The organism is Chryseobacterium sp. LAM-KRS1, assembly GCF_013184525.1.
GTDB lineage: Bacteria > Bacteroidota > Bacteroidia > Flavobacteriales > Weeksellaceae > Chryseobacterium > Chryseobacterium proteolyticum.
The window spans coordinates 461374-692059 of sequence record NZ_JAAOIZ010000001.1 but is presented as its reverse complement, the minus strand read 5'-3'; the positions used below and the strand labels follow the sequence as shown (position 1 = coordinate 692059).

Below are 230686 nucleotides of genomic sequence, written 5' to 3'. Positions count from 1 at the left end.
AGCGTTACCAGTTGGTTAAGTAATACTGATCCGGAAACAGACGGATAGAAATACCCGTTATTTCCTTTCGGAAGTGTGGATACTTTGTCATATCGGGCAGTCATATTCAGGAAAAATGCTTTGTAAATTTCCATATCTACGTACCCGTATACGCTGTTGATCTGTTCAAATTCTTTCCGGTTTCCTGCTTTTGGAGCAAATAGCGGTCCTATACTGTTAAAAAGATTATACCATCCCGGGCTTACCAATCCATCAGTACGGATCTCACTATTTTTCTGTTCCCTGTAGAAATTAGACACGTATCCTTCACCGGTTAATGAGAAGTTTTCTGAAAAGCGGTTCTGGTATTTAAGTCCCAGTTCTGAAGTAATATCAAAATAATTTCCGTTAATCTGCGTATAGTTTCCTAATGACTTATTTCCATACCCTATATAGCTTTTAGGCTCTCTATATTCGCGGTTCAGGGCATACACATTTGTCCCCACTCGGGCTTTAGCTGATAATTTGGGAATGATCTGGTATTCCAGGTTTACATTTCCCATTACATTATCCTTATAGTAAGGCCTCAGGTATTCATACGCCTGAAAATAAGGATTGTTGTAGTAAGAAACATTGTAATGCCTTTGCTGGTATCCTTCTTTTCCGGCTACCCAGTAATTTCTCAGGTCTCTTACATCTACATCGGCACCGGTCCATAATACGAGATTATAAAGATAGTTCGTAGGTCCGTATCCTACTTCAGGGAAGTTGGAGGTATATTCTTTATTATAGGTTAAAGTAGAATTAATCGTAAGCTTTTCAATAGGATTTACGGATCCTGCCAGACTGATTGACGTAGTTTTCAGATCGGTATTCGGAACGATTCCCTTCTGATAAATATTAGAAAGGGAAAGTCTGAAAGTTGCTTTTTCACTTCCCCAGTCCACACTCAGGTTATTGGACTGGATAACGCCGGTATCAAAGAAATTTTTAATATTATTCTTTCCACGGGAAATCCATGGTAAGGGTATCGGTTTTCCGGTTGCAGGATCAATCGGACTATTGTATTGCGGAGTTTCATAATATCCACTGGGTGTTGTAGGATCTTTCTGGTCTAGCTTAGGACCCCAGATCCATCCGCCACCTTCACTTCCGGAACCACTTCCGTCTATATAGGCATATTTCCCGTTATTTCCTCCCCCGTATGTTGTCTGCACTTTAGGAATACGGATAAAAGAAGTCTGAAACATGGTGGAATTATTAAATGAAATACTCATTCTTCCTTTCTTACCTTTTTTAGTGGTAATCATGATTGCTCCGTCCTTTCCCACTGATCCGTACAAAGCAGAAGCTGTAGGTCCTTTCAATACACTGATATTATCGATATCATCCGCATTGATCCTCCACAAATCAGAAGTCCTGTCTGGAACACCGTCAATAACAATAAGCGGCTTGGCACCCCTCAGGCTGATTCCCGGATCCTGAAAAAGATCCGTACTGTTCTTAACATTCAATCCGGCTACCCTTCCGGAAAGGGAATTGATGAAATTCGGTTCTTTTGCTTTTTCAAACACATCGCCTTTCACCTCCTGTACTGCATACCCTAACGTTTTCTTGTCTTTCTTGATCCCAAGCGCTGTAATAACAACCTCGTCGATTTTTTTCTCATGGGTCTTTATGGTATCGGCGCCATCTATTTTCTGTACGTTCTGGCCATAGACTTCCAGGCCTGTGACTAAGCCCAGGCCGATTAAAAGATGTAATTTCATAAGTAGATTCCTTATTTATTTTGTTGAGTGATCCACGTATTCAGAAAGCCTTCTTTGGTTTTCAGAACAATCTTGTAGATATCGGAATGATCGAGTTTTTGTTTTGAGATAAACTTACCGCTGCTCAGATCTGCCTGTCCCAACAACTGGTAATAGTCTTTACCACCGGTTTTGAAATTATTGGTAGTGGTTGCATAAACCTCCGCAGATTCCTTCGTGGGAGTTATCACTTTCCATGTTACTTCCAATGTTCTGTCGGTTAACAAAGAGGCATTCAGCTGGCTTACTGCTCTGTTTTTAAGCAAATCGATTCCGTCCATTTCCTGTTGAACATTCTCAGGTATTTTGATACTGAGAAAGTCAGTCATCGTAGGAAGAATATCTGTAATGGCAACACGATTATTTTTGGCATATGCGTTAATATTGGGTTTATTGATTGCAATCCAGGTATCCCGTTCTCTATCACTTTGCTCGCCATGCCCTTTTCCGTTACTGGCAGATCTTCCATGATCCGTTGTAACGATGAATAACCAATCCTCTCCATGCTTTGCCTCACGCTCTTTTACGGCATCATATATTTTTCCGATCAGCCTGTCTTCGAAGGAGATTGCCTTATACAAAATATCTCCATCTCCGTGGCGATGTCCCATATCATCAGAAAATTCCAGGTATACCCAAGACAAATCAGGGGCATTTTCTTTAATATAGCTTGCTGCTTTTCCTGCCACCAGGCTATCGATCTTACGGATATATCCGCTTTGTTTATCGTGTGGAAATTTCAAGGTATCCTTTTCCAACCCATCATAAGAAAAATCCATTTTTATTTTTCCTGTGGCCGCCAGGCCTTCACCGATCAGTTTCGTGCGGTTGTCTTCCCAGGTTGAAAATACAGCTGTCTTTTTGCCGGGATACTGATCTTTAAAAAGCCTGAAAATGGTTGGATAGCTATAATTAGGATCTTTAATATCGTTATCAAAAACATGATGCTTATTCACCCAGGTTCCTGTCAGCAAACTATTGTATCCTACTGCTGAAATCGTGGGCGTTTCACTGTACCCTCCTTTTTCTCCTCCTACATACGCTTTCAGGAGTGCACCGTCTTTTTTAATCTTTTTAAGATTGGGGATTTCAGACTTGTCCAGCATATCTTCAGCGATACCATCTACGATAATAAAAACTACTTTTTTTTGCGGCGAATGTTTCTGTGCGTGCCCGGTAATACCGGTGAAAGAAAGAAGAATAAAAAGAGAAGTTTTGAAAAGGTTCATGCTACATTTTTTATTGGGGCAAAATTCCATAAAAAACAGAGAGTATCTTTTAACAAACCATTAACAAGTTTAAATAATATATTAACTTTCATTAAAATCTTACTCCTGTTTATAGAAGATAGAGAACACTTGTCAACTTTTCACAAAAACATTATTTAATAAAAACTTCAATTTAAATTCATGAAATTTTCTAAAATAGGATTTAAGATAAAATAATTTATACTAAACCTCTAAACACATGATTATGAATGGTTTTTAAACGGAATATTTTTTTTTACTTGTTATAATGAAGGTAAAATTATTCTTAGTTTAAAAATAATCGTTGTTTCAGTTATTCAGGGATTTGGAACTATTATCTCTTTACTTATTTATCGTTTTCTAATAAAAAGTAGATAAAATCATTTTTTACTTTCCACCCATCTTTTCCATTGCAGTCTTTATTTTCATTAACATTTCAATGGCATTTGGATTTTTAGGATTCAGGGAAAGTGATTTTCCGTAATTGATAATAGCCAAATTATAATCTTTCGCCACAAAGCAGGCTTCTCCAAGGCTATCGAATAGATTTGCATCTTCCGGATACATTTCAGTTGCAAAAGTAAAAATCTTTATTGCACCATCCACCTGTTTTTTATCCCGCATCCATTCATAGCCGATATAGTTACTGAGCCAAGCTAGTCCTGATGTTGATCTGTATTGTTCAATTTCTGTTTTTGATTTTCCTGCTGTTCCTTTTGCCCAGAGATCTTTTAAGTATCCTGCCGGATCGTTCGGATCATTGTATCTTTTGTAAAAAGCCACTCCTTCAGATGAAGCAGGGAAAAGTTCAGCCATCATGTATGAATGAATTCCTTTTTTCAGTTCTTCTTTAAGATTGATCATTACGGAATGTTCATAATCGTGGTGAAAAAACAATTGGATCGTTCCTTTGCTGAGATCATACACATTGGTATATTGGGTATCTTTCACATGCATTTTATCCATAACAGAAGAACAAAAAAGAGAAGTCCCATTGGGATGGTTGGTTTTCAGGAAATTTACTCCATTCATATAATAATCCAACTTCTTCTTGTCTTCTTCTACTGTATTTTTGGTAGGATTAAAATTCGACTGGATATAATATTCCTGTTTTCCAAGGGTCAATGCACCCCCTTCCACAAGAAGGTATTCACCCGTTTTATCAACAAACATCATAACGCTTGATGTCAAGAAGCTCATATCAATGGTTGACAGATAATCTTTTACCTGATGAACGTTATCATAACTGCTCATCACATACTGAACGATCTCGGTAACAGGTTTTTCAATTTTCCCCGGCTGTTTGGCAACAGGCAGTTCCGGAGTAGCAAAACCATCAAAAACCAATCCCGCTTCATTCATTGCGCCTTGTGGAAATCGGTTGATAAAACCTACATAAGCCACTCCGTATGCATTCTGCATTTTAGGTTCAAACCATATCTCGGAATTCGGACTTACCCAATCTTCGTTGTTGCCAACGATCGTCCTTCCTTTGTGCGTCATTTTAAACATACTGCAACAGTATGCCGTATGGCTCAGAATAAGTAATAGAAGCGTTAATAATTTGATTTTCATGGATTAGTATTTTGTGACCATCAAATTTAATTAAAAAATACTTTATAAAACATCTTGTTAACTCACTTTATGTAGACACTAGCAAGATACGTAGTGATAAGGGGAAAATTTCCATTTATCACTCCAAACTTTGCCGGAACAAATTTTTATATCTTTGATAATTAAATTAAAAATTTACAGATGAAGTTAACGTTTAAACTTGCTTCTCAGCTGGATTGTGATTTATTAACGAAAACAGCTAAGACAGCCAAACAACATTGGGGATATTCAGATGAATTAATCGAGAGATGGCATGATGATTTGGCTGTTACTCCCGGCAGCTTTATTGATAGAAAAATATATAAATGCTATTCTGCTGATCAATTTATAGGGTTTTATATTCTAAAGGACAAAGGAATATTTACAGAATTAAACGGATTATGGATACTTCCTGAGTTCCATGGGAATGGTTTTGGAAGGGAAATTATGGATCATGCAAAATCAGAAGCGCTTCAATTAGGATATAGCTATATGGAGCTGTATGCTGATCCATATGCAGATGGTTTTTATCAAAAGATTGGTGGTAAAATAGTTGGAAAAATTGATACGCTGATTAAAGACAGATATTTAAATACATATCGCTTCGAATTAGAATAACATTAGAAAACAATAGAGAAGGAAGGAATATATAGTTGTATAGATTTCAGCTTAAAGACACAGACTTTGCACAGGCTAATAATATCTTTATAGTAGATTTTAATTCTCATCAAAGTGAGCAAATTAGATTTGGTGACTAAAATAGGTATTATGATGCCTGGACGACACAAAAAGAATTTCCTTCAGGATCAAGCAATACGACATAGTCAGCATTCGGTTCATAATTCCAATCTTCAACTGGACTAGCGCCAATGTTAAGCAAACGTTTTACCTCTTCCTCCTGATTCTCTGTTATTAAATCAATATGATGCCTTTTTGGTTCGTCGGAACTGGTTAGTTTCAACGACAATTGCATACCTATACCATCCTTGGGTACTAAAATTGCAAAATCAACATCGGGATCTCGTTTCAGTTCATAATTTAATGCCTTACACCAAAATGTGATGGCTCGATCAAGATCCTTTACGCCCCAAACAATTGAAAGTATTTTTAAGCCCATTAGTCTGCATTTTTTTATTAAACTATTGCCTTTTTCAGGTCACAATACCATACAAAATTAGATTTTTTATTTAAGATCTCCCGTCTTATCGTAATTTCAAGGTTGCTTGCATCAGTTGATCACTTCAGCAACCACCTCACTCCCCTTCTGCAACAAATCCTTCCTATACTTCATCCCCCACTCACCCATCGTATCAATAATCGTATGGAGACTTTCTCCAAAACAGGTCAGTTCATAATCTACGGAAACGGGCATGGTATTATTCTGGGTTCTTTTGATCAGGTTATTCATTTCCAGTTCTTTTAATTCCTTGGAAAGGGTTTTTGACGCGATGCCTTCTACCTGTCTTTTCAGATCCATAAACCGCATTTTTCCTATATAGTACAAATGGCTTATGATGAGCGTTTTCCATTTCCCATCTAGCAGATACATCGTATCACGTACGCCACGGATGTGGTTTTGGCATTTTATTGAGATCTCAATTTTATCTTTTTTCATACCCAGAAAATTAGACTTTAAAATTACGGAATTATTTGTATTAAAAGTCACCTGGTTACTTTTTTGTAACTGGTTACCAATGGGTAACAGGTGTGTTTTGGAAACCAAAACGCCCTAACTTTGTTCCATCAAAATGAGATAAAAACCTCAACAATTTTTAATAAAAAACACTCAACATTATGTCGTTACAAGAAACATTACAATGGAGATTTGCCACAAAAAGCTATAATGGTAAAACAGTAGAAAATGAAAAGGTCGACCAGATCCTGGAAGCGATCCGGATGTCGCCTTCAAGTTCCGGTCTACAGCCTTTTAAGGTTTTGGTGATCACCAATCAGGAATTAAAAGAAAAGTTATATCCCGTATCATGGGAACAAAAACAGATTCTTCAGGCTTCTCACTTGCTGGTTTTTGCAGCATGGGATGAGTACACTCCGGAAAGAGTAAACACCTTTTTCGAATTTAGTAATAAAGAACGCAACCTGCCTTCCAGTGCCACCGATGACTACCGTTTAAAGCTTCTCGGCATTCTGGAAAAAAGAAGTAAAGACCAGCATTTTGTGGGTGCTGCCCATCAGGCTTACCTCGCATTAGGATTTGGCCTTCTTGCCGCAGCCGATCTGAAAGTAGATGCCACTCCTCTGGAAGGATTCGACAGTGAAGCCTATGATGAGATTCTTAATCTTCGTGAACAGGGATTAAAAAGTACGGTTCTCCTGGCACTTGGATACAGAGATACAGAAAATGACTGGCTGGTGAACCTGAAAAAAGTAAGGAGATCCAATGAGGAGTTATTTATTGAGATTCATTAATAAGTGGATTTGGTTAATCGCAAAGACGCAAAGATTTTTTAATATGCTGCTGTTTTTAAGGCGCAAGAAAATCAAAGATTTTCGGCAAAGAGGATATAACGTTTACCTAGAATTTTATGGAACGAAATTCTTTTGGCTTCAATAATCATATTTACTAAGCTATACCCTATATACACTAATACTCAATATTGTCATTCCGTAGGAATCTCAGCACACCCTTATAAAAACTAGGGTTTAGATTCTTACGGAATGACATAAATGGGTAGAATACAATTGAATTGTAATTAGTAATGATATAAAATACTGGGTTTCTCGCACTTTAACAACATACAGATGGTAAAATAATTGTGCCTTCGCGTTTAACAAAAACTCCATTAATTTTATTACGACAAAAAAAGCAACTTCTCGATACGATTTTTTCAAAATCTACTCGAAGTGACGTTGCCTTTTTCCTTATATTCTACAAATAGTAGCCTCCCATCAAATCGAGTGTTTTTCTAAATACAGGATGTAATCCTGCGAACGTAGTTCAGGAGAAAAATGTATCGAGATCAGTTGTAAATATGTTGATAAAATGGTATAGTCTGGTTAATCGCCAAGACACTAGAAAATAACATATTTTCGGTAAGCAGAATACAAATTAATTTCAAAATTTATTGTAAGTTAGCATCATTACAGGTAGATCTATGAAAAACATTTTCCAAATTTTTATTTTCATATTTTTTATGCAATCTTGTCATCCACAAGAATTAAAAATTGACTACGAAACAATAGAAATTGATATTCCTGGAAGTCCTGGCCCCTGGTTAAAACATAATTCAAAGTATTATTGCTATTTTCAGACTGATAATGATAAATTCAGTTCTGGTTCGAATCACAACTTTTATATTTTAGATGAGGAAGGAAAAGTTAATTCTAAAATAAGTGTTCCTGAAAAGCTCCAAACCTATTATTATGATTTATATATAAAAAATGATTCCATCTTTACCACAGAATATTATAATCACCATACTTTTTATCTTGATGAAAAAAATAAAAAATGGATTGAAACTAAAAAAGGAATTGATCTGGTATATGAAGATAAAGAATATACAGTATATACTCGCGACTTCGGAGAATGGGGTGGAATAACTTGGTTCAAAGATAATTTAACTCATAAACAATATGAAATAGCAGCAACAAATCCCGTGATCAACAAATTTGATAATGCTTATTATTTAACGACAAGTAAATTCATCCTTAAAATATCAGATCCTAAAAAATTAGAAATAAGTAAAGAAGCTTACGATTACAAAAAAGCAGTATTAGCAGAACGTTATTTCAGAGAAGGGAGCAACTCAATGAAAGGAGGTGAAATGATATATATTGATACTACTGATGTTAAATCTAAATATTCGATAGCAACCTCTTTTATAGCAAACAATAAATTTTATCATTTATTTAACGATGGTATTTCAACAAAAATCGGAATAGTGGAGAATAAAAAGTTAACACCAATTCTTGATCTTAAATCTGATCTACGTCCCTTCAAATGGTATTACGATACAAGAAACCCAATACAAAACAATCAATATCAAACTATTCAGTTTTCTATTAAGGGTAAAAATAATTTTGGGATTATTGAAATTAACAAAAATCACATCAATGTAACTTCATTCAAAAATTCTTATAAGGAACCTATTATGGGTGAAGACCAGACAAAGGAGTGGGTTCAAACAAATTTCGATTACTTCTATTCTAATTTAAATACTTTATCTTTAAATCAAATTGATGATATTGAGCAAAAGGAAAATGCAACAGACCTAACCCAAAGTCACAAAATCTCTAATTATATACTTGATGGAAAAGATATAGAAACTCCTAGAATTTATCGAAAAAAAGAAAGCCCATTTATTCATCTGATAACGATGTATTATTATACAACGAGAGAAAAATCAATTGAGCTGATAGAATTCCAATGGGGTATTAAATCACATTTTGACAGTGTAGAAGAATCTCAAACTACTCCTAATATTGATACACAAAAATTATATAAATCAAAATTTGACTGGCTCTTTGCTTTTCTAATGCAAAAACTAGGAAAGCCTATTCTAAACAATCAGGATAAAGAAAATGCTACTGTGAAATGGAAAAATGGTAATAAATCTGTTGAATTATCCCTTAGTAAGTACATTTTTGAATTAAGACTATATAAAAGCTAAGAGCCTACCAACATGGTAAGCTCTTAACCATAAAAACAAAAACTACTCACTCAAAAACGCCACAGCCTTCGCCACAAACGCATCATGATTCTGAAAGAAAGACGCATGTCCTGAATCCGGGAAAATCACGAGTTCCGCATGCTCCAAATTTTGTTTCATATTCTGTGCATTCTGAACCGATACGGGAAGGTCATTTTCCCCGTGAACGATAAGCACCTTATTTTTGATCATTTTTATTTCTTCAAGAGCGTTGGCATCAGGTTGCGCCCAACTCAGAACAGCCGTAAACTGAGCATTGGAAGTCGCATCGCTTAATGCAGGATCCCGATCCGTTGTACGAAGCTGAATCCTCTCATAAGATAGCTTTCCTGCCGCAATACTCGCTGCAGATTGGGTAAATCCAAATTTCAGGAAAGATTCTTCAGGACTTAATCCTGCAGTTCCGGCAATGATATTCGGCAAATTGGATAATCCGATTGCACCTTTAGGTCCGGTACCTGTTAAAATAACTTTATTGATGAGTGCAGGTTGCGTTAAAACCACTCTTTGTGCCACAAATCCTCCCATCGAAAAGCCCATAATATTTACTTTCGTCAGGTTGAGCGCCTTGATAAAAGCAATGGCATCATCGGCCATCCCCTGCACGGTATTAGGGGTTGTTCCCTGGGAAGAAGCCACGCCCTGGTTATCGAATATAATGATCTTATATTTCTGAGCCAGCCCGTCTGTGACTGCCGGATCCCAGTCGTCCATGGAGCCTCCCAATCCCGGTAATAATACCAACGGTATCCCTCCTTCTTTTCCCCAGGTACGATAAGCGATGTCATTCCCCTTTACTTTTATAAATTTTGTTTTGGCGTTGCGATGGTTCACCATCTGGACTTCCTGGGTGATGATCTCACTTTCTTCGCTGCATGACACAGTTGCCACTGAAAATAGCGTTACACATAAAATACTTGCTGCTGAAATGGTTCTGAATGCTTTCATTGTTGTTTATTTTTGTATGATTATGGTGCAAACATAAAGCGCACAAAAAGGCGGAACACTTACAAAGTACGCCAAACGGACAATTTCAGGGGTTAATCAGACATTTACCTCACTTAAAAAAGCTTCTTCCCTACCGTTTATTTCCATGAAATGCCTTTCTGCCGATTTTCCGCAATCTGGCTAAGTGATCCCTCAATCAGGCTACATGAAACTTATGCTATAAGCTGAACTTTGCGACATCAACTTTAAATAAGAATACAATGAAATCAAGAAAATTGAGAACTCTCGAAGTATCGAGTATCGGTTATGGCAGTATGGGACTCAGCCAGGGGTACGGATCAGTACCAGAACGGAAAGAATCCATAGAGTTACTTCACAATACCTATGATCTGGGTTGTACTTTTTTTGACACTGCAGAAGCCTACGCCATGGGAGCTAATGAAGAATTACTGGGTGAAGCTTTAGCCGGTTTCAGGAATGAGGTGAGCATTGCCTCCAAATTCTGGATTCAGGATAGCATAGAAAATTATTCCGCAGAAAAACTAATGGGAGTGATCCGAAATAAAATAGAAGGCTCATTAAAAAGATTGAAAACAGACCACATCGAACTTTATTATCAGCACCGTGTAAACAAAGATATTCCTGTAGAAGATATAGCCTGGTGTATGGGTGAGCTGATCAGGGAAGGAAAAATACTGGGCTGGGGCCAATCACAAGCCACGGAAGAAGAGATCAGGAAAGCACATGCCGTAACACCCATTACCGCAATTCAAAGTGAATACTCTATTATGGCCCGGCAGTTTGAAAAAAATGTGATCCCGACCTGCGGAGAATTGGGAATCGGTTTTGTAGCCTTCTCGCCTCTGGCTAACGGATTTCTATCCGGTCAGGTAAACGCAGATACATCATTTACCGGAATTGATGCCCGTAGAGTAATCACCCGATTTCAGAAAGATAACATTCTCGCAAATCAGCCTCTACTGGATCTCTTGCATGGGTTTGCCACCATGAAAGAAGCAACTCCCGCGCAGATCTCCCTGGCGTGGATGCTCCATAAAAATGATTTTATCGTACCGATTCCGGGTTCAAGAAATTTAAAAAGGATCCGCGAGAATATAGAATCTTCTGATATTGTCCTTACTGAAGATGAATTTAAGCAGATAGAAACAGCACTGGCTACCATTCAGGTTCATGGCGACAGAAAAGATGAAGATCTGGCAAAACTAAGAACATTAAAAGATTAAACTGATAATAGAAGAGTCGGTTCTTTAAGGCAATTTATTTGTAAATTGTAAAAGAATTTCTGATCAGATACAATTATTTAAAATGGATAAAAACATTCCACAAAAATTTGAATCTTTATACGACTTGCATAAGGTGTTCGGGCTTCCCAAGCCCGTACATCCTTTGGTAAGTTTTATCAATATCAGAGACATCCGAATCAATCCGGATGAACTTTCCCCAACCATGATGTTAAATTTTTATAAGATCGCCTGCAAAACAGATCTATGCAGCCACGCACGGTACGGGCAAAACTATTATGATTTCCGCGAAGGTGGACTGGTATTCACGGCTCCCAACCAGATCTTTGAAAGCCCGGATGACCAAACGAATTCCGGCTTTATCCTGCTTTTTCATCCCGATTTTATATTGTCTTATCCTCTGGTAAAAAAAATAAAGGAATATGGCTTCTTTTCCTACGCTGCCAACGAAGCTTTACTTCTCTCGGAAAAAGAAAAGGAAACCATTTTATCGGTTTTTAAAATCATTGAGGAAGAACTCAATAACCGGATCGATGATTTCAGTCAGGATGTAATGATTGCACAAATAGAGCTTCTGCTAAGCTACAGCAACCGGTTTTATAAACGACAGTTTATTACCCGAAAAGCAGTGAACCACAGTATACTTGAAAAATTTGAAGAAGTTCTTGATCAATCCTTCAATAATTCAAGCCTATTGGAACATGGAATTCCCACAGTTCATTCCCTAGCAGAAAAACTGAGTATTTCCCCCAGTTACCTGAGCGATCTTTTACGGTCGCTAACCGGACAGAATACCCAACAATATATTCATCAGAAACTCAGCAATCTTGCAAAGGAAAAACTGTCAACCACCCAATTATCAATCAGTGAAATTGCTTATGAGCTTGGATTCGAGCATCCACAGTCTTTCAGTAAATTTTTTAAAAAAATGACGAAGACAACTCCGATTGGGTTTAGAGAATCGTTTAATTAAATATTTTTTTTAGAAATGCTCATAAATCGGGATAGGATAAACCTATTTTTCTTTGTGAGAAACAAAGCCTCCTTTTTATTATATTCTTTTGTCTTGAAACAAAAGAAACAAAAATTCAAGACTGGATACTTTCGCTAAAAATGTATTCTGTTCTCTAAAAATTCTAAAACTTGCGCGAATTCAGGATGAGTTATTCGAATCGGTATTGTTGTCGCGCTTCGGACAATAGAATTTTCTTTACGTTCACAGAATACATTTTCTTTACGCTACAGTTTCCTAGGTCAGTTTATAATTGTTGTCAATTTTTAATTTTTTGACATTTTAATATGCGTGATCAGTATGATCTGAGAATGAGGAATCGATAGTCCCTTGGAGAAACAAAGCCACCTTTTTATTATATTCTTTTGTCTTGAAACAAAAGAAACAAAAATTCAAGACTGGAATCTTCGCTAAAAATGAATTCTGTTCTCTAAAAATTCTAAAACTTGCGCGAATTCAAGATAAGTTATTCGATTCGGTATTGTTGTCGCGCTTCGGACAGTAGAATTTTCTTTACGTTCACAGAAATCATTTTCTTTACGCTACAGCTTCCGAGGTCGGTTAGGAATTGACTTCAAAGTTGAAATATAGGTCTTTTTAAATCTGCTTAATCTACTAGAAATAAACATACTGTCATTGTGTAAATCACCCAAAAGTGTTATTGCCCTGGTTTTGGTTTTAGGATAAATTTACTATTAACTAACAACCAAAAACTTACAATTATGAAAGCATTTATCTTTGCAACACTTCTTTTATTTTCCGTAGTGGTACACGCACAAAAAACAGCACCTCTTGACAATGTACTCAAACAAGTTACAGAAGCCCTACATGAAGTAGAAACGATGAAAAATTTTAAGCAGCCTAAAAATGTAGCAGTTACTTTCGAAAGCGAAACATCAGGAGAAACAAGTACTGGCCTGAAGATTTTAATCTTCAGTATTGGACGATCCTGGAATAAAGCACAAAGTACAGAAATTTCTTACCAATTTAATTTGGTTCCAAAGGAATCCCTTATCCAGACTGGAACATTTAAAACAGCTCTCGCAAATGCAATAAGAAAGGCTTATGATGAAATGTCAAAGGTTACTGTAAAAGATATAGTTTCCAAAGGCTTTACTATCAAGATCAGTTTCGTCATAGAAACCTCTACCACTGGCGGTGTGGAAGCTGAGTACAGCCTGATTCCTTTAACTGCTTCACTGGGAAGAAGCTGGAAGAAAAAAGCAGTACATACAGTAGAACTCGAATTTTAACGTTAATCAATATCTGAGTCGTATAACAGTCTTCAGGAAATACCTGAAGACTGTTTTTTCTTTTTATTTTAAACTAAATCAATTTTCCGGCTACAACAAAGTGTGTTTTGGCTACGTAGAGAAATCCTGTTCTTTCCAACTTTGTAGTGTTAAAAACAAACAGTAAATGAAAGTATTTGTAACAGGAGCTACAGGATTTATAGGCTCTGCAACAGTAAAAGAATTACAATCCGGCGGACATCAGGTTATAGGATTAGCCCGTTCTGAGGAATCCGCGGAAAAACTAAGGAAGTCCGGTGTAGAAGTATATTACGGAGATCTCAGTCAACCGGAGACATTGATAGAAGCAGTTGAAAAAGCTGATGCAGTAATTCATCTTGGGTTTATCCATGATTTCAGCAAATTTAAAGAAATGTGTATCCTGGACGGAAAGGTCATTGAAACGATCGGCTCTGTACTGGAAGGAACACAAAAGCCATTTGTTATTACTTCAGGAATCGGTGTGCTTAAAAAACAAGGTATGATTACGGAAAAAGATATGCCGGAAGGTAATAGCATTCCAAGGATTATTACAGAACATGCAGCAGACAAAGTAGCTGCTAAAGGAGTTCAGGTAGCCGTTGTCCGTCTTCCCCCTGTGGTGCATGACCTGGGAGATAAAATTGGCTTTATTCCTTCGTTGATTGGGATAGCAAAAGCAAAAGGTTTTTCTGCATACATTGACAACGGTACGAATTTCTGGCCTGCAGTACACCGTAAAGATGCGGCCAAACTCTTCCGACTGGCCGTAGAAAACCATTCTGTTAACGGAATACGCTACCACGGAGTTGCAGAAGAAGGCATCGAATTTAAAAAGATCGCCGAAACGATAGGTACAAAACTGGGTATACCAGCACGTTCCATTTCAGCAGGTGAGGTAGCAGATCACTTTACCTGGTTTGCCCATTTTGCAGAATTTAATGTCCTTGCTTCAAGCGCTGCAACACGGGAAATATTAAATTGGGAGCCAAATGAAATCGATTTGCTATCGGATTTACACGGAGAAATTTATTTTCCTGCCCAATAAATTGTAAATTTACTATACCACATCAGGGAAGAGTATGTGAAAGCTATTTACATATTCTTCTCTTTTTATACCTAAAAGATTATGTCGGCAAAAGAACCCATAAGGATCAAAACGATTTCACAGTTTCATGCTTTGCGTGGCTTACCAAAGCCTAAACATCCGCTGATCAGCATCATTGATTTTAGAGATATGCAAAAACCCGATAAAGGAAGTGAAAGCCTGGTATTTGATTTTTACTCCCTTTCAGTAAAAAGAAATATGAACCATAAATACAAATATGGACAGCAAGACTATGATTTTGATGAAGGCATATTATTTTTTATGGCTCCGAACCAGGTACTCCGGATTGAAATGGACAACCAGCCACGTCCCGCTGAAGGCTGGATGCTGATGATCCACCCTGATTTTTTATGGAATAAACCCCTGGCTAAAACTATAACCCAATATGAATTTTTCGATTATTCCCTGCATGAAGCCCTTTTTCTTTCTGAAGATGAAGAGCAGATCCTTCAGCTTCTGATAGATAATATCCGAAAGGAATACAATACTAATACAGATAAGTTCAGCAGTGATATCATGGTTTCATTACTGGAAACGCTTTTTAATTATTCAAACCGATTTTACCAGCGCCAATTCATTACCCGTGATAAGGCACATCATGAAATCCTTGAACGGTTAGAAATCCTACTCAACCAATATTTCAACAGTGAAATGATCATAAATAATGGCATCCCAAGTGTTCATTATATTTCCGGAGAGCTCGGTATTTCTACAGGATATCTGAGAACATTACTCCAAAACCTTACCGGACAAAGCACCCAACAGTTCATTCATCAGAAGCTGACCGAAAAAGCAAAGGAAAAACTCAGCACAACAGGCAGCACCGTAAGTGAGATTGCTTATGAATTAGGATTTGAGCACCCACAGTCTTTCAGCAAATTCTTTAAGAAAATGACGAATACCACTCCGCTTGGATTTAGGGAACTTTTTAACTAACCATTATACCTTGCCAAGGTTAAGCTCTGCTATTTATTATCAGACCCATTTATAAACAATCCAATAATCCATTATTCTATCTGAAAAATCATACGGTGTTCCCAACCTTCATCGCTTTCAAAGCTTCCATTGCTTTTTCTGCATCATCTTTTGCAACAAAAATATGATCATGAAAATAAGCTGCCACCACATTGCAGCTAATGCCTTCGTGCTTCAGTGCGTTGGCGAATGCAGCCGTAAGCCCTACAGCTTCAAGTGAGGAATGAATACTCAAAGTGATCCATGAAGAAACGTAACTGTATTCCAAATTCCATTTTTTAGCTACCGTCTTTTCCAGAACAACGGTTATGGCTTCTTTTTCACGAAAGAAAAATACAAGTTTTTCTATATCCGGAATCTCATGTAAGTGACCTACTTTGCAAAAAACATATTCCCCTGAATTCAGCACCGGTTCCATATGTTGCAGCAATATTTTTAAATCTGTTTCTCCTGACATCTTTTTTTGTACAAAACTACAGGTTAAGCCTTAGGATTTATTTATCAATTGATAAAAAATGCTCCGTGATAGTTATTTAATGGAACTATGAACCACAATAAAGAAAAATACTCATTGAATTAAACCGTGAAATAGGAACGGCAAAATGAACGCCCCTGGAATTCAGGGGAGTTAATTAAAAACTTTTATTTTATTGTTTTTAAAATCTTAATTGCATTTTCATTCTCTGGATTGATTTTCAGTACTTTCCGGTAATTTTCCAAAGCTTTATCTTTTTGTCCTGCTTCAAGGTAGGCTTCCCCAAGACTGTCATAAGTATTCGCACTTTGAGGATACAATTGGGTATTGACACGGAAAAAATCTATCGCATTGGTATATTTCTTTTCGCGAAGTAAGGTATAACCGAGACCGTTAATATAGTCTTCGGAAAGCATTTCATTATCAGCATCTTCTTTTTTTGCTTTTTTATAAGCTTCCAGACCTTTTTCAAAATGTCCTTCAAGAATCAATTCCAATGGTCCTTTCTCATCTTTCGCCCATTGTGGGTTTTCTGAACGGATGGTTTTATTCAGGAGTGTTTCCACCAATTCACGTTTTTCTGTCTTTGGGTTAGTCCTAAAACTTATTTTAAAATTCCAGTTTCTTAGCGCATAGTTATTTTCCCCGATTTTAAGAAGTTCAATCGGTGTTTTCATATTCACCTTCATCATCAGTTTTCCCTTTTCCTGATATACCCTGTAAACACCATACTTACTGAATTTATATCGACCGGTATTGCTGAAGTCCTCTTGTTTTAAAGGTAAAATTTTAAGAATAGGAGCCATAAATTCCGGCCACTGATATTCAGTTGCCACAGAACGTATGACCTCATTGATAAACTGAGGTTTGTTGGTATTGGTTAATACTACAATTCCATCCCCACTTGTTTTACTCGCCGTAAAGAGGCTGGAAAAACCTTCATTCCAGCCACCGTGGGAGAAATATACCTGATTGCCATAGGTCTCCAGCACAACACCTAATCCCTCAAAAGTTTCAATGTAAGGAGTGGTAAATGTTTCCGCCATCTTTTTGGAAATAATGGTATTACTTTTACCATTCAACGTATTCTGGATATCGACCACAAAACGGGCATAGTCTTCTGCTGTGGACCATAAACCGGCGGCGGCCTGTTCAGGATAGATATGATATCTGCCCTGGACTTTAGTTCCGTTTTCTAAATATGCCGTTGCGGCAATTACGGATTGAGATTCTGGCAAAGGCTGAGTGAAGCTGCTGTTCTTCATTCCGAGAGGCATCAGGATTTTTTCCTTCATCAAAGTTGCAAAATCCTTTCCTTCAATATCTGTAAGTATTTCCTGCAACACAGTATATCCACCGCCAGAGTAACGAAAAGATTTTCCGGGAAGCTTATCCACCTTCACAGCATCAGTATTGGCAGGCTTTTCTCCGTTCAACACCTGAATCACTGTAGGGAGAGGTTTTCCTGCCTCGTATCCGGGGAATCCATGTACGGTGAAACCGGCTGTGTGGCTAAGAATATTCCTAAGCGTTACCGGCTTCTGTTTTGTCCACTCATTCTCAGGAATTTTCCAGGATTTCAGATATCTGTTCACATCAGCATCGGCATCTATTTTTCCTTCTTCTACCTCCTTTAATGCAGCATAAGCCGTTACAGGTTTACTCATAGAAGCAACCTGAAATAAGGTAGCGGTGGTAGCTGGAGTTTTATTTTCCACATCTGCGAGTCCATATGCTTTGGTCCATATCACCTGGTAATTTCTGATTACTGCTATACTGACGGCTGGAATATTATAAAACTTCATTCGGTCTTCCAGTTTCCATGCAGATTCTCCCTCAAATCTCACGGCAGGTAATAAACCTGATTCTATCCGGGCAATTTCATTTTTCAGCTGAGCATCTGTCTGTGCAGATAAAGAACTGGAAATCAGCCCCAGAAATAATACGATATAAAAACGAGTTCCGGTTTTCATAATTTTTAATTAATAGCCTAAAAATAAGTAAGTATTACGAATATCAGCGGAATTAATTTTATAAGATGCCTATTATTATACTCAAGGCAGTCAAATTCATCCCATAGATTGCTGATACACTTCCTGTAGTGTTTTATTTTCCTATCTCTTCTGAAAAAAATCTAATGAAAAGAAGGGCTCCTCATTTCTTTTTTGCCTTTTGAACCACTTTATTATAAGCAAGACAGAGGTCTATATAGTATTGAAAATCTTTGTTTTTGTGATATCCTTCTTTACTCACAAAAATATACCCTTTTGCTACCCTTTTCCCATGAATCATCGGGCGGCAATACTCTTTTTCCAGCTCCAGCTCTGCTTGTTGAGGATCGATCCTGCATAAGATCTCCTCATTACGAACTCCGATGCATAGTTTATCATCTACCATAAAGCTTAATCCCTGGAACATTTTTTTCTCAATCACATTATTCTCATGCATCAATGTTTCTCTTATCCGGTTTACCAGTTGTTCGTTGTACATGATTATTTTTTTTAATTCTTGCAGGTATACTCTTTAATGAATCACCATTTTTCAGGCATCGATTTCCATGTGTGCTCGATATTGGTCATCAGCAAAGCATTATCAAACGCTATAGAGCCTTTTGGGAAAAGTGTTTCATCTTCATAAAAAGTTGATTTCAAATCCATCACTTCAAGAGGTCTTATTTCCCATGTATAGGTATTCAACTGAAGTCCTTCCAGCTTATCTTTATGAGGCGAATACCCGAGGCATCCCTCCTGAAAAAAGTCTGAAGCCTTCTGCAATGTTTCAAATATGGAATGATTATCAAATACTTCAATTTCCTTAGCATCAATTGAAGTAACCAGCTGATCGGAGCTTCTAAAATCAACATGGTAATGCTTGTTATTTTCCTTTACATTAAATTTTGCATAATAATGTTTACCCGGAAATACACGTCCGCCTATAAGCGTATTGATCTTCGATGAAGTATCTCTTCTCGGAATATAAACCCCGGTCCTAACCTCTCCGCCTTCGTCCCATTCAACAGCAATTCTATGTGCTCCGTTCTCGGAATCGATCCCCATAAAATCCGGCAACCCCAACGCTTTAATATTTTTAAGCCTGATCAGGCAAATACCTACTATTGCTTTATTTTTATAAAGCTTTGGTCTGAATGGAAAAGGGAGAATCTTTTCTACCGCGTCAGGATCAGCAGTAAAATTGATCAAAATCCTTCGATCTATATATCCATGTATTTCTGGTAATTTCATTTTTATATGTTAAGATGCGGCCATCCCCTGTCTTAGAGACAAATGTAATTCATTTTTTGGTCAACCTGATAAAGTATTTCAATATGTTTTACACAGAAAAGATGTTAATTTCGTTCTATTTTTATTTGCTGTTTTTTTATGAGATTTGCTGCTATAATTGCTTTCAGTATTATGAAAAAATTAATTTTAATCTGCACCTTATCTTTTGTCTTTATCCAAATAATAAATCCTCAACAAATCATATCCCGAAATTCAAATTCCGATCGTGAACTGTATGCTCAGAATATTGGGAAAATACTTTTTCTACACTATTCCATCATCTTTTTAATAGATGTACATACCTCATCAAGCTCTTTGCGATCCGGAAGGACTGAATATCTTTCACCAAACCGCAAACCAAAACCATCATTACGGAATCTCGGGAAAATATGCAGATGGGTATGAAAAACCTCCTGGCCGGCAGCTTCACCATCGGCAAGAAAATAATTGATTCCCTCAGATCTTATATCCGATTTCCTAAGGGCCCTATTAATTTTAGCAGCAACATTGAACATTCCTGAAGTAAGATCTTCGTCCAGTTCGGCAATGAATTCCCTGTGTATTTTCGGCACTACTAATATGTGTCCCGGATTAACGGGCTGGATGTCCATAAAAGCAATTACCTGATCATCTTCGTGGATGATGCTTGCAGGGAGTTCTCTGTTTATTATTTTACAAAAAATACAATTGTTCATAAGGACTGGAAAGTTTTTATAAAAATAGTAAAACGGAAATGATCATAAAATACAGGATTGTTTATTCAACAAAAAAAAGATAAATCTAGTTACGGTTTCCTGTTTTGGCCTGCCGCACAGCCTGGTTATCTTTTATATTTAATCGGTAGACCAACGTCAGGCGATATCGGGCGGCATTAGGGATATTGGTCTGGTTGATCACATAATCTGCTCCGGTGGTTACGCTTCTTAGTTTACGTAATTCAAAAAGATTACTCACATCAAATGTGACGGTCGCCCTGTCTTTTAAAAAAGTTTTGCTGCATCCAAAGTCGATACTGTGTACCGCATTAGTATGGGTTTGGGCTGTTGCATTGGCCCCCCTGAAATTATATATTGTCTGGAAAGAAAGTTTATCCTTCAGTTTAAGCTGAGCACTTAAACGGGCAGTCAGTGTAGTTCCTGAAAAATCAAAAGTCTGTTCCCGATAAGATCCTTCCTTTGCATAATGAAACAGGTTGAGCTCTGTATTCAGCTGAATCCATTTTAACGGATTATATAATACGGACAGCTCTATTCCACTCCGGGTTTCTTTATGAATATTTACAGGCATGGTAATAAAAAGCCCTTCAGCATTCCTGTACGTGTAATCCTCAATTATCCCTTTGTTTCTTTGGTAGTAAACCGATGGATTAAAAGTAAGCGTCTTTGTGTTCTTTAGAAAAGAAAGTTCCAATACCTGTGCATATGACGGATTAAGATCCGGATTTCCCACATAACGACTGCTAAGATCTGTCAATTCATTAAAAGGATAAATCATGGTAAGGGACGGCCTGTTGATCCTCTTGCTATAGCTGCCCTGCAAAGTCGTATTCCCGTTAAAATGGTAACTTAGGTTTAATGTTGGAAACAAGCGGGTGTAATTTTTATTGCTTGTGTAGGTTCCCATACGGTCTTCAATTCCTATTTTGGTAAGCTCACCACGTAATCCTCCCTGATAACTAAAGGCTCCTTTCTTACCTGAAAACTGAACATAGCCACTTCCGATCAGCTCTTTATATAAAAGGTGATTATCAATCTGATCAATGATCTCCCAGCCTGAAATATTTTGCTGCTCAGCAATGAAATCACTGTTGACCCTACGATCCTCCAATTTCAATCCGTATTCAATGGTAGAAGTACTGTCCAGCGGGTGGATCATATCCGTTTTGATCATAAAATCCTTACTGCTTCCTACTGAACCTGTTCTGATCAAAGGCAAGCCAGCCGCCAACGGGAAAACCCTTCGCGTTTCAAGATTCCATTCTTTATCACTGTCCCAGAAATCATACTGCATATCGACAGTAAATTTCTTTCCGGGCTTATCAAAGCTTTTGGTATAATTAAACTCCAGCTGATTGTAGCTCCTCTTTTCCCAGGATTCTCCATTGCGTGTGACACTGCTGTCTGCCAAACTATTTCTCCCAGAGTACAGATAATTCATACGGGTTTTATCATGATCACGTGTTGAGTTCCGGAGAAAAGCAGCAGTAAGGCTGTTCTGATCATTAATTTGAAAATCTGCTCCAAAATATAACAGTTTGGCATCGTCATGCCTGTTTTCATCCTGTCTCTGATCCAGTAAATAAGAGGCATCGGAAAGTCCTGAAGACTGCTGCATGGTGTATACCCCCACATAATCAGACAACCTGAGCCCGTACGTAGCAAATAAATTGAGTTTATTGGATTTAAAATTCAGACTGGGACTTATTCTGGTTTCATTGGGAATACCTCCAACCACACGCAACTGGCCACTAACACCTGCTTTTTTATTCTTTTTAAGGATTATATTGATAATGCCGGCTGATCCGGCTGCGTCAAACCTTGAAGAAGGGTTGGTTATCACTTCTACCCGTTCTACCTGATCCGCCGGCAATTGCTCCAACGCATTACCTTGCGTTAACCCTGTTCTCCGTCCATTAATCAGTACGAGGACATTGTTGTTCCCCCGTAAACTGATCCCGCCACCCGGATTTACACTTACGGAAGGGACCCTGTTTAACAAATCGGTAACTGCTCCCGATTGTGACAGAACATCCTTACCTACTTCAAAAATCTTTTTATCAAGCTTCAAACTGACTGGACCCCGTTTCCCTGTTAAAGAAACCTCTTCTAAAAGCTTTGCATCAGGTTCCAGGAGAACAGTTCCGACATGTATTGTCTCCGAGTTTACCTGTATCTGTTTATGGCTTTCCCGATAACCGATCAGGTGATAAACAATGCTATAATTTCCCATGGGAATTTGGTCCAGCCGGAATGCTCCTTTGCGATCTGAGATAGCCACTGCAATGGATTTATCGTTACTGTCCTTTAATGTAACAGTCACATCGGATAATGGCTGTCCGGAATTTTCGCTGATGACGCCTGTTATCATGGCTTGCTGGGCAAAATAAAGCGGAGTCGCCACCATGATCAGAAAGATGATTATTAATTGTTTCATGAAGTAAAATTAAAGCGTGCTCATGTCTGTTTAAAGTAAAAACATGTGAACCGCTCCAGAGGCTTTCGAACAGCAATCCGGAAGATTAGACTCAACTATTACTCCTGTAAACTTCTCCCTTTTACCACTTAATCTTATAGCTGAAAAGCCAGTCGTTTCCTTTTGATCCAAAAAGATTGATGAAAATTCTAATCATAGTTTCCCTGATGAATTGCTTAAAACCGTTCACCACTACTTTATCCTCTCCCCTTCTTCTTCCTTCAAGTACAATTTTTTCTACACGAGGTCTGCGCTCTTGTTCAAATAGTGAAAATGCGGACAGACATTCTTTTTGATCTCTGAGCAATTTAGCCAGCAACATTGCGTCTTCCAGGGCCATAGACGCTCCCTGTCCGGAGTTTGGACTTACCGCATGGGCTGCATCTCCTATCAGTATTATTTTTCGATGAGACCAAACAGGAAGAAAACGTACATCAAAAACATTAATGCGTAGGTAAGAATCTGCATTATTAATGATATCCGATACCGGAAAACTATAGTTTCCATATTGTTTATTCAAAACTTCCTTTTCCTCATCCACATGAATGTTTTTCAATTGATCTTTAGACCAGGGCATTTCGGAAATGACGTTGGTCCACCACATTAATTCTTTATCGTTTGCTCCGCTAAAGCCAAAGAAACCGTTTTTGCCATAAATAAAATTAATGTTCCTGAACTCCCTGTCTGTTAAACCTGCCAGCTTATCTTTTGAAATAAAACCGGCATGCGAAATAATCCCGGTAAATTCCGGTTGAATTTCAGGGGCGACGGACTTTCTTACCTCACTATTGATCCCATCTGCTCCAATCAACAGGTCCCCGATTGAAACAGTATCATCATCAAAGGAAACGATCACTTTCCCATCGTCAGTCTGGACAATATCTTTTACTTTCTTTTCAAAATAAAGCGGGATATTCTTAGTTCGGACAGCTTTTCTTAAGATATCTACCAATGTCTGCCTCTTCATACTGACTGCAGGTTGCGGAAACTTCTGCAGATCTGTAAACAGCATTTTTGCCAGCCTTTTTCCTTTGCCATTTCTAAAAACTCCTTCATGAACGGGACATCCGCTTTGAATAATTTCCTCTGCCAGGCCAAGCTCTGCCAGTACATTCATTCCGTTTGGTGCTATATTCAGGCCACCACCCGCAGTTTCCTCTCGTGATCTTAGCTCAAAGATTTCGGAGGAAATACCAATTTTTTCAAGGAATAATGCCATGGCAGTACCAGCAATTCCGGCACCTAAAATAATGGCTTTTCGATTCTCTTCCATAACTGATCGGTTTTTGTTTACTTTGTATATAATTAAGTTTGATTTTATTTTACTTATAAAACATTTTACAAAGTAAAATAAATTATTTTACACCAACAACAATGAGCAGAAATAAAATAGAACAAATCGGTGAAAGACTCAAAGAACAAAGTACCCATGCTGTTAGAAGGAGCAATCTTATCGCCGCTCAATTGAAAATCAATCCTACCGATCTTGAAGCTTTGGAAGTCCTGTTACGAAACGGAAAAGCGACTGCTGGAACACTTTCCAGCGAAACAGGAATATCAGGAGGAGCCGTTACCAAAATGATCGATCGCCTTGAAAAAGCAGATTTTGTAAAAAGGGTCCTGGATAAATCTGACCGAAGAAAAGTAATTATTGAGCCTAACTTAAATACCATACAACAAAGGGTATTCCCGTTATACGCTCCTTTAATAGCTGCTACAACAGAATTATTCAAAACATATTCTGACCAGGAACTCGATATTATCAACGGTTTTATGGAAAAAATACTTCAGATAAGCAGTGATGATCTGAACCAGATGACATCGGATCTGTAATATGATGTGATAAATAAGTCTATGTATCTGCAACCTAATTAAAAACATGCAAACAGCTCTACAGACTTTCAAACGACAACCAGGATTTATCCATTACCTTGTATATTTACATTATGCATAAGGTCCTGCTTTTATTGGTATTCCTGAACCTGGTGAATATCCCGGTTATTCAGAATGATGAACCTGTATCGCTGTATAAAACAGGAGATGATCCGGCCTGGGCAGCTAAGAACTACAATGACAAAAACTGGTCACGGGTAAGAGGAGATACTTCTGATAAGATATTCTGGTCACGGACCCGTCTTGATCTCCGGCAAGTAGAACCTGAACTTACGCCTTTAGGACTTCAGATCGAATCTTTTGGCGCATTTGAAGTATATTGGGATGGTGTTTTTATCGGAAACAACGGACAATTACCTCAAAATGGAAAACCTGAAACCCCAGGTTCCGAAAGCAGTTATTACAGAGTTCCGGACAGCCTGATTTCACCGGGTTCCCATATTGTTGCATTGCGAACTTCTCAATCATTACTTCCTCATGTACATCGTGACATTGGATTTAAGATGAATAAATACACAACCTTATTAACCAAACCCCTGGTTACCATGTCGTATATGAATCTCATGGCCGGAGCTTTTCTTATTGCAGCAGTCTATTATTTTTTCCTGTACCTGAACAGCAGGCGAAGACCTCTTGATATCCTTATTTTTGCAACCACCTGCCTTTTATTTTTTGTTTTACTGATCATGGAATACCTTAAATTTCATGTGGTTATTCCCTACTATCAGTTTTTTATCCGCCTGGAAATTATTGGATGGCTCACCTTTGCCAATGCGCTTTTGGTTCCCTGGTATTTTATTATTCAGTTTAATTTTAAAAGAGGAAAGTGGCTCATGGCAGCCCTTCTGGTAACGCTCTTATTATTATATGGATTTAATTACGGTCATTACGACCTTACCGCCAGATTGTACAGTCTTGCAATGCTCATTACAGCTATTATTGTTGTTCTGAACGGTATTATCCAAAAGGAAAAAGGAGGTTTTATCGTACTGGCAGGACTCTTGATCAGTGGCTTGATGCATAAATTTATTTTTTACGACTATGGACTCTTTATTAGCTTTACGATCATTGTTTTAAGCATGCTTTACCTGCACTCGATCCGGACCAGTGTTATTGAAGCCGAACACCAGCAGGCTGTATTGCTTTCTTCAAGGCTGCAACTGGAATTGCTGAAAAAAAATATCCAGCCTCATTTCCTGAGAAATACACTAACCTCTATGATGGACTGGGTCGAAGAATCACCCAGGGAAGGATCGCGCTTCATCCAGGCATTGGCCGCAGAGTTTGACATTATGAATGAGATTTCCGAACAGACCCTGATTCCCATAACAAAAGAGCTCGAACTTTGCCGGCAGCATCTTTCAGTCATGGGTTTCCGGAAAGAGATAAACTATAAATGGGAGCAAAACGGAATAGATGAAACGCAATTCATTCCACCCGCCATTATTCATACTTTACTGGAAAATGGCATTACCCACAGTGAACCATTGCCCGGAAATATCATTACATTTAAACTGAGCTATTCCTTATCGGGAAATCATCACGAATATGTATTCGAAACCATTGCAAAAAACCGTGAGGTATTCACAAGCCGGAGTGGCGGCAACGGACTTAAATATATCCGTGCCCGTCTGACAGAAAGTTACGGACAAAACTGGGTATTCAAATCCGTTCAAACAGAAAACGGCTGGCTATCGACCATTCAAATTACAAGATCATGAATATACTGATTATAGAGGACGAATCAAGGATCGCACATCGCCTGCAGCGTATGACAGCAAAATTCTTCGAAGACAGACCTGTTCGGATTACAGTTTGCGATTCTCTGCAAAAAGGACTTTCCCAAATAGAACACGATCTTCCTGATCTGCTGCTTCTCGATCTGAACCTCAATGGTGATAATGGTTTTGAAGTATTGGAACATATGGTAGCCTCTTCTTTTCACACCATCATTGTTTCAGCCAATACCGATAAAGCAATCACTGCCTTTGCATACGGAGTACTCGACTTTGTTCCCAAGCCTTTTGATGAGGACAGGCTTTTTCAGGCCCTTAACCGTTTTAGCAGCCCTTCCATAAAGTCGGGTGACGACATCCAATACCTGGCTGTGAAGAGATCCGGACAAATACGGTTGGTGAATATTACGGATCTGATTTATATAAAAGGAGCCGGAATTTATACCGAACTTCACTTAAAAGATGGCCGGCAGGAGCTTCACGATAAATCTTTAGAGCTTTTACAACAGCTTCTTCCTGGAGAATTTGAGCGGATTCACAAATCCTATCTTGTCAATCTGTCTCAGGCTGAAAAGATCACCATCAGCCCCGGTTCCCGGTACGGCTTATTGCTTAAAAACGGGGAAATCCTTCCGATTGGACGTTCAAAATACAAAGAGCTCAGAAATAAGACCATTTGATTGTTACCGTTTTATTTTATCCATCCTACTTTCTTCTTCCAGGCTTCCATCTCATTTTTTCTTTTGCTAAAATCGTCAGGTGGCAACTGATTTTCTCTTTTTACCTGCTCACGGATTATGGCCGCTTGCTCTTCCAGTGTGTTCAGCCCAATAGATTTTCTTCGTTCATTAACTTTTGTGATATTGTCAATAAAATTCGGGACCATTTCTCCGTTCTCATTCCAGTCAAATTGGGTTCCGTACAGCTGCGGCTTTCCTTCAAACACGGCAATCCGGTCACTAAGATAGGCGAGATTTTTAGGATCGGCCTTTTGTTCGTCTACTGCATCTTTTAATAACCGGACGCATTTTCTCATCAATTCAGGCTGGCCGATAGCATGCTGTATAATCAGCCAGGCAGCTTCACTGGCTTCTTTACCCACTTTGTCAATACCGGGATAACCAATAATATCCATGATATCATTCAGTTTTTTCGCATTCCTGTTATGCAATTGTTCCATTTCTTTGTGATATCCTTCCCCGAGTTCCCCTCTTTTGATAAGCTGATCACGCAATTCGAGATCTTCATTTTTTAGTTCAATAATTCTTTCTGCAAAATGGTTATGGCTCATAATAAGTTTTTAATAATATTTACTACCGGTATTTTTGATCGCTTAATACCTATCTTGATCTGCCTTTATAAATATACTCTATATTTTAAACTAATCAATTGAACAATGACACTCCCGGGAAACTTTCCAAAACTCCGGAATGCGGATTAGGGAGAAAGATAATTAACACAACTTTAACGCCTTTACCTAAATTCGGAGGCTGTGATTTTAATACATAAAGCCGTACTTTGCAGCCTAAAAAACAACGAAAAAGATGGGGCTATTTGATATGTTTACACAAGAGATCGCAATGGATCTTGGAACCGCTAACACACTAATTATACATAATAACAAAATCATCATTGATCAGCCCTCGATCGTCTCTATTGACCGTACAACAGGAAAACCAATAGCAGTCGGAGAACAGGCGAAGCTTATGCAGGGGAAGACCCATGAAAATATTAAAGCAGTACGTCCGCTGAAAGACGGTGTAATTGCTGATTTTCATGCTTCCGAACACATGATCAAAGAATTCATTAAACAGATACCGGGAATTAAGGGGAGATTTATACAGCCAGCACTTAGAATTGTCATTTGCATTCCTTCAGGGATTACGGAAGTGGAAAAAAGGGCTGTAAAAGATTCTGCATTGAAAGTGAATGCAAAGGAAGTTAAGCTGATCTATGAGCCAATGGCCGCTGCAATTGGTGCGGGTATTGACGTTCAGAATCCGGAAGGAAATATGATCGTAGATATAGGTGGCGGAACGACTGAAATTGCAGTCATTGCACTGGGGGGAATCGTTTGCGACAGATCGCTTAAAATAGCCGGAGATGTCTTTACCAATGATATTGCTTACTTCCTGAGATCCTATTACAATCTGTATGTTGGAGAGAGAACAGCTGAAAGAATAAAAATCGAAATCGGATCTGCACTGGAAGAGCTGGATTATCCTTTGGAAGACATTCCGGTACAGGGAAGGGACATGATCACCGGGAAACCTAAAGAGATCATGGTGAATTACAAAGAGATTTTTAAAGCCCTGGATAAATCCCTGATGAGAATTGAAGATGCGGTGATGGAAACGCTTTCCCTCACTCCGCCTGAACTGGCAGCAGACATCTATAAAACGGGAATCTATCTCGCCGGAGGTGGTGCTCTTCTTCATGGACTTGCAGACAGAATACACAAAAAAACAGGATTACCTGTATGTGTGGCGGAAGATCCCTTGAGAGCCGTTGTAAGAGGTACAGGTATCGCGCTTAAAAACATCAATAAGTTTAGTTTCCTGATGAGTAACTAATATTGACCGGAATAAATAGCAAAAGGCTTTGAATACATATTTAAGGCCTTTTTGTGTTGGGTAAAAAACAACAATATTACAAATGGTTAAAATATATTTATCACCTGGCATTGAATTGTTTTAATTAAAATTTTATATTTGCTGAGTACATAATTTGCATCCGGATTATAAGAAAAGCAGTACTAAAAAGGAAAAAGTGTTCCAACATATCATCACCCAAAAAGCCATGAAAACTTTAAAAACAGCCTTATCTGTATCTATTTTCAGTCTTGTTCTTACTTCCTGCGCTACTATGCAGCGAACCGATCTGTATTTTGGAACTAATATCCCGACCGGTGGCAATGTAACCCAGCAGCAGTGGAAGGAATTTTCTGACGGGGTTATTACCCAATACTTCCCTGAAGGATACACAGAAGTAGATGCTCTCGGGAAATGGATGGACACCCAGACCAAACAAACCATTTCCGAAAATACCAAGGTGGTGACCTTTCTCGGTAAACCCACCAAAAAAAGAAATGCTTCCCTCGACAGTATTACACAAAAGTATATTCGTCAATTTCATCAGCAAAGTGTCCTCAGAATAGATAGCAAGCCCAAAGTAAAATTCATCAGTAAGACATAATCTGTTTGTAAATTACCCTTTCCCTACATTTCATCCTTCAGGAAACTCCGTGTAGACCTTTTCATTAGAAAAATCATTACTAACTGATTTAACTTATATTTTTTACAAGTAAGCTCAAAGCGAAATTCTTTGTTCAAAACCCTCATCATCATTCATATAAAAGAACGATCAAAAAGTGAAATGACTTTTAATATGTAATTCCGGATCAATAGCCTTAACTTGGCAGGAAACTTGGTAAGTAAAACAATAAAGCCGATCAGGTTAAAATATAAACGGAAATACAATGGTAACGATCAACAATTTTGAAGAATATAAGTCCTATGAAGGAAAAACCATAGGTGTTTCCAACTGGCATCAGATAGATCAGGAACAGATCGATAAATTTGCTGATGCAACTTTAGACCGGCAATGGATACATGTCGATCCGGAAAGGGCAAAAAAAGAAGGACCTTTTGGATCAACCATAGCCCACGGGTATCTCACTCTTTCTCTTATCCCCTATTTATGGAAGCAGATAGCGGATGTCCGTAATGTAAAAATGGAAATCAATTACGAAATAGAAAGCTTCAAATTTGGGCAGGCCGTACGTGTTAACAGCGAAGTAAAGCTACAAGCCACCGCAAAAATGATATCCAACCTCAGAGGAACTGTTAAAGCGGTGATCCAGGCTAAGCTGATCATTAAAGGTGAAGAGAAACCCGCATACACCGGTGATGTTATTTTTCTTTACCACTTCGCTTAAAAACAGGAAGAATTCATTATTTTCATTCCGTAAACATGAATAATGTTTAGTTGCATCTATGAAAGACCACGAATTACATCAGCTTACTGATCTTCTTTTCAAATCCGGGAAAGAAGAAAAATACGGGCCTAAAAGCGTAATAATCGAAGAAGGAACGGTTTCGCGAAAGTTCTATTATTTAAAAAAAGGAATTCTGAGAGGCTGGACTCATTATGACGGTAAAGAAGTCACATTTCAATTCCTTTTTGAAAATCATATTTTTTGCTGTTCCGAGAGCTTCTTTTATCATCAGCCAAGCTCTTATACAGTGGAAACGATCGAAGCATGCAGCCTTTTATCAGTAGAAAAAACGGATATCGATACATTATCCGAAGACATTACCTTCATGAATCTCTTTAATAAATATCTCATAAGCCGGGTAAATGATTACCAGCAGTTATTGATCTCTCAGATCCGGGAAAAGCCGGAAATGCGCTACAAAAAGCTTCTTGAAGAAAATCCGGAAATCATCCTCCGTATTCCTCAGCATTTGATCGCGTCTTACCTCGGTATGACGCCGGTCAGCTTAAGCAGGATCAGAAATCGATGAACGCTTCATTTCTTTACAATTGTTAACGACGGGTTACTTACTTCCAGGCTACATTTGTTGAAAATTATATCAACAATGGAAAAATTAATACAAGCCGTATTCAAAGAAGTCATAGAAAACAAAAATTATGACGAATCTCTTATCAACAAATACTTCAGTGAAGATTATACCCAGGATGTAGATGGGGTAACGCTGGATTTTAATTCTTTTAAAAATCATATCCGGAAATTAAAGGAAAAAGTAGTTGAGCAAAAGGTAGTGTTTGAAAATATAATAAGTGATGAAGATTGCTTGATTACAAAGCATTATGTGACCAGTATTCTTCAGAATGAAGAGGTGGTAAAACACAAAGTCTTTGCAGAATTCAAATTCAAAAATGACAAAATAGTCCATTGTGACGAACTAACTTTCCTTTTAGAAGGTGATTCATCTGAAAAAAAATTAGGTTCTGAAGTTTGATCTATTTCAGGCTATAATCTAAAACAAAAAGAGCCTTCTCAGGAAGGCTCTTTAAACGAAAGTATAAAAAACTGTTCTTTAATTTCCAAAATTCACAAAATGCGGAATATCGGTCGAAAAGTTATTGATTGGTAAAAGATTATTTCGGTTGCTGTTAAAATCAAAAACCGAATTATTATCAAACGGAACACGCGGATAATAAGTAAAAGAGATCTGGATCCTGTTGAAAACCAGAAAAGGATTATTGATCAGAACACCAATTCCTATTTTTGTGTTGGCTGTTGTTTTCAGTAATTTGTCATCAGGCATACCCAGCCAGCCCACTGCGGCGGTTAAATACGGGCTGAAGTGAAAATTCTTCCAGGTTTTATTAACGAACAACTGAAGCTGATATCTCAGAACCAGTTTCTTAGTTCCGATATAATCCGAGTTATAAACCGGAAATTCATCTGAAGCCGAAAGATTAATTCTGTCTTTGTACGAATAGTTATGCTGTGGATTCCCCAAAGCCAGGGTCGGAGAGAAAAAATGTCTCACCTTGGCAAATTTCCAATCCATCAGATGGGTAAAATAAGTTCCATCTAGCCGGAAGGACTCGCGATTTTGATTGTCTTCATTAAAAAACCTTCCGAACTCAGCTTTTAAATTAAAATACCCCAGCCTGGTAAAATTACCATAAGATGCCGCAACTCCCACATATGGTTTTACGTCGTTATTTCTAGACAATCCCCCGGCCGTCAAATTCAATGATTTACCATAAGCAATATCTTCCGGCAAATCATATTGAAAAATATTTTTCTGAACCGAGAAATTCCTTTGGATAAACCCGATAGACATCAGGAAACTGCTGTAAGAATTAAAATACTGATACCGGTCGATTCCCGGGCTGTCTTTATATTGATAGTTTTGGAACCTCCCGATTATGGCAATATTACTGGAGACTTTTTCATTCGGATCGGATGAAACAGGAATCTGATATCCACCCCATACATCCTGGCTATATACCTTGATCTGGACTTCCGGATATGTTGTATCGTTCTCTACAGGAAGTAAAACATGTCTCATGAAATATTCCAGACTAACACCACCTGCCCATTTGGTGAGTGGTGAGAAAAAGTCTCTCCTGACATTAAAGTTGATTCTTTCATTTTTAAAAAAATCCCTCTCCCCCAGAATCTGTGCATCAACGTAGGACCCGAAAAGGTTATAGGCCGTGTAACTTCCCAAAAGGTAGTTTTGCTTTTCTTTAGAATCGTTTCGGTAAAGGAAATCGAAGGTATGGCCTAATCCCAGAACATTTTCTTCCGTAACTCCAAGGCCGATTTTACTTCCCGAGTAGCTTAGCCTGGGTTTTAAACTCCATGAATCGAGAACCCTTACCACCACATCAATAGAATCATTGTTGGAATTACTTTCCTCAACACCGATATGAACCCTGTTGACAAAAGCCATTTTTCTCAACAAACGTTCGGATTCATAGAGTTTCTGCGCATTATACTCTTCCCCCTCGTGAAAAAGCAGGTAATTATTAACCGTGGAAGTCCTGGTATTAGGATGAAGATGATTGGTGATCCAGTCGTACCATTTAGATTGCTCTTTAGTATCCTTGGAACCATATCCAAAGGGGTCTATCGTTTCTATACGGATATTTCTGATGTATTTCCTGTTATATTTCTCCTGCGATAGCTTTTCAGTTCTGGACTTAACAGAAGTAGAATCCGCTTCCCTACGGAATATGAGCCGGTGAAAGAATTTGGTCACTTTATGATGATCCGAAAATTCTTCTATTTTGTAATAAAGAGAATCTTTTTTTTCCTGTGCATTTAAAAAGAAAAAACCACCGAACAGCAAAATTAAAAATATAGTAGATCTAGTCATTAGTCATCAAAAATTCAATAAGCTTGATAATATCAATTTACAAGCCAATAAGAATTAAAAACGTACTAAATTCTATTGAAATCATATCATCTTTCACTCCAGGAAAGATGAATGCATCTGCAGATAGCAAATGAAAAAATCATCTTTTGGTAGAAGTTGAACTCAACAAATTTAAAATCAACCCATTACTTTGTTATAGATCAACTGGCAATTTATTGCGCTTTGAACCAAAGTAAACAGCAAGCAAAATGCTGGGGTGTTGAACCGTAATAGCGCAAAAAACTTTTGTCGAAAACTATTTCAAAAGCGACCAGATGAGAACCCCCGCACCGGCATAGGCCGCTACCGTAATGATGTCAGCTATGGGCTGCGAAAATCTTTTTTCAGCAATTCTTTCGGCATTAATCTGATTCTTATGAAATTTTAGAATTTTCTTAGGATTATGGACCGGATGCGCAACCAGACTATCACTTTCCCATCTGTCCACTATTACTTTGTAGGTTTTGCCGTCTGCTTCAATCCTCACATTTTTATTAGGTGAGAGCTTCTCCTGAACATTCACAGGAGCGGATACTTGTTGCAGATTCAGATTTTGGGAATCAGCGTTTGGATTTTTCGTTTGCGCAGGAGCATTATTACCAGAGCTCATTTTAGATGCCTGCTTATTGTCGGCTGTGGGATTGGCCTGTTTTTTTACCTGATAAGTATAGCAACTCACAAGAGAAAATGATATAAGGATACAATAAAGATTCTTTCGCATGAGTCAAATTTAAGAAATAAACGCAAAAATCAGTATTTTCTTTTGAAAGATCCTGTGATATTATTACCAAAACAAAAAACACTGTCAACAATAATATTTCCATGTTTTTAAATGTATTGATTTCGGCCTTTAGGAGAAAGGGTTCAGGTCATTTGTTACTCCTGATTATCGGTTCTGATCAAGAACAAATTTTAAATTCGCAAAATCCGTATCGGCTTCCACCAAAGTACAAATTCCATTGCTGTAGGTATAAGTAGTGGTGTTTCCGTTGGGCAGATCGATTCTGTACTTTCCCGAAGTAATCTTCCGGACAGGAATCATTTTTTGGAATTTCTCCGAAAAAACGGATTTTATGTTCCCCGGTTCATTAAAATACAAACTTGCCGTCGAACTGAAAATTGACTGTTTCAGCGAGCCATTCGCTCCATCTTTATCCGAAAGATGATAAAAACTTCCATTCCAGGTAGCGGTATTGTTCACCTTTAGTTTTCCGTTCATTGTCCGGTAAAGTTTGGCCTGTTGAAGGATATTCTGTTTAAAAGTAACCCCCATTTTGTCATAAATTTCAATACTGTAAAGAAGCTTTACTTTGGCCCTTGATTCAAAAAGATATTCAGTGACATCATCTTTTAAAGAACGCTCCACATGGATCTTGCCAATCATTTTATTATCCTTAATGATGGAATAGTTCAATTCTTTGTTAATAGGTGGTGCCATGAAAGGTTGAAAATAATTGTACACCATCACCGTAAAAATCAGGAGTGCTTTCATAATAAAAATATTTATGAAGCAAAATTAGTCCGGGAAAAAGCTTAAAATGTTCCGGAGGATAAATGTGAACTTATTATTTTTAAATAATTTAAACAATTGAAAACAAGATATTTGAGCATAAATCTTCGTTCTGGTTTATAATATTGAACCTTGTTTTTTAAATAATTATATTAAACTTAGCCACCGATTCGTATTGCTGTACTCCAATTAACTTGGGATACATTTTTCTTCACACTCTTTCCAATTTAAATTGTTCTGTTGTTGCAAATATTCTACAGGATAATTTTCATCAAAAAAACTCAAAAAAAGAAATGATAATTTTTAATACGACGAGTTCTGTCGCTGTGCACAAGTACCTTTGTATTAGAGATAAGATAAAGAATCCCGGGAAATTAATTGTCTTACTAAACCAAATTTTAACCTAAAAACAACTTTTTTACATGATGTTTAAAAAACAACTGATAATCATTTTTCTTCTTTCTTTTTTCATTTCCTACGCGCAGAATGAATTTACTACGCTCTGGAAACCAAATGCAAATGGCATTATTGATCATTCAATAAAGTTTGGCGGCACAGGAACCGATTATACCATTTATTGGGAAGAAGTAGGATATCCTCAGCATAACGGAATCATGAATTCTGTCACTTCTAACAGTAACAATCCTATAACCATAAATTTCGGACCTTCATTACATACAGATCCTTTGCAGGCTACCTACGAAGTGAAAGTATCCGGCGGTAACGGATTATTTTATGGGTTCAGGGCCAATACCGGTATTATGCCTCCTGAGGGAAATCAGGAGCTCATAGAAGTAAGTCAGTGGGGAAATACTACATGGCTTCAGCAATTCGAAAGTGCATTCGCCAACTGTCCAAGTCTTAATGTAACGGCAGCAGATACTCCTGACCTTACACATATAAACAATTTGTCACAAATGTTCCTAAACTGTTCATCTTTGACAGGGCACACTTCATTTTCTTATTGGAATCCATACAATATTACGGATATGAGCGGTATGTTCAGCGGAGCTACTCTGTTTAATCAGAATATTGGAAACTGGATACAGCAAAAGTAACCAATTTTAGTGGCATGTTTTCTTCTGCTTCTTCTTTCAATCAAGATATTTCTTCCTGGAATACAATGTCCGGAACTGACTTCTCTTCTATGTTTTCGGATGCTACTTCTTTTAATCAGCCATTAAATTCATGGAATACGGAAAATGCTACTAATTTCCGTTATACATTCTATAATGCAAAAGCATTTAATCAGCCTCTTAATAACTGGAATACAAGTAAAGTAAAAGATTTTGAGCATATGTTTGAAAATGCAGTATCATTCAATCAGCCCATTGGAAATTGGGACGTAAGTAAGGTTGATTATATTGCCGGATTTAATATGTTTTCGGGTGCTTCCCATTTTGACCAGGATATTTCTTCGTGGAACATCAAGCTACAAAACTTCAGCTGGAATGCAATCTATTTCGGATTTAAAAATGCCGGCTTATCATGTACAAATTACAGCAAGTTTCTTATTGCTCTGAATAATAATCCTACATGGGCGAACTCAACAATAACATCCGGAACTATAGATGCAACAGGACTTGTTTATTCTACACCGCAGGCTATGCTGGCCAGAGCTCAGCTGATCAATAAAGGCTTTAATATTATCGGAGATTCCTATATTGCCGGTTGTTTTCTGTCAGCAAGAGAAGCTTCACCAAAAACTAAAACCTCCGCTTATCCTAATCCAACAACAGGAGTGATTAATGTAGAATCCTCATCAGACGAAAATGTTCATTTATATGATATCAACGGCAATCTTATTAAAAATATAATCTTTAGAAAGGGGAAAAACACGATCGATCTTACTGAATATCCATCAGGAGACTATTTCTTAAAAGGTGATACGACTCTAACTAAAATAATCAAGCAATAACAGGTTAATTTACAATTAAATTCAGCTCCAAAGTCATTGTACTTTGGAGTTTTTTAAGTATTATATTTATGTAAGTTAGAAGAATTACTATAATGACAATCAGGAAACCTTCGAAGTTGATTTAAATCTGTAAGATGTGGATGAGCAATGAGCGAGGCCCGCGCGCCAGCGAAAGCAACTACAGAGACTACCTGAAAAGGGTTCAAAATAATTACAGAAAATCTATCACAATTCTCTTCATTCCATCTATTTCTTCCACATAAAATAATCTAATCCATCTGAAGTTTAAAAATAGTTTCAAGCTGCTTCCGGTTGGCAGAAGCTGGAATATTTTTCATAAGATTGTTTCTCAACCATACTCCCAAACCATTATCTATATGCGCCAGGCGTCCCACAGTACGACTGCTGTTTACGACCTGTAAAGCCTTAGGCATTCGTATTGCTTCATATTGTTGAAAGGCAGTCTGTATATTTTGTTCCTTGGCGAGTAGCTTCCCGAGTATGTATGCATCTTCTATAGCCTGACATGCCCCTTGTCCCAAATTAGGCGTTGTGGCATGCGCAGCGTCCCCTACAAGACATACCTGCTCCTGCTGCCAGCAATTAATAGGCTTAAGATCGACAATATTGCTGATAAAAATGTCACTATCTCTGCATTGGGAAATTATTGACTGAATAGTTGGGTGAAAATCTCTGAAACTTTTTGTTACTTCTTTTTCCTTTGCATTTTCATTCACTAATGCGTACCAATAGACTTTATTCGGGGCTATCTTTACAAAGCCAAAGCGCTTTCCTTTTCCCCAGGCTTCATTAAGCTCATGATGATATTCTGCAGGCAAATCCATTTCACTAACTCCACGCCAACATCTTTGCTTAGCATCCCGAAGGTTGCTTGTTGGAAAAAGTTGCTTACGCACCACAGAATTGATTCCATCTGCTCCAATTAACCACCTTGTCTTATGTACAGAACCGTCTTCAAAATAAAGATGATAATTGTCTTTTTTTTCTATTTTTACTAACCGTTTTGATAAACTTATATGCTCGTTACCTAATGCTTCTACCAACAATTGCTGTAGCGCACCACGATGGATGGCTATATTGCAAACTCCATATTGCTTTTCAAAATCTTTCAGGTCGACCACTGATAAAGATTTAAGATAACGATCCGTAATTTTCATAGCAGAAATACGGTTACCAGCCTTTTCAACCTGTTGATGAAGGCCTAAGGATTTAAAGACCTGCATGGCATTGTTCGCCATAATAATTCCTGCTCCAACTGCTTTTATTTCTGTTGCTCCCTCATAGATGTGTACCGCATATCCTTGCTGTCTGAGCATTAGGGCCGTTACCAATCCGCCGATACCCGCTCCTATAATTGTGATTGTTTCATTCATAACATGCTGTTTTGATAGCACAAATGTAGAAGCTCCAATCCTCCAAAAACGTTCACTTAAGTTAATAAACATTCATCAGTTTGCGATATAAAAGTATCCTTCTCAAACCGTAAGCATCAGTTTGTATTTAATTCTAACGCATCAGTCTTCTGCGGATCCGGCTTAGCGATTGAGGTTGAATACCTAGATAACTTGCTATATACTTCTGAGGAAACTTCAGAACAATTTCCGGATAATTCTCTAGCAGTTTGAGATACCTGTTTTCCGGTGTAAAGTATAATAATTCTTCAATTCGATGCTTGGCAGCAAGATACACTATCTCCGTCATGCGCCGGCCAAATACCTGCCAGTATTCATCACTATGAGTAAGTTCCATCCAATTTTTACGCGATATCAGGGCAACATATGATTTTTCTAAAGCTTGGATATTGAGTTTAGCCTTCTCCTGTAAAAGAAAACTCTCAAAATCTGTGAATCCCATGTCTTCCAGTCTGTTATGAAAATGAAAAAGAAAATTGATCTCACAGCCTTCTTCATTGATGTAAAAAGTACGAAGCGTTCCTTTAATGACAAATCCAATAAAATTACAAAACTCATCCTGCTGAATTAAAAATTCTTTTCGTTTTAGCTCTTTGAACTCTAATAATTCATAAAAAGTATCTATTCGAACCTCATCCACAGCAAGTGCCTGAGCTAATGTTTTTTTAAAGGTATTATGATCAAACATGATAAATCAAAAAGCTTGTAAGAATCTTTCTCAAATATACATATCCGGAATTATGTTGCCAAATCCCACTGCTGGCGCGAACGTGACGTTCATGTATGAGTAATCTCAGATCTGTTATATAATGTCACCGTACTTTGGGGGTTAAATTGAAAAGTGATTTTCTGCTTATTACCCATATTATCTGAGATCCAAAACATATTTTTTATTTGAAAATTTGTAGGCATAATTCATCTGATTTTTAGAATGAGTTGCATTTTTTTTCAAAATTTACAATTTTAGTTCGTAGTATAAAACATTCTCACTTTGTCCGTCCTGCCAATTACAGGGTTCCGTATGGGTATAATGAAAACCAAATTTTTGATTAGCCATTTTTGATGCAATATTACTTTCTCGGTGACTGATACTCAATTTTTTTAATTGTTTTTTTAAAGCCCAAGCTATTCTACTCTTATAAAAAAGTGCTGATAAACCTTTACCACGATGCTCTCTTTTGATATATGATTGCCCTAAGTAGGCTTCGGCATCATTAAGTAACACAATACTTGTCATTCCAACAAGCTCATCCATAAGATAAAGACCAAAAACGGCTCTGGGTTCTTTTATTCTTGCTAGCCATTCCTCATCAGTAAGCTTAGTTTCGGACGGATGTGTTATTCGAAACATAGCTGGTTCGGTTTTTAAAGCTTCCAAACGCATTTGTTTATATAATAAAAACTCCGAGTCGTTGAGTTGGCGGATTAAATAATTTTCTAGTGAAAATATTATTTCTTCTTGATTCACAATCCTTAATATTATTTTAACCGTATTCAAATTTTTAGATATAAGTAAAATTCATTTTTCATATCAATCTTTAAGAATATAAAGAAAGAAGAAAAATTCATTTTTCTCTACCATTACTAAAAGCCAGACGATTTCAAAAGATTTAATACAAATTAGAAATAAGGATTATTTACCATGTTTTTTTTCGAATTGGAGCTTTTTTCGAGCGACCCCAAACAATGAATATACTATTAACAATAATAAGACTTCTGTTTCTATTTTTTGTATTTCGCCTCTTGAAATATGATATGCTAATGCCGAAACCATAAATATGGCAATTCCTATGGCTGCCCAAATGCTGATGTTTGGTTTTATTCTTGAAACAGAAGGCAATATAAGTCCTAATGCTCCTAATGATAAATCCCAACGGAACATTTGGAACGATATCTGAAACTACCTCGATAGGCTGACTTAGTTTTATCCTCCCGACATTAAAAACCTCAAGGTTAAAATTACTTGTGCAACCCAAAGACCGATTTGTAACGCCATTGAAGGCTTTTGGTTATTTTCCTTTTTTAAATAAAATAAACTCTTAAATAATTGTTTTAGCCTCAGCTAAAGACACCGTTTTTCCTAAACCTAATTCGCTCAAATCCCCAGGAAATTCAATTCTTATAGATTGCTCAATATTTCCTATTCTAAATGGTGTATAACCATTGTCTTGGATTAATAGCTCAACGTCGGCATTGATAGTTTCGTCATCTGTTGCATAAAATAATACAGCAAATTCAGGTTCTTGAAAAGCCGATTTAGCTAAATTTGTTGCAGATAAAGAGCTCCACGCCTTGACTAGCTTTGCTTTCTCTGGTAAAAATTGTGCATTAATTTGTCCCGCAGATTCGCTTTCCCCAATTAACTTTTTAAGTTTTCCATTTTCGTCCAGTCCTAAAGGATTTGAAGGATCTATGATTATTTTCCCTTTCAATTCGGAAGCATATTGTTTTAATAATTCTTGAACCGCCTTAAAAGAAACAGCCATAATAACAATATCTGATTGTTGAATGGCTTCTTTTATTTCATTTACTGTTCCAAGATTTCCTAATTCTTTTGCAAATTTTTGAGCATTTTCTAAATTTCTACTAGTCAAAATAAAAGAACGATTACCTTTTACTAAGTTCCTGCTAATTGCTTTACCTATGTTACCTACTCCAATGATGGCTACTTTTTTAGTTGACATATTTTTGTTTTTTATTATTTATTAAAATTTACACTACAAAATTGAGAGAAAATGCAGAGGTAAAAAGATAACAAATGTTAAAAAAAATTGTTGACATATATCAACCATTTTTAAGTATTTTTAAGCCTAAAAAACTATTTTCTCAAAGAATTGCGGCGTAATCGACTAAGGGTTTCTTTGGTCATGCCGAGATAGGATGCTATGATATGTTGTGGAAATCGCTGTAAAAATTCGGGATATAGTTTTGAAAATTCTTTATATCGTTGTTCAGCCAACTTACTAATAGAAGCATTTAGTCGCCTTTGTAAAGTGTAGGCATGATTAAAATCGAGTTGGCGCCCCATTTCGTTAAGTGCAGTTATAGATTCTAATTTCACTATATCTTCTCTGCTTACCACAAGCAAATCGGTATCTTCCCATGCATCGATATTGTAGATAGAAGGTGTCCCATTGCCAAAACTTTCGCGGTCATTTACCCACCAATTTTCAATAGATAATCGCATGATATGTTCCGTTTCTTTGTCATCCACAGTATATTGACGCATTGCCCCTTTCAAGATAAATCCAGAGTATTTACAAACATCACCTTCTTGTAAAAAGTATTGTTTTTTTCTTATTTTCTTTGGAATAAAAACATCTTTGATGATTTCTAAATCATTATCAGTCAGTGGTGTCTTAGAGTGGTTTTTAATAAAATTGATTAAAGGTTCGTACATTTGGATTTTAAGTTATTATTATTTATTGTTATTGCTATCCTCAAATAACTAATGCAATTTCTGTTGCAATAGTTTTTTATCGGGAAATTGCATCTGACATTCTTCAACCATTGTAGGCGAAAGACTACTACTTAAAGTATATTCAACCACTTCACTGTCTTTATCTTTACACAATAATATGCCAAAACTTGGGTTTAATTGTCTTTTCACATCACGATCTAGAACTTCAAGATAGGAATTCAGTTGTCCCAAATGTTCAGGTTTAAACTGGTCTGATTTCATTTCAAAAGCTACCAAACAATGCAAACCAAGATTATAAAACAGTAAATCAACATAAAAATCACTCTTTCCTACTTGTACTTTGTATACTTCCCCAATAAACAAAAAATCTTTAACTAATTCTAAAATAAAATTTTACATTCGACTGATTAAACCTTTTTTGTAAATCCCTTTTACTATGCGGATCGGGAAGATTTAAAAAATCAAAAACATAGCTGTCTTTAAAAATGTTTTGAACTTCTTGGTAAATTTCTTTCGGCACCACTGAGAGTTTTATATTGCCAATCATCGTACGTTCGAAAACAGCACTCTTAATTTGGCGTTCTAAATTTCGTGAGCTATATTTTTCTTGCACTGAAGATTAAGATAAAACTCTTTCTCTTCATGAGATTTTGAACGGCTAAAAATGATTGTATTATTAGTCCAGCTTAATTCTCTCGACAGTGCTAAGAGTTTTAGAAAATCCTTGTAGGTTTTATAAAGCTTCTTCATTCTCCACAAATTTTTATCTTAAAATCCCTTTATTTCACGTTCAGTTTATTGAATCTATTTCGCTAATTCTTTGACTACAGATTGTCCCCATTCTGTATTTTCTACACGCTTACTGATGTATTCTCCAATATTCCAATACAGATCTATAAGATCCGTATTAACAGCTTTTATCATATTATTACGGGATTTTTTGATTAATATAGTGATTTCTGAAAAGCGATTTTCCATACTTGTAGAATGTTAAGGCAAATTTAAAAATAATTAGATTGAAACAGATTTATTAAACGAACTTTTCCACTGCTTCGTCCAATTTCTGTATATAATTTTCAGCATAAATTTGAGTATACCAATATCTGAATGATCCATTAGTTTTGAAATCATAATCACTTATAAATCTATGATCAATTTCCGTGATATCAATATCAGAAACTTTGTATTTCCAGATAATGAATTCTTGCGTATGCTTTAAAGAAGTTTTGTAACGTTCCAATGTAACAGGAGCAAAATCCTGACCGACCAGGGCTTCCACTTTGTGATTATGCTCTTGAAAGATTGGGATAAGCATTCTTTTTTTTATATCAGTTCCAAGTAGTTTAGATTTTAAACTTACTGCTGTCATATCATTTTCCTCTTTCTGCATCTGATAATGGTAATCCTAAACTTTATGTTCCAAAGTTTTAAGGTAGAGATTCAGTGTTTTAGCTTCTTGCGAATTGCTTAGTGCTTTGTGCGCTTTAACATCCCATTTCTTCGGATCGATATACTTTTAGCAGCAATGTCTGCTGCCTTGCCGTCTATCGTAATTCGTAAGTAGATGGAGTAGTTCCGTTGTTTCTGATTTTATTCTTTTTGATAAAGAATAACAGGTTGAATGTTTTGTTCATTGTGTGATAACTTTAATGATTTACTAATTTACTTTTTGCAAGATGTAAAATCGTTAGACTGCTTATTGGTCTGGCTTTCAGTGATTTTTAGTGACCCATTTTTGTTATTTTTCGAATGGGACACGAAATAGTACATATAAATCGTGACCTAGTTTGTTTTTTTTGATACTGCGCTAAAACAAAAAACGCTGTAAACATTGATGTTTACAGCGTTTTACCTTATTTTGGTTTCCCAACTGGCGGAGAGTGAGGGATTCGAACCCCCGGACCTGTTACAGTCAACAGTTTTCAAGACTGCCGCAATCGACCACTCTGCCAACTCTCCCTGAACTCCGGCTATGCCTTCGTTTTCAGTGGTGCAAATATAGAACGTTTTTTAATTCTGACAAAATAATTCCCGGATAAATTTTAACAAAATAAAATAATCAGCTAGAAATCAACCGGATTAATTTCCTGGGATTGCCTTTCTATGTTTATTGATCAACAAACAGGATAAAAAATAAACGCACCAATTCATGATGCGTTTATGATATGATATATTAATTCAAGTATTAATGCAGTTCAGCAAGATACTTTTCAGCATCCATAGCTGCCATACATCCGCTTCCTGCAGCTGTAATGGCCTGTCTGTAGATATGATCCTGAACATCTCCTGCTGCAAAAACACCAGGAAGATTGGTTCTTGTTGATCCTTTCTCCGTTTGAATATACCCGTTTTCATCCAGATCAATTTGTCCGGCAAAAATATCTGTATTAGGTTTGTGACCAATGGCAATAAAGATCCCATGTACATCCACGGTAGATTTTTCCTGAGTCTGGTTATTGATCACCACAGCTCTTTCTACAAGATTGTTTTCCCCTTCGATCCCGATTAATTCATGATGAAACTTCACTTCAATATTCGGTGTATTCTGAACTCTATGAACCATTGCTTTTGAAGCTCTGAACTCATCCTTTCTTACCAACATGGTTACTTTATTCACCAATTTTGCCAGATAAGTAGCTTCCTCAGCAGCTGTATCCCCCGCTCCTACTACCACTACGTCTTTTCCTCTGTAGAAAAATCCATCACAAGTGGCACAGGCAGATACTCCTCCTCCATTATATTTTTTCTCATCGTCCAGCCCCAGATATTTTGCAGTGGCTCCTGTAGAGATAATTACTGTTCTTGCCAGGATTTCTTTGTTTCCCGCATACAATTTATGAACACCACCTACTTCTTTAGAAAATTCAGCCTTTGTGATCATTTCATAATGAACTTTGGTGTCAAATCTTTCTGCCTGTTTCTGCAAATCCATCATCATTTCAGGACCTGTAATACCTGCAGGATATCCGGGAAAGTTATCAACCTCCGTTGTTGTTGTTAATTGTCCGCCAGGTTCCAAACCTGTGAACAATTCAGGTTTAAGATCTGCTCTTGCTGCATAAATTGCCGCTGTGAACCCAGATGGCCCTGATCCAACTATTACACAATCTAAAATGTTTTGCTCCATAATTTACTTTTCAAAAAGATTAAAATTAAAGTTCGCTAATTTCGTAATTTTTAATGTTTTATTAAAGGAATTTTAATGATACTTGTCAATAATCAATATGTCGATTGTCGATGAATGTAGTATGGGTTATTAGGCGCTGGTTTCGGGTTCATCAGAGTTTCAAAACTGCTAAATTGCTTAATCGCGAAATCGCTTTATATGTCACCATGAGTAATCTCCTACTTCTCAACGCTTTATAAAAATCTTACCCCCCTCAACTCTCAACTCTCAACTACCTACACCTTCATCTTAAACTTATCCACATTAATAATCTTATATACCAGTTCCTTGATCAATTCTGCTTCGCTCATATTCACGGCACCAAGCCCCTTTCCTTTCATATCGAATTCCCTTAAAATAGAAATAACCCTTGTTGCATGTTTCAGAGGATATAGCCTGGCTGTCTCCGCATAATCTTTTATAAAATAGGGGTTGATTCCCATCTGAGAGGCGATAACCTGTGGTGGCTGCCCTGCCATTGTCTGGTAAATAATTACATTTGAAAAATAATTGTACAAACTGGCCAGCATCATCACAAAAGGATTATTCTTGGGATTCTTTCCCATAAAATGGGCAATTTTAAATGCTGCATTGGAATTCTTTGTTCCCAAAGCCTTCTGAAGTTCAAAAACATTGAATTCTTTACTGATCCCGATGTGGTTTTCAACGATCGTTCCGTCCAAAACTTCTCCTTCCTTTAGAATGATCTTTAATTTTCCAAGCTCATTGGCGATCCGTGAAAGATCATTTCCAAGATATTCCGCTAAAAGATGGGAAATATTAGGTGCTGTCTTAATGTTCAGCTTGATGCATTCATCAGCAATCCATTTAGGAAGATTATTCTCCCGGATCGATTCGCTCAGGAAAAGAGCCTTTGCCTTGTCCAATGCTTTTGTTACTTTTTTACGGCTGTCCAGCTTCTTATGCTTGTGGGCAAAAACAAGAACGGTGGAAGGTACAGGGTTTTCAACATAAGATTCCAGGATTCTGCTTTCCTCTTCATTCAGCCTGAGATCCTGTGCTTCTTTTACAATGATCACCTGCTTGTCACCCATCATAGGAAATTGTCTTGCCAGCGAAAGAACTTCCTGATAGGTAGTATCTTTCCCATAGGTCACGGTCTGGTTGAAAGCTTTTTCATCCTCTTCCAGAAAGTCGTGTTCAAGAGCCTTTACGACAACATCAATAAAATAAGGTTCATCTCCGTGGAAAAAATAAATCGGTAAAACTTCTTTATTTTTAATATTTTTGAGGATTAAATCTAATTCTTTCATCTTTTAATGGAACTTCCAAAACTGAATTTTCAGGAAACTTTTGATTTTAAATTCAAGAAAGACAAAGATAAGTTTTTTATTTATGACTTGGTTCGTAAAACTTACCTTTTGCTTACCCCTGAAGAATGGGTAAGACAACATTGGATACATTATTATCTTACTGTAAAATCCTACTCTGTATCTGCTTTGGTTACAGAAAAAAAGATCGTTTTAAACGGTCTCACAAAAAGAGTTGACCTGCTGATCACAGAAAAAGCCAAGCCTATTGTTTTGGTGGAATGCAAAGCTCCCCATATTAAACTGACGGAAAAAACTTTTGAACAAACGGCAAGATATAATTCGATCATCGGAGCTAAAGAAATTGTCCTTACCAACGGCCTTCAGCATATCAATGCTTATTTTGAGAATGAGCAGTATCAGTTTTATAAAGCGGATCATTAAAATTTCATTTGCCATTAAATATCTTAGCAACCAATTGTATATGAATCCTCCCGTTAACTAATAGTTCACAATTTTTAAACACAGTCTATAGTTCATAAGAGCATAAATCTCCCTACATTTAATCTACAAAAATTGTAAATCATTAAATAACAAAGCACTTAAGAGATTCAGTTGAATGTAAAATTCAGATGATAAAGCTATTGTGCGGTTAGTAAATATTGAGCGGATTACTATGAACATCAGGAATATTATATTCGATTTCGGGGGCGTTTTAATGGATTGGAACCCAAGATATTTTTTCAGGGACTATTTCAATGACGATGATAAAATGGAATATTTCCTTACCCACATCGCACAGTCGGAATGGAATGAGGAACAGGACCGGGGAAGAAGCCTTATGGAAGGAACCAACATTCAGGTTCAGAAATTTCCGGATTGGGAAAGAGAGCTTAGAGCGTATTATGACAACTGGCATGTTATGCTGAAAAGTGATATCCCACAAAATGTGGAGGTTTTAAGAAAACTCAGCAAAACCAATTATCACCTGTACGGACTCACCAACTGGTCTGAAGAAACATTTCCCTACGCTCTTGAAAATTATGATTTCTTCCAGCTTTTTGATGGAAAAATTGTGGTTTCAGGAACCGAAAAACTGATAAAACCGGATCCCAAAATATGGCATCTCCTACTGGAACGTTACGATATCCATGCTCATGAATCTGTTTTTATAGACGACAATCCAAAGAATATTGAAATGGCAGAATCTTTAGGTTTTCATACCATACAGGTATATCCTACAACAGATCTGGAAAAAGAACTGATCGGTTTGGGATTGAAATTCTAATAAATAACGGATTAACAATATTTTAACGGTTCTTCTAATAAGTTATTTTTATTAACTTAGATGAGGATTTTGATACATTTTTGTTACTTTATTGAGGAGAAAACCCCTCTCTCTACATGCAGTTTCAAGATCGTACCTCATCCATATTCATTCAGCTATTAAAGAATATTAGTGTAATTAAAATAACAAAATATGATACGTTCCATCTTATTAACCACCCTTTTTATGACATCGGGAGCATTATTCAGTCAAAACTTAAAACCCGTTTCTTATCAGGACGGCTCACAGAAGCTCAATGGCCTTGTAACATCCAATGCCGGAAAAAAGCTTCCGGGAGTACTGATTTTACCCGCCTGGAAAGGAATTGATGACGAAGCCAAAACAGCTGCTGTAGAGCTTGAAAAACAAGGTTATATTGCGTTTATTGCTGATATTTATGGTGAAGGGAATATTCCTGCCGACAATGACGCAGCCGGAAAAGCAGCGGGACATTACAAACAAAATTATACGGAATACCAAAAACGGATTTCATTGGCGTTAGAACAGCTTAAAAGAGCGGTGCATCCAACGGGAAAGTAGCTGTGATCGGCTATTGTTTCGGTGGAACCGGAGCTTTGGAAGTTGCCAGGGCCAATATGCCTGTAGCCGGTGTTGTATCGATTCATGGAAGCATTGGTAAGGACCAGACAAGAAAGAACGGTCCGATCTCAACGAAAATGCTGATTGAAAATCCGGCAGACGATAAAGGAGTTACCCAACAGGATTATGATAACCTGGTGAAAGAAATGAACGACGGGGCTGCTGATTGGCAGATCATCACCTATGCTCATTCAAAGCATACGTTTACTGATCCAAAATCTCCTGATTACAATGAAGTGATGGCTAAGAGAGCATGGAACCATACCCTGATGTTTTTGAAAGAAATTCTGAAGTAACTTTTATACGGACAATGTATTGATCTGGCTATACAACAACCTTATATTGTCAGATCAATATACTGTCCGGTTTCTTATTAATGGCTACTCTTCCCTGTTCACCAGTTCTATGGAAAAGGCAGGAAGACAGATCGCAATGTATTCACAGGGCTCAGTAAAAGGATTACTGTAACGCACTCTGGCTCCCTTTTCCACAAGAATGCTTTGCCCCTTTTCAAGGATGACCGTTTCACCGTCAATTTCAAACTGCTTTTTTCCGGAAACAATAATGGTAAATTCATCAAACTGAGGAGTCTGGTGAGGTTCGCTCCAACCGGGAGGTGCTACCATATGAGCAATTGATATATCTGAATTATTCGTAGAATTTCCCCAATGTTCCTCAATAAGTTTCCCATCTGTAGTGGGAACGATAAAAGGTGATTTCTGAATTTTATATTTTTTCATTTCAGCCAGCTTTCTTTTTTGATTTCGTACACAAAGTTGGTCCGGGTAGGTTCTGCAAAATAAGCAACCTCTTCTTCTCCTGTTTTTACACCTCCCAATCGTTCCATAGCAATCTGGGAGCGGAGATTTTCTTTTCCTACATGGAAATGAACTTTATCCACGAACTGAAAAATGTAATCCAGCATCAGCTTTTTCACTTTAGGATTGATGCCTTTTCCCCAGGATTTTGTTCCATAAAACGTATACCCGATAAAGATGCTGCTGTCATCTTCGTCGTAATTATAATAACGGGTGCTTCCCAATACGTCTCCCGATGCTTTATCAATAATTTTAAAAGCTCCTTTACTTTCCATCGCTCCCTGAAAAAAGCTTTCAAAAACGTCTCTCTTGTAACGGTCTTTGTTCGGGTGTTGTTCCCAGACCTTAGGATCTGAAGCCACCTCGTATACAGATTCAAAATCCCCTTGTACCAAGGGGATTAATTGAAGTTCATCATTTTCTAAAATAGGTTGAACAGAGAAATTCATACGTCTTAGCTTTTGGTTTTAGCTGCGTCGGTTTCTATTTTCTTGATTTCTTTCAACTTATCAGAAATTTTGATCACCGCATCTAATTTTGCAGGCTTCAAAGCAACTTCTGCCTGAGCCATATCCCATTTAATAACCAAATTTCCGGAATTTTCATCGGTAGGGTTTAATGTAATTTCAAACCATTCCTGCTTATCTGCTAATTTATTTACGGGTACGGTAACGTCTACAACATCTTGCTTTGGATCATAGGTGTACGCGCCCCACTGCTGGAAATCTTTATTTAAAATAACTTTCCATTCTTTTTCAGTTGGAATAATGAATAATCCATAAGTCCCTGCAGGAACTGTTTTCCCTCCAAAGTTAACGGACTGTCCGAAAGTAATTTTTGTTGAAGAGTTTGCTCCTGCTCTCCACACCTGTCCATAAGGAACCAATTCACCGAAAATTTTACGGCCTTTCACTCCGGGTCTTCCATAATCGATCGTAATCTTAGACATCGAAAATTGTTGTTCCACTCTCTGACGTGGACTTGCTGCCGGTACAGAATAATCCTGTGCAAAACTTAAAGCTGAAGCAGACAGGCAAACTGCGAATAGTAATTTCTTCACGTGTAAATTTTTGCCTAAAATTACGAAATCAAAATAAAACAGCCCTCCCCATTCTTAATAATTTTTGCTTTCGCACTATTAATTTTTAAGACTTTCCAATACTTTTTTTGCCTGCTCAATATGCCTCAAATGATGGTAGATCACAAAACGTAAAGTGTCTCCGAGCTTCAGTTTAATAAGCTTTGAAATACTGATGCTCGTTCTGGTCTTTTCAAGGTTAATATCTTTAGCTTGCTCAAGCAGTCCGAGTAATTGATGCTGTTGTTCAATAAAATCCTTCAACACGTTCTTATCCAATTTACTGTGAATGGGATTCATTGTTTTGAATGTTTTCATTGGATTAAGCTTCTCTTTTGGAAGCATGGACTTTGCGAAGTAGTCCCCTAAAATTCCAGGTGAAAAAGTAACTTTGGGTGGAAATTTTGAAGATAATATCCTTCGGTGGATTTCCGGAATATAAAATTGACCGTACCGGTTAAGGTGCGCTATACATTCCAGTACAGTCCAGGAGTTTTCAGAGGTTCTGTAATTGAGTTCCTGATCCGTTCTATTGAGAAGAGTTTCTACGTACCGGGTGTTATTTTGCGTAATTTCCTTTAATTCTGATAATAATTGAGCGGTAAGAATTTTCATTGATCCTTTTTCTACAAATTTCAGGTTTAATCCATTCTGAAATCTTGATTGAACTCAAGATTTCTTTAGCCTGGATAATGTTTCGGGGCTCATGCGCAGATAATTGGCAATATATTTATTGGGAATCTCCTGAAACAGCTTCGGACTCCTTTTCAAAACCCTCTTAAAACGCTCACGGGGAGAATAGATCAGGAGATCTTTTTCCCTTTCAATCTGTTGCAGAACGAGATCTTCCAGAACATGGGTCCACCAATTCAGATGCTGGTCATCCGACCGGATCAACTCATAAAAATTTTGCTTGGAGGCTATTTTTACTGTAGTCCTTTTTATAGCCTGGATGTAAAAATCAGAGGGTTTTTCCGATAAAAAAGAATCAAGTGAAACAATAATGTTCCCCTTATATCCGAACCTGACGATCCGTTCTTCATCCTCATCCATGATAAAAATCCTTACACTTCCTTCTTGCACAAAGTAAATATGGGTATCAGTCTCTCCTTTTACTTTTAAAAACTGGTATCGCTGAATGGTTTTCTGAGCCTGAAATAAACCGGCATCGATCATTGTTTGGAGGGTATTTACAGAACTCATAAATTTCGGATATTTGTTATGATGCGTTCTATAAATTTAAATAAAAAATCAGAATAAGATCGCTTTTTCCAGCTCCAGTAATTTTTGTTTTCTCCAGATGCCACCGGCATAGCCAACCAGGTCACCATTAGACCCGATCACCCTATGACAAGGAACCAATATAGCTATTTTATTAATCCCGTTGGCGGTTCCTACAGCACGTATAGCCTTTGGGTTTCCTAAAACCTCAGATTGCTGCTTATAGGTCCTGGTCTCCCCCATTGGAATTTCACGTAGCAGCTGCCATACTTTTTCCTGAAACTCTGTACCCGTTATGTATAACGGAACATCAAAAGACTTTCGCCTTCCCTCAAAATATTCCTGTAATTCTCTTTCGAGCTGCTGGAAATGTTTGTTTTCTCCCTGAACGATTTCTGCATTGAGGAATTTTGACAACGAAGCAAACTGCCGGTCCATATTTTTCCGGTCTGTAAATTCAAGAAGACAGATTCCTTCATCAACAGCACAGGCAAACATGGTTCCTAAAGGTGTTTCAATCCTTTTAAGGTCAATAATCTTCTGCCTTCCTGTATGTTTTGGGGAGACTCCTACTATATTTTTAAAGCGTTCATTAAAACCACTCAGACTTTCATAACCCGAGGCCATTGCGGCATCGAGAATGCTTTCCCCGTTTTTAATCCTTTTGAAAGCCTTATTTACCTTCAGTTTCCTTTGAAAAGCATGAAAAGTAATCCCGTGATTTTTCAAAAACCACCGGCGAACTGTTACCGGCTCTATATTTCTCGCGATCAAGTCGGAGTCCTTAATTTTCACCGATTCATCACCCATTAATTCATTCAGCAATTCCCGGATGTAGGATGGTGTTTCATTGAGTTTTTCCAGCGGCCTGCATACTTTGCATGCTCTGTAACCATGTGCGATAGCCTCTTTGGTGTCTAAAAAAAACTCCACATTTTCTCTTTTGGGCTTTCTGGCAGTGCAGGTGGGACGGCAGAATATTCCGGTCGTTTTTACGGCCATCCAGTACGTTCCTTCAAATGTGGAATCCTTTTCCAGGGAAGCCTGATACATTCTGTCTTCTGTAAGCCTCATTATGATATAAAAATAGGTGAAAAGCTTTGTTTTGCAACAACCTCGCGGCCCGCATCTTCCAAACGATCATAAATGTATCCGTTTAAAAAACTACCGGAGGAAATTCTTTTTACATTAAGCGTTTTTAAAGTTTCAAAATCGGGTAATTCCGGCATACACATAACATTGATAGGAGTCTCCGTGGCATTCACGATGGTTTTGATATCCTCTTCACCGGTAATACACGGTACAAAGATCCCATCCACTCCCAGTTCTTCAAAGATCCGGATTCTTTGCAAAGTTTCTTCAACAGGATTTTCAATTCCCATCAAAAAGGGATCTGTCCGGAAATTGATGAAAATCTCAACAGCATTGTCTTTCAGTTTTGAAATAACAGGTCGGAATTTTTCATAAATCTCATCCTGTGATAGTAATCTCCTTTTTCCGTCCACCACGATACTGTCTTCAATATTAATCCCTACAGCTCCGGCAGCCGACAGTTTGGAAATATTGGAAACGATCTCATCGGTTGTATTTCCATAACCCGCTTCCAGGTCCACAGATACAGGAATATGAACAGATTTCAGTATCCTTTCAGCCATATAGAAATACTCATCAAAACTCATCTCTTCTCCATCCTCGTACCCCAAACTATGGGCTACCGCAGAGCTTGAAGTGGCTAAAGCTTTATAGCCCAGCTTTTCGTATACTTTCGCGCTTTGTACATTCCATACATTTCCCACCAATAAAGGTTCATTACCATGATGCAGATCTCTGAAAATTTGAATATTTGTCATTTCGCTTTTTTTTATAAAATTAAGTACTGTGGGGTATATTTTGCAACCGAAAAATGAACAAGTATTTTTATTCTTTTATATTTCAAAAATAAAGGTTAATTTCTATACCGAAATCTTTTATCCATGCCGACAAAAATAAAATTCATACTCTTTTTCCTTATTGGCCTCACGACTCTTCACGCACAGGAAACAATTCCTTTCAGATTAACCAAGCACAATAATATTATTGTGAAAGCACTGGTTAATGACAAGGATTCACTAGATCTGATGTTTCAGATTGCCATGGAGGATGCATCAATATCCCCTCAACGAACCCGGAAGGCAGATCATATTATTTTTAATAAGGATGAAATCAGTGACAGCAACAGGGTGCAATTGGGAAAAATCACCTGGAAAAATGTGCGTTTTTTTGATAATGAACTGACCGGACATGAAGCTGACGGAAAGTTCGGAACAGGAGCTTTCTCCGGAAAGGCCTTCAAGATCGATTATGACCATAATCAGTTTGTAATTTATGATCATCTACCCGATCTGGAGCGATTTCAGCCTATAAAATTATATCCGGAAAGGGATCAGTTGTTTATTGAAGCAGAAAATATAATCGATGGGAAAACGATTACCGGCCGCTTTCTGTTACAATCGGGATATTCCGGTGGACTTCTGTACAATAATCAGTTTGCGGAAGATAACCTGCTGGATAAAAAATTAAAAATAACGGGCGAGAAAACATTAAAGAATTCCAGCGGAAAAAGTGTGATCACAAAACAAGGAATTTTACCTGAGTTTAAAATCGGAAATACAACATTAAAAAATGTTTCTGCAGGATTCTTTGCAGGAGATCTTAAAACGCAAAAAGTAAGTTATTTTGCAGCTGACCTGATCAAAAGGTTCATATGGATATTTGATGCAGACCGGAAAACAGCTTATATTAAACCCAGCCGGTATTTCTCCGATCCTTATTATAAAATCAATTAAAAATTGAAATTCTTATTATGGCCTTAGAACCCAATCTTATTATTTTGCTTACCAAATATGAAGTCCAAATCTTTTAGTTTTTCATTAAATTCAAATTCATTTATTACCTCCATATTTCTAAGCCATACAAAATTATTGTATTGTTTTTCATAGTTTAAGTTAGAGTTTACGTTTCCATATGTTTCAATTAAATATTTATTTCTTTGCCTGAACATATTCGCTATAAAATCATTTACTACAATTTCATTGGGACTTTTCTTATAAATTTTAATAAACTGATTATTTACAATATTTATTCTCCAAATGCTTTCAATGGATTTTAAAGCAAAAAACAAAAAGGAAGTCCCAATAATAAACCAAATAATAGAAGCTTCTCCTTCAACAGTTGGATCACCTTCAATGTATCTCCAGTAATAAACTGCTCCAGATAACAAATAAAAAAAGGCAGAAAGAATAAAGAGAATTAGATTATTTCCTTTGACATCATATTTATTCGGCAAAATACTTTCATAACTAATATCAAATTCATTTTTGTTTCCTAGGTGTTTTGTTTTAATATGAATTTTCGTATCGTAAAATTCTATTATTTGTTTTCTAAATAAACTTTTTTGAGACAATTTCATTTAACAATAAACTTTTATAAAATAATGAATTTTAAGCTGCTCTGTTTATCTACACTATAGCAGCCGAACTCATCATAGACATGTAATAATTGGCACAATGCAATGAAGTGATCAATATAATTTCTTTATCAGGAATTTCCTCAAAAGCTTCGGAGGTAGCGATCTGGTATTCATAATCGGGGTTATTCCATTTAAAATTAGGTTTCATCACTACATATTCTGAACCCTCTTCATCCACCAGCACGAAAGATTCTTTAAAAATCCCTCTGTGCTTAAAGGCATAACTTTTTTTACAATCATTAAAATGGGTCTGAATGACGATTTCTCCGTTCCAGTTCATTCTGAACTTCAGCAGAACACGATCATGGTATTTCAGTTCAATCGTTGTTCCCCAAAAACCTTTAGGTTCTATTACATAATGGGAATAATCCGCCAGGTCAATGACTGCATTGAACTTAAACCAGCTATTATAAGAAAGTTTTCCAATTAATTTCTCATCTTTTGTCACTTCAAAAGATAAAGCATTATTTGATTTTGCGTTATATTCTGCCATGGTTACTTTTGATTTGGTGGAATTCCTATTAGTTTTTTTACAATTTTAACAGCCTGAATTTTAACGCTCTAATTTATAAATAAATCGGCAAAAAAAAACTAATATGTTTACATCAACTAAAAACCCCGTAAAAAATTTACGGGGCAAAAATTATCTGTTTTTTTATATCAAAATATCGATTATTCTTTTATCGTATTCAGGAAGTCCTGGCTGTTGACCAGCTGCTCTACAAGATTGTCGATAGCCGGTGGCAGGAATTTTTCAAATTTGGCTCCTTTTGTGTTTGCCTTTCCTGTTATCAGATCAGTCCAAACCACTTTTCCTTCATTGTCAATCAACTGAAACTTTACGGTGATCTGAGGGATCAGCTGAACAGTAGAGAATCCGGAAATGGCTTCGTAATCCATTTTTTGTAATTCTGATTTTAACGTAAAACTTTTATTATCGCTGCCTAAGTTAACATTCTTTTCTTTAAGCCCGTTTTTTATAGCGTCCGTAAGGATTTCTGAAACAGGCTTTTCAGCCATATAAGCACCGGACATGGTTTGGTTGTACATGTTTTTCTTATAGAAAATAACTTTATTATCCTGATATCCCCTTGTATCTTTCATAGGATCGATCTGAACAGTCTTACTGGAAGCTAATTTATTATCAATTTTTAACCCTGATTGATAATTAATTTTCTGAACAGAATTAGATAATGCACAACTCGTTAAAGACGTCAACGAAACACCTAAAACAAAAATTTTAAATTTTGATTTCATTCAATTTTATTTAATAAATTTTAACGGGCTAATTTACATATTTATCAATTTCCTTTTACCTACTCTCTTTAATTTTTCCAATGTTTATCGTACATTAAAATAAACCCAATAAAATATTCGCCAAAAATAAAAACACACCTTAAATTATTCATTAAAGTGCGTTTAGAACTATGGTAAGAAAAATGTCCGAAGTCATTTTATGATAAACCTTGTAATATCGTAAACCTTATATTGTAGAACCAAAACTTTACTCAAGATAATATTGATTGAAATCAATAGAGTCTTTTGGCTTATTTAACCCCGTCTTATTTTTAAATTCCTTATCAATTACAAAATTCTTTTCTGTAATCATTACCTCTTCACTGTTTTTGAACAATTTTAAAAGTTCAATTTTATATTGTGAATGTAATGTTTGAAAATATTTACCATACAAACACATCCCAATTTCTTTTTCAGCGAACTGTTTTCCAAATGCTGTGGTTGGTTGTGGTTTTATATAGGAATCCCTTAGTTTCCAATCATCAAAATAATAGTCTCTGTAAGTATATTCACAATCGAGTACTTTGATTGTTACGGTCTTATAGGGATTTTCAAATAAAGCATAAAAAAATGCGGTTAAGAAGGCTACTATACACACTCCAACAATGAGAATTCTTTTATTTTTCATATATTATATTGATCCGAGAAAATTAAAATCCGAAAATATTTTAAAAATTTCTTCATACATTGATTCAAATAAAATAGTGAATCATTCAAATTTACACAATGATTTCTTCATTATCTCTATAAGATTTATTCTTTACAAAAAAAACGCACCCCAATTACTTAGGGTGCGTTTTACATTTATTTTTTCAGGAATTACATCGCTTCCATTTTGAAAGTCATGCTTTCAATTACTTTTAGAATTGCTTCTACAGTATCCATGGAAGTTAAACATGGTACTCCGTTTTCAACACTCATTCTTCTGATCTGGAAACCGTCTCTTTCAACTTGCTTCCCTTTTGTCATGGTATTAACTACATATTGTACTTTACCTTTCTGGATCAGGTCGATAAGGTTGACATCCTCTTCTCCGATCTTGTATCCTATTTTACAAGGAATTCCTTTCTCTTCAAAGAATTTAGCCGTTCCCTCGGTTGCCCAGATTCTGAATCCGACTTCATGGAATCTCGCCGCAAGATCAGCAGCCTCTTCTTTATGCTTATCAGCCACAGTGAAGAGAATAGAGCCATGCATCGGAACTTTTCTTCCTGCAGCGATCAAACCTTTGTAAAGTGCTTTTTCCAGAGTTGTATCTTTTCCCATAACTTCTCCTGTAGATTTCATTTCAGGTCCCAGGGAGATATCAACTTTTGTTAATTTGGAGAAAGAGAACACAGGAACTTTTACAAACACCCCATCTTTATTAGGTACCAGTCCGTTTTCATATCCAAGGTCTTTTAGTTTCTGACCTAATATTGCTTTTGTTGCCAGATTAGCCATCGGCACATCCGTAATTTTTGAAAGGAAAGGAACCGTTCTTGATGAACGTGGATTTACCTCGATCACATATACATTTCCTTCAAAAAGAACATATTGGATATTCATTAATCCGATCACATTAAGGCCTTTTGCCAGCCTTTGTGTGTAATCTACCAATGTATCAATTTCTTTTTGAGAAACATTCTGCGGTGGATACACTGCGATAGAGTCTCCGGAGTGAACCCCTGCTCTTTCAATGTGCTCCATAATTCCAGGGATAATTACAGTTTCCCCGTCACAGATGGCATCCACTTCCACTTCTTTTCCGGTGATGTAACGGTCTACCAGTACCGGATGTTCCGGGCTTGCATCTACCGCAAATTCCATATAGTGTGCCAGTTCTGCTTCTGTATATACAATCTCCATGGCTCTTCCTCCCAACACATAACTTGGTCTTACCAACACGGGATATCCGATTTCATTGGCAATCTTTATTGCCTCTTCTTTCGAAGTTGAAGTTTTTCCCAGTGGTTGAGGAATTCCAAGTTCCTGAAGCGCTTTCTCGAATTTATCTCTGTTTTCAGCTCTGTCAAGATCTTCTAATGAAGTTCCCAGGATCTTTACTCCATGGCTGGCCAATTTATCTGCAAGGTTAATCGCTGTTTGTCCTCCGAACTGTACGACTACTCCTGTTGGCTTTTCCAGTTCGATGATGTTCATTACATCTTCTTCCGTCAGAGGTTCAAAATACAGCTTATCTGAAATTGAGAAATCTGTAGAAACAGTCTCAGGGTTGTTATTGATGATGATTGCTTCATATCCCATTTCTTTGATCGCCCATACTGAATGTACCGTTGCATAATCAAATTCTACCCCTTGTCCGATTCTGATCGGTCCCGAACCCAAAACAATAACCTTTTTCTTATCTGAAACTACACTTTCATTTTCCTCCTCATAGGTTCCGTAGAAATACGGGGTTTCACTTTCAAATTCAGCTGCGCAGGTATCCACCATTTTATAAACCGGCATCACCCCGTTTTCTTTTCTGAAGTTGAAAACTTCACGCTGTGTCGTCTCCCAAAGGTGGGCGATATTAAGGTCTGCGAAACCTAATTTTTTAGCTTCAATTAAAGTCTCTTTATTGAATTTATTGTCTGCAATAACTTTTTCGAAATCAATAAGCTTTTTGATCTTCCAGATGAAGAATTTGTCGATCTTACTCCATTCTACGATCTGTTCCCAGTCATATCCTCTTCTCAACGCATCCCCGATGATAAATAATCTCTCATCATCACAAACTCTGATTCTTCTTTCGATTTCTTCTGCTGTAAGCGCTTCTGCCTGTTTTTTCTTTAATCCGAGATGTCTGATTCCTGTTTCTAAAGAACGGATCGCTTTTTGTAAAGACTCTTCAAAATTTCTTCCGATGGCCATAACCTCTCCGGTAGCTTTCATCTGAGTAGAAAGTCTTCTGTCAGCAGTTTCAAATTTATCGAACGGGAATCTCGGGAATTTGGTAACCACATAATCCAGTGCAGGCTCAAAACATGCATATGTTTTTCCTGTAACCGGATTCATAATTTCATCCAGTGTAAGTCCTACTGCAATTTTAGCCGCAATCTTAGCGATCGGATATCCTGTTGCCTTACTTGCTAAAGCTGATGATCTGGAAACCCTAGGGTTTACCTCGATGATATAATAATTGAATGAGTGAGGATCCAGGGCCAGCTGCACATTACATCCTCCCTCAATTCCTAATGCTCTGATGATTTTCAGTGATGCATTTCTCAATAGTTGATACTCTCTGTCCGAAAGTGTCTGTGAAGGCGCCACAACAATTGAGTCCCCCGTGTGAACTCCTACCGGATCGATATTCTCCATGTTACAAACCACAATGGCATTGTCGTTCGCATCACGCATTACTTCATATTCAATCTCCTTGAAACCGGCAATTGATTTTTCGATAAGACACTGGGTAACCGGGCTGTATTTCAATCCTAGTTCAGCAATCTCCTTCAATTCAGCCTCATTGGAAGCTATTCCACCTCCTGTTCCTCCCATCGTAAAGGCAGGACGAACAATTACAGGATATCCGATTTCTTCTGCAAAATTAAGGGCTCCTTCCACTGTATTTACAATATCAGATTCCGGAACCGGCTCGTTCAGTTCTCTCATCAACTCACGGAACAGATCTCTGTCCTCCGCTCTGTTGATCGCTGAAAGTTTAGTTCCAAGTACCTCAACTTTACATTCTTCAAGAATCCCTGATTTCTCTAATTCTACCGCCATATTCAATCCGGTTTGTCCTCCCAAAGTAGGAAGCAACGCATCCGGACGCTCTTTTCTGATGATATGACTTACAAACTGAAGGGATATCGGCTCGATATATACTTTATCAGCGATCTCCACATCCGTCATAATCGTTGCAGGATTTGAGTTGATCAAAATTACCCTGTAGCCTTCTTCTCTCAAAGACAAACAAGCCTGCGTTCCTGCGTAATCGAATTCGGCAGCCTGCCCAATGATGATAGGCCCGGAACCAATTACTAAAATTGTTTTTATATCTGTACGTTTTGCCATTTTCTTTTTTTAGATACAAGATGTTAGATGTCAGATTTCAGACTTCCAACATTGTGTTTTACTTTTTTAAATTAGATTTGAATGTATAAATCATTCTTTGAATTTCATTCAGTTGTGATATTAGACTGTCGACTTTTTCCACACTTAGCAATTCCAATTCTCTTGTTAATATTAGCTGTGTCTGTAGCTCAAAAGAAGAGGCATTTGCAATACCCAGAAAATGATAAAATTCTCTATCATTATTTCTTCCTGCTCCCTCCGCAATATTAGATGGAATTGAGACTACGGATCTTTTAATTTGAGAAATCAAGCCAAATTTCTCATCCTTCGGTAAATCAACACAAACAAGGTAAACTTTTTTTGCAAGTTGAATTGATTTCTGCCAGAAAAGTAATTTCTCAAAGTTGTGCATATTTACTTTATTAAAGTCTGAAGTCTAGTGTCTGATATCTGATGTCTATATTATTACTTCTTAAATTTCTCCATTAAATCAATAAACTCATCAAACAAGTAGTTCGCATCTTCAGGGCCTGGGCTTGCTTCCGGGTGATACTGAACAGAGAAACAAGGGTGGATTTTGTGTTTTAATCCTTCATTTGTTCTGTCGTTCAGGGCGATGTGTGTTTCGATAAGATCGGTTCCTTTAAGGCTTTCCTGATCCACTGCATAACCGTGGTTCTGAGAAGTGATTGAAACTTTGTTTTTCTCTAAATCTAACACCGGGTGGTTACCTCCTCTGTGTCCGAACTTCAATTTGAATGTTTTAGCTCCGCAGGCTAATCCGATCAATTGGTGTCCGAGACAGATTCCAAAGATGGGAACTTTTCCTAAAAGACCACGGATCATTTCCAAAGCTTTAGGATTATCTTCAGGGTCACCAGGACCGTTTGAAAGCATAATTCCATCCGGATTCATTAATAAAATTTCTTCGGCTGTAGTATCGTGTGATACAACAATAATATCACAGTTTCTTTGGGAAAGTTCTCTGATGATTCCCAGTTTGGAGCCGAAATCTACCAGCACCACTTTAAACCCTCTTCCCGGATTAGCATATGGTGTTTTTGTAGAAACCGTTTCTACCTGGTTGGTAGGGAAAGTTGTTGATTTTAATTCCTGTACGATTGTGTTTTCATCTGTATCGGCGTTCACGATTTTCCCTTTTACAACTCCTGAATTACGAAGAATCCTTGTCAGTCTTCTTGTGTCAATTCCTGAAATTCCTGAAAGGTTTTTCTTTTTGAATAGTTCATCTAAAGTAATCTGAGTACGGAAATTCGATGGCAAATCGCAAATTTCTTTTACAATAAGACCTTTAATAGCCGGCTCAATACTTTCATAATCATCACGGTTGATCCCGTAATTTCCGATCAGCGGATACGTCATACATACAATCTGACCACAATAAGATGGGTCGGAAATCAATTCTTGATATCCCGTCATTCCGGTATTGAAAACCACTTCTCCTGCAGTTTCCAATTCTGCTCCGAAACCTTCTCCGTAAAAAACCTCTCCGGATTCTAATATTAATTTCTTTTTCATTTTTATTTTTGTTGTATAATGTATTCATGTATTAACGTATTAACGATTTTCATGAATACCTTTTACATTAATACTTTTTACAATAATTATTTAAATTTAAATCCTTTTTCTTCCAATGCATTTTTCAGTATGGCCATCCTTGCAAAAACCCCGTTCTGCATTTGTTTGAAGATCCTTGAACGTTCACATTCCACAAGATCTGTGTCAATCTCCACTCCTCTGTTGATCGGTGCCGGATGCATAATAATAGCTCCTTTCTTCATTGCCTGCTCCCTTTCTTTTGTTAATCCATATTTTCTATGGTACTCGGATGCTGAAAAGCTCATTTTAGCATCGTGTCTTTCGTGCTGAATTCTCAACAGCATCAGGACATCCACTTCATGGATCAGCTCGTCTACCGATTGGTATGTTCCGTTGATTAAGGCTCCCTCATCAAACCATTGCTCAGGCCCAGAAAAATATACTTTGGCACCTAACCTTCTTAATGCCTCAGCATTCGAGTTGGCTACCCTGCTGTGTTTCACATCTCCTACGATTCCTATTTTCAGTCCTTCGAATTTCCCAAACTCCTGGTAGATGGTCATGAGATCCAGCATACATTGTGACGGATGGTTTCCGGTTCCGTCTCCCCCGTTGATCACAGGGATGTTGATATTTTTCAATTCTTCGAAGAACCCGTCTTTTTTGTCTCTTATTACGACTAAGTTTACTCCTATACTTTCGATCGTCTTCACAGTGTCATATAAACTTTCGCCTTTATTTACTGAACTGTGAGAAGCATCAAAAGGAACCACCTGCAATCCCAGTTTTCTTTCAGCCACATCGAAGCTTGTTTTTGTTCTGGTACTGTCTTCAAAAAACAGATTTGAGCAAAAAACCTCACCGTCAATTTTAGCTGTTTTTCCTTCAGCAAAAGCCAGCGCTTCTGTTAGTATACTGTTGATTTTCTCTGTACTTAGTTCTGCAATCGTAAACATAATATCTTAATTTTTTTACATAAAAAAAGCGAAGACAAAATCTTCGCTTAATAACAATAAATATCGTAAAGGGCGCTTTCGCCCGGTAAATCTAATGATATAAATACTCTTTTATTCATTAGGTGCAAAGATATAACAATTAACCGAATTGACAAAACTAAAGTTCTAAAAAAATTAAAAAACTTTAATCACACCTTATTCTCATTTTTTCTTAATATTTTTGTTAAAATTCAAATTGCTCATATGGACGCCAAAGACAAAATGATTCTCAGTATTATCCAGGAAGACTCTACCTTATCTGTAAAAGAAATCTCCGAGAAGATAGGTCTTACTTTTACTCCTACTTATGAGCGTATCAAGCAGCTGGAGAAACAGGGTGTCATTGAAAAATATGTTGGCCTTCTGAATCGTGAAAAACTAGGCCTTAATATTGTGGTGTATTGTAATGTCCGGCTCAAAGAGCAATCCAAGAAAGTATTGGAGACTTTTGAGAAAAACATCAGCAAATATGACGAGGTTCAGGAAATCATAAGTCTTTCCGGAGAATATGATTATATGTTAAAGATCATCGCTAAAGACATCAACTCTTATAATGATTTTGCCGTAAGCGTGATTTCAAACATTCCTAATATTGGTCAGTACCACAGCTCCATCGTTCTTCATGAGGTTAAAAAATCCACCAAATTTAAAATTGACCTGGACTAATTTCTTTTAGCAGAAAGGAATAATGGCCATTATACGATTGGACAATTCAGCTATTCTACCTTTTTGCCGGATTGGAAATCCAATGTACTGATTTACCCTACTATCTTATTCTTTAATTTATTGAACTGGTAGCTTACTTTATCCAGACAAAGGTTTCCGATACTTCCCTGGTGAGAATGATGGAGGTCTGTAATTTCATAATCAAACTCATTATTCTCAATTTCCTGTCCTACCTTTATATATGCATCACGGAAAGAACTTCCTTTTTTAACCTCTTCATTGATCTTCTCTACACTGAACAGATATTTATACTTCTCGTCTTCAAGAATACCATCCTTTACTTTAATATGTGGTAAAGTGTAGTTCAGGATTTCAAGACATTCCTTCAAAGAGTCAATCGCAGGAAATAAGATTTCTTTTGTGAGCTGCACATCTCTGTGATATCCCGACGGAAGATTATTCGTTAATAAGATAAGCTCATTGGGTAGCGATTGAATTCTGTTGCATCGTGCCCGTACCAGTTCGAAAATATCAGGATTCTTTTTATGAGGCATAATACTGCTTCCGGTAGTAAATTCTTTAGGAAAGCTTATGAAATCAAAATTCTGACTTAAATACAAACATACATCATACGCAAATTTCCCAAGGGTCCCAGCCATTGTTGCCATTGCCATTGCAAGCATTTTTTCAGATTTACCACGGGTCATCTGTGCATATACTGCATTGTAATTCATTGTCTGGAAACCCAGATTATAGGTGGTACTTTCACGATCTATAGGAAAAGAGGAACCATAACCCGCAGCAGACCCTAACGGATTTTTATTAATGATGTTTTTTACTGAAAATAACATTTCAAGGTCGTCCAACAAAGCTTCTGCATAGGCTCCGAACCATAGTCCGAAGGAAGATGGCATTGCAATCTGTAAATGGGTATACCCGGGAAGCAATACATTTTTATGCTGGTCTGCCAGCTGGATAAGCAATTGGAAAAACCCATCCGTAAGACCTGCTATTTCACGGATCTCATCCAAAAGGTATAGTTTTATATCCAGTAAAACCTGATCATTACGGGATCTTGCCGTATGAATTTTTTTACCGGTATCTCCTAATTTTTCAATCAGGATGGCTTCAACCTGTGAGTGGATATCTTCTGCCTGGGTATCGATTTCGAAATCTCCGTTTTCTATATCTTTTAATATCATCGACAGAACAGAGGTCATCTGTTCAGCTTCTTCATGGGAAATAATTCCAACCTCTGCAAGCATCTTACAATGCGCCAAAGAACCTTTAACATCATATTTCGCCAGACGTTCATCAAAATCAAGGTCTTTACCGACAGTAAACTTATTGACTAATATATTGGTGGCAAGATCATCTTTCTGCCATATCTTTTTCATAATTGTTTGTTTAAAATATTATTAATTGATTTTAGGTTGTTTTTTTACCCAGCATGCTCTTTCCGTCTTCCTGAACTGAACATCTTCCACATTCAACAAAGTCTTTTATTTTTAATTGTCATTTTGCATAAATCTTATTAAAAACGATACTCTTCATTATGATCATGCTGGGTGTCAAAACATTTTCTTTAGATTTCAGATGTCAGATATTTAATGCTTTCAAATAATTCTGATACCTGCTGTCTTTTACAAAACCCTTTCTAAAATCCGGATATAAATATCAATCCCTTCTTTTATCTCATGGAGTTCTATAAATTCATCAGCCGTATGAGAGCGCCTACTGTCTCCGGGACCGATCTTAACAGAAGTACATGGGATAATTGCCTGATCCGAAGATGTCGGGGAACCGTAAGTCGACCTTCCAATAGCCAGTCCTGCCTGTACAAAAGGATGGTCAGGTTCTATTTTTGAAGAATTCAGCCTGAAAGACCTTGCCGTAAGGTTGGATTTCATTTGGGACTGAATGATATCAAAAGCCTCTTCATTCGTATACTCATCCGTCACCCTCACATCCAATGTAAACTGGCAGGATTCGGGAACTACATTGTGCTGAACTCCTGCATGGATACCGGATAGGGTAATTTTAACCTCTCCGAGATAATCAGATACCTTTGGGAATTTAAAATGGGTGATATGCTGCAGATCCTCCATACATTTTACAATGGCATTATCATCATTGGGATGGGCAGCATGGGAAGCAGTTCCTTTCATTTCACCGTCAATGACCAGAAGTCCTTTTTCTGCTATCGCCAGATTCATCTGTGTGGGTTCTCCAACAATAGCCAGCTCCACATTAGGTAATTGTGGAAAAAGAGCTTCAATTCCATCAAATCCTGAAATTTCCTCCTCTGCCGTCAGGGCAATAATTAAATTATATTTTAAATCGTCTCTATTATAAAAATGTAAAAAGGTTTGTGCTAAAGAAACCAAGGATGCTCCTGCGTCATTGCTTCCCAAACCATACAGTTTTCCATCTTTTTCAATCGCCGTAAATGGATCCAGTGTATACGCTTTATTAGGTTTCACCGTATCATGATGGGTGTTCAATAACACAGAAGGTTTGGATGCGTCAAAATATTTATTGACAGCCCAGATGTTATTTTTAAAACGTTTTACCGGGATCAGATGCTTCTGAAAAAAGTTTTCAATAGCTACAGATGTATTGTACTCATCCTTGCTGAATGAAGGAATTTCAATCAGTTTTTTCAGCAGTTCAGTCGCATTATCGAACAATTCTTCTTGACTATAAACAGATTTCAGTGCCTCCATGATGGTTTTCTATATGGTTTTTTAATTGAGTTTCTTTTATTAAGAATACCTTATTTACATTGTTTTTAATCGCACCCAGTGCGTTTTCAAGTTTTGGCAATATGCCTTTATGCAGTTTTCCTTCTTCTTTCAGGGTTGAAAAATCTTCGGACGATACGCTTTTAATTACAGAATCAGGATCATCCACATTTTCCAATACTCCTTCTTTATCAAAACAATAGAGCAATTCCACATCGTATTTCTTCGATAAGGCCTGTGCAATCACCGAAGCTATTGTATCTGCATTGGTATTGAAAAGATTTCCTTTTTTATCATGCGTAATAGCCGAAAATACAGGAACAAGCTCAAGCTTAATTAATTTGGATATCAATTTATTATTGACGCTTTTCTTCTCAATGTCTCCTACAAATCCAAAATCAATTTCTGCATGTTCTCTTTTCTTAGCTTTAATCAAATTGGCATCAGCTCCTGAAAACCCTATTGCTTTACATTTTTTCTGCTGAAGTTTTGCGACAATGTTTTTATTAATTCCACCTGCATACACCATTGCCACAATATCCAGAGTCTCCTTATCAGTAATTCTGCGCCCGTTGACGAGCTTCTGCTCAACTCCCAATTTATCAGCCAGGTCAGTAGCAAGCTTTCCGCCACCATGAACAAGAATCTTCTTTTCTTTGATTTGAGAAAACTGCTCTAAAAACTGATCCAATAACTCTTCGTCATCAATTAAGGCACCTCCTATTTTTACAACAAAAAGCTTGTCCATAATCTCCTGTTATTTACTTTGGTTAATTTCATCCAGGATTTCACTGAACACTGCCTGAGCAGAAAAAATCCGGTTTTTAGCCTGTTGGTAAATAATAGAATTTTCACCATCCATCACTTCGTCACTCAATTCTACATTCCGGCGAACCGGAAGACAATGCATTACTTTTCCGTTATTGGTTTGCGCCAACTTCTCAGCTGTCAACATCCAGTTTTCCTTCACTTCAGGCATCGCAGCATATTCATCAAAAGATGACCAGTTTTTAACATAGATAAAATCCGCATTTTTTAAAGCTTCATCCTGGTTATGAATGATTTTCGTCTGTTTTGTGAAGTTTGGATCCAAATCATATCCTTCAGGATTTGTGATAACAAAATCCACATCCATTTCCTGCATCCATTCCGTAAAGGAATTCGCAACTGCCTGAGCGATCGGCTTGATATGAGGAGCCCAAGTAAGGACTACTTTAGGCTTACGCTCTTCTTTCCAGTTTTCGCTAATGGTTATACAATCCGCTAAACTCTGCAGAGGATGACGTGTTGCCGACTCCAAAGAAATTACAGGAACCTTCGCGTGTTGCTGAAACTGGCTTAGAATACTTTCATTAACATCATCTTCTTTACTTTTCATTCCCGCAAAGCAACGAACCGCAATGATATCGCAGTATTGATTCAATACTTCTATCGCATCTTTAATATGTTCTACAGTATCTCCGTTCATTACAGCTCCGTCAGCAAATTCAAGATTCCAGGCTTCTTGTGCAGCATTTAATGTTAAGATATTAAGTCCCAGGTTCTGTGCAGCGATCTGGCTGCTTAAACGGGTTCTCAGACTTGAGTTAAGAAATACCAATCCAATGGTTTTTCCCTTTCCTTTTTCGGTTTCAGAATGGGGATTTTCTTTTATATATAAGGCTTTTTTTATAATTTCCTGTAAGTTTTCAATATCGCTTACAGCAGTAAAGTTTTTCATTGTATAAATTTTATTTAATGGTCAACAGACTCTTATTTCTATATTTTTAAAACCATTAGAGACGTCTTATGACTATCCTATAGTTTTACCCTTTTACGATCCTGCAATTTTACGCTTAACAATCTATCATTTTCGTTTTTGCAATTCCGCAATTTTCACTCTTACAATTTCGTCAGTACTTCCCTCAATGCATCAATGAAAAGATTTGTTTCCTCTTTCCTAATATTGAGTGCAGGAAGGATCCTCAGCACCGTTTTATCATTAGAATTTCCGGTAAAAATATGATGATCGTAAAGCAGGCTTTTCCTTACCTCTGCACAATCCCTGTCCAGCTCTATCCCGATCATCAGACCTTTCCTTCGTATAGAGATGATATGTGGTAAATCTTCAATTTCTTTTTCGATATAGCTTCCCATATGCTCAGCATTATCAATAAGGCTTTCATCCCTGATAACATCTAACACAGCAATCGCTGCAGCACATGCCAGGTGATTACCTCCAAAAGTAGTTCCCAGCAAACCATGGCTTGCTTCAAATTTAGGATGGATCAGGACTCCACCAATCGGAAAGCCATTTCCCATTCCTTTTGCGGTTGTAATTATATCAGGCTGGATACCGAACTCCTGGTGAGCAAAGAAATAACCCGTTCTACCATATCCTGACTGAACCTCATCTAAGATCAAAACAGCATTATATTGATCGCATAGCTCTTTAATTCTAGATAAAAACTCCGGCGTTGGAATCATAATTCCACCCACTCCCTGAATCCCTTCAATAATCACCGAAGAAATTGTATCTCCCTGAGTTCTGAAAACTTCCTCTAATTGCTCAACATTATTCCACTCCGACTTTATGAAACGTTCGGAATAATTGACAGGTGCTACAATTTTCGGATTATCCGTTACGGAAACTGCCGCAGAGGTTCTTCCATGAAAAGAACCGGAAAAATAAAGCACTTTACTTTTTCCATTATGAAAAGAAGCAAGTTTTAACGCATTTTCATTGGCTTCAGCTCCGGAATTACACAGGAAAAGATCATAGTCTTCGTATCCTGATATCTCTCCAAGTTTCGATGCCAGTTCAGTTTGCAATTCGTTTTGTACTGAATTGGAGTAAAAAGAAATTTTTTCTAACTGATCCTTTAATTTCTCCTGATAATAAGGATGATTATGACCTATAGAGATCACTGCATGGCCTCCATAAAAATCAAGGTACTTTTCTCCCTTATCATCCCAAAGAAATGACCCCTTTGCTTTTACAGGATTTATATTGAATAATGGATATACGTTAAATAAGTTCATTTTTTTTAATTGAAGTTGAAAATTTTTAGTTACCGGTTTCGGGTTATTGTTTTACAATTCCACCCTCCCCATTTTACTTTTATAAGAATGTATTTAAAAACCTATTGGTTTCAAATCCAATCCCAGGTTTTCTTCCCATCCCATGGCAATATTCATATTCTGAACAGCCTGTCCGGAAGCTCCTTTTAACAAATTATCAATCGCTGAGTGAATAACAACAACATTATTATTCTTTTCAATATGAATCACACAGCGATTGGTATTGATAACCTGTTTGAGATCAATTGCTTTCTCACTCACCTTTACAAAAGGTGCATCTTCATAAAACTTCCTGTACAATGTCTCAATATCTGAAAGCTCCAGGTCTGATTTAACCGTTGAGCTGGTAAAAATCCCTCTTGTAAAATCTCCCCTCCAGGGAACAAAATTCAGGCTTACGTCTTTATTGTTAAAAGAATTCACTTGCTGCAAAATCTCATCTACATGCTGATGGCTAAGTGTTTTATATGCAGAAATATTATCATTTCTCCAGGTAAAATGAGTGGTTGCCTGTAAAGACTGTCCGGCTCCTGTCGATCCGGTAATTCCTGTTGTATACACATCACTCAAAAGTCCTTTTTCAGCCAATGGCAGTAGAGCCAGCTGGATAGCAGTTGCAAAACATCCCGGGTTGGCAATACTTTTTACCCCCCAAAGATTTTTTTTATTGATTTCCGGAAGCCCGTAGATAAAATTTCTATTTCCGAAAGCACCATCCAAACGAAAATCATTTCCCAGGTCAATCACCAACGTCTCATCTGTAAGAGCATTCTGATTCAGCCAATTCTGGCTTTCCTTATGAGGAAGACACAAAAAAAGAATATCTACAGCCGAAGGATTGTCCGTTAAATCCATTTCACAAACCGTCGCTAAATCCGGGTACAGATCAGAAATCTTTGTACCCGAATTAGAACGACTATATAAAAAACTCAATTCAATATTGGGATGAAAAGCCAACAGGCGCACCAATTCACTACCGGTATATCCGTTAGCTCCTACAATTCCTACCGTTTTCATATTTTCACGCCGTTAATCTGGTGGTAAATATTCAGGGAATTGCTTACAATTTTTGTGTACCCTTTTACATCGTCTCCGCTCCATGCTCTGTTTGCCTCTCCGTAACTTCCAAATTGATCAGACATCAGATCATGTTCAGATTCAATGCCGTTCAAAACAAATCTGTAAGGATAAAGAGTGATGAAAACTTTTCCTGTTACCATTTTCTGAGAGTCAGTAAGGAAAGATTCTATATTTCTCATCACAGGATCTAAAAACAATGCCTCATGCAGCCAGTTCCCATACCAGTCGGACAATTGCGACTTCATCATTTGCTGGTATTTCGATAAAGTATGTTTTTCCAATAAATGATGGGACTTGATGATCACAGATGCAGCAGCCGCCTCAAATCCTACTCTTCCTTTAATTCCGACAATAGTATCCCCTACGTGAATATCCCTTCCGATACCGTAAGCAGAAGCCAATTGTTCTATTTTCTGGATAGCATACACAGGATGGCTGAAGTTCTCCCCATTTACTGCTGTAATTTCACCGTTTTTAAATTCGATTTCCAGTTCAGATGACTGGGTTTCTTTGATCTGCGACGGAAAGGCCTCTTCCGGAAGGTTATTTCTGGAAGTCAGCGTCTCCTTTCCACCCACAGAAGTCCCCCACAACCCCTTATTAACAGAATACTGAGCCTTTTGAAACTCCATATCATATCCGTGACTTTTCAGGAATTCAATCTCCTCTTCTCTCGAAAGTGCCATATCACGGATCGGCGTGATAATCTCAACATGGGGAGCCATTACCTGGAAAATCAGATCAAAACGAACCTGGTCATTTCCCGCTCCTGTGCTTCCATGAGCAATAGCATCCGCCCCTTTTTCCAGTGCATATTTTGCAATTTCCTGAGCCTGAATGGTACGCTCAGCGCTTACGGAAAGCGGATAAGTATTATTTTTCAATACATTTCCGAAGATCAGATACTTCACACATGAATTATAGTAATCTTCCTGAGCGTCAATACACCTGTATTCCTTTACCCCTAATTTCAGGGCTCTGTTTTCAAGTTCTTTTTCTTCTTCTTTTGAAAAACCTCCTGTATTCACAGTTACTGCATACACCTCATATCCCAGGCTTTCACTAAGATATTTGGCACAGTAAGAGGTATCCAAACCACCACTAAACGCTAAGATTACTTTCTTTTTCATCGATCTTCTTTTTCGTATTATTGTTCGTATAATGCAATCCACCGGATGTAATCTGCCCCGAAGACAAAAGCCCATCCTGATTTACTTCATCATTATCCTTATTTTGAGGTTCATTATTTTTCACCTCCTTTATATCATTGTTGGAAGGAATAAAAAGCATTGCTGTACATAAGCAGTTCTTTCTTTCCTTTTTCATTAAAATTTCGTAATTCACACAGTTTTTACAACCATTCCAAAATTCCTCATCCTGAGTAAGCTCAGAATAAATAACGGGCTTATAACCTAAATCGCTGTTGATTTTCATGACAGCCAACCCGGTTGTTAATCCAAAAACCTTAGCCGCAGGAAATTTATCCCTTGATAACTGGAATACTTTATTTTTAATCAGGGTCGCAACACCCCTGTTCCTGTATTTTGGCGAAACGATCAGCCCCGAATTGGCCACAAACTGACCGTGGGACCAGGTCTCTATATAGCAGAAACCTACCCATTCCCCGTTTTCAGTAGCAACAACGGCATTGCCTTCTGAAATCTTCTTACTTAAATATTCTATGGAACGTTTTGCGATCCCCGTTCCTCTCCGTTGTGCAGAATCATACATTTCCTGCTGTATTTCACTCACATACATTAAATGTTCGCATGAGGAAATTTCTATTTCCATTTATTTATCTGAATTTTTTGGCAAATTTAAAGCATAATAACTTTAATAACCAAATTAAAAAGATATTTTTTTTGTTTAAATGATTATTACAAGATAATATATCTTATTTGAAATATACAATTTTGCTAAATTATTATATATTTGCTAAAATATTATACATGGAAAATAAATGCCCTAAATGCAATAGCACCCATCTTGTAAAAAGTGGGGTGATCAACCAGAAACAAAGATTTCATTGCAAATCCTGCAATTATTATTTCACCGTAAAAAAAATAGGCAAGCAGATCGATGACTACTACGTTACCAAAGCCCTTCAGCTTTACCTCGAAGGATTAAGCTTCCGCGAAATAGAAAGGATTATCGGTGTCTCTCATGTAACCATAAGCTCATGGATCAAGAAATACAATATCACCCGGCCGCCGCATTCCGAATTCCATCCCGTATATAAAATCCTGAAGCAAAACGAATTGATCGAATACATGTCCAATGAAGACAATATTAAAAACTCAGGATTGATCATCACACAGTTCGCAGATAAATACATGTTGATCAAGTGGGAACGGTTTAAAAAGTAAACAGACAAAAAGAAGGAATCATAAAATCACCTATTTGCAAAATCAGGAAATGAAACTCTCTATTCCGAGCTTCAGCTTCAACTAACAAACAGGTACTTATAACAAAACTATATACTTACCATTAATATATATTAAATTTCTCTAAATAAATTATTAATTCCAATTTGGCTTTCACAAAATTAACGCCAAAAAATTGATAATTTATGAAGAAAATACTCACTTTTATTGGATTAGCTTTAATCAGCAATACATTATACTCCCAGGGATCTCCCGACTACGGAAACGGATTAAAAATAAACCTTAATCCTGAAGGAGATAAATTCGTCAGATTTATTTTATGGGATCAGTTCTGGTTAAGGAACTCACAAATGAACCCGGGAAGTTTGGTCGGAGGAGAACCCACAGACAATACCTGGAATGTAGGGAACCGCAGACTCCGTGCCTTAACGTACGCCCAGGTTACTAAGCGATATATGATCCTCCTTCACTTCGGCATCAATAACCAAACCTTCATCAATGGAGGAGCGCCGGGTACAACAGGAACAGGAGGAAACGGAAATGGCAAAAAAACACAGCTTTTTTTCCATGATGCATGGAATGAATATGCAGTCCTGATGCCGGGAGAAGCAGGAAAATTTACTTTAACATTAGGAGCTGGGCTGCATTATTATATGGGACTCTCCAGAATGACTATGGCCTCCACCCTCAATTTTTTAACCCTCGACTCTCCGATATTTTCGTGGCCGTTAATCGATAGCTCTGATCAGTTCGCAAGACAACTGGGTATGTTTGCCAAAGGAAAGTATGGAAAACTTGAATACCGCCTCAGCTTAAACAAACCCTTCGCTACAGATCTGGTTCCTGTAAATGTAACCGATCCTTCAAAAGCCGTTGCAGTAGATAATAACGGAAATCCCAGCTTTTCAAAAGCCGGATACGTAGAATATCAGTTTCTGGACGAAGAGTCCAATACCCTTCCTTTCAAAGTTGGATCATATCTGGGAACAAAGAAAGTGTTTAATGTAGGAGCCGGCTTTTATCATCAGGCGGACGGAACCAGAACTTCCGTAAACTCAAATATCGAAAAGCACGACATCACTCTTCTAGCAGTTGATGCTTTTGCAGATATCCCTTTGGGAAATGCCAAACATAAAATGGCAGTTTCTGCCTACGCAGGATATTATAATTATCAGTTCGGCCCCAATTATATCCGAAACCTGGGGACTATGAATATCGCAGCAGCTGATCCTAACTTTACAGGACAAAAGGCAATTGCCGGACCTGGAAACTTACAGCCAACGATCGGAACAGGTGATATTATCTATGCACAAGCCGGATTATTACTTCCCAATGAAGCAGAAAAACCTAAAATCAGAATTCAGCCGTTTGCAGCATATACCCATAAAAACTTTGAAGCCTTCGACAAGTCGTCTTCACAGTTTGACGTTGGAGCCAACTGGTTTATAGACGGACATCACGCCAAAATAACAACCCAATACTCCACCAGACCGGTTTATACCAACCCTACTGAGCGTCCAAAATCCAAAGGCGAGTTCATTGTTCAGTTTCAGATTTATTTATAATGACAGACTCGTTTAAACCCGCATAAAAAAAAATTAATTAACATCAAAATCAAGTGATATGAGCGAAAACCATCATGAAAGCTATGAAAATATGACCGATAAGCAGAAGAACAGAACCATATGGAGCGTTATTACTGCATCTTCACTCGGTACACTGATAGAATGGTACGATTTCTATATTTTCGGAAGTTTAGCTGTTGTGCTGGCAACAAAATTCTTTCCAGCAGACAACCCTACCGCAGCATTTTTATCTACCCTGGCCACTTTTGCCGCAGGATTTGTTGTACGACCTTTCGGAGCCCTGTTCTTCGGAAGATTAGGAGATATTATCGGACGAAAATACACCTTCCTGGTCACCCTGCTGATCATGGGATTTTCCACTTTCCTTATCGGATGTATTCCCAGTTATGAAACCATTGGATTTATGGCTCCGGTTCTGGTTCTGATCCTGAGATTATTACAAGGACTGGCCCTGGGAGGAGAATATGGAGGTGCAGCAACTTACGTTGCAGAATACGCCCAACCCCACAGGAGAGGCTATTGGACTTCATGGATCCAGACCACCGCTACCGCCGGACTTTTTATCTCATTGATTGTTATTTTAATAACAAAAAACACCCTTTCTGCAGAGGAATTCGACGGCTGGGGATGGAGAGTTCCTTTCTGGATTTCTATTTTAATGGTAGGTGTCTCTTACATCATCAGAAAAAACATGAAGGAATCACCGCTTTTTGCTAAAGCCAAAAGTGAAGGTAAAACATCAAAAAATCCGTTAAAAGAAAGTTTCGGAAATAAATACAACTTCAAATTCGTCCTGCTGGCATTGTTCGGAGCCGCAATGGGACAAGGTGTCATCTGGTATACAGGACAGTTTTATGCCATGAGCTTTTTGCAAAAAGTAATGAATGTAGAATCTGCTCAGGTTGATTCATTAATGGCCACCGCACTATTTTTAGGCACACCATTCTTCGTATTTTTCGGATGGCTTTCGGATAAACTGGGCAGAAAAGCCGTTATGATGACCGGGATGCTGGTTGCCATTTTAGCTTACCGCCCGATTTACAACAGCATGTACAAGAGTGTTAATCTCGAAAGCAAAACCATAGCTTCCAACGGCATCAGTGAAAAGAGAACAGCAAAAATCCATAAAGATATTGCCAACGACAGCCTGATCACTTTCCATAAGGAAACCCTCTTTACGGATGGAACTTTAATAAAAAAAGACAGTATTATACACTGGTCGGCAAACGGCCCCGTTATAAAAGACGGAAAGATCGAGGAACCTAAGGTGTCACAGTCCTTAAAGCTCAGTGACGATACCAAATGGTACCTGATATTCCTGGTGTTCATTCAGGTGATCTTCGTAACTATGGTGTATGGTCCTATCGCAGCATTCCTGGTAGAAATGTTCCCGGTAAGAATACGCTATACTTCCATGTCATTGCCTTACCACATTGGTAATGGTGTATTTGGAGGACTATTACCTGCAGTAGCCACTTACCTTGTAACCACAGGAAAAGAGGCAGGACATCCTTCATGGTATCTTCAGGGGTTATGGTATCCTATCGGTGTTGCAGCCGTGTGTTTACTCATTGGATTATTTTATCTTAAGAGCAAGAACAATAATATCCACGATTAACCACTGAATCAGTCAAATTTTTATTAATTTTAAAACTACTAAAATGAACGGACTAAAAAAAATATTAGGTATCCTCTGGATTTTAATTGCTTTGGTTGTAGGATATTTCGGGATCACCGTTTTGGGCATTCCAAAAATCACTTCAGGAAAGCAAGAAGACCTTGTTTTTGGCATCATCATCCTTTTTGTTTTGATGCCAATTATTTCCGGAGGACTGGCAGTCTTTGGATATTACGCCTTAACCGGAGAATATTCTGACGACAAAATATAATTATTAATGATGAATGATAATTGGTGAACAATCTGTACAAAGGATCTGTTCATCAATTGTCTTTTATCCATCATCATGTATGAAAAAAAGACACGAACAAAAACTGATCATACTAAGCATTGGATTAGTCACTCTCTTCAGCATTCCTATTTCATTGTTATTCAACAGTGAAAAAGATACTTTTGGCTATCCCGTGATTTTGATCTACATCTTCGCCGTCTGGATGATTTCGATCATCATATCGTTTATAATCGTGAAAAAATATGATGAGTAGTTTTGCTTTATTTGTTGTTGTCCTGCTTTACCTGGCCCTTCTATTTGTGGTCGCCCACCTGGCAGAAAAGAAAAAAAGCAAGTTATGGATCAACAATCCTTACATCTATGCATTATCCTTAGCAGTATACTGTACAGCCTGGACATATTACGGGAGTATTGGCGTTGCTGCCACTACCGGACTCAACTACCTTCCCATCTACGTAGGACCTATTGTCATTATTCCTGCATGGATATTTATCAACACAAGAATCGTAAGAATTTCACGAATCAATAAAATAAGCAGTCTCGCTGATTTTATTTCGCTACGCTACGGAAACAGCAGAAGCTTTAGTGCCGTTATTACCATCGTTTGCCTTTTAGCAATCGTCCCTTATATAGGTTTACAGATTAAAGCCATATCAGAAACCTTCCATTTGGTTACGAAAACTCCGGTATCTCAAAATATTTTAACCGATAATGCAACCTTCGTAGTGGTTTTGATTGCTTTATTTTCCTCCTACTACGGAACAAGATATGTGGATGCTTCAGAAAAACGCCTTGGAATCATATCCGCTATTGCCCTGGAAAGTTTTCTAAAGCTGTTTTTCATTATCATCCTTGGATTATTTGTGATTTATTTTGCCTTTGACGGATTTTCAGACATTTATGAAAAGGCAAGCAAATTCGAAGATTTCAAACAAAAGAATACATTCAATGGTATTGAAGGTGCTTTGAACTGGATGATCTTATGTATGATCTCTGCAACAGCTATTTGTATCCTTCCAAGACAGTTTCATACAGCCATCGTAGAAAACAGGCAGGAAAAACACATCAAAACCGCCATTTGGTTTTTCCCTCTATATCTTTTAATTTTTACCATTTTCATTTTTCCAATTGCCTGGGGAGGCAGGCTTTTATTTAACGGACAGAATGTAAATCCTGAATTCTATTCGATCCTGATCCCTCAATATTTTGACAACACTTTAATCACAGTATTTGTTTTCCTTGGAGGACTGAGTTCTTGTATTTCAATGATCATTATATCCGCGATCACATTATCCATCATGCTTTCCAATAACCTCATCATTCCTTACGGTTTACTGGGAAAATTTAAATCTGAAAATGAAATTCAAAACACAAGAAGCATAACGAATATCAGGAAGATAAGTATTTTTGCCCTCATCATAATGGCTTTTGCCTTTTACAAGTATTTTATCCTTAAAACATCCCTGGATTCAGTGGGCCTGATCTCTTTTGTTGTTATTGCCCAACTGGCACCTGCCTTTTTCGGAGCTTTATTCTGGAGAAGAGGAACCTATAAAGGTGCAGTAATAGGGCTTCTTGCCGGGCTGGCCATTTGTTATTTCGGTCTGATTATCCCACAGTATTATTTTTCTTACAATCAGGAATTCAAAGGAGTATTGAGAGATATGTATACTGTTTTTGATTTTTTCAGGATTCCTTACTTAAGTAAGATCCCGGAAATTTTCTTTTGGTCAATCTTAATAAACACCGGGCTATTTACTACAATTTCAGTCAGCGTAAAAGGAAATTACAGGGAACGAAACTTTGCCGAGCTGTATGTGGATGTTGATAAATATATTCAAAACCATGAAAACGCCTTTATCTGGCGGGGTACGGCTTATGTTTCGGATATAAAAAACATCCTGGAACGATTTTTAGGAAAAAAGAAAACAGAACAGGCACTAAGGATATTTAATTTAAAATACAACATCGATTCTCAAACCGAAACAGCAGATTCGAGGTTTATAAAATTCTCTGAAAACCTTCTGGCAGGAAGAATAGGAACCGCTTCTGCCAAGATTCTCATCGAAGGCGTAACGAAAGAAGATAAAATTTCTTTAAAGGAAGTTCTGAACATCCTCGAAGAATCAAAAGAGAATATTACACTCAACAAAAAACTGACTGAAAAATCCAAAGAACTTAAACAACTTTCTGAAGAACTTACCGTAGCTAATGAAAGTTTAATAATTAAAGACCGTCAAAAGGACGATTTCCTGGATTCCGTCGCACATGAACTGAGAACTCCTATCACGGCCATCCGTTCTGCGGGAGAGATTCTAGCCGATGACGATGATATCCCTCCGGACATCAAAAGAGAATTTTTAAACAATATTATTACGGAATCCGATCGTTTAAGTGAGATCATCAATGACATTCTTTATCTTGATAAGCTTGAACATGGAGAAATTGCCCTTACGATAAAGAAAAACGACATCACAGAAACCTACAGGAAGGCATTAAATCCTATCCTTCACCTGATCCAGCAGAAAGATATCCAGGTTAGTGAAACCAATCTTCTCACAGAAAGCGTATTTGAATACGATGAAGCAAGAATGATCCAATTGTTTCAGAATATCCTTGGAAATGCTTTGAAATTTGCAGATCAGCAGGGAGAGATACAAACCCGTTTTTTAAAAAATGAAAATGCCTTAAATATCACTATCTTCAATACGGGTAAACCTATTCCTGAAGAAGATCTGGAGATGATTTTTAATAAATTTTATCAGTCCAAAAATCAGAATATTTTAAAACCAACAGGAAGCGGGCTTGGGCTTGCCATCTCAAAGCAGATTATTGAGGCCCACGGAGGTATAATCTACGCTGAAAACAAAAGCTCAGGAGTAATATTTACCATAAGCCTTCCGGAAAATATATATAAAGATGAAGTCGAACAGTACTAAAAACACATTATGAAAAAAATAATCATTGCAGATGATGAACATAAAATACTGATGTCTCTGGAATATAGTTTCAAAAAAAACGGCTATGACGTATTCATCGCCAGAGACGGTACTGAGGTATTGGATTTTCTTAAAACCATGGTTCCCGATGTTATCCTTCTGGATATTATGATGCCGAATCTTGACGGATACAGCACCCTAGAAGCCATTAAAGAACAGGAACAGCTGAAACATACAAAAGTTATTTTCCTGAGTGCCAAAAACAATCCAAAAGACATTGAAAAAGGCCTCGAAATGGGAGCTGATGCCTATGTTACAAAACCTTACTCTATCAAGAAGCTGATACAGCAGATTGAGGAATTATTGGATAACTGAGAATAAAAGCTTGGAGAAGCCAGATACAAGACTGCGGACTATCACAAAACAAAAAAAACACGAAATACTATTATTAATATGAATGCAGAAGATTTATTTAAAAGAAGTATCGAAGACAAAGAAAATTTCTGGAAGGAACAAGCCCGGGAAATAAACTGGTATACATTTCCTCAACAAATTCTTTCGGGAGATACAGACCGCTATCCGGAATGGTATCCGGATGGGCAGCTTAATATGTCTTATCTGTGTATAGATCAACATATTGAAGATGGTTTTGGAGATCAGATCGCTATCATTTATGACTCTCCTGTTACAGACCAGAAAAAAACATACACATTCAGGCAACTGCAGGAAGAGGTTTCAAAATTTGCCGGCGGACTTGCTTCTTTAGGATTAAAAAAAGGAGATACCGCTGTAATTTATATGCCGATGATCCCACAAACCCTTTTTGCAATGCTGGCCTGTGCCCGGATTGGAGTAATTCACAATGTTGTTTTCGGAGGATTTGCCCCGCATGAACTTGTGGTAAGAATTGATGATTGCAAGCCTAAAGCTTTGATTACCGCTACTGCAGGAGTAGAAATCGCCAAAAGAATTCCTTATCTGCCATTGGTAGAAAAAGCAATTGAGCTGGCTCAGGACAAAGTGGATCACATCATTGTTTACAACCGAAAACTGGTTGATAATGAAGATGAGATGTTTGACGGCCTGATCGATTATGAAGAACTCACCCAGAAGTCTTCCCCGGTTTCTCCTGTTGCAGTGGAATCTACCTACCCACTCTATCTTCTTTATACTTCAGGAACAACAGGAAAACCCAAAGGAATAACAAGAGATACGGGAGGCTACGCAACAGCCCTGAAGTTCTCAATGAAATATATTTATGGTATTGAGCCTGGAGAAACCTATTGGGCTGCTTCCGATTTCGGATGGGCGGTGGGACATAGTTTTTCCGTTTATGGACCTTTAATAAACAGAAACACGACCATCATTTTTGAAGGCAAACCGATCATGACTCCGGATGCCGGAACTTTCTGGCGCATCATTTCAGAATATAAGGTTTCCGCCATGTTTACCGCTCCTACAGCCATCAGAGCCATAAAAAAAGAAGATCCGGACGGGGAGCTCGTCAAAAAATACGATCTATCGCATTTTAAAAAGCAATTTTTGGCAGGCGAACGGTGTGATGTGGCTACCCTGGATTGGTTTAGTAAACACATTGGAGTACCCGCCATTGATCACTGGTGGCAGACGGAATCGGGTTGGCCGATGCTGGGACTGATGACTTTTGATCATCATTATACCATTAAAAGAGCAGCAGCAGGAAAGCCTATTCCGGGGTATGACATTAAAATATTCGATGAAAATGGTTTTGAACTCGATCCTCATCAGGAAGGCTACCTGGTGATCAAACTTCCCCTGCCTCCAGGTGCACTTTCCGGAATATGGAAAGATGAAGAACGTTTTCAGAACAGCTACTTATCACAATATAAAGGATATTACTTCTCCGGAGACGGAGCCATACAGGATGAGGACGGATATTTTTTCATCACCGGAAGAGTGGATGACGTTATCAACGTTGCAGGACACAGGCTCTCCACTTCGGAAATGGAGGAAATTGTCGCTTCCCATCCGGAAGTTGCGGAATGCGCCGTAGTAGGAATCGATAATGAGCTGAAAGGACAAGTTCCTTTTGCCACTGTAGTATTAAAAAACGGTTCCACGATTTCAGAGGAAGATCTTGAAAAAGACATTGTACGAATGGTACGGGAGAAGATAGGAGCAGTCGCATTCTTAAAGAATGCCATGGTTGTAAAACGATTACCCAAAACACGCTCAGGTAAAATCCTGCGAAAACTTATCCGGACGCTTCTGGATGGAAAAGAATTTCAGGTTCCCTCAACGATAGACGACGATCAGATCATTGAGGAAATACAAGAAAAAATCGTTAATTACAGGGCAAAATTCACAAATTAGACATACATTTAATATCAATAAAATTCAAATTTCAAAAACAAAAGGGATATGAGAAATTACTTAATAGAAGATTTACCACATTATTTTGAGGAGTATAAAAAATCTATTAAAAATCCTAAAAAATTCTGGGATAAAATAGCCGATCAAAATTTTGTGTGGTATCAGAGATGGAGTAAGGTAGTTAAGTATGATATGAACGAGGCAAAAATCACCTGGTTTAAGAACGCAAAATTAAATATTACCAAAAACTGCATCGACAGGCACCTGAATGAAAGAGGAGATAAGACGGCTATTATCTGGGAACCCAACGATCCTAAAGAAAAAGCTGAGCATATTTCTTATAGTGAATTGTACGTAAGAGTTAACAAAACAGCTAACGTCCTAAGGGATATGGGCATTGAAAAAGGTGATCGTGTATGCATTTACCTTCCTATGATCCCTGAACTGGCAATTACAATGCTCGCCTGTGCAAAATTAGGAGCGGTACATTCAGTAATCTTTGCAGGATTTTCAGCCAATGCAGTAGCTTCAAGGATCAATGACTGTGAAGCGAAATTAGTAATTACCTCCGATGGCAGCTATAGAGGAAATAAAGTGCTAGACCTTAAAAGTATCGTTGATGAAGCTCTTGAAAAAACAACTACGGTTGAGAATGTCCTGGTCGTTAAAAGAACAAACAATGAGATCAAAATGAAAGAAGGCAGAGATCACTGGATGTCTGAACTCTATGAAAAAGCTTCTCCTGATTTTGTTACGGTAATCATGGATGCCGAAGATCCCCTTTTCATTCTTTATACTTCAGGTTCTACCGGAAAACCAAAAGGAATGCTCCATACCTGTGCTGGATATATGGTCTATACCGCGTATACTTTTAAAAATATTTTCAATTACCAGGAAAATGATATCTATTGGTGTACTGCAGATATCGGCTGGATCACGGGACATTCATACATCCTTTACGGGCCTTTGCTAAACGGAGCCACTACAGTTATTTTTGAAGGTGTTCCTACATATCCTGAACCGGATAGATTCTGGGAGGTTATTGAGAAGCATAAAATCACCCAGTTTTACACAGCACCAACCGCTATTCGCTCCCTGGCCAAGGAAAGTGCCGAATGGGTAGATAAACATGACCTTAGTTCGTTAAAGGTGATCGGGTCAGTAGGAGAACCCATTAATGATGAGGCATGGCATTGGTTCAATGACCATGTGGGTAAAAAGAAGTGTCCTATTGTGGATACCTGGTGGCAGACCGAGACGGGAGGAATTATGATCTCCCCTCTACCTTTTATAACGCCTACCAAACCTACCTATGCAACGCTTCCCTTACCTGGTGTTCAACCGGTACTGATGGATGATAAACGGAATGAAATCACAGGAAACCAGGTAACGGGAAATCTTTGTATCCGTTTTCCATGGCCTGGAATTGCAAGAACCATCTGGGGTGACCACCAGAGATACAAAGAAACTTATTTCACCGCTTTTCCCGGAAAATATTTCACTGGAGACGGTGCTTTAAGAGATGAAGTTGGATATTACAGAATTACAGGCCGGGTAGATGATGTAATCATTGTTTCCGGACATAATTTAGGTACGGCTCCTATTGAGGACAGCATCAACCAGCATCCTGCCGTTGCCGAATCTGCAATTGTGGGATATCCTCATGATATCAAAGGAAATGCTCTGTACGGGTATGTTGTTTTAAAAGAAACCGGAGAAAGCAGACAAAGGGAAAACCTTAAAAAAGAGATCAACCAGCTTATTGCCGATCAGATCGGACCGATCGCTAAACTGGATAAAATACAATTCGTTTCAGGATTGCCAAAAACACGTTCAGGAAAAATTATGCGTAGGATCCTTAGAAAAATTGCCGAAGGAGATTTCAGCAACTTCGGAGATATTTCTACGTTATTAAATCCGGAAATTGTAGACGAAATTAAAAATGAAAGAATAGACTAATCTTTATCATTAATAAGAAGGCGCAGGATTTACCTGCGCCTTTTTTTATCAACTCTATTCTTTGATAATTTTTATAGCTTGTCTACCGAGGTTGGAATGTGCACTAAGTAGATAATTCCCTTTAGGATAATGAAAATCCAAAGAATATTTTTTCAGCCTTTTCCCACTGATATCATCTTTCAGAATTTCTGTAATGAACTTTCCTGATGTGTCATACAGCCCGATAATGATATGATCGGAATGTAAAAAATGAATACTGAGATTCAGCTTGTCTTTAACAGGGTTGGGAGCTACATCGATCTGAAGTTTCCTTTCCTGATTCTCTCTGGTAGTTTCCTGCGTTGCAAGATTACCGACAGTCATTTTATAAATACCGGTACCAGCAGCATATGCCACATTACTGTTAACAAAAAATATCCTGTTCAAAGTACCGCCTACTCCTGTGTCCGTCCAGGTTTCCCCACCATTAAAGGTTTCATAAAATCCTGTATTATGACCACCCATCCACCCATGGTCTGGTGAAGTAAAGCCTACAGCCTGAACAAAAGTATCCGGAAAATCCTTTGTTTCCCAGGTAAGTCCGCCATTTAAAGATTTCAATAACCTTCCTGTGTTAGGAGATTCTGCTTCAATAGAGCAGAATATTTTATTATTATCCAGAAGCTGCATTTTCCAGACGTACTCAAAAGGAATATTACTGTTATATATTTTTGTCCAGCTTGCTCCTCCATCAGTCGTTTTGAGAATAACGGCACCATCATCATCACTTCCGGATGCGAAACCAACGTTTTCATTGATAAAAGTAATTTCTACCAGGGCGGTAGCATACGCGGACATATCCATATACTGCCATGTTATACCGCTATCTGTTGATTTGATAATATAAGCAGGATAAAACCATGCTCCGCAACCGTACACAGTGGATGTACCCACACAATCCAGACCACAGATTCCTTGCGGGTATGGCGAAATATTATTAACTCTTTGCCATGTAGCTCCGCCGTCCGTTGTCTTATAAAAATTGTTATTCAATGTCCCTAGAAAACCTACATTTTCATTTAAAAATTCAATATTCCTATAGTATTCATTGGGTGTCGTGCTCACAATTTGCTGTGTCCAGCTGGTACCACCATTTGTTGTCTTAAAAACAGCTCCGTTGCCGCCCCGGGCTGCCCATCCTAAATTTTCATTAAGAAAGAACACATCATCATACCGCCCTCCCCCATTTCCGGGAGGATAAGAGAATGCGGTCCAGTTATATTGCTGAGCCTGCAGAAAGAATGATAATAGAATAAGAGTAAATAAAATTCTTTTCATTGGTATTAATTTTAAAAACAAATTTGAGGTTTTTGAGATAAGTATACAATAAACTTCTTAATAATTCATGATACTGTCTATCAACGACTAACGGACTTTTAAGTTCAAACATTTGATTGATAGAAATCATCAAATATTTTAACATTTAATTATAGATAAAACAATATAAATCAAATTTTATTGAATTTTATTCAAATAATTTGAAATTTAATTATTACCTTTAAGTACAAATTTAAAACACACGATCATGACAAAAATATTAGCCGGATTATTTCAATCTCACAGTGATTATAAGAAGCTTGAAACGGACCTGGAAAGCTCAGGCTTCGGAGATTCAGATTATATTGTTTATCTCAACGACCATCAAAATTCACAATATCTTGCAAGTGTTGCAGTAAAAGATACAGATCAGGCAGATAATGCCAGGAACGTTTTTAATAAAAATGCTGTGGTAAAAACTTATTTATTTGAGAATATGGGAATAGAACAAGCAGACTACCATAACATAAAAAGATATATTGACGCACGAAATAAAGCTGAAATCCATAACAGTCCCGACGTTAAAATCAAGGGTTCAAGCAATGGCATGGATTCAGAAGTAAAATTCTAATAAAAACTAAAATCTAATAACCGGAAATCCGCAGATCTTTCTGCGGATTTTTTGTCATTGACAACTGGGAAAATTTTCGTATTTTCGTTTAATTATACGGGATTTACACAAATGAGCTACGACTTAGAACGGGAGAACAAAGAAATACTGGCAAGATATAAAGACCTGATTTCTAATACTTACAGGACTTTGGATGAAGAAAACAATAAACTCATCCGAAAGGCATTTGATATTGCATTAGATGCTCATAAAGATCAAAGGAGAAAATCCGGAGAACCCTATATCTACCATCCTATTGCCGTAGCTAAAATTGTTGCAACGGAAATAGGTCTTGGAGCTACATCAATAGCCTGTGCACTGCTGCATGATGTGATTGAAGATTCCGACTATACCTACGAAGATATCAAGAAGATCTTTGGGGAAAAAATAGCCAATATCGTGAATGGATTAACCAAAATATCCATCATGAATCATCAGAACATTTCTGTACAATCTGAAAACTACAGAAAGTTATTGCTCACACTATCGGAAGATTTCAGGGTTATACTGATTAAAATCGCAGACCGCCTTCACAATATGCGGACACTGGAAAGCATGGCCCCGGATAAGCAAAAGAAAATTGCTTCTGAAACCGTGTACATCTACGCTCCCATGGCCCACCGTCTGGGATTATACAACATCAAATCCGAGCTTGAAGATCTTTCATTAAAGTATAATAATGCGGAAGTTTTCAATGAGATCACTGAAAAGTTAGAATTAGCCAAGGAAAACCGGGAAAAATATATTGAAGAATTCAAAAAAGAAGTTTCCGAAAGGCTCAAAGAGGAAGGATTAAACTTCAGTATAAAAGGCCGTGCAAAAGCAGTTTCTTCCATTTACCGGAAAATGCTCAAACAAGGAGTTTCTTTTGAGGAGGTATTTGATAATTATGCCATCAGGATCATTTACAAATCAGATGCAAAAAATGAAAAGTTCCTGGCCTGGAAAATTTATTCAATTGTAACGGATGTATACCACAGTAACCCTTCAAGAATGCGTGACTGGATCACACAGCCCCGTTCTACAGGATATGAAAGTTTACACCTTACTGTCCTTGGACCGGATAAAAAATGGATTGAAGTACAGATCCGTTCAGAAAGGATGGACGAAATTGCTGAAAAAGGGGTAGCCGCACATTATAAATACAAAGAAGGATACAAGCAAAGCAGTGAGGACAGAAATTTTGAAAGATGGGTAACAGAGATCCGGGATGTTTTAGAACAGCAGCAGAATCTTTCTACCTCCGAACTTCTGGATAACATCAAACTCAATTTATATTCTAAAGAGGTTTTCGTTTTTACTCCCAAAGGAGAAATCAAAATTCTGCCAACCAACGCTACGGCACTGGACTTCGCATTCTCTGTACACTCTGATTTGGGTATGAAATGCCTAGGAGCCAAGATCAATGGAAAACTGGTTCCAATCTCATATGTTCTTCAAAACGGAGACCAGGTAGATATCCTTTCTTCCCAGAATCAAAAGCCTAAATCGGACTGGCTCGAATTCGTAGTTACTTCCAAGGCAAAATCCAAGATTAAGAGTTATCTTAATTCACAAAAAAATCAGCTGGTAGAAGAAGGAAAAGAAATTTTACAAAGAAAACTTCGTCACGCTAAAATTAATTTTAATGATGAGGAAGTCAATAAACTTCAGAAGTTTTTCAACTTAAAAACATCACAGGAACTGTTTTTAAAATTCCAGAGCAATGAACTGGATGTAAGCAGTCTTAGAAAATACATCGAAAGTAAAAATGTATTCAATAATTTACTTTCAAGATTCAGAAAATCTCCTTCCAAAAACGTTCATTATGAAGAACCAAAGGAGCAAAACCTGGACATGATCGTCTTTGGAAAAGACGAAGAAAAGTTAAACTATAGTTATGCAAAATGCTGTACCGTAATTCCGGGAGATAAAATTTTTGGATTCATTACGATTTCAGACGGTATAAAAGTGCATAGTGATAATTGTCCGAATGCTATTAACCTGAGGGCACAGTATGATTACCGGGTTATTCCAGCCAAATGGGTTAATGCTGAAAGCTTTAAAAACAGGGTTAAAATTGAAATTGAAGGTTTAGACCGGATGGGAATGATTAACGACATTACCGCCGTAATCAGTGGCACTATGGGGATGGATATGAAAAGTCTTTCCATAGAATCCAATAATGGCGTCTTTATGGGTAACATTATTCTTGAGGTTAAAAATAAAGGTCAGTTGGAAGAAACCTTTAAAAAACTTAAAAATATTAACGGAGTTTCAAGGGTGAGACGATTACAATCATAGGCATGAATTTATCTATTTATTTTAAAAAATTTTTCAACAGCAGTCAATCTTCGGGTATCATCCTTATTTTTTGTGTAGCGATTTCTTTATTAATTGCTAACTCGAGCTTAGGAGAAGGATTTCAGAATTTTCTCCACTATGAAATAGGCACTCATCTTTTTCACTTGAAATATCCGATCCATATCTGGATCAATGATGGTCTCATGGCTATTTTTTTCCTTTTGGTAGGCCTCGAAATAAAAAGAGAACTGGTGGAAGGTGAGCTTTCATCTTTTAAAAATGCTTCTCTTCCGATTTTTGCGGCAGTCGGAGGAATGCTTGTTCCCGCAACCATCTATACCCTGTTCAACTCAGGAACAGAATTCAGCAATGGATGGGGAATTCCGATGGCTACAGACATAGCCTTCTCGCTTGCGTTGATTTCCATGCTAGGAAGTAAAATTCCTAATTCCATTAAAATTTTCCTAGCTGCTCTGGCTATTGTTGATGATCTGGGAGCGATTTTAGTTATCGCCATATTTTATACAGATCAGATTCAATGGATCTATTTGTTGATCTCTTTCGGAATTGTCGCTTTCTTGTTTCTTTTGAATTTTTTAAAAGTGACGAGGCTTATTTTCTATATTATCCCTGGATTATTTTTGTGGTATTTTCTTCACAATTCAGGAATTCATGCTACCATCGCAGGAGTATTACTGGCTTTGTCTATTCCTACCAATGCATCCAATGTTCAAATTTCTCCTTTGGAAAAATTAGAGCATCATCTTCATATACCTGTAAGCTTTCTAATCATGCCAATATTTGCCCTTACAAATACCAATATTGCCTTTCACAGCGGAATGGCAGAAGGGTTGATAAGTACTTTGGGATTAGGGATCATCGGTGGTTTAGTCCTGGGAAAACTAATCGGGATCAATTTATTTTCATTTATTGCCATTAAAATTAGAATAAGTTCACTTCCACACAATAGCACATGGTCGCATATGCTGGGGGTAGGCTTTCTTGCAGGAATTGGTTTTACGATGTCTATTTTTATAGCATTACTATCCTTTAAAGAGCAATTTGAAATCCAGGATGAAGCCAAATTTGCAATCCTGATTGCATCGTTTTTATCAGCTATTTTAGGCGTAATTATATTAAGCCTAAGTGCTAAAAAGAATAAATTTATCGACGACGATAGTGATGAATAATTGCTAACTATAAAAATAAAAAAGAGCACCTTTCAGTGCTCTTTTTTATTGTACTACGGGCAAATGTAAGTGGATATCTTACATAGTCCGTTACAGCAGTAGGTCGTTCCCGGACAATAATCATCCCCGGTTCTGCATGCTAATCCTCCTTTTACGATTTTCAAATCGTTTCTCGTTAATTTTTTGATGTTTTTCATAATAAATTAATTTGGTATTTGTACAAGAATTTCAAATTCTTACTAGTCACTAAATTACCATAAAAATGAATACGAAAAAATATAATCAGGTATTTTTAATTGACCCATAAATAAAATATTAGCTGAATCAATACAATATTGATTGAAGAGAATTCAGATTAGTCTTTTTCGTTCGGGGAATGATCTGCCTGCACTTCTTTTCGGAGTTCATCAGCCAGTAATTTTTCTATCCTGAGTTTTCTGATAGCCATATTAAGTTCATTACCAAATAATAGCAGATAAACATTCACATTTACCCATACCATTAAAAGAATCATACTTCCAATGGACCCGTACAGAACATTATAACGGGCGATATCTTTTACATAAATAGCAAATATGTAAGTAGTGAGAACAAAAAGAACGGTCGTTAAAATAGCCCCAGGAACCGCTTGCCTGAACCTGGCAATCTTCACTGTTCCCAACCAGTAAAACATCGCTAATAAAATAAAGTAAAAAAGAGGAAAAGACACAAATCCAATAATCTTAGAAAGGTTATTCACCAGCCAGGAAACATTATGGATAGGTGTAAATAGTTTTAAAACTACTTCTACATAATAGACTCCGAAAAGGGCTAAAAAAACTATAGTGATAAAGCCTATGGTAATAAAAAAAGAAAGAATAAACTCTTTTACGTCACTCAGCTTTTCTTCTGAATTTTCATTGAATCCATTGATAAGGGAAAAAGTCCCGTTTGTAGCAAAAACAAGGGCAAGAATAATGGTTAGATTACTGATTCCCCTCATATTGGGAATGATACTTTTCTCAATATAGCCTCTAACATCAGTTTCCATATTGGAAGGGAAAACATTGTGAATCAGCACTTCAAAAATATAAAAATGAAGCTTATCATAATGCGGCATATAAGGTAAAACGGAAAGCAAGAAAAGGAGAAACGGAAATAAACTGATGGTAAAACTCCATGAAATAGCGGCTGCCTTTCTTCCTATCTTATCCTTAAAAATACCCGAAATATAAATCTGAAACATTTGCCACAGTGATATTCCCAGGAGCGGGATATGGATATCATCTAAGAATTCCTGAATCTTCAGGATAAAATTAGGTGTTTTTATATTCATAATTATTTCAGGATATTATCTATTTTATCAAAATTTCTGTTGACTATTTGTGGCGCATTAAACCTCAGACCAATTCCAGCCCTGAATTGCCATTGTGTAGATGAATACAAATTCGAATTTGAACTATTTACCCAGTTAAGCTGAGTACCGGCTCCAACAAACCATTTTCCGTTATCATATCCGATCCTTACATTGGAATTCATTCCCATATTAAATTCATGAAAGTCTTCATCAATCAGCTTTGAATAATAAAGCTGAGGATAAAATTCAACCACCGCATACCAATTACTATCGATCACTCTTTGTATTCCTGCACCTGTTCTTAATGCCAGCCTTATATCTTTCGTGGCAGAACCTTCTTCCCCGCTTCCTATCACTTCTCCCTTGTATATTGCCCTATCGGAATCTTTCAATATATTATACTGATAAAACAGACCTGTAATAACGACAAAATCATTTTTAGCAGGCTTATAAGTCATATTAGTATAGCTTCTGTAGTTCTCTTTACTTCCGACCCATAAATAACTTGTCTCCCCTTTAAAAGACCTGTAATTAGCATCCGGAAACTGAATATATGCATCCTTGATACTTTCGTCTGAACCATTTAACAAAAGATCTATATACTTCCTGGTATCCCGGAAATACAACCCTTTGATCTGATTATAACCTATCATTTGTCGTAGCTTTGGATTCAGGAAAAAAGCAAAATTCACATTGAAATATTTCGTTTTCCCCTTGATATCATCATCATTATTTATTTTAATCAGTTTAGGTGTAAATGAAATACTGGTATCCAGCCATCTGTACCTTAGAAAAAGCTCAGTGTAAAAAGAATCATTTGGTTTTAGCCTGAAAATTTCTCTTTCATAGCGAAGTCCAAAGGAATTGTTAAGGTAGCTTACGCCTGCAACGAGAGAAATTGTATTATTATCTTCCCTGTACTTCTTATTATACTCATTAACTTCCTGACCATAAGAAGCTAACGGAAAATATAAAAATAAGTAAGGAATAGATTGTATTTTCATCGTGTGATATTGGCTCCGTAAAAATACAGATTTTTTTAGACTTGATAATGAACCGGAAAATTACACCGGTTGGTAGCGAAGGGTAAAATGTATCATAGGAACCCGGTAAAATTCCTTAATTTATGAATATCTTTGTCATCCTAAATGTGATTATATCCTATGCGAATAAGTTTACTTTGTATCGGTAAAACAGATGATAAAGAAATTAATTCTTTGATCAATTATTATATTCCCCGCCTTCCTAAACATTGGAATTTTGAAATAACAGAAATCCCTGATGTTAAGAATGCCAAAAATCTCTCTTCAGATCTTCTGAAGAAAGAAGAGGCAAAGCTTTTTATGAATTATATAGATAAAAATGATCTCGTTATTATTCTCGATGAAAAAGGAAAACAGTTTACCAGCAGGGAATTCTCTCAGAAAATAGATACATGGATGAATTTGTCGGTAAAAAAGATCCACATACTAATCGGAGGAGCCTATGGGTTTTCTGAGGAAATATATACCAGAGCCAACGAAAAAATGTCATTATCTAAAATGACATTTACCCACCAGATGATCCGGTTATTTATCGTTGAACAATTATATCGTGCAGATCAGATTCTACAGGGAAAACCTTATCATAACGATTAAGTTTACTTGGCGGGAGGACATTTTTCAAAATGATCTGCAAGAATTGCTTTTTCGTATCCCAAAGCAACAGCTTTCTCCAGATTGACACAAGCTTCTTTCGGCTTGGCACCGTCAAACAAAATCAGAGATTTTGTTACATAGGACTGAGCAAATTTCGGATCTATGGAAATAGCTTTATTGATATCAGTCAAAGCCTCCTTCTGTTTTTTCATTTTTAAATAGACTTCCGCACGTCCGTTGTATAACAAAGACTCCGGTTTTTCAGAAATGAGCTGATTATAATCTTTTAATGCTCCGTCAAGATCGCCATTATTCTTCTTTAAATTAGCCAATCCCGTTCTTGCAAAAATATTTTCCGGAGCAAAAGATAAAATCTGGTTCAGATCTTTAATAGCCAGTTCTTTCTTTCCCTGGCTGTCATAAATTTTAGACCTTGTCAAATACATATCTACATTTTCAGCATCAATCTGTAATCCTTTATCAATGTATTCAAGGGCTTTCTGTTTATTTCCTTTTTGGCTGTTTACCGATGCCAGATTAGCATATACTGGTGCCGACATTGGATTTGCCCGCAGAGCTGCTTCATACGATTTAAGAGCAAGGCTCGTTTTACCCAATCTCCTTTGGGAAGTCCCCAGATTATTGTAGTACTCCGACTGGTATTTCTGAATCTGTTCTTTTTCGGCTAATTTAGCGTACTGCTCTTCGGCGCACTTATAATCTGCTTTTTTAAAGCATTCTTCCGCTGTTTTTGCGTCCTGGGAATAAAGATTAGCAAATGTAAATGCTAATACTACAAGTAATAAATGTTTTTTCATGAGGTTATCGTTTGTTTGTTGATGACTTTTTTCGCGAGTGCACTAAATATCACTCCCAATAAAAGTCCAACAAACGCCCCCACCAAAATATCTATCGGGAAATGCACTCCTAAATATATACGGCTGTAAGAAACCACTGCAGCCCATACAAATATAGCATAAGGAAACCATCTGAGTTTTTTTCCTAATAAAACACTCAGATATGTAGCTAAAAAGAAAGTATTCGATGCATGAGCAGAATAAAATCCAAATTGTCCGCCACATTTTACGATCCTCATATAATGTTCAAGAGAAGGATCATGGCAAGGTCTTAACCTTTGTACTCCATGCTTAAAGATGCCAGCGACCTGATCGGACACGGTTGTTCCTATAAGTATAAATAAAAGAATAAAAACTAAGGATTTTAACTGGTAATTTTTATAAAGAAAATACAGAAAAATAATATAAAGCGGAACCCAGATCCATGTACTGGAGATAAGCATCCAAAACTGATCAAACGAAGAACTCCCCAAATTATTGAGAAATAAAAAGACATTTTTATCTTCCTGAATGATTTCTTCCATCAGTTATCTGCTTACAGGTCCTTCATAGGTTTCATCTTCAGAAGGCTTTGGCTTTGCAGGCTCAGAAGAAGGTTCGGTAAGAATATCTTTTTCAATATTCTTCATTGGGTTAAAATCTTTAGCAGCATCTTTCACCTTTTCGATCTCACGTTTGATTTCAGAAACAGGGTTATCCGTCTCTTTCATGATCTCGGTTTTAATGTCTTCTACCGCTCCACGCATCTTTCTTACGCCTGCTCCTAAGTCACGCGCTATCTGAGGGAGTTTATCCGGACCGAATAATACAACGATTGCGACTGCAATCAATGCCATTTCTCCAATGCTTAATTCCATGAGGTAAAATTACAAAAGATTATACATATATAATGTAGAAACATAAAATTTAAACAAATTTTAAGATTTTCCATTTCAAAGCTTTAAATATTTTCAATTCAGGCTTATTAATCATCTTAATATTCCGGTCTTTTTAAATTAATCAATAATTAATTCTCTCATTAAAGAATTATATGAAATTTTTCATTATTTTTATTTCTACACAAACATTAAATATATACTTATGAAAAAATTAGTAACTCCCTTCAAGGTTTTTGCCTTGGCAATGGTGCTGTCTTTAACAAGCTGCCAAAATGAAACAACTGAAGTACTTCAGGAAAATACCGCAAAAAAAGAATCTGTTTCCGATTTGAAAAAAGTATTAACTCCCTCTTCTCAAACACTTCCCGATATTGTTCAAACACAATTGAATGATTCAAAGAAAAATCTGGAACAATACCTTAAAAATGATCTTCAGATTACCGGAGTTTCAGTTTTAGGAAAGCTGTCTGATGCAAATGGAATTTCCATTTCTCAAAACCTCATTTCAGATAAAAATACTTATGTGGCGTTTGGTAATATTACTGATCCTGCATCAGTAAAAATAGGCAAAATGACAAATTTTAATTCAGAAGATGAATTATCAGTTGCCCAACAAAGCCTGAAGGATGTCATTAGTCAGGAGGTAAAACCAAATACAGAAGTACTTGAAATTACATGGAATCATAAGGGAGAGCAATTTACTTCATTATGTTTCTACAATACCAATGGAATTATCTGGGATAATGTGTTAGGAGGTCTGGTAATGATGGATAGAGGAAGTAACGTAGAAGCCTCTAATGACAATCAGGCAAAGGTACTTTCGAAGTGGTATAAAGAATGGTGGACGGCAAAATGGCTATGGGGATCCAAGAGAGGAGAAATCGGATATAAGATCACGATTTATTATAATGGATCTACCGTATCTAATACTGATGTAAGTGATTGGGGCAATATCAGTTTAGGAAAAGCAAAAAGCGAAAGCAAAATATTAAAGAGAACCGGAGCTTACGGACAATGCAGATATGCACTTGGATTATGTACACCGACAGGTTCTTTAAGCTTTAATTCAAGTAACTTTACGGTATCATTTTCCGGTTTGGGAAGTAATATCGTAAGTAACGGAACCAAGTCCCTTTATCCTTAATCAATACATAGCTAAAAAAATAAAGCAGGATATCATTATTAATATTCTGCTTTTTTATTTAAAATAATTTACTTTTTAATTTCTCTATTTTTCTCGAATGCATAATATGAAATAACCACACTTACAGCCATGAGAAGGAAAGCTAAAAAGAAAGGTGCTCCTGAAAACTTAAATGGCGCCTCATCATGGGTAAAGTAATAAAACAGGTTTGTCATCATAGGAGGGCCTACAATTGCCGTAGCACTCATCAGACTTGTTAAAGCGCCCTGCAATTCTCCTTGTTCATTAGAAGGGACACTTTTTGTAATCACAGATTGAAGTGCAGGACCACAAATTCCTCCTAAACAATAAGGAATAAGGAATGCAAACATCATCCACCCTTCTGTAGCAAATGCAAACAATAACATTCCGATGGCATACAATGCCAATCCGTAATAAATACTTTTCTGCTCTCCTAATCTTGGAGTTGTCCAACGGATCAAACCTCCCTGTACAAGTCCGACCAATAATCCTACTGCTCCGAGAGATAATCCAACCATCCTTTCCGTCCAGCTGAATTTATACATCGTATAAAAACTCCAGTTACTCTGTACAGCATGACCTGCAATATAAATCAAAATTAAAGACACGATCAATCCTGAAATTTCAGGATGCTTACCTAAAAACTTAAATGATCCCACAGGGTTGGCACGCTTCCAGCTGAATTCTCTTCTCTTATCTTTATCCAAACTTTCAGGAAGAATAAAATATCCGTAAAGAAAATTGAGCAGGCATAAACCGGCCGCAGCGTAGAATGGAACTCTTGAGCCATAATGCCCCAGAACACCTCCCAGCACAGGTCCAATAATGAATCCCAAACCAAAAGCCGCCCCTATTAGGCCAAAGTTTTTAGCCCTGTCCGCGTCAGTAGAGATATCAGCGATGTATGCACTTGCAGTGGTTACACTCGCTCCTGTGATTCCGGCTATAATTCTTCCCAGGAATAACCACCAGATACTTGGAGCTAAAGCCAGTAAAACATAATCTATTGAAAATCCAAAAAGCGAAATGAGGATAATGGGTCTTCTTCCGTATTTATCACTGAGATTTCCTACTACCGGGGAAAATATAAACTGTGTAAACGCATAGGCGAAACCAAGCCAGCCACCATATTTTGCGGCCTCACTGATGTCTGCATGAATCAGTTCCTCAATTAATTTAGGAACAACGGGAATAATGATCCCCCATCCGGTGATATCAATCAGGAGCGTTATAAAAATAAAGCTCATGGCGGCTTTTTTCCTTGAATTTTCCATAATTGTGCAAAATTAATGAAATATAGAAGTATAATGATTCTAAATTGTGAAGATTTAATAATGATAATTGATTATCAAGGATTGAATAGTAGGTCGGATTTACAGCTTAACATTTAATTATTCAAACAATTCTCTTTCCTTAGATTTAAACCAATAAATAAAAAAATAGCCTTTCGAAATGAAAGGCTATTTTTTTATTTATTGTAGTATAATTATTTTGAAGCAAGGACTTCTTTATTCGAAGTCGTTTTTCCATGTACTCCTTCTTCTTTCCCTGACTTAAGGAAGTCATAAGCAATAGCCGAAGCAACAAATATGGATGAGTAGGTACCGAAACCAATACCAATTAGCATCGCAAACATAAATCCTCTCAGATTATCTCCACCAAAGATAAAGATTGCTAAAATTACAAGGATCGTTGTAAATGAGGTATTGAATGTTCTACCCAATGTACTTGAAATTGAATCATCAAATAAACCTGCCAATGTTAAAGATTTCTTCTCTCTCAAATATTCCCTGATTCTATCGAAGATAATCACGGTGTCATTGATTGAGTACCCTAATACGGTAAGGATTGCAGCAATGAAATCCTGGTTGATTTCCATATTGAAAGGCATGAATTTATGCAGCAATGAATAAGCTCCCAGAATGATAATCGCATCGTGGAACAATGCAGCAACAGCACCCAGAGAGAATTGCCATTTTCTAAATCTGATAAGGATATAGATAAAGATACCTCCTAAAGCAGCAACAACTGCAAGAATACCGTGGGTTTTGATGTCATCTGCTACAGTAGGACCTACTTTCTCAGAAGAGATAATTCCGGCATGGTCTTTATCCGCAGATTTAAAATCGTGAAGTGAAATATTAGCCGGTAAATTCCCTTTTAATCCTTCATATAATTTTTGCTCAACAGTCTGGTCAGCCTTAAGCGATTCATCATCAATAAGGTAATCTGTAGAGATTTTCAATTGTTTAGAGTTACCAAAGGTCTTAGCCTCAACAGAAGAGTTCTTACCATCTTCCGTTTTAAACATTTTTACCAGATTCTGTTCGATATCTTCAGCATTTACATCTTTATCAAACCTTACCACGTAGTTTCTACCACCAGTGAAATCAATTCCATACTTAAATCCTTGAGTTGCAATAGATCCGATGCAGATAACAGTTAATATAGCAGAAATAATATACGCATATTTTCTTTTCCCAATAAAATCAATCCACGTATTTCTGAACAGATTTTTCGTCGGAGCTGTCCATACAGAAAGGTGTTTTCCTTTATTTAGTCTGTTGAAGATCATTACTCTTGAAAGCAATACAGAAGTAAATAAAGTCATTGCAATACCAATCATTAGTGTTAAAGCAAATCCTTTAATAGGTCCCGTTCCGAAGAAGAATAACACCACTGCCGTTAGGAATGTTGTCGAGTGACCATCAATAATGGCATTTAATGCATGTTTGAAACCATCTTTGTAGGCCTCCAAGATACTTTTTCCGGCAAATAGTTCTTCTTTGGTTCTTTCGTAGATAATTACGTTCGTATCCACAGCCATTGCCATTGTAAGAACGATACCTGCAATACCTGGAAGAGTAAGCGTAAAGTCTCCGGAATCCATAATTCCGAAAATGTAGAATAAGTTAATAACCATTGCGATTACAGCGTACACTCCAGCACCACCATAATAGAAAATGATATAAACGATGATGATTAAAAATGCAATAGCGAATGAGATCATCCCTGCATTAATAGATTCCTGTCCTAGAGACGGTCCTACCTGTGTAGCCTGAACTACTTTAGCTCCTGCCGGTAATTTACCTGCTCCTAAAACGTCTACCAGTTCTTTAGCTTCTTCCTGAGAGAAGTTACCGGAGATCTGAGTTCTACCGTTAGGAATAGCATTTACTACGTTCGGTGCAGTATATACCCTGTTATCAAGAGTTACAGCAACCGGTTTATTAACGTTTTTCTCTGTTAATGTTTTCCATTCTTTAGCCCCTTTAGAATCCATCTGCATATCAACTACTACTCTTCCCAGCTCATCATAGCTGATGTTAGCAGTTTCAACAGCTCCGTCTACTGGTGCTTTTTGGTTGATGTTTCCTCTTATGGCATACAATACAAGGCTCTCAGCATCTGTAGCTTCTGGTTTGTACCCCCACATGAATTGGGTATATTTAATGTTAGCCGGACGTAATGCCTGAGCCACTTTGCTGTTTAAAATTTTATTTACAACTGCAGTATCAGACAATTTAATGTTAGCAACTCCGTTGGTTCTTAACTTGTCTAAATGTAAAAGGTTCATGAAGTTCACATTCTTTGCAACTCCCATAGAATCTCCTTTTGCTGCAACCACACTTGTTAAAGTCTGAAAATAAGGTGCAATTTCAGGAACCTGCTGTACTTCCCAAAACTGAAGTTTTGCTGAAGTCTGAAGCATTTTCTTTACTTTATCGATGTCTTTCATACCAGGCATTTCAACAGAAATTCTCGCTGTTCCCGGTACTCTCTGAACATTCGGTTGTACAGCCCCCATTTTATCAATTCTGGTTCTGATAACCTCAAAAGCAGTACCTACAGAAGCATCAATTCTTCTTTTAACGATACTTTTTACCTGCTCATCAGTAGTATTATACTTAATCTCAGTAAGATTAGTGTTTCCAAATATTTCCGGATCTGCAAGTTTAAGATTGGTTCCTTTTGCTTTGTTTATGGCATCAAACTGATCGAAAAAATTATCTACATAAGATTTAGTAGAATTCTTCTGAACCTCATCAGTTTTATTTAAAGCTTCGATTAGAACAGGATTAGAAGAGTAATTCGTTAAATCACTCACCAAATCTCTTTGGTTGATCTCCAAAAGAACGTTGATCCCTCCTTTCAAGTCAAGACCAAGTTTCATTTCTTTGTCTTTCGCTTTAGAATAATAAAGCTTCGTATAACCAAGATTAAGAGTATCTTCCTTTATTCGTTTGATCTCTTTCTCGTTTCCGTTCGCAGCTTCAATCTGCGATTCAATTTTGCTGGCGTACCAGGTTGGTATAAGCTCATTTAAGCAAATCAACCCCAGTACAATAGCAACAATTGTAATAAGTCCTTTTCCTTGCATTTTGTTATAACTACGTTAAATTAAGTCGGCAAATATAATGATTTTCTTTATATTTTATGAACTTTCAATAACAGAAATGGTTTATTTTCAGATATATCGACAATATGACTTCCATTTAAGATTTATCAATTTTAAAAGCTTATTTTAATGAAGTTTATAAAGTTTAATTGGTATGAAATTTTCATTATGAATACAATACACTAAATATCAAAATATTATGAAAATTTTACTTTTTGTGATAGGGATTTTTTCTTCCCTATTTCTTAATTCCCAGACAATTAATCTGGTAGAATTTGCCACCGGGCTCACGAGTCCGGTCGAAATTACAAATGCCAATGATAGCAGGCTTTTTGTAGTACAACAGAACGGAATCATTAAAATTATTCAACCTTCCGGGACTATTAATGCGACTAATTTCTTAAACATTAGCAGCAAAGTTTTGTATGGTGGAGAAAGAGGACTTTTAGGATTGGCTTTCCATCCCCAGTATGCAACAAACGGTTATTTCTTTGTGTATTACAACAATGCAACCAACGGAAACATTATTGTTGCCAGATATACCGTAAGCAGCACTGATCCGAATGTAGCCGATGCAAGCTCTGAAAAAATAATACTCAATATCCCAAAGCCTTTCGATAATCATAATGGAGGAAGCATTCATTTTGCGCCTGACGGCAAATTATGGGTGGTAACCGGAGACGGAGGTAGCGGTGGAGACCCCAACAATAATGCACAAAACAAAAACTCGCTGCTGGGTAAAATGCTACGTCTTGACATTAACTCTACCAATGCTTATAATATACCTCCTGACAATCCATTTGTGGGTATTGACGGGGCAGATGAAATATGGGCATATGGCCTTCGGAACGCCTGGAAGTTTTCCTTTGATCTCACCACAGGAAATGCCATGATTGCAGATGTGGGTCAGGGACAGATTGAAGAAATCAACAAAAATCCGATTACCCAGGCCGGAATTAATTATGGATGGAGATGTTATGAAGGAAATACGGCCTATAATACCGGTGGATGCGCAGCCGCTTCAACAATGACTTTTCCGGTTGCCGTATATGACCACTCTGGTGGAAAATGCTCTATAACCGGAGGTTATGTTTACCGTGGAACTCTTTACACTGCATTACAGGGAAAATATTTTTTCGCAGATTATTGCTCCAACCAGATCGGAATGTTGAGCTCTGATAATTCCATAACCTGGACGACGTCCTACTCTGGAAATGGTTTCTCAACTTTTGGACAAGATAACCAGAATGGTCTCTATGTTGCCGGTGTTAATAGCGGAAAGATTTACAAAATTACAAGCGGAACACTCTCAACACAGGAAAATAATAATTTAGCTAAAATAAAGGTATATCCAAATCCTGCTTCTAAAAAAGTATTCATTGACGGTATTAAAGAACAGAAACTTTCAGTAGAGATCATTAACTCTGAAGGCAGGCTAATGAATCAGCTAAAAATTGGTAATGATAACAGTATTGATATTTCAGGTCTTAGCCCGGGAGTATACTACATCAATTTAAAGTCAGGAGAATTAAAATCCTATAGTCAAAAGCTAATTATTCAATAATGTTAACGAAAGCCTCAATATCATTACATTGGGGCTTTCTTATAAAAACACGCAGTTCCTAAAGCTAGAAGTGGAATTAAAATCAGCAGTCTCTGAACTAAAGAAAAACGCTCCACTTCATCATCCAGTAATTGACTCGGAACTAACGATACCAATGCAATTGCAAGAGCAGCAAGCAAAATTTCAGGTAAGGATAATTTTTCAGAAACATCGACTGTAACATTGTACCCGGAATTGAGAATCCAATAACCCAGAAACAAAATCATGAAAGGAAATGACCATATCCTGTAAGTGTCATAGGCAATAGCATGAAGCCCTAAGGGAATTAGAATAACAATAGCAAACAATAGCAAAAGATACTTGTTGGCCTTTTCAAACTTCCTGTAAACAACATACATCATAAAGAGAATGGGAATCCCAAAAAATATTGAGCATTTGGAAACAAATACCCTTTGAAAGAAATGCGGACTCTCATCTTGTATATAGTCTGTAAATTTTACAGTATAAGCAGATGCTACAGAATCGGCAACTTTTGCGTTTATAAATTCTAAATGATCCAGATAATTTAAAATCATTTTATGATAGTTTGACCCGCTCACTTCCTGGTAGGCTGACACTCCAAAAGTAACAGCAAGCGGTAATATAAGAAAGAAGCTGATCCTCTTTATTAAATGGGAATTTAAAGTGTCTTTAAAAGAAATTCCTTCTCTACTTACTCCATCTACCACCAAAGCAAAGCAACAGATAGGGAGCATCAGGAAAAATGAAACCTCATGTATAAGAATGCTAATAGAAGCAACTAATGATGCCAGCAGAATCTTTTTCTTCCTGAGAAGCCATATAACTAAAATGGTTAGCAAAAAGATGATATGATCCAGGTACCCTATAAGATGGGCCGTAAATATGATATATTGAGATAAAAAAAAGGTCAGATAAAATACGAGAGTGTAAACATCCCCTTTGTTCCGGATTGTTTCTTTACTAGCCATAAACAACAACAATCCATATAGCAACAATATTATAAAAACAGATAAAACAAATATGTTCTGCTCATTTTTCTCTACAAATAATCCCAAAAAACCTCCGGCAAATCCTCTTTTTATAAACCCGAATCTATAATCGAGCATCCAGTGAGCAACGGACCATTGATTGGGAAACCTTATCGTTTTTAAGACACTAAAAACAAGTGCATATGTATAGATAATAATGAAAAGAACTTTTCTATTCATCTACTAAATAGTCATAGAGAAAATCCTGGTTTCAGGTTTATTCCGCATCATTCTAAGATCAAACACCATGGCTACATTTCTTGTAAACGCTCTTCCCTTTTCTGTAATCTTGATCTGATGATCTCTGATTTCAACCAGTTCATCTCTTTCCATTTCCTTAAGCATCTCCAAAGCATTTTCCAGTTCCGGGAAAGAGTTTTGGATATCCCATGTCGTTTCCAGCTGACACATAAGGTTCAAAATATGTCTTCTTACAATTAAATCTTCATGATTAAGGATGTGACCCTTTACCACCGGGATCTCTCCTTCTTCAACGATTTTCTGGTATTCTTCAACCGTTTTTACATTTTGAGCGAAAGCATACCAGGAATCTGAAATTGAAGACATTCCAAGTCCCACCATCAATTGCGTTTTGCTTGAAGTATATCCCATAAAATTCCTATGCAGCTTTTTCTGAATTAAAGACTGATAAAGGTCATCATGCTCCAGGGCAAAATGATCCATCCCAACCTCTATATATCCCAGTTCCTGCAATAAGCTTTTACCATCTTCGTAGAGTTTTCTTTTTTCCTCTCCGCTTGGCAGGTCATTTTCATCAAAACCTCTCTGTCCTACTCCTTTTACCCACGGAACATGCGCATAGGAATAAAAAGCCAGTCTGTCAGGCTTCAGTTCCAGTGTTTTACGGATCGTGTATTCCATTGCATCCCAATGCTGGTGAGGCAGTCCAAAAACCAAATCGTGGCTTATTCCTCCATATCCTATCTCACGGGCTAATTCGGTTACTTCCTTTACTTTTTCAAAAGGCTGTATCCTGTTGATTGCTTTCTGAACTTTCGGATCGTAATCCTGCACGCCGAAACTTACTCTTCGAAAGCCAAGATCATACAAAGTCTGAAGATGCTCTCTTGTTGTATTATTGGGATGTCCTTCAAATGAAAACTCGGGATGTTCTGCAATATCTACCGTAGCAAATATTCCTTCCAGTAATGTCTTTAAATTCTTAGGAGAAAAAAAAGTAGGCGTTCCCCCTCCTAAATGAAGTTCTTTTAATTTAGGTTTTTCATCAAAAAGCTCAAGATAAAGCTTCCACTCTTTTAAAACACTTTCAAGATAAGGTGTCTCAACACTATGCTGCTTTGTAATACGTTTATGACATGCACAGAAAGTACATAATGCTTCACAAAACGGCAAATGGATATAAATAGAAATTCCCTCACCTGAGTTACTTTCATGGAAAGATCTTACCACACTCTCCTTCCATTTTTCAGGAGAAAAGGTGCTTTCGTCCCAATATGGAACAGTAGGATAAGACGTGTAACGTGGTCCGGGAATATTATATTTATCGATTAAAGAGTTCATCTAAAAATTTTAAATTTTTATAAATTGAATAAAATTCACATAAGAATTTCATTCTGCAAAATTAGCTATAACTTATGAATTTTAAATCATGAATTATATTAGGGTTTGTTTTCGAAATTTATAATCAGTCTAAATACCATTCACAGGCTCTAAATACAAAAAATAAAGCCTTAAAATATTCAATAACCTAATTGTATCCAAAATCACTCAAAGGTATACCGAAGAAAATAATAATGGGTAATAAAACTACAGATATCCTCTATACCAAAAATTTAAAATTTTAATTTCATCAGCTGAATCTTGTCTTTACCCGCAAAGGCAACGGAATTTTGATCAATCCACTCACACACATATAAGTTTTTTTCATCAGAAATTTTCCTCCAAGTTTTTCCAAAATCTGAAGAATAACTGATATGCTGATCTCCTACTGCTATCATTTCTTTTCCTTTGGATCCCGGTCTAATTTTTACACAGGTAGTATAGCCTGCGTTCGCACCTGACGCCTGAATCTGCCAGGTTTTTCCCCCGTCATTAGTCGTCGCTATGTTATTGATGTTCTCTTTCTGTTTGGTATAATCTCCTCCGACTGCAACTCCAAACCGGTCATCATAAAAATCTATAGAATACATTCCCTGCGATGGCTCACCCTGAATAAATGGTGTAGTAAAAACATCAAACTTCTCCGTTTTAAGATCTAACCTCAGAATTCGGGAAGCTTTACCTCCTGTTGCGATCCACATGTATTTTTTAGTTGAAGCAATGTTTGTATTACTTGCTGCAAAAGCTGCTTCCCCACTGTTTAATGAAATTTCATTCTTTAGCAAATCCCATTTCCCATTTTTAAAAGCAACCAATTTAAGGCGATTACTTGAGTCCGAATCACTGAAAGTAAAAGCAAGATGATCATCCACAAAGTGTAAAGCATCATAAAATGCAGTTTTCACCGTATCCTTATACACTGTTTTTGACTGCATATCCTTTTTATCAATTTTAAAGAAATAAGCAGGACTTCCAACATTAATAGCATAAAAATCATTATTGTTCTGGGCCAATGTTCTGAACTCTAAATTCTTATCCGATAATGAAATCTGTTTTTGATTTTTAAAATTTTTAAGATCAACAAAACCAAATTTAGAATCCGTACCCGCATACCAGATTTTATGATCCCAGACTTGGAGCGCTCTTATGCTTATTTTATCATTAAAAATTGTTTCCATGTTTACTTCCTGGGAAAATGTCAATATTCCCAAAAAACAAAATACACATGCTAGAATATTTTTCATAAAAATTTAATTTGGTGAAAGACAAAAATAAAAAATCCACAACATTCTGTGGATTTTTTATTTTTATTTTTATTCTTACAAATTTAGATCAGGTTTTTCCAGTGGCTCTTGTTCCGCCTTAAAGGTTTCTCCGTACCCTCCGTTTTGTAATTTGGAATTTCTTTTACTATAAAGGAAGTAAATAATAAATCCGATGATCAACCATGCGAAAGAATACATTTTAGCTTCTCTACTTAAATTAAAAATCAGGTAAACATTAATTAAAATTCCAAGACAAGCGATTAATGGCAATGCCGGAACTTTAAAGTTTCTCTGCAGATTAGGTTCTTTAACCCTCAACACCCAAACAGCTACACAAACCATAGTGAAAGCAAATAAAGTCCCGAAGCTCGTCATGTGAGCAAGATCATTGATCGGTGTTAAAGAGGCAACTACAGAAATTAAAATTCCCAAGATGATTAAGTTCTTGGTTGGTACTCCTGTTTTTGGATTTACTTTTGAAAAAGTTGCTGGGATCAATCCATCTTTAGACATTCCAAGGAAAATTCTTGATTGTCCCATGATCATTACCATCAATACTGAAATCAATCCAACAGTTGCGGCAATTGTAATGATGTAACCAGCCCAGGCCTGACCAGCAATATCAAATGCATAGGCAACAGGAGCTTTGATCGCATCAGGATATTTCCCTAAAGGATTGAAATCCGTATAATGCATCATACCCGTTAATACAAGAGACACCAATATATATAAAAGTGTACAAATGATCAAAGAAGCAATAATTGCAAAAGGAACATCTTTTTTAGGATTGATTGCCTCTCCTGCCTGTGTCGACACCGCATCGAATCCTACATAAGCAAAGAAAATTGCAGAGGCTCCTGCAACAACTCCTCCTATACCATACGCAGAATGGGAAACCCCATTTTCAGTAATAGTAGTCGCTTCAGGAATGAAAGGAACCCAGTTATCCGTATTGATAAAGAAAATACCGGCAATAATAACAAAAATGATTGCTGATACTTTAAGCATTACAATAAAGTTATTCGCTTTTGCAGCTCCCTTTGTTCCTCTCACCAAAATAGATATAACAAATAATACAATCAAAAATGCGGGCAAGTTCATAGAAAAACCGGAATTTCCGGCTGCCCAATAAGTCTGGGGGTCAGTAGTAAGCCATGTAGGCAAATGCAATCCGAACATTTTTAGGAGTTTTCCAAAATAACCGGACCAGGATACGGCGACCGTCATAGATCCCATTGCATATTCTAAAATCAATCCCCACCCGATAATCCAGGCAAAAATTTCCCCTACTGTTCCATAAGCATAAGCATAAGCCGAACCTTCTACAGGAAGTATGGAAGCAAATTCAGCATAACATAAAGCTGCAAATACACAGGCAATTCCTGCAATTACAAAGGAAAGTGCTAATGCAGGTCCTGCATTATAATAAGCTCCTGTCCCGGTAAGTACAAAAATTCCTCCTCCGATAATTGCTCCGATTCCAATAGCTGTAAGACTCCATTTTCCTAAAACGCGTTTCAGCTCACTTTTCTTAATATCAGCTTCATAAGCGCTCATTGGTTTCTTAACCCAAATTTTTGACATATTTTATTGTTTATTTAAGATTTACGAAAGTATAAAAAATTTACAAATACTAACAATTATTGACAAACTTTCATTATTAAATTTATATTTAAGGATATAAAAAACTGATTAACATACCATTCAACTCATTTTTCATCAATATTGAATTTTTGCTTATTTTTGAACACATTTGAACATATGAATCTATATGACCTCTTTGTAAAACCGTATGAAGACTATACAACCTTACAAATTATGCTGGAAAGCGCAGGAACTTTTTTCGGCATCCTCAGTGTCTATTTCTCCATCAAAAAAAATATTTGGGTATACCCCACTGGTATTATTTCGACCCTTATTTATGTTTATATTCTTTTTAACTTCGGATTGCTGGGCGATTGTATGATCAACATCTACTACACTGCTATGAGTGTTTACGGATGGATTTTATGGGCAAAAAATTCAGAAGATAATGTTCATGTGGAAGTTTCATGGGCAACCAAAAAAGAATGGATCTTTGCCAGCATCCTGTTTGCAGTTAGCTTACTACTCGTTACTTTTATATATTATTACAAACCTTACATAGATAATCATTTTTCCATGGCAGGTGCTAATTTAGGATTGTATCATCTTGATTGGGCAAATTGGCTTGATGTATTTACCACATCCATTTTTTTAGTAGGCATGTGGTTTATGGCCAAACAACGCATTGAGAACTGGATTTTCTGGATCATCGGAGATTTTATTTGCATGCCTATGATGATTTTTAAAGGACTTGGAATCACTTCGGTTCAATATTTGGTATTTACTATAATGGCGATCATAGGATTCGTCAAATGGAAAAAAAGTTATAAAGAAAAAAGAAAGATAAAGTCATGAAAAATTTATTAAAATTAACGTTTAGTTTTTTCACTATAGTTAGTTTAACTTCTTGTTTGGCATATTCTGACGGATATGCTGGTGGTTATGGAGATCCGTATTATAATAACGGGTATTATTATGCTCCATCAGGATACTACGGAAGTGGCGGATATTATGGCAATGATGGATATTACTATAGAAATGATATCAATTATTATTACGATAATGGTGCTCCTTATTATTACTATGGGAACAATAATAACAGAAGAAGGGTTTATGTAGAAAGAAGAAGCTCTACAATTACTTCTCAGAGACCTAATAACGGATTACAAAATACACGTACCAATAACAGTAATTATAACAATAGTAATTACAATAACAATAACGGATATATTAACAGAAACAACGGAAATAGCGGTTTCAGAAATAACAACTCCAATAGCCAGAGCAATCAGGGTAGCGGATATAGAAATGTTCCTCAGCAAAATACTGAAAGACCTCAAAATAACAGCGGTTTCAGAAGTAATAGTTCATCCAACTCTAATAGTACAATAAATACAAATAGCGGAAGTGGATTTAGAAGTAATAATACTCAGCAAGATAACTCTAATCGATCAGGCGGAAGCGGATTCAGAAGATAATCATTCTAAATAATAAAAAACGGGCAGTATTTACTGCCCGTTTTTTATTTTAATATACTAATTTTGTTTGTTTATTTTAATGTAAAGAAAGTATGGAATTTTATAAATATCAAGGCACTGGAAACGATTTCGTAATGGTAGATAACAGAGATCTGCAATTTCCAAAAGACAAAGCAATTATCGAAAAGCTTTGCGACAGACGTTTTGGAATTGGAGCAGATGGTCTTATTCTTTTAGAAAATGATGAAAAGTATGATTTCAAAATGGTGTATTACAATTCCGATGGTGGAGAAAGTACCATGTGTGGAAACGGTGGTAGATGCCTTGTTGCGTTTGCTTTTTTCCTTGATATCTTTGAAGCCAAATGTAAATTTATTGCTATAGATGGAGAACATGAAGCAGAAATCCATAATGGTATCATCAAATTAAAAATGATCGATGTTACCGACATTTCCAATGACGGAGCAGATTCTGTAATGGATACCGGATCTCCACATTATGTAAAATACGTCGAAGATTTGGTTACCTACAATGTTTTTGCAGAAGGAAACGGGATCAGAAATTCAGAAAACTATAAAGAAAAAGGTATCAACGTCAATTTTGTTGAAAAAATTACCGATGATGAAATTTTCGTAAGAACCTATGAACGAGGCGTTGAGGATGAAACATACAGTTGCGGAACAGGAGTTACTGCATCTGCTTTAACCTTTCTACAAAAAAACAATCTAATCTCTGTAAAAGTTAAAACTTTAGGTGGAAACCTTAAAGTGTATGCTGAAAAAAACGGAAATTCTTTCCAGAATATTTGGTTGGAAGGACCGGCAAAACAAGTTTTTAGAGGTAAGGTTGACTTGGTTTAAAAAAACAGACAACTTTTAATCAACTATTAAATAATGAAAAAAACTATTCTCATTATCATACTGCTTGTTGTAGCGGTAGCAGGATTTTTTGGGTTAAGATTTTATAATACATATTACGGTAACAACGTAGAAAAAGAAGGATATGTTTTAATCCCTCATGGAGCAAGCTTTAAGCAGGTACTTGATTCTATTGGACCGTATATACAAAATAAAGAGTCGTTTGAAAGAGTAGCAAAGGATAAGGATCTGGAACAACATCTCAAACCGGGTCGTTACCACATCCAGAATGGAACAGGAAATACGAATATTGTCAATATGATCAAAGCGGGAAACCAGACTGAGAATACCTTTAGAATAGGAGATTTTGGTGATATGTATCAAATGATCGGTAAAGTCACAAAAAAAACGGAGCTGGATTCACTCAGATTTGTAAAAGATTTTAATACGATTGCAACTGAAAAAGGATATACCAGCGCCGAAGACCTGAAAAAGTATTTTTTTATCGATTCATATAACTTTTTCTGGACAGTAAGTCCTAAAGATTTTTTTAAAAGATTTGAGGATCAATATAATGGTTTCTGGACAAGTGAAAGAAAAAACAAAGAACAGCAGTCCGGGCTAACAAGAGATCAGATTTATGCACTTGCCTCCATTGTCTATAAAGAATCCGGTGGAAAAAAAGATGAAATGAAAACTATCGCAGGACTATATTTAAACCGATACAGAAAAGGAATGAAATTACAATCTGATCCTACTGTGATCTATGCTATTAATAAGCAGACAAATTTTAAAGAGCCAATCAAAAGGGTTTTATATAAACATCTGTCTACGCCCTCTCCTTACAATACATACGCTAATTCCGGTATTCCTCCCGGCCCGATATGTATTGTAGATAAGAACTCTGTAGATGCTGTGCTTAACGCAGAAAACAACAATTATATATATATGTGCGCTGATCCGGCAAGGTTTGGCTATCACAAATTCACGGCAAGTGCTGAAGAGCATGCAATTAATGCAAAAGCTTATCAAAACTGGCTTAATTCAAAAAATATAAAATAAAAAGCAAATTTAACTTTATTTTAACAATTTCATAATTAACATCCAGCCTTAAAAAGCGACATATCTATTACAAACAATAAATTAATCGTAATATTTTGAAATTTAACCCATTAATAATTTCACAATATTAGGAGTTATCCCTTCACGATTTTACACAAACAATACCTTATGAATCAGACGGAAATTATTAACCTTTTTACAAAAAAAACCTTAGGGCTTACTTTTGTTCTTTCGGCGGCAGCATTTGCTTTCGGACAGGAAAAAGCAGCTATATCAGGGACAATTGTTAGTAAAAACAATCAGCCTGTTCCTTATGCCTCAGTCACCTTCAGCAATAAAGAAAATAAATTACTTAGTGATGCTGCTCTTACTGATGAAAAAGGACAGTATAAACTTGATCTTGCTCCCGGGAATTACGACATCACCGTTGAAGCAATTGATTACAAAAAAAGTGTAGTTAATAAACAAATTGCAGCTGCAGGAAATATCGGCGCCTTATCCATTGAGCCTGAAAAAAGTGCAACCAACCTTAAAACGGGAGATATACAAGGTGTAACGATTACGGTACAAGCGAAGCCATATAAAGTGGAACTTGACAAAAGAACATATGACCCCTCTCAGGATATTGTAAGTAAGGGAGGAAATCTTCAGGATGTATTATCCAATGTTCCTTCTGTTTCTGTTGAAACGGACGGTACAGTTTCTATGAGAGGAAGTTCTAATGTGAAGTTTTTAATTAATGGAAAACCTTCTGCATTACTTGGTATTGATGATGGTGCAAATGCTTTGCAAAGTATTCCTGCAGACCAGATCGATCGAATCGAGGTTATTACAAACCCTTCTTCGAAATTTGAAGCCAGCGGTACTGCAGGTATTTTAAATATTATTTTAAAGAAAAATAAGAAAACAGGTTTTAACGGTAGTGTTGTTGGAACTTTAGGATATCTTCCACAAACTTCTCTCAATACCAACTTAAGTTGGAGAAAAGGAAAATTCAATTGGTTTTTAAATGGAGGTGGTGGATACCGCGAGTCTAAAAACACAAGCAGAAACAATTCATTATTTTCAAGTGGCACAACAAGCCAGATTGACAACGAGTCCATTACAAAGAGTAAAAATGATAATTACAACGCTTCTGCAGGGGTAGTTTATGATATCAATGACAAAACGTCTGTAAACGCGTCTGGTACTGTTAGAACTTTTGACAACAACAGCAACGGGAACGTAACCTATTATGATTACTTCACCAATAATACAACAGGTTTCAGACAAAGATCGAATACAGGAAATGGCAATAACTTAGCATTTCAGGGAGATTTCGGACTTGATCACAAATTTGATGATAAAGGCCAGAATTTATCCCTCTCAGCAAGTTTGCAAAGGAACCGATCTAATAATGATACCAATATATATGATACCAACAATAACGTTTTCCAGCTTGAAGATTTTGTAGCACAGAAAACACTTAACCGATCATTTATAGGAAAAGCTGATTATGAACTTCCTATTGGTGAAAATTCTAAGATTGAAGCCGGTTATAGATTAGATATCAATAAAAATGACTATAATAACATGGTCATGGAAAGCACAGCATCCCATCCTTTGCTATCTTATCTTGAAGATTACTCATACAACGCGACTTACAAAGAAATGTTTAATGCATTTTATCTTCAGTTTAAAAGCAAAATCGGAAAGCTCGGGTATCAACTGGGTTTAAGGGATGAAATTTCCAAAGTAGATATTGATTATTTAAATCTTGCCGGAGGAGCTCAAAAAACAACCAAAAACTATAATAACCTTTTCCCTAGTGTATTTCTAAGCTATGAAATAGCAAAAGACAATCAGTTTTTAGTAAATTATTCAAGAAGGATTGATCGTCCACGTTCATTCTTTATGATCCCAAATCCAAGTTATAATGACAATCAAAACATTTTTGACGGGAATATTGATCTGAATCCATCTTATGTCGATTCTTACGAAGTAGGATACAGCATTTCTAAAAAAAGCTTTACCATCAACCCTACGCTTTACTACAGACACTCAAGTGATGATGTTAAAATGCTGGTGTACAAAACAGTTGATGATAACGATATTACAACATTTCATACAAAGCCAATCAACTTAGGAAATGACGATCGCTATGGTCTAGATCTCAATTTTAATTGGGACGCAACCAAATGGTTAAAATTTATGGGAAATGTTGACCTGTTTGGCTATAAGACTACCGGTAGTTACTACGATCCTAAAACCATGGATAAACCAATGTCATTTGATGGAAGTGGCTTTTCTACAAGAGCCAGATTAACATCTACTTTCAAAGTTGATAAAACTTTTAATTTCCAGCTACAAGGTTTCTATAGAGGAGCACAAAAGACCCAGAGCCAGGACAGAAAAGATATGTACGCAGTAAGTTTAGGGGTCTCCAAAACGATCTGGGATGGCAATGGTACGATAGGTTTCAATATTCAGGATATTTTCAATACCAGAGCAATGAGATCCACAACTTATGGTACTGATTTCACCAGAGATTCTTACATGCAATGGCAACCAAGACAGTTTGCTCTATCTTTAACTTACAGATTCAAACAAGGGGAAAAAGTGGACCAACCAAAAAAGAAAAAAGACATTAACGCTAATGCTGCCGGAGATGACCAGCAGGCACCAATGTAATACAAAAAAATCCCGATTATTAATCGGGATTTTTTATTTTGCATTTACGGGTACTTTACTTTTCTCCGCTTCGAAAATTCTTTTTCTTAAATCGCTGGAGGAAAACCGGTGGTCCCTTTTATTATAATAAATTTCTATTCCTTTTTGCTCGCAGTATTTTTTTCCTGTAAAATCACGGTCCATATAATCGTCTCCAATAATTCTTACGTCTATTACAAAAGATTTCAAAATGTCTTCCAGATCTTCTTCTGTATAGTAAGGAATGATTTCATCTACAGCACTCACTGCCTTAAGCTGAATATATCTTTCTACAATGGTCTGAGTAGGCTTATTTTTATTAGGGCGATCATGGGAGGGGTCAATCTGTAAACCTACAATCAGATAATCACAAACGGTTTTTGCTTCTTCTAACATTTTTATATGTCCTGCATGAAGTAAGTCAAATGAAGAGAATGTAATCCCTATTTTTTCTGTTTTCATATTAGTCTATTTAAAACTTCACTAAGATAGAAATCTTTTATTTAATTCCTTTCATAGAGAAATATTTTGTTAATCATTTAATTTAAATTTCTTGACTTCAGATATTTTTGCCATTCCCAAACCGTTTTTAATGCTTCCTGCAAACTGGTTTCAGCCTTCCATCCAAGTTCATGTTCAGCTTTGTCAGCATTGGCATATGCAACCGTAATATCTCCCTCTCTTCTATCACAGATCTGATAAGCAACCTTTACATCATTTGCCATTTCAAAAGCATTCACCACTTCTAAAACTGAGAATCCTTTTCCGGTTCCTAAATTATAAATATCAATAACGGTATTGTTACTAGAATCTGACATTAATTTTTTTAATGCTGCAACATGAGCCTTAGCAAGATCGACAACATAAATGTAATCGCGGATTGGTGTTCCGTCCTCCGTGTCGTAATCATTCCCCCAAATATTTAATTTTTCACGAATTCCTGCTGCCGTCTGCATCACATAAGGAACAAGATTATTTGGAACTCCAATAGGCAATTCGCCTAATTTACCCGAAGGATGCGCTCCAATAGGATTGAAATATCTTAATAAGGAAATCTTTCTTTTATATGCATTGGCAAAATCTTTAAGGATCTCTTCACCCATTTGTTTAGTTTTACCATAAACGCTCTCCGGCATTTTTAATGGGGTATTTTCATCAATGGGCATTACATCCGCCTGTCCGTAAACCGTACATGAAGAACTGAAAATAAAATTAGAGAGATCTCTCTTCTTAAATTCCTGAAGAATATTGATCAGAGAAAATAAATTATTCTCATAATAATCAACAGGTATAACCTGACTTTCGCCAACTGCCTTAGAAGCAGCAAAGTTGATACATCCGTCAATCTGATGAGCATCAAAAACCTGACTTAAAAGCTCCTTTCTTTTTAGATCAAAAGGATAAAAAACAGGTTTCTTTCCGGTAATCTCTTCTATATTATTTAAAATAAATCTTTCAGAGTTAGACAAATCATCTACAATAACAACATCAAAGTTATTATTAAGTAATTCCACTACGGTATGGGAACCTATATATCCAAGACCTCCGGTTACGAGTATTGCCATTTATGTTTTATGTTTTGATTTTTATTCTTCGTTTTTACCTATGAAATCAATATTTTCATATTGTACTTCTTTAAATTTAAATCTATTAATTGCAAAAATTAAGAAAATTAATATCATACTACCAATAGAAGTAAATCCAATATCATATTCTTGAATTTCTATCTGTAAATAGATTTGTTTTCTTATAAATCCAAACACAATAAGACCTAAAAGTAATAAGTATAATACATTTAAAAAAAATACAGTTCTAACAGACTTTTTTATTAATAATATAAGACTTGTATGGTTTAGTAGAAATACCAAAATTGCAAACGAAAGTATCCAATATCTGTAAGTACCATTCTCTTGATTACTATATTCTGCACTAATCCCATATCCAAATAAAATAGAAATAAAAATGCCAAACAGAAAAACTAATAATCCTATGATTCTAAATTTAAATACTTTCTTTTTCACAGTGCATTACTACTACCCCAGAAACTCTAATACAGCATCCGTAATATACTTCAACTGCTCTTCATCCAATTCTGTATGCATCGGAAGAGAAATCACCTGATCCAATAATTTATCCGTATTTACAAAATCTGCATCATTACTTTCCTGGAAATAAGCTTTTTGCTTTCTTAATGCTACCGGATAATAGATCATCGCAGGAATTTCTTTTTCTGCAAGGAATTTTTGTAACTCATTACGTTTTCCGTTTACTATTCTTAAAGTATACTGATGAAATACGTGAGTTGTGTTTTCGGCTCTTTTTGGTGTTAATATGTTTGGGTTTCCCGCAAAAGCCTCATCGTAATAATCCGCAGCTTTTCTTCTCGCTTCATTATAGGAATCAAGATTAGGGAGTTTTTTCCTTAAAATAGCAGCCTGAATACTATCTAAGCGAGAGTTCACTCCTACTTCATCATGATAGTACCTTTCGTACATTCCATGATTAACAATTCCTCTTAAACGGTGTGCCAGTTCATCATTATTGGTAAAGATAGCACCTCCGTCTCCATAGCAACCTAAATTTTTAGATGGAAAGAATGAAGTGGTACCTACCGTAGACATCGTACCTGCCTGTTTTACAGTTCCATCGGAAAACGTATAGTCTGAACCAATTGCTTGCGCATTGTCTTCAATAACGAATAAGTTATTCTCTTCGGCAATTTTCAGAATTTCTTCCATATTAGCACATTGTCCGAAAATGTGTACGGGAATGATCGCTTTTGTTCTCGGAGTAATTGCTTTTTTAATCTGTTCCGTAGAAATTGTGAATGTATCGTAATCTACATCTACCAAAACAGATTTAAGTTTCAATAAATGAATAACTTCTACAGTAGCTGCAAAAGTAAAATCAGCAGTGATCACCTCATCTCCTTCTTTAAGGTCTAAAGCCATCAAAGCAATCTGTAAAGCATCAGTTCCGTTTGCACAAGGAATAACATGCTTTACGTCTAAATAAGATTCCAATTCATTCTGGAAGGACTTCACTTCTGGGCCGTTTATAAAAGCCGCAGAATCCATTACATTTAATACTGCATTATCTACATCATTCTTTATCTTGTAATACTGACTTTGCAAGTCGACCATCTGAATTTTTTTCATAAATAAATATTTCCGTAAAAATAAGGAATTTAAAATCCATTCAAAAATTTTATTGATTTTGTTTTACCTTTATACAAAATAACTCCATGAAGAAAACTCTACTCTTTTGTTTCTTAACCGGTTACTCTCTGGCTTTTGCACAAACAGCACTGGTATTCGTGTATTTCACTGATAAGCCTAATAAGTCAGCATTTTATGCTAATCCCCTTTCTGAGCTTAGCCAGAAATCATTGAACAGACGCACGGCTTTGGGAATTCCCCTGAATGATCAGGATGCTCCCATTGAACAATCTTATATTCAGAATATCCAAAACCTTGGTTTTACAGTTACCGATTACTCAAAATGGCTTAACGGAGTAGCCGTAAATGCCTCTTCAGCCCAGATTGCAACACTTCAGTCACAACCCTATGTCCAGTCGGTAGAAAGTTTTGCAAGAAATGCTACTGCAGTGACCAAACAGACCAACCCTAATAAATGGGAAAATTTTGACAATACAAATAAAAACCTGACCACATTTGATTATGGTTCAGGCTCAGAACAAATTGATCAGATCAATCTAAGACCTCTTCATCTTGCAGGCTTTACGGGAAATGGTGTAACCATCGCAGTTATAGACACCGGCTTTCCGACAGTAAACACAGGCTCTGCTTTTGCCAGATTATGGACCAATAATAAAATTAAAGGAGGATTTGATTTTGTCACTAAAACGAATGATATTTATAACCCCTCACTCAATGTCCATGGCTCTGTTGTTTTAGGTGCAATTGGAGGTTATATTCAGGATATATTCGTTGGTTCGGCACCTGATGCTGATTTCTATCTTTACCGCAGCGAAAATTCCCTTGTAGAAATTCCTGAAGAAGAATTATACTGGATTGAAGCAGCAGAGGAAGCTGATAGAAAAGGGGTCGACCTTATTACTACATCTCTGGGATATACCACATTTGATGACACACGATATAATTATCAGTATTCTGATATGAATGGAAGCACATCTTTTATAGCCAGGGCCGCCGGGATTGCAACAACCAAAGGTATTTTTTTATTAATTGCAGCAGGAAACTCAGGACAGCTTCCCTGGCATTATATCAGCACTCCCGCAGATAATCCCCAGGTCTTTACGATAGGCTCAGTAGATTCTTCCGGAATCTCATCCGGATTTTCATCTTTCGGGCCTAATTCGTTGGGTGTAATAAAGCCAGACGGCAGTACAAGAGGTACTGCATCTGCTACTGTTTTCAATAATTCAATAACTTCTGCTACCGGAACCTCAATTGCAACACCAATTGCTGCAGGTGGAGTAGCTTGCTTAATTCAGGCTTTTTCCAATATGAACCGAGATCTGATAAAAAACAAATTACGACAAACGGCCTCATTATATCCTTCCTACACAGATCAGATGGGTTATGGGATTCTTAATTTCGGAAACTTCTATAATGGAACTTTAAACACTTCCGAAGCAGTAAAAAAGCAAAAAGTTGCTATATTTCCAAATCCTGTTAAAAGCATTCTAAATGTCGCATCAGAAGCAGATGTTATTGCATTGGAAGTTTATGATAATCTGGGTAGGCTCATCATCCGGAGCAACCAGCAAAAGTCGATTAAAGTTGAACATTTTCCGAAAGGTACTTATTACCTTAAGATTCAGACAAAAGATAAATCTTATTATGAGAAATTTATAAAAGAATAAACAAAGGCCACTCAAATTGAGTGGCTTTGTTATATCTAGATTAATTATTATAGTTTTGAGATCCTTTGCTAAGCTGAGTTCCTACTCGCATTAATATTTCCAAACAATGATCTTGTTACCAGCTTTTCATAAGCTTCTTTGTTCCCTTCTCCTTTCTGGATCTTCATTAAAGCATATTGTTGGATGCTTAACAAAGGCAATACAATCTTTTCGCGGATCTTTACAGATTTTCTTGACAATGGATCTTCTTCCTGCAGCATGGTAAATCCGGTAAGTTCAAGCATGATATCTTTTGAAAGGTTATATTCTTCAAAGAGCACATTCCAGAATGCTCCGAATTTCGGATTGTTTTTAATATAGTAAGTAAGCGGGAAATAAGATTTATTCATACTCATCATAGAGTTTAAAACTAAAGTTTTAAAGAAGTCCGAACCTTTGTATAATTCTCTTACTTCTTCAAACCTTCCCTGCTTTTTCATTTCCTCCATGGCAAAACCAAAACCAAAAAATCCCGGCACATTCTGCTTCAGCTGGGACCACGAACCCACAAATGGAATAGCCCTTAGGTCTTCGAATTTCAATTCGTTCCCGTTTCCTCGTTTTGATGGACGGCTTCCAATATTCGTTTTACCATAGTATTCCAATGTACTCATTTCCTGCAAGTACGGAACGAACATCGGATGTGCTTTCAGATCGGAATATTTTTTATAACTGATCTCTGCCAGTTCACTGATCAGCTTTCTTTCTTTTTCAGTAAGGTCTTTTTTAGAGTTTTTAAATACATCGTTTTCCACTCCCGCCGTTAATAGCTGCTCAAAATTGTATTTTGCCTGCTCTTTATTTCCAAAAATACTGGTTATAGTCTGTCCCTGAATGGTTAGCTCAATTTTATTATTGGCAATGGTATTTCCCTGAGAAGCATAAAAATCATGGGTCTTTCCCCCTCCTCTGGCCGGAGGTCCTCCCCTTCCATCAAAAAATACTACTTTGATCCCTCTTTGTTCGGAAAGTTTAGTAAGAACTTCTTTAGCCTTGTAAATCTCCCAGTTGGCCTTTAAATACCCACCGTCCTTTGTTCCATCGGAAAAGCCCAGCATAATGGTCTGCTGATTACCTCTTTTTTGAAGATGTTTTTTATAAACCGGATTTTCGTAAAGTTCTTTCATTACCTTTTCAGCATTATCAAGCCCTTCCATGGTTTCAAACAAAGGAACAATGTCCATATTGATATTTTCTTCCTGATAACCGCAAATTTTGAAAAATGCATATACATTCATCACATCTTTCACAGCATCGGAGTTGGATATAATATAACGGTTCATTCCCCTCATACCATTCAATTGCTGAATTTCAGCAACTTCTGAAACAGTAAGCAAAGTATCCTTTACAATGCCTTCATAATCATCAGCCTTAACTGTTTTTGAATCCTGAATTAATCGGTTGAATTTTTCATTATGATCGGCTTCCTGATCTCCATATAATTTTGCAAAGACTTCATCTATAACCTGCTGATGAATCCTGCTGTCCTGACGAATATCTAATGTGGCGAAATGGGTCCCGAAAATTTTAACCCGGTCTTTGAAATTCACGAGAAGATCTAAAAATAATGAGTTATGTTCCCGTATAAGAATATGTTCTGCTTCATCTGCCCTTTTCAGAATATCTTCAGTGGTAATTTTGTGGTTATTAAAAATAGCCGCATACAATTCATCATTAAGCTGTTGTAAAACTTCCGACACGCCTCTGAAACTTAAACGTCTTCTGATAAATTTTAAATGGCTGTAATAAGATTTTAAAATTGCAGAACGAAGTTCTTCAGCGACTCTTTTGGTAACATCAGCCGTTACAAAAGGGTTACCATCCCGGTCTCCTCCCGGCCAAAAACCAAGCTGTATGATATCTTCATGCAAATGAAAATGTCCGTTTCCAAATGTTTTCCTGATCTTGGTAAACAATTCACCGATGGTATCGTAATACACATAGCGTAAATAGGAAATGATACTCAATGCCTCATCAATAGGAGTCGGTTTTTCTTTATTAACAAAAGGAGTTTTTCCCAGCTGCTGAAGAAGCATATCAATATTGGTAACAGAATCAGTGGTAATCGCTGACCTTAAATCCTGAATGATCCTCTGTACAGAACTTGGATAAAATTGTGTAGGGTGAGCGGTGAACACAACCTTTACTGTAAAATCCCTCAACTTTTCACGAACTTTTTCAAGTTTATGATCCTGCTGGGAGCGCTCAAAAAGATTGGTTACCGTTCCATTATCGCTCTCCGAATGTAGATTCGGAAAGGCAGCATCTTCAATACTGTCAAATAAAACTACCTGCCTTTCGATATATTGTATGATTTTAAAAAGCAATTCCAGTTTCTGTTCCTCAGTATGCAGGTCGGTATGGCTTTTAAAAAACTCCTCTACGATTTCTTCAGGGGTCTTTCCGGCCTCGTAACCGTTTTTGCTTTCTTCGTATAAAAATGGGAGTAACATCCCGATATTGGTCATTTTATCATAAGGCAAACTCATAAATAATGAATTGTAGATCTGGAATTTATTTTCTACAATCTGCCTGAATTTCTCTGCGCGTTGGTCATGTATCATATAACAAATGTAAGCGATTTTGAAATTAATTTAATTGACAAATGACAAAAATTAAGACCAAAATGCAAAAAAATAATATTAATTTTATAAATACTTTTGCAGAATAAACGCATAATTAACCATGAACTATCTTTGGAAAAGATTCAACTTAATTATTCTTATTTTTTTTAATTATTATTTCTTTATTAGGAACATTTTACAAACACATTTCTTTTGGTTGGGGATTGGGAGATCTAATAGGATATGCTATTTTATATTTAACAACAATTATCCATTTAATTTTAGAAAAAAAAGCAATTCATTTCATGCTATTCTCACTTTGATTTTTTTAATTCAAACTATTATAATTGTTTTAAAAGCTACTATTTGGCGCGGTTCTGAATATCCTTGGAACGGAAATGTTTTTTTATGAATCTCGTGTAAATTGAGTTTAAAATGTATATTCGCAAAAAATTTAACCAGAAATGAAATTCGGAATTATTTTTTATGCAATTTTAGGAAGTTTAGCTTTATTCATAGGTATTTATTTACTACAATATTTTATTCCTCTTTCTATTATTTTTTTCATTGCTTCATTCATCAATGGCGTTTTCATTTATAAAGAATATTCTTTTCATAAAAGTGATAAAATTGAATATGATGAAAATTCAGTTCCTGATGAAATTATAATCAAATATTCGCGTTCGGGTAGAATTATTGCTATTGCCACTTACGGTATATTTGTGATTCTAGGTTTGTTTTTTCTTTTAGGTTTTAAATTCAAATTTAACGGAGCTGCAATATTTATATTATGTATACTTCTTGGATTTACTGGCTATTTTATGTTCAAAATAATTTCAGAGATCAAAAAAATATCACAAATTATCATTTCTATTAATGGAAAAGGGATTCAGGTAAAAAATAATACTAGGTATTTGTGGAGTGAAATTCAACTTGAAAAGATTATTGTAAAGCGTTTGGTGAGCCGTGAATCTAAACATGATTATAAGCCTGAAATAAATTATTTATACTTTTTCCACAACAATGAAAAAATAGAAATCAACATTGATGATTTTGATATTACAGATGGTCAGCTTGCACAAGTTTTGAAAATATTCAGAGGTCGTTTTAATAATTCGAATATAGTATAGTTTTGATTACCAAATATTAATACCTAAATTTACTCTTCACACTATCCATCATCCATGAAAAAAATATTTACTTTTTTACTCGTAGCCCTTCTCTTCATCTCATGTGAAAAAGATTGTTATAATGCTCCTCTGCCGATCCTTTTTAAGTTTGTGGATTCTAATGATGAAAATCTTATTGCCAATGGAACATTGACAACTTATTCAGTTCAGGACGAAGATAACAATAGCGTACAACTATCCAAAACATCTGACAATATGATCATTGTAGAAAATGTAGGTGCTTATAATGGAACAAAAAAGTATAAATTCTTTTCTAATATTAAAGACTTAGATTTTTCAATACAGTCATCAGAATTTAATGGAGGGTGTGATGGCTATCAAATCAATAAATTAACGTTTACAGGTATAGATATTGATGTAACTGCTGAAAAAGGATATTATAAAATTGTATTGGAATAATTCTCTTTCTTAAATTTGCACCGGAAACACATTCTCTATGAAAGTAATCATCGCATTTTCCGTGATTCTCTCCAATCTGCTTTACAGCCAGATCAAGGTTCCTGATGATTATAAAAAAATTCCTGATATTCTCGATACGGTAGAATACCTTTACCCGTTCATTGTTCCTGATAAAGACTATGCTTACTGGCGCGTTCTGAGCAATGATATGGACTATGAAAAATCAGTACTCTATGAAAGCCAGGCTCCTGACTTTATGACCATCAATGAACCTGTTCCTGAAAAAGGTTTTTTCCAGAAATGTATTGGGAACAACTGCTTTTCATATATTCTTGCGTGCAAAAACGAAAGGTCTGTTTATTTTTCCAATGAACAGCAACTAAGAGATTTTATCGGAACAGTAGACAATCTTCCGGAGGCTATTTTACTGGCAAAAACGTATGGGTATTCTGTGGATACAAGTAAGCGATTTACCGGATCATATAAAATTGAAGACCGCCATATTTCAATGTACCTTATGCAATCAAAGGGTTGTCCGGCTGTGAAAGAATCTTTTTGGGTTAAAATCAATAGAAAAACCGGAAAACTGGAGGCAAAAAGCAATGGAGTATACACGAAGGATGAAAACTGTACTTCTTTGTAACTGAATTTTAAAAAACGCCAAGGCGCAAACTAATTTAACAAGATACAGCTTTAAGGCGCGAGGATTTTATCTGCGATAAAATTTATAAACTGCTATTTTAAACCATTAAGATTTTTTAAGTTGATGAGGATAGTTAAGGGAATAGCTAAAGCTATTTTTTTGCAAGATGCTTTTTTTCATCTAAGATGAATCTTAATTATTCTTATGCCCTTCACAGATCTTAATGGTTAAAATTTTAGCATGATTACTTTATATATTAATTGCTCCTTGTCCTGAAGCAATCAGGTAAGCCTCTTTTAAAGTTTCAGAATAGGTAGGATGTGCATAGGAAATACGGAACATGTCCTCTGCTGTCACTTCATATTCCTGGGCTATAACACCCTGGGCAATTAAATCCGCAGCCCTTGCTCCAATAATGTGAACTCCTAAGATCTCACCATATTTAGGATCTACCAGTACTTTTGCAAAACCTTCCGTATCCATTGATGCTCTGGCCCTGGCACTGGCCGAGAAAGGAAACGATCCTGACCTGTATTCGATCTGATTTTTTTTAAGATATTCTTCTGTAAATCCAACAGATGCCACTTCCGGCCAGGTATACACCACTGAAGGAATACGGTCATAATGGATATGGCGATTCTGGCCATTGATTGTTTCTGCAACAAGAACTCCTTCTTCCTCCGCTTTGTGGGCCAACATTGCACCACCGATAACATCACCTATTGCATAAATAGTAGAAACTGCTGTGCGGCATTTTTCATCTACTTCAATAAAACCACGGTTATTAACCTGCACCCTTGTATTTTCAAGTCCTAACCCTTCTGTATAAGGTCTTCTTCCCACCGCCATCAATACATAATCTCCTTCCAGCTCATTTTCTTTTCCGCCTTGATCACGAAAAAAAACTTTTGCCGAAGCTCCAAGATTTTCCGCTTTATAAACAGACTGGTTAAGATGTATTTCAATTCCTTCTTTTTTAAGAATCTTTTGAAGGCTCCTGCCCAACCCGTGATCCATTGTGGAAATAAGATGATCCGCGTATTCAAGAATGGTAACTTTAGTCCCAATTCTGCTAAAAATAGAGGCCATTTCAACACCGATTACCCCACCACCGATGATTATCATCGTTTTAGGCTTTTCCTGAAGAGAAAGAGCTTCGGTAGAAGTGATTATTCTTTTCTTATCAATTTCAATCCCGGAAATAGTTGAAGGCTTGGAACCTGTTGCAATGATGTAATGTTTAGCCACAACAGTTTGTTCACCTTCCTTTCCGCTGATCTGTATAGTGGAATCATTAATAAATCGGGCCATTCCCTGAATATGGGTGATTTTATTTTTATTCATTAAAAATTCAAGTCCGGAAGTATTTTTAGTTACGACCTCCGATTTCCTTTTATACATCTGGCTAAAATCAAGATTAATTTCATTGAGCATAATTCCATGGCTCCCAAACCCGTGCTGTGCTTCTGCGTAGTGATGGGTACTATCCAGTAATGCTTTTGTAGGAATACAGCCAACGTTTGTACATGTACCTCCCAATGTTGTATATTTTTCTATGATTACAGTTTTATAACCCAGTTGTGCACTTCTGATTGCAGCTACATATCCACCAGGGCCAGAGCCTATTACAGCAACGTCATAATTTTCCATTGATTTATTAATTTATTTATAATTAAATTTGCTTGCAAAATAAAAGTAAAATTAAATAAAAACTTTCATTTTGCAAGTGTTTTTTTCAATTAAAATTATGAGTAAAAAAAGATCCGACTGCCCTATCAGCTCTTCCCTTGAAATATGGGGAGATAAATGGTCTCTGCTTATCATCCGTGACCTTATGCTTCATAAAGAATGTACTTACGGAGCTTTTTTGAAAGCAGAGGAAAAAATAGCCACCAATATATTAGCCTCGAGGTTACAACATTTACTGGAAAACAGTATTATTGATAAAAAAGATCATCCTGAAAATAAATTAAAAGTCATTTATTCTCTCACTGAGAAAGGAATTGATCTCGTCCCTATCATCGTAGAGATCAATCTTTGGGGTGATAAATATTTATCAACACCTCCTGATAAAGTAGAGATGCTGAAAAGAATAAAAAAAGATAAAGAAAAGTTTATAGAAACTGCCAAAGCGTACCTGAAAGGAAAATGATACAATTCCCATACACTAATAGTTTTCATAAAACAGAATCATAATAATTTTAAAACTCCATTAACTCAGTTTTCACTTTGCATTCCGTAAATTTGGGTAAAATAAATTTACACTAATGCTCAATTTCGAATTTAAAAATCCAACCAAAATACTTTTTGGAAAAGGTGAAATCGCTAAAATTTCAAAAGAAATTCCTGCTGATGCCAAAATATTAATGATTTACGGAGGTGGAAGCATTAAAAGTAACGGCGTTTATGATCAGGTAAAAGAAGCTTTAAAAGATTATGAAGTGCATGAATTCGGGGGTGTTCCAGCTAATCCGGAATACGAGGTACTTATCAATGCACTGCAGGTGATCAAAGAGAAAGGAATTACTTTTCTCCTGGCAGTAGGTGGCGGTTCAGTTATTGACGGAACGAAATTTCTTTCCGCGGCAGCTAACTACCATGGTGAGCCTTGGGAAATCCTCACCAAACCGGTGAGAACCTTTGAAGGAGAAGGGATGCCTTTCGGAAGTATTCTGACTCTTCCTGCAACAGGTTCCGAAATGAACTCAGGATATGTTATTTCAAGAAGAGAAACTAACGAAAAATTATCCACAGGAGGTCCCGGTCTTTTCCCGCAATTTTCAGTTTTAGATCCGGAGGTTGTACGATCGATCCCTAAAAGACAAATCGTTAATGGAATTACTGATGCATACACTCACGTTCTTGAACAATATATGACGGCTCCATCTTCTGCAGACCTGCAGGAAAGAATTGCAGAAAGTATTTTGATCAGTCTTCAGGAAACGGCTCCAAAAGTAATGGCCGACAATTTTGATTATGATGCTGCCGGAAACTTTATGTGGTGCTGTACAATGGCCCTGAATGGTCTGATCCAGAAAGGAGTGATCACAGACTGGGCTGTTCATGCTATGGGTCATGAATTAACAGCTTATTATGGCATTGATCACGCGAGAACTTTAGCCATTATTGCCCCTTCCCATTACCGGTATAATTTTGATTCCAAAAAAGGAAAACTGGCACAATATGCTGAACGAGTTTGGGGAATTAAAGAAGGAAGTATTGAGCAAAAAGCAGAAGCTGGTATTAAAAAGCTGGAAGAATTTTTCCACAGCTTAAATATCCAGACTAAACTCTCTGAATATACCCAAGAATTTAAAGGAACTGCTGAAAGAGTGGAAAAAGCTTTTACAGACAGGAACTGGCTAGGTCTGGGAGAATACAAAAAGTTAACTCCTCAGGATGCTTATAAGATCGTAGAAATGAGTTACTAAACAGATTTGAGGCTGGAAGTCAGATAATAGAAGTTATTTGAATGATCAATTCCTTCATTTTAAAATATATAAATTCTAATCGTTTCTGACTTCCAACTTTTAATATAAAATTATTTTATTTGTAAACATTCGTTTAAAAAACCTTAATTTCATTATCTATATTTCAAATTTATTTATATTTTAGCATATTCTTAAATTTGTGAAAATGAAAAAACAACTACTTTTATTTGCCTTTTCAGCGCTAGCGCTTACTTCGTGTGAAGATGACAACATGCAGGCTTATGAACTGGATATGATGAAAGGAGAATGGAAGACAAGTAAAACAGAAATTATCTCCGGAAAAGACAATAAAACTGTACTTGCCTCTGATACTCCCAGCGGATGTAGTACCAAAAATACTACCGTGTTCAGAACCGATTATTTTACTTCATATACTTCTTATGCCGGAGTTGGTGCAGATTGTCAGCAGAATGGATTAAGTGAAGGAACCTTTAAATATGATACAGACTCTAAAGACCTTACCATAACATATGGAAATAGTGGGGAACTAAAATACAGAGTTGCAATTTTAAATAGTACGGAACTTAAGCTCCAACAGCTTTTTGGCAATATAGATATTAATGGAGACCAGGTTGTAGATATCGCCTACATTACCTATAAAAGATAAAACCACACTCCCGAAAAGTTCGGGAGTTTTTTTTGAGACGGGTTTTCAATAACTAAAAATTATTAAAAAAATGAAGAAGATTTTATCAGCATTCTTATTGCTGTCATTTGCCATTTTCTTTTCACAGGAAAAAAAACCGATGTTCTGGCAGGACATTCAAAATTTCAAAAAATTAGATAAGGAAACTCCACCACCCAAAGATGCTATTCTTTTAATCGGCAGCTCATCTTTTACGAGATGGACAGACATGGCGAGTTATTTTCCTGGTAAGGTAATCATCAACAGAGGATTTGGTGGTTCAAGATTAACAGACCTGAATGCCTATGCTGATGATCTTCTCGCTCCTTATCAACCCAAACAAATCATCATTTATTGCGGGGATAATGATTTTGCAGATAATCACGATTTAAAAGCAGATGTGGTTGTCAAGCGTTTTAAGACTTTCTATAAAAAGATTCGTCAAAGGTTTCCTAACATAGAAGTCGATTACATTTCAATTAAATTTTCGCCAAGCCGGGAAATTCTCTGGCCACAAATGAGAGAAACCAACAAACAGATTGCCGCCTTTATGAAAAAGGAAAAAAATGCTGAATATATTGATATCACTAAGGCAATGGAAGATGCGAATGGAAATGTAAGAAGAGATATTTTCCTTGAAGATATGCTTCATTTAACTCCGGAAGGAAATAAGATCTGGGCAGATGTGATAAGACCTTATATGAAATAGCAGTTGTTAACAGAAGATACCTTCTCCACATCCGCAAACAAAAAGCTTCATCTTAACCGATGAAGCTTTTTGTTTATTATTTCTTTCTTTTTGATTTCGAAATTGCTTTCTGCTGTGCCCTGTTAGCCCCAAATTTCTTTGGTGCTTTTCTTTTAGAAGGTCCACCCCAGTTTTCCTTTTTATTCTTATCTTTTTTCTCATGGAAAGCTCCACCTCCTTCGTAAAGCTTCACCTGTGCCGGATTCTTCATTATAATCTGGTCTTCTTCTGATGCAATCTTCTTAGGGTTGATTTTTACTTCTTCAGGGAAATCTATAAATTTCAGCTCTTTATCCATCAAAAGCTCGATATCCAGTACCAACGGTTCTTCTTTTTTTGTAACAAAAGTAACAGCTTTACCGTTTTTATCTGCTCTACCTGTTCTACCAATTCTATGGATATACTGTTCAGGAACTTCAGGAGTTTCAAAGTTGATGACATGGGTAATATCTGAGATATCAAGTCCCCTTGCCATAACGTCTGTAGTGATAAGGCCTCTGATTTCTTCATTTTCAAAGCGTTTCATCGCTTTCAACCTGTAATTCTGAGATTTATTGGAGTGAATAACATCAAATTGTCCGGGGAAAAGTTCCTCAATCTTTGTAAATAACAAATCGGAGTTCTTCTTATTATTGGTAAAGATCAGAACTTTAGACATTTCAGCGTCACTTTTTAGTAAATGCTCCAGTAGATTGATCTTCGTATTGAAATTTTCAACTTTATATCCTGTCTGTTCTATCTTTTCCAGAGGAGTTCCGGACTTTGCCAATGAAATTTCTATAGGATGTGCAAAATATTCATCCAGCATTTCATCTACGGCTTCCGTCATTGTAGCAGAGAAAAGGATATTCTGTCTTTTCTCTTTCATCATTTCAAAAATATGAGTCAGTTGTGGTCTGAAACCTAAATTAAGCATTTCATCAAACTCATCAATGATCAGCTTCTGAACTTCTTTAAGAGAAATTGCGTTATCAATTGCCAGATCCATTACCCTTCCCGGAGTTCCTACCAAAATATCACATCCGTTATCAAATAAAAGCTTCTGTGTATTGATATTTTTTCCTCCGTAAATTCCGATAACTCTTGCGGTAATATTGGAGGTCAACTTTTCAAGAATTTCAGTTACCTGTACCACCAGCTCCCTGGTAGGAACCAATACCAATACCGTTGGATTTCCACTTTTGTTATACTTCCAGGTCTTAAGAACCGGTAAAAGATATGCTAAAGTTTTTCCTGTTCCGGTTTGGGCAATTCCCATTACATCCCTACCCGAAAGTATCGGGCTGATACTCTTTTCCTGAATAGGAGTAGGTTCAAACAGTTCCAAATCTGCTAAAACATCAAGAATTTTTACCGGCAGGCCAAAATCTGCAAAAGTGAGTTTTTCCATTTTGCAAAGATAGGTATTAAAATGTACAATGTAAAATGATAGTTGAATGGTTGATGAATAGCAGGTTTTAATTTACTTTAACGCTTTGACTCACTATCTTGATATCATCATCTTTCCATTGGCTTGACGTAATAATTACATGCCCTTTCTTTCGAGGATCTTTTTTGATCGGAAATTTATCGGCTTCCCATTGCGAGCAATGGGTTGAAATAGGTTTCACTAAAGGCTTCCAATCGGTTTTGCTGTTGGTATATACATAAAACGGAGCCCAGCAGCTTGTACACCAAAGCGTATAAGCCCCGATATCATCTTTTCCGTCCCCATTAAGGTCTCCGAGGTTGTACAGTTCAACACCATTTGCTTTTGAAACGGTAAAAGACTTTATTTTTTTGTCACTAAAATAAATTACCGTTTCGCACGCTCCATCACATTCTTCAGTGCAGTCATTTATCTTAAAATAAGCATACTCCTTTGTTCCATTTCCATCGTAATCACCCAGAATTCCTTTTTCTTCTTTATTTTGAGCTGACAGGACAGAACCTCCAAATGTCAGAACAGCTAAAATCATTAGTTTCATATGGTTATTTTTTATTTTAAATGAATATTTCTTCTAAAAAAATTACTTTCTGGTTATCCTCAGTAACAGAATCAAAACCAATATCACTGAAAAGATAAACCCCAATACCGCTATCAGTGACATTTCTCCGATCCTTGGAGGAGCCTCTGACACAAAAACAATTGCCGTTGCAATCATGTTTGCTCCCAATATGAGCGCTAAAATCATATTAACCGCACTGGATTTGATGATCTGATTCGTTTTGTCGATATTTTTAATTTCACTGGAAATGCTAAACTTATTTTCATCCAGCTTTTGTAAAACAGAACGGAGTTCTCTGGGAATTTCGTCTACATTATCCGTGAAATTCATCATTTTATCCATTCCGGTTTTAAGTATATTTTTCGGACTTATTTTTTTGGCAAATATCTTTTTGGTATAAGGATTAAGACTTTTAACAATGTCCAGATCCGGATTAATATTCCTTCCTACTCCCTCTATAAGGCTGATTCCTTTAAACAACAGATAAAAATAGTCCGGCATATGAAGGCGGTTATCTTTCAAAATGTCTTTCATTTTATTGATTACCGTCTGAACATTGATATCCTGCAAAGAAGAACTATGAACAAAATTCAGAATATCATTTACATCATTTTCAAATCTTCTTTCGTCCGGAATTTCATAACTGACAGCCATCTTCTTCAGATACCTCACTATTTTGTGTGAGTTTTTCGCTACAAAACTTACAATAAGATCCTCAAGGATTTCTTTATCATTAGGCTGAATCTGCCCTACTGCTCCAAAGTCAATAAAAACAACTTTTCCATCCTTCTTTACCAGGATATTTCCGGCATGCGGATCTGCGTGAAAGAAACCATAGTCGAGGATCTGAGATACAAACAACCTTAATCCCGCTTCAGAAACCTTTACAGGATCAATATTATGGGCTAAAAGTCCTGCTTTATCAGTGACCTTTATTCCATCAATAAATTCCATACAGAGAATGTTATTATTGGAAAATTCCTCATAAACTTTTGGAACGTAGGTCTCCTTATTATTTTTAAAGTTTCGTGTAAACTGTAAAATATTATCTTTTTCATTGATCAGAGAAACTTCCTCAAGCAACGATTTCTCAAATGTGGATATAGCCTGTTTTAAGTTCAGTTTCTCTCCAATTTCAGAATAAGAAGAAACAAGCCTTTCCAGGTCTTTGATCAAAAGCAAATCATCTTCAATAACGGTCTGCACATCGGCTTTTTTTATCTTTAGGATTACACTGGTCCCATCTGCTAAATTAGCCTTATACACCTGTGCAATTGATGCGGTTGCTAAGGGTTGGGACTGAATTTCAAGAAAATGATCCTTCACTGAAATATTGAATTCATTTTCCAGGATTTCAGTTACATTCATTTCTACAGTATCCACCTTATCCTGTAGTTTCTGTAACTCCTGAATCAGTTCCGGGGGAAGTAAATCTTCCCTGTTGCTAAATGTTTGTCCCAGTTTCACGAATGTTGGCCCCAATTCTTCCAAAACCAATCTGATCCTTTCGTAAACAGTTCCTTTTGAAATAATTTCATCAGAACGTTCAGAATCCTCCTCTTCCTGCTTATTCCCATTCATCCGGGCCAGCATATCTTTAAAACCATATTTGCTTAATACGGAAATCAGCCTGGCAGATCTTTTCAGTTTTCTCTGTTGCTTATCAAACATAATTGTGAATAATAAGTGCAAATTACTCCAAAAACCATTCCTAATACAATATCCAAAGAACTATAGAAGAAAAAAAATCCATCTTTATTGTTATTTGCAGGATTTTTTTATCTTTATAGGGTACAAAAATTATTACTAACCCGTAAAATATTACAAAATGAAAAATTTACCGATCAAAAAATTATCAAGAGAAGAATTAAGAACTGTTTCAGGAGCTGGAATTATCGTAGGATGCTCAAATCAATGTTGTCCTACAGACGGAAGACCTAGATGTCCAAAATTGATTTGCCCGGCTGTAGTTTGTCCACAACTTCAATAAGATAGGGGTAACAAAAATTATTTATAAAAAAACAGAATGCTTTTGCATTCTGTTTTTATTTGTTAACTATTTAAGATAAGTTTCATAGAGATCATTTCTCCTGTCTTTGAGAATCTGAACAGAACCATTATAGTGAAGGTCTTTTAAAAGATTTAGATCTACATCCACAATCAAGGTCATCTCCGTATTAGGGGTTGCTTCCCCTTTTACGGCATTAGATGGGAAAGCAAAATCAGAAGGGGTAAATACAGCTGCCTGGCCGAATTGAATATCCATATTATTCACTCCCGGTAAGTTCCCTACACAGCCAGCTATGGCAACATAACATTCATTTTCGATGGCTCTTGCTGCAGCACAATGGCGAACCCTCATATAAGCATTTTGAGTATCTGTAAGGTAAGGGACAAAAAGGACCTTCATTCCCTGGTCTGCCAGAATTCTAGGCAGTTCCGGAAACTCCACATCATAGCAAATTACAAGACCTATTTTTCCGCAATCGGTATCGAATACTTTAATTTCATTCCCACCTTTCATTCCGTAGTATTTTCTTTCATTAGGCGTAATATGAATTTTCCTGTATTCATCAATGCGTCCGTCACGGTGCAACAGGTAGCTGACGTTATAAAGGTCATTATTTTCAGGATCAAAAACCGGCATGCTTCCTGAAATAATATTCACATTATAACTGATAGCCAGTTCCGAGATTCTCTCTTTGATCTGGTCAGTTAGTTTTGCCAACTCAATCATGCTATCTCTTTCCGATAGTTTGTTAAATGGTGCCAGCAAAGGAGTATTGAATAGTTCCGGAAACAAAACGAAATCAGATTTATAATCTCCCATTACATTAACAAAAAACTCCACCTGCTCATAAAAGGCATCAATATTCTTAAAGTGCCTCATTTGCCATTGTACAAGGCCAAGCCGGATAATACTATCCTGCATCGTGTTTGGCTTTTTACTGTAATAGATATTATTCCATTGCAGCAAAACTGCATTTTCCTTTGAAGACTCATCTTCCGGAAGATATTTTTTTAAAACACGGATGGGTAAAAAGTTATTGGAAAGCTGAAAAGATAAAACAGGATCATAAATTTCCTTATCCCTCACTTTCCGTATATAATCTCTCGTCGATAATTCGTCACTGTATTTGTGGTAATTCGGAATTCTTCCCCCCAACACAATTGATTTCAGATTCAATTGTTCGCATAATTCTTTTCTTGCATCATACAGTCTTCTTCCCAATCTCAGTTCACGGTATTCCGGATCTACAAAAACTTCGATCCCATACAGTACATTTCCTGTTGACGAATGGGTATTGAAAGTATAATTTCCGGTAATATCACTATAAGTATGATCGTCTCCGAATTCATCATAATTTACGATGATGGAAAGCGCCACAGCAGCTAATTTGCCATCTACTGTAATACAGATCTGTCCCTTTGGGAATATTTTCGTTAATTTTTCGATGCTTTTTTTAGACCATACATATTCTGACATCTGAGGGTAGGCACGCCTCATTGTTTCTACCAGTTCATCATAATCCTGTACACTTAAGGTCCTTGTATCTACTTGCATTTTATATAAATTTTATTAAATTTAAGTAAAATAAATCAGATTATGTGCCAGATTTCCTTATATCCGGGGCGAGTTCTTTAATCTATTGAATAATTATTAAACATCCTTTGTTTTTCTCCACACTAATTTCATCATTGATATTAAATGTCTTTGCTTCCTGAAAATCTTTAATTGCAGGAGTACTTATTTTCACATTCTTCGGGTCTATGCCTAAACCTTTCCAATCTATTTTCAGCTTCACTCGAATATCCTGAGGAGCCCAGCTTGCAAGGGAAACCATGATCTTTTTTTCCTGTTTATAAATTGTAGCCAGTACTGCTGGATTATCTGTTTTCACAGGATTGTCAGGAACCCAATAGCCAATCATCTTTGAGCCTTTAATTCCGAAATCATCCCAGGCTTTCCACAGATGAGTTGGATTACTTTTTGCCGACCATCCCAGACGACTTGTCATGCCATAAAGCATTCCCCGCCAGGGATTGCCATCATCCTGAAGCATTTCTCCCATTAGCCCGAAAGGAATACCACTCACCTCAGTTAATAAAAATTCAGGATTATTGTTGTTATAATCAAAATATTCCCCAAACCATAAACGGTTGATATAAGGAAAATGCTCAAGATAAAGATTGGCACTGTTATTAAAACCATCCTTATCATTATACTGATTTGCAGAATGCAGATCAATGATACCGGGATGTCCATTCTGGGTCATTACTCTTTTAATCCTCTTCATGGTTACCCTGTCAAATGCTACATCGTCGAGATAAATTCCGTCAATCCCTAAATTATTGACCAGCCAATTCATCCCTTCCACATAATAATTATGCCAACGGTTCATCCCACTATTAATAATTGCAGCATCTTTAAATTCCGGCACATACCAGGCTGCGATATAGTGATCATGAAGATGCTCCTGCAGCCATGAATAGCCTCCACCCTTTCCTGCGGAAAAAACTTCCTGACCCAAACTTTTCACGGGGTATAGCTCATACATCCGGTTAGAAACCTCCCTGATCGTATTGTAAATTTTCACCTTTAAACCTTTCTCGTGCGCTTTCATAATGTAGTCCTTCATCTCTTTCGTCGCTACAAACGGATAATTGATATAAGGATTGATCTCATTTCCGTGATGAATGTTGATTACATTAGCTCCACTGGCTTTTATCGTATCAACCGGCTTATAAGCATGATAAAAACGGTTATTCCATTGTTCCTCTGTATTGATCGGATGGAACGGAGTAATCAACAGATGAAAGTTATAATATAGTTCATCTCCTTTTTTCATGCTGCGGGCCCCACTAAAATTATTGACAACAATTTTTCCTCCGGCTTCTTTTATCGTGATCCCTCCTTTATTTTCATTACCCCATGAAGATGGCAGAATCAATGGTTTTTGAAGGTAAAAATTGGTATTAAGCGGACGTGAATAATTCTGGTCTCTTAAAGAAAATTGTATTCCGGCATTTACGTTGCCCAACCATGCTCCATCCTGGTTTTTTTTGGCAACATCCCATTTCCAGTTAAAATGATCCGGTCTGTAACCTCCTTTCTGTCCTAATCCCATCATATAGGTTGCTTTATCTTTCTCAAAAGGAATCTGCAAGGCAATATCATCAATCTGCATATCTTTTAATGCAGTAATCTTCACACTGTATTCCATAAATCCGTCAAATTCTATGGAACCTTCTACCTTCATTTGTAAGTTCCCTGAAGTATTTGTGCTTATCCAGGATATTTTACCTTCTTCTTTTCCTATAAACTTAATTCCTGAATTTTTGAAGTTCTCAGGTTTTGCCCCGGGTCCCTTTACTACAAAATGTATAGGTTCACTTAGTATTGAATTGGCCTTTTCTCCTATTGATGTCATTTCCGTAGTAAAAAAAGTCTGAATCTGCTTAGGAAATCCTGAAGCATCTAATTGTACCTTCCTTCCCAGTAAGGAAATTTCCTGTCCTTTGAGCTGTAATGGTGTATAGGGTTTGATTACGGTATTAGCCTGCGCCAAGGTAGAATTAAGCCATGGCAACCTGGTCATTTTCCAGGGTTCATCAAAACCTTTATTAACAGGTTTTTCCCCACTTATGTTTAATACAATTTTCACTGTTTGTACAGCAGCATTTTCTGGATGAATGGTAATTGTCCCTTCATAGATTCCGGGAGAAGTATTTTCAGGGATATCAAAGCCACACCAAAAAGCCTGTAAATCATCTTTTTTTACATTTGCGTTTAACTCCAGCTTTTCTCCTTTATAATCTGTACCGTTTGTATTGATACAATTAAAATATCGGGAATCTATTGTCGCCCCTGAAGTACTTTTTAATGAAGAAGCTGTTATTTTTACTTTTTCAAGATTAATTTTTACTGGTAAAACCCCGATCTGAAAAGCATAAAATAGGCCTCTTTCAGTATTTCCATGAAGAACAGATGAGTCCTTTTTATCATCCACCCAACGTTGAGGGATTATATTCATTTTAACAGGGGTTTCTCTAGTTTCCGGGAATACAAAATAAGACTGACCTTCATGTTTTTTCATGTATTCTGCAATCTCTTTTTTAGTCGCAATTACTTCCATCGGATCATTGGAGTTGAACTTATCCACCGACTCTATTCTTATCACACTGGCCAATGGTACGGCTCCAACATCTTTAGCAGTCGCTGTATTGGTCCTCTTAAGGTAAGTCGCTTTGGGATAATTCGTTCTTTCATCCAACTTATAGGGAAGAAAATAGACATAGTAAATTCCCTTTCCTGAAACCGGATTAAAAACAAATGAACCTTCTTCTTCATTCATACTCAGGTACGCATCCGGCTCATACTGTTTTTGAGTAAGGCTGTCTATAATTATGACCTTCTGATCAGCTTTTACATTTATATTTCGCCAGGGAATGACGGCCTTCGCCTGCTTTGAAGATTCATTCCACCGCAATACTGCCCGTTGATTACCCAATTCATCGGCATTCCATTTCTGGATTTGAGGAGGATAGACATGTTGTGCATTACTAAAATTTGGAATAAGGCTTCCTGTCAGAATCAGTGGGAAAATTTTTTTTAAAAGCATATTAAATGAGATAAAGTGGTCAATGATTTACTATTTTTCAAATTTAAGATAAATCACAATACATAGAAAATATTAAACAACTCTTAACACATTACAGGTAAATAAAGAAAGAATATCTCCTCAGAAATAAAAAAAACCTCCCATAAGGGAGGTTCAAAAACACAAATGATGAAAAAAAAATTATTATATCTATTAGAATATAAATCATGTAATTCTTATACAAATGTACGGCCTAAAAATAAAATAAATCATGAGCTTAATCATAAAATACAAAATCCTACTAAAAAAGTAGGATTCTGCATTTTTATGTTTATAAGTAAGATTATTCCCACTCAATAGTTGCAGGTGGTTTGCTTGAAATATCATAAGCTACCCTGTTAATTCCTCTTACTTCATTAATGATCCTGCTGGAAACAGTATCTAAAAATTCATAAGGAAGTCTGCTCCAGGTTGCCGTCATAAAGTCGATTGTATTGGCAGAGCGAACTACCGCAGTGTATTCATAGGTTCTTTCGTCTCCCATTACTCCAACAGACTTAACCGGAAGCAATACTACAAAAGCCTGAGAAACTTTTTCGTAAAGATCATTTTTGTATAATTCTTCAATAAAGATATCATCAGCTTCCTGAAGAATTCTTACTTTTTCTGCATCTACAGCTCCTAAAATTCTGATCCCTAAACCAGGACCCGGGAAAGGGTGTCTGTATACCAAATGATGAGGAATCCCCAACTCTTCCCCTACTTTCCTTACTTCGTCTTTGAAAAGCTCTCTAAGAGGCTCTAAAAGCTCAAATTCCATTTCCTCAGGAAGCCCTCCTACATTGTGGTGAGATTTGATCACTGCTGATGGTCCGTTTACAGACTGACTTTCGATTACATCAGGATAAATTGTTCCTTGTGCTAAAAACTTAGCTCCTTCAATTTTATGAGATTCTTCATCAAAAACATGGATAAATTCGTTTCCGATGATCTTTCTTTTTTGTTCAGGATCATCTACTCCAGCCAATTTTGATAAAAATCTTTCTGAAGCATCAACCAATTTAATGTTCATATGGAAGTGCTCTCCATAATTCTCCATTACTTTTACATCTTCATTTTTTCTCAAAAGACCAGTATCCACAAAGATACAAGTCAGCTGATCGCCAATTGCCTTATGAATCAAAACTGCAGCAACAGAAGAGTCAACACCTCCTGAAAGCCCAAGGATTACTTTATTATCTCCTACTTTTTCTTTGATATCAGCAACTGTTCTTTCAATATAATTGGTAAGCTTCCAATTTTTCTCAGCATTACAGATCGAGAAAACAAAGTTTTCAAGCATTTTACCACCTTCTTCTGTATGGGAAACCTCTGGATGGAACTGAACGCAATAGATTTTTCTTTCAGAATTTGAAATAGCAGCGATAACTCCCGATTTTGCATTTAATTCAAAACCTGCCGGCAGATCACCTACTTCATCAAAGTGGCTCATCCAAACCACAGAATTCTGACTTACCCCTTCTAATAGAGCATTTTCTTTAATAATATCAAGGTGAGCCTTTCCGTACTCCCCTTTTTCTCCTTTATTTACTTTTCCTCCTAAAACATGTGCCGTAAGCTGCATTCCGTAGCAAATACCCAGTACAGGAATTCCCTGTTCGTATAATGCTTTCTCAACCAGGTGAGCATTTTCTGCATTTACAGAACTTGGCCCTCCAGAAAGGATAATTCCTTTAGGCTGGCGTTCAAGAATTTCTTGTAATGGTGTATTGTAAGGTAAGATTTCCGAATATACTCCCATTTCACGGATTCTTCTTCCGATAAGCTGGTTGTACTGAGATCCGAAATCTAATATGATAATACCGTTGTTCATTTTATAATTGATTTGTTTGAAAGATATCAGATTTCAGACATCAGATTTCAGATTTTAGTCTGAAGTCTTGAATCTAGCATCTGACTTCTTATTTCTAATATTAACTGTTTTACAAAAAAAGACTTGGAAACGTTCCAAATCTTTTTTTATGATTTTTATTAAAACTTTCCGATGTCTTCTCTGTAGAAACTGTAATCAAAGTGAACCGGAAGTGCATCTTCGTATACTTTCTTGCGAGCTTCTTCATAAGTAGCACCCGTTGCAACCAGGTTAAGAACTCTACCCCCGTTGGAAACCACTTTGTCTCCTTTTCGGATCGCTCCGGCGTGTAGCAACTGACTGTGTTTTACTTTATCTTCTCCTTTGATCTCGAAGCCTATTTCTATATTTCTCGGGTAACCTCCTGAACACATTACCAGACATACGGCTTTTTCGTCTTTAAACTTAAGCTCGATGTCTTTTCCGCTCATACAGTCATTGATTACATCCAAAAGATTGTTTTCCATAAGAGCCATCAATACCTGAGTTTCAGGATCTCCGAATCTCATGTTGTATTCAAGCAGGTAAGTCCCGTTTTTAGTAACCATTAATCCGAAGAAGATAATCCCTTTAAAGCTGAATCCTTCTTCTTTAAGACCGCGAACAGTAGGCTCCAAAATATTTTTTTCAAAATCAGCCTGATGTTCAGCAGTAAATTCCGGGCTTGGTGCCACAGATCCCATACCACCTGTATTAGGCCCTGTATCTCCGTTTCCGGCTTTTTTATAATCTTTAGCAGCAATACAAGGGAATAGTTTTTCTCCGTTTGAGAAAGCAATGATTGAAGCTTCAAAACCTTGTAAGAATTCTTCGATAACCAAACGGATACCTGCATCTCCATAAATTCTGCGAATCATGAAATCGTGGATTGTAGCTTCAGCTTCTTCCAGAGTATCACAAATTACAACCCCTTTTCCGCCTGCTAAACCACTTGCTTTGATCACTAAAGGGTATTCCTGAGTCTGAACGTATTCTTTAGCTTCGTTATATGAATCAAATACTACAGCTTTTGCTGTTTTAATATCATAGGTCTGCATAAATTTCTTAGAGAAAGCCTTGCTTCCTTCAAGACTTGCCACTTTCTGGTTCGGACCAAAAACTTTAAGATCATGTTTCTTAAACTCATCTTTCAAACCAGCTACAAGTGGAGCTTCAGGACCTACAATCGTTAGATCCACCTTTTCCTTGATAGCAAAGTCTCTAAGTTCTTTAATTTCTGATAAATGAACATTTTTCCCTATTACATCCGTACTTGCATTTCCATTAGCAAAAAACATTTTAGTAACTCTGGAGTCTTCATGAAGTTTCGCTGCCAATGCAGACTCTCTTCCACCTTCACCTATGATTAAGATTCTCATACTTTATTTAATTATCTAGTCTATATTATACAAATATATAATTTTGAAAGCGATAAATGCCACCTCAAAACTACTTTTTAATTCTAATTTAATTAATGTAAAAAATGTCTAACTCCTGTAAACATCATCGGAATTCCGTGCTCATTTGCAGCTTCGATGCTTTCCTGATCTTTTACACTTCCTCCCGGTTGGATGATCGCTTTGATACCTTCCTTAGCGCAGAAATCTACAACATCACGGAAAGGGAAAAAAGCGTCTGAAGCTAATACAAGATTTCCGGAGAATTTCTCTTTAGCTCTTTCGATTGCCTGCTGAGTTGCCCAGATTCTGTTAACCTGGCCTCCTCCGATTCCAAAAGCCTGAATACCGTTAGAAACTACTATCGCATTAGATTTTACATATTTTACAACCCTTTGAGAGAAAAGCAATGCTTTTTTCTGCTCTTCAGTAGGCTGTACATCGGTAACTACTTTAATATCTTCAGAGAAATAAGTATCGTTATCCTGAACCAGCATTCCTCCATCAATTTTCACCCATGTCTGCTTATCGGAAACCGGATTTACGATCTTTATAATTCTTAGGTTTTTCTTTTTTCTTAAAATTTCAAGAGCCTCCTCATCAAAATCAGGAGCCATAACAATTTCAAGGAAAGTTTTGTTTAATTCTTCAGCAGTAGCCGCATCGATCTTATAGTTCATTGCAACAATTCCGCCAAAAATTGAAATAGGATCACATTCAAAAGTTTTTTGATACGTTTCCAATGCTGAAGTCCCGATCGCCACGCCACAAGGTGTAGAGTGTTTCACTGCACAACAAGCCATCTCTTCTTTAAATTCAGTAACCACTTTCCAGCAAAGATCCATATCACGAAGATTGTTGAAGGAAAGTTCTTTTCCTCCAAGTTGTTCGAAATCTTTCATCGCTCCGTTTTCGAAAGTGGAAACATAGTAAGCAGCAGTCTGATGAGGGTTTTCACCGTATCTCAGATCAGCAGATTTTTTATAAGATGCACTTAAATAAGTAGGATATTCCTCTTCTAAAAGCATTCTTGAAATAGCAGCATCGTAAGCAGAAGTAAGATTGAACACTTTACCGGCCAACTTTTTACGGGTTTCGATATACGTGTCTCCATTCTGTTCCATTTCAATTTTTACGGTTGTATAATCTTCAACATCAGTAATTACAGTAACAGAGTCAAAATTTTTGGCTGCTGAACGAAGCATTGAAGGACCACCGATATCGATAAATTCTACCTTTTCATGTAGAGAAATATCTTTGTTTACGTTTTCAAAGAAAGGATAAAGGTTTACAATAACCATATCGATCAAACCAATTCCGTGTTCCTGAACCGTCTTCATGTGTTCTTCATTGGAACGGACAGCAAGGAGCCCGCCATGAACTTTTGGATGCAGGGTTTTTACTCTGCCATCCAGCATCTCAGGGAAATTGGTCACCTCATCAATCTGAATCGGATTCAGACCGGCTTCCTTCAAATGTTTGAAGGTACCTCCGGTAGAAATCAATTCGTAGTTTTGAGCTTCCAAAAACTGAGCGAATTCTATTAATCCACTTTTGTCAGAAACACTGATTAAAACTCTCTTTTTACTCATCTTACTTTCAATTTTTTACTTTTCACAGCTATCTCAAACTGTATTCCCGGTCTTTCACCCCCGGATTTACTTTTATTTTACTTAGATTTTTTTTAATTGTAACAATGTCCCTTTCCAGCAATGTAATCTTATCAAACAGGTATATTGTATTAATTCCCTAATACTTTATTGATCGCTATCGGAAAAATTTCGTACTCAATCTTGTGTACTTTTTCAGCCAATGTTTCCGGAGTATCATTTTCTGTAACGTCAAATGCTTTCTGAAGGATAGCCTGGCCTTCGTCAATTCCCGGAGTTACAAAATGAACTGTTGCCCCGCTTTCTTTTTCTTTAGCTTCAATAACGGCATTATGAACATTCATTCCCCACATTCCTTTTCCACCAAATTTGGGGAGCAAAGCAGGATGAATATTAATTATTTTACCATTCCAGTTTTCGCAGAATTCAGGTTTCAGAATAGATAAGAACCCTGCCAATACAATTAAATCAGTATTTTCAGGAATTACTTTGCTCAATTCACTGCTGAAATTTTTCCCTCTTGGAATGAGTATATTTTCTATATGATGATTTTTTGCTCTTTCCAGCCCGTAGCATTCTCTGTCTGCAACAACCAAGGACACTCTTGCATTTTGGATTTCTCCACTTTCAATGGTATCTAAGATTCTCTGAAGATTGGTCCCGGAACCAGAAACGAGTACAACGATGTTTTTCATTAATTTAGATACTAGATGTCGGATATCAGATTTCAGACTATTCCGTCTTGTATCTGATATCTGACATTTGAGTCTTTTAAAATGTTAATTTTATTTTCTCACTTCCTTCCGTGATTTCTCCTATTTCGTAAGCATCATCCAGCAGGTGTAAAACTTTCTCGGCATGTTCAGCATCTACAACAACGATCATTCCCACTCCCATATTGAAAGTTCCGAACATTTCTTCGCGCGCTACTCCACCTCTTTTTTCAAGTTCAAGCATTATGCTTGGGATCTGTATTTTTGAAGCATCGATAGAAGCACACAAACCTTCAGGAATAATTCTTGGGATATTTTCATACAACCCACCTCCCGTGATGTGAGCGATTCCTGCAACTTTTACTTCTCCGATTACTTTATGAATATCTTTATAGTACAATCTTGTAGGAACCAATAAAGTTTCATACAAAGGTTTTCCTTCAAATTCTTCTTCAAAATTCGGGAATACTTTTCTTACCAGTGAAAATCCATTGGAATGGAATCCTGAACTTGGTAATGCAATGATCTTATTTCCCGGTTTTATTTTAGAGCCATCAATAATCTGATCTTTTTCAACAATTCCTACACAGAATCCTGCAACATCATAGTCCCCAGGCTGATACATCCCCGGCATTTCAGCGGTCTCACCGCCTATCAATGCACAGTTGTTATCTTTACAGGCTTCTACCATTCCTAAAACAATTTCTGCTGCAATTTCAGAGTCTAATTTTCCACAAGCCAGATAATCCAGGAAGAACAATGGCTTGGCACCGTGACATAAAATATCATTGGCACACATTGCGAAGCAATCTACACCGATAGAATCATATTTTTTAGAATCTAAAGCTACTTTAAGCTTAGTTCCTACTCCATCCGTACCGGAAACGAGTACCGGATTTTTATATCCACCGATTTCATAGAAAGCCCCAAAACTTCCCAAATGGTTCAGTACATTGGAATTGTGGGTCTCACCAACCGCTTTTTTGATCTTATCAACGGTTTTGTATCCTTCTTCTTTGTCTACTCCTGCAGATTTGTAAGTATTGCTCATGTTATTATTTAGATTTTAGATGCCAGATTTCAGATTGCAGACTATTGAAAATCTAATATCTTACATCTGAAGTATATCCTACCTTTTTATATTATAATTTTATTTAAAATTTAGAAAATAAAAAAGCCGACAATCTTAGTAGATTATCGGCCAGTATTTTATCTGAGAATTTTAGAGCCCACAGTTTTCCCTTTTATGGAAAAACATTCTTTGAAAGTGGACTGAATTTTCATCTCTTTTTCTTTTTGCAAAAATAGTAATTTTAAATTAAAATTCAAATTCTATTTTTCAAGGATTGTTTCAATGGCAGAAATCTTAATAATTTTCTCTCTCAACTCATTATCTTTTTCTTCATTAGAGATCTTTTCAGCTGTTTTATCAAAATTATCGTTGAAGAAAGGAAGAGAGAATGTTTCTACAATATTTCCTCCGTGGAAAGGGAAACGTTTTGTTGCGGCTTCCAAAACCCCGGCTCCACCTCTCCCTCCCGGTGATGTAGACATTAAAAGCATTGGTACTTCATTCCATACTGTTCTGTCCTTGATTCTTGAAACCCAATCAAATACATTTTTAAAAGCTGTTGAATATGTTCCGTTATGTTCAGGTAAAGAAACCAAGAGTACATTAGCGCCATCAATTTTTGCTGCAAAATCTTTTGCTTCCTGAGGTACTCCTCCTGCCAATTCTCTCTCATGCTTATAAATAGGCATTTCGAAAGGGTTAAGGTCTACTACTTCTACTTCTGCTTTTCCCGCAAACAAAGAAGCTGCGTAGGATACCAAATGCTTATTCATTGATGCTTCGGAATTACTTCCTGCTATTGCTAAAACTTTCATTCTGTTTAATTTTTTTAATGTCTACAAATTTAATTTTTATTTTAGATAAGATGGTAATTCCATTGGCACTTCCATCAATAATATTTCTGTGTCCTCGATTGCTTCAATATTAAAGCTTTGGGTATCCCAGATTCCTAATCCGTCTCTCTCATTTAAGATTCTGTCGCCTACTTTTGCACTTCCTTTTAGAACAAATGCATACACCCCATTTCCTTTTTTGTTAAATACGTAGTTTTTACCATTCCCTTTTGTAAAGTTAGCCAGGTTAAACCATGCATCCTGATGAATCCACACTCCATCATCATTTTTGTTGGGTGAAAGAATCTGCTGGAAACCATTAATTTTCTCTCCTTCTTTGATGCTTTTCTGATCATATCGGGGCTCTACATTCAGCTCTCTTGGAAACACCCAGATCTGAAGAAATTTCACCTCCTCATCCTTGTTTTTATTGTATTCGCTATGCTGAACACCTGTCCCGGCACTCATTACCTGAATCTCTCCTTTTTTGATAACCGCCGTTGTACCCATTGAATCTTTATGCTCCAGATCTCCTTCTAATGGAATAGAAATGATTTCCATATCTCTGTGAGGATGTGTTCCGAATCCCATTCCCTGAGAGACGGTATCGTCATTCAACACTCTTAAAACTCCGAAGTTTGTTCTTTCAGGATTTTGATAGTTTGCAAAACTGAAAGTATGGTAGCTGTTTAACCAACCATGATTAGCATGGCCTCTTGAATCTGATTTATGATATACTGTTTTCATATTGTGATTAATTATGGTACAAATGTACGGAGCGTAGACGGAGTGGATATTGATGTAGGGTAAGAAAGGAAAAAAGGTGAAATCGTTGAAAGGTGAAAAGGCAAAATCGCTGAATTGCGGAACTGCAAAATCGCCATCTTTGTCGATGAACAACTTTCACCCTTTGATAAAAACTTTTTTCAACAAACATTCCTAGCGATTAAACGATTTAACTGTTCTGACTTTTCGCCTTTCGGCATTTTTGCCATTTTGCTTTTCATCTATTCAGCCACATCGTCATTCTTCGCCTCTTCTTCAATTGTTGTCCCAAAGATATGCTGACGGTGATTTTTACCCCAATTTCCCAATGATTCTACCACAGGGTGAAGTGTTTTTGTATATTCCGTCGGTAAGTATTCAATAGAAACAGGATATGTATCCTTCACAACCCTTTCAAGCAAACCATTTTGTTCTAATTCCTTTAATTCTTTGGCTAAAACTTTCGAAGTAAGCTTGGGAATGCTACGTTCAATCTCTGTGAAACGCTTATTTCCGGCATTCAAAGAAATGATGATCTGTAATTTCCATTTCCCATTAATGACATCCAATGTATCCTGAACAGGTTTAAGAGCCTTTGTACAATCTTTATGATTATGTTGTTTTTCCATTATTCCACTTTCCTTTAGGTAACCACTATACTTTTGAAAGTAAATTTACAATAATTTTGACATTAATAAAAACAAAAAAATTTAAACAAAATGGCTAACATTTTAAATATCAAAACAAGTATTGTAGGAGAAAATTCTATAAGCAATAAATTATCTCAGACTGTTATCAATCAATTACTGGATAAAAATCCCGGGAGCACGGTTGTTGTCCGTGATCTTGGTTTAAATCCTATCCCCCATCTGGAGATTCATCATTTTAGTGCTTCAAGAATTCCGGATGAGGAAAAGAATGATGAACAGAAAGAAGCTTCAAAATATTCTAACGAAGCATTAAAAGAAGTTCAGGATGCAGATATTATTGTTATAGGAGTTCCTTTTTATAATTTCAGTTTTCCGTCAACTTTAAAATCCTGGATCGATAGCATATCTGTTGCAGGGAAAACATTTTCTTATATTGACGGGGTTCCAAAAGGTCTTCTGCAAAATAAAAAAATATACCTGAATTTCGCATCCGGAGGTGTGTATGAAAATGGACTTATTGAAAATATGGAAACCTACTTAAAAACCTTATTCGGTTTCATCGGTATTACGGATATCAAAGTTTTCAAATCTGAGGGAACCATGGTTCCACAGTTGAAAGAAACAAATTTATCAAAAGTAATTGCTGAGATTGAAGAACTGGTATAATTCAATTGAGCTAATAAAAATGTAAGTTTTGGCTAAGCCGTTTTTATACTCTTATTGTTGAGGTGGGTTTAAACCCACCTTTTTCATTACAGGAGGATTAGTATTTTTTGTAGAAAGGTTAAAAAGCTTCCTTAATTTTGGATTTCGTTAAGATAGAAAAGTAAAGCGAAAATAATCAGCATAAGGGGGCAATCAGAGATTCTAAAATTGCAGATGTATAATTGAGCTATTATTCTCTTTGAATATAGATATATTAAATAATCTCATCAATTTTATGGAACAGTTGCAAACTTCATTTATGATGAATAAATCTGTAATTTAAACTATATTTTGGCTAAAGCTATTTGTATAAATTAGAAAAGCGGACTAAAGCCCGCTTCTATTGATATATTTTTCGACATAATTGTATTGCTGCCTTCTAACTTCTAATATCTGATATATTATTACTAATATAAAATTAAAAATGGACCTGTTGAATTTCTTCTTCAATTTCTTTAGGTGTTTCATCTTCAGATTTAATAAAAATCATCGTAAGGACAGCTCCAAGCAACATACAAACACCTCCTACAACAACATACCCAATTGCATAATTCCCAAAGAGTCCGCTTACAATAGGCCCACCAAAAAGACCGTTGATAATCTGAGGAATTACAATAAAGAAATTAAAGATTCCCATGTATACTCCCATTTTCTTTTGAGGAATAGCATCAATCAGCATCGCATAAGGCATTGCTAAAATACTTGCCCAGGCAAAGCCTAATCCTATCATTGAGATTTTCAGATAACTTACATCTTTGATAAAGTACATAGAAATCAGTCCTATCCCTCCACAAAAAAGAGCTAATGCATGAGTTTGTTTTTTTCCGATTAATTTGGCGATTGGGGTGAGCAGAAAAGCAAACGGAATTGCCCACAAGTTATAATATCCAAACAATTTTCCTGTAAGATCGCCAGCCCTATTGAATTCAGCTGAATGAGTATCCTGCGGGGACAGTCCGAAATGATGTGTTGCCAAAGCACTTGTGGTAAATACCCACATCGTAAAAAGAGCAAACCATGAAAAAAACTGAACTGCACCTAATTTCTTCATAAGCAAAGGTATTTTAGCAAAATCTTTGAAGATATCAGTAAATTTAGATGGCTCTTGAACCATTTCTTTTCCATTTTCAAATTCTGCAAACTCCTCTGGGGAATATTCCTTTGTACTCACTATGGTATACAGTATGCTTGCCAGTAAAAACCCTGCTCCGATATAAAAGGCATAAATTACATTATCCGCTACAAAACCAGGCTGAGCAACGTTGGAAATTCCAAGTTGAGTTAACCAATCCGGCAAATAGGACCCGATAACCGCTCCGATTCCTATCAGTATTGTCTGAACAGAAAATCCGATTGTTCCCTGATGTTTTGGAAGCATATCCCCTACCAGCGCACGGAACGGTTCCATTGCAACATTGATGGATGCATCCATCATGGCCAAAAATATAACAGCTAATAATAAGACATTTGCTGCCATCATATGGGTTGCGGAAGCAGCATTGGGAAGTAGTACCAGGCCTATTGCGCACAAAATGGCTCCTATTAAGAAGTAAGGCTTCCTTCTTCCCAATGGGCTCCAGGTATTATCCCCCATGTGACCGATAATAGGCTGAACAATCAATCCGGTAACGGGAGCGACCAACCAAAACCAGGAAAGCTCGTGAACATCTGCTCCAAAGTTGGCAAGAATCCGGCTGGCATTTCCGTTTTGTAAACCAAAAGCCATCTGAATCCCTAAAAATCCCATACTCATATTGATGATCTGAGCCATGGAAAGATTCGGTTTTACTTTTTTAGCCATTGTCTGTTATTTGGTTTTCAATTGCTGCAAAAGCACATCCTCAATCGGTGCCTTTTCAGCCACCACTTTATCTATTACATCATTTGGAACCGTTACGGAAAGGACATATTGTTTTACTTTCCAGCTTCCGTTTATTTTTTCCACCACACCGGAACCACGGCAGATTTTCATCTGCGTATCCAGTAATTCATCAAACCAGGCTAGTTTACCGTCTTTACTGAAATACACATTTCTTTTCAAAGCAGTAAAATTCCAGGTCTTCTTTTTATCAAAATACGGCTTAGCCCAAATCATAAAAGCTTTCTTATCCCAAACTTCTGTAGCATCAGTCCCGATGAATGTGGACTCATCAGCAAAATAATTAAAATATGCGGTATAATCTGCTTTGGCAGCAGCAATATTGAACCCGTCGAGCATGGTTCCGATCTCAGCTTTATCTTTCTCGAATTTAGACTGCGCTGAAAAATAGTTGATAGTAAACACCAGGAGTACCAGCGTATAAATGATTGTTATTTTTTTCATATTCTAATTTAAGATATTTGATGTCATTATTTTTGTAATTCAATCACAAGCGATGTTTTTGCAGGTATGGTGATGGTGTTCTGTAATGAAAATTCCTTCCCTGAAATGATATCTTTTCCCTTTTTAATGGTGCCTATAGATTCAGCAAATCGTTTTAAATCCAAAACCTGCTCTTTTTTATTATTATTTAAAACAATCATAACACTGTCTTTTTCATTATACCTGAAATATACGAAAACATTGTCTTGGGGAATATAATTTTTGGTTTTTCCCGTATGAATAACCTCTTTCCCTTTTCTCCAGTTCAGAAGTTTTTGGGTAAAAGTGTAGAATTCCTTTTGCTTTTCCGTTTGGGTTGAAGGATTAAAAGCATTTTGACTGTCTGATTTCCATCCTCCCGGAAAGTCTCTGCGAATATCGGCATCTCCTCCTTTCTTTTTATCCCCCTTCATTCCTATTTCAGAACCATAATATATTTGCGGAATTCCCCGGACAGTTGAAATTACTGTTAAAGCCATTTTGTACGCATCCGGGTCAGCATTAAAAATTTCATTCCATCTCTCGGTATCATGATTTTCGAAAAAGACCATTATATTATCAATATCAGGATACAGGAAATCACTGGTAAATACGTTATACAATTTAATCAGCCCGCTATCCCAACCATTTTTTTCAGTAAATGCTTTAGATAGATCCCCATACAGCATAAAATCCATTACAGAAGGTAAATTGGAATTATAGTGAGCAGCTTCTCCTGTTTTTGAATCTTTCTGCCAGGCCGAAATCTGACCGGCCGTATATAACCACGTTTCACCAACAATATTAAATTTCGGATATTCATCAGTAATGGCTTTTGCCCATTTTGCCATCGCTTCTTTATCGTTATAAGGATAGGTATCCACACGAAAACCTCCCAGCTCGGCATATTCGATCCACCAGATTGCATTCTGGATGAGATATTTCAGAACCAAAGGATTTTTTTGGTTGATGTCGGGCATTGTTTTATCAAACCATCCATCCAAAGCATATTTTGTATCAATATCAGATGCATTGGTATCAAACTGAGTCGTTGTTTTATAATTCGAACGATAGAAGCCTTTTTCTCCTTCATCAAACCAATGGATCCAATCTTTGGTTGGCAGATCCCTGATCATCCAGTGTGAAACTCCCCAGTGGTTGGTAACATAATCCAAAACAAGTTTCATATTCCGCTTATTCAGTTCACGGGACAGTTCACGGTAATCTTCGTTGGTACCATAACGTCCATCGATTTTATAAAGATCTGTTTGTGAATATCCATGATAAGAATATACTTTTTCATTATCTTCAGTAACCGGAGTTAGCCATACGGATGTAGCACCTAAATTCTGGATATAATCAAGATTATTGATAATACCGCGGAGGTCGCCACCATGCCTTCCATTGGGAAGCTTTCTGTTTGCTTTTTCAGTAAGATCAGGCTGAGAATCGTTCTTCTCATCACCATTAGCAAAACGATCCGGCATGATCAGATACATCACATCTTTAGAGGTAAAGGACTCCCTGTTGGCTGAATTGGGATTTCTTTGTCTGAGTTCATAAGAATAAGAAGCTATATTTTCAGTTCCTCTTTTTATGTTGATTTTAAACTCAGAAGCATTAATTTCATCCGTATTAATGGTAACGAAGAGATAGTTTGGGTTCTCAACTTTCCGAATATCTTTAATTCTAATACCATTGGACAGCTCAATCCCATAATCTGCGATGTTCTTTCCATAAATCAATAACTGAAGCTCAGGATTTTTCATCCCTTTCCACCAAAATGCAGGCTCTACTCTTTCTAATGTTTTCAACTGGGAAAAAGCAAAGCAACCTGTCAAAAGAGCTAATATTATATATAGTTTTTTCATAATGGACTGGTTTAAAAAAACCTTACAGGAATCATGTACCTGTAAGGTTTAAGTTTTAAGTTGGTTCTTAAAATTTATTTTATGGGCTTAATGGAGATTGCAAAACCACCACTTCTTACCATTTTAAAATTGATTTTAGACTTGCTTGTAATCTGTTTTTTGTAGATGTTATAGCTCTGAGGATTATTAATATAATCAGCGTCTTTACCGTCTTCATAAATTGTTGCCTCATATTTCTGACCTTTATCCAGGAAAGAGAAGTCTACTGTGTATTCACGTTTGTTCTCATCTGTAATTCCACCCACGAACCAATTGTCGGTTCCTTTAGCTTTTCTGGCTGTAATTACGTAATCTCCAGGCTCTGCTGCCAGGATTTTTGTATCGTCCCAATCCGCTGCTACATCTTTGATAAACTGGAAAGCATCCATATGCTTCTTGTAATTCTCAGGTAGATCGGCAGCCATCTGAAGCGGCATATACATGGTAACATATAATGCCAGCTGTTTTACCAAAGTAGTCTTTACAAATCGTTTATCACCTGGGAAGTAATAATCCAGTTTAGTCTGGAAAATTCCCGGAGTATAATCCATTGAGCCTCCCATCCATCTTGTAAATGGTAAAATGGTTTGATGATCTGCATTATTTCCTCCAAATGCCTCATATTCCGTTCCACGGGCTGCTTCTGCGGAAATGTAATTCGGATAGGTACGGCTTTCTCCTGTCGGACGTACAGATTCATGAGAATTAACCATGATCTTATATTCATTCGCTTTCTCTGCAATTCTGTAAAAATGATTGATCGTCCACTGAGAATAATGATGCTCTCCTCTTGGAATAATATCTCCTACATATCCTGTTTTTACAGCATCGTATCCATATTTATTCATTAACTGGAAAGCTTTATCGGACCATCTTTCATAATTGGTTGCCGAACCTGAAGTTTCATGATGCATGATCAATTTGATCCCTTTGGAATGGGCATAATCATTCAGCATTTTGATATCAAAATCCGGATAAGGTGTAATGAAGTCAAAAACAAATTCCTTTGAATGTCCAAACCAGTCTTCCCAACCGATATTCCAACCTTCGATCAGAAGTCCCTGAAATCCGTTTTCAGCAGCAAAGTCGATATACTCTTTAACTTTAGTATTGTTCGCAGCATGCTTTCCGTTTGGAGTTAATTTGGTAAAATCGGTTTTACCTAAATGAACATTTTCTGCCGTAGAATAAGCCCATTGGGATTTTCCGATGATCATTTCCCACCACACACCCATATATTTTGTAGGGTGAATATAAGAAGTATCGGTATATTTAGTCGGCTCATTAAGATTAAATATCATTTTTGAGTCCATTACCTCTTCTGCTTTTGGAGATACTATAATCGTTCTCCATGGCGTAACAGAAGGAGTTTGAATATATCCTTTCGCGCCTTGTCTGTCGGCTGTAAGATGCGTTTTAAATTTAAAATTCTTAGCATCCACTTCCAGATGCGAAGCAGGATAATCCAAAACCGCTGCTTCAGCTACATTAACGTATAAAGGACTTTTACCTTCTTTCTTTAACATTAAAGGAGACTGAACTGCATTTTTAACCAATGACTGAGAAGCATTGGCATCAAACGCTTTGTCCCATCGACCCGGGATTTCGGAAATTTTTGTTTCCTGATATTGGTACTCCTGAGAATCATAATCAGCCACAATCCACCATGCTTTCATATCTGTCGGAAAATCAATTTCAGAATCTTCCTCTCTGATCACAAAATAATTAAGGTTCTTCTGTTGTGGGAATTCATATCGGAAACCTAATCCGTCATTAAACAACCTGAATTTTACCACAATGCTTCTGTCTGTGGAAGCCTGATTAAGCGTAACAGCTAATTCATTATAGTTATTGATATAGTTTTTCTTTTCTCCAAGTACAGGCTGCCAGGTTTCATTTTTAGAATCCCTTTTCTCATCTGTCTTGGTAAACCCGTTATTCAGGTCAAATTTAGCGTCTTCTGCTTTTGCAATTTCAGAGGCAAATTTAATAGCTGTGTCTTTAAATAATCTCAATCCCAATTTAGAATCTTCAACAACTACTGCCCCATTATATTTTAAGTTATAATAAGGTACTCCCTGCTTTAGCTGAAAGTCCATTTCGAACTTTCCGTCCGGCGATTTTAAAGTTTGTGCATTAACACCCGCAAACATCATTGAAAACAATAAAGCTCCAACTGTAATTTTCTTCATAATGACTATTTATATGTTTAAAAAATAAATAAGGCGTTACTAAAAAGCAACACCTTACTTTTTAAATTCTATGTAATTTAATATTTGATATAGTATTTTTCAGGATATTTTAAAATACAGGAATTACAGAATATTCACCTGTTATATCATTAAAATATACATCATAATGGAATGCTGTAGCTAAAGGAATGTTGGCTCCTCCTACGGCTGCTACTCCAAAGAATTCCTGTGCTACTCCCCAACTTGTTCCCCAATCATGATTAGCTCTGAACTTAAATTCACCGGAATTCATTGCAACATTCTTCTTCACCCAGATATGAGGATCAAAAGTTGATTTCTGAAGATCAAGATCCGTATTCCAGTCACCTGATGCTGTTCCAATCATTGAAATAGTTGTATAAGTTGTTGACGGAGCAGGTACGGATACTAATGTATAAGTCAAAGCGGTTGTATTAATACTGAGCTTATAATACCCCGCAGCTGCTACCGGAATATTTCCTGATCCTCCGCTTGTATCTAATATTCCTGGAGAACCTAAACCATATTGTGGATCCCATGATCCGGGAGTTTTAATCATTTTAAACGCTCCCTGTGCAAAATACCCAGTATAAGAATAGATCCCGGTAGTAGCAGTTTTTTGCAATGGAAGGAAATTAGTATTAGCAGTTGTATTTGTCCATCCAGCTGACGTGGCATCTCCTATTAAATACAGATCTGTATAGTTATAAACAGGTCCTAAAAGATATGGGGTAATTGTTAAGGTAACTATATTTGAGTAGAAAGGCCCTGCACCAACAAGAGTTCTTAACCGGACTTCAATCTCTGTTGCTATATTAACTGTAGCACCTAAACTTAAAGCAATACTATTAAGTTGCTTATTCGTAAAAACAAGCGGTGAATTTGTAGCATCTACAGTAGAAGATGTTTCGAAATTTTTACCTTTTATTGCAAATTGCAATTGTTGAGTATAAGCTACCGGTAAATCAAAAACTGATTTGCTCCATGTAACATTTAATGCTACATTATCCGGATTATCCTTATCTAAAACGATTCCTGTTTTATCTGGTGTAATTGTACTCTTTGTTATTTCTGTAATAATCGCTTGATCTTCGTCTTTTTCACAGGAAAGAATAAGAAATCCTACAATAAAGAATATCCCTATTTTTAAATATTTATTCATTTTCTTATTTTTAATTAATAACCTGGATTCTGAGAGAGATTGCTGTTCAGATTTAAATACTTTCTAGGTATTGGGAAAAGTACTCTTGTATTAGAAAGATCTGATCCACTCATACTTCCTCCTTTCCATTGCCAAGTATATCCTGAAGTGTATTTTCCAAATCTGATCAAATCCTGACGTCTATATCCTTCCCAATATAACTCTCTTCCTCTCTCATTCAAGATAAATGCTGGATTTAATGCTGATTGCAAAACTGCCGGTGCACCAGCCCTTGTTCGTAATGCATTAATATAAGACAAGGCTGTTGCAATATTACCTTTTCCATTAACTACAGCAAGCTCTGCATACATAAGATATGCATCTGCTACTCTAAATAAAGGAAAATCTGCATCTGCAAAATTCGCATCACTTCCGTTTGCCCCTGTTGAAGTTTTGTTGGAGAATTTAATCAGTTTAGTTCCCTGTTCAAATTTTGAATAATCAGAAATAGACGCCGGATCAGTATTTCCTGCAACTTTCAATATTCTTGGATCAGTATTACCTACAGATTGCATAAACTCTTGTCTAACTCGATATCCCTGCCATCCAAAATCAATTCCTAATCCAACACCTACTTCATTCGTACAGCTTGCATGGATCAAATATGTGGTTCCACCAAATGTTCTTGTTTTTATACCATCAAATGCAATTGGAAAAATAATTTCTTCCTGAGCTCCATTACTATTATTATCTGCTTTAAATAAGTTTGGATAAGGAATTTGGGCAATTTTATAATTTGAACTAATCACTTTTTCAACCTCTGTTAAGGCCTCAGAACTTTTGTCTATACCAGTATAAACTTTAGAATTAAGATAAAGTTTTGCTTTTAGCATCCATATTGCTGCTTTATCTGCTCTTCCATATTCATTCATTCTCGGACCTGGAAGATCTCCTTCAATAGAATTCAATTCATTGATTACATAATTAAAAACAAAATCTCTTGATTGCATAATAGGTTTTACTAGTAAGGGATCATTCTCAGTTGCAAAAGGCATTTTACCATAAATATCTATTGCATGATAATATGATAAAGCCCTCAAAAACCTTGCTTCGGCTCTATATGTTTTAATCTGAGCTTTCAAATCATTGGATACCCCCCTTGTATTTAATTTTTCATCCGTTGTCTCCCTTAAATACTCATTTACTAGTCCTATTTGAAAAAATATTCTTGCAAAAAATGCTTCATTAAAAACATTATCAGCATTCCACGTATTAAAATTCAGATCTCTAATAGTGGGATTATCACTTTCTCCCCAAGCGATAATTGCTTCATCTGTGGTAAGTTCTTGTAATTGCCAATAACCTCTTAAGTATTGAGAGAAACCTTCGTTCGGTCCACCATCATCTTCATTTCCCAGATCTGATTCTCCATTTGCTGACTTTTGACCAGTTACAGCAAGACCTGCATATATCTTTGCTAAATATTGTTTATAGGAAGCAGGATTGGAGTAGAATTGATCAGAAGTAAATAATTCATCATCATTAACTTTCACATCCAGGTCATTTAAGCAAGACGAAGTTGCAAAAAGAAAAATACCCGCAATAGCAAGGTTTCTTAATTTCAGTATTTTTATTTTGTTAAATTTCATTGTAAAAACGATTAAAAATTAGCATTAATTCCCAGAGTAAACATTCTTGCTCTTGGATAAATAGAGCTGTCGATGCCATTTTCAAACACCTCCGGATCGATGTTTTTATACTTTGTAATAATAAGAACATTTTGAGCTCCTGCGTATAATCTCAATGAGGAATTGCTACCGATAAATTTATTAAAAGTATAGCCTACAGTAACATTATCAAGTTTTAGAAAACTTCCATTTTTAATATAATAATCAGACAATTTTTGCGGCTCTGTAAAATAAGTCGAATTAAAATCAATAGGAGCGTTATTTATCGTATTATCAATCGTATTATTGATATTTCCCAAATGAGACCTGTCAGCAGAGATTCTATCATATACATAATTGCCTAAACTTGCTCTCCAAGCCATAGAGAAATCCCAGTTTTTACCAACAGTAGAATTAACCATTAATCCCATTGTAACATCTGGCTGGGGCTTTTTATAATTGTATTTATCAGCTGAATTTATAACTCCATCTCCATTTCTATCAACATATGCACCCTGAACAGGTTTACCATTTGCATCATAAACTTGTTGATAAACCCAATAAGCGTAAGGAGAATATCCTTCCCTAAAGGTCTGAACAAAACCACCAAGACCAACACCTCCTCTATCAATACCATTGACTTCTAATTGTTTAATATTAATTTTATTATAAGATAAATTATAATTAAAGCTCAAATTAAAGTTTTCTTGTTGAACAGCTTTGACATCCAATCCAAGATCAATCCCTTTTGACTGTAATTTTCCAATATTCTTTGGGCCTATAATTCTTAGGTTTTCTAGCGGTCCTTCCGGAACTATTGATAAAAGATCTTTAGTGTCAGCTAAATAAAAATCTAAAGTTCCTTTAACTCTATTATTGAAAAGCCCAAAATCAGCTCCAATATTATATTTTAAACTTTCTTCCCATTTCAGATTTTGATTATACCCATTTGCTTTTGCAATTTCATAAAACTGATTTCCAAATTGATAATAAAGAGTTGACGAGACATTATAGGTTTTAAAATAATCATATCTATAGATTCCGATATCCTGTTGACCTGTTTTCCCGACACTTGCTCTTAGTTTTAAATCCGAAAGAGTTGTATTTCCCTTCAGAAAGTTTTCTTCTGAAATTTTCCATGCTGCGGCAACTCCACCAAAATCACCCCATCTGTTATTTTTACTGAAACGGGAAGATCCATCTTTTCTATAGTTAACAGTAAGTAAATATTTATTGGCAAAACCTATATTTAATCGTCCGAAGAAAGCCTGCAGATTTACGTCTGGCTTTGAGTCCGGATTGTAGAAATTATTGTCAGGATCTAATCCATATAGTAATGTGTTCCCTGATACTGAACTAACTTTATGATAATTTTGGTATTCGTATCCTCCCATTGCTTCCAGATTAAACTTCCCAAAACTTTTGGTATAATTAAACTGGATGTTTGTATTTTTATTTAAGATACTTTCATCAGAATAAGAATCTTCTCCATAGAAATCAAATACATTTTTAACAGAATAAAATCCACTTCTGGAATATTTATTAGTTACAACATGACCATCCAGCTCTTTACTGTCTAATCCTGCATTAACAATCAACCTTAATTCTGGAAGAAAATGAAATTTATATTCCATATTAATATTTCCAAAAAACCTTCTGAAATTCTGCACATCGTGCTTATTTAAAAGCATACTAACCGGATTGCTTACACCAACAGGTCTGTTTGTACCCGGAGCAATCCATTCTCTATATCCGCCATAAGGAGAAGTAGCATCATACACAGATTGTGTTGGATCATAAGAAATTGCATTTTTTATTGCATCTTCACTTGCTTTGTTTTGAAATGTGTAAGAATAAGTCCCAGTAATATTAAACTTCAAATGATCATCAAAAAAACTAGGGCTTAATGCTATATTTGCAGAAGTTCTTCTAAATCTGGAGGTAATCAATAATCCTGAATTATCCATATTATCTACAGAGAACCGAGTTGGTACTCTTCCAAACAAACTTCCAGATATTGAAGCATTAATATCCGTAGTTACAGTTGTCTTAAATATTTCATTTTGCCAATCAGTATTTGAATCACCTAACAGATTTGACTTACTAGGAGCGTATTGATTGATAATTTGTCTAAACTCATCACCTGTATATACCTTAATTTTTTTTGCGAGTGTATTAACTGTACTATAAGCATTAAGCGAGACTCTTAATCTTTTACTCCCTTTTTTTGTAGTAATTAAAATTACACCATTAGACCCTCTTGATCCATATATTGCTGTGGATGCAGCATCCTTAAGTATCGAAAAAGATTCGATATCATTAGGATTAATGGTAGATAAGGAAACACCATCCAGAGGTAAGCCATCAACAACCAATAATGGATCGTTACTAGCATTTAGGGAGGAACCACCTCTAATTCTAATAGTAGCCTCATTACCTGGAGTACCAGATTGTGTTATAACAAGTCCTGAGGACCTTCCATTAATAAGTCCTTCTGCAGTCATTACTGCTCCTTTATTAAAATCAGCTGTAGATAAAGCAGTAATAGATCCTGTTAAATCTGTTTTCTTCTGCTTTCCATATCCAATCAGCACCACTTCCTCTATTTTCTTTTCTTTAGTCACAGAGTCTTGTGCATAAACCATTGAACTGGCTAATAAAAAAGCAGGTGCTATTTTTAATACCGTTGTAAAATTTCTCACAATATTTTTTTTATATAGTTTCGTTTTTGTAGTAATAATGGCGTGAAAACCATGCTTGCAATTTAGAAAAAAATTAGAATTATCATAAATTTAATAAAACTTTAGATAATTTTATGTAAATTAAACGCGGTCCAAAGATTAGATTTCTGCTTTTCATTAATTTACACGATCTTATGCATTGCATAATATTATCGCAGGATTAACAAAAAGTTAAACAAACGTTTAACAAAATGTAATATTTATTTCCCAATAATCGCTTATTGTTGCTAATATTAAGGGCCATCAAGAATTTTCGGGAGATAATCCGTATATTTGTAGTTAAATTATTACTATAAATGTCAAACAGAAAGATGATTACGGCAGCTTTGCCTTATGCAAACGGACCGGTTCATATAGGACATTTGGCAGGTGTTTATATTCCTGCGGATGTTTACGCAAGATTTCAAAGAAGGTCAGGAAAAGATGTAGCGTTTATCTGTGGTTCGGATGAGCACGGAATTCCTATTACCATAAGAGCCAAAAAGGAAGGAGTTACTCCTCAGGATATTGTGGATAAATATCATGAGATCATTAAAAAATCTTTTTCAGATCTTGGAATTTCATTCGATGAATATTCCAGAACCACTTCTAAAAAACATTATGAAACCAGCCAGGATTTCTTTAAAACATTATATGAAAAGGGAAAATTCACTGAGGAAGTTTCTGAACAATATTTTGATGAGCAGGCTAACGAGTTTTTAGCAGACCGCTATATTGTAGGAACATGTCCTAATTGTGGAAATGAAAATGCTTACGGAGATCAGTGTGAGAAATGTGGTACTACCCTTTCTCCTTCAGAACTGATCAATCCGAAATCAATGTTAAGTGGAAATGTTCCCATCCTTAAAGAAACCAAAAACTGGTATTTACCTTTAAATGAATATGAAGATTTCTTAAACGAATGGATCATTGAAGGCCATAAAGACGACTGGAAACCCAATGTATATGGGCAGGTAAAATCATGGTTAAATGACGGATTAAAACCACGTGCAATGACCAGGGACCTCAACTGGGGAGTTCCGGTTCCACTTCCTAATGCCGAAGGAAAAGTATTGTATGTTTGGTTCGATGCTCCTATCGGATATATTTCATTCACTCAGGAATGGGCAGAGAAAAACGGAAAAAACTGGAAGGACTACTGGCAAAGTGAAGACAGTGACCTGATTCACTTTATCGGAAAAGATAATATTGTATTCCATTGTATTATTTTCCCGGCAATGATGAAGGCACACGGAGATTATATAATGCCTAAAAATGTTCCGGCATTTGAGTTCCTGAACCTTGAAAACGATAAAATCTCAACTTCAAGAAACTGGGCGGTATGGGCCCATGAGTATGTTGAGGATTTCCCGGGACAACAGGATGTTTTGAGATATGCTCTTCTTTCTTCTGCTCCTGAAACAAAGGATAATAATTTTACGTGGAAAGATTTTCAAACAAAAAATAACTCGGAACTAGTAGGAATCTTTGGTAATTTCATTAACAGGGTTGCGGTACTTATCCATAAATATTATAACGGAGTGGTTCCACAGGGTGATCAAAATTCTCCCGAATTACAGGAAATTAATAAATCTGCAAAAGAAATTTCAGGATTCTTAGAAAACTACGAGTTCAGAAATGCATTAACAGCTTTAATGAATTTAGCTCGTTTTGGAAACCAGTATCTTCAAACTGAAGAACCATGGAAAACGATTAAAGATAACCCTGAAAAAGCAGCACATTCCTTATTTGTAGGGGCTCAGATTGCTGTAGCTCTCGCTCAGTTGTGTGAACCATTTATGCCTTTCAGCTCGGAAAAGCTATTGACAATGTTCAATGTTCAGAAATTAAGCTGGAGTGATGTAGAGACAAAATCCGTTTTAATTGAAAGCGGGCATACCATCGATGAAGCCTCTCTTCTTTTCTCTAAGATTGAAGATGACGTTATAGAAGCACAGATCCAAAAACTGGAGAATACAAAACAGAATAATAAAAAAACAAATCCTAACGCAAAACCGATGAAAGAGGAAATTACTTTTGATGATTTTACCAAAATAGACTTAAGAACGGCTACCATTTTAGAGGCTGAAAAAGTAGAAAAAGCCGATAAGCTATTAAAGTTCACGGTTGACACAGGAGTTGATGTAAGAACAGTAGTTTCAGGAGTCGCTGAGAGTTTTACTCCGGAAGAATTGATTGGAAAACAGGTGATGATCTTATTAAACCTGGCTCCAAGAAAAATTCGTGGAATAGAATCTCAGGGTATGTTATTATTAACCACAAAGCCGGATGGAAAACTATCTTTCGTTACTCCGGATGACAGCAATGTTGAAAACGGTATTGAAATAGGCTAAATATTTAAATGCATAGTAAAAAAATCCCCTAAGGTTTTAGGGGATTTTTATTTTTATACAATTGTCCTCGCAGGGATACTCATATTCTATTTCTTCTTTAGTTTTGCCAAATAAGCATCTTCATCCTGCATCACCTTTTCAATATTGAAACCATTATTTTCTGCAGCATTCTTTAAAGTCTCAAAATCCAGGTATAACCACTTGATAGGATCTTCGGACTCTCCTTTATAGTGTACGATATAATCCAATTCTCCGTAATAACCTTCTGCCGGGATATATACTCCGCCATCTTCATCCCGGTCAAACATGTATAAAATATCTGTACTGTCGATTAAAACCTGTCCGTTATCATTGAGCAATAAATGCAGTTTTTGGAGGTAATTATCTATTTCAGCCAGGCTTCCAAAAATCCCGGTTCCATTCATTAACAACAATATGGTATCAAAAGTTTCGCCAGAGAAATCAAGCATATTCTGGCAAACAGCTTTTTTAATTCCTCTTATCTGACACACCTGAATCGATTTTGGGGAAATATCCAATGCCACAACATCCAGATTCCTGATATCCTGAAGATATAAAGAATGAGAACCAGCTCCGGCTCCGATATCTAAAACCTTTCCATAAGATGATTCCAGAGCTTTTTGTTCCAAGGCATTCATCTCTTCAAAGGTTCTGAAAAGATAATCTACAGGAAGTTCATCCAGTTCGGAAATTGAAGTTTCAGTCTGCAAATCTTCAGGATCTTCATTATGATGGTAATCCCAGATCGCTTTTCCCATTAAATCTTTCATAATAACTTTTAATCAAGCAAAGATAAGATTTTTGCCTTGAAAAGCTATCGCGGTAATTGATAGGACAAAAGATAGTCTAATCCAATTAGCGGAGATTTATTTGTTTACAGGTGGTAACAGATAGCCCCGATAGGAACGGTTACCCCACAGCAAGAATCGGGAAAGCAAGGCGCGAGGAGTATAAGTGGATAGCGGGAAAAAGCTTCAAAATATACCTATCAGAAGAAACCCGAACGATTTGTCGGGACCATTCTTATTCATTCGCATGCAATTCTCTCCTCCTTTCTGCCTGTGACTCATCCTGCGCAGCACCGGTTTTCCAGTATGAATATGCATATAGCTCAGACTGATTCCAGCTCTTTTCTTTTCTGAAATAATTGCGAACCTCTTTCATGGTGGAGAGTTCACAGGCGATATATCCAAATTTTGAAGTTTCCGGGATCTCCACCCTTCGCACCACCTCAGCAAGCTTGTTTCCTAAGTGAGCATCAGGATTATGAACCCATATGAATTCAATATCGGCCTTGGTTTCCAATTCCTGCTCGTCTTCCCTGCCATGGACTTCAATGACACAAACTCCTTTTGCCGTTTCGGGAAGGGTTTCTAAAATGGCGCTCAAAACCGGAATTGCAGTACCATCACCAATAAGAAAATACCAATCTGCCTGAGGATACAGTTCCTTGGCCTCTGTACGCATCATCACGCCTAGCTTTGAGCCCTTTTCCGCCTCTCTAGCCCATTTTGAAGCAGGACCACTATCTCCGTGATCAATAAAGTCAATAACTAATTCATTAGCTTCAAAATCAATTCCCCGATGCGTATACGTACGGATAAAGGGAGCGACTTCCTTTGACGGATGGATCCATTCATGATTTTCATTTAGAATTGGAAAATAGATCTCGTTCAGCCCCTGGGGAGGAATCGCAATTTTATTGTTATCACCGATCGTTGTATTTCTGAACATCGAAACATCTTCGGCTTTAAGATAAACTCTGATAAAATGAGGAGTTATGTACTGTTTTTTGATTACTTCGGCAACGATCTGCCCTGCTTGCATTGTAGCCATACCTTTTCTTTTTTAATTAATATGCTATACACCAATCATCCTTTGAAGCCTTTGATAATAGGACATAAGGATAAAGAACATTCTTCATAAAGAATGATACAAATGTAGTTAATTATTTTTATTACGTCTAAATAAAAATAATATTATTGAAATAAATTACATTTTATCGGGTTCATTTTCATACCATAAGATACCAAACAAGAAAACGTAAACCCCAGACTCAAAATAAATCCGGGGTTTACAAGTGAAAAACAAGGTATCTTTACATAGCGGGACCAGCCGCATCTTTTATTTCTTCTAACAATTTTTTACGTTCTCTCAATCTCCTTCTGGCAATCACGGATTTACCACCCAGCATTCTGATAAATCTACCATACTGAAACCGTTCTTTACCGAAATGATGGGTTAAAACGTAAGCCAATACCCCTAAACCTACTATTATAATGTAACCAAATATCTTTTTGGACGCGATAATGATCGCATTCAGCTGAACGAGTTTCATATTACCGGAAAGTGTTTGAGGAGTCACTGTCATTCCATCAATATAAACAGCCAGATCTCCTACCGCCACCACCTGAAAGTGGTATTGAAACCATGAATAGATTGCTGAAAATATACCTACCGCTAAGAATGTTCTCCAAACCAGCACCAAGCCGATTGCAGCAAGCATATCATCAAGTTCCAGTTTATCAAGCGTATAATACCATACTGAGATAAACAATGAACACATCCCATAACCTTTTAAAAACATAGGCAGATACCAACCTTCATAATTGAATTCCAATACCATTGAAAAGTACATGATCATAGCATATCCTATCATCGCAGAAAATCCTGAAAAAATGAACATCTTTAAAGGTTTTTCATTTTTAAACCAGAAAATAGCTGTAATTCCGGCCAGAATAATTCCAGGAATCATCAGGATACTGAGTCTCGCATTGGTCAATTGATCATATCCCAATACTCCCACCGCAAACGTATTTTGCAAAGTTGTTGTCCCTAAAAACATTCCCAGCCAGAACAACATGAACAATCCATTCTGGACATTGTTTCTTTTGAATATGGAAAATGACAGATAAGGTCTTTTTAATGTTAATTGTCGTGTTGCCAATAACGCAAAATTTATAAAAGCACCAATGCTGGCCTTCATTATTTTCGAAGAATTCCACCAATCCTGCTGCTTTCCAAAAGAATATACATATGCCGAAAACATGAATGAGGAAATAAAAAGCAGAATACTCAGCCAATCAATATAATGCAAAGGAACTTTAAGGGCAAAATATTTATCATGCATAAAGATCCAATGAATCAGCGCCAGTACAAAACATAAAACGGACACAATAATGTAAAAATGCTGCCAGTTGTAAAGAACAGACACTTCTACAGCATAATAACTTGCCACCTGATTCATCATAAGGACGAATGTATAAAATGCTCCGTAGAACATCCCCCTGTTTCCTATCATTGCCATTAAAGGTAAAAAAAGTTCAATAGTAACCATCATTTTCAGAAAACCGATGACTAGTGCTGTTATTACGATTACCATTGGCTGCAGCGTGGTAGCATTAACATAGCTTAATAGTCCTAAAAGAACAAGAATTAAAGTGATCTTATCGCGTACCTTAAATCTCATCTTCATTCTTAGAACTACAGGCATACAGGCTCCCATTCCTATTGTCGTTGCATAATTTGCCCATAGAAAATATTCTGACAGAGCCCCCGTTCCTCCTACAAGATAACTTATATTACCTGTATACACTCCCCCCAACGGCATTACCACGGCAAGAAGTAATACGATCAGTAAAAGCTGAACCGGCTTTGGAACCCAATCATGATATAAGCCTTTGTTATACATTTTTTAATTTTTTTAGATGTTACAGACAATTGAAAAAGTTGAAAAAGATATCTTACGGACAAATTTTTCAATTTTTCAATCTTTCAATCTTTCAATCTTTCTTGTTAACATTCACATTCATATTCATCCCAGCACTCAGTTTATTGATATCCTCTTTTTTATTAGCGGCAGTAAATTCTATTCTTACGGGAATTCTCTGCTGTACTTTAATGAAGTTACCGGTAGAGTTGTCTGTCGGAACACTGGAATATCTCGATCCAGTAGCTGCAGAAATAGCCGTAACAATTCCTTCAAATTGTTGTCCGCCGAGCGCATCCGCCGTCATTATCATCTTCTCTCCAATTTTAACATTTGGCATCTGGCTCTCCAGAAAATTGGCAGTTACCCATTTCTGACCATTCAGTACAATCGTAGCTACCTGCTGCCCCGACTGGATCAGCTGGCCTTCGGAAATCGTTCTTCTCCCCATAACGCCGTCATAGGGTGCTGTAATTACGGTATAAGAAAGATTGATTCTTGCCATATCCAATGCCGATTTTGTTCTTTTGATCTCGGCATCATTGATCCCAAGCTTGCTTTTAACTTCTGTCGTAGAAAGGTTGGCTGATTGCTTTTGATTAACTAATGTTTCGTAAGCTGCTTTTTGTGCATCATATTCTGTTTTCACCTGGTCATATTGTTGTCTGGTAACAGCTTCTGAAGCCAATAGGTTTTTGTACCTGTTCAGGTTTTGTTCAGCATTCCATAATCTGGCTTTAGCCCCTGCTATGTTAGACTCCATCACGTTAACATTATTAGAAACCGTATTTACGGATGATGATGTAGCAGAGCGCTGTGCCAAAGCATTTTGATACGCTGCTTCGGCCTGGCCTAGCTGGGTTAAAATTTCATTTTTATCTAAAATGACCAAAGTATCTCCTTTTTTTACCTGCTGGTGTTCAATAAATTTAATTTCTTTGATATAGGCTGAAACCCTGGTATTGATTGGGTTGATAAATTCTTCAACCTGGGCTGCTTCTGTATAAGTCTTATCTCCGATATGAAAATATTCCCTAACCAGCCAGAATAAGCCAAAACCAATAGCCAGAAATACAATAATATTGGAAATAATTGCTCTAATTTTATTTTTCCTGGCTTCTTTCTTTTTAGCTACTGCGCTTGAAACCGCAGGTGCCTGTTCTATATTTTGTTGTTCCTTATTTTCCATTATCTTGATTTTCAGTTTTAAAAATTAAAGTGTTCCCGTAGATTTTAAAAGATTATAATATTGATACAGAACATTGATCTCTGCATTGGCAAAGTCCAGTTCAGACTGTAATTTCTGATTTTGGGCATCAATCATTTCGGCTTGTACAGCCAGCTGATTGAGATATTTAGCCTCTGTAATCTTGTAATTCTCTTCGGCCAGTTTTTTGGCGTCATTAAGAATATCAGCCTGCTGAATAGATTCCTGGTATTTTACATAAGCCGCATTAACTCCCATGTCTACATTTTGCTGAACTAAAGTCATTGCATCTCCAGCTTGCGTTTTTTGTATTTCTCCAAGTTTAATTTTCTCTTTCGTTTTATAAAGATTGTCGATATTATAACTTAGAGAAACTCCTGCCTGCCATCCTCCGGAATACATATCCAGAACAGGATTTCTTGTCGTAATCGGGCGCTGTAACGTATAACCTCCAAAACCGGATAACGTGGGAAGCTGATCGGTTTTTATAATCTCAATATTTTTATTTGCGACATCAATATTCGTTTTGGCAGACTTTAGCTGTGGATTACTGTTATGAGCCAGATCCATATAATACCCCATTCCGATACCCGCTTCCTTATTGTCTAAACTTTCGACAGGAATAATTTCTGTTTCAGAAGGTAATCCTAATGCAATATTCATATTATAATTAAGGATCTTCCGGTTATTAACGAGCGTTAAGATTCCCTGATCGAGATTTTTTATTGCCAACTCTCCACGGATCACTTCATTGCGGGTAACCATTCCTTGCTGATAAAATTTCCGGATGTTTTTCAGGCGTTCCTGGGCCAGCTTCTTATTGTTCTGAAAAACGGATTCCTGATTAAGAATTTTATAGATATCCAGATAATTGGATATAACTAAGAGCTTAACGTCCTGTTTATTCTTTTCAAGATCCAATTCAGAAAGCTGTTCCCTTAATCCGGCTAATTCTATAGATTTATTCACCAATCCTCCTTTGAAGATCAACTGAGTAGCCCGTACTGCATAAGAGCTTCCATAGTGAGGCATAGGAATAGTGGTAGAACCCGAAAAATCTTTGTCAATTGCTACTGCATCTCCCAAGTAAAACTGACTTGTTGATGCCGTTATATTAGGTAACTTCTGGAGTTTTGCGACACCTGTCTGTTGTTTTGCAATATTGATATTTTGAGCGGTAACTTTTAGCTGCTGATGATTCTGAAGAGCCAGTTCAGCGACCTCATTCGCTGTCATTTGTCTGACTTCCTGAGAAAAAAACAGCGCAGGGAATATAGCTATCAAAACTGATAGTGCTGTTTTTATGTAATGTATCATTTTACCTTGTTTTTACATAGGCAAAGTTACGGCAGCACAGAAATCAAACAAATGTTTGATAACTGGAAAAAGATGTTCAAATGTAGGATTTACCTGTCAAACTGATTTCTGTATTGTGTGGGACTGATCTCTAAATGCTTCTTAAAAAAGTGAGAAAATGAATACTGATCACTAAACCCAAGCATGGAAGAAATCTCTGAAACAGGCTTTTTGGAAGAGTTTAGAAGTACTTTGGCTTCGTTGACCACTATAGCCGCTATGATCTGACTGGCCGACTTTCCGGTAATAGATTTCACGACGGACGAAAGATGTCTGGTTGTAATGGACTGTCTTTCCGCATAGAACTCAACAGCTCTTTCCGTATGGTGATGTTCTGCGAGATCTGTCAAGAAGATAAAAACAATTTCTTCCTGTCTAGACATCTGCCCCATGGCGTTGCTATCCTCCTTGGAAATAATCCCAGCCATCTGGTAGCAAAAAACGGAAAATAAGTGTTCCACTATCTCCTTTTTATACATCATTTCCGTTTCCGAATCCAGTATATATTTAAGGAAATTAACACTTTTCCACACCAGCTCCATTTCATCCTGCTGAAAAGGAACTCCTTTATTCATTTGTTGCCTGAAATAACGGTATCCGATAAGACGGTTAAATTTCAGGGATAAAGCAGAAATAAACTCCCTTTTATAAGAAACCATTCTGGATTGAAAGTCATCACTTACCGATACCATTTCATAAACAGTCTGGGGATCGGTTACCATAAACATATTGGGCATAAGTTCAAGGTCCCTGAAGTGCTGACGAAGCTTTATAGTCCCGGTTTTAACAAATATAAACGCAGGATTATCTGGACGAAAGGGTTTTTCGACAGAAATTCTTTCAAAGATATTATGCTGTGTAAAGATCTCTACACCGAATTTTTCAAGGACAGACATGCCACAAATGTATTCAATCTCTTGGACGATTGCAAAATTTTATTAATTTCGTATTAACCAAATTCCAAATTATGAGAAAGATAGATTTATTTTTCGCAGAATATTGTAAAAACCACAGAAATAAAACCAATAAGCTCATTCATTGGATGTGTGTTCCTCTCACTTTTTGGAGCATATTAGGCTTTATCTCCTTACTTCCTTCACCGCATATTTGCTCTCCTTACTTTGGTTGTGCCAGCATCATAAGCATGGTTGCAGTTGCATTCATTACAGTATTTTATCTCAGACTATCCTTCCTGATCAGCATGATGATGCTTATTATCATGATATTGATGGAGGGTTCAATATATATGGTTAATATACGATTCTTAAAAAACGCATGGATTATTTATTTTTCAATATTCTTGGTTACCTGGATCTTAAGACTTTTCGGACACAGGATCGAAGGTAAAAAGCCTCCCTTCTTAAAAGATCTTCAATTCCTTCTAATGGGGCCTATATGGCTATTAACCTTTATTTTCAAAAAGACAGGAATAAAATATTAACAGTCTTTCTTTTGGATTATGCATCATTTTTGATAAGATTCATAAAAAGAATCATGAAGAACCTAATTTTACCCTTATTGCTTATAATATGCATTCATTGCAGTAAATCTGACGGTGTCGCCAGCCCAAGGGCTAGTGCTGATCTTGTAGAAGTAATACCGGATGATAAAACAGCTAATTTCCCAAAAAACCAGCTGGTTCCTTTGCCTCAAGAGGAACCGCGGGAAAATACACCAAAAAAAATCGATACCATTTCTAAAAAAATCATCAAAAATGGAGAAATGCGTATCCAGGTTTCAGATATTAAAAAATCCCAGGATCAGGTAAATGAAGCCTTAAAAAAAAGTAATGCTTATATACAAACAGAAGATTTTCAAAACTCAGATGAAGATGAAAACCTGAGCCTTACGATCCGTGTGCCTCATAAAAATTTTGATGCTTTAATCAATTCCTTTTCTAATGGGATAGGTTCTGTTTTATCTAAAAACATTTCCTCTGAAGATGTTACGGAAGAGTATACAGATGTTAGCATTAAACTAGCCAATAAAAAGATTTATCTTGAAAAATACCGGGATTTGCTTAGAAAAGCCTCCAATACGAAGGATATGCTTGAAATCCAGGAAAAAATCCGTGGTCTGGAAGACGAAATAGATGTTGCAGAGGGAAAACTTCGTTTTATCGATGACCGTGTGAACTACAGCACACTCAATTTGAGTTTATATAAAGAAAAAATAAGAAGTTCAGCTACATCAAAAATAGGTTTTGGAAGCCGGTTTGGAGATTCCATTACCCAGGGCTGGAATAGTTTTATAAGTTTCATACTTGGACTCATCTCTTTTTGGCCATTCTTTTTAGCCATCCCGCTTATTGTTTTCCTTTGGAGAAAATGGAAAGGAAGAAGAAAACAAAAATAGATCTGAATATCTATATCCGGATCTATTTTTGTTTTTAAAACTATGCATTAAAATGCTTCTTTACCATTTCCAGCACTTTCTCGTCTGACATTTGCTGGGACGTGTCTAATGTAATTTTCAGATCCTTGAACTGAGCAGTATCATGCAGATAGTGTTTTAATTCTTCCTGAATTTTTCCCGGACCGGTAATATATACTTCCTGAGAATTTATTAATAAATGTTCAACTTCTTTAAAAAACTTAATCCGATTCGTCCTTTCCGCATTATTACCTGCATTTTCACTTGAATTACCATGCTGAATCTCAGCTTTTACAGGATTACAAAGAAAAAATTTAAAGGCATTTTGTGCATCGTGATTTTTTGCAACGATAGCTTTTTCGGTATCTATCCAGATTCCTGCTAATTTTTTGTCTGACATAATCTTGTATTTTAATGTTACTCTATATAGAACAACAATGGTGCAAAGACGACGTTAATGCATGTTAAAAATAATTGCACTAAAAAAATTAAACAGCAATGAAACAAGACCTGTTATACGAAAACTCTTTATAAGAAAGATCTACATAATTATTTGCCAAGCACAAATACAGCGGGGATTTTATGAAGTTCCGGTTTTTTCTTTTGCCATTCTTTAATGGTTTTCGTCTGAATAAATTCATGCTCAGGATCGTTGATATTAGCAGCGATACACAATTTTGTATTGGGAGATAAAAATTTACACAGATCTTCTATAAGGGGATTATTCCGATAGGGCGTTTCCATAAAAATCTGAGAATATCCTGTTTTCTGTACCAGGCTTTCCAAATGCAGAATTTGTTTTTTCTTTTCTCCTTTATCAATAGGAAGGTATCCGTTAAACGAAAACTCCTGACCGTTAAACCCACTTGAAATCAGAGCCAGAATAATAGAAGATGGTCCTGAAACAGGTATTACTCTTATATTTTTTTCATGGCACCATTTCACAATCAGATTTCCCGGATCAGCAATGCAGGGAAGTCCAGCTTCAGAAAGCAATCCAAAATCCTGACCTTTTAACATGAGTTCCTGAGCATCTTTAATGTCCGCATTCTCGGTGTATTTATCCAGTAAAAAAAGCTTGAGATCGGATTGTTTTTTTTCAGGAGCAAAGAATTTAATGACCTTTCGGGCAGTTTTTTCATTTTCCACAAAAAAATAATCGGTTTGCATGATATAATCATTCATCACCGGTGAAAAATGATTGATAGGAGTATTTTCTGATAAATAGGCTGGAAGTAAAAAAAGCATTTTTTTATTTTTGGGTTCTTTCTTTTAATGAGGGTTGTTGAAAATATTGGGTCAGATCCATTGAGAACGTTACTGAGGTGATTTTCCATATCCCGCTGATCTTCATTAAGGTCCATATTTCTTTTCCCCAGTTACTCATTTTTCCGTCATACCAAAAGCTATAATCGAAATTAGCGGAAGCTATGGAACCGTCTTCAATGATCCTGATATTATCAAACTTTTCTTCTGATTTATCGTCTTTAAAACCCTTAACAAAGGTTTTATAATCATCGGTAAAGTGGCTTTCTGCTTTTGGATTTTTTTCAAGACGTTTCAATTGAGTCCTTTCACTATATGTTCCCGTCCATAAAACCGGTTCCTGAAAAAGGGAAAGAAATTTACTTTCATCCCTGGTTTTGATGCTTGTCATAAAATCATCCATTACTTTCCTAATGGCAATCTCGTCGTTTGTCTGGGCAAATAGAAAGTTGGCAATTAAAACAAAAAAGAAAATCAAGTATTTCATTTAATTTAAAATTTGGTTACGGATTGCATTGCATGCTTCATCCAAAAGTTGATAAACATCTTCAAAGTCATCCATATTTCCCCAGTAAGGATCAGAAACTTCAGCATTTTCGTGGTTTCCTGCCGCTTCTAGAAACAGAAATATTTTCTGTCTTTGTTCCTCATTTTTTGCTTTTGAAATTACATCCCCATAAATATCAATATCCATACAGTAGATTTTATCAAAATTTTCCAGATCCGCTTTGGTGATGGGTCTGGATCTTTGTTTGGAAATATCAATCCCATGATTAGATGCCGTTTTTATCGCCCGTTTATCCGGATGTTCACCTTCATGCATTGAAATCGTTCCCGCAGAATCCACTACAAAGCCGGGAGGGAGCTTTTCTCTCATAATTCCTTCTGCTAAAGGGCTCCTGCAAATGTTTCCCAAGCACACCATCAATATTTTCATGTTACAATTCTATGAATTAAGGACTAGCATATCTATCAAAATTAAACAAAAAAATGAAGAATAATTCCTATCCTTCATTTTCTTTATATCAAATTAAATTATTCTAATGTTTGATTCTTTCCGTAAGCTCTTTTACGTACTTTTTCACTTCTTTGTCTATCTTGGAAACATCTTTAATAGTTTCACAAGCATACATTACCGTTGAATGATCTTTACCTCCCATTTCTTCACCGATTTTAGTAAATGTAGCATTAGTAAATTCCTTTGCAAAATACATGGCCAGCTGTCTTGGAAGTGCAATTTCCCTTTTTCTTGTTTTCGAAAGTAACTGCTCTCTTTTAATACCAAAATAATCACATACGATCTCCTGAATATAAGGAATGTTGATGATTTTTTTCTGATTGGCTGCAATCTTATTGATGGTATCTTTCAATAACTCAAGACTAAGATCGGATTTATAAATTGTGGAGTAAGCAATTACAGAATTGATCACCCCTATAAGTTCTCTTACGTTGGTCTTTGCTTCAGCCGCTAAGAAGTCGAGCATATCTTCCGTCAGTACAATACCATCTCTGCTTAACTTATCAACGATAATTTTTCTTCTGGTTTCCAGATCCGGAGATTTGATCTCTGCAGAAAGTCCCCATTTGAAACGGGAAACGATTCTGTCCTGAATATCCATGATATCTACAGGAGCCTTATCAGAAGTCAGAATGATCTGCTTTCCATTCTGATGCAGATAATCGAAAATGTGGAAGAAACTATCCTGTGTCGCCGATTTACCGGACAAGAACTGAATATCATCAATGATCAAAACATCCACCATCTGGTAGAAGTTAGCAAACTCGGTTTGCTTATGTGCCTTTGCTGCTGAAATGAATTGCTGTATGAATTTTTCAGAAGACAAATAAAGGACTACTTTATCCGGAAACTGGCTTTTAACTTCCAATCCTACCGCTTGTCCCAAGTGTGTTTTACCCACTCCATATCCTCCATATAAAAACAATGGATTAAAGGCAGTAGCACCAGGTCTTTTTGCTATAGATCTTGCTACTGTTGCAGCAAATTTATTGCTTTCTCCCTCTACATAGTTATCAAAAGAAAAATCAGATTTCAGATTGGAATCGATATTTACTTTTTTAATTCCAGGTACAACAAAAGGATTAACAATATTGGATGAAAAACCTTGAGGCATTGTTTCCTGCACTTTCGGTGTAGGAACACTTTTCCCTTTCATGTTCATGGTAACTGGTTTTTCTAAGCCATTAGGCTTATTTTCCATTACAGAATACCATAATTTTACTCCTTTACCTATATTTTTCTTCAGGGCCGCAGAAAGTAGAGATAAGTAATTATCCTCAATATATTCCTTGTAAAAATCACTAGGTACCATTAATGTAAGATTGTTGTCAACCAAAGAGATTGGCTGCACCTTATCGAACAATAAGTCGAAGGATTTTTCAAGTTTTTTCAAATCAGAATTATCTTCAGCTGCGTTAAGATTGTCACGCATAAACTGAAGGCACTTCTGCCATATCATCATTAAATTTTCATCCATATTTATGCCCCGATTAATTCTTTAGTTAGTACTGTGTTTAGAAGGAAGACAAAGGTCTAATTTTTTATTTTCAAAAAAAAATTTTGCAGGTATTGATTATTTAAAAATATATTTGTATGTATAATTGGAGACCCAAAATGATACACACAATCCACTCAATACGAGTACGTTACGCCGAAACCGACCCTATGAAATATGTCTATTATGGCAACTATGCAACGTACTTTGAAATTGGCAGAGTTGAGCTATTTCGATCCATCGGAATGTCATATAATGAAATTGAAAACCAGGGAATTTGGTTACCCGTTTCCGATTATAAAATTAAGTATTTAAAACCAGCTTTATACGATCAAAAATTAGAAATCCACACCTATATAAAAAAAATACCCGGAGTACGGATTGAATTTGAATATGAAATCTACAACGAAGATGGAGTAAAAATTACCGAAGCTTCTACCACCCTGTTCTTTCTGGATTCATCAACCAACAAAATCATCAGATGCCCGGAGCATTTATTGAATCTTTTTAAAGCAAACTGGAAGGTTGAAGAAAATACCCCTGAATAATTACGGTATATAATTTTTTTAAGTATCAACTATTTCATTCCTTTGTTGAAGTTTAATTTACATTTAACAATTACGCAGAATATATGAAGATTGCATTTCTTGGCCCACATGCAAGTTTTACTCAACTTGCCACCACACAACTTTTTCCTAAGGAAGACCTATTACCACAGGCAAATATCCTGGATTGTTTTGAAGCAGTAGAAAAAGGAGAAGTTGCTAAAGCTGTTGTCCCATTGGAAAACTCCATTGAAGGTACCGTTTCCATGACATTAGATTATCTGTATAAAACCCCTGCAATAAAAATCGAAGCTGAAGCTGTGATGCCCATTGCACATCACTTAATGATTCATCCCAACAATTCTATTGAGGAAATCGAGAAGATTTATTCCCATCCGCAGGCATTGGCTCAGAGTTTTCATTTTTTAGATGAACACTACAAGAATGTTCAAAGGCAGGATTTTTCTTCTACGGCCGCCGCCGCCAAGTTTGTATCCGAGAACCCTGATCAAAAGATCGCAGCTGTCGCCAACCAATTTGCTGCTAATCTTTATGGTTTAAAAATCATTAACCGGAATATTCAGGACTTTGAGCAGAACCACACCCGCTTTATCGTAATCTCTAAAGAAGGAAATTCTTACAAAAACGAAAAATTAGAAGTTCTGGGTGAAAAATCCGGGATGCTCATTACATTACCTGAAGATCATGCCGGAGGATTACACCAGGTACTATCAGTATTCGCCTGGAGAAAGATGAATCTTAGTAAAATAGAATCCCGGACCTTAAAAACGGGACTTGGAAACTACTTTTTCTATATCAATGTGGTAGGTGAATGGCATCCGATCCTGCATGGAAATGCAATACAGGAGCTTGAGTCCATCCGCGCAGATGTTGATTTCCTTGGAAATTACAAAGAGTACTTATTAGAAAGTTAAATCTTATTAAAAAAAAGGATAGTTATAATATTATCCAAGAAATATAACCTACTAAAAGCTGTCAGAACGTCTGACAGCTTTATTTTTACAATAAATAAAAATTATTCAATAAAAAGGGATTTATTTAAATTATTTTATTTATCTTTATTCTCAAAAAATTTAAGTATATTTACTTATAGTATAAATACGTAACGTTATATTGAATATAAATTGTAAATTGTTAAAATATTTAAACATAATTTACAATAACTTTATATAAAATATAACCTACAGGCATAATTTTTGCTGTATTTTTACGAAACTAAAACTAGAACCATAACAATTTAAACTTTTATAACATGAAAACTAAAATTTCCATTCTGATCTTATTTTTGATCTCATTTCAAGCCTTTTCACAGGTAGGAATAAACACCACAACACCAGCAGCTACTCTTGACGTAAACGGAGATGTGAAAGTACGCCAGGTTCCAACAACGACAACATTAACTGGATTTGATGTTATGATGTATAATATTGCTACCGGTGAATTACAACAAGCAGATCCTGCATTAGTAGCGAGTGCCGGAAGTGGTGGTGCTACAAACCCTACCCTGTTTGCTGCTAAAAAAACAGCAGGAATCAGTTTATTAAGCTTAGGATTGTTTCCTTCTGGATTTAGAGGAGTTAACTTCCTGACAGCAGAAAGAACAATCGGTAGTGCTGCATTATTCTCTGATACCGACAATACGTATGTTGTTCCATCTGACGGAGTATACGCTATTGGATTTACTTTCCGTTACGGAACAGGATTACAAGCTTCTATCCTTGCCAACAGCCCGGGAGTAGGAATCGTTAGAACAAGAGCAGGGGTAGCTACTACAATAGATAGCCGTGCATTTAGCGGAGCAAACCTAATTCTGTTAAGCTTAACAATTTCAGAATCCAGCTTGAACTCAATCTATAGCCTACAGGCAGGAGATAAGATTTCATTCGGTCTTGTAGGGTCTTCTGCGCTTGACGTAGGTTTACTTGGATCAAGTGTTGCTTCATTCTATATTTACAAAGTATCTAACTAGGACTTTTATTTAATTTAATCACTATACACCGTTAATCCATCATATCCCAATATGATGGATTAATTGTTTTTACGAGTAGCTTAACAAACATTTATTTATATTTGATCAAACAAATGAAAATTATGACGGCAAATTTCCTGGTTATTCTACTTATTGTATTGATTGTTATTGTTTATAGTAATTTAAATAGCAGAATACAAAAGCTTGAAAAGAAAATTTCAGACTTACAGGAAAATACTCCTAAAGACATTCCGGTTGCAGGGCTAAAAAAAGAATCTACAAGTCCATCTCAGCTATCTCCTGAAGCTTCACCTATCAATACTCATCATGAAAAAGAATCTGCACCAGAGATCTACCCCAACATTCAGGAACAGGTACCATCAGATCAACAAACAGACTGGCTTTCCCCTATTATGGGTTTTCTTAAACAAAACATTCTGGCAGTTATTGGTATTTTCACTTTGGTTTTAGGTATCGGTTACTTTGTAAAGTATGCCATTGATAAAAACTGGATTGGAGAAGCAGCAAGGGCGACAATAGGATTCTTCATCGGTTCAGCTATTATAATTACAGGTCATTTTCTAAGAAAAAATTATGCAACATTTTCATCTATAATATTGGGAGGTGGTATTGCAATCTTATATTTTACCACTACCATAGCGTTTCGTGAATATCATCTGTTCGCACAGAATACCGCTTTTATTATTACATGCTGTATAACATTATTATCTATCATTCTTTCTTATCGCTATAATAGCGAGGTCCTAGTTATTTTTTCATTATTTGGCGGATTTCTAGCCCCTTTAATGATCAGTTCCGGCCAGAGTAATTACTTATTTTTATTCACCTATATATCTGTTTTAAATATCGGAATGTTTATCATTACCTTTTTGAAACAATGGAAAAGTGTTGGAGGAATTGCATTTTTCTTTACGCATCTCTATTTGTTATATTGGATTGTAGAAAAACCTGAAATATTAAGTATTTATTTTTATCTGATCAATTATGTTATATTTTATGCTTTCGCATTGCTTAACAATATTAAGAAAAACATACTTTTTGCTTTTGATACAATATTATTAGTCCTGGTCAACTTCTTTAGTACTCTAAGTTTAATTTACCTTTTTAACAAATTGGGATATGAACCGGTCATCATATTTCCTCTAATCTTTGCAGCAATTAACAGCTGTCTCGTTTTCAGGGAATATAATAAGAAAAGTTTTAACAGCACTTATTCCATATTTACAGGTATTACTGTAAGCCTTCTAACCATTGCTGTCGCATTGCAGTTCAAAACGCATTTGATCACAAGCATCTGGGCAATTGAAGCAACTTTACTTCTTTTTATCTGGAAAAAAACAAATCTTAGTATTTTTAAAGTTTTCTTTTATATTCTTTTTCCTTTGGTCCTGTTAGCTCAAATCATTACATGGGCACAATATTTCGACGCAAAAGATCTTAACGTAATAATCAACCCTATCTTTTTAACAAGTTTGGTGACAATCATTACCATCCTTTTTAATCTTGCCCTACTCAAAAGATTACAGGGAAATAACACTTCCGGAAATAGCTTCTTTGAAAATGCATTTAAAATCCTTAATTACTCTGTCATTTATTTCGCGATATTATTTGAGTTGATTTATCAGATTTCTGAACAGCCTTTTGCTATTATTTTAGTATCGGGGTTTTTACTGAGTCTATTCTACATCTCCATCCTTTTACTACTCGGCAGAAAACTGGAAATAAACAGACAGATCAAAAACGGATTGATTTATTTTTTCTTTTGCCTTACTATCATTCACGTTACTTTCTGTGCTTCCGAGCTTATACATGATATCGTATTAAAGAAAACTTCATGGTCTTTCTATGGAATTTACTTACTATACCTCATTCCTTTTATATATGTATATTATTATAAGGTAATAAACACACCGGATTTTTTGAAAATAAAAATTTCGTATTGGCTCGGTGCCTTTACATTGGTTACTGTTGTAAGCTGTGAATTGTATCACTTATATTTATTGGGAAATTCAGTAAACCTTACAAACCTGCCTGCACTGCAAAAACATTTTAGCATTCTGTATCTTCCAATCATTTGGGCTATCCTTTCAATTATCTTTATTTATACCGGGCTTAAAAGAGAGAATAATGAATTAAGCAGAATCGGATTCACCCTTATAGGGATCGTTATTGTGAAACTGTATGCCTATGATGTATGGCAAATGGATAATATCTCCAGAATTATAGCTTTTATATTACTTGGAGTGATTTTATTGCTAAGCTCATTTATGTTCCAGAGATTGAAAAATATCATTAAAAATCTTGTGGATAAAAAGGATGAAACTGATAAAAATGAAAATTCAGAATTTTAATAAAATCCATTATTTATACATAATTTTTAATTTATCTTGAAATCACATTCAAATTCTACAAAAAAAACTTATATTTAACCTGTTTTTAATCGTTACTTATTCTTTAGATTATGAAAAAAATACTTTATTCTTTTTTATTAGTATCTTCTGTATGTTTGTTTGGACAGAAGAATCCTTCAGCGAAATTTGCTGTTGCTAATGATATTGTTGGAACAGTTGATATGTTCAAGGACAAATCAGATTTCATACAAAGCATGCATGTTTATAAAACACCTGCTACTTTGCCACAGAATCTAAAAAAATTCAGTTATCTGGCAGACAATGGGATTACAGAGTTCAAAATCAAAAAAGGATATGAAAACCTTGACAGGTTAACATTAGCTCAGCTTAATGTACAAAACAACCTACCCAAAGAAACACCTGTAATCATCGAAGGTTATGAATTTTCTAATCCTGAAACCAGTATCTACGCTGATATTTTAGCTAAAACTGAAGTAAAGGATTACAATGGCAAAAAGTCCCTTTTTATTACAACAACCCAGAAATAATCATTAATTTTTGATCATAAAAAAAAGGATGCTCACTGAGCATCCTTTTCTAATATTTATTATTCCATTTTTTTCTGAGTTCTTCATAAATTTTTTTCTCCGTGGCATTATCTCCCGGCTCATAAAGCCTGGTGTCTTTAATTTCTTCAGGAAGGAAATCCTGGTCTACAAAGTTTCCTTCATAAGAATGTGCATATTTGTAGTCTTTGCCATAATTGAGATCCTTCATTAGTTTTGTCGGAGCATTTCTGAGATGAAGGGGTACAGGAAGATTACCTGTTTGTTTTACTAATGCCAATGCATTATTAATAGCCATATAAGTAGAATTACTTTTAGGAGATACCGCCAGATACACTGCAGTTTCACTTAAAATAATCCGGGCTTCGGGATTACCTATTACGTTGACAGCCTGAAAACAATTATTAGCAATAACCAAAGCATTCGGATTTGCTAATCCAATATCCTCAGCCGCAAGAATAAGCATCCTTCTCGCAATAAATTTAATATCTTCTCCCCCGGCGATCATTCTTGCCAGCCAATATACCGCACCATTGGGGTCACCTCCCCGCATGGATTTAATAAATGCAGAGATAATATCGTAGTGCTGTTCTCCATTTTTATCATATAAAGCCATTGTTTCCTGAAGAACGGCAAGAACATCTTCATTGGAAACCTCAGTTGTCTCTGTATTTTTATATTGATTGAGAACCAGCTCAACAGAATTGATAAGTTTTCTGGCATCACCACCCGAATATTGTATAAATGCACCTTTTTCTCCAATTTTTAAATGGGTATTCTCGTCTTTATTGTACCTATCGAGAGCAATGTCCACCAGTTCTTCCAGTTTTTCATAGCTTAAAGCTTTCAGGATATACACCTGACTCCTTGAAAGCAAGGCTGAAACTACTTCAAAGCTTGGATTTTCCGTGGTAGCACCTATCAGAACGATCCATCCTTTTTCTACTGCGTGAAGCAATGAATCTTGCTGCGACTTATTAAAGCGGTGAATTTCATCAATAAATAGGATTGGTGATTTTCCTGAAAATAGATTCTGTTTTTTTGCTTCATCAATGACATCGCGAACATCTTTTACACCCGAAGAAACCGCAGAAAGTTTATAGAACTTTCTTCCGGATTTTTCAGAAATAATTTCTGCCAATGTCGTTTTCCCCGTTCCTGGAGGCCCCCATAAAATAAGAGAATTGAGCGTATCGTTCTCAATCATCTTCCGTATTGTTCCCTTCTCACCCGTAAGATGCTCCTGCCCCAGAACATCATCCAGGGTTTTGGGTCTTAATTTTTCAGCTAATGGAATATTTTGATTCAAGATATTTTAGGATTTTTGAGTGAATATTTCAGATTTATGTCTCTGAAACTTATAACAAATTTAAACTAATTTTCATTTTTTTACCCTATTTTTGCATTGTTTTGAAATTAACAGTCAACAAGATCATTACTTTTCCTTTGGTAATTTTAGTTAAATTTTACCAATGGTTTATCTCGCCCTTACTCCCTAAAAACTGTCGTTATGAACCTACATGCTCCCATTATATGGTAGAATCACTGCAGGTGCATGGTATTTTTAAAGGATTGTGGCTGGGTATAAGGAGAATTTCAAAATGTCATCCATGGGGAGGTAGCGGATATGATCCTGTTCCTCCAAAGAAATAAAAATTCAGTAATAAACTATCAAAAAAATAGAAATGAGTAATATTTTTTTCAGAATGTACCTCGTAGTATTTGCCTTCGTTACCCAGTGTATTTTTGCACAGGCATACCCTGGCGGTCTATCGGACGGAAACTTACAAGTAAATGCTACGGAAATCCCCGTTAAAATCTATTCAACAACTGAAATCAGAGATCTGGACTCTTTTGTGGAAAGACCTATCAATAGTAATGTTCTGGTAATTCTGAATAAGTCTAATTTTGAGCCTGCTTACTTCAATTTCAGCGCTGCAACATTAAGTAAATACAAAGAAGCAAAATACCAGTTTTTTGATAAACACTTTAAGCTGATAGAAACTCCGGCTACTCAGGAAAATATTGAAACTTTCAAATATGCTGTAAAAGCAGACAAACCCATTACAGCTGCAGACCATGTTGAACTGGAAACTCCTTTTAAAATATGGGATCCTTCCAATGGGATCAAACTGGGGCCTGTTACACTTCATTTTTATAGCCTGATGTTCATTTTTGCCTTTGGATTTGGTTATCTCCTGATGGCAAGAATCTTCAAAACTGATAATGTCAATTTAAAATATCTGGAACCATTATTTACATGGACGCTGATCGGAACTATTTTGGGTGCAAGGCTAGGCCACGTTATCTTTTATCAGCCTGAATTATTCAAGGAAGATTTCTGGAGTGTCTTTTTGCCAATAAGCACAAAAAACGGCCTGAAATTCACAGGTTTTTCAGGATTGGCAAGCCATGGAGCTACTATTGCTTTAATTCTTACAACTCTTTATTACTCGTTTAAGATCATCAGAAAAAACCCTTTCTGGGTATACGATAGATTAGGAATAGTGGTTTCTTTGGGAGGTGCCTTTGTAAGAATGGGGAACTTTTTCAATTCTGAAATTGTAGGAAAACCTGTAGACCCGAATTCCCCGTTTGCTTTACTTTTCCCACAGCAAAGCAGTGAATATGGTCTAACTGTACCACGTTATCCTACCCAGCTTTTTGAAGCCTTCGGATATATTTGCCTTTTTATCCTGCTGTGGATCTTATACAAAAAGACAGATAAGAAATATCAGCAAGGCTGGTTATTTGGATTATTTTTCATTATTCTTTGGGCAATCAGATTCTTTGTAGAATTTTTAAAAGAGCCTCAGGGAGATGAATTTATCCAGATCGGAGGCTTGAATACCGGACAGGTACTTTCTATTCCTTTCATGCTTGCAGGAGTAGTGATCATGATTATGTCTAAAAAATTCAAAATTACTCAGGAACAAAACGCAAAACCTGAATAATTATATTCCTATAATACATATGAAAGCCACAATTGAATTGTGGCTTTTATTCTTTTACGACCTTTAGAAATAGCTGATACTTTATAGCTTAACCGCCGTTTTTTTATTGATTTTCTCAAATACTGTTCCCAATTCATTAATGAGATCAGTAGGAAGCATAGATTCTTTAGAATATCTTTCTGCCGCATAATCTGCTGCTTTTCCATGAAGCCACACCCCGAAAGCAGCGGCATCTTCTTCGGAATATCCTTGTGCCAGTAATGAGGTAAGAATTCCTGTAAGAACATCTCCGCTTCCTCCCTTGGCCAGTCCCGAATTTCCTGTAGTATTATAATACACTTTTCCATCAGGAGTAATAATTTGTGTATGATGATCCTTCAGGACAATATATATCTGATGCTCATCCGCTTTCTGACGTGCCAGTTCCAGTCTTTCAAAAGAGTCTGCGGATTTACCAAATAGCCGTTCAAACTCCTTGGGATGAGGAGTAATGATTGAATTCTTCGGGATCAGTTTCAGATTTTTTTCATTTTCCGAAATTATATTCAAAGCATCCGCATCCAGGATCAATGGTTTCGCATATTCTTTTAAAAATTGCAGAAGCACTTTTTGCGTTTCCTTATCTGCTCCTATACCCGGTCCTATACCAAATACAGAATTATCTTCAATCTCTATCTTACTTGTAACCTGATCACCACTTTTTATAAACATGGCTTCCGGACAAGATATTTGTAAAATATTATATCCGCATTCGGGAGCAACCGTGAACGTCAAACCGGCTCCAGTTTTTAAAGCAGCTTTTGTGGATAGCACAGCAGCTCCCATTTTACCGAAGCTTCCTGCAACAATATGTACTTTACCATACAATCCTTTATGAGAAAAGTCCGGTCTCGGTCTAAAAATTCTTTTGATCCATTCTTCATCAACTGAAAAATCAGCTGTTTCAGTATTTGAAATATACTCTCTGCTAAGATTTATATCCAAAATCTCTACCTTACCTGTAAATATACCACTTTCAGGATGTAAAAAGCTTTTCTTCCAGAATTGAAAACTCAGAGTATAATCAGCCTTGAAAATAGTAGAGCCAGCAACAGAAGTGGTATCTGCAAAAAGTCCTGAAGGAATATCAATAGAAATTTTAACAACCTTCAGAGTGTTTAAATAATCAACTATTTCTTTGTATGCTCCTTCAAGTTCTCTCGATAATCCGGTTCCGAAAAGGGCATCAATAATAACAGTATCATCATCCAGCGGATCCTTATCCAGCTCACTGAATCTTTTAACCGGAATTTCCGAAACCCCTTGTACTCTTTCAAAATTGACCTCTGCATCATCGGAAAGTTTCGATTTGGGATCCTCGACAAATACCTCTACATCAAAACCTTCGGTATGGAGCAGCCGTGCAATAGCAAATCCATCTCCTCCGTTATTTCCAACGCCACAGAAAACAAAAAACTTTTTATGATTTTTACAATGTTCAGATATCCAGTTTACACATGATTGTGCTGCGCGCTCCATTAGTTTAATTGAAGAAATTTGATCGTTCGATATCGTAAACTGATCACACGCCCTTATTTGCTCCTTCGTAAATATTTTCATTTCATATTAGTATCCGACTAATTTATAATATTTTTTATTAACGCAAAGGCGATTACTCCACATTCACATTATTTAAAAAGAATACAAATAAATATCCCATAAACGCGAAAAAAATAACAATTTTAGCTATATTTGTGTCATACACAACATAAAAAAAATTAAATTATGGGATTTTTAAAGGAATTTAAAGAATTTGCAGTCAAGGGCAATGTCATTGATCTTGCAGTAGGGGTTATCATTGGTGCAGCTTTTGGTAAAATTGTTTCATCATTTGTAGAAGATGTTATTACTCCTCTTTTACTTAATCCGGCTCTAAAAGCTGCAGGGGCAGAAAATATCAAAACCCTGGTATGGAACGGCGTTACCTATGGTAATTTCCTGGCGGCAGTTATTAACTTCCTTTGTATAGCAATGGTTCTTTTTATAATGATTAAAGGAATTAACAAAGTATCAAAGGCTAAAGAGGTTGCTCCGGCTGGTCCTACAGATGATCAGAAATTATTGATGGAAATCAGAGATTTACTAAAAAACAAGAACAACATATAACATAAAAACACCTCATTTGAGGTGTTTTTTATTTCAATACGAACTTCATTCGATTAGTGAATCTGTAGTATACTTGAAATCTGCTCCGCCAAAGAAAGACCAATTCTATCCTGTGCTTCCAATGTTGAAGCTCCTGTATGAGGTGTAAGGGAAATTTTAGAATGAGTGAGAATGTCTTTTGAAGGAGTAGGCTCATTAATGAAAACATCCAGTCCTGCAAACTTCACTTTTCCGGAATCCAGGGCTTCAATTAAAGCCACCTCATCAATAACACCTCCGCGTGAGCAGTTCACTATTGCAACTCCGTCTTTCATAATTTCAAACTCATTTTTTCCGATCATATATCCGTCTTTCTGTGCCGGTACGTGAAGGGTAATAAAATCCGAATGCTTCAGAACATCCTGTAACGGTTCCGTTTCAATATCCACATTGATAAACTGGTTGTTATAGAACTTGACTTTTATACTTGCCCTGCCTACATTATTATCAGCCGCAACTACTCTCATTCCAAGACCTAAAGCAATCCTTGCAACCTCTTGTCCTATTCTTCCCATTCCAACGATACCGATGGTTTTCCCTCGCAATTCTATTCCTTTAGCATATGCTTTTTTAAGTCCTGCAAATTCAGTATCTCCAACTACAGGCATCTTTCTGTTCGAATCCTGTAAAAATCGTGCTCCTGAAAATAAGTGGGCAAATACCAATTCCGCAACCGACTCCGAAGAGGCAGATGGTGTATTGATTACATGAATTCCTTTTTCCCTTGCATAATCTACATCAATATTATCCATACCAACACCTCCTCTTCCGATAATCTCAATGGATGGACAGTTATCAATAATATCTTTTCTTACCTGTGTCGCACTACGTACCAGTAAAGTACGGATCTTATGCTCATTAATGTAATCTACTAAAAATTCCTGTGGTACTTTTGTTGTGATTACTTCAAACCCTTTTTCAGTTAATGCATCAATTCCAGATTGATCCAGACCGTCATTTGCTAAAACTTTCATAAATACAATGTCTATTTAAATTTAAAAAGATTTAAAAATTAAAATTCGGCGTGCTGCTTTATCATTAATCTTTAAATCTTTGAATTATTTTTAATCTTCTTTGAAAACTTCGATTGTCACTTGCTTTTCGACCAGATCAGTAAATTTCCCTTTGTATCTTGTCGCTCTCACAAGGTGGTTATCAATCCAGTGATAGTTCCCTCCTCTTGGTTTCCCACACAAAACACTATGGTATTTGAATCCGTGTTTATCCAGCCAGTCAATTGTAATTTGTTTTAAATTTTCAGTGCGGGAAGTAAAAAAGCATATCTGATGTCCTTCATCATACCATTTATTTATGGTTTCTAAAGCATCGGGATAAGGCTCACAGGTAACCATTCTCTCCGGTTCTTCGTTCGGAACATCATCCGTAATTGTTCCGTCAATATCTATTAAGTAATTTTTTACTCCGTCCTTTAGTACTGGACTCACGTGTTCGATATAATCTAGCTCCATCATAAAAATTTGAATTACAAAGTTACGATTTTTACAATGAAAAGAGGTGTTAAACTTTGTTTATGTTAAAAAATTACTACTATAACGTAAATTAGATTAATAAATTCAATATTAAATCAACCAATTTTACATTTATGATTTAAAATTTTCAGTTTCACTTGAGTTTAATCACCAGAAGTCCATTAAAAATAATATCAGATTTCAACAAATAACCACAAGATTTACATTATTGATAATCTGAAATATCATGACTGAACAGAAAATTTTAAAATTTTTCTCCAAGGCTAATGCGCAACCGGTTCAAGGCATTCATAAGGGAAATACTTGATGTAAGTTCTACAATCTCCCTTTCAGAGAATTCAGTTTGAAGTTCTACAAGTAAATTACTGATATCTCCATTGATGAAGGTTACAGCGTCTGCCCACTGTAAAACTAAGAGCTGTTTTTTACTGAATGATGCCGAGTGCTTATATCCGGGGATCTTATCAATTATAGATTGATCGATACCCATATCTCTGAGTTCTCCGGCATGGAAACTGCAACAATAGGCACAGCCGTTTAACTGGGATATCCTCAGCTCGGCCAGAGCAATAAGCTTATTATCAATTCCTGAATTTCTGATACTTGAATGAGCCTGGTATAAATATCCAACAGTTTGCCTAGCTATACTTTTATAATCCATCTTTTTTTTCACAAAGCTACAGCAGGCATACATTCTTAAAAGAGTACAAAAAACAGAAAATTGAGTATAAATAAAAGATTAATTTTGTACTAATCATTGATGCTGCGATGGACCATATACATGAGCTTATTGAAATCGAAATAACTGAGTTATCTGAATGGAAGGACCGTTTCCGTAAAAACAGTTTTTTTGAACTCGTCTTCATTCTTTCGGGGAAAGGAGTACAAAGTATAGAATACAAAACCCGGAATTATCAACCTCAGGATTTCTTTTTGCTTCCCTATTCAAAGTGCCATGCCTATGACATCATCCAGCCTACTCAGTTTTTATTCGTCCGGTTTACAGAGCATTATTTTAAAAACCTTAAAAGTACGGATATCAATTACTCACAATGGTATAGCAAACTCAATTATATCATAGGATTCTATGATTTCAGCACAGGACTTGTTTTTCATGATAATAAAGACAAGGAACAGGTTAGAAGATTATTGGATATTATAGTTCATGAAAAGGATCAGAACGCGGCGTATTCTGAAACGTTAATCGCCAATTCCCTGTCTTCAATACTTACAATTATCAGTTCAAGACTGGCAAATACGAAAGAGAAAGGCGATACTAAATTTTCTGAAATCATCCGGCATATCAATCAAAATATCATTAATGAGGATCAATTGTCTATCGATTATTTATCCAAAAAATTTAATCTTTCCGGAAAGTATTTCAGCGAATATTTTAAAAGAAATGCCGGCGAAACATTAAAGGAATATACTCAGAAAACCAAACTGCAGATAGCGATCAACAGGATTACATATACAACAGCTCCATTACAGGAAATTGCATGGAGCCTGGGTTTTACCGACGGAAGCCACCTTAATAAGGCCTTAAAAAAGCATTTCGGTATATCTTCATCCATATTGAGAAAAGAAAAACGAACTGCAGATCATTAAAAAGTTCCGAAAATTTCAGGGATTCCATTCTCGATCTGGCATTGATATGATGTTTCCCCAAAAATTTCCAAAATACATTTATTAGACTTACATTTGTAGGAATGGAAGAATTGGTAGTCTTAGTAAATCCGCAGGACAATGTTATAGGTTTGATGGAAAAACAGCAGGCACACGTTAATGGCTTGCTACACCGGGCTTTTTCCGTATTTCTATTTAATGATAAGGGAGAAATGCTCTTGCAAAAAAGAGCTTCGGAAAAATACCATTCTCCAAACCAATGGACTAATGCAGTATGCTCGCATCCCAGAAATGGTGAAAGCTATCTGGCAGGTGCAAAGCGTAGGGTGAAAGAAGAACTGGGAATAGAAGTAGAACTTGCGGAAAAATTCAGTTTTATTTATAAAGCTGATGTTGGCGGTGGACTTTGGGAGCATGAGCTTGACCATGTGTTCGTCGGAAATTACGATGCTGATTTCAGTTTAAATAAAAAAGAGGTTGAAGAGGTAAGATACATCTCCATTGCTGATCTGGATAAAGAGATCTCTGAGAACCCAGAAAATTTTACAGAATGGTTCAAAATCATTCTGGAAGAATACAAACACCATTTTTAGATGAGAAAAAATTTGATCGCAGGATTAATATTGATGTTAGGCTGTTTTACCTTTGCACAGAAAACAGCAGTTTATGAAAGTACCAATTACACGATTAACGTTCCTGAAGGGTGGAAATCGACAAATGACGATGATATTGTAAATATATTTCCTTCGAATGAAATTGGTGCCATTACAATTTCAGAGTACCATGACCTGAATATTCCTAAAGAGGAAACAAAAAAATTCATCCTTGCCCTTTACAAATCCAATGATGAAGAAAGCAAGGTAAAATCCGGTAAAGGAAAGAAAGGATACACAGAATATACGTATGAATATTTTGATGATCACGATAAGCTTTTCTGGATTACCAAAGTTTTTCAAAAAGAGAAAAACCTGTTCATTATTTCCATCAATTGTGGCCAGAAATACTGGAATGGCAATTATATGAATCTTTTCAATGATACTTTTAACAGCTTTAAAATAAAGTAATAAAAATAAATATGAAGAAAACAGCCTTGTACGACAAACACGTTTCTTTAGGAGCGAAAATAGTACCTTTCGCAGGCTTCGAAATGCCTGTACAATATTCCGGAGTTACGGAAGAACATTTTGCAGTGAGAGAAAACGCGGGAATATTCGATGTTTCTCACATGGGACAATTTTTCATTGAGGGTCCTGGTTCTAAAGAGCTTTTGCAATTGGTTACGACAAATAATGTAGATGCATTGGAAAAAGGAAAAGCCCAATATTCTTGTCTTCCTAATGAGAATGGTGGTATCGTAGATGACCTTATCGTGTATCAGATGGATGATGAAAAATATTTTGTAGTAGTTAATGCTTCAAATATTGAAAAGGACTGGAATCATATTTCAAAATACAACACTTTCGGAGCTAAAATGACCAACGCTTCCGATGAAATGTCACTTTTGGCAATTCAGGGACCGAATGCAACAGCAATCCTTCAAAAGCTTACTGACGTTAACTTGTCTGAAATTCCTTACTATCACTTCACAGTAGGGTCTGTAGCAGGAGTAAACGATGTCATTATTTCAAATACGGGATATACTGGCAGCGGAGGATTTGAAATTTATTTTAAAAATGAAGATGCCGTAAAACTTTGGGATGAGATCATCAAAGCAGGAGAAACAGAGGGTATTATTCCTTGTGGACTTGCTGCCAGAGATACTTTACGACTTGAAAAAGGATTCTGTCTTTACGGAAATGATATTGATGATACAACTTCTCCTATTGAAGCCGGTTTAGGATGGATCACAAAATTCGATAAAGATTTCCTTTCTAAAGAAACCTTTGCAAAACAAAAAGAAGAAGGAGTAACAAGAAAACTGGTTGCTTTTGAACTTCAGGACAAAGGGGTTCCTAGACATGATTATCCTGTAGTGGATGCGGAAGGAAATGTAATCGGAAAAGTAACTTCAGGAACGCAGTCTCCTATGAAAAAGATTGGTTTAGGACTGGCTTATGTTGCTAAACCTCATTTTAAATTAGGATCGGATATCTTCATCCAGGTAAGAAATAAAAATATCCCTGCAAAAGTTGTGAAGGCACCTTTTGTATAGAAAGAAATATCTTATTTACAATAAAAACCGTAGGAGTTCCTACGGTTTTATTTTTTTTATTAGGGTTTTTGTTATCGGTAAACCAAAATATCCTTGATGATCATACTTCCATACAATTTCTTTTCCGCATTGGTAAAGTAATATTTATTTCTTCTGCTATAAGCGTCAGCAGTTCTGTAAGAAAATCCTGTTTGCCAGATGATGAGCATTTTGGTTTCATTTAAAATCGGATAATTGATATCATAAAACCGAAACAAGGACCGCTCAACAATGGTACTATCTTTTATATCCGGAGTGTTCCAAACAGTTCGTGGGTATATTCTGGTCATTTTGCTCAATAAATAAGAAAAAGGTTTTCCTCTATATTCAGATTTCTTAAGTTCAAAATTTGTTTTAAGATAATGTAAAGTATCCAGTTCTTTGGTATTCTTTTTATCTAAATCAATCTTATGCTGAGCATGAAGATGACAAAAGACGCAACTTAACAGAACGAAAATATATTTCATGATACAAAAGTAAAACAGAATACAAATATTGTTAAAATAATTTGCTTTTCCACAAAAAAAAGACTGTATAGGATACAGCCTTTTTTAGTCTAATAGCAGATACAGCATAGTTTCCGATCCGGGGAACATACATCACCCATTCCCGGATTATTGGAAACTACTCCACCGGCACCGCCGCATAAAAAATTGCAATTTACAACAGGTCCGATTCCTCCATTGATTACTCTAAGGTCTCCCCTGTTTAGGCTTTTGATTTTGTGAACATTTTTTAACATAATAATATTTTTGGTATCATCAAATATAAAATTTTCCCGACATATAGAAACGATATCTGAAGAAAAATAAATCACATAAATACCTGAAATAAAATAATATAAAACAAAACTACGCCTTAATTTTTGGCTGTATTAAACCAATCACTCAATATTTATCTTTTGATTGACAACCGATGTGCTGATGTATCGTCCATACCACCAGCCAAAACATTAAGAACTTTATTCCATACATTTTTTTTCTCTGACTGGGATTGATTTAATTCATGGTAAGCCTTCGCATACTGGCTTTCATAATTTTGAACTTCCGAATCCGGGTAACTCCATGGAATATATTTCAGGATATCTAATGTTAAAGCATCAATTTCATCCGGTTCAAGATTTTCCATTAGGGTCAGTTTTAATTTGTAGGATTCAGATATGGAAAGAACCCGGTTCAGATTATTTGAAATAATTTCCCAGATATTGTCCCATTTTTGGAGGTTTCCTGCTGTAAAGATAGTGTTTCCCACATTCTGCATTTCTTTCAGAATGTTAATTACAACATCCTTATAATGGTTGTAAGTTTGTCTGATTTCTATAAGGTGAGAGTGGTCATTAGTGTTGAACTTATCTTCAATACTCCTAAGAAGCCCAAGCAATACAATAATGTTTTCAGTCAGCTTAGCTTTTTCTGTCACCCAAACATTGATGATAATGCTATCATTGGAAGAAACAATCAGCTCTCCTGCTTCTTCGATCTGTTTTATGATCTCATCATTGCCCGCTACAATTTCTTTATGGGTAAGGGCGATGTCAATACTTAGTTTTCTTAAGCTCTGAACAGCTTTGATTAAAGGATTAAAATCTTTTTCCATCATAATTTTGCTTTACTGTTTTTTTGTATATAAATCAGATGAAAACTTTCCCAGACCTTGTTTAAGGTATTGGGGAACAAAACAATCCGGGAATTTTTTCATCAATAGCTAACATACGAAAAAATAAAAAAATACTCTTTTTCAATTAAATTCTACAAAAAAGAAAATATCCGGTAAACAATACCGGATATCCTAAATTACCTATGTATTTTATTGATTGAAATATTTCAAATCAGAAAAAACAATCCTTTATAAATCGAAGTTTTAAATTTGTATGATCTTATTTTCAGAAATTATTCGGCACCAAAGAACTTTTTTAAATTCTCAATATTGTTTTTATCATTTCCCACAAAAATTTCCTTATCCGTTACGAAAACAGGTCGTTTCAAAAAGGTATAATGATCCAGTAATAAATTTTTAAAATCCTTTTCTTTTAATGATTTTACATCCAGTCCCCGTAATTTAATCTGTGTAGACTTTTTGCTAAACAATGCTTCATATGACTGAGTCCTTTTGTACATCTCAGCAAGCTCTTCTTCTGTAACCGGCTCTTTCTTAATTTCTCGGAGTTCCCAGTCTGTAAGATCAAACTGTGCCAATATCTTTCTGCAGGTATCGCAGGTATTCAGATGGAATACTTTTTTCATCTCTATTATGATTTTTATGATCCTAAAAAAGCTTATGATAAGCTTTAACCCTTCAAAATTATGATTTAATTCAGGATTTTGAAAATTATTAAATATCTTTATTCAAATTTTATACAATGCAGAACAAGCCAATTACGTTTCAGTTTATCTCGGAACCATCGGATGTTAATTATGGAGGAAATGTTCACGGGGGAAGCGTGATGAAATGGATAGACCAGGCCGGCTATGCCTGTGCGACTACCTGGAGCGGAAATTATTCTGTAACGGTTTACGTAGGGGGAATTCGTTTTTATGAACCCATTAAAATCGGGGAAATTGTGAAGGTTGAAGCTCAGGTTATTTATACCGGAACCTCCAGCATGCACATTTCGATCAATGTATTTTCGAGAAACCTCAAGCAACCTAATTTTGACAAGAAGACACATTGCATCATTGTTTTTGTGGCCGTGGATGAAAATGGCAAAAAGCTGCCTGTTCCTAAATGGGTTCCTGAGACTGAAGAAGAAAAGCAGCAGGAGCAGTATGCAAAAAGACTTATGGAATTAAGGACCCAGATTGAGGATGAAATGAAGCCTTTTTTATAAGAAAGGCAGCAATTCATTAATCATAAAGAGATGAGCAACAATTTATAGTTAAGGAATAGAAATTTATAGATATCATGAAAATTATTTTTACATTATCTGCCCTGTTAATTATTACTTTTGTTCAGTCCCAGACCCATAGGTTCATTTATGAGCTCAAATATAAAATGGACTCCACGGAATCCGGTTATGAAAAGCTGAATATGATCCTGGATATCACCCCAAAAGAAGTTAAGTTCTACGGACAAAACCTAATGGCTACGGATTCTTTAAATAAAAAGTTCGGAATGAACTCCAGCTATACGGATATGTCCGGACAGGTTGTAAAAAGAAAAGTCAACTCCTTTGATCACGAAAATTTCATTAACATAAAAGCAGGATATTATTCATTCAGGACTACGGACAAAATCAACTGGATGATCTCTGATGAAGTGAAAAAAGTAGAACATTACACTTTGCAAAAAGCAACTGCAGATTTTGGAGGAAGAAGCTGGACTGCGTGGTTTTGTAAGGATATTCCTTTTAATGAAGGACCTTTTAAATTTCGTGGTCTGCCGGGGTTAATTTTTGAGTTATCCGATTCAAATAAAAATTTCATCTATTATCTTCTAAAAAGCGAAACATTAACAGGAACACCATCCACTGAAGATTTTCTGGAGTCTAATTTTGGCAACAAAGCAATCCCCATCAATGAAAAGCAAAAGCAAAAATTATTGCTGGAGTTTTATAATGACCCTTTTGCTTTTGAAAGAAATACCATCAGCAAAACAGCAACTGATCTTAATATCAATATCAACGGAAAGGAAATCCGCAATGTAGATGAGCTCAATACACAAACCAAAAGCATGCAGGAGGTAATAAGAAAGTATAATAATCCTATTGAGATTGATAAAGCAATGCATTATAAAATTAATAAATAATATTTATCTTTGTAGCTCAAAAGGAAATGGTGTTCTTCCTTACCCAACCGCTTTACGTAAGCTGATGACGCCTGATTAATAGATTATCAACCAAAATTAATCAGGATTATTATGTCTAAAAATCCCCGAACAGTAAGTAAAAAAATAGTATTTCATTCAAGATTTTTCTTTAGAAAATTCCCTGCTCTCCCATATATTGTAAAATGGCTTTGCATCAGCTCGATCATCGGAATTCTGGTCGGAAGTGCCTCAGCCGGGTTTTTGCAGTCCCTTGAATGGGCTACCCGTTTCAGGGAGAACCATATCTGGCTGATTGCGCTTCTTCCGGTGGCCGGTTTTTTAATAGGGCTGCTATATCATTACTATGGAAAGGACGTCGAAGCCGGTAATAATTTACTAATCGATACCATTCATGATCCTCAGAAAACCATTCCTTTTAAAATGGCTCCTTTTGTATATCTGGGTACTATAGTTACTCATTTTTTCGGAGGTTCTGCAGGCCGTGAAGGAACAGCAATACAAATGGCAGGGGCAATTTCAGACCAGATCAGTAAACCATTCAGACTTGATAAAACCGAAAGGAAAATTTTAATTATTGCTGCCATAGCTGCTGGTTTCGGTTCTGTTTTTGGAACACCGCTAGCCGGAGCGGTATTCGGTCTTGAAGTTTTTCTCATCGGTAGAATCCGTTATAATGCCATTTTTCCTGCATTTGCGTCTGCTATTATTGCAAACTGGGCAACCGATCTGTGGAATGTAAAACATACCCATTATCATATTGATTTCATCCCAAAACCTGAGTTTTTACCTATTCTTTACAGTATTCTGGCCGGTATTGCTTTTGGTCTGTGTGCAGCAGCATTCAGTAAAATGATACATTGGACAGGAAGAATATTCAAATCTAAAATCACGTTTCCCCCATTACGGCCTATTGTGGGTGGTGGTATTGTTGCTATTGCTGTATTTACAATGGGAACAACACGGTATATCGGTCTGGGGATCCCTACAATTGTGGAATCATTCGAAAATCAGTTGCCTTTTTATGATTTTGCCTTAAAAATGATTTTTACGATCATAACATTATCCGCAGGATTCAAAGGCGGTGAAGTAACTCCGTTATTTTTTATCGGAGCAACATTGGGAAGTGCTTTATCCCTGTTTATCCCTCTTCCTTTCGGGCTTTTGGCAGGAATGGGTTTTGTGGCAGTTTTTGCGGGAGCAACCAATACTCCCCTTGCGTGTATGTTGATGGGGATTGAGCTTTTTGGAGCTGAATCCGGAATTTATGTTGCCATAGCTTGTGTTGTTTCTTATTTATTATCGGGCAGAAACAGCATTTACACACGGCAAAGAATCGGACAAGCTAAACATCGCAGATACGAGAGCGACCAGGATAAAAGTTTTTCAGATCTCTGAATTTTAAAGGTATTCTTACATACAATTTAACTAAGTTTGTGTCTTAATTGTTTTTACAGCATGTTTGACTACAGACTTAAAGTTTTTCACACGGTTGCTTCAAGACTGAGCTTTACAAAAGCTTCTGAGGAGTTGAATATCTCTCAACCGGCGGTCACCAAACATATCAAGGAAATAGAGAGCCAGCTTAACACCAGGCTGTTTAACAGGAAAGGTACATCTATCCAGCTTACTGGTAGTGGAGTCATACTTTACGAATATGCAGAAAAGATCCGCAATATGTACAGGGATCTGGAGTTTGAAATTTATCGGCTGAATTCTGAACACAGGGGAAAGCTGATTATTGGCGCAAGTACTACCGTTGCACAATATATTCTTCCTGAGATCCTCGCAAAATTTCATTCGTATTACCGGGATATTAAGATTGAACTGCTTACTTACAATACAGAAGCTATATCAACATTATTAAAAGAGGGTAAAATTGACCTGGGAATCATTGAAGGCGAATCCCAATCTTCCTATTTTGATTATAAAATTTTTAAACCCGATGAAATTGTACTTGTTGCAAAAGCGGACCACCCTCTTATGAACAAGACACTGCAATTGAAAGATTTATACAATACAGACCTGATCTTCCGGGAGCAAGGCTCGGGAACACAGGAGTTTATCCAGAGTCGGTTAAAAGAGAAAGGTATTGACCTAGGAAATCTCAATATTGTTATGCAATTGGGAAGCAGCGAAAGTATAAAAAACTACCTCCTTCATTCCGAATGTCTGGCATTTCTTTCCGTAAGCACTGTCTTAAATGAGCTGAAAAATAATACTCTGACGATTATTGATATTAAAAATTTCAGTATTGAAAGAAACTTCCATTATATCCTTCCAAAAGGAGAGCAATCTGCCCTTATTCAACTTTTCTTAAAGTTTATAAATTATAACTAAAAGTTATCCAGTATAACAAAATACAATTTACATTGTAATAATTAATTGTAGAATTTTGAAGAATGAATTCAAGAATCTATAATATGAATCGTTTTATCCAAAACGAAAAAACAAAGAAAATCATTTTCCTTACATTAGCAGTCATTACGCTTACACCGTGGATTTCATCTCCCATCGCTCTTGCTTTAGGGTTTCTACTCGCTGTCCTTTTAGGAAATCTTTTTGAGAAATATCTCCATCGGTATATTCACTTACTGCTTCAGATATCCATTGTAGGGTTGGGTTTCGGATTAAAACTTAACGAAGCTTTACAGGCTGGTAAAACGGGTTTTATATTAACCGTTGTAAGCATTGCAACAGTAATGATCCTGGGGTATTTTTTAGGTAAAGTATGTAAGCTGGAAAAAAAATTGTCATATCTGGTTTCTGTTGGTACCGCTATCTGTGGAGGTAGCGCCATAGCGGCTACCTCTCCCATCATTAAACCCAGCACCAAACAGATTTCTCTTGCTCTTGCAATCATTTTTACTTTAAACTCCATTGCATTATTTGTTTACCCTGTTATTGGTCATGCATTACACCTTTCCCAGGAGCAATTCGGGTTATGGTGTGCGATCGGTATTCATGATACCAGTTCCGTTGTGGGAGCTGCAGGCAAGTTTGGGGATGAAGCATTAAAAACAGCCACTACTGTGAAGCTTGCCCGTGCTTTATGGATTATTCCGGTTTCTCTTATGACCATGTTGATCTTTAAAAATAAAGAATCGAAGATTAAAGTTCCGTGGTTTATCGGATATTTTGTTTTTGCAATCTTATTAAATACCTATATACCCTTGTTTGCTCATTTCAGTCAGATCATTACCACAGTTTCAAAATCAGGATTAAACTTAACTTTATTTCTTATTGGTTCCACCCTTTCTCTGCAAACCTTAAAAACAATTGGTTTTAAGCCACTGGCTGTAGCAGTCATCCTATGGATTTCTATAAGTACGGGAACATTGTTGTATATTATCCATTAAAAAGACAAAAGCCCTTTGGATCCCCAAAAGGCTTTTGCGTATTAAATGTGGAAATGTTTATTTCTAACTGAAATAATTCGTAATTAAATTGCCGACTGATCACAAGTATATACCTGTGGGCAAGCAATGTACTGAATGCAGTATTTAGGACCAGTTACAGAACCTGAACAGCTGCATCCGCATAGAGATAAATCAGGATTCACGTTTACACCTCCTACGATGTTTTTAAGTTCTCCTTTGTTTAATTTCTTAGCGTTTTTAAAAATGTTGTTTACCATGTGATTTGATTTTGAGATTGAACAATATAGTTTAATGATTTCAAATTTAAACAAATAATTAATATTCAAAGCATAGTTTACAAAAAAAATTCATAATTTATTTATATAAAAACAGTTATTAATTTTTTAAAGCAAAAAACACTTTTACAATTTATTAAACACCTGCTGTTATTCTGTAAATTCAAGGTCTTTGTTATGGGTTTCGGAAATCGTAATTGATGAATAAAATGCCAGTCCGAAAACGATTACTCCAACAATAGCGGCACTTATGATAACGGTAAAATTATGCTTAAGTAAGTCAAAAGCCAGAATCATTACAGGCACCAATCCCCTTACCATATTAGGAACAGTAGTCGTTGCCGTATTCCTGATATTGGTCCCGAACTGTTCGGCAGCCAGGGTAACGAACATGGCCCAATATCCTGTTCCCAGCCCTAGCCATACACAGAAAATGTAATATTTGGTTTCGGTATTGGTATTACCGAAAAGCATAACTGCAACACCTACCAGCGTAAATGCCAGCATATAAAAAATAGCCATTTTCCTGGATTTTAAAAGATGTGAAATAAATCCACTCATCAAATCCCCGATAGATATTCCAACGTATCCCCACATAATAGCTTTTCCGGGATTGATCTCCTTAATGCCCATTTCCGGAGCAAACTGATTGGCTAACACAGCAAGAATACCTATACAATACCAGGTTGGAAGTCCGACAGCTATACATTTCATATACCTGATGAAACGATCTTTATTGGTAAAAAAGGAAAGAAAATTGCCTTTTGAAACATTCGTCTGATGCTCAATATTCTTATAAATTCCCGATTCTGAAACGCTTATCCTTAAAAATAGCAGCATAATCCCCAGAACACCTCCGATAATGTATGAAATATTCCAGCTTCCGGCGAGTTCAACAGTTAGCTGAGCCACTACCGCACCCATTAATCCAAAACCTGCCACTACCGATGTCCCTATTGCCCGTAAACTTTTCGGGAGGCTTTCAGAAACAAGGGTTATTCCGGCTCCAAGCTCTCCGGCTAACCCAATACCTGCAATAAACCTTAAACCCGCATATTGGTACACCAAATGCTCTTTAGGAAAGTAAGGGAGGAATCCACAGGCTATGTTTGCGAGGGAATATACAAGAATAGAACCGAATAATACGGATAGCCGGCCTTTTTTATCTCCAAAAATACCCCAGAAAACCCCACCAATCAATAAGCCGGTCATCTGGCAATTCAAAATGAAGGTACCATCCACATCAGGATTGAGGCCTAAAGCTTTTAAACTGGGAATCCTTACAATACCGAATAAAAGGAGGTCATAAATATCTACGAAATAACCGAGAGCAGAAATAATTACCGGAATGGAGAAAATGTACTTCAGCTTTGAAGACATGGATAGTTCTTGCATTTTTAAATTTTGATAAAAATAAAAAACCTTTCAATTTCTTGAAAGGTTTTTACAGAATATCTTTGTTAAATTATTATCTCGCAATATTCACAGCTCTCGTCTCTCTGATTACTGTTACTTTTACCTGTCCGGGATATGTTAATTCGTTCTGGATCTTTTCAGAGATATCGTAAGACAACTGAGAAGCAATTTCGTCATTCACTTTTCCGCTTTCTACCATTACTCTCAACTCTCTACCTGCCTGAATCGCGTAAGCACTTGATACTCCATCAAAGCTTAATGCTGCCGATTCAAGATCTTTCAGTCTCTGAATATAAGACTCCAATACCTGACGTCTTGCCCCCGGTCTTGCTCCGGAAATAGCATCGGCAACCTGGATAATTGGAGACAACAGGGAAGTCATTTCAACTTCGTCGTGGTGAGCTCCAATAGCATTGATTACCTCAGGATTTTCTCCATATTTCTCAGCCCATTGCATACCTAACAATGCGTGAGGAAGTTCAGATTCCTGTTCAGGAACCTTACCGATATCATGTAAAAGACCTGCTCTTTTTGCCAGTTTCACATTTAATCCAAGTTCAGCAGCCATGGTTGCAGCAATATTGGCTACTTCTCTGGAGTGCTGTAATAAGTTTTGTCCGTAAGAAGAACGGTATTTCATTCTACCTACGATCTTAATCAATTCAGGGTGTAATCCGTGAATTCCTAAATCTATGATGGTTCTTTTACCAACCTCAATGATTTCTTCTTCGATTTGTTTTCTCGTTTTTTCAACAACTTCTTCAATTCTTGCAGGGTGGATTCTTCCATCTGTAACCAATCTGTGAAGTGATAATCTTGCAATCTCTCTTCTTACAGGGTCAAAACATGAAAGAAGAATAGCTTCCGGGGTATCATCTACGATAATCTCGACTCCTGTTACCGCTTCCAGTGCACGGATATTTCTACCCTCTCTACCAATAATTCTACCTTTTACTTCATCAGATTCGATATTGAAAACCGATACTGAGTTTTCGATAGCCTGCTCTGTCCCGATTCTTTGAATCGTTTGAATTACGATTTTTCTGGCTTCACTCTTAGCATTAAGCTGGGCTTCTTCCATGATGCTCTGAACATGCGCCTGAGCTCTGGTTTTAGCTTCTGCTTTCATGGATTCTACCAATTCAGCTTTTGCTTCTTCTGCCGTATAGTTAGATATTTTCTCAAGAATTTCAACTTTTTTAGAAGTCACAGAATCCAATTCCTGTTGTTTTCTTTCTAAAATTTCGTTCTTCTTTGCATAATCTGCAATCTGCTTATCCAGATCCTTTTCAAGCTTTCCGGTCTTACTAAGCTCATCATTCAGCTTATGTTCCTTATCTTTTGTTCTTTTCTCAATCTCCTGTATTTTCTTTTCACGGGCCTGGATATCGGCATCGTGCTGAGATTTTAATTCAAGGAATTTCTCTTTAGCTTGAAGGTTCTTTTCTTTTTTTATGGATTCGGCTTGTACGTTAGCTTTTTCTATAAGGTTTTCAGCATTTTTCTTTGCATCATCTATAATAAATTTTGCCTTGGCATTGAGTGAGCTCTTAGAGAAAAGAATCCCTATAACCGCACCAACTACCAAGCAAATAACGCCGACTATAATGGCTGTTGTCATATATATTGAGTTTTAATTGTCTTTAATCATTTAAATAAAAAAAGCCTACAATAATCCAGTGATATAGAGTAAACTCCTAATCAACACGATTTGAACTGATTTCCACTGTCTGTAATCCGGAGAACCGGCACGCCATTCGATGGACATTTGTTCGGTAATTGTTTAGCGTTGAGTTTACCTTTAATGTGTTAGAACTATTGTAGGCAGTTGTTTCAGGAAAAAAAATCTATTTCCCAATTTCATTCAACGTCTGATTAATCTTTACTAATCTTTCGTTGGTTGAATTTATGTTTTTTTCGTAGTTAAGTGATACTACTTCAGCATTGGTTCCTAATTTAAGGGCACACATGGCCAAAGCATCCTGTTTATCTCTTACATCGAAGTTTTGTTCAAAATCTTTAATCATACTTTCAATCTGCTTCCCTACTTTACGCAAAGTCTCTTCCTCTGCGGCCGGTACGTTCAGCGGATACACTCTTCCTGCAATGTTGATGGTTATTCTCCTTACCTCCATTATAATCCACTGTTTTGAAGCTGAGCAATACAGAAATCAATTTCCTTTACTAATCGATTGATATGGTTTTTCATTAATCTATTATGTTCGGGATTTCCTGATATTGCTGAATAAAGTTTTATCTTTTTTTGTTCTTCTGCTAATACCTGACTTTTTTTTCTTTCCTCATCATATTTCTTCTTCAATTCTTCATGCTCTGTATTCAATTCCGTAAATTTCTCAGTAAGATTCTGATAGTTTTTATGTAAATTCAAAATCTTTTTTTCCAGCTCTGAAAAATTATTCTCTAAATCTTGAAGCATTCCAGGTTTTATATATTCTAACTGTTAGCAAAAATATAAAAATATTGACATTAACAAAAATAAAAGTCTCTATATTTTGATATGATGAACAAAAAAGGAGATGCTTTCGCATCTCCTTTTTATATTTTAAGTCTTTTCTTATTCAAATTTCAATACAAACATGATGGCTCTTGTCTGTAAAGTAGACATTGCAGCTGCCCAGTAAGGAGGAGTGTTTGCGTTATCCGCAACAACTTCGTTGTTCATAATGAACGTACCTCTGATGGCCGGGGTCAGTTTAAACTTATTGAAGTAAAACTGGATTCCCATCTCCGCAGACCACGCAAAGTTATGTGTAGTGGATCTGAAAACCTGCTGAAGGTTATCATCAGTAGAAGTAGAGTTGGATTGAAGATTCACGATATAATTTACCCCTGCAGCGACATAGGGTCTGGAATTGTACCATCTCTGTCCGTGAAGCTCAAGCATCACCGGAATATCCACCAATGTTGATTTTACTTGTCTTACTTTATCTTTTTCCGTTAAAGGAAATGGAGTAAAAGGAGCGTTTGTTAAAGTACCAGCCGCATACTGGTCATTAGACTGCGTATTGAAAGTAAGTTCCCTTTGAGCAAATTGCAAGCCTGGTTCTGCTCTTAAATCTAAATAGTCATTCAATCTCCATTTACCGATTAATCCGGCTCCGAAGCTTGTACTGCTCTTAGATGTAACAAGATTTTGATTCCCATTCATACCATATCTTGGGTTTAATACGATACGGTAGTCCAGTATATTGCCATTCAGATAAAAACCCCAACTGAAGACTTGTTGATCAAATTCCTCCAACTTATCCATTCTGTTTCGGGTTCTAAATTGCGCATCCGCAAAGATTGCAATATTTACTGAGGCTAACACCAGTGCTTTTAATAAAAATTTATTCATAGGTTACTTTGTTGCTTTATAAATTGTGGCTATACCTAAACTTAGTTTTTTATATTCTACTTTCTTAAATCCTGTATCTAAAAGAATTTGTCTCATCTTCTCCCCGTAAGGAAAAGCATTTACAGAATCCGGAAGGTATGTGTATGCCCTATTATCTTTAGAAACCAATTTCCCTATGGCAGGTAATATGTTTTTAAAATAAAACATATAAAATGGCCCCAAGAACCCCTCAACCTTTGAAAACTCAAGTATAAAAACACTTTTGTTATCTTTTACTACTCTTCTTAACTCTGCTAAACCTTTTGTAAGGTTTTCAAAATTCCTCACTCCAAATGCAACGGAAACAGAGTCGAATCTATTGTCCTCGAAGGGTAAATTTTCTGCATCCCCCTTCTGCATGGAAATTTTGCCGTCTAATTTAAGTTTTTTTATTTTAATAACGCCAACATTTAACATTTGTTGCGATAAATCCAAACCAACTACTTTTGCATTGGTTCCTTTTTCAATTGTAATGGCCAGATCCCCCGTTCCTGTAGCTACATCCAGCACTTCCTGAGGGTTGTCATTTTTCATCCATTTGACCAATTTATTTCTCCATATTATATCAATCTTCATTGATAAAACACGGTTTAAAAGATCATACTTGGGTGCAATATTGTCGAACATATCCTCTACCTGGCTTTTTTTTGTAGCATCAGAATTGTAGGGAGTTACTTGGTTGATATCTTTTGTCAAAACTTGTAATATTCTTTATAGTAATTAAGGTAATCTTGCTTTCTGAAAATCTTTGAACGGGATTCTACTTTGTCAATATTTTTAATGATCTTATCATAATCCTCATCTACATTATAATAAAAATCATCAGTAAACAGTTTATTGAAATGCTTCGCTCCGCCCAGATATTCTTTTCCGTCTATTACGGTTTTATTAAGCTCCAAAAGTAATGAATCTTTTTTAAGATTGTATCCATAATATTGGCGGTTAATATAATAATCCTGGTGAGCGATGTTCAATAACCCGCGAATTTTATTTACCTCAAAGGCAGAATCGTAAAGTATTTTTTTATTCTGATCGAAAACTTTAATAGAATTTTTTCCTTTATTCAAATCAACCTTCACCGACTGTCCTGCTGAAATAATTCCTTCAGAACCGTTATTAATTCTATAGTAATAGGTATTGGGAGTGGGGTTGTCTACTAAGTAATAATTTTTCTTAGCTAAAAAAAGGAAATAAATCCCAAAGGCAATTATAAACGCCACAACAGCAATAAGTAAGCCTTTTAAGGATGGATTATTTTTCATAGACTGTAAAGTACAATTTTTGCAAATTTAATAATATTTTTAATTCTTTCTTATTAAGATTAATTATTAACTTTGCGTTTTTAAAAAATCATTTAAACGAATGCCGAATACGATCATTATTGGTTCTGGATCTTACCTTCCTAAAAGGATTATCGGAAGAGACTTTTTTCTAGGTTCAGAATTCTATACAGAAGACGGGGTAAAGATTGACAAGCCTACTGAAGAAACGATTGCCAAGTTTGTAGAAATTACAGAAATAGAAAACAGAAGATTCATTGACGAAGATCTTTCAAACTCACAAATAGGTTACGAAGCTGCAAAGCTAGCCATTGCAGATGCTAAAATTGACGGTGAAGAACTGGATTATATTATTTACGCCAGTAATTTTGGAGAAGTTACTGTAAACGGATACGCTGATTTCATGCCTACAATGGCTGCCAGAGTAAAGAATAAACTGGGTATTACGAACAGAAAATGTGTTACCTATGACATGCTTTTCGGATGTCCGGGATGGGTGGAAGCAATGATCTTAGCAGATAATCTGATCAAAGCTAAAGCAGCAAAAACCATTTTAGTAATCGGTGCGGAAACTTTAAGCCGTGTTACAGATCCACACGACCGAAACAGAATGATTTTTGCAGACGGAGCCGGAGCCGTAGTAGTAAGAGCTACAGATGAGGAAAATGTAGGAATTATTGCGCACAATACGATTTGCGATAATGGAATTGAATTGAACTACCTTGCCAACGGACCTTCGATCAATAAAGACTCTGATCAGACCCGCTTATTTGTAAGAATGCAGGGTAGAAAGATCTATGAATACGCATTAAAAAATGTTCCGGCAGCCATCAAAGAAACTATTGATGACGCTGGACTTTCTATTGAGGATATCGACAAAATATTAATCCACCAGGCTAATGCAAAAATGGATTACGCTATGATCGAAAGACTTCACAAGCTTTATGATGTAAAAGATTATGATCATACTATCTCTCCAATGACCATTCAGGAGTTTGGAAATTCGTCTGTAGCAACCATTCCTACCATGTATGATTTAATAATTAAAGGAAAAATGGCTGGTCATTCGTTTAAAGAAAAAGGTAACGTTGTTATGACTTCGGTAGGTGCCGGAATGAACATCAATGCTATCGTTTATAAATTTCCTTAAGAATAAATAATTTAAAAATATTAAAAGCACAAAGGGAAATTTTCTTTTGTGCTTTTTTAATCTGATTATGCAAAAAAATTTTTTAATTATTGCCGCCATATTTCTGTTTTTGGAAATATACATTTATCAGGCGATAAGGACATTGACGGATAATTCCTGGGTGAAAATCGGTTACTGTGTTTTATCATTAGCTATTTACGGGCTTTTCGCCTATGAGCTTGCCCATTTTCAGAAAGCTGACCGGAGTTCTGTAAGAATTCAATGGATGATGTCCCTATTTCTCATTTTCATCCTTCCCAAAATTTTCATTGTTCTGTTTTTATTGATCGATGATATTTTCAGGACCGGTACCTATATCCTTGGATTCCGGAACCCTGCGGAAAACTTTTTCCCGGAAAGAAGAAAGTTTTTAAGCTTAATGGGACTCGGTCTGGGAGGTGTACTTTCGGCACTTTTTATTGATGGAATTACATTTGGTAAGTACAGGCATAAAGTGAGAAAGGTTAAAGTAAAAATTGCTAATCTTCCTAAAAACTTCAAAGGTTATAAGGTCATACAGATCTCCGATGTCCACAGCGGAAGTTTCGCCGATCCAAGTAAATTAGAGCACGCCATTGAGCTGATTAATGAGCAAAAACCTGATCTGGTCTTATTTACTGGAGACATGGTCAATAATGTTTCTGAAGAGTTCAAACCATTTATACCCTTATTTTCAAAAATAACAGCCAAGGATGGCAAATTTGCAGTACTGGGAAACCATGATTACGGTGATTATGTTACCTGGACCTCTCTGGATGCCAAGAAAAAGAACCTGGAAACGCTTATTGACTATGAAAAACAGGCCGGATTTGACATGCTGAGAAATGAACACAGAATCATCGAAAAAGATGGTGAAAAGCTTTATATTCTGGGTGTAGAAAACTGGGGACTTAAACCGTTCCCTCAATTCGGAGATCTTGATAAGGCGATTGCAGGAGTGCCGGAATCAGCCGCAAAAATATTAATGAGCCACGACCCTACTCACTTTGATTCCATTGTAAAACAACACCCCGGAAATGTCCAGCTGACATTATCAGGCCATACCCACGGAATGCAGTTCGGCCTTGATCTTAAAAACATCAAATGGTCACCGGTCCAATACCGGTATCCAAAATGGGCGGATATCTATGAGAGCGAAGGTAAATTCCTGTATGTAAACAGAGGGTTCGGAGTGCTTGGATATCCAGGGAGAGTTGGAGTTTTACCTGAAATCACACTTTTTGAGTTGAGTTAGAAGTTAGAAGTTAGAAGTTAGAAGACAAAATTAGATCTTAGGTATCATTTCAATAAACTACTTAAGACATTTTCAATTCGTCCGTTACTGTAAACTTTCTTATTAAAAAATATAATCTTTCATGCGGGAAGTAGCCATTTCTTTCTCGTTGATCCAGGTAAGGAGGGCATTTAGTTTGTCCTCCATTTTTTTTCCTGATGAAAAGCTTCTGTAAAAAGGAATATCAAAGGGATAGGTCTTAAAATCCGTAAACTGCCAGGAGTTAAGATAGATCAAAACAAATTCATCATTCTTTAATGTTTCAAAAACCATATTCTGGTAATATTTCATGGGCAATATCTGAAATACAAAATCATTATAGGGTAATTGACTGTACGGCGAAATACTTTCCGGAACAATACTTAACCCATCTTCTTCTGTAATCTCAGTATCCCTTTTCAGCCTTTTGAACGGAAAAAGAATATTGGCATTGTCGATATTGGAAACATAATTAAACTCAAGTAATTTCAAATTCTCCTGCGGAAGTTTTACATCTTTCTGGCGAATTCCCCGGATCTGTTTTCCAAAACATTCTTCTATATTTTTCTTAACCGCTTCGATCTCCTGAAGGGAAGAATTTTTATTATAAAAAGCAATTTCATGCCCACGGGTTGAAATTGCTTTTATAAGATGATGGAGTTTTTCAACGATAGAGACCTCAATAAAAAATGTGGCTTTCGTATCGTGAATATCCAAAATTCTGAGAATAGCTTTTGTATTATCAACTGTTATTTTTAAACGGTCATCGCCTGTAATCTGAGCATTAGTTTTAGTCTTTGCTTCAATATCAAGGATGTTAAAAGTCAATAATACCATTTAAACTTAATTTTATATAAATTTTATAATACATTAAAAATGAGACGTTAAAAACATTTTTAATTAAAGCTATACTTTAAGTAATTAGTTTTTACCTAATTTTACTTTAAGATTCTTGATCATGTCTTTTGTCATTTCAGAAATTCCAAAATCATACGTCAGTCCCCAATCTTTTTTGGCGATTGAATCATCAATTGAAGCTGGCCATGAATCTGCAATTTCCTGTCTGAAATCAGGTTTATAATCGATCTCAAAATCCGGAATTTCTTTCTTGATTTCTTCTGCCAATTCTTTTGGAGTAAATGACATTCCACCTAAATTATAAGAAGAACGAACCGTTAAACTTTCTTTTGGAGCCTCCATTAATTTCAATGTCGCATTGATAGCATCATCCATATACAACATAGGCATCCCTGTATTTTCAGAAATGAAACTCGTGTACTTCCCTTCCTCTATCGCTTCATAAAAAATTTCTACCGCATAATCCGTAGTTCCTCCTCCTGCCGGAGTCTTCCATGAAATCAACCCCGGATAACGGATACTTCTCACATCCACTCCGTGTTTGTCAAAGTAATACTCACACCATTTTTCACCTGCCATTTTAGAAATACCATAAACGGTAGTAGGATTCAGGACTACATCCTGCTCAACATTTTCTTTTGGAATTCCTTTTCCGAATACTGCAATTGAACTTGGCCAGAAGATCTTTTTAAGCAATCCTTCTCTTGCCATTTCACAAAAATGAAGGAGAGGCTCCAGGTTTAGCTTCCATGCAAAAATAGGCTGCTTTTCTGAGGTTCCGGACAATAAAGAAGCTAAGTGATAGACAGTCGTGATATCATAATCTTTAATGATTTGTCTCACAAGCTGGGTGTTGGTAACATCCATTCTCTCATAATAGCCGGCTGATGTAATTCCCTTCTGCCATCTGTCGAGGCCTGAGGCTACAACATTTTCCGCTCCGTGGATCTCAACAAGTCTGTTGGTAAGTTCAGTTCCGATTTGCCCTAAAGCACCGGTAATCAGTATTTTTTCCGTATAGGATTCCATTTTTATTTCTTTTAGGTTTTGAATTTTACAAAAGTAAAAAAATCATGCTTATCATAATAAAAAAAGGTGCGTAAAAACACACCTTCACAACATTGTCAGAAGTTCTCTAAAAACTAAAATTCAGCCTTGTAAAAAGAAATCTTCCATTCATCCCAAACTGCGAGACATTTCTGGAATATACAAACTGATTTTGATTAGAGAGATCAATTGTAGCGGGTGTATAAACAATATTTCCTGCAGCATCCACAGATGGCCTCTGCACCGGCGTTGGCCCATAATTTTTATCCGGATAGATATCGAACAGGTTATTGGCACCAATCGTCAGGATAAAGCTCTTATTGAATTTAAAACCAACGGAAAGATCGGTTATTACCTTAGCACCCCAAACCGGATGTTCATTTTCAACAACACTGCCATTGATTATTTCATAGCCAATTTTACCATCTCCATTAACATCCATTGTATTAGGATCGGTCACCTTTCCAAAATATACATTTCTAAGTAAAACATTAAATCTACCAATCTCCAGGCCGTTATTAAGAGATGCTTTAAACCTCGGAACGGCTTCTTCTACATAGATGCGACTGGTCTCGGAATAATAACGATTGATCTGCCCTGCATTAATTAAAACATCAGAGCCGTGGATATTCCCTACCCTATTTGTTTTGGAAATAGTGACAGCCAGATCGGAATTTAATGAAATATTTGATGAGAATTTTGCACGATGGGAAATCACACCTTCCAATCCTTTAGTCTGTGTATCGATGGCATTGGCAAAAAAAGTGGCTGCATTGGCATTAGCATCATCAAATTCTTTCTGAAGTGCACCCAATGCACTTCCAGGCGGATAAATTCCGTTTGGTCTCAAAAACTGATCTGTCAATACAACTCTGTTTTTAATTTTGATATAATATCCGTCAACGGTGAAAGTTAGGTTAGCACTTGGTATTTTAGCCGTAAATCCAGCAGAATAGCTTACAGACTCTTCTTGTTTTAGTTGAGGAATACCAAGATTTAGTGCTATCTTAGAATCATTAGAGAATGTACCTACTTGATACGGTATACCACCTACAAATTGTGTAGACGTTGCATTATAATAAATCTGCTGTAAAGAAGGTGCACGAAATCCGGTAGAATGTGCGGCTCTAAGATTGATCTGATTAGTAAGCTTATATCTTGTCGCAATTTTGTAATTAAATGTAGATCCAAAGTCTGAATAATTCTCATATCTCACGGCACCGCTTATCAGCCATTTATCCGTAACATCAAGCTCAGTATCTATATAGCCCGCGACGGAACTTCTCCCCTTATTTAAGCTATTGGCTGGTCTGAATCCCGGAAATACCTGGGCTCCACCGGGTCTCACCTCACCAAAAAAATCAGTCGGTTTAAGATTAGCAGGTGTTGAAACATCCTGAATACTGCCATTAATATCATAGAGTGCCCAGGAATCCTGTTTTCCACTTTGAATTTTATACCTCTCAAATCTGGCCTCTGCCCCAAATGCAATATTAAACCCTTGAAGCCAGTCAACTTTTGTATCAAAATCCGCATTAACGGTATTCTGTGAAAAATTGAGTCCTCCAGCTTTAAATTCTGTTTTACTCGGATAAAGCATAGAAGCATTCGCCGTATTTTTAATGGTATAATCGAAAGTATTCCGACCGTATGTGTTGCTTATATCATAATTAATATTCCCTATTTTACCTTTAAAACCTGTTGCCAGGGAAAGATCTATAACATCAGAAGCGATTTCAGGCAGGAAACCATTGGGATAAATAGAAGTAGAAGCCCTACTCTCATAAGGCCTGCGGAAAAAACCTCCCGCATTGCCACTTCTATAGGAAATCCCCCCAAAAGCATATCCTTTTACGGAAGAAGCAAGATCAAATTCAGAATTCATGAAAAACTGCCCCGATGTCAACCTGGACTGTCCTACTCTCATATTAAAATCGTTTCTCGCAAGCCCTCTGTATGCCATTTCATTTTCTGAAACATCAGTTTTTAATAGTGTTTGAAGCTGAGAAATACTATTGGCATTCTGAATCTCAGTTTGAAAAGCGGGACTAAAATAATTTACATTTTGAGCATATTGATGAATATAATCAATAATCTGTTGGGAATTGGGAGTGTTCCCGATATTTCCGAAAAGGGAGGAAATATTGACACCGTTCTCCAGCGCCCTTTGTTCGATAGCATTATAGGCATTAAAAATCTGCCCGGTAGCAGCATTGGCTCTTCGTGTCTCTTCCCGCTTCATTAAACTTGCCGTAAAATTGATGAATCCATTCTTTCCTATAGCTGTACCATAATTAAGGTCTAATTGATATTTACCTCCATCCCAGCCTCCGCTGTGGTCATTGGATCCTTTGGAATTAAATCCCCCTGCTGTAATTGCCGAAGTAAATGCATTGGTATTCTTCTTCATGATAACATTAATCACCCCCGCAATAGCATCGGAACCATATTGTGCAGAAGCTCCATCTCTCAAGACTTCCAGACGTTCTATAGCAAATGCAGGCAATGCATTCAGATCGGTTCCCACAGAACCTCTTCCGGGAGAACCATTTACATTAACCAGCGAGGAGGTATGTCTTCTTTTACCATTAAGCAAAACCAATACCTGGTCGGGACCCAATCCTCTCAACTGAGCCGGATCAATATGATCCGTACCGTCTGCAACTGTGGTTGAATTTGAGGTAAACGAAGGAGCTGCATAATTCAGAATCTGGTTGAGATCCATCTGCGGAGTGATAACAGACTGTGAGCTGATATTGATAACATCTACCGGTACAGGCGTATCCGTTGCTACTCTTGCTTTGTTTCTGGACCCTAAGGTAATTTTGATTTCTTCTATGTTCTTTGTCTTTGTAGAATCGGTTTGTGCATGGGCATAAACGGAAACAAAAAATAATGCAGCAATAGAAGCTGCCTTCTGGTAATTTTTGATCATACGGTTGTTTTTTCCAAAAGTAATGAATTATCTTTTAAAAACAATTTAAACGCAAACAAAAACCAATTTTATTAAATTATAATTATTTAAAACGAATAAAAATTATACAAAATAAACGTCATCAGATATTTTAATATAAATAATATAATATTCAATTTTTCCTTCAGCTGATCAATTATACATATAGACCTGAAAAAGAAATTTTTCATTTAAAAATATATAATTTTGCTATCAATAAAAAGCAAAATGGTATGAAGAACCTATTATTCGCCGCCGTGTTTTTAAGCACAAACCTGTACTGGAGTCAGTATACCGATTTTAATATCGTAAAAGAAGTAAAAGTAAAAAACAAAGGAGTTGTTGTTTCTGCCCATCCGCTAGCAAGTGAAGCAGGAGCAAAAATTATGAAGCAGGGAGGAAATGCTTATGATGCCGTCATAGCTACTCAATATGCATTGGCTGTGGTTTATCCTCAGGCAGGAAATATAGGCGGTGGCGGATTTTTAGTGGGTGTAAAAAATAATGGTGAAAAATTTACGATCGATTATAGAGAAACAGCCCCAAGGAATGCATCGAGAGATATGTACGTCGACAAAACAGGAAAAGCCAATACAGACCTGTCACAGAACGGCAGATTGGCTGTAGGGATTCCTGGTAGTATTGCAGGCTTTTTTGCTACTCTAAAATATTGCAACCTTCCCATGGAAAAAATCATTCAGCCAGCCATAGATCTCGCTGAGAAGGGGTTTGCTATTACAGAGAAAGAAGCTGATATGCTTAATACCCACAAAGTAAATTTCCAAAAACACAATCAATCACCAATTCCTTTTGTAAAAGACACCCCGTGGAAAGCGGGTGATATTTTGGTTCAGAAAGAATTAGCTGAAACTTTAAAACTTATACAGAAAGAAGGAGCAAAAGGATTTTATGAAGGTAAAACCGCAGCCCTTATTGTTTCTGAAATGAAAAGAGGAAACGGAATTATCACTTCTGAAGATTTAAAAAACTATAAGGTTGCCCAGAGAAAAGCTCTTGAATTTGATTACAAAGGAAATAATGTTGTTTCCATGCCCTTACCGTCTAGTGGTGGAGTTCTTTTAGCCCAGATGCTGAGAATGGCAAGTTTTGAAAATTTAGAAAAATATCAGCTGAATTCTACTCCTGCCGTACAGATTATGATAGAAGCCGAAAGAAGAGCCTATGCTGACCGTGCAGAATATATGGGGGATCCGGATTTTATAGGAGATAAGACCTCTTATCTTATCTCTGATGATTATTTGAAAAAGAGATGGAAAAGCTTTAGTTTTTCTAAGGCCACGCCTAGCTCTGAGGTTGGAAAGATCATAAAGCAACCTAAAGAATCAACACAAACGACCCACATTTCAGTAATTGATAAGGATGGAAATGCTGCATCTGTAACCACTACCCTTAACGGGTATTACGGAAGTAAAGTGGTTGTGTCCGGAGCAGGATTCTTTTTAAATAATGAAATGGATGACTTTTCTATCAAACCGGGAATTCCGAATATGTTTGGGGCTGTAGGCGGGGAAGCCAATTCTATTCAACCGAATAAGAGGATGCTCTCATCCATGACTCCTACCATACTCTTAAAAAACGGAAAACCTTTTATGGTAGTAGGAACACCGGGCGGAACAACAATTCCGACATCGGTATATCAATCTATCGTAGATGTTGTTGATTTTAAATTGAACGCCAATATTTCCGTAAACGCACCTAAATTCCATCACCAATGGCTTCCAGAAACCGTATCTGTGGAAAACAATTTTCCGGAATCAACAATTTCTGAATTAAAGGCTAAAAATTATGTTATCGAAAAAGTAAAACAGATCGGAAAAACAGAAATGATCGTTATTGATGAGAATGGAAACATACATGCCGTAGCCGACGGACGTGGTGACGACTCTGTCGCAACAGAATAACTTCTGCTTACCTATTTGTAATTTTCAACTAAATATTTAAAGGACGAAAAAAGGAAAAGATCATTTTTTCATGACATCTATCATGATTCCTGATATTTTTTCTTACTTTTCGTCCTTTAAATTAAAAAACACCCCATTGAAAGCAAAAAAAATCTATCAGCAGCTCTATTTTCAGGTAATCATCGCCATCATTGCAGGTATACTTCTGGGAAGGTTCTATCCCGAACTGGGAGAGAAAATGAAGCCTTTAGGCGATGGCTTTATCAAACTTGTAAAAATGATTATTGCTCCGGTAATTTTTATTACGCTTACATTAGGAATTGCCCATATGACCGACCTGAAAAAGGTAGGGAGAATTGCAGTAAAGGCAATGATCTATTTTTTTACTTTTTCAACATTAGCTTTAATCATCGGATTAATCGTCGGTAACATCCTTCAACCCGGCACAGGCTTGAATATTGATCCGGCCTCGCTTTCTGGGGATATTTCCCAGTATCAGCAAAAAGCCCACGAATCCACACTTACGGGTTTTATGATGAATATTATTCCTGAAACCCTTTTCAGTCCCCTGGTCGGTGAAAATATTCTTCAGGTCTTATTGGTCGCTATTTTAATGGGAGTTGCACTTGTATTGACAAAAGAAAAAAGCCAAAGGATAACCAACTTTCTGCAGGATCTTTCAACACCTGTTTTTAAAATCGTGCATATGCTTATGAAACTTGCTCCCATCGGAGCTTTCGGGGCAATGGCTTTTACCATCGGAAAATATGGTCTTCATTCAGTTCTCAATCTTCTGTTCCTGGTAGGGACATTTTATATCACCTCATTACTATTTGTTGTTTTGGTACTGGGTGCTGTTGCCTGGCACAACGGTTTTAGCATTTTTAAGCTGATGTTTTATCTTAAAGAGGAGCTTCTTTTAGTTCTGGGAACCAGTTCTTCAGAATCTGCATTACCGGGAATTGTGGAAAAACTTGAAAAAGCAGGATGCTCCAAAGCTATCGTAGGATTGGTGGTTCCAACCGGCTATTCTTTCAACCTCGATGGTACTAATATTTATATGACACTGGCTTCATTGTTCATAGCACAAGCCCTGAATATTCATCTGCCTCTGGAAAAACAATTAATGTTACTCCTTGTCGCTATGCTAAGTTCTAAAGGTGCAGCGGGCGTAACAGGAGCCGGATTTGTAACTTTGGCCGCCACATTGGCTGTAGTTCCGGAAATTCCGATTGCAGGAATGACACTGATCCTGGGAATCGATAAATTCATGAGCGAATGCAGAGCATTGACCAACGTTATAGGAAATTCCGTAGCCACTGTAGTGGTTGCAAATTGGGAAAAACAACTGGATAAAGACCAGCTCCATTACTCCCTGAACCATCCGCAAGAAGTAGAAAAGAAGTTAGAGGCTTAAATTAGAATCGTTAGACTGGCAGGAAGCACCTTAATATGGATCGGAGATTTTATTTTATTAAATTCACCATCCAGGTGCCAGTTTTTGGTATTGACACTGAACTCGATTTCTGAAACCGGAAGATAGGTCACATAATCATCATCTTTCAGTTTTTTGGTAAACATCCTGTATGCAAATAATGCAGAATAGGTTAATGGAAATTTCTTAACCAAAACCATATCTACCAATCCGTCACTTTTACTCGCGTGCGGAGCAATATATGCATTATTTCCAAACTGACGGGTATTGGCAATATTCAGCATCAGATATCTGCCGTTATATTGCTGGTAAGCTTCATCAACAAATTTAACCTTAATGGGTTTATAATTAAAAAAGGTTTTAAGGGAAACCTTGATGTAATTTTTGAAACCCCTGTCTGTCTTTTCAAATTCTTTTACCACCTTGCCATCAAATCCTGTTCCTGAAACATTGATGGAAAGTCTTTCATTTACGGTAAAAGTGTCAATTTTTCTGGATTTTTTCGCCTTTAGCTTATCCAGTAGCTCATCTAGATTTTTGCTAAATTGGGTTTCGTTCGAGAATCCGTTTCCTGAACCTGCCGGAAAAATAGCTAAAATTTTAGGTGTATTAATCAACTTCCTTGCTACTGTAGAAATAGTGCCATCCCCTCCTATTGCAACAAAAATTTCTATTTCATTGAAGTGCTCTTCAATAAAATCATCTGTTCCCTGAATGGATTCTGAAATATAGTAAAGGGGATTTTCCACCTTTTTTTTCAACTCATTGAGAAATGGCTGATAATTCCTTTTGGCAGAAAACGGGTTGATGATAAAAGCTACTTTTTCCATTACAGCAAAAATAAAAAATGCTTCCTGATTTGGAAGCATTATTCTTATTTAATTTTCATTCTTTCTTTAAACTCTGGCTTAAGCGTCCCTTTAAGATCCTCCCATGATACAGGGATTGTGATGTCTCCAGCTGCGAAAGCTGCAATTTCGTATGGACTATAATGGAAATACAGGTTCTTATCATCAAAGTAGAAATTGCTACTTGCAGGAATTACTTCTACCAGGAGCATATCAGAATTTTTCACCTCTCCTTTCTCATCGGTCGTTCCACTATTCATCTTATTGATATTCTTCATCAGAATTCCCTCAATTTGTTTTTTAGGCATGGTGGTAATATCCGCCAACTGTACTTTCTTATTGTTTTTCAGGTCAAACACCCGCTCGGAAAACCCGTAATTATCGTGGGCTCCCCCTTCATACGCACTGTAAACATATTCAATGTGCATATAATCATTGGTTGTGGATTTCAGATTCATATAGTTACTGGTATACCATTCCTGAGGAAATGATACTCCAAGATCCTTCGCTTCCTTCTTGATAGAATTGAAATATTCTGCTTTTTCTCTTTCCAGGTAGGACTGAATCCCGTTTTTAGAAAAATCTGTTGCCCCTTTATTGATAAAATAGATGCTGTCCAGGAGCTTTTGGTCTTTCAAAGAAGGAAATACTAAAAGTTTCGAAGTATATTTTACTGTTAAAGAATCATTGACCTTCGTAGAGTCGCTAACTTTTACTGAATCGACTACAAATTTTTCGGACTGATTCACTTCTGTTTTTTCTGTCGATGAATCCTTTTTTTCATTCTTTTTACACGCTGCCAGAGCAAAGAACGAGGAAAGCAAAATAGCTGCAATTGTATTTTTCATATTCTATATTTGTGATGTCAATACAAAAACCATTCACAAAATGAATGGTTTTGTAAATTATAATGAATTTTTTTAGTTCGCCGGTATTTTCTGGCTTTCAAATTGATCATTCCCAAAAGCTAAAACAGGAATGAATATAAATCCTAAGAAGAATAAAAGAATCGTGTATAAAGGCGTTTCTTTGCTAAATCCTTTGGCAAGACCATCATTAACCATCCATGATGCAAACAGGTTAACAAACGGAATAAAAAATAAAATAATCCACCAAGCCGGTTTCTTTACAATATCAAGCAAAACGATGATGTTATAAATAGGAATGAAAGCCGCCCATGCATCTTGGCGCCCAGCTTTCTGAAATATTTTATACATACAATATCCATAGAACAGATATATAATCAGATAAAAGAATAACATTCCGATTCCAATTCCGGCCGCTGCCGCAGAATCCATCCCATCGTAAGGGTCTGTTTGTAAAAGAGTTAACATATTATTAATTTTTATTGGTTTGCTCAAATATAACGAAAAAGCTTCTATAAATAGAAGCTTTTAATTTATTTTTTAATCAAACTTATCACCTGATTTTCACTTTTTGAAGCTACTCCCCAAATCTGCTTAAATGCGGGATAATAATCTTTAGGATAATCCGGACTGCTTACTTTGGTCTTTGAGGTGACCTCCAGTTTATTTCCTTTTTGCTCTGCAACATAGCTGTATTCAATCTCCTTATCATCCGTTATTATCTTTTTATTTTTTGGCATTTCTTCAATAACATAACCTTCGGGAATTTCGAAAATGATTTTTTTCGTTCTTGTGTAGGCTGATATAAAATCTATGGGGTATTTTCTTTCATCGGTCTGATCAAATTCATTGGAGTTTTTATTAAGAAACAGCATAGGATTAATGATCATTTTTTTCCCTATTCTATCGACCAGGTTTTCAGATGTAAATTTCATTGTACTTTCAAAATCACCATTTTCAAGAACTTTTGAATTAATATCCGTAAAATCAATAGCAAAGTTTTCCTTGTACTGCTTTTTGTATTTATCCATATTCTCGTCATAGCTTTCTTTGGCAAACATCGCATAACTACCTGTATCTTTGTCGGAATAAGTTCCGGAAATGCTTCCATCTTCATTGATCTTAGCCTCAGCCGTAAGGTAAGTAAAACTTGGTTGTGCATTGGTCATAGATAATTCCTGTACTTTTTCCTTTGGAGCCAGGATCCCAAATTGATTCCAATCTCTTGGAGGCAGCATATCCCTTGAAGATTGCTTGGATGTAGCATCATATAAATGATATTGGTCTTTAATTTTAACGGCTGCCAGGACAAAGTTTAAATTCGAGACATTCGGAGATGCAATATTGATCATTCCGTTACTAACAGTAGAGATCAATAACGGATCTGCCTTTAATCCTGCTTCTCTAAGCATCATGATTAAAAAAAGATTGATCTCCGCAGCGTTTCCGGTTTTTGTTTCGAGAAGTTTTTTTATTCCATCTTCTGTCCTTACTCCCGAATATTTATTCCAGGTAAAGGCCTTTTGGACATATTTAAAAATAGCATCCGCCTTGTCCATATCTGTAAGCCCCGAAATTCCTGAAGGCATATTTTCTTTCGCCAATTTTGTTCTTTTCAGTTCTCCACCAAAATCTTCATTCTCATATAACCTTTCTTTGATCTTCTCCCAGGATGATGAATACAACTTCAGTTCTTTAAAATTGGTGGAATGCAATTCCGCACTGATCTTCGTTCTGTAATTTCTATCATTTTTTATGAATTTCTCCGTTTTAAAACCTTTCAGGTTTTCATACCCGAAACGATACGTTCTGTAATTGGAGCCATACAGAATCTTTTCCTCAACCTGCTTGTATTTCGGACTTAGTGATCCTGTATAATTGATATTATATGCAATATTGGAAGGAGTATCCAGAATATATTCAGTATATAATGATGGCGTATCAGATTCTATTAATATTTCCGGAATGGAATACAGGAACGGAGACGTGATCTCATACTGGTATTCAATAACAGAACCGTTTTTTACATTAGGAAAAGCAAATTTGGTAACCGATATATACTTATTTTCTTTACTCTTGTACTTTGAACTTTTATCTACCTTAGTCGTGACCACATTTCCGTTTTCAAGATTATAGGTATAAGCTTTCATTTTAGATAAGCTTTCCTGGCTGCTGCCATCCTGATAAAGGGGCACTTCAAGATTAAGCCAGTCTTCGGCTTTTTCTTTATCATAAATCTTCACCCTGTAAAAGGCTCTTTTCTCCAAAGTGCCATTATTGGAATCTATATTAAAAGACACTGATTTATACAAAATTTCTGCCGGAGCATTCTCGTCCAATAATGATTTTTGCTTTGATAAATCGGTATCATTAAATTTAGGCGGGTTGAGAAATTCCTGTTTTTGGGCTTTGAGGCAAACAACACTGATCGAACTCAAAATGACGAATATAATTTTTTTCATGCTTAGATTTTAGTTATTAGAATTTTAGAATTGTCCATGTTTATGGTTTTCTTTCTGAATTTGATGTAATCATTGTATTTTTCTTTAGGATACATTCCTTTATTCACATGAATAGTCCTGGTAACGGTAAGCTCTTGTCCATTCTTTATAAAGTTAAGCTGATAGGTTCCAAACTCAGACGGAAGTTTTACATCCTCAGGAACCTCATCGATCTTATAATTTTTAGGGATTTCAAATGTAATCTTATATTCATCTTCAAAAGACTGCATGATCTCAAACGGCAATTCCCTTTTATCATCTGCTTTATAATTATTATCAGAAAAGATAGGTACCGCTCTGAATACCATACTGCTTCCGGCATTCTTGGAATAGTTATTAGCCTTAAAATCAAGATTATATTTTATAACTGCATTATCCCTGTCATTAATAAAATCTTTCATTTCAATATTTTCAAAATGTAAAATATTGAAAAGGCTTTTTACTGATTCATTTTTTTCCTTAGGAGATAATGTGGCAAATCTTAAGTTATAATCATATTGACTGCCTGTAAAAGCAAACTCTCCCTTTCCTGCAATACTATTATCTTCATTAAGCTTAATTTTAAGGATTTGCTTTTCTTTATTTTGTTCTGCAGAATATGAAGGCGTATCCATCACTTCAATTCCATCCTTTTTAACCAAAAGAACATTTCGGTCTGTTGTACTGTAGCTCAAATGGTTAAAAGCAATTTGCTGGGATGTATTTTCCAGCCATATGTTTCCCTTTTCAGTAGGTACCATTAAAATAACATGGTTCCCTCCCATTTTTGGAAAATCTTTATCGAAAGACACCGGTGAAGAGCCGGAGTTGATAGTACAATAGTACGATGGAATTCCCGCTTCATCAAGTAAGGTCTTCATATAATTGGATAACCCTTTACAGTCGCCATATCCTTTTTTCTGTACTTCATCCGGCATCATAGGCTGCCATCCCCCAATTCCCAGCGCAACAAATATATATCGGGTTTTACCCTGCATATACTGATACAGTTTTCTCACCTTTTCTTCTGTGGACCCCTGTAAATTAAGCGCTGCAACATCAGCTTTTATAGAGGGCGTGGAAACAGATACAGGCTGCAAAATGCTATTATAATACCAGGATCCGAAATCTTTCCAGCTCGTAATACTTCCCTGCTTTCCTTCTAGATTGAATCTTGCCAGTGAAAAACTCACTTTAGGTAAGATCTTAAGTGGTGAAGGAAGTAAAGAAGCATCTTCTATAGCAGGAACATTTTTATATGAATATATTTTTTCTGCCCCATTACTGCTTTCTGCAACCGTAGTATAATTGTACTTCGAAGGATAAGTTTTTGTGCGGAGCTCAATACCTGAATTGTTAAGAATCTTAAACTGGCTTTCCTCCAATGCTACATTGGTGCCTGAAAAAGGTACAAAATCCGGTATGAAAATAGTGTTTTCATTAGTGATCTGGTACGAAAACTCGAGTGTATAAGGATATTGGGTCGGAGTATAAGCCAATGATAAATATCTGCTATCCGAATAAAAGACTCCCTGGGAATTGTTAGCAAAGTCTCCGAAATCCGATTTGGAATAAGACTTTATTTTTTTACCGGATTCGTCATACACTGTAACTTTTACGTCAGAAATATGATCTCCTTTGTCATATGGAATATAAGCATGAGCCTGGGAATCCCCGTCTTTATTTAAAACCGTAGTTACGGTATTTATCTGATATTTTACCTCATCTATCTTGTTGATCTGGATCGTGGTAAAATCTTTTCGGATCACCGCATTGGCATCCTTCTTTAAATTCTCCGGGATTGCTGATACCGGATAGCTCTGGGCGTAGTAAAGAGAAGCAATACAAACGGCACCAACTGTTAAGATTTTCATCATTGTTTTAAAAAATTTAACAAAAGTAATGAAATCTTAATAAATGTTAAAATTTAATTTTCGAAGATAAAAAAAGGCTCCAAAACGGAGCCTTTTCATTATATTTTTTAGAAAAATAAATTATGCATCAATTTTAGCATATTTGGCATTTTTCTCAATAAACTCTCTTCGTGGCGGAACTTCATCTCCCATCAACATAGAGAAAACACTATCTGCTTCTACAGCATTGTCAATAGTTACCTGTTTCAATATTCTATGCTCAGGATTTAAGGTCGTTTCCCAAAGCTGCTCAGGATTCATTTCCCCAAGACCTTTGTAACGTTGTACCTCTACTCCTTTTCCATCCGGAGACATATCCAGAGTAAATTCCTCACGCTCTTTTTCATTATAGGCATACACTTTTTTGTTACCTTTCTTCAATAAATATAAAGGCGGTTGAGCGATATAGATATAACCATTTTCAATCAATTCTTTCATATATCTGAAGAAGAATGTCAGAATCAATGTAGAAATGTGGGAACCGTCAATATCGGCATCGGTCATGATGACAATCTTATGATATCTCAGTTTCGCCATATTCAACGCCTTGCTGTCTTCTTCCGTTCCTACGGAAACCCCAAGAGCTGTGTAAATATTTTTAATTTCCTCATTATCATAAACTTTATGAAGCATAGATTTTTCTACGTTCAAAATTTTACCTCTTAATGGAAGGATAGCCTGGAAATGTCTGTCACGTCCTTGTTTTGCAGTACCTCCTGCGGAATCTCCCTCAACAAGGAATATTTCAGATTCTTCAGGACTTTTAGAAGAACAGTCGGACAATTTCCCAGGAAGTCCGGAACCTCCCATCGGAGATTTTCTCTGAACCATTTCACGGGCTTTTTTCGCAGCCTGTCTTGCTTTTGCTGCTAAAACAACCTTCTGAACGATAATTTTAGCTTCGTTAGGATTTTCTTCTAAGAAGTTTGTAAGCATTTCCCCCACAATTTTATCAACTGCTCCGGAAACTTCGGAATTACCCAATTTTGTTTTAGTTTGCCCTTCAAACTGCGGTTCCATTACTTTTACGGAAACCACGGCTGTAAGACCTTCACGGAAGTCATCTCCCGTAATTTCTACCTTTTCTTTCTGAGGGATCCCCAGATCATCGGCATATTTCTTTAAGGTCCTCGTTAATGCACGTCTGAAACCTGCAAGGTGTGTTCCCCCTTCATGGGTATTGATATTATTAACGTAAGAGTGAAGATTCTCATTAAATGAAGTATTGTAACGCATTGCCACTTCAACCGGAATATCATCTCTTTCGCCCTCCATGAAGATTACATTCTCCATAATGGCCTCACGGCTTCCGTCAATGTAGGCAACAAATTCCTTTAAACCTCCTTCGGAATGAAAGACTTCTGATTTGAAAGAACCATCTTCCAGAGTCTCTCTTTCATCGGTAAGGGTAATGGTAATACCTTTATTAAGATAAGAAAGCTCTCGTAAACGGCTTGCTAACGTATCATAGTTATATACTAATTCAGTGAAAATGGTATCATCAGGCTGGAAGAACTGCTTAGTTCCTCTTTTGTCACTATTCCCTATTTCTTCAACTCCCGTTTGTGCTTTTCCTTTGGAATATACCTGCTGGTAAACGTTTCCGTCTCTGTATACGGTTGTAATCATTTCATTGGAAAGTGCATTCACACAAGATACCCCAACACCATGAAGACCTCCGGAAACTTTATAGGAATCTTTATCGAACTTACCTCCTGCTCCGATCTTCGTCATTACAACTTCAAGAGCAGATTTTTGTTCTTTTTCGTGGAAGTCAACCGGAATACCTCTACCGTTATCCATTACTTCGATTCCGTTTCCTTCTTTAATGCTAACGAAAATGGTATCGCAGTATCCTGCCAACGCTTCGTCAATAGAGTTATCTACTACTTCATAAACCAAATGATGGAGACCTCTTACTCCTACATCACCAATGTACATTGAAGGACGCATACGAACGTGCTCCATTCCTTCCAATGCCTGAATACTACTAGCTGTATATTGTTTCTGACTCATATCAAATTATTAAACTTTGCCAATTGCAAAGACCTACAAATATCGTGATTTTTTTCGAGATATGAAAGTTAAAATATGTCAAAAAAGATAGAGTTTTCAACACGAATCAAAGGCATTTTTATCTTAAAAAAATACAAAGTTATATTGCATTTCAATAATATCAACTGTTTTAAATCATGTGTTCTTCTATAATTAATGCTTAAATTTATTTACTCAAAATTGATATTATGGACGATTTCATTGCAGCCCGTGCCCAGATGGCCATGTCCCTCGGCTTCCACATTATATTTTCGTGTGTAGGTATGGTTATGCCATTTTTAATGGCCTTTGCCCACTGGAAATACCTTAAAACAAAAAACGAAGTATATAAGGGACTTACAAAAGCATGGAGCAAAGGAGTCGCCATTCTTTTTGCAACAGGAGCTGTTTCGGGAACTATGCTTTCTTTTGAATTGGGACTTCTTTGGCCACAGTTCATGAAACACGCCGGCCCCATCTTCGGAATGCCTTTTTCTCTTGAAGGAACAGCATTTTTTATCGAAGCAATTGCTATCGGTTTCTTTCTTTACGGATGGGATAAGTTCAACAAATGGTTCCACTGGTTCTGTGGATTTTTAGTCGGACTCAGTGGATTGGCTTCCGGCATCCTTGTCGTTGCTGCCAATGCGTGGATGAACTCTCCCGCAGGCTTTGATTATATCAACGGACAATATGTAAATATAGATCCTATCAAAGCGATGTTTAATGAAGCCTGGTTTCCACAGGCATTGCATATGACGGTAGCTGCATTTTGTGCAACCGGTTTTGCCGTTGCAGGAGTTCATGCTTTTTTAATTATGCGAAAAAGAAATGTGGAATTTCACACCAAAGCATTTAGAATTGCCGCAGGTTTTGCCCTCATAGGAGCTTTCGGAGCTCCCTTAAGTGGTGATATCGCTGCTAAATCAGTTGCAGAAAGACAGCCTATAAAATTGGCTGCAATGGAAGCTCATTTTAAAACAGAAAAGGGAGCTTCTTTTGTGATCGGAGGAATTCCGGATGAAAAGAAAGGCGAAATCAAATATGCATTAAAAATCCCTAAATTATTAAGTTTTCTCGTCAGTAATGATTTTAATGCTGAAGTAAAGGGATTGAATGATTTCAGCAGAGATGAATGGCCTCCTGTTGCCGTTGTCCACTACTCTTTCCAGATCATGATCTTCTTTGGCGTCATAATGATCTGCATAGGTTCTCTATATGTCTATTCGCTATTCTTTAAAAAAGAATGGCTGAGCAAGAACTGGCTGCTGAAAACATTTCTGATCGCCACTCCTTTTGGATATATAGCATTGGAAGCAGGCTGGACTGTAACAGAAGTAGGCCGCCAGCCCTGGATTATTTATGGTATTATGCGAACTGTAGATGCCGTAACACCTATGCCGGGCATCCAGTACTCCTTCTATTTCTTCACCGCAATTTTTGTTTCGCTGTCATTGATTTTAATATTTCTTCTCAAAAGGCAAATTCAAATGGTTCCGAAATTATATGACCCTACAGATATTCAGTTTAACGCTAAAAATACAAAATCATGATCTACGTTGTTATAGGCTTTCTTTGGCTGTCAATTTGCCTGTATGTAATCTTGGGAGGAGCTGATTTTGGCGCAGGGATCGTGGAGTTATTCACCAATAAAAAATCCCGTCATAAAACAGAGGAGATTATGTATGAATCAATCGCTCCGGTTTGGGAAGCGAATCATATGTGGGTGATTATTGCTATTGTGATCCTGTTTGTAGGATTTCCTGAAATTTACACAACGATGTCCACTTACCTCCATATTCCATTAGTTCTTATGCTTGTAGGAATTATTGCAAGAGGTACTGCTTTTACATTCAGGCATTATGATGCGGTGAAAGATGACTGGCAGTTTTTATATACCCATATTTTTTATTATGCAAGCCTTCTCACTCCTTTTTTCTTAGGGCTGATTGCGGCAGCTACAGTTTCCCAATCGATCAATCCGGATGCTACCACTTTTCTGGATCTCTATATTTTCAGCTGGCTGAATTGGTTCGGAGTGACCGTTGGTTTATTTACAGTGGCCCTCTGTGCCTATCTTGCTTCAATATTTTCTCTTAGGGAAACCAAGGATCGTGTGCAACTTAATCTGATGATCAGAAAATCCAAACAAACGATGATCTTTGTAGTGATCACCGGAGCTCTGGTTTTTCTTTCAGCGTATCTTTCGGGCATTCCTCTAGTTACCTGGGTTTTCTCCAAACCTTTGGGAATTATGGCTATTGCCTTTGCAACGATAGCACTGTTATTGATTTTCCGGGCTATGAAACAACGAAAGCTCCTTCCCGTTCGCGCCTTAGCAGGATTCCAGGTTATTATGATCCTGGTGGCCGCAACGTATCAGCATAACCCTGATATCATATTATTAGGGAATGGGCAGCATCTTTCGTTATTAGAACATGTAGCAGCTCCGAAAACGATTTCTGCTTTAGCGTGGGCATTAATGTTAGGATCTTTATTTATTCTGCCGTTTTTATTTTACCTGATGGCTTCATTCAGTAAACTAAGGAAGTAAGGATTATTTTTTAAGTAAAACAATTTCAACCCTCCTATTCATAATCCGGTCCGCTTCCGTTTGTTCGGGATAAGCAACCGGATTAAGATGTCCTTGTCCGCTTGCTTTTATACGGCTGGAATCTATACCTTGCATCTGGAGGAATTCCTTTATAGAATCAGCCCTTGTGTGTGAAAGATTAAAAGTACCCAAATCAAGATCTTCACCATCAAAATTATTATAATCACAGCAAATATGCCCCTGTAATTCTACCTGCATAGCCGGATTATCTCTTAGTATTTTAAGCAGCTTAAGAATTGTTTCATTCCCACCCGGGAGCCAGACATGACGGCCGCCAATAAAATTAACATTAGGAAGAGAATATGTATTTTGAACTTTCAGCTCAGCAACACTCAGATCTACAAAACTTGGAGGAACTTTTCGTAGAATTTTTTCTCCCTTAGCCCATTCTCTGTCTATAAAAATATCTACTCTTCTGTTTTTCTTCCGTAATTCTTCTGAACTATTATCATTGATCTGTTTTCCCTCACCAAGACCTACAACATTTTCAATTGTAATATGAGTTTTAATTTTCTCCTGCAGGTATTTTTTAACTGCATTTGCACGGTTTTCAGACAATACTTTATTGTAATGTATGCTTCCTGTAGAATCACAATTTCCAAAAATCCTGAATCTTAAATTGCCTTTTAACTGAGCCAAACTATCTAATTTCTTTTGGGATTGCTTATCAAGTTTATAGTCATCATGCACAAAGTAAACAGATTCAATCATTTGCGACTTAATGACAAGACATTGTAACAGAAAAAATAAAACAAAAATTTTCATCGAAATTGAGTTTTTATACACAACGGGAAATAGCAATTTATAGTTTATCACAAAAAAAAATCCTGAAATATTTCAGGATTTTTTTAGTATTGTTGTGAACTTTTAAACCAATTTCATCAAAACATTTTCGTCAATCTTTTCAACTTTCACCAAATTATTTTTAGTTAGAGTCTTAGATGCTTTATCCCATTTTTTACCGGATAACTGACTTCTTTCTTTAACTTCTGCTAAAGAGAATGCTTCTTCCTGAGAGTTTAAAATTTCAAGAATTACTTTCTCATCTTCTCCCAATTCAATCTGAGGAACTGTTTTTTCAGGTCTCATCTGAGGGAAGAATAATACTTCCTGGATGGATGCATTATCCGTTAAGAACATGATCAATCTGTCCATACCAATTCCTAATCCGGAAGTTGGAGGCATTCCGTATTCCAAAGCTCTAAGGAAATCCTGGTCGATAAACATCGCTTCATCATCACCTCTTTCAGAAAGAGCCATCTGCGCTTCGAAACGTTCTCTCTGATCAATAGGGTCATTTAACTCAGAATAAGCATTAGCTATTTCCTTTCCGCAAACCATCAACTCAAAACGCTCTGTTAAGCCTTCTTTGCTTCTGTGTTTTTTAGTTAAAGGAGACATTTCGATCGGATAATCGGTAATGAAAGTTGGCTGAATGAAATTTCCTTCACATTTTTCTCCGAAGATCTCATCAATTAATTTTCCTTTACCCATTGTTTCATTAACCTCAATCCCAATAGATTTAGCAAAATCAAACAATTCCTTTTCAGTTTTTCCTGTGATATCGAATCCTGTATATTTTTGGATCGCTTCAGTCATTGAAACTCTAGGATAAGGTGCTTTCCAATTTATCTTATGCTCTCCGAAAGTAGATTCGGCATTTCCATTAACCTGAGTAGCACAGAATTCCAATAGTTTTTCTGTGAAATCCATCATCCAGTTGTAATCCTTGTAAGCCACATAAATTTCCATCGCTGTAAATTCCGGATTATGTGTTCTGTCCATTCCCTCATTTCTGAAGTTTTTGGAAAACTCATATACCCCATCAAATCCTCCAACGATCAATCTTTTAAGATAAAGCTCGTTTGCAATTCTTAAATATAATGGAATATCCAAGGCGTTATGGTGTGTAATGAACGGTTTTGCCGCAGCTCCTCCCGGAATAGATTGAAGAATCGGAGTTTCAACTTCAAAATATCCTGCATCATTAAAGAAGGTTCTCATGGCATTGAACAATTTTGTTCTCTTCACAAAAATTTCTTTAATATGCGGGTTGACGGTTAAATCAACATAACGTTGTCTGTATCTTAGTTCAGGATCATTAAATCCATCATGTATTACTCCATTCTCATCCGTTTTGGATTGTGGTAGCGGACGTAAAGATTTCGTAAGGAGAGTAAAATTCTTTACCAGTACAGTTTTCTCCCCTACTTGTGTGGTAAAAAGCTCCCCTTCGATACCGATAATATCCCCGATATCTAAAAGGTGTTTGTATACTTCATTATACAAAGTTTTATCTTCTCCTGTACAGATCTCATCTCTGTTGAAATATACCTGAATTTTACCTGTAGAATCCTGCAATTCAGCAAAAGAAGCTTTCCCTTGAATTCTTCGGGACATCAATCTACCAGCAATCTTCACCTGTTTACTCTCAGAAAAATCCTGTTTTATAGATTCTGTTGTATCTGTAATTTTGTATTCATCTGCCGGGAACGCGTTGATCCCCATTTCAACAAGCTTATTAAGCTTTTCTCTTCTAATGATTTCTTGTTCTGATAATTGCATTTCTTATTTTTCTAAAAGCCTACAAATTTAGGTATTTTTGAGTTGACTGTCAATGACTTTTCCCAGAAATATATTTATTTCTGTAAAAATGCGGTTAAAGAGAGGTTTGCTTACGGGAACCAGCCTTTTCTGTCTTGTTGAGGGATAAATGTCCAGGCCAGAATTCTGCTTATTTTTTGGCCCTGAGCCATATCGATGGTTTTGAACTCTACTGTCTTACTCTTTTTCAGGAGTGTGGTAAGTGGATACAGATTATCTTTTTTAGAAACCAGACAGGTAAACCACAGGACCTGCGAAGCGAATAAACTGCTTTCATGTATCATCCTGGTAATAAAAGCAAGCTCCCCACCTTCGCACCATAATTCCGATTGTTGTCCCCCAAAATTGAGTACTGGCTTCTTAACTTTGGATTGACGGAGATTTTTAGTCTTTCTGAGATTTCCTTTTATGGCAGATTCCTCAGAGTCATGAAAAGGAGGATTACACATTGAAAACATAAATCTGTCTCCTTCTAGAAGCATATTCCTGAATATACATTCAGAAGCCGGCTGATGCTTCAAATGAATAAAAGATGACAGATCCGGGTTATTGTCCAGAATACGTTGTGCATTTTGTAACGAGTCTTTATTAATATCTGTTCCCGTCATTGTCCATCCGTAAGACCTGTGAGCAATTAAAGGATACACGAGATTAGCTCCAACACCTATATCCAGGCCACTTATTGAAGAGCCCTTAGGGATTTCACCTGATTCAGATTCGAGAGCGAGTAAATCAGCAATGTAATGGATATAATCTGCTCTTCCGGGAATCGGAGGGCATAAATTATTTTCAGGAATATCCCAGTTCCGGATATGGTAAAAATGTTGTAAAAGGGCTTTGTTGAGTAGTTTTACCGCCTTTGGAAGGCTGAAGTTGATCGTTAATGTTTGGTGTGCATTAACAAAAACATAGTGCTTCAGTTCTGGCACACAAGAAATGAGCTGATCAAAATCATAGGGATCACGATGAAGATTTCTTGTGTGCAGACTGGATTTTTCAGCAGACATATTTTACTTCTTCTGACTTAAAATATATTCCACCATTTTTTTTGCATCGTCTTTAGATACCTGAGGATGGGGCTGCATAGGAACACTTCCCCAAACTCCGCTTCCGCCTTCTATAATCTTGGAGGCCAGCATTTCAATATCTTTTTCAGAATATTTGTCAGCTATTTCCTGATAAGAAGGTCCTATCATTCTCTCATTAACCGTGTGACATCCTGTACAATCCAATGTTTCTATGATCTGGCTCCCGGAAAGATTGGTTTTTGCCGGTTCAGAAGCAGCAGTTGTTTCTGATGAAGGAGTATCAACAGGTGTATTTTCTTTTTTGGAACAGGAAAGAATAAAAAATCCTATGCATCCTGTCAAAAACAGTTTTTTCATTATTTAGTCAATGTATCTGCTTTTGCGTCCTTTGCAGGTACGGATACTGCTGCATTTACATCTGCTTCTGGTTTGTTGCGGGCTGTTGCGGTAGTGTCTACAACTGTAGTTGCTTCAGGCTCTTCAAGCATTGTGTTGCTATCTTGTAGTGAATGATCTGGTTTCTTTTTGCAGTTTACAACTAATAAACCTCCGATAAATGCAAGTGCTAATACTTTTTTCATTATTTTTTCTATAAAATTTAAGCAAAAGTATAAAAAATAAATTTTTAAAGTGATGATAAATATCCGTTTCAACAATAATTTATCTGGAATAAGATTACTAATGTTCTTTTATCTAAATAAAAATTTTAATTTTAAAGTATGATATTCATTTCTAAAATTCTGTTTTTCACCAGTCATCATGGTTTTTACACCGTGGTCCTCCTGATTGTTTTCTTCAGCTTAGTATCATTCCTTACTAAAAAATGGTGGTTATTACTGCCGATTATCCCTTTAGGAATAGCCAATGCCTTTGCGGGACAGTTTTTGAATGCCTGGTTTTTAAACAAATACGGAACTGAAAGTACTGCAATCATTACCTCCGATGTGGAGACAAGTTCTACATTAAACGATATGTATATCCATGATTATGAGGCAATTGTCAAAAAGCAGGACGGTAAATATATTACAACTTTTTTCTCTACAACTTCGGCTTCTATATACCCTATTGAAAATGCAATCCGTATTCCACAGGTAAACAGTCCGTTTCCCGTAAAATATATTCCAGGATATGAGAAAAATATCGTGATTTTATATGATCAGTCCGAAGAAGGCAGACGTCTTCGCCAATATGAAATGCTGGCTCCTATCAATACAGCAAAAATAAAATATGAGGCAGATCCCACCAATAAAGAATTCATCAAAGAATACCTAACTGCATTAGAAAATTATGTAGAAGTTTATAAAGATGATAACTACAATATTCAAATTGAAAAGCTGAAGAAAGAATTGGAAGAGAGCCGATAGTTAATTTTATCTTAAGTTTTTTTAATTTTATTCTTTTTTGGTTTTGATATTAAAAAAAATTTTTACATTTGTGCCATGTTTAATACGAGCAATAATTTTTGGTGGTGGCTTTCAAACTCTTCGTCGGGTCTGAAAGGATTATCGTATTGCTAATTGTTAAGCTGCTTTGCAATAAAATAAGATAAACAAAATATCAAGACTTTGACGGATTCCGTTGAAGTCTTTTTTTATTATTTAATCTCAAACAAAAATAAAAACATCAAATGTTTAATAAGAATATAAAGGTAAAAACCGTATCAAAGAAAACACTGGGAGATCTTCAGACACCCATGAATATTTATCTGCAGATCCGCGACAAGTTCAGGGATACCATTCTTTTGGAAAGCTCGGATTCTAAAAACATAGATAATAATTTTTCATTTATCGCCATAAATGCCATAGCAGGAATTGAGGTTAAGAACCTTAATGAATTCGAGGTTAAGTTCCCCAATTCAGAACCTGTAAAACAGTTTATCATTGATCATAAGATCGCAGATATCTTGCATGACTTTTCTTCTGTTTTTGATTGTGAAAAAACAACGGATCCCATTGAAGAAACAGCACAAAACCTTTTCGGATATACCAGCTTTGAGGCGGTTCAGTTTTTCGAGAATATCAATTTTAAAGCACAAAGCCCGGAGGTTGAAATTCCCCTTGTGAGATACAGATTATACCAGTACGTTATTGCAATCAATCATTACAATGATGAAATGCATTTTATCGAAAATCAAATCGAAGGGATCAAATCAGAACTTTATACTTTAGAAAATTTAATAAAAAATAAAAGCTCAGTAGTCTACCCTTTTGAGAAAACGGGTGAAGAAACCTCAAATATTTCTGATGAAGAATATCTGGAACTGGTTAAAACGGCTCAAAAACACTGCATGCGGGGAGACGTTTTTCAATTGGTATTGAGCAGAAGATTCGAACAAAAGTTTCTGGGTGACGAATTCAATGTATACCGTGCTTTAAGAAATATCAATCCTTCTCCTTATCTGTTCTTTTTCGATTACGGAGATTACAAATTATTCGGATCGAGCCCCGAGAGCCAACTGATTATTAAAGATCATAAGGCCATCATCCATCCTATTGCGGGAACTTTTAAAAGAACCGGAAACTTTGATGTAGATCTTCAATCTATAGAAGAATTAAAAAATGACCCCAAGGAAAATGCTGAACATACTATGCTGGTAGACCTGGCAAGAAATGATCTGGGAAAAATGGGAAGAAATGTAACGGTAACAAAGTTAAAGGAAATCCAACTTTTTTCTCACGTTATTCATATGGTAAGTGAAGTAACATCGGAATTACCGGAAAATACCAATCCTTTTGAAGTAGTTGCTTCTACCTTTCCTCAGGGGACTTTAAGTGGTGCCCCTAAGCATAAAGCCCTTCAATTAATCAATCAATACGAGAAGGATTCCCGGGGTTACTATGGAGGCTGTATCGGAATGGTAGGTCTGAACGGAAGCTGCAACCAGGCTATTATGATCAGAACCTTTTTAAGTAAAAACAATACTCTTTTTTATCAGGCCGGTGCAGGATTGGTGGCCAAATCCAATCCTGAAAGTGAACTTCAGGAGGTCAACAATAAGCTTAACGCACTCAAGAAAGCTGTAGAAAAGGCAGATAAACTCAAATACTAATTTAAATAAGATGAACGATAATATAAAAACCCAATCAACAGCTAAAGTTTTAGTATTTGATAATTACGATAGCTTTACCTATAATCTGGTTCAGATCATTGAAAGAATTCTAAACCAGAAAGTGGATATCTATCGGAATGATGAAATCAGCCTGGAAGAAGTGGAAAAGTATGATAAGATCATTTTGTCTCCAGGTCCCGGCATACCTGAGGAGTCCGGTATATTACTTGATCTGATCAGGAAATATGCTCCTACTAAAAGCATTCTCGGAGTTTGTCTGGGGCAGCAGGCCATTGCTGAGGCTTTCGGAGGAAGACTGATTAATCTTTCAGAAATTTTTCACGGTGTGGCCACCACCACAGAGCTGGTGAAAGAAAAAACCAAACTTTTTCAAAATCTGTCATCAGGAATGGAAGTAGGAAGATACCACAGTTGGGCTGTGGATCCCGATCAGTTCCCCGAAGAACTGGAGATCACTGCCGTAGATAAAGATGGAATGATCATGGCCCTACAACATAAAACCTATGATGTACATGGTGTCCAGTTTCATCCTGAAAGTATTTTAACTCCGGACGGAGAAGTTATCATTAAAAATTTCTTATTACATTGAAAACACAAGATATTCCCTCAACAATAAAAAAACCTCAAATGAAAGAGATCCTGCAATATTTATTCAATCATCATACCTTATCTAAATCTGAGGCCAAAGCGATCATGATTGAAATTGCCCAGAATAAATTCAATTCAACGGAAGTCACTGCTTTTATGAGCGTTTTCCTGATGCGCAATATTACATTGAGAGAGCTGGAAGGCTTCAGGGAAGCATTATTGCAAATGGCAGTTCCTGTAAACCTTGATACCACTGATGCTTTAGATATCGTAGGAACGGGAGGTGATGGCAAAAACACGATCAATATTTCAACGCTGGCCGGTTTTGTCATTGCCGGAGCAGGACAAAGCGTAACAAAACATGGAAATTATGGGGCCTCAGCTGTTACCGGTTCTTCAAATGTTTTGGAAGAGCTGGGTTATCAGATGAATAATGATTCTGATAAGCTGAACAGAGATCTGGAGAAAGCGAATATCTGCTTTTTACATGCTCCCTACTTCCATCCTGCCCTTCAGTCTGTCGGAGCATTGAGGAAATCACTGGGGCTAAGAACCTTTTTCAACCTATTAGGTCCATTGGTAAATCCGGCAAAACCAAAATTTTCTGTGATCGGAGTATACAACCTGGAAATCGCAAGGATTTATCAATATCTTTTACAAAAAGAACCTCAGGAGTTCGTCCTGGTTCATGGTTTGGATGGATATGATGAGATCAGCCTTACCCATGACAGTAAAATTATAACCAAAAAAGGTGAAAATATTTATTCTTCCGAAGATCTGGGATTCGATCCGGTAAGTCCTGAAAGTATTCAGGCAGGTAAAACCATTCAGGAAGCAGCAAGAATCTTCAGGAATATTTTGGAAGGAAAGGGAACAGATTCTCAAAATGCCGTTGTTTTAGCGAATGCTGCGGTAGCACTTTATCATACGGAAAAATTCGGTTCCTATGATGATTGCCTCCTTTTGGCACAGGAAAGTTTACATGGCGGAAAAGCGTTGAGAA

Annotated in this window: 214 protein-coding genes, 1 tRNA gene, 2 pseudogenes and 1 riboswitch (2 of these 218 running past the window's edge); of the genes and pseudogenes, 84 read left to right on the top strand and 133 right to left on the bottom strand. The window is 36.5% G+C overall.

Features of this window, described 5'->3' with window-relative positions:
• The 3 genes from G9C87_RS03130 to G9C87_RS03120 all read right to left on the bottom strand — a co-directional run.
• A protein-coding gene (locus tag G9C87_RS03130) for a SusC/RagA family TonB-linked outer membrane protein (RefSeq protein WP_172278008.1) crosses the window boundary here: on the bottom strand, positions 1 to 1748 show its 5' portion. 1210 nt of this gene lie to the left of the window's left edge; 1748 of the gene's 2958 nt are visible here — the first part of the coding sequence; its start codon is at positions 1746 to 1748; its stop codon lies beyond the left edge, outside the window.
• Positions 1749 to 1759: 11 nt separating this feature from the next.
• Positions 1760 to 3016, bottom strand: a complete 1257-nt coding sequence (locus G9C87_RS03125; RefSeq protein ID WP_172278006.1) for an alkaline phosphatase family protein — start codon at positions 3014 to 3016, stop codon at positions 1760 to 1762.
• Between the two features lie 405 nt (positions 3017 to 3421).
• Positions 3422 to 4609, bottom strand: a complete 1188-nt coding sequence (locus G9C87_RS03120) for a hypothetical protein (RefSeq protein WP_172278004.1) — start codon at positions 4607 to 4609, stop codon at positions 3422 to 3424.
• A gap of 180 nt (positions 4610 to 4789) precedes the next feature.
• Between G9C87_RS03120 and G9C87_RS03115 the strand changes: the two genes are divergently transcribed.
• Positions 4790 to 5245, top strand: a complete 456-nt coding sequence (locus G9C87_RS03115) for a GNAT family N-acetyltransferase (protein ID WP_172278002.1) — start codon at positions 4790 to 4792, stop codon at positions 5243 to 5245.
• A 148-nt stretch (positions 5246 to 5393) separates the two neighbouring features.
• On the opposite strand, the gene G9C87_RS03110 is transcribed toward G9C87_RS03115, so the two are convergent.
• Both G9C87_RS03110 and G9C87_RS03105 read right to left on the bottom strand, forming a co-directional pair.
• Positions 5394 to 5744, bottom strand: coding sequence for a VOC family protein (locus G9C87_RS03110; RefSeq protein ID WP_172278000.1), 351 nt, complete (start codon positions 5742 to 5744; stop codon positions 5394 to 5396).
• 111 nt (positions 5745 to 5855) lie between these two features.
• Complete coding sequence (locus G9C87_RS03105) at positions 5856 to 6242, bottom strand: winged helix-turn-helix transcriptional regulator (protein WP_172277998.1); 387 nt, start codon at positions 6240 to 6242, stop codon at positions 5856 to 5858.
• Between the two features lie 179 nt (positions 6243 to 6421).
• On the opposite strand from G9C87_RS03105, the gene G9C87_RS03100 reads away from it, so the two are divergent.
• Complete coding sequence (locus G9C87_RS03100) at positions 6422 to 7054, top strand: NAD(P)H-dependent oxidoreductase (protein WP_172277996.1); 633 nt, start codon at positions 6422 to 6424, stop codon at positions 7052 to 7054.
• 686 nt (positions 7055 to 7740) lie between these two features.
• A complete protein-coding gene (locus G9C87_RS03095; protein ID WP_172277994.1) occupies positions 7741 to 9255 on the top strand; it encodes a hypothetical protein in 1515 nt (504 codons plus the stop codon).
• Between the two features lie 42 nt (positions 9256 to 9297).
• On the opposite strand, the gene G9C87_RS03090 is transcribed toward G9C87_RS03095, so the two are convergent.
• Positions 9298 to 10242 carry an alpha/beta fold hydrolase gene (locus tag G9C87_RS03090; protein ID WP_172277992.1) on the bottom strand — a complete coding sequence of 315 codons (945 nt, stop codon included), beginning with the start codon at positions 10240 to 10242 and terminating at the stop codon, positions 9298 to 9300.
• Between the two features lie 260 nt (positions 10243 to 10502).
• On the opposite strand from G9C87_RS03090, the gene G9C87_RS03085 reads away from it, so the two are divergent.
• From G9C87_RS03085 to G9C87_RS03065, 5 genes are all read left to right on the top strand, one after another.
• A complete protein-coding gene (locus G9C87_RS03085) occupies positions 10503 to 11486 on the top strand; it encodes an aldo/keto reductase (RefSeq protein WP_172277990.1) in 984 nt (327 codons plus the stop codon).
• 82 nt (positions 11487 to 11568) lie between these two features.
• A complete protein-coding gene (locus G9C87_RS03080; RefSeq protein WP_172277988.1) occupies positions 11569 to 12477 on the top strand; it encodes a helix-turn-helix domain-containing protein in 909 nt (302 codons plus the stop codon).
• A 761-nt stretch (positions 12478 to 13238) separates the two neighbouring features.
• The gene (locus G9C87_RS03075; RefSeq protein WP_172277986.1) at positions 13239 to 13769 is read left to right on the top strand and encodes a hypothetical protein; all 531 of its coding nucleotides are present in this window, start codon (positions 13239 to 13241) and stop codon (positions 13767 to 13769) included.
• A 166-nt stretch (positions 13770 to 13935) separates the two neighbouring features.
• Positions 13936 to 14835 carry an SDR family oxidoreductase gene (locus tag G9C87_RS03070; RefSeq protein ID WP_172277984.1) on the top strand — a complete coding sequence of 300 codons (900 nt, stop codon included), beginning with the start codon at positions 13936 to 13938 and terminating at the stop codon, positions 14833 to 14835.
• 81 nt (positions 14836 to 14916) lie between these two features.
• Positions 14917 to 15831 (top strand): helix-turn-helix domain-containing protein, encoded by a 915-nt coding sequence (locus tag G9C87_RS03065; RefSeq protein ID WP_172277982.1) that lies wholly within the window; start codon positions 14917 to 14919, stop codon positions 15829 to 15831.
• An 88-nt stretch (positions 15832 to 15919) separates the two neighbouring features.
• On the opposite strand, the gene G9C87_RS03060 is transcribed toward G9C87_RS03065, so the two are convergent.
• The 7 genes from G9C87_RS03060 to G9C87_RS03030 all read right to left on the bottom strand — a co-directional run bounded on the left by G9C87_RS03060 (position 15920) and on the right by G9C87_RS03030 (position 24091).
• Entirely contained in the window at positions 15920 to 16327 is a 408-nt protein-coding gene (locus G9C87_RS03060; protein WP_172277980.1) for an ACT domain-containing protein, read from the bottom strand.
• A 185-nt stretch (positions 16328 to 16512) separates the two neighbouring features.
• Positions 16513 to 18318: a serine hydrolase gene (locus G9C87_RS03055; protein ID WP_172277978.1), complete on the bottom strand. Its 1806-nt coding sequence runs from the start codon at positions 18316 to 18318 to the stop codon at positions 16513 to 16515.
• 181 nt (positions 18319 to 18499) lie between these two features.
• Positions 18500 to 18835 (bottom strand): TfoX/Sxy family protein, encoded by a 336-nt coding sequence (locus tag G9C87_RS03050; RefSeq protein ID WP_228456932.1) that lies wholly within the window; start codon positions 18833 to 18835, stop codon positions 18500 to 18502.
• 41 nt (positions 18836 to 18876) lie between these two features.
• Complete coding sequence (locus G9C87_RS03045) at positions 18877 to 19587, bottom strand: DUF2071 domain-containing protein (protein ID WP_172277976.1); 711 nt, start codon at positions 19585 to 19587, stop codon at positions 18877 to 18879.
• Between the two features lie 308 nt (positions 19588 to 19895).
• Positions 19896 to 20321 (bottom strand): HIT family protein, encoded by a 426-nt coding sequence (locus tag G9C87_RS03040; RefSeq protein WP_172277974.1) that lies wholly within the window; start codon positions 20319 to 20321, stop codon positions 19896 to 19898.
• Between the two features lie 85 nt (positions 20322 to 20406).
• Complete coding sequence (locus G9C87_RS03035; RefSeq protein ID WP_172277972.1) at positions 20407 to 22779, bottom strand: outer membrane beta-barrel family protein; 2373 nt, start codon at positions 22777 to 22779, stop codon at positions 20407 to 20409.
• Positions 22780 to 22900: 121 nt separating this feature from the next.
• Entirely contained in the window at positions 22901 to 24091 is a 1191-nt protein-coding gene (locus G9C87_RS03030) for an FAD-dependent oxidoreductase (RefSeq protein WP_172277970.1), read from the bottom strand.
• 101 nt (positions 24092 to 24192) lie between these two features.
• Between G9C87_RS03030 and G9C87_RS03025 the strand changes: the two genes are divergently transcribed.
• From G9C87_RS03025 to G9C87_RS03015, 3 genes are all read left to right on the top strand, one after another.
• Positions 24193 to 24651 carry a MarR family winged helix-turn-helix transcriptional regulator gene (locus tag G9C87_RS03025; protein WP_172277968.1) on the top strand — a complete coding sequence of 153 codons (459 nt, stop codon included), beginning with the start codon at positions 24193 to 24195 and terminating at the stop codon, positions 24649 to 24651.
• A 113-nt stretch (positions 24652 to 24764) separates the two neighbouring features.
• Positions 24765 to 26432, top strand: a complete 1668-nt coding sequence (locus G9C87_RS03020) for a histidine kinase (RefSeq protein WP_172277966.1) — start codon at positions 24765 to 24767, stop codon at positions 26430 to 26432.
• Positions 26429 to 27127, top strand: a complete 699-nt coding sequence (locus G9C87_RS03015; protein WP_172277964.1) for a LytR/AlgR family response regulator transcription factor — start codon at positions 26429 to 26431, stop codon at positions 27125 to 27127. The genes G9C87_RS03020 and G9C87_RS03015 overlap by 4 nt, the downstream gene beginning before the upstream one ends.
• A gap of 11 nt (positions 27128 to 27138) precedes the next feature.
• Here the strand turns inward: G9C87_RS03015 and G9C87_RS03010 are convergent, their stop codons facing one another.
• A complete protein-coding gene (locus G9C87_RS03010; protein ID WP_172277962.1) occupies positions 27139 to 27738 on the bottom strand; it encodes a DUF6624 domain-containing protein in 600 nt (199 codons plus the stop codon).
• 253 nt (positions 27739 to 27991) lie between these two features.
• Here G9C87_RS03010 and G9C87_RS03005 point away from each other — a divergent pair, with 253 nt between their 5' ends.
• The 5 genes from G9C87_RS03005 to G9C87_RS02985 all read left to right on the top strand — a co-directional run bounded on the left by G9C87_RS03005 (position 27992) and on the right by G9C87_RS02985 (position 31432).
• Positions 27992 to 29020: a rod shape-determining protein gene (locus G9C87_RS03005; RefSeq protein ID WP_172277960.1), complete on the top strand. Its 1029-nt coding sequence runs from the start codon at positions 27992 to 27994 to the stop codon at positions 29018 to 29020.
• A 226-nt stretch (positions 29021 to 29246) separates the two neighbouring features.
• A complete protein-coding gene (locus G9C87_RS03000) occupies positions 29247 to 29642 on the top strand; it encodes a DUF3574 domain-containing protein (RefSeq protein ID WP_172277958.1) in 396 nt (131 codons plus the stop codon).
• 283 nt (positions 29643 to 29925) lie between these two features.
• Positions 29926 to 30384, top strand: coding sequence for a MaoC family dehydratase (locus G9C87_RS02995; protein WP_172277956.1), 459 nt, complete (start codon positions 29926 to 29928; stop codon positions 30382 to 30384).
• Positions 30385 to 30442: 58 nt separating this feature from the next.
• Positions 30443 to 30973 (top strand): Crp/Fnr family transcriptional regulator, encoded by a 531-nt coding sequence (locus G9C87_RS02990; protein WP_172277954.1) that lies wholly within the window; start codon positions 30443 to 30445, stop codon positions 30971 to 30973.
• 75 nt (positions 30974 to 31048) lie between these two features.
• Complete coding sequence (locus tag G9C87_RS02985; RefSeq protein WP_172277952.1) at positions 31049 to 31432, top strand: hypothetical protein; 384 nt, start codon at positions 31049 to 31051, stop codon at positions 31430 to 31432.
• 78 nt (positions 31433 to 31510) lie between these two features.
• Here G9C87_RS02985 and G9C87_RS02980 read toward each other — a convergent pair whose 3' ends face one another.
• The 3 genes from G9C87_RS02980 to G9C87_RS02970 all read right to left on the bottom strand — a co-directional run bounded on the left by G9C87_RS02980 (position 31511) and on the right by G9C87_RS02970 (position 34841).
• A complete protein-coding gene (locus G9C87_RS02980) occupies positions 31511 to 33310 on the bottom strand; it encodes a hypothetical protein (protein ID WP_172277950.1) in 1800 nt (599 codons plus the stop codon).
• 295 nt (positions 33311 to 33605) lie between these two features.
• On the bottom strand, positions 33606 to 34070 hold the full coding sequence (locus tag G9C87_RS02975) for a hypothetical protein (protein WP_172277948.1): 465 nt from the start codon (positions 34068 to 34070) through the stop codon (positions 33606 to 33608).
• 165 nt (positions 34071 to 34235) lie between these two features.
• Complete coding sequence (locus G9C87_RS02970) at positions 34236 to 34841, bottom strand: DUF6134 family protein (RefSeq protein WP_172277946.1); 606 nt, start codon at positions 34839 to 34841, stop codon at positions 34236 to 34238.
• Between the two features lie 440 nt (positions 34842 to 35281).
• Between G9C87_RS02970 and G9C87_RS02965 the strand changes: the two genes are divergently transcribed.
• Positions 35282 to 35917 carry a BspA family leucine-rich repeat surface protein gene (locus G9C87_RS02965; RefSeq protein WP_172277944.1) on the top strand — a complete coding sequence of 212 codons (636 nt, stop codon included), beginning with the start codon at positions 35282 to 35284 and terminating at the stop codon, positions 35915 to 35917.
• Positions 35918 to 35931: 14 nt separating this feature from the next.
• Positions 35932 to 36777, top strand: a complete 846-nt coding sequence (locus tag G9C87_RS02960; RefSeq protein WP_172277942.1) for a BspA family leucine-rich repeat surface protein — start codon at positions 35932 to 35934, stop codon at positions 36775 to 36777.
• Positions 36778 to 37046: 269 nt separating this feature from the next.
• Here the strand turns inward: G9C87_RS02960 and G9C87_RS02955 are convergent, their stop codons facing one another.
• From G9C87_RS02955 to holA, 12 genes and pseudogenes are all read right to left on the bottom strand, one after another.
• Entirely contained in the window at positions 37047 to 38171 is a 1125-nt protein-coding gene (locus G9C87_RS02955) for an FAD-dependent monooxygenase (protein ID WP_172277940.1), read from the bottom strand.
• Between the two features lie 133 nt (positions 38172 to 38304).
• On the bottom strand, positions 38305 to 38898 hold the full coding sequence (locus G9C87_RS02950; protein ID WP_172277939.1) for a Crp/Fnr family transcriptional regulator: 594 nt from the start codon (positions 38896 to 38898) through the stop codon (positions 38305 to 38307).
• A gap of 267 nt (positions 38899 to 39165) precedes the next feature.
• Entirely contained in the window at positions 39166 to 39678 is a 513-nt protein-coding gene (locus tag G9C87_RS02945; RefSeq protein ID WP_172277937.1) for a GNAT family N-acetyltransferase, read from the bottom strand.
• Positions 39679 to 39843: 165 nt separating this feature from the next.
• Entirely contained in the window at positions 39844 to 40014 is a 171-nt protein-coding gene (locus G9C87_RS20985; protein WP_410498869.1) for a hypothetical protein, read from the bottom strand.
• A 235-nt stretch (positions 40015 to 40249) separates the two neighbouring features.
• Positions 40250 to 40894: an NADPH-dependent F420 reductase gene (locus tag G9C87_RS02935; RefSeq protein WP_172277933.1), complete on the bottom strand. Its 645-nt coding sequence runs from the start codon at positions 40892 to 40894 to the stop codon at positions 40250 to 40252.
• 134 nt (positions 40895 to 41028) lie between these two features.
• Complete coding sequence (locus G9C87_RS02930; RefSeq protein ID WP_172277931.1) at positions 41029 to 41610, bottom strand: Crp/Fnr family transcriptional regulator; 582 nt, start codon at positions 41608 to 41610, stop codon at positions 41029 to 41031.
• A gap of 48 nt (positions 41611 to 41658) precedes the next feature.
• Positions 41659 to 41994 carry a PDDEXK nuclease domain-containing protein gene (locus tag G9C87_RS20770; protein WP_228456931.1) on the bottom strand — a complete coding sequence of 112 codons (336 nt, stop codon included), beginning with the start codon at positions 41992 to 41994 and terminating at the stop codon, positions 41659 to 41661.
• A gap of 219 nt (positions 41995 to 42213) precedes the next feature.
• Positions 42214 to 42609: pseudogene (locus G9C87_RS20765) on the bottom strand (DUF1016 N-terminal domain-containing protein).
• A gap of 52 nt (positions 42610 to 42661) precedes the next feature.
• Positions 42662 to 43021 (bottom strand): phage integrase SAM-like domain-containing protein, encoded by a 360-nt coding sequence (locus G9C87_RS02920; RefSeq protein WP_172277929.1) that lies wholly within the window; start codon positions 43019 to 43021, stop codon positions 42662 to 42664.
• A gap of 481 nt (positions 43022 to 43502) precedes the next feature.
• Positions 43503 to 43590: transfer RNA gene (locus G9C87_RS02915), tRNA-Ser, on the bottom strand.
• 226 nt (positions 43591 to 43816) lie between these two features.
• Positions 43817 to 44758 (bottom strand): thioredoxin-disulfide reductase, encoded by a 942-nt coding sequence (gene trxB, locus G9C87_RS02910; protein WP_172277927.1) that lies wholly within the window; start codon positions 44756 to 44758, stop codon positions 43817 to 43819.
• A gap of 275 nt (positions 44759 to 45033) precedes the next feature.
• Positions 45034 to 46071: a DNA polymerase III subunit delta gene (gene holA / locus G9C87_RS02905; protein WP_172277925.1), complete on the bottom strand. Its 1038-nt coding sequence runs from the start codon at positions 46069 to 46071 to the stop codon at positions 45034 to 45036.
• A 6-nt stretch (positions 46072 to 46077) separates the two neighbouring features.
• Here holA and G9C87_RS02900 point away from each other — a divergent pair, with 6 nt between their 5' ends.
• The 4 genes from G9C87_RS02900 (at position 46078) to G9C87_RS20920 (ending at position 48291) form a co-directional block, all read left to right on the top strand.
• Positions 46078 to 46512: a type I restriction enzyme HsdR N-terminal domain-containing protein gene (locus G9C87_RS02900; protein WP_172277923.1), complete on the top strand. Its 435-nt coding sequence runs from the start codon at positions 46078 to 46080 to the stop codon at positions 46510 to 46512.
• Positions 46513 to 46744: 232 nt separating this feature from the next.
• A complete protein-coding gene (locus tag G9C87_RS02895; RefSeq protein ID WP_172277921.1) occupies positions 46745 to 47356 on the top strand; it encodes an HAD family hydrolase in 612 nt (203 codons plus the stop codon).
• Between the two features lie 192 nt (positions 47357 to 47548).
• Positions 47549 to 47935 carry a dienelactone hydrolase family protein gene (locus G9C87_RS20925; RefSeq protein ID WP_317168522.1) on the top strand — a complete coding sequence of 129 codons (387 nt, stop codon included), beginning with the start codon at positions 47549 to 47551 and terminating at the stop codon, positions 47933 to 47935.
• A 2-nt stretch (positions 47936 to 47937) separates the two neighbouring features.
• Positions 47938 to 48291, top strand: coding sequence for a dienelactone hydrolase family protein (locus G9C87_RS20920; RefSeq protein ID WP_317168521.1), 354 nt, complete (start codon positions 47938 to 47940; stop codon positions 48289 to 48291).
• Positions 48292 to 48375: 84 nt separating this feature from the next.
• Here the strand turns inward: G9C87_RS20920 and G9C87_RS02885 are convergent, their stop codons facing one another.
• The 7 genes from G9C87_RS02885 to G9C87_RS02855 form a co-directional block, all read right to left on the bottom strand.
• A complete protein-coding gene (locus G9C87_RS02885) occupies positions 48376 to 48735 on the bottom strand; it encodes a cupin domain-containing protein (protein WP_172277919.1) in 360 nt (119 codons plus the stop codon).
• The gene (locus tag G9C87_RS02880) at positions 48732 to 49262 is read right to left on the bottom strand and encodes a GNAT family N-acetyltransferase (RefSeq protein WP_172277917.1); all 531 of its coding nucleotides are present in this window, start codon (positions 49260 to 49262) and stop codon (positions 48732 to 48734) included. The genes G9C87_RS02885 and G9C87_RS02880 overlap by 4 nt, the downstream gene beginning before the upstream one ends.
• 5 nt (positions 49263 to 49267) lie before the next feature.
• Complete coding sequence (locus G9C87_RS02875; RefSeq protein ID WP_172277915.1) at positions 49268 to 49873, bottom strand: DUF2911 domain-containing protein; 606 nt, start codon at positions 49871 to 49873, stop codon at positions 49268 to 49270.
• 78 nt (positions 49874 to 49951) lie between these two features.
• Positions 49952 to 50506 (bottom strand): DinB family protein, encoded by a 555-nt coding sequence (locus G9C87_RS02870; protein ID WP_172277913.1) that lies wholly within the window; start codon positions 50504 to 50506, stop codon positions 49952 to 49954.
• Positions 50507 to 50560: 54 nt separating this feature from the next.
• Positions 50561 to 51094: a Crp/Fnr family transcriptional regulator gene (locus tag G9C87_RS02865; protein ID WP_172277911.1), complete on the bottom strand. Its 534-nt coding sequence runs from the start codon at positions 51092 to 51094 to the stop codon at positions 50561 to 50563.
• Positions 51095 to 51142: 48 nt separating this feature from the next.
• A complete protein-coding gene (locus G9C87_RS20915; protein ID WP_172277909.1) occupies positions 51143 to 52186 on the bottom strand; it encodes a bifunctional transcriptional activator/DNA repair enzyme AdaA in 1044 nt (347 codons plus the stop codon).
• Positions 52186 to 52962: an isocitrate lyase/phosphoenolpyruvate mutase family protein gene (locus G9C87_RS02855; protein ID WP_194304221.1), complete on the bottom strand. Its 777-nt coding sequence runs from the start codon at positions 52960 to 52962 to the stop codon at positions 52186 to 52188. The genes G9C87_RS20915 and G9C87_RS02855 overlap by 1 nt, the downstream gene beginning before the upstream one ends.
• A 123-nt stretch (positions 52963 to 53085) precedes the next feature.
• On the opposite strand from G9C87_RS02855, the gene G9C87_RS02850 reads away from it, so the two are divergent.
• Positions 53086 to 53937 (top strand): aspartyl protease family protein, encoded by an 852-nt coding sequence (locus G9C87_RS02850; protein WP_172277907.1) that lies wholly within the window; start codon positions 53086 to 53088, stop codon positions 53935 to 53937.
• Positions 53938 to 53960: 23 nt separating this feature from the next.
• On the opposite strand, the gene G9C87_RS02845 is transcribed toward G9C87_RS02850, so the two are convergent.
• The 8 genes from G9C87_RS02845 to G9C87_RS02810 form a co-directional block, all read right to left on the bottom strand.
• Complete coding sequence (locus G9C87_RS02845; RefSeq protein ID WP_172277905.1) at positions 53961 to 54560, bottom strand: hypothetical protein; 600 nt, start codon at positions 54558 to 54560, stop codon at positions 53961 to 53963.
• Positions 54561 to 54609: 49 nt separating this feature from the next.
• Positions 54610 to 55113, bottom strand: a complete 504-nt coding sequence (locus tag G9C87_RS02840; RefSeq protein ID WP_172277903.1) for a hypothetical protein — start codon at positions 55111 to 55113, stop codon at positions 54610 to 54612.
• Positions 55114 to 55292: 179 nt separating this feature from the next.
• Positions 55293 to 55877, bottom strand: coding sequence for a hypothetical protein (locus G9C87_RS02835; RefSeq protein ID WP_172277902.1), 585 nt, complete (start codon positions 55875 to 55877; stop codon positions 55293 to 55295).
• A gap of 247 nt (positions 55878 to 56124) precedes the next feature.
• Positions 56125 to 56544: a hypothetical protein gene (locus tag G9C87_RS02830; protein ID WP_172277900.1), complete on the bottom strand. Its 420-nt coding sequence runs from the start codon at positions 56542 to 56544 to the stop codon at positions 56125 to 56127.
• A 191-nt stretch (positions 56545 to 56735) separates the two neighbouring features.
• A complete protein-coding gene (carB, locus tag G9C87_RS02825) occupies positions 56736 to 59918 on the bottom strand; it encodes a carbamoyl-phosphate synthase large subunit (RefSeq protein ID WP_172277898.1) in 3183 nt (1060 codons plus the stop codon).
• Between the two features lie 58 nt (positions 59919 to 59976).
• A complete protein-coding gene (locus tag G9C87_RS02820; protein WP_172277896.1) occupies positions 59977 to 60330 on the bottom strand; it encodes a four helix bundle protein in 354 nt (117 codons plus the stop codon).
• A 53-nt stretch (positions 60331 to 60383) separates the two neighbouring features.
• Positions 60384 to 61457: a carbamoyl phosphate synthase small subunit gene (locus G9C87_RS02815; protein ID WP_172277894.1), complete on the bottom strand. Its 1074-nt coding sequence runs from the start codon at positions 61455 to 61457 to the stop codon at positions 60384 to 60386.
• Between the two features lie 86 nt (positions 61458 to 61543).
• Positions 61544 to 62434, bottom strand: a complete 891-nt coding sequence (locus G9C87_RS02810; protein ID WP_172277892.1) for an aspartate carbamoyltransferase catalytic subunit — start codon at positions 62432 to 62434, stop codon at positions 61544 to 61546.
• A 243-nt stretch (positions 62435 to 62677) separates the two neighbouring features.
• Between G9C87_RS02810 and G9C87_RS02805 the strand changes: the two genes are divergently transcribed.
• On the top strand, positions 62678 to 63139 hold the full coding sequence (locus G9C87_RS02805) for an Lrp/AsnC family transcriptional regulator (protein ID WP_172277890.1): 462 nt from the start codon (positions 62678 to 62680) through the stop codon (positions 63137 to 63139).
• Between the two features lie 92 nt (positions 63140 to 63231).
• On the opposite strand, the gene argH is transcribed toward G9C87_RS02805, so the two are convergent.
• The 8 genes from argH to G9C87_RS02765 all read right to left on the bottom strand — a co-directional run bounded on the left by argH (position 63232) and on the right by G9C87_RS02765 (position 71814).
• Positions 63232 to 64536 carry an argininosuccinate lyase gene (argH, locus tag G9C87_RS02800; RefSeq protein WP_172277888.1) on the bottom strand — a complete coding sequence of 435 codons (1305 nt, stop codon included), beginning with the start codon at positions 64534 to 64536 and terminating at the stop codon, positions 63232 to 63234.
• A gap of 246 nt (positions 64537 to 64782) precedes the next feature.
• Positions 64783 to 65865, bottom strand: coding sequence for a M20 family metallo-hydrolase (locus tag G9C87_RS02795; protein ID WP_172277886.1), 1083 nt, complete (start codon positions 65863 to 65865; stop codon positions 64783 to 64785).
• On the bottom strand, positions 65840 to 66631 hold the full coding sequence (gene argB, locus G9C87_RS02790) for an acetylglutamate kinase (RefSeq protein ID WP_194304220.1): 792 nt from the start codon (positions 66629 to 66631) through the stop codon (positions 65840 to 65842). Before argB ends, G9C87_RS02795 begins: the two co-directional genes overlap by 26 nt.
• Positions 66632 to 66640: 9 nt before the next feature.
• Positions 66641 to 67603 carry an N-acetylornithine carbamoyltransferase gene (locus G9C87_RS02785; RefSeq protein WP_172277884.1) on the bottom strand — a complete coding sequence of 321 codons (963 nt, stop codon included), beginning with the start codon at positions 67601 to 67603 and terminating at the stop codon, positions 66641 to 66643.
• 161 nt (positions 67604 to 67764) lie between these two features.
• Complete coding sequence (locus G9C87_RS02780; protein ID WP_172277883.1) at positions 67765 to 68904, bottom strand: aspartate aminotransferase family protein; 1140 nt, start codon at positions 68902 to 68904, stop codon at positions 67765 to 67767.
• A gap of 93 nt (positions 68905 to 68997) precedes the next feature.
• The gene (argC, locus tag G9C87_RS02775) at positions 68998 to 69960 is read right to left on the bottom strand and encodes an N-acetyl-gamma-glutamyl-phosphate reductase (RefSeq protein ID WP_172277882.1); all 963 of its coding nucleotides are present in this window, start codon (positions 69958 to 69960) and stop codon (positions 68998 to 69000) included.
• The gene (gene argG, locus G9C87_RS02770; protein ID WP_172277880.1) at positions 69957 to 71153 is read right to left on the bottom strand and encodes an argininosuccinate synthase; all 1197 of its coding nucleotides are present in this window, start codon (positions 71151 to 71153) and stop codon (positions 69957 to 69959) included. The genes argC and argG overlap by 4 nt, the downstream gene beginning before the upstream one ends.
• A complete protein-coding gene (locus G9C87_RS02765; protein ID WP_172277878.1) occupies positions 71125 to 71814 on the bottom strand; it encodes a GNAT family N-acetyltransferase in 690 nt (229 codons plus the stop codon). Before G9C87_RS02765 ends, argG begins: the two co-directional genes overlap by 29 nt.
• A 158-nt stretch (positions 71815 to 71972) precedes the next feature.
• Here G9C87_RS02765 and G9C87_RS02760 point away from each other — a divergent pair, with 158 nt between their 5' ends.
• The 9 genes and pseudogenes from G9C87_RS02760 to acs all read left to right on the top strand — a co-directional run.
• Positions 71973 to 72389, top strand: a complete 417-nt coding sequence (locus G9C87_RS02760) for a terminase gpP N-terminus-related DNA-binding protein (protein WP_172277876.1) — start codon at positions 71973 to 71975, stop codon at positions 72387 to 72389.
• A gap of 203 nt (positions 72390 to 72592) precedes the next feature.
• The gene (locus G9C87_RS02755) at positions 72593 to 73972 is read left to right on the top strand and encodes a porin (protein WP_172277874.1); all 1380 of its coding nucleotides are present in this window, start codon (positions 72593 to 72595) and stop codon (positions 73970 to 73972) included.
• Between the two features lie 58 nt (positions 73973 to 74030).
• Positions 74031 to 75611 (top strand): MFS transporter, encoded by a 1581-nt coding sequence (locus tag G9C87_RS02750; protein ID WP_172277873.1) that lies wholly within the window; start codon positions 74031 to 74033, stop codon positions 75609 to 75611.
• 43 nt (positions 75612 to 75654) lie between these two features.
• Complete coding sequence (locus G9C87_RS02745) at positions 75655 to 75882, top strand: DUF6814 family protein (protein ID WP_172277871.1); 228 nt, start codon at positions 75655 to 75657, stop codon at positions 75880 to 75882.
• A 79-nt stretch (positions 75883 to 75961) separates the two neighbouring features.
• Entirely contained in the window at positions 75962 to 76156 is a 195-nt protein-coding gene (locus G9C87_RS02740; RefSeq protein ID WP_172277869.1) for a hypothetical protein, read from the top strand.
• Positions 76149 to 78842: an ATP-binding protein gene (locus tag G9C87_RS02735; RefSeq protein WP_172278326.1), complete on the top strand. Its 2694-nt coding sequence runs from the start codon at positions 76149 to 76151 to the stop codon at positions 78840 to 78842. The genes G9C87_RS02740 and G9C87_RS02735 overlap by 8 nt, the downstream gene beginning before the upstream one ends.
• A gap of 9 nt (positions 78843 to 78851) precedes the next feature.
• A complete protein-coding gene (locus G9C87_RS02730; protein WP_172277867.1) occupies positions 78852 to 79217 on the top strand; it encodes a response regulator transcription factor in 366 nt (121 codons plus the stop codon).
• A gap of 78 nt (positions 79218 to 79295) precedes the next feature.
• Positions 79296 to 81194 (top strand): AMP-binding protein, encoded by a 1899-nt coding sequence (locus G9C87_RS02725; RefSeq protein ID WP_172277865.1) that lies wholly within the window; start codon positions 79296 to 79298, stop codon positions 81192 to 81194.
• Positions 81195 to 81236: 42 nt separating this feature from the next.
• Positions 81237 to 83153, top strand: a pseudogene (gene acs / locus G9C87_RS02720) (acetate--CoA ligase); the annotation flags it as partial.
• A 54-nt stretch (positions 83154 to 83207) separates the two neighbouring features.
• On the opposite strand, the gene G9C87_RS02715 reads toward acs, so the two are convergent.
• Positions 83208 to 84470 carry a photosystem II stability/assembly factor-like protein gene (locus G9C87_RS02715; protein WP_172277862.1) on the bottom strand — a complete coding sequence of 421 codons (1263 nt, stop codon included), beginning with the start codon at positions 84468 to 84470 and terminating at the stop codon, positions 83208 to 83210.
• A 247-nt stretch (positions 84471 to 84717) separates the two neighbouring features.
• On the opposite strand from G9C87_RS02715, the gene G9C87_RS02710 reads away from it, so the two are divergent.
• The 3 genes from G9C87_RS02710 (at position 84718) to nhaA (ending at position 88592) form a co-directional block, all read left to right on the top strand.
• Positions 84718 to 85080 carry a hypothetical protein gene (locus G9C87_RS02710; RefSeq protein ID WP_172277860.1) on the top strand — a complete coding sequence of 121 codons (363 nt, stop codon included), beginning with the start codon at positions 84718 to 84720 and terminating at the stop codon, positions 85078 to 85080.
• A gap of 111 nt (positions 85081 to 85191) precedes the next feature.
• Positions 85192 to 87402, top strand: coding sequence for a RelA/SpoT family protein (locus tag G9C87_RS02705; RefSeq protein WP_172277859.1), 2211 nt, complete (start codon positions 85192 to 85194; stop codon positions 87400 to 87402).
• A 2-nt stretch (positions 87403 to 87404) separates the two neighbouring features.
• Positions 87405 to 88592 (top strand): Na+/H+ antiporter NhaA, encoded by a 1188-nt coding sequence (nhaA, locus tag G9C87_RS02700; protein ID WP_172277857.1) that lies wholly within the window; start codon positions 87405 to 87407, stop codon positions 88590 to 88592.
• 53 nt (positions 88593 to 88645) lie between these two features.
• Here nhaA and G9C87_RS02695 read toward each other — a convergent pair whose 3' ends face one another.
• The 3 genes from G9C87_RS02695 to G9C87_RS02685 all read right to left on the bottom strand — a co-directional run bounded on the left by G9C87_RS02695 (position 88646) and on the right by G9C87_RS02685 (position 90932).
• Positions 88646 to 88789 (bottom strand): bacteriocin-like protein, encoded by a 144-nt coding sequence (locus tag G9C87_RS02695; RefSeq protein ID WP_172277855.1) that lies wholly within the window; start codon positions 88787 to 88789, stop codon positions 88646 to 88648.
• A 158-nt stretch (positions 88790 to 88947) separates the two neighbouring features.
• On the bottom strand, positions 88948 to 89907 hold the full coding sequence (locus G9C87_RS02690) for a YihY/virulence factor BrkB family protein (RefSeq protein WP_172277853.1): 960 nt from the start codon (positions 89905 to 89907) through the stop codon (positions 88948 to 88950).
• Positions 89908 to 89909: 2 nt separating this feature from the next.
• The gene (locus tag G9C87_RS02685) at positions 89910 to 90932 is read right to left on the bottom strand and encodes a DUF4421 family protein (protein WP_172277851.1); all 1023 of its coding nucleotides are present in this window, start codon (positions 90930 to 90932) and stop codon (positions 89910 to 89912) included.
• Between the two features lie 159 nt (positions 90933 to 91091).
• Here G9C87_RS02685 and G9C87_RS02680 point away from each other — a divergent pair, with 159 nt between their 5' ends.
• Positions 91092 to 91565, top strand: coding sequence for a 23S rRNA (pseudouridine(1915)-N(3))-methyltransferase RlmH (locus tag G9C87_RS02680; RefSeq protein WP_172277849.1), 474 nt, complete (start codon positions 91092 to 91094; stop codon positions 91563 to 91565).
• A gap of 2 nt (positions 91566 to 91567) precedes the next feature.
• Here the strand turns inward: G9C87_RS02680 and G9C87_RS02675 are convergent, their stop codons facing one another.
• From G9C87_RS02675 to G9C87_RS02665, 3 genes are read right to left on the bottom strand one after another with little or no spacing between them, the layout of a single operon-like run.
• On the bottom strand, positions 91568 to 92383 hold the full coding sequence (locus G9C87_RS02675; protein WP_172277847.1) for a tetratricopeptide repeat protein: 816 nt from the start codon (positions 92381 to 92383) through the stop codon (positions 91568 to 91570).
• On the bottom strand, positions 92380 to 92946 hold the full coding sequence (locus tag G9C87_RS02670; protein ID WP_172277845.1) for a phosphatase PAP2 family protein: 567 nt from the start codon (positions 92944 to 92946) through the stop codon (positions 92380 to 92382). The genes G9C87_RS02675 and G9C87_RS02670 overlap by 4 nt, the downstream gene beginning before the upstream one ends.
• Before the next feature lie 3 nt (positions 92947 to 92949).
• Positions 92950 to 93279 (bottom strand): twin-arginine translocase TatA/TatE family subunit, encoded by a 330-nt coding sequence (locus G9C87_RS02665; protein ID WP_172277843.1) that lies wholly within the window; start codon positions 93277 to 93279, stop codon positions 92950 to 92952.
• 223 nt (positions 93280 to 93502) lie between these two features.
• On the opposite strand from G9C87_RS02665, the gene G9C87_RS02660 reads away from it, so the two are divergent.
• The gene (locus tag G9C87_RS02660; protein ID WP_172277841.1) at positions 93503 to 94444 is read left to right on the top strand and encodes a hypothetical protein; all 942 of its coding nucleotides are present in this window, start codon (positions 93503 to 93505) and stop codon (positions 94442 to 94444) included.
• Between the two features lie 68 nt (positions 94445 to 94512).
• On the opposite strand, the gene G9C87_RS02655 is transcribed toward G9C87_RS02660, so the two are convergent.
• Together G9C87_RS02655 and secD are read right to left on the bottom strand one after the other, a co-directional pair.
• The gene (locus G9C87_RS02655) at positions 94513 to 95739 is read right to left on the bottom strand and encodes a TCR/Tet family MFS transporter (protein WP_172277839.1); all 1227 of its coding nucleotides are present in this window, start codon (positions 95737 to 95739) and stop codon (positions 94513 to 94515) included.
• Between the two features lie 212 nt (positions 95740 to 95951).
• The gene (gene secD / locus G9C87_RS02650; RefSeq protein WP_172277837.1) at positions 95952 to 98846 is read right to left on the bottom strand and encodes a protein translocase subunit SecD; all 2895 of its coding nucleotides are present in this window, start codon (positions 98844 to 98846) and stop codon (positions 95952 to 95954) included.
• Between the two features lie 217 nt (positions 98847 to 99063).
• Between secD and G9C87_RS02645 the strand changes: the two genes are divergently transcribed.
• Positions 99064 to 100428, top strand: coding sequence for a PQQ-dependent sugar dehydrogenase (locus tag G9C87_RS02645; protein WP_172277835.1), 1365 nt, complete (start codon positions 99064 to 99066; stop codon positions 100426 to 100428).
• Positions 100429 to 100451: 23 nt separating this feature from the next.
• On the opposite strand, the gene G9C87_RS02640 is transcribed toward G9C87_RS02645, so the two are convergent.
• The 4 genes from G9C87_RS02640 to G9C87_RS02625 all read right to left on the bottom strand — a co-directional run bounded on the left by G9C87_RS02640 (position 100452) and on the right by G9C87_RS02625 (position 105907).
• Complete coding sequence (locus G9C87_RS02640) at positions 100452 to 101657, bottom strand: hypothetical protein (RefSeq protein WP_172277834.1); 1206 nt, start codon at positions 101655 to 101657, stop codon at positions 100452 to 100454.
• Positions 101658 to 101660: 3 nt separating this feature from the next.
• Positions 101661 to 103019 carry an oxygen-independent coproporphyrinogen III oxidase gene (gene hemN / locus G9C87_RS02635; RefSeq protein ID WP_172277832.1) on the bottom strand — a complete coding sequence of 453 codons (1359 nt, stop codon included), beginning with the start codon at positions 103017 to 103019 and terminating at the stop codon, positions 101661 to 101663.
• A gap of 272 nt (positions 103020 to 103291) precedes the next feature.
• On the bottom strand, positions 103292 to 104302 hold the full coding sequence (locus tag G9C87_RS02630; protein WP_172277830.1) for a glycosyl hydrolase: 1011 nt from the start codon (positions 104300 to 104302) through the stop codon (positions 103292 to 103294).
• Between the two features lie 75 nt (positions 104303 to 104377).
• Positions 104378 to 105907 carry an APC family permease gene (locus G9C87_RS02625; RefSeq protein ID WP_172277829.1) on the bottom strand — a complete coding sequence of 510 codons (1530 nt, stop codon included), beginning with the start codon at positions 105905 to 105907 and terminating at the stop codon, positions 104378 to 104380.
• 177 nt (positions 105908 to 106084) lie between these two features.
• Between G9C87_RS02625 and pnuC the strand changes: the two genes are divergently transcribed.
• The 5 genes from pnuC (at position 106085) to G9C87_RS02600 (ending at position 111974) form a co-directional block, all read left to right on the top strand.
• Positions 106085 to 106762: a nicotinamide riboside transporter PnuC gene (gene pnuC / locus G9C87_RS02620; RefSeq protein WP_172277828.1), complete on the top strand. Its 678-nt coding sequence runs from the start codon at positions 106085 to 106087 to the stop codon at positions 106760 to 106762.
• Positions 106759 to 107385, top strand: a complete 627-nt coding sequence (locus G9C87_RS02615) for a hypothetical protein (protein WP_172277826.1) — start codon at positions 106759 to 106761, stop codon at positions 107383 to 107385. The genes pnuC and G9C87_RS02615 overlap by 4 nt, the downstream gene beginning before the upstream one ends.
• Before the next feature lie 92 nt (positions 107386 to 107477).
• Positions 107478 to 108245: a diaminopimelate epimerase gene (dapF, locus tag G9C87_RS02610; protein ID WP_172277824.1), complete on the top strand. Its 768-nt coding sequence runs from the start codon at positions 107478 to 107480 to the stop codon at positions 108243 to 108245.
• A gap of 33 nt (positions 108246 to 108278) precedes the next feature.
• A complete protein-coding gene (gene mltG, locus G9C87_RS02605; RefSeq protein ID WP_172277822.1) occupies positions 108279 to 109304 on the top strand; it encodes an endolytic transglycosylase MltG in 1026 nt (341 codons plus the stop codon).
• A gap of 168 nt (positions 109305 to 109472) precedes the next feature.
• Positions 109473 to 111974, top strand: coding sequence for a TonB-dependent receptor domain-containing protein (locus tag G9C87_RS02600; RefSeq protein WP_172277820.1), 2502 nt, complete (start codon positions 109473 to 109475; stop codon positions 111972 to 111974).
• Positions 111975 to 112007: 33 nt separating this feature from the next.
• Here the strand turns inward: G9C87_RS02600 and G9C87_RS02595 are convergent, their stop codons facing one another.
• The 4 genes from G9C87_RS02595 to G9C87_RS02580 form a co-directional block, all read right to left on the bottom strand.
• Positions 112008 to 112454, bottom strand: coding sequence for an adenylyltransferase/cytidyltransferase family protein (locus G9C87_RS02595; RefSeq protein ID WP_172277818.1), 447 nt, complete (start codon positions 112452 to 112454; stop codon positions 112008 to 112010).
• A gap of 77 nt (positions 112455 to 112531) precedes the next feature.
• On the bottom strand, positions 112532 to 113557 hold the full coding sequence (galE, locus tag G9C87_RS02590) for a UDP-glucose 4-epimerase GalE (protein WP_172277816.1): 1026 nt from the start codon (positions 113555 to 113557) through the stop codon (positions 112532 to 112534).
• 21 nt (positions 113558 to 113578) lie between these two features.
• A complete protein-coding gene (locus tag G9C87_RS02585; RefSeq protein WP_172277814.1) occupies positions 113579 to 114013 on the bottom strand; it encodes a hypothetical protein in 435 nt (144 codons plus the stop codon).
• 12 nt (positions 114014 to 114025) lie between these two features.
• Positions 114026 to 115150, bottom strand: a complete 1125-nt coding sequence (locus G9C87_RS02580) for a DegT/DnrJ/EryC1/StrS family aminotransferase (protein WP_172277812.1) — start codon at positions 115148 to 115150, stop codon at positions 114026 to 114028.
• An 86-nt stretch (positions 115151 to 115236) separates the two neighbouring features.
• Here G9C87_RS02580 and G9C87_RS02575 point away from each other — a divergent pair, with 86 nt between their 5' ends.
• Positions 115237 to 116841 carry a S8/S53 family peptidase gene (locus G9C87_RS02575; protein WP_172277810.1) on the top strand — a complete coding sequence of 535 codons (1605 nt, stop codon included), beginning with the start codon at positions 115237 to 115239 and terminating at the stop codon, positions 116839 to 116841.
• A gap of 68 nt (positions 116842 to 116909) precedes the next feature.
• On the opposite strand, the gene G9C87_RS02570 is transcribed toward G9C87_RS02575, so the two are convergent.
• Complete coding sequence (locus G9C87_RS02570) at positions 116910 to 119444, bottom strand: phosphoenolpyruvate carboxylase (RefSeq protein ID WP_172277808.1); 2535 nt, start codon at positions 119442 to 119444, stop codon at positions 116910 to 116912.
• A 464-nt stretch (positions 119445 to 119908) separates the two neighbouring features.
• Between G9C87_RS02570 and G9C87_RS02565 the strand changes: the two genes are divergently transcribed.
• From G9C87_RS02565 to G9C87_RS02555, 3 genes are read left to right on the top strand one after another with little or no spacing between them, the layout of a single operon-like run.
• A complete protein-coding gene (locus G9C87_RS02565) occupies positions 119909 to 120574 on the top strand; it encodes a hypothetical protein (RefSeq protein WP_172277806.1) in 666 nt (221 codons plus the stop codon).
• A 54-nt stretch (positions 120575 to 120628) separates the two neighbouring features.
• On the top strand, positions 120629 to 121033 hold the full coding sequence (locus tag G9C87_RS02560) for a hypothetical protein (protein ID WP_172277804.1): 405 nt from the start codon (positions 120629 to 120631) through the stop codon (positions 121031 to 121033).
• Between the two features lie 37 nt (positions 121034 to 121070).
• Entirely contained in the window at positions 121071 to 121676 is a 606-nt protein-coding gene (locus G9C87_RS02555) for a hypothetical protein (protein WP_172277802.1), read from the top strand.
• A gap of 249 nt (positions 121677 to 121925) precedes the next feature.
• Here G9C87_RS02555 and lpdA read toward each other — a convergent pair whose 3' ends face one another.
• Positions 121926 to 123326, bottom strand: a complete 1401-nt coding sequence (lpdA, locus tag G9C87_RS02550; RefSeq protein WP_172277800.1) for a dihydrolipoyl dehydrogenase — start codon at positions 123324 to 123326, stop codon at positions 121926 to 121928.
• Positions 123327 to 123423: 97 nt separating this feature from the next.
• Here lpdA and G9C87_RS02545 point away from each other — a divergent pair, with 97 nt between their 5' ends.
• From G9C87_RS02545 to G9C87_RS02530, 4 genes are all read left to right on the top strand, one after another.
• Positions 123424 to 123828 (top strand): winged helix-turn-helix transcriptional regulator, encoded by a 405-nt coding sequence (locus tag G9C87_RS02545; RefSeq protein ID WP_172277798.1) that lies wholly within the window; start codon positions 123424 to 123426, stop codon positions 123826 to 123828.
• A 115-nt stretch (positions 123829 to 123943) separates the two neighbouring features.
• The gene (locus G9C87_RS02540) at positions 123944 to 125107 is read left to right on the top strand and encodes an iron-containing alcohol dehydrogenase (RefSeq protein ID WP_172277796.1); all 1164 of its coding nucleotides are present in this window, start codon (positions 123944 to 123946) and stop codon (positions 125105 to 125107) included.
• A gap of 205 nt (positions 125108 to 125312) precedes the next feature.
• A complete protein-coding gene (locus tag G9C87_RS02535; protein ID WP_172277794.1) occupies positions 125313 to 125774 on the top strand; it encodes a lipocalin family protein in 462 nt (153 codons plus the stop codon).
• A gap of 70 nt (positions 125775 to 125844) precedes the next feature.
• Positions 125845 to 126501 (top strand): GDSL-type esterase/lipase family protein, encoded by a 657-nt coding sequence (locus tag G9C87_RS02530; RefSeq protein WP_172277792.1) that lies wholly within the window; start codon positions 125845 to 125847, stop codon positions 126499 to 126501.
• Positions 126502 to 126577: 76 nt separating this feature from the next.
• Here the strand turns inward: G9C87_RS02530 and G9C87_RS02525 are convergent, their stop codons facing one another.
• The 3 genes from G9C87_RS02525 to G9C87_RS02515 form a co-directional block, all read right to left on the bottom strand.
• Positions 126578 to 127930 carry a DEAD/DEAH box helicase gene (locus tag G9C87_RS02525; protein ID WP_172277790.1) on the bottom strand — a complete coding sequence of 451 codons (1353 nt, stop codon included), beginning with the start codon at positions 127928 to 127930 and terminating at the stop codon, positions 126578 to 126580.
• 67 nt (positions 127931 to 127997) lie between these two features.
• Entirely contained in the window at positions 127998 to 128507 is a 510-nt protein-coding gene (locus tag G9C87_RS02520) for a hypothetical protein (RefSeq protein WP_172277789.1), read from the bottom strand.
• A 42-nt stretch (positions 128508 to 128549) separates the two neighbouring features.
• Entirely contained in the window at positions 128550 to 130199 is a 1650-nt protein-coding gene (locus tag G9C87_RS02515; protein WP_172277787.1) for an ABC1 kinase family protein, read from the bottom strand.
• Between the two features lie 157 nt (positions 130200 to 130356).
• Between G9C87_RS02515 and G9C87_RS02510 the strand changes: the two genes are divergently transcribed.
• Complete coding sequence (locus tag G9C87_RS02510) at positions 130357 to 130518, top strand: bacteriocin-like protein (protein WP_172277785.1); 162 nt, start codon at positions 130357 to 130359, stop codon at positions 130516 to 130518.
• Between the two features lie 66 nt (positions 130519 to 130584).
• On the opposite strand, the gene G9C87_RS02505 is transcribed toward G9C87_RS02510, so the two are convergent.
• From G9C87_RS02505 to G9C87_RS02460, 10 genes are all read right to left on the bottom strand, one after another.
• A complete protein-coding gene (locus tag G9C87_RS02505; protein ID WP_172277783.1) occupies positions 130585 to 132093 on the bottom strand; it encodes a bifunctional GNAT family N-acetyltransferase/carbon-nitrogen hydrolase family protein in 1509 nt (502 codons plus the stop codon).
• An 82-nt stretch (positions 132094 to 132175) separates the two neighbouring features.
• Complete coding sequence (locus G9C87_RS02500) at positions 132176 to 135151, bottom strand: glycoside hydrolase domain-containing protein (protein ID WP_172277781.1); 2976 nt, start codon at positions 135149 to 135151, stop codon at positions 132176 to 132178.
• A 322-nt stretch (positions 135152 to 135473) separates the two neighbouring features.
• Positions 135474 to 137003 (bottom strand): glutamine-hydrolyzing GMP synthase, encoded by a 1530-nt coding sequence (guaA, locus tag G9C87_RS02495; protein ID WP_172277779.1) that lies wholly within the window; start codon positions 137001 to 137003, stop codon positions 135474 to 135476.
• A 158-nt stretch (positions 137004 to 137161) separates the two neighbouring features.
• Positions 137162 to 138400, bottom strand: coding sequence for a phosphoribosylamine--glycine ligase (gene purD, locus G9C87_RS02490; protein ID WP_172277777.1), 1239 nt, complete (start codon positions 138398 to 138400; stop codon positions 137162 to 137164).
• 92 nt (positions 138401 to 138492) lie between these two features.
• Positions 138493 to 140010 carry a bifunctional phosphoribosylaminoimidazolecarboxamide formyltransferase/IMP cyclohydrolase gene (gene purH / locus G9C87_RS02485; protein ID WP_172277775.1) on the bottom strand — a complete coding sequence of 506 codons (1518 nt, stop codon included), beginning with the start codon at positions 140008 to 140010 and terminating at the stop codon, positions 138493 to 138495.
• 149 nt (positions 140011 to 140159) lie between these two features.
• On the bottom strand, positions 140160 to 140723 hold the full coding sequence (gene purN, locus G9C87_RS02480) for a phosphoribosylglycinamide formyltransferase (protein ID WP_172277773.1): 564 nt from the start codon (positions 140721 to 140723) through the stop codon (positions 140160 to 140162).
• 76 nt (positions 140724 to 140799) lie between these two features.
• Complete coding sequence (gene purM, locus G9C87_RS02475) at positions 140800 to 141792, bottom strand: phosphoribosylformylglycinamidine cyclo-ligase (protein ID WP_172277771.1); 993 nt, start codon at positions 141790 to 141792, stop codon at positions 140800 to 140802.
• Between the two features lie 281 nt (positions 141793 to 142073).
• On the bottom strand, positions 142074 to 142628 hold the full coding sequence (locus G9C87_RS02470; protein ID WP_172277769.1) for an NADPH-dependent FMN reductase: 555 nt from the start codon (positions 142626 to 142628) through the stop codon (positions 142074 to 142076).
• Between the two features lie 36 nt (positions 142629 to 142664).
• The gene (locus G9C87_RS02465) at positions 142665 to 143393 is read right to left on the bottom strand and encodes a pirin family protein (RefSeq protein WP_172277767.1); all 729 of its coding nucleotides are present in this window, start codon (positions 143391 to 143393) and stop codon (positions 142665 to 142667) included.
• Between the two features lie 260 nt (positions 143394 to 143653).
• Positions 143654 to 144040: a winged helix-turn-helix transcriptional regulator gene (locus tag G9C87_RS02460; protein WP_172277765.1), complete on the bottom strand. Its 387-nt coding sequence runs from the start codon at positions 144038 to 144040 to the stop codon at positions 143654 to 143656.
• A gap of 90 nt (positions 144041 to 144130) precedes the next feature.
• Here G9C87_RS02460 and G9C87_RS02455 point away from each other — a divergent pair, with 90 nt between their 5' ends.
• A complete protein-coding gene (locus G9C87_RS02455) occupies positions 144131 to 144727 on the top strand; it encodes an FMN-dependent NADH-azoreductase (protein WP_172277763.1) in 597 nt (198 codons plus the stop codon).
• A 457-nt stretch (positions 144728 to 145184) separates the two neighbouring features.
• On the opposite strand, the gene G9C87_RS02450 is transcribed toward G9C87_RS02455, so the two are convergent.
• The 7 genes from G9C87_RS02450 to G9C87_RS02420 form a co-directional block, all read right to left on the bottom strand.
• The gene (locus G9C87_RS02450) at positions 145185 to 146567 is read right to left on the bottom strand and encodes an MFS transporter (RefSeq protein WP_172277761.1); all 1383 of its coding nucleotides are present in this window, start codon (positions 146565 to 146567) and stop codon (positions 145185 to 145187) included.
• Between the two features lie 6 nt (positions 146568 to 146573).
• Entirely contained in the window at positions 146574 to 147089 is a 516-nt protein-coding gene (locus tag G9C87_RS02445; RefSeq protein ID WP_172277759.1) for a nuclear transport factor 2 family protein, read from the bottom strand.
• Positions 147090 to 147115: 26 nt separating this feature from the next.
• Positions 147116 to 148978, bottom strand: coding sequence for a glycoside hydrolase family 13 protein (locus G9C87_RS02440; RefSeq protein ID WP_172277757.1), 1863 nt, complete (start codon positions 148976 to 148978; stop codon positions 147116 to 147118).
• A gap of 74 nt (positions 148979 to 149052) precedes the next feature.
• The gene (locus G9C87_RS02435; protein ID WP_172277755.1) at positions 149053 to 151209 is read right to left on the bottom strand and encodes a glycoside hydrolase family 97 protein; all 2157 of its coding nucleotides are present in this window, start codon (positions 151207 to 151209) and stop codon (positions 149053 to 149055) included.
• Between the two features lie 109 nt (positions 151210 to 151318).
• On the bottom strand, positions 151319 to 152389 hold the full coding sequence (locus tag G9C87_RS02430) for a SusE domain-containing protein (protein WP_172277753.1): 1071 nt from the start codon (positions 152387 to 152389) through the stop codon (positions 151319 to 151321).
• Between the two features lie 14 nt (positions 152390 to 152403).
• On the bottom strand, positions 152404 to 154017 hold the full coding sequence (locus G9C87_RS02425) for a RagB/SusD family nutrient uptake outer membrane protein (RefSeq protein WP_172277751.1): 1614 nt from the start codon (positions 154015 to 154017) through the stop codon (positions 152404 to 152406).
• Positions 154018 to 154028: 11 nt separating this feature from the next.
• Positions 154029 to 156737, bottom strand: coding sequence for a SusC/RagA family TonB-linked outer membrane protein (locus G9C87_RS02420; RefSeq protein WP_172277749.1), 2709 nt, complete (start codon positions 156735 to 156737; stop codon positions 154029 to 154031).
• 335 nt (positions 156738 to 157072) lie between these two features.
• Between G9C87_RS02420 and metG the strand changes: the two genes are divergently transcribed.
• A complete protein-coding gene (metG, locus tag G9C87_RS02415; protein ID WP_172277747.1) occupies positions 157073 to 159109 on the top strand; it encodes a methionine--tRNA ligase in 2037 nt (678 codons plus the stop codon).
• 86 nt (positions 159110 to 159195) lie between these two features.
• Here the strand turns inward: metG and G9C87_RS02410 are convergent, their stop codons facing one another.
• The 6 genes from G9C87_RS02410 to G9C87_RS02385 form a co-directional block, all read right to left on the bottom strand.
• Positions 159196 to 159900, bottom strand: coding sequence for a class I SAM-dependent methyltransferase (locus tag G9C87_RS02410; RefSeq protein ID WP_172277738.1), 705 nt, complete (start codon positions 159898 to 159900; stop codon positions 159196 to 159198).
• 253 nt (positions 159901 to 160153) lie between these two features.
• On the bottom strand, positions 160154 to 160966 hold the full coding sequence (locus tag G9C87_RS02405) for a siderophore-interacting protein (RefSeq protein ID WP_172277736.1): 813 nt from the start codon (positions 160964 to 160966) through the stop codon (positions 160154 to 160156).
• Between the two features lie 262 nt (positions 160967 to 161228).
• Positions 161229 to 162821, bottom strand: a complete 1593-nt coding sequence (locus G9C87_RS02400) for an MFS transporter (protein WP_172277734.1) — start codon at positions 162819 to 162821, stop codon at positions 161229 to 161231.
• A gap of 91 nt (positions 162822 to 162912) precedes the next feature.
• Complete coding sequence (locus tag G9C87_RS02395; protein ID WP_172277733.1) at positions 162913 to 164028, bottom strand: HlyD family secretion protein; 1116 nt, start codon at positions 164026 to 164028, stop codon at positions 162913 to 162915.
• A 24-nt stretch (positions 164029 to 164052) separates the two neighbouring features.
• Positions 164053 to 165363 carry a TolC family protein gene (locus G9C87_RS02390; protein ID WP_172277732.1) on the bottom strand — a complete coding sequence of 437 codons (1311 nt, stop codon included), beginning with the start codon at positions 165361 to 165363 and terminating at the stop codon, positions 164053 to 164055.
• Positions 165364 to 165452: 89 nt separating this feature from the next.
• Positions 165453 to 166298 (bottom strand): helix-turn-helix domain-containing protein, encoded by an 846-nt coding sequence (locus tag G9C87_RS02385; RefSeq protein WP_172277731.1) that lies wholly within the window; start codon positions 166296 to 166298, stop codon positions 165453 to 165455.
• A 71-nt stretch (positions 166299 to 166369) separates the two neighbouring features.
• Here G9C87_RS02385 and G9C87_RS02380 point away from each other — a divergent pair, with 71 nt between their 5' ends.
• Both G9C87_RS02380 and G9C87_RS02375 read left to right on the top strand, forming a co-directional pair.
• Positions 166370 to 166843, top strand: a complete 474-nt coding sequence (locus tag G9C87_RS02380; RefSeq protein ID WP_172277730.1) for a DUF962 domain-containing protein — start codon at positions 166370 to 166372, stop codon at positions 166841 to 166843.
• A 53-nt stretch (positions 166844 to 166896) separates the two neighbouring features.
• Complete coding sequence (locus tag G9C87_RS02375; RefSeq protein WP_172277729.1) at positions 166897 to 167757, top strand: DUF4349 domain-containing protein; 861 nt, start codon at positions 166897 to 166899, stop codon at positions 167755 to 167757.
• Positions 167758 to 167797: 40 nt separating this feature from the next.
• On the opposite strand, the gene G9C87_RS02370 is transcribed toward G9C87_RS02375, so the two are convergent.
• From G9C87_RS02370 to dnaA, 5 genes are all read right to left on the bottom strand, one after another.
• Positions 167798 to 168175, bottom strand: coding sequence for a hypothetical protein (locus tag G9C87_RS02370; RefSeq protein ID WP_172277728.1), 378 nt, complete (start codon positions 168173 to 168175; stop codon positions 167798 to 167800).
• Between the two features lie 149 nt (positions 168176 to 168324).
• Entirely contained in the window at positions 168325 to 169023 is a 699-nt protein-coding gene (locus G9C87_RS02365; protein ID WP_172277727.1) for an SAM-dependent methyltransferase, read from the bottom strand.
• 4 nt (positions 169024 to 169027) lie between these two features.
• Positions 169028 to 169528, bottom strand: a complete 501-nt coding sequence (locus G9C87_RS02360; RefSeq protein WP_172277726.1) for a nuclear transport factor 2 family protein — start codon at positions 169526 to 169528, stop codon at positions 169028 to 169030.
• A complete protein-coding gene (locus G9C87_RS02355) occupies positions 169529 to 169978 on the bottom strand; it encodes a low molecular weight protein-tyrosine-phosphatase (protein WP_172277725.1) in 450 nt (149 codons plus the stop codon).
• Between the two features lie 103 nt (positions 169979 to 170081).
• The gene (gene dnaA / locus G9C87_RS02350; protein ID WP_172277724.1) at positions 170082 to 171536 is read right to left on the bottom strand and encodes a chromosomal replication initiator protein DnaA; all 1455 of its coding nucleotides are present in this window, start codon (positions 171534 to 171536) and stop codon (positions 170082 to 170084) included.
• A 137-nt stretch (positions 171537 to 171673) separates the two neighbouring features.
• Between dnaA and G9C87_RS02345 the strand changes: the two genes are divergently transcribed.
• From G9C87_RS02345 to G9C87_RS02325, 5 genes are all read left to right on the top strand, one after another.
• Positions 171674 to 172102 (top strand): acyl-CoA thioesterase, encoded by a 429-nt coding sequence (locus tag G9C87_RS02345; protein ID WP_172277723.1) that lies wholly within the window; start codon positions 171674 to 171676, stop codon positions 172100 to 172102.
• 83 nt (positions 172103 to 172185) lie between these two features.
• Entirely contained in the window at positions 172186 to 173034 is an 849-nt protein-coding gene (gene pheA / locus G9C87_RS02340) for a prephenate dehydratase (RefSeq protein ID WP_172277722.1), read from the top strand.
• 338 nt (positions 173035 to 173372) lie between these two features.
• Entirely contained in the window at positions 173373 to 174089 is a 717-nt protein-coding gene (locus tag G9C87_RS02335; RefSeq protein ID WP_172277721.1) for a hypothetical protein, read from the top strand.
• A gap of 122 nt (positions 174090 to 174211) precedes the next feature.
• Positions 174212 to 176461 (top strand): DUF2339 domain-containing protein, encoded by a 2250-nt coding sequence (locus tag G9C87_RS02330; RefSeq protein WP_172277720.1) that lies wholly within the window; start codon positions 174212 to 174214, stop codon positions 176459 to 176461.
• Positions 176462 to 176571: 110 nt separating this feature from the next.
• A complete protein-coding gene (locus G9C87_RS02325; protein ID WP_172277719.1) occupies positions 176572 to 177009 on the top strand; it encodes a hypothetical protein in 438 nt (145 codons plus the stop codon).
• Between the two features lie 49 nt (positions 177010 to 177058).
• Here the strand turns inward: G9C87_RS02325 and G9C87_RS02320 are convergent, their stop codons facing one another.
• Positions 177059 to 178336, bottom strand: coding sequence for a replication-associated recombination protein A (locus G9C87_RS02320; RefSeq protein ID WP_172277718.1), 1278 nt, complete (start codon positions 178334 to 178336; stop codon positions 177059 to 177061).
• Between the two features lie 101 nt (positions 178337 to 178437).
• Between G9C87_RS02320 and yidD the strand changes: the two genes are divergently transcribed.
• Together yidD and lgt are read left to right on the top strand one after the other, a co-directional pair.
• Entirely contained in the window at positions 178438 to 178680 is a 243-nt protein-coding gene (yidD, locus tag G9C87_RS02315; protein WP_172277717.1) for a membrane protein insertion efficiency factor YidD, read from the top strand.
• Positions 178681 to 179114: 434 nt separating this feature from the next.
• A complete protein-coding gene (lgt, locus tag G9C87_RS02310) occupies positions 179115 to 179981 on the top strand; it encodes a prolipoprotein diacylglyceryl transferase (protein ID WP_228456944.1) in 867 nt (288 codons plus the stop codon).
• Between the two features lie 81 nt (positions 179982 to 180062).
• Here lgt and G9C87_RS02305 read toward each other — a convergent pair whose 3' ends face one another.
• Positions 180063 to 181580, bottom strand: coding sequence for an NAD(P)H-hydrate dehydratase (locus G9C87_RS02305; protein WP_172277714.1), 1518 nt, complete (start codon positions 181578 to 181580; stop codon positions 180063 to 180065).
• 165 nt (positions 181581 to 181745) lie between these two features.
• Here G9C87_RS02305 and mscL point away from each other — a divergent pair, with 165 nt between their 5' ends.
• Positions 181746 to 182126, top strand: coding sequence for a large conductance mechanosensitive channel protein MscL (gene mscL / locus G9C87_RS02300; protein ID WP_172277712.1), 381 nt, complete (start codon positions 181746 to 181748; stop codon positions 182124 to 182126).
• 53 nt (positions 182127 to 182179) lie between these two features.
• On the opposite strand, the gene G9C87_RS02295 is transcribed toward mscL, so the two are convergent.
• From G9C87_RS02295 to G9C87_RS02285, 3 genes are all read right to left on the bottom strand, one after another.
• Positions 182180 to 183139 (bottom strand): D-2-hydroxyacid dehydrogenase, encoded by a 960-nt coding sequence (locus G9C87_RS02295; RefSeq protein WP_172277710.1) that lies wholly within the window; start codon positions 183137 to 183139, stop codon positions 182180 to 182182.
• A 90-nt stretch (positions 183140 to 183229) separates the two neighbouring features.
• Entirely contained in the window at positions 183230 to 183637 is a 408-nt protein-coding gene (locus tag G9C87_RS02290) for a phosphoheptose isomerase (RefSeq protein WP_373428005.1), read from the bottom strand.
• 262 nt (positions 183638 to 183899) lie between these two features.
• The gene (locus G9C87_RS02285; RefSeq protein WP_172277708.1) at positions 183900 to 184316 is read right to left on the bottom strand and encodes a carboxymuconolactone decarboxylase family protein; all 417 of its coding nucleotides are present in this window, start codon (positions 184314 to 184316) and stop codon (positions 183900 to 183902) included.
• A 107-nt stretch (positions 184317 to 184423) separates the two neighbouring features.
• Between G9C87_RS02285 and G9C87_RS02280 the strand changes: the two genes are divergently transcribed.
• From G9C87_RS02280 to gcvT, 4 genes are all read left to right on the top strand, one after another.
• Positions 184424 to 185263, top strand: a complete 840-nt coding sequence (locus G9C87_RS02280; protein ID WP_172277706.1) for an AraC family transcriptional regulator — start codon at positions 184424 to 184426, stop codon at positions 185261 to 185263.
• Between the two features lie 101 nt (positions 185264 to 185364).
• Positions 185365 to 185874, top strand: coding sequence for an isopentenyl-diphosphate Delta-isomerase (gene idi, locus G9C87_RS02275; protein WP_172277704.1), 510 nt, complete (start codon positions 185365 to 185367; stop codon positions 185872 to 185874).
• Positions 185875 to 186345 (top strand): hypothetical protein, encoded by a 471-nt coding sequence (locus tag G9C87_RS02270; protein ID WP_172277702.1) that lies wholly within the window; start codon positions 185875 to 185877, stop codon positions 186343 to 186345.
• A gap of 11 nt (positions 186346 to 186356) precedes the next feature.
• On the top strand, positions 186357 to 187433 hold the full coding sequence (gene gcvT, locus G9C87_RS02265) for a glycine cleavage system aminomethyltransferase GcvT (RefSeq protein WP_172277700.1): 1077 nt from the start codon (positions 186357 to 186359) through the stop codon (positions 187431 to 187433).
• Between the two features lie 71 nt (positions 187434 to 187504).
• Here the strand turns inward: gcvT and G9C87_RS02260 are convergent, their stop codons facing one another.
• The 4 genes from G9C87_RS02260 to G9C87_RS02245 all read right to left on the bottom strand — a co-directional run bounded on the left by G9C87_RS02260 (position 187505) and on the right by G9C87_RS02245 (position 189715).
• Complete coding sequence (locus G9C87_RS02260; protein WP_172277698.1) at positions 187505 to 187939, bottom strand: hypothetical protein; 435 nt, start codon at positions 187937 to 187939, stop codon at positions 187505 to 187507.
• An 89-nt stretch (positions 187940 to 188028) separates the two neighbouring features.
• Positions 188029 to 188214 (bottom strand): hypothetical protein, encoded by a 186-nt coding sequence (locus G9C87_RS02255; protein WP_172277696.1) that lies wholly within the window; start codon positions 188212 to 188214, stop codon positions 188029 to 188031.
• A gap of 152 nt (positions 188215 to 188366) precedes the next feature.
• On the bottom strand, positions 188367 to 189071 hold the full coding sequence (locus tag G9C87_RS02250; RefSeq protein ID WP_172277694.1) for a hypothetical protein: 705 nt from the start codon (positions 189069 to 189071) through the stop codon (positions 188367 to 188369).
• 290 nt (positions 189072 to 189361) lie between these two features.
• Entirely contained in the window at positions 189362 to 189715 is a 354-nt protein-coding gene (locus tag G9C87_RS02245) for an arsenate reductase family protein (protein ID WP_172277692.1), read from the bottom strand.
• A 116-nt stretch (positions 189716 to 189831) separates the two neighbouring features.
• Here G9C87_RS02245 and G9C87_RS02240 point away from each other — a divergent pair, with 116 nt between their 5' ends.
• The 5 genes from G9C87_RS02240 (at position 189832) to G9C87_RS02220 (ending at position 194593) form a co-directional block, all read left to right on the top strand.
• Positions 189832 to 190299 carry an acyl-CoA thioesterase gene (locus G9C87_RS02240; RefSeq protein ID WP_172277690.1) on the top strand — a complete coding sequence of 156 codons (468 nt, stop codon included), beginning with the start codon at positions 189832 to 189834 and terminating at the stop codon, positions 190297 to 190299.
• A 74-nt stretch (positions 190300 to 190373) separates the two neighbouring features.
• Positions 190374 to 191216 carry a GLPGLI family protein gene (locus G9C87_RS02235; protein ID WP_172277688.1) on the top strand — a complete coding sequence of 281 codons (843 nt, stop codon included), beginning with the start codon at positions 190374 to 190376 and terminating at the stop codon, positions 191214 to 191216.
• A 13-nt stretch (positions 191217 to 191229) separates the two neighbouring features.
• Positions 191230 to 191297, top strand: a riboswitch (Fluoride riboswitch).
• Between the two features lie 30 nt (positions 191298 to 191327).
• Positions 191328 to 192632, top strand: a complete 1305-nt coding sequence (locus G9C87_RS02230) for a voltage-gated chloride channel family protein (protein ID WP_172277686.1) — start codon at positions 191328 to 191330, stop codon at positions 192630 to 192632.
• 60 nt (positions 192633 to 192692) lie between these two features.
• A complete protein-coding gene (locus G9C87_RS02225) occupies positions 192693 to 193574 on the top strand; it encodes a LysR family transcriptional regulator (protein ID WP_172277684.1) in 882 nt (293 codons plus the stop codon).
• Positions 193575 to 193636: 62 nt separating this feature from the next.
• The gene (locus G9C87_RS02220) at positions 193637 to 194593 is read left to right on the top strand and encodes a YeiH family protein (RefSeq protein ID WP_172277682.1); all 957 of its coding nucleotides are present in this window, start codon (positions 193637 to 193639) and stop codon (positions 194591 to 194593) included.
• A gap of 83 nt (positions 194594 to 194676) precedes the next feature.
• Here the strand turns inward: G9C87_RS02220 and G9C87_RS02215 are convergent, their stop codons facing one another.
• The 8 genes from G9C87_RS02215 to G9C87_RS02180 all read right to left on the bottom strand — a co-directional run bounded on the left by G9C87_RS02215 (position 194677) and on the right by G9C87_RS02180 (position 200964).
• Positions 194677 to 194871: a hypothetical protein gene (locus tag G9C87_RS02215; RefSeq protein WP_172277680.1), complete on the bottom strand. Its 195-nt coding sequence runs from the start codon at positions 194869 to 194871 to the stop codon at positions 194677 to 194679.
• A gap of 168 nt (positions 194872 to 195039) precedes the next feature.
• On the bottom strand, positions 195040 to 196284 hold the full coding sequence (locus G9C87_RS02210; protein ID WP_172277678.1) for an MFS transporter: 1245 nt from the start codon (positions 196282 to 196284) through the stop codon (positions 195040 to 195042).
• Positions 196285 to 196357: 73 nt separating this feature from the next.
• On the bottom strand, positions 196358 to 197926 hold the full coding sequence (rny, locus tag G9C87_RS02205; protein ID WP_172277676.1) for a ribonuclease Y: 1569 nt from the start codon (positions 197924 to 197926) through the stop codon (positions 196358 to 196360).
• A gap of 226 nt (positions 197927 to 198152) precedes the next feature.
• Entirely contained in the window at positions 198153 to 198440 is a 288-nt protein-coding gene (locus tag G9C87_RS02200; protein WP_172277674.1) for a cell division protein ZapA, read from the bottom strand.
• The gene (locus G9C87_RS02195) at positions 198440 to 198742 is read right to left on the bottom strand and encodes a hypothetical protein (protein ID WP_172277672.1); all 303 of its coding nucleotides are present in this window, start codon (positions 198740 to 198742) and stop codon (positions 198440 to 198442) included. Before G9C87_RS02195 ends, G9C87_RS02200 begins: the two co-directional genes overlap by 1 nt.
• A gap of 138 nt (positions 198743 to 198880) precedes the next feature.
• Positions 198881 to 199663: a porin family protein gene (locus tag G9C87_RS02190; RefSeq protein ID WP_172277670.1), complete on the bottom strand. Its 783-nt coding sequence runs from the start codon at positions 199661 to 199663 to the stop codon at positions 198881 to 198883.
• A gap of 3 nt (positions 199664 to 199666) precedes the next feature.
• Complete coding sequence (gene ubiE / locus G9C87_RS02185) at positions 199667 to 200398, bottom strand: bifunctional demethylmenaquinone methyltransferase/2-methoxy-6-polyprenyl-1,4-benzoquinol methylase UbiE (RefSeq protein ID WP_172277668.1); 732 nt, start codon at positions 200396 to 200398, stop codon at positions 199667 to 199669.
• Complete coding sequence (locus tag G9C87_RS02180; RefSeq protein WP_172277666.1) at positions 200395 to 200964, bottom strand: hypothetical protein; 570 nt, start codon at positions 200962 to 200964, stop codon at positions 200395 to 200397. The genes ubiE and G9C87_RS02180 overlap by 4 nt, the downstream gene beginning before the upstream one ends.
• Positions 200965 to 201064: 100 nt before the next feature.
• Here G9C87_RS02180 and G9C87_RS02175 point away from each other — a divergent pair, with 100 nt between their 5' ends.
• Positions 201065 to 202132 (top strand): 3-oxoacyl-ACP synthase III family protein, encoded by a 1068-nt coding sequence (locus G9C87_RS02175; RefSeq protein WP_172277664.1) that lies wholly within the window; start codon positions 201065 to 201067, stop codon positions 202130 to 202132.
• Positions 202133 to 202199: 67 nt separating this feature from the next.
• Entirely contained in the window at positions 202200 to 203405 is a 1206-nt protein-coding gene (locus G9C87_RS02170; protein ID WP_172277662.1) for a metallophosphoesterase, read from the top strand.
• A gap of 102 nt (positions 203406 to 203507) precedes the next feature.
• On the opposite strand, the gene G9C87_RS02165 is transcribed toward G9C87_RS02170, so the two are convergent.
• The 3 genes from G9C87_RS02165 to G9C87_RS02155 form a co-directional block, all read right to left on the bottom strand.
• A complete protein-coding gene (locus G9C87_RS02165; protein ID WP_172277660.1) occupies positions 203508 to 204260 on the bottom strand; it encodes a polysaccharide deacetylase family protein in 753 nt (250 codons plus the stop codon).
• Between the two features lie 84 nt (positions 204261 to 204344).
• A complete protein-coding gene (locus G9C87_RS02160) occupies positions 204345 to 205310 on the bottom strand; it encodes an NAD-dependent epimerase/dehydratase family protein (protein WP_172277658.1) in 966 nt (321 codons plus the stop codon).
• A 106-nt stretch (positions 205311 to 205416) separates the two neighbouring features.
• Complete coding sequence (locus G9C87_RS02155) at positions 205417 to 208263, bottom strand: TonB-dependent receptor plug domain-containing protein (protein ID WP_172277656.1); 2847 nt, start codon at positions 208261 to 208263, stop codon at positions 205417 to 205419.
• Between the two features lie 251 nt (positions 208264 to 208514).
• Between G9C87_RS02155 and ggt the strand changes: the two genes are divergently transcribed.
• The gene (ggt, locus tag G9C87_RS02150; RefSeq protein ID WP_172277654.1) at positions 208515 to 210203 is read left to right on the top strand and encodes a gamma-glutamyltransferase; all 1689 of its coding nucleotides are present in this window, start codon (positions 208515 to 208517) and stop codon (positions 210201 to 210203) included.
• Between the two features lie 136 nt (positions 210204 to 210339).
• Positions 210340 to 211620 (top strand): dicarboxylate/amino acid:cation symporter, encoded by a 1281-nt coding sequence (locus G9C87_RS02145; RefSeq protein ID WP_172277652.1) that lies wholly within the window; start codon positions 210340 to 210342, stop codon positions 211618 to 211620.
• On the opposite strand, the gene G9C87_RS02140 is transcribed toward G9C87_RS02145, so the two are convergent.
• The 6 genes from G9C87_RS02140 to gyrB all read right to left on the bottom strand — a co-directional run bounded on the left by G9C87_RS02140 (position 211617) and on the right by gyrB (position 219761).
• Positions 211617 to 212507: a diacylglycerol/lipid kinase family protein gene (locus G9C87_RS02140; RefSeq protein WP_373428004.1), complete on the bottom strand. Its 891-nt coding sequence runs from the start codon at positions 212505 to 212507 to the stop codon at positions 211617 to 211619. The genes G9C87_RS02145 and G9C87_RS02140 overlap by 4 nt on opposite strands.
• Before the next feature lie 5 nt (positions 212508 to 212512).
• Positions 212513 to 213334 carry an RsiV family protein gene (locus tag G9C87_RS02135; protein ID WP_172277650.1) on the bottom strand — a complete coding sequence of 274 codons (822 nt, stop codon included), beginning with the start codon at positions 213332 to 213334 and terminating at the stop codon, positions 212513 to 212515.
• A 72-nt stretch (positions 213335 to 213406) separates the two neighbouring features.
• Positions 213407 to 213820 (bottom strand): DUF5684 domain-containing protein, encoded by a 414-nt coding sequence (locus tag G9C87_RS02130; protein WP_172277648.1) that lies wholly within the window; start codon positions 213818 to 213820, stop codon positions 213407 to 213409.
• 65 nt (positions 213821 to 213885) lie between these two features.
• Complete coding sequence (locus G9C87_RS02125; RefSeq protein WP_172277646.1) at positions 213886 to 215814, bottom strand: DUF3857 domain-containing protein; 1929 nt, start codon at positions 215812 to 215814, stop codon at positions 213886 to 213888.
• 2 nt (positions 215815 to 215816) lie between these two features.
• Positions 215817 to 217709, bottom strand: a complete 1893-nt coding sequence (locus tag G9C87_RS02120) for a DUF3857 domain-containing protein (protein WP_172277644.1) — start codon at positions 217707 to 217709, stop codon at positions 215817 to 215819.
• A gap of 117 nt (positions 217710 to 217826) precedes the next feature.
• Positions 217827 to 219761: a DNA topoisomerase (ATP-hydrolyzing) subunit B gene (gene gyrB, locus G9C87_RS02115; RefSeq protein ID WP_172277642.1), complete on the bottom strand. Its 1935-nt coding sequence runs from the start codon at positions 219759 to 219761 to the stop codon at positions 217827 to 217829.
• A gap of 227 nt (positions 219762 to 219988) precedes the next feature.
• Here gyrB and G9C87_RS02110 point away from each other — a divergent pair, with 227 nt between their 5' ends.
• Both G9C87_RS02110 and G9C87_RS02105 read left to right on the top strand, forming a co-directional pair.
• Positions 219989 to 221332, top strand: a complete 1344-nt coding sequence (locus G9C87_RS02110) for a cytochrome ubiquinol oxidase subunit I (protein ID WP_172277640.1) — start codon at positions 219989 to 219991, stop codon at positions 221330 to 221332.
• Positions 221329 to 222333 (top strand): cytochrome d ubiquinol oxidase subunit II, encoded by a 1005-nt coding sequence (locus tag G9C87_RS02105; RefSeq protein ID WP_172277638.1) that lies wholly within the window; start codon positions 221329 to 221331, stop codon positions 222331 to 222333. Before G9C87_RS02110 ends, G9C87_RS02105 begins: the two co-directional genes overlap by 4 nt.
• Before the next feature lie 3 nt (positions 222334 to 222336).
• Here G9C87_RS02105 and G9C87_RS02100 read toward each other — a convergent pair whose 3' ends face one another.
• The 5 genes from G9C87_RS02100 to G9C87_RS02080 form a co-directional block, all read right to left on the bottom strand.
• Complete coding sequence (locus G9C87_RS02100; protein ID WP_172277636.1) at positions 222337 to 223158, bottom strand: OmpA family protein; 822 nt, start codon at positions 223156 to 223158, stop codon at positions 222337 to 222339.
• A gap of 102 nt (positions 223159 to 223260) precedes the next feature.
• The gene (gene lysS / locus G9C87_RS02095; RefSeq protein ID WP_172277634.1) at positions 223261 to 224958 is read right to left on the bottom strand and encodes a lysine--tRNA ligase; all 1698 of its coding nucleotides are present in this window, start codon (positions 224956 to 224958) and stop codon (positions 223261 to 223263) included.
• A 110-nt stretch (positions 224959 to 225068) separates the two neighbouring features.
• Complete coding sequence (rlmF, locus tag G9C87_RS02090) at positions 225069 to 226004, bottom strand: 23S rRNA (adenine(1618)-N(6))-methyltransferase RlmF (protein ID WP_172277632.1); 936 nt, start codon at positions 226002 to 226004, stop codon at positions 225069 to 225071.
• A gap of 3 nt (positions 226005 to 226007) precedes the next feature.
• A complete protein-coding gene (locus G9C87_RS02085) occupies positions 226008 to 226382 on the bottom strand; it encodes a c-type cytochrome (RefSeq protein WP_172277630.1) in 375 nt (124 codons plus the stop codon).
• Positions 226382 to 226606: a hypothetical protein gene (locus tag G9C87_RS02080; protein WP_172276484.1), complete on the bottom strand. Its 225-nt coding sequence runs from the start codon at positions 226604 to 226606 to the stop codon at positions 226382 to 226384. Before G9C87_RS02080 ends, G9C87_RS02085 begins: the two co-directional genes overlap by 1 nt.
• A gap of 138 nt (positions 226607 to 226744) precedes the next feature.
• Between G9C87_RS02080 and G9C87_RS02075 the strand changes: the two genes are divergently transcribed.
• From G9C87_RS02075 to trpD, 4 genes are all read left to right on the top strand, one after another.
• Positions 226745 to 227389, top strand: a complete 645-nt coding sequence (locus G9C87_RS02075; RefSeq protein ID WP_172277628.1) for a hypothetical protein — start codon at positions 226745 to 226747, stop codon at positions 227387 to 227389.
• Between the two features lie 263 nt (positions 227390 to 227652).
• Positions 227653 to 229074: an anthranilate synthase component I family protein gene (locus G9C87_RS02070; RefSeq protein WP_172277626.1), complete on the top strand. Its 1422-nt coding sequence runs from the start codon at positions 227653 to 227655 to the stop codon at positions 229072 to 229074.
• 10 nt (positions 229075 to 229084) lie between these two features.
• The gene (locus tag G9C87_RS02065) at positions 229085 to 229684 is read left to right on the top strand and encodes an anthranilate synthase component II (RefSeq protein ID WP_172277624.1); all 600 of its coding nucleotides are present in this window, start codon (positions 229085 to 229087) and stop codon (positions 229682 to 229684) included.
• 38 nt (positions 229685 to 229722) lie between these two features.
• Positions 229723 to 230686: the 5' portion of an anthranilate phosphoribosyltransferase gene (trpD, locus tag G9C87_RS02060; protein WP_172277622.1), read on the top strand. It continues 23 nt past the right edge of the window; only the first 964 of its 987 coding nucleotides appear in the window; its start codon is at positions 229723 to 229725; the stop codon falls past the right edge of the window.

Coding starts and splice junctions, on each gene's coding strand:
- G9C87_RS03125 (WP_172278006.1), bottom strand. CDS start 3,016: ATGAACCTTTTCAAAACTTCTCTTTTTATTCTTCTTTCTTTCACCGGT.
- G9C87_RS03120 (WP_172278004.1), bottom strand. CDS start 4,609: ATGAAAATCAAATTATTAACGCTTCTATTACTTATTCTGAGCCATACG.
- G9C87_RS03115 (WP_172278002.1), top strand. CDS start 4,790: ATGAAGTTAACGTTTAAACTTGCTTCTCAGCTGGATTGTGATTTATTA.
- G9C87_RS03110 (WP_172278000.1), bottom strand. CDS start 5,744: ATGGGCTTAAAAATACTTTCAATTGTTTGGGGCGTAAAGGATCTTGAT.
- G9C87_RS03105 (WP_172277998.1), bottom strand. CDS start 6,242: ATGAAAAAAGATAAAATTGAGATCTCAATAAAATGCCAAAACCACATC.
- G9C87_RS03100 (WP_172277996.1), top strand. CDS start 6,422: ATGTCGTTACAAGAAACATTACAATGGAGATTTGCCACAAAAAGCTAT.
- G9C87_RS03095 (WP_172277994.1), top strand. CDS start 7,741: ATGAAAAACATTTTCCAAATTTTTATTTTCATATTTTTTATGCAATCT.
- G9C87_RS03090 (WP_172277992.1), bottom strand. CDS start 10,242: ATGAAAGCATTCAGAACCATTTCAGCAGCAAGTATTTTATGTGTAACG.
- G9C87_RS03085 (WP_172277990.1), top strand. CDS start 10,503: ATGAAATCAAGAAAATTGAGAACTCTCGAAGTATCGAGTATCGGTTAT.
- G9C87_RS03080 (WP_172277988.1), top strand. CDS start 11,569: ATGGATAAAAACATTCCACAAAAATTTGAATCTTTATACGACTTGCAT.
- G9C87_RS03075 (WP_172277986.1), top strand. CDS start 13,239: ATGAAAGCATTTATCTTTGCAACACTTCTTTTATTTTCCGTAGTGGTA.
- G9C87_RS03070 (WP_172277984.1), top strand. CDS start 13,936: ATGAAAGTATTTGTAACAGGAGCTACAGGATTTATAGGCTCTGCAACA.
- G9C87_RS03065 (WP_172277982.1), top strand. CDS start 14,917: ATGTCGGCAAAAGAACCCATAAGGATCAAAACGATTTCACAGTTTCAT.
- G9C87_RS03060 (WP_172277980.1), bottom strand. CDS start 16,327: ATGTCAGGAGAAACAGATTTAAAAATATTGCTGCAACATATGGAACCG.
- G9C87_RS03055 (WP_172277978.1), bottom strand. CDS start 18,318: ATGAAAACCGGAACTCGTTTTTATATCGTATTATTTCTGGGGCTGATT.
- G9C87_RS03050 (WP_228456932.1), bottom strand. CDS start 18,835: ATGTACAACGAACAACTGGTAAACCGGATAAGAGAAACATTGATGCAT.
- G9C87_RS03045 (WP_172277976.1), bottom strand. CDS start 19,587: ATGAAATTACCAGAAATACATGGATATATAGATCGAAGGATTTTGATC.
- G9C87_RS03040 (WP_172277974.1), bottom strand. CDS start 20,321: ATGAACAATTGTATTTTTTGTAAAATAATAAACAGAGAACTCCCTGCA.
- G9C87_RS03035 (WP_172277972.1), bottom strand. CDS start 22,779: ATGAAACAATTAATAATCATCTTTCTGATCATGGTGGCGACTCCGCTT.
- G9C87_RS03030 (WP_172277970.1), bottom strand. CDS start 24,091: ATGGAAGAGAATCGAAAAGCCATTATTTTAGGTGCCGGAATTGCTGGT.
- G9C87_RS03025 (WP_172277968.1), top strand. CDS start 24,193: ATGAGCAGAAATAAAATAGAACAAATCGGTGAAAGACTCAAAGAACAA.
- G9C87_RS03020 (WP_172277966.1), top strand. CDS start 24,765: ATGCATAAGGTCCTGCTTTTATTGGTATTCCTGAACCTGGTGAATATC.
- G9C87_RS03015 (WP_172277964.1), top strand. CDS start 26,429: ATGAATATACTGATTATAGAGGACGAATCAAGGATCGCACATCGCCTG.
- G9C87_RS03010 (WP_172277962.1), bottom strand. CDS start 27,738: ATGAGCCATAACCATTTTGCAGAAAGAATTATTGAACTAAAAAATGAA.
- G9C87_RS03005 (WP_172277960.1), top strand. CDS start 27,992: ATGGGGCTATTTGATATGTTTACACAAGAGATCGCAATGGATCTTGGA.
- G9C87_RS03000 (WP_172277958.1), top strand. CDS start 29,247: ATGAAAACTTTAAAAACAGCCTTATCTGTATCTATTTTCAGTCTTGTT.
- G9C87_RS02995 (WP_172277956.1), top strand. CDS start 29,926: ATGGTAACGATCAACAATTTTGAAGAATATAAGTCCTATGAAGGAAAA.
- G9C87_RS02990 (WP_172277954.1), top strand. CDS start 30,443: ATGAAAGACCACGAATTACATCAGCTTACTGATCTTCTTTTCAAATCC.
- G9C87_RS02985 (WP_172277952.1), top strand. CDS start 31,049: ATGGAAAAATTAATACAAGCCGTATTCAAAGAAGTCATAGAAAACAAA.
- G9C87_RS02980 (WP_172277950.1), bottom strand. CDS start 33,310: ATGACTAGATCTACTATATTTTTAATTTTGCTGTTCGGTGGTTTTTTC.
- G9C87_RS02975 (WP_172277948.1), bottom strand. CDS start 34,070: ATGCGAAAGAATCTTTATTGTATCCTTATATCATTTTCTCTTGTGAGT.
- G9C87_RS02970 (WP_172277946.1), bottom strand. CDS start 34,841: ATGAAAGCACTCCTGATTTTTACGGTGATGGTGTACAATTATTTTCAA.
- G9C87_RS02965 (WP_172277944.1), top strand. CDS start 35,282: ATGATGTTTAAAAAACAACTGATAATCATTTTTCTTCTTTCTTTTTTC.
- G9C87_RS02960 (WP_172277942.1), top strand. CDS start 35,932: ATGTTTTCTTCTGCTTCTTCTTTCAATCAAGATATTTCTTCCTGGAAT.
- G9C87_RS02955 (WP_172277940.1), bottom strand. CDS start 38,171: ATGAATGAAACAATCACAATTATAGGAGCGGGTATCGGCGGATTGGTA.
- G9C87_RS02950 (WP_172277939.1), bottom strand. CDS start 38,898: ATGTTTGATCATAATACCTTTAAAAAAACATTAGCTCAGGCACTTGCT.
- G9C87_RS02935 (WP_172277933.1), bottom strand. CDS start 40,894: ATGTCAACTAAAAAAGTAGCCATCATTGGAGTAGGTAACATAGGTAAA.
- G9C87_RS02930 (WP_172277931.1), bottom strand. CDS start 41,610: ATGTACGAACCTTTAATCAATTTTATTAAAAACCACTCTAAGACACCA.
- G9C87_RS02920 (WP_172277929.1), bottom strand. CDS start 43,021: ATGCAGAAAGAGGAAAATGATATGACAGCAGTAAGTTTAAAATCTAAA.
- trxB (WP_172277927.1), bottom strand. CDS start 44,758: ATGGAGCAAAACATTTTAGATTGTGTAATAGTTGGATCAGGGCCATCT.
- holA (WP_172277925.1), bottom strand. CDS start 46,071: ATGAAAGAATTAGATTTAATCCTCAAAAATATTAAAAATAAAGAAGTT.
- G9C87_RS02900 (WP_172277923.1), top strand. CDS start 46,078: ATGGAACTTCCAAAACTGAATTTTCAGGAAACTTTTGATTTTAAATTC.
- G9C87_RS02895 (WP_172277921.1), top strand. CDS start 46,745: ATGAACATCAGGAATATTATATTCGATTTCGGGGGCGTTTTAATGGAT.
- G9C87_RS20925 (WP_317168522.1), top strand. CDS start 47,549: ATGATACGTTCCATCTTATTAACCACCCTTTTTATGACATCGGGAGCA.
- G9C87_RS02885 (WP_172277919.1), bottom strand. CDS start 48,735: ATGAAAAAATATAAAATTCAGAAATCACCTTTTATCGTTCCCACTACA.
- G9C87_RS02880 (WP_172277917.1), bottom strand. CDS start 49,262: ATGAATTTCTCTGTTCAACCTATTTTAGAAAATGATGAACTTCAATTA.
- G9C87_RS02870 (WP_172277913.1), bottom strand. CDS start 50,506: ATGAAAATTCTTACCGCTCAATTATTATCAGAATTAAAGGAAATTACG.
- G9C87_RS02865 (WP_172277911.1), bottom strand. CDS start 51,094: ATGAGTTCTGTAAATACCCTCCAAACAATGATCGATGCCGGTTTATTT.
- G9C87_RS20915 (WP_172277909.1), bottom strand. CDS start 52,186: ATGAGGCTTACAGAAGACAGAATGTATCAGGCTTCCCTGGAAAAGGAT.
- G9C87_RS02855 (WP_194304221.1), bottom strand. CDS start 52,962: ATGACAAATATTCAAATTTTCAGAGATCTGCATCATGGTAATGAACCT.
- G9C87_RS02850 (WP_172277907.1), top strand. CDS start 53,086: ATGCCGACAAAAATAAAATTCATACTCTTTTTCCTTATTGGCCTCACG.
- G9C87_RS02845 (WP_172277905.1), bottom strand. CDS start 54,560: ATGAAATTGTCTCAAAAAAGTTTATTTAGAAAACAAATAATAGAATTT.
- G9C87_RS02840 (WP_172277903.1), bottom strand. CDS start 55,113: ATGGCAGAATATAACGCAAAATCAAATAATGCTTTATCTTTTGAAGTG.
- G9C87_RS02835 (WP_172277902.1), bottom strand. CDS start 55,877: ATGAAATCAAAATTTAAAATTTTTGTTTTAGGTGTTTCGTTGACGTCT.
- G9C87_RS02830 (WP_172277900.1), bottom strand. CDS start 56,544: ATGAAAAATAAAAGAATTCTCATTGTTGGAGTGTGTATAGTAGCCTTC.
- carB (WP_172277898.1), bottom strand. CDS start 59,918: ATGGCAAAACGTACAGATATAAAAACAATTTTAGTAATTGGTTCCGGG.
- G9C87_RS02820 (WP_172277896.1), bottom strand. CDS start 60,330: ATGCACAACTTTGAGAAATTACTTTTCTGGCAGAAATCAATTCAACTT.
- G9C87_RS02815 (WP_172277894.1), bottom strand. CDS start 61,457: ATGAAAAAGAAATTAATATTAGAATCCGGAGAGGTTTTTTACGGAGAA.
- G9C87_RS02810 (WP_172277892.1), bottom strand. CDS start 62,434: ATGTTTACGATTGCAGAACTAAGTACAGAGAAAATCAACAGTATACTA.
- G9C87_RS02805 (WP_172277890.1), top strand. CDS start 62,678: ATGGACGCCAAAGACAAAATGATTCTCAGTATTATCCAGGAAGACTCT.
- argH (WP_172277888.1), bottom strand. CDS start 64,536: ATGAAAAAGATATGGCAGAAAGATGATCTTGCCACCAATATATTAGTC.
- G9C87_RS02795 (WP_172277886.1), bottom strand. CDS start 65,865: ATGGAGGCACTGAAATCTGTTTATAGTCAAGAAGAATTGTTCGATAAT.
- argB (WP_194304220.1), bottom strand. CDS start 66,631: ATGGACAAGCTTTTTGTTGTAAAAATAGGAGGTGCCTTAATTGATGAC.
- G9C87_RS02785 (WP_172277884.1), bottom strand. CDS start 67,603: ATGAAAAACTTTACTGCTGTAAGCGATATTGAAAACTTACAGGAAATT.
- G9C87_RS02780 (WP_172277883.1), bottom strand. CDS start 68,904: ATGAACTTATTTAACGTATATCCATTATTCAATATAAATCCTGTAAAA.
- argC (WP_172277882.1), bottom strand. CDS start 69,960: ATGAAAACGGTAGGAATTGTAGGAGCTAACGGATATACCGGTAGTGAA.
- argG (WP_172277880.1), bottom strand. CDS start 71,153: ATGAAAAAGAAAGTAATCTTAGCGTTTAGTGGTGGTTTGGATACCTCT.
- G9C87_RS02765 (WP_172277878.1), bottom strand. CDS start 71,814: ATGGAAATAGAAATTTCCTCATGCGAACATTTAATGTATGTGAGTGAA.
- G9C87_RS02760 (WP_172277876.1), top strand. CDS start 71,973: ATGGAAAATAAATGCCCTAAATGCAATAGCACCCATCTTGTAAAAAGT.
- G9C87_RS02755 (WP_172277874.1), top strand. CDS start 72,593: ATGAAGAAAATACTCACTTTTATTGGATTAGCTTTAATCAGCAATACA.
- G9C87_RS02750 (WP_172277873.1), top strand. CDS start 74,031: ATGAGCGAAAACCATCATGAAAGCTATGAAAATATGACCGATAAGCAG.
- G9C87_RS02745 (WP_172277871.1), top strand. CDS start 75,655: ATGAACGGACTAAAAAAAATATTAGGTATCCTCTGGATTTTAATTGCT.
- G9C87_RS02740 (WP_172277869.1), top strand. CDS start 75,962: ATGAAAAAAAGACACGAACAAAAACTGATCATACTAAGCATTGGATTA.
- G9C87_RS02735 (WP_172278326.1), top strand. CDS start 76,149: ATGAGTAGTTTTGCTTTATTTGTTGTTGTCCTGCTTTACCTGGCCCTT.
- G9C87_RS02730 (WP_172277867.1), top strand. CDS start 78,852: ATGAAAAAAATAATCATTGCAGATGATGAACATAAAATACTGATGTCT.
- G9C87_RS02725 (WP_172277865.1), top strand. CDS start 79,296: ATGAATGCAGAAGATTTATTTAAAAGAAGTATCGAAGACAAAGAAAAT.
- G9C87_RS02715 (WP_172277862.1), bottom strand. CDS start 84,470: ATGAAAAGAATTTTATTTACTCTTATTCTATTATCATTCTTTCTGCAG.
- G9C87_RS02710 (WP_172277860.1), top strand. CDS start 84,718: ATGACAAAAATATTAGCCGGATTATTTCAATCTCACAGTGATTATAAG.
- G9C87_RS02705 (WP_172277859.1), top strand. CDS start 85,192: ATGAGCTACGACTTAGAACGGGAGAACAAAGAAATACTGGCAAGATAT.
- nhaA (WP_172277857.1), top strand. CDS start 87,405: ATGAATTTATCTATTTATTTTAAAAAATTTTTCAACAGCAGTCAATCT.
- G9C87_RS02695 (WP_172277855.1), bottom strand. CDS start 88,789: ATGAAAAACATCAAAAAATTAACGAGAAACGATTTGAAAATCGTAAAA.
- G9C87_RS02690 (WP_172277853.1), bottom strand. CDS start 89,907: ATGAATATAAAAACACCTAATTTTATCCTGAAGATTCAGGAATTCTTA.
- G9C87_RS02685 (WP_172277851.1), bottom strand. CDS start 90,932: ATGAAAATACAATCTATTCCTTACTTATTTTTATATTTTCCGTTAGCT.
- G9C87_RS02680 (WP_172277849.1), top strand. CDS start 91,092: ATGCGAATAAGTTTACTTTGTATCGGTAAAACAGATGATAAAGAAATT.
- G9C87_RS02675 (WP_172277847.1), bottom strand. CDS start 92,383: ATGAAAAAACATTTATTACTTGTAGTATTAGCATTTACATTTGCTAAT.
- G9C87_RS02670 (WP_172277845.1), bottom strand. CDS start 92,946: ATGGAAGAAATCATTCAGGAAGATAAAAATGTCTTTTTATTTCTCAAT.
- G9C87_RS02665 (WP_172277843.1), bottom strand. CDS start 93,279: ATGGAATTAAGCATTGGAGAAATGGCATTGATTGCAGTCGCAATCGTT.
- G9C87_RS02660 (WP_172277841.1), top strand. CDS start 93,503: ATGAAAAAATTAGTAACTCCCTTCAAGGTTTTTGCCTTGGCAATGGTG.
- G9C87_RS02655 (WP_172277839.1), bottom strand. CDS start 95,739: ATGGAAAATTCAAGGAAAAAAGCCGCCATGAGCTTTATTTTTATAACG.
- secD (WP_172277837.1), bottom strand. CDS start 98,846: ATGCAAGGAAAAGGACTTATTACAATTGTTGCTATTGTACTGGGGTTG.
- G9C87_RS02645 (WP_172277835.1), top strand. CDS start 99,064: ATGAAAATTTTACTTTTTGTGATAGGGATTTTTTCTTCCCTATTTCTT.
- G9C87_RS02640 (WP_172277834.1), bottom strand. CDS start 101,657: ATGAATAGAAAAGTTCTTTTCATTATTATCTATACATATGCACTTGTT.
- hemN (WP_172277832.1), bottom strand. CDS start 103,019: ATGAACTCTTTAATCGATAAATATAATATTCCCGGACCACGTTACACG.
- G9C87_RS02630 (WP_172277830.1), bottom strand. CDS start 104,302: ATGAAAAATATTCTAGCATGTGTATTTTGTTTTTTGGGAATATTGACA.
- G9C87_RS02625 (WP_172277829.1), bottom strand. CDS start 105,907: ATGTCAAAAATTTGGGTTAAGAAACCAATGAGCGCTTATGAAGCTGAT.
- pnuC (WP_172277828.1), top strand. CDS start 106,085: ATGAATCTATATGACCTCTTTGTAAAACCGTATGAAGACTATACAACC.
- G9C87_RS02615 (WP_172277826.1), top strand. CDS start 106,759: ATGAAAAATTTATTAAAATTAACGTTTAGTTTTTTCACTATAGTTAGT.
- dapF (WP_172277824.1), top strand. CDS start 107,478: ATGGAATTTTATAAATATCAAGGCACTGGAAACGATTTCGTAATGGTA.
- mltG (WP_172277822.1), top strand. CDS start 108,279: ATGAAAAAAACTATTCTCATTATCATACTGCTTGTTGTAGCGGTAGCA.
- G9C87_RS02600 (WP_172277820.1), top strand. CDS start 109,473: ATGAATCAGACGGAAATTATTAACCTTTTTACAAAAAAAACCTTAGGG.
- G9C87_RS02595 (WP_172277818.1), bottom strand. CDS start 112,454: ATGAAAACAGAAAAAATAGGGATTACATTCTCTTCATTTGACTTACTT.
- galE (WP_172277816.1), bottom strand. CDS start 113,557: ATGGCAATACTCGTAACCGGAGGTCTTGGATATATAGGTTCCCATACC.
- G9C87_RS02580 (WP_172277812.1), bottom strand. CDS start 115,150: ATGAAAAAAATTCAGATGGTCGACTTGCAAAGTCAGTATTACAAGATA.
- G9C87_RS02575 (WP_172277810.1), top strand. CDS start 115,237: ATGAAGAAAACTCTACTCTTTTGTTTCTTAACCGGTTACTCTCTGGCT.
- G9C87_RS02570 (WP_172277808.1), bottom strand. CDS start 119,444: ATGATACATGACCAACGCGCAGAGAAATTCAGGCAGATTGTAGAAAAT.
- G9C87_RS02565 (WP_172277806.1), top strand. CDS start 119,909: ATGAAATTCGGAATTATTTTTTATGCAATTTTAGGAAGTTTAGCTTTA.
- G9C87_RS02560 (WP_172277804.1), top strand. CDS start 120,629: ATGAAAAAAATATTTACTTTTTTACTCGTAGCCCTTCTCTTCATCTCA.
- G9C87_RS02555 (WP_172277802.1), top strand. CDS start 121,071: ATGAAAGTAATCATCGCATTTTCCGTGATTCTCTCCAATCTGCTTTAC.
- lpdA (WP_172277800.1), bottom strand. CDS start 123,326: ATGGAAAATTATGACGTTGCTGTAATAGGCTCTGGCCCTGGTGGATAT.
- G9C87_RS02545 (WP_172277798.1), top strand. CDS start 123,424: ATGAGTAAAAAAAGATCCGACTGCCCTATCAGCTCTTCCCTTGAAATA.
- G9C87_RS02540 (WP_172277796.1), top strand. CDS start 123,944: ATGCTCAATTTCGAATTTAAAAATCCAACCAAAATACTTTTTGGAAAA.
- G9C87_RS02535 (WP_172277794.1), top strand. CDS start 125,313: ATGAAAAAACAACTACTTTTATTTGCCTTTTCAGCGCTAGCGCTTACT.
- G9C87_RS02530 (WP_172277792.1), top strand. CDS start 125,845: ATGAAGAAGATTTTATCAGCATTCTTATTGCTGTCATTTGCCATTTTC.
- G9C87_RS02525 (WP_172277790.1), bottom strand. CDS start 127,930: ATGGAAAAACTCACTTTTGCAGATTTTGGCCTGCCGGTAAAAATTCTT.
- G9C87_RS02520 (WP_172277789.1), bottom strand. CDS start 128,507: ATGAAACTAATGATTTTAGCTGTTCTGACATTTGGAGGTTCTGTCCTG.
- G9C87_RS02515 (WP_172277787.1), bottom strand. CDS start 130,199: ATGTTTGATAAGCAACAGAGAAAACTGAAAAGATCTGCCAGGCTGATT.
- G9C87_RS02510 (WP_172277785.1), top strand. CDS start 130,357: ATGAAAAATTTACCGATCAAAAAATTATCAAGAGAAGAATTAAGAACT.
- G9C87_RS02505 (WP_172277783.1), bottom strand. CDS start 132,093: ATGCAAGTAGATACAAGGACCTTAAGTGTACAGGATTATGATGAACTG.
- G9C87_RS02500 (WP_172277781.1), bottom strand. CDS start 135,151: ATGCTTTTAAAAAAAATTTTCCCACTGATTCTGACAGGAAGCCTTATT.
- guaA (WP_172277779.1), bottom strand. CDS start 137,003: ATGAACAACGGTATTATCATATTAGATTTCGGATCTCAGTACAACCAG.
- purD (WP_172277777.1), bottom strand. CDS start 138,400: ATGAGAATCTTAATCATAGGTGAAGGTGGAAGAGAGTCTGCATTGGCA.
- purH (WP_172277775.1), bottom strand. CDS start 140,010: ATGAGTAAAAAGAGAGTTTTAATCAGTGTTTCTGACAAAAGTGGATTA.
- purN (WP_172277773.1), bottom strand. CDS start 140,723: ATGAAAAACATCGTTGTACTCGTTTCTGGTTCCGGGACCAATCTTCAG.
- purM (WP_172277771.1), bottom strand. CDS start 141,792: ATGAGCAATACTTACAAATCTGCAGGAGTAGACAAAGAAGAAGGATAC.
- G9C87_RS02470 (WP_172277769.1), bottom strand. CDS start 142,628: ATGAAAGTTTTAGCAATAGCAGGAAGTAATTCCGAAGCATCAATGAAT.
- G9C87_RS02465 (WP_172277767.1), bottom strand. CDS start 143,393: ATGAAAACAGTATATCATAAATCAGATTCAAGAGGCCATGCTAATCAT.
- G9C87_RS02460 (WP_172277765.1), bottom strand. CDS start 144,040: ATGGAAAAACAACATAATCATAAAGATTGTACAAAGGCTCTTAAACCT.
- G9C87_RS02455 (WP_172277763.1), top strand. CDS start 144,131: ATGGCTAACATTTTAAATATCAAAACAAGTATTGTAGGAGAAAATTCT.
- G9C87_RS02450 (WP_172277761.1), bottom strand. CDS start 146,567: ATGGCTAAAAAAGTAAAACCGAATCTTTCCATGGCTCAGATCATCAAT.
- G9C87_RS02445 (WP_172277759.1), bottom strand. CDS start 147,089: ATGAAAAAAATAACAATCATTTATACGCTGGTACTCCTGGTGTTTACT.
- G9C87_RS02440 (WP_172277757.1), bottom strand. CDS start 148,978: ATGAAAAAACTATATATAATATTAGCTCTTTTGACAGGTTGCTTTGCT.
- G9C87_RS02435 (WP_172277755.1), bottom strand. CDS start 151,209: ATGAAGAAAATTACAGTTGGAGCTTTATTGTTTTCAATGATGTTTGCG.
- G9C87_RS02430 (WP_172277753.1), bottom strand. CDS start 152,389: ATGAATAAATATTTAAAAATAGGGATATTCTTTATTGTAGGATTTCTT.
- G9C87_RS02425 (WP_172277751.1), bottom strand. CDS start 154,017: ATGAAATTTAACAAAATAAAAATACTGAAATTAAGAAACCTTGCTATT.
- metG (WP_172277747.1), top strand. CDS start 157,073: ATGTCAAACAGAAAGATGATTACGGCAGCTTTGCCTTATGCAAACGGA.
- G9C87_RS02410 (WP_172277738.1), bottom strand. CDS start 159,900: ATGAAAGATTTAATGGGAAAAGCGATCTGGGATTACCATCATAATGAA.
- G9C87_RS02405 (WP_172277736.1), bottom strand. CDS start 160,966: ATGGCTACAATGCAAGCAGGGCAGATCGTTGCCGAAGTAATCAAAAAA.
- G9C87_RS02400 (WP_172277734.1), bottom strand. CDS start 162,821: ATGTATAACAAAGGCTTATATCATGATTGGGTTCCAAAGCCGGTTCAG.
- G9C87_RS02395 (WP_172277733.1), bottom strand. CDS start 164,028: ATGGAAAATAAGGAACAACAAAATATAGAACAGGCACCTGCGGTTTCA.
- G9C87_RS02390 (WP_172277732.1), bottom strand. CDS start 165,363: ATGATACATTACATAAAAACAGCACTATCAGTTTTGATAGCTATATTC.
- G9C87_RS02385 (WP_172277731.1), bottom strand. CDS start 166,298: ATGTCTGTCCTTGAAAAATTCGGTGTAGAGATCTTTACACAGCATAAT.
- G9C87_RS02380 (WP_172277730.1), top strand. CDS start 166,370: ATGAGAAAGATAGATTTATTTTTCGCAGAATATTGTAAAAACCACAGA.
- G9C87_RS02375 (WP_172277729.1), top strand. CDS start 166,897: ATGAAGAACCTAATTTTACCCTTATTGCTTATAATATGCATTCATTGC.
- G9C87_RS02370 (WP_172277728.1), bottom strand. CDS start 168,175: ATGTCAGACAAAAAATTAGCAGGAATCTGGATAGATACCGAAAAAGCT.
- G9C87_RS02365 (WP_172277727.1), bottom strand. CDS start 169,023: ATGCTTTTTTTACTTCCAGCCTATTTATCAGAAAATACTCCTATCAAT.
- G9C87_RS02360 (WP_172277726.1), bottom strand. CDS start 169,528: ATGAAATACTTGATTTTCTTTTTTGTTTTAATTGCCAACTTTCTATTT.
- G9C87_RS02355 (WP_172277725.1), bottom strand. CDS start 169,978: ATGAAAATATTGATGGTGTGCTTGGGAAACATTTGCAGGAGCCCTTTA.
- dnaA (WP_172277724.1), bottom strand. CDS start 171,536: ATGGATGAAAATTTAATGATGATATGGCAGAAGTGCCTTCAGTTTATG.
- G9C87_RS02345 (WP_172277723.1), top strand. CDS start 171,674: ATGATACACACAATCCACTCAATACGAGTACGTTACGCCGAAACCGAC.
- pheA (WP_172277722.1), top strand. CDS start 172,186: ATGAAGATTGCATTTCTTGGCCCACATGCAAGTTTTACTCAACTTGCC.
- G9C87_RS02335 (WP_172277721.1), top strand. CDS start 173,373: ATGAAAACTAAAATTTCCATTCTGATCTTATTTTTGATCTCATTTCAA.
- G9C87_RS02330 (WP_172277720.1), top strand. CDS start 174,212: ATGACGGCAAATTTCCTGGTTATTCTACTTATTGTATTGATTGTTATT.
- G9C87_RS02325 (WP_172277719.1), top strand. CDS start 176,572: ATGAAAAAAATACTTTATTCTTTTTTATTAGTATCTTCTGTATGTTTG.
- G9C87_RS02305 (WP_172277714.1), bottom strand. CDS start 181,580: ATGAAAATATTTACGAAGGAGCAAATAAGGGCGTGTGATCAGTTTACG.
- mscL (WP_172277712.1), top strand. CDS start 181,746: ATGGGATTTTTAAAGGAATTTAAAGAATTTGCAGTCAAGGGCAATGTC.
- G9C87_RS02295 (WP_172277710.1), bottom strand. CDS start 183,139: ATGAAAGTTTTAGCAAATGACGGTCTGGATCAATCTGGAATTGATGCA.
- G9C87_RS02290 (WP_373428005.1), bottom strand. CDS start 183,637: ATGATGGAGCTAGATTATATCGAACACGTGAGTCCAGTACTAAAGGAC.
- G9C87_RS02285 (WP_172277708.1), bottom strand. CDS start 184,316: ATGGATTATAAAAGTATAGCTAGGCAAACTGTTGGATATTTATACCAG.
- G9C87_RS02280 (WP_172277706.1), top strand. CDS start 184,424: ATGGACCATATACATGAGCTTATTGAAATCGAAATAACTGAGTTATCT.
- idi (WP_172277704.1), top strand. CDS start 185,365: ATGGAAGAATTGGTAGTCTTAGTAAATCCGCAGGACAATGTTATAGGT.
- G9C87_RS02270 (WP_172277702.1), top strand. CDS start 185,875: ATGAGAAAAAATTTGATCGCAGGATTAATATTGATGTTAGGCTGTTTT.
- gcvT (WP_172277700.1), top strand. CDS start 186,357: ATGAAGAAAACAGCCTTGTACGACAAACACGTTTCTTTAGGAGCGAAA.
- G9C87_RS02260 (WP_172277698.1), bottom strand. CDS start 187,939: ATGAAATATATTTTCGTTCTGTTAAGTTGCGTCTTTTGTCATCTTCAT.
- G9C87_RS02255 (WP_172277696.1), bottom strand. CDS start 188,214: ATGTTAAAAAATGTTCACAAAATCAAAAGCCTAAACAGGGGAGACCTT.
- G9C87_RS02250 (WP_172277694.1), bottom strand. CDS start 189,071: ATGATGGAAAAAGATTTTAATCCTTTAATCAAAGCTGTTCAGAGCTTA.
- G9C87_RS02245 (WP_172277692.1), bottom strand. CDS start 189,715: ATGAAAAAAGTATTCCATCTGAATACCTGCGATACCTGCAGAAAGATA.
- G9C87_RS02240 (WP_172277690.1), top strand. CDS start 189,832: ATGCAGAACAAGCCAATTACGTTTCAGTTTATCTCGGAACCATCGGAT.
- G9C87_RS02235 (WP_172277688.1), top strand. CDS start 190,374: ATGAAAATTATTTTTACATTATCTGCCCTGTTAATTATTACTTTTGTT.
- G9C87_RS02230 (WP_172277686.1), top strand. CDS start 191,328: ATGTCTAAAAATCCCCGAACAGTAAGTAAAAAAATAGTATTTCATTCA.
- G9C87_RS02225 (WP_172277684.1), top strand. CDS start 192,693: ATGTTTGACTACAGACTTAAAGTTTTTCACACGGTTGCTTCAAGACTG.
- G9C87_RS02220 (WP_172277682.1), top strand. CDS start 193,637: ATGAATTCAAGAATCTATAATATGAATCGTTTTATCCAAAACGAAAAA.
- G9C87_RS02215 (WP_172277680.1), bottom strand. CDS start 194,871: ATGGTAAACAACATTTTTAAAAACGCTAAGAAATTAAACAAAGGAGAA.
- G9C87_RS02210 (WP_172277678.1), bottom strand. CDS start 196,284: ATGCAAGAACTATCCATGTCTTCAAAGCTGAAGTACATTTTCTCCATT.
- rny (WP_172277676.1), bottom strand. CDS start 197,926: ATGACAACAGCCATTATAGTCGGCGTTATTTGCTTGGTAGTTGGTGCG.
- G9C87_RS02200 (WP_172277674.1), bottom strand. CDS start 198,440: ATGGAGGTAAGGAGAATAACCATCAACATTGCAGGAAGAGTGTATCCG.
- G9C87_RS02195 (WP_172277672.1), bottom strand. CDS start 198,742: ATGCTTCAAGATTTAGAGAATAATTTTTCAGAGCTGGAAAAAAAGATT.
- G9C87_RS02190 (WP_172277670.1), bottom strand. CDS start 199,663: ATGAATAAATTTTTATTAAAAGCACTGGTGTTAGCCTCAGTAAATATT.
- G9C87_RS02180 (WP_172277666.1), bottom strand. CDS start 200,964: ATGAAAAATAATCCATCCTTAAAAGGCTTACTTATTGCTGTTGTGGCG.
- G9C87_RS02175 (WP_172277664.1), top strand. CDS start 201,065: ATGCCGAATACGATCATTATTGGTTCTGGATCTTACCTTCCTAAAAGG.
- G9C87_RS02170 (WP_172277662.1), top strand. CDS start 202,200: ATGCAAAAAAATTTTTTAATTATTGCCGCCATATTTCTGTTTTTGGAA.
- G9C87_RS02165 (WP_172277660.1), bottom strand. CDS start 204,260: ATGGTATTATTGACTTTTAACATCCTTGATATTGAAGCAAAGACTAAA.
- G9C87_RS02160 (WP_172277658.1), bottom strand. CDS start 205,310: ATGGAATCCTATACGGAAAAAATACTGATTACCGGTGCTTTAGGGCAA.
- G9C87_RS02155 (WP_172277656.1), bottom strand. CDS start 208,263: ATGATCAAAAATTACCAGAAGGCAGCTTCTATTGCTGCATTATTTTTT.
- ggt (WP_172277654.1), top strand. CDS start 208,515: ATGAAGAACCTATTATTCGCCGCCGTGTTTTTAAGCACAAACCTGTAC.
- G9C87_RS02140 (WP_373428004.1), bottom strand. CDS start 212,507: ATGCTTCCAAATCAGGAAGCATTTTTTATTTTTGCTGTAATGGAAAAA.
- G9C87_RS02135 (WP_172277650.1), bottom strand. CDS start 213,334: ATGAAAAATACAATTGCAGCTATTTTGCTTTCCTCGTTCTTTGCTCTG.
- G9C87_RS02130 (WP_172277648.1), bottom strand. CDS start 213,820: ATGTTAACTCTTTTACAAACAGACCCTTACGATGGGATGGATTCTGCG.
- G9C87_RS02125 (WP_172277646.1), bottom strand. CDS start 215,814: ATGAAAAAAATTATATTCGTCATTTTGAGTTCGATCAGTGTTGTTTGC.
- G9C87_RS02120 (WP_172277644.1), bottom strand. CDS start 217,709: ATGATGAAAATCTTAACAGTTGGTGCCGTTTGTATTGCTTCTCTTTAC.
- gyrB (WP_172277642.1), bottom strand. CDS start 219,761: ATGAGTCAGAAACAATATACAGCTAGTAGTATTCAGGCATTGGAAGGA.
- G9C87_RS02110 (WP_172277640.1), top strand. CDS start 219,989: ATGGACGATTTCATTGCAGCCCGTGCCCAGATGGCCATGTCCCTCGGC.
- G9C87_RS02105 (WP_172277638.1), top strand. CDS start 221,329: ATGATCTACGTTGTTATAGGCTTTCTTTGGCTGTCAATTTGCCTGTAT.
- G9C87_RS02100 (WP_172277636.1), bottom strand. CDS start 223,158: ATGAAAATTTTTGTTTTATTTTTTCTGTTACAATGTCTTGTCATTAAG.
- lysS (WP_172277634.1), bottom strand. CDS start 224,958: ATGCAATTATCAGAACAAGAAATCATTAGAAGAGAAAAGCTTAATAAG.
- rlmF (WP_172277632.1), bottom strand. CDS start 226,004: ATGTCTGCTGAAAAATCCAGTCTGCACACAAGAAATCTTCATCGTGAT.
- G9C87_RS02085 (WP_172277630.1), bottom strand. CDS start 226,382: ATGAAAAAACTGTTTTTGACAGGATGCATAGGATTTTTTATTCTTTCC.
- G9C87_RS02080 (WP_172276484.1), bottom strand. CDS start 226,606: ATGAAAAAAGTATTAGCACTTGCATTTATCGGAGGTTTATTAGTTGTA.
- G9C87_RS02075 (WP_172277628.1), top strand. CDS start 226,745: ATGATATTCATTTCTAAAATTCTGTTTTTCACCAGTCATCATGGTTTT.
- G9C87_RS02070 (WP_172277626.1), top strand. CDS start 227,653: ATGTTTAATAAGAATATAAAGGTAAAAACCGTATCAAAGAAAACACTG.
- G9C87_RS02065 (WP_172277624.1), top strand. CDS start 229,085: ATGAACGATAATATAAAAACCCAATCAACAGCTAAAGTTTTAGTATTT.